Below are 230,686 nucleotides of genomic sequence, written 5' to 3'. Positions count from 1 at the left end.
CTTCCACCATATCCGAATAACAGTTCAATTCCCGCTGAATATCGAAGTTTTGGCCTATAATAACGCGCTGAATGTGCTCGATTTTGCTGTGGAGCGCCGGATCATCAAGAACCTCGTCCTGATTGGGAGCGCGAAACAGTTTATGAATGCCAAACCGAAGCATCAACTCGTCTTCCAGGCTAATATAAAATACGGATGCTCCAGGGTCACCTTGGCGGCCGCAACGTCCGCGCAGCTGGTCATCAATCCGCATACTTTCGTTCACATATGTACCTATTACGTATAATCCGCCAAGCTTGGCAATTACTTCTGCCTGCGCGGGGTTGCCGCCACCGAGACGAATATCGACGCCGCGTCCTGCCATATTCGTAGATACCGTTACTGCCCCGATTTCTCCGGCTTTAGGGATGATTTCGGCTTCTTTTGCATCGTTTTTTGCATTCAGAACCTGGCAAGGTACACCAGCAGCGGCAAGCTCCTCCGCTAGCATGTCAGACTCCTCAACGCTTGAGGTACCAATAAGAATGGGGCGTCCCACCCTATGGACGGAAGAGATTTCTTGTACAAGCGCCTTATATTTGGCTTCTTTATGGGTGTAAATTCGATGCTTGTGGTCAATCCGTATGTTTGGTTGGTTCGGCGGAATTCGCACGACCTGTAACGCATAGATATCCTCAAATTCCATTGCTGAAGTGTGCGCTGTAGCCGTCATTCCGCAAATTCCCGAATACAGGCTAATAAAGTGCTGAATGGTGATCGTGCCGAGAATTCTCCCACCGGCCTTCCACTGTAACCCTTCTTTGGCCACAATGGCAGCTTGCAACCCGTCCGGCAAATACCTGTTTTCGGCCACACGACCTGTATGTTCTTCGATTAGCTCAATTACACCGTCCCGGACGATATAATCGACGTCTTTTTTTAATAACGATTCCACATGCAGCGCACAATTCAATGACGTTAACCAATGACTGTTATGGCTATCGTACAAATTGCCGCATCCCAGCAGCAACTCCGCTTTTGCAGCACCGGCTTCATTCAAGTAAACGTTCCGTTGGAACTCGTCAAAATCGTAATGCTCACCTGGCTGCAGCTGCCGGGCCACTTCTGCGAAAAGATTGCCATCACTCTTGGAAGCACTCGAATCGCCACTAATGACTAGCGGCACCCGCGCTTCATCAAGAAGCAATGAATCCGCTTCGTCAACGATGACGTAGTGGAAAGGACGGTGTACGGTATCAGCCTCATTGAATGCTATTGTGTCACGCAAATAATCGAACCCTGCTTCTTTAGCCTTAACATAGGTTATATCCTTGGCGTAAGCTTCCCGTTTCTCGAACAGGCTCATGCCCGCTTGAACCGAGCTTACCGTTAACCCAAGAAAGCGATAGATCGGGCCCATCCACTCGGCATCTCGATTTGCCAAGTAGTCGTTAAAAGTAAGCACATGAACGCCTTTGCCTGTCAAAGCGTTGAGATAAACAGGCATAACAGCAGAGAGTGTTTTTCCTTCACCGGTATGCTGCTCGATCAACAATCTCTCGTGCAAAGCAATCGCAGCCATAATTTGCACATCGTAAGGCTGTAATCCGAGTGTTCTCTTCGCAACCTCGCAGACTAGAGCATAAGCATCAACAAGCAGATCATCCAAAGGCGTGCCTGATCTTGCTTCTTCTTGCAGTCGAAGAGATTCTGCTTGCAGGCGCTGATCATCCCAAACTTCCAAATTCCGTTTCCTGATAAGCCCCACTCTGTCTCGATAATCTTTCAACAAACGCCGGGTATCCCGCTCTTTGAATTCACGTATCAACTTGACGACTACATTCATCGGAATTTGATTCCTCCTTAGTAGAAATAAGTAGTGAAAAGAAAAGACTCCATACGGAGTCTTTTCTGTCGATGATTAACGCGCCACTCAAACTATTCGTTATAAGAGACAACTAGATTACTTCTCCGATGGGAGTGGTGTAAAGAGCAGATTCACCGGCAGGTTGCTTCCTGGTGCGGCAGAGAATAGAATGGTTACGCTCTCTCCAGTTGAACCGGTGCGGTAAAGCACGCTTTGTTCACTTGAATTGGCAACTGCAACGTTACCTTCGGCAATCGATACCAACTGATTGTTCACCAGAGCTACTCCGGAGTACTTCCCTCCACGAGGGTTAAAGGAGATAAGTGTACGCGGTGCAACATTGGTCAGCGTGATTTTGTACAATACGCCGAAATTACCCGCATTGGATGCGTCTGTGTAAGCCATCGGATCTGTTCCTACCAGATTGGGATCGCTTGAATTGTCACCAAGTGGCAGACGGGCAGGTTTGATTCCCACGTGCTCATCGTACTTTATAATGCGAGTCGCATTCGGGTACGTACCACGGTTGTGTACTCCGTCACGATCAAGCACAGGTAACAATGGCAGAGCCTCAAACGGATCTTTATTTTCTTCCACCAGGATAACGTTATAGTCTAGGGAATAATCACTATAAGCGTCCGAATAGAGAGAAATGACTTGTCCTTCTTTCATTGGCGTTTTATTAAGTTCTGTCAAAATCAGTTTGCTTTCCCCAGGTTGAAGGTACTCTTTCTTTTGATCCGCTCCAGTCTGAATTGACTTGAACCATTTATCAATAGACAATTTCCCAGCTACGGTAGCATACGGTGTAGGGCCGGCAAAGCCCATATTCTGTTGTTCAAATACGGCCGGATTTGGATTGTTATTGGTTGCAATCACATACATTTTTACTCTTTTGCCTGTATTGTTCACGTGGTGAATCATGAAACGGGTCTGCCCCGAAGATGATTCTTTATATACAATGCCTTCCGTATTCACAGTTTCCGGACTGTTACTGCGGATCAGCAAACTTGGCTCATCCATGTACGTATACGGGACTTTCTCCATCGTAGTCACTTCGCCGCCGTTAAAGGTGAATTTCTGTCCTACCGGCGTGAAAAGTAAATTGAAGTCGGTAAATGAATATAAGGTCTCATTCGTTATGGTAATGACTTTGGAATACGTGTTCGTAGCGCCGTGATTGTCAGTAACCGTAAGTGTCACCGTTTTTGGACCCGGTTCAAAGAACGCAAGTGAATTGTTCTCCCATACCGCTTTAACAATATTATTTTCATCATCTGTACTTTGGTCTGTGTATGTTATTTTTTCGCCCATTTTATACTGTTCTTTATCTGTGGCGAACATGGCTACAGGAGGAAGATTAGGACTCAATACTTCAATGGTAACGGAATAGGGATCACTCCATTGGCCGTTGGAATCCTGTACTTGATATGAAATCGTATATGTACCTGCTTGATCAAATGAATCTTGGCGACCAGTCCAGCGTTCGTCAACGATATCCATTCCATTGGGTGAACTGTTAGAAGTCACGTAGTCCACTTGATCACCCGCAAAGATTTCCTTTTGGGAAATGGTGAAACTTGCAACAGGTTTTGTATTTAGATTCAACACAACCGTTTTAGCCGACTGATTCACTTTATAGGTGATGTTCAGAGCTTGAGTAATGGAAGTTAACGGCACCATGAATGTACTTTTTTGCTGATACGCAGGGCCTTTCATCGTTCTGGTCTCTCCATTTACCGTATAGTCTTTGCTGTTAGTCTTGAATCGGAGTTCATCCTCACCACTAATAATGATGGTTTCCTTGGTTTTGTTATCGTATTTGACGCCGTATCCCACACGGTCAACCAGCGCACGGATTGCAACATAGGATACACCGTTTTTTACAGCCATTGGCTGGCCCGCAAGATACGTTTTTCCATCCTGCTCCATTTTGTTGCTATTCATGTACAACGTCAGATTCCCACCTGCTGCTACAGGAGACGTTCCATCAATGGATGGTTGCTCTATTTGAGCAGGTGTAGCTGGCGTTTCCTCCTCAGGTGTTTCCTCTTGAACTACAGGTTTCGTACCCGTTTCGTTTGCAGTGCTCTCTCCCCCATCCAATGCAGGTTTTTCGCTATCTGTTTTGGGTGTTGCCTCAGTGCCGGTCGAGGTTTGAGTGTCCTTGGCTTCAGCGGTCGGAGTATTGGTAGATTTGTTATTGCTCTCCGTCTTCACTTCACGCTCTGCAATCGGCTGCTCTTGCTTTAACACCTCAACTGATTCTACATTGGCCGTGTTTACTGACGCGGTGTCACCTTGCGGTGCTGATTGCGCATTCACAGAACCGACTGCAAATGCTTGAAAAACGGCTAAAGCGGTAAAAATAGATAATTTCTTTTTCATATTCATGCGTTGTCTTTGGCTCCTTCTACTCTCTAGTAATTTATAACCCCTCAAAAAGTCATAATATTAGACGCTAGTTTTAGGAAAAAGTTTCTAATTGAATTGTAAATTATGGATTTTAGTACAGCTATTTTTTCAATGTTTGGTTATAAGTTCTTTGAATAAGAAGCGCCTATTGAATAATAGTCTTGATTTTGCACAAGATAATCCATGTCGCATTTTATAAAGAGGTGGATCAATGACCCCAACCAATCAGGCTTTCTCTGAATTAAAAATGAATATTTCTTATGTGGAACAGTCCCTCTACTGTACTGACGATTTGAAACAACAATTGCTTCTACTTAATGGTGTACACAGTGTGCTTCTCTATATCGATTCACTTGTAGATCAGGAGATCATTCAAACACATGTCTTAACCGCACTAAATGAGCAAGCCCATTCGGAAATCTACCCATCGTTCACCACATTAGAAAGTCGAAAAGATACGGATCTGCAACGTGGAATAGTCTCACTTATTCAAGGGAAATGTCTTTACATAATCGACGGGTACCCGGAGTTTTACATTCTCTCTACCGAGAAAATGTATGTCCGTAGCACAACCGAACCGGAAAACGAAGGTGTTATTCGAGGTCCGCACAATGGATTCGTAGAGCAGCTTTCGGTTAATTTGAATCTGATCCGCAGACAAATTATCAGTCCATCCTTAATCGTTCGATATTTTAACGTCGGCGAGAAGACACATACCAAAATTGCAGTTGTATATCTTCAGGACTTGGCCAATCCGGAGTTGGTGAACGAAGTCAAAGAGCGAATCACATCCATATCTTCAGATATGGTGCTCGCTCCAGGTTTTATTGAAGAATTTGTGGAGGATAACCCCTTCTCTCTGTTTCCCCAGCAGCTCAATACAGAAAGACCTGACCGGGTTATTGCCAACTTGATGGAAGGACGCGTCGCCATACTTGCCGAAGGAAGTCCGTCAGCTCTTATTGCTCCAGTTACGTTTTTTGCTTTTTATCAAAGTCCGGATGATTATCATGGTCGCTGGATTGTCAGTTCTTTTTTACGGTTAATTCGCATGATGAGTTTTGTCATTGCTTTTACATTACCTGCTGTTTATATTGCAACCATCTCTTTTCACTCCGCCATTTTACCGATCGAGCTGGCACACACAATCAAGAAATCATTGCAGAACATCCCCTTTCCTGCACTTGTAGAGGCAATGTTGCTTGAACTGATCTTTGAAGTATTAAGAGAAGCCGGGGTCCGACTTCCCAGCCGAGTGGGCCAGACCATCGGCATCGTTGGCGGTTTGGTTATCGGAGATGCTATCGTTCGTGCGGGGCTTGTATCCTATACAATGATTATTGTGGTATCGCTAACTGCTATCTCGTCGTTTTTGGTGCCTTCGCATGAGATGAGTTCGGCAGTCCGTATTCTCCGCTTTCCAATGATGATTGGAGCGGCGCTTTTTGGATATATCGGCATCGCATTTGGTCTGGTGATTCTAACCATTCACCTCTGTAAGATGGAAAACTTCGGATCGCCTTATTTTGCTCCAGTGGCCCCTTTCCGATTAGCTGACATGAAGGATGTATGGATTCGATTTCCCATTTGGGCGCTTCGCGGGCGTCCTCATGATGCCCGCCCACGGCGGCTGAATCAGCAGAAGTTCTCTAGGAGTTGGAAAAAACGTGAATAAGGAAACGACAATCACTCAGGGACAATTATTCTTGCTCATTTTGAAATTTGAAATTGGTGTAGATATTTTGTCCCTCCCTTACCGGATACATCTTCTCTCTAAAGGCGGTGGGTGGATCTCTGTTTTCCTTGGAGGGTTCCTGATCCAACTTGTCATATTGTTGTGCTGGCTTTTGATGCGAAGATTCCCGAGTTCATCCATTTATGACATTGTAACGCTGATTACGGGTAAATGGATTGGCAAGTTGCTGATCATTGCCTACGTTGGATATTTCCTGTTAATGGGTACTTCTGTTCTGGTGAACGCTTACGGTGTGATTAACCGCTGGATGCTGCAGGATACGCCTCGGTGGGCTATATTAGCCCTCTTCTTGTTCAGCAGTATCTATTTGGTTCGGCAAAAATTACGAATCATTGCCCGAGTACTGGTACTCATCTCCTTTTTGGTCTTGCCCATGATGGTATTGATCAGTTATGGACTCAAGGAAATCAATCTGTTATATCTTTTGCCGTTAACCGAAGCGGGATGGCCCAATATCATTAGTGGATCAACCGAAACATTAATGGCTATGTTCGGATTCGAGTTTTTTCTCGTTGTGTTTCCTATGGTTGAAGGTAGCAGCGGTGGCAAACTCAAGTCTGTTGCTTTAGCAAGTGCTGTAGTCGTGGTGTTGTATGCATTCACCGTTTTCATTTGTTCAACGGCGTTCAGCCCCCAGCAACTTGACTTAATGCCTGAACCGGTCATATATCTGCTCCGCTCTATCCCACTCGGAACAATGGATCGGGCCGATTTCCTGTTCCTCCCTATTTGGTTAATTTCAATTTTTGGGGCCATATGTGGCTATTACTATACCGCATCCTATGGTATAAGTTATCTCTTCAAACAAAAACACCATAAAAAAGCGGTGCCTTATGTCGTTCTTGCTTCTTGCATAATTGCGTATCTGCCACAACAGAAGGAAAAACTTGAGTTAATTAGTACGATAGCCAACAGATCGGCATACTTTTTTCTCATGATCCTGCCTCTGCTCCTGTTGGTTCTATCTTATATAATGAAACGAAAAGAGAAGATGATATGAGTAAACGGGGGAAAATCCTCATCCTGCTGACCCTGCTCATGGTGATGACGGGATGTTGGGATCAGGATAGTTTAAAAGATGCAAGATTGGCTAATGCTTCGGCGTTTGACATCACCTCAGAGGGTGAAATTAAACAGACGCTTGAAATTGTCGATGATTCTGAGAGTCAACAAGGGAGCAGCGGTAATGAAGTTCACTCAGGCACCGGAAGATCCGTCCGTCAAAGTACAGATAGAATTCGCGCTAAAGTGACTGGTGATATCCGGTTTTTCAAATATGGGATGATCTTATACGGCAACAAACTTGCACAAAATGATATCTACCCCTACCTGGACGTCTTATATCGGGAACCCGATTACCCAACCTCACATGTAAAAATTGCGATTGTGGATGGCGATGCTGGAGATCTGTTACACCAAAAAAAAGTTGGTAGCATATTGATTGGTGATTTTATTACGAAAAAAATTAAGAGTCTGGAGGAATTATGTATTTTTCCGGAAATGACGTTAGAGACCCTTCTCCCTCCCATGCTCGATCCGGGACAGGATTTTACACTGCCTTATCTATATAAGGATGGAGAGGAGATTGATGCTCGGGGAATCGCCCTGTTTCATGGGCAAAGGTTTAATGGGAGTCTTACTACCGAACAGGCTCCTCTATACATTATTATGAGTGGGAAATGGAATAAAACGGCGCGTTTTGTCAAAAAGGTCCACCCAGGGCCTTCCAACAACCCGCGAAACTATGTCACTTATGAAGCAAATATCGCACAAATTAAGCGCAAACTCACGGTAAAAGTGGCAAATGATAGCCAAATTGATGTGAATCTCCATATCGAACTTCCAGTAACGATCGTTGAGTATGCAATGAATCATCTTCAGGAAAAAGACACGATTGAACGTCTGAACAGCCAGTTATCCGATGACATGACTCAGGACGCAGAACAAATTATCAAGACACTTCAGCAAAGTGGTTGTGATTCCTTCGGTATTGGCAGACATTTAATTGCCCATTACCCGGACTTATGGAAAAGCCTAAACTGGAATAAAGAATATGCGCAAGTTCGTTTTCACCCGGAAGTAAAGGTTACAATAGTCGGCAGTGGCGTTTTAAATTAGCAGCCTGATATCATGTAATTGGAAAAGCTCTCTTCTATTTGGAAGAGAGCTATTAACTGTTGACTTAAAGAAGGATTTGCTAATACTCTAGTCGTTAAGAAGCACTTCAGTGAAAAGTTTTATCGTGCCTGGTTGAGTATAACATCGGCAGTGAAGCTGAGCTATAAAATAGGTGAAAGAAGACGTGATATTCCTTCTTTAAATTTTATAATAAGGGACCTATTTCTATAACGATCAGAAGTAAGTTCTGTACTTAACTGGCTATCTTGATGAAATAATTCTTGAAGTTGTTTCGCAACTCGCTCGTCATATACAATTGCATTCACCTCAAAATTCAACCTAAAGCTCCGGGAATCAATATTCATCGTGCCTACTGAAGCGACTTCTTCGTCTACTACAATGGTCTTTGCGTGTAAGAATCCATTATCATATAACAGAATCTTGGCTCCATAGTCCAATAATTCACCAGCATACGCCCAAGTCGCCCAATATACAAACGGGTGATCGGGCTTATTGGGAATCATAATGCGCAGATCCACCCCGGATAGGAGTGCGATTTTACATGCATCCATAAAAGTGCTGTCAGGAATAAAGTAAGGCGTTTGAATATACACACTCTTTTTGGCATTTACTATAAGCTTGATGTACATATTCTTCAGGTGTTCCACCTGTGAGTTAGGACCACTAGACACAATCTGGACTGGACTTGAACCATCAAGCCTTGCTGTGTTGAAGGAGAATTGTTCGTAACTGACTTGATCGGATTTGCTGGCGTGTTTCCAATCCAAAATAAACCTTCCTTGAATATGATTAACGGCATCTCCGTGCATTTTAAAATGTGTATCACGCCAGTATCCAAACTTTTTATCCATGCCTAGATACTCATTCCCTAGATTAAATCCGCCAATATAAGCAATCTCTCCATCAATAATACAAAGTTTTCGATGATTTCGATTATTCATACGGAAATTTAATGGCCTAATCAGTGATGGGAAAAAGACCTCTACTTCTCCACCGGCAGAGATCAGTTCTCTGAAAAACTTCAATGAAAGTTTCTTTGAACCAATTTCGTCATAGAGAACTCGCACTTTTACGCCTTCTTTAGCTTTTATAGTTAATTCATCTCGTAATTTCTTCCCTAAGGAATCCGGTTGAATAATGTAATATTGGATGTTAATCTCTTTCTTGGCTTCCTTGATATCAGCAAATAAAGAATCAAATTTCTCTTGTCCATCATCGAAGATGAATATCTCATTGTCATTGGTTAGGATTGCATTGGATGAAGTGAGATTCAATTGAATCAGGTCAGCATATTTCATGAGCAGTGGGTTATTTTCCTTACGTTGCTCCTTCAATGTCACTAACTGGTTCTCGACAATTAACTTTAGGGAGTTTCTCTCTTCAGCTGAAAGTCCGTAGAAATTTTTCTTTTTGAGGTTACGTCCCAGAAAGAGATAAACGATAAAACCTAAAATAGGAATGAAGTAAAATATCATGAGCCAGGCCCAAGTATAACCAATGTCTCTCCTTTCAAAAAACAAAAATACCGCTGAGAGTAATATGTTTATAATCATAACGAGCGAAAGTATCAGCGTGACCATACTGCTATATCTCCTGCCTTCCATTGACTTTATGTAAATAATAAAAAATGCTTATTACTTAGCTGTTCTCGAATGAAGCCGTCATCACAAAGAATATGATAACATACTTGAGGAAAACTAAATCTATTAAATGATAATCACTAGACATCGAACTAAAAAAGAATCCACTTCCTATAAGAGAAGGGATTCTTTTGCATTGATTATTTATGCTTTAGTTAATTCCTTACAACAGGAATCCACATTTCACCATATACCAAACCGTTTTTCTCTCCCATTTCAACTGTTGTATTTGGACCTCCAACATAAGCATAATCCTTTTCTACGGGGAGGGCTTGACCAAAGGCAATGCCAGTAAGCATGTTACTGAGCGCATCAGCCGTCTCTGCTTCACCCTTCACAACAAGGTATTCTCCCTTAGGAAATTGGATTACTCTCGTTGCTTCTGGCAGAGATTTTTCTGTCATGACACCAGCATAATGCATCATCTGGTTATTCACTGCTTCGTTTACAGCAAAAATGTAGTCGTTTGTTGCCAGAGACTTTAGTTTGTCAAGGCTTCCATCCTCTTTCACCGTGGACCAAAAATCCGCCTTCTCCTTGCTGATGCCAACATAGTCTGTATAGTCGCTCTTAAGATCTGTTCCAATACCTAACACGATAAAGCTCTCTTTTTCTTCGAGATGATAATTACTCATGATTTACACCGTCCTCTTTCAATTTTCAATTGATTTGTGTTTTCACTTGATAGGTTTATAATAACCTTAAATCATGTCAGAATATGATACTGTTTAGGGGGTCCCATGAAAAAAGTTGAACGCATAAATATCATCACGCGGTATATCAATAACCGTGCCCACTTTACTATCTCTGAAATCATGCGAGAATTTAATATTTCTCGTTCAACAGCCATTCGAGATATCAGAGAAATTGAAGCCATGGGAATGCCACTTGTCGCTGAAGTTGGGCGGGACGGGGGTTATTTTGTCATGAACAACTCCCTCCTGCCCACGGTCCGGTTTACCGATAATGAAATCAAAGCGTTATTCATTGCCTTTATGGCGACAAGAAATCAACAGCTTCCTTATCTAAAGAGTCGTCAATCTTTGGCTGAAAAATTATTGGGCCTTATCTCAGAAAATCAGCAAGATGACCTTGTGCACTTGAATCAAATATTGCTTTTTGAAGGGACCAATCCCCATAATCCAGACTTGCTTGATCTATCAGACCTGCCTCACCCTACCTTGGAAAAACTCATCCAAATTCTTCTTATAGAACGTTATTTGTTAGTCACTGTTCAAGAAGAGAAGAAAACAAAGTCTTATCCCATTGTTCTCTTGCACCTTCATCATCAAAAAGGCCATTGGATCATTGAAGGTTTCGACCTGGAGGAAGAAAAGAGACGAATCGTATCCGTTGACAACCTCATCCATGTCGAAGCATACCCGGCGAAAAAAAGACTGAGTACAAAAAAGATTGTCGAACAACTCAAACGAAATACGCAGGAAGAAGTTATCAATCTTGTCCTGGAACTTGGTCCAAAGGCGATTGCGCAATTCAAAAAATACCATCCTTTAAAGTTTTCAATTGCCTATACAAATCCATACCAAACTACAGCCCTCCTAAAGGCATTTATGAATGTTCATAACTCAGAAGAGTTAACCGAAATCACTAATTGGTTGCTTTTTTTAGGAGAAGATATCAAGGTGAAGGAGATTCCGGAAGAAGTCCTGAATGCTGTACAAGAGAGATTAAGCTTATACCAAATGAAGCAGTGAACAGCCCCCTCCTCCCTAGTCTCTCCATTTTCTAACAATGCCTTACTCGAATTCAGGCTGAGCGTTCAGTACGGAAAACCAAAAAAGCCGCTATTGCAGCGACTTGTGATGGAATCATATTCATAATGTCTCACGCCAATGCTTGGCGAGCTGTTCCTTCTATACTAAAATTCAGCATTAGACTGGGCATGATTAGGTGTATGCTGCGGGACGTTTTTAACGAGTAGGAAATAAGTAACAATGGCAATGATACTGGTCATTAATAACGTGAGTCCTAATGGGACGGCAGTGTCCTCACCTGCGATGCCGACTAGAGGAGCAACCAGTGCACCCAGAAGAAAAGGAACAACGCCGAGCAGTGCTGCTGCACTTCCGGCCATCTTAGCTTGACTCTCCATGGCAAGTGGGAATGCCGCTGTAGACGTAATGCCGATCGAGCATACGAAGAAGAACAATGGAATCACCAACGCGAAAAGTGGACCATGAGCCAGGGTTACGACCAAAGCAGCAACACTTGCTATTATAGCAAGCCATAGTCCCGATAATAGCAGCGTCTGCTCAGGGATACGTTTAGCCAATCGACCCACGATTTGAGATCCGATGATCAAGCTGATGCCGTTTGAAGCAAATAATATAGCAAATACCGTGGGTGTAACTCCATATATATTTTGGTAAATGAATGGGGTTCCGGCCACATAAGCAAAGACCCCTGCCGTCATGATTCCCTGTGCCAGCATGTAACCAACAAATTTGCGGTCACGCAGAAGCATTCTGTAATTACCCAATTGCTGTTTGAAGTCAGGAACTATACGTCTTTCGATAGGGTGTGTTTCTTTTAAGCTCCACTTTGTCATGATTAATAAGAAAATCCCCAAGAATGAAAGGCAGATAAACACGCCAATCCATGTTGTGAATGAAAGAACCCCACTTCCCGCGATGGGTGCTGCCAAAGGCCCCAAATTCCCTACAAGCAACAGCAAAGAGAAAAATTTAGTGAGTTCATGTCCACTATACAGATCTCTAGCTATCGCACGGGAAATGACAATTCCAGCTGAAGCCGCAAATCCTTGCGTGAAACGAAACAAAATTAATAGCCCGATATTCGGAGCAAAAGCACATGCCAAGGAACAAATAATATAGGCTGCCATACAGATCAACAATGGTCTACGTCTACCGTACGCGTCACTCAAAGGACCCATAACCAGTTGTCCTACACCGAGTCCTAATAAACAAGCAGTAAGGCTAAATTGTACAAGTGATGCCGTTGTATTCATATTTTGTGCAATCTCCGGAAAAGCCGGTAAATACATATCAATCGTAAATGGACCTAATGTAGAAAATAAACCTAGTAGTATTGCCAGTCCAAAAACATTCCAATTCGTGCTTTTCGCCATAATAAATAAAATCTCCAATTCCTTATATAATTTGCAAGCCTAATCGAGTATAAGACATAGAGTTAACTGTAGGTCAAGTCTTAAGACTATTAAAACCAAAAAAAGCCGCTTATTAAGCGACTTTGAATCGAAAACCATTTAAATTGTGTAACTCCCCCGGCCTGAACCCATATGACTCATGATCATTTCGGCAGCTCGCTTGTAACCGCCTGCCTGCCTTAAAGATTCACCAATGAGGTAAGCCTGCCGTCTATAAAGTGAATTGTGTAGTACTTCTGTTAATGCCTCTCTCAAATCAGTTGCATTGAGATTATGTTTATTTAAAGTAATACCCGCGCCGAGCTCCTGTACCCGATTGGCGACAAGAGGCTGATCCGATGTTAATGGAATCATCACCATCGGAACGTTGTAATATAACGCCTCACTTGTGCTGTTCATTCCAGCATGTGTAATAAAAACATCGGTATGCTGCAGCATGTCCAACTGGGCAATGTATGGCTTGACGATAAAATTAGGAGGAACTTGATCCGCCAGCGGCGTCATGTCCGTGTACTTTCCTGAAGATAGAACAACATTCACGGGTAGATCCCCTAATGCTTCAAAGCAAAGCTGATAGAAATCCAAATTTTTATTTAAAATCGTACCCATAGCAATGTACACGGTTTGCGGGTACCGTTCACGAAGCACCTCAAACGAGAAGGTCGGAGCATCTTGACGTGTTATGATCGAAGGACCCGTGAAAATAAAACGATCATCCAGCTTTTCTGCCTGCGGCTGAAAATAACGGCTGGTGTACACGAGCTTTAACTGACCTGCATGTGCCGGAATCTCTTCCATGGCTGGAATACTCACTTGAAGCTCTTCAGCTAACTCCGTTGTGATCTTCATCGTAGCCTCATAAAGCTCCTTCGTCTCCGTCTCATTCAGAACTGAGCTAGACCCCAGAGGCTCCACAAAAGCAAAGGATGCAATCGAGCACACCGCAGGAATTCCCAGTTTTTCTGCAAGAATAGTCCCTCCCCATCCCATCAGGGAGTCAAAGATCATATAATCGAACTTTTGATCCTCGATCACCTGTAGCACATTGGGGATGATCCTCCGGATAATACCGCTTACCATCATATAAATGAACTGATAAGAATGCGTATATTCCTGGGGTTTCAACACCGGATCATGAGAGAAGGCATCTTGTGGAAACGGATAGGTAATGATCTGGGCACCGGTTTGTTCAATTCGGGAACGGTACTCCTCCGTGCACACATAGATGACTTCCTCACCATTGTCTATCAACTGAGTAACTAATCCTAACGATGGATTCACATGCCCTTCAGCTGGAGTAATGACTACTAATACACGTGCCATCTTACCCACCTCCCAATGCAATTAGTCCCCCCGTTCTTCATGATGTATTTAACGACGCGGTCGTCATCCGTTACATGGAGATGTTATCCTTCACTTGGCTGATTGGATGATGTTCTTGATGAACGAGTTTGGTAATTCGTAGTGATGCTAAGAAACTTAACAAGACCCATAGTAATTGCAGTGTTAACACGATCAAAACACCTGTCGATATGCCCCACTGTAAAGTTTCGGACAAGGCAATCAGAGCGCCACCAAGGCCAATGCTTACTCCCATATAGAAGGAGTCCACAAATTGCAGATTCGCAGACATTTCTCCCTCTTTTCTGGGCAAGGCATGTTGTAAAGCAATGGCTGCCGTTGTAGGGTTAGCCAATCCAACACCGAACCCTGTAATCATTTGTGAGAGAAGGATGAGTATAATCCCGCCGTCCGTCAAAATAAGAGCCAGGATCACAAGTACAGTTCCAACGATCATAATCCCAATGCCGGTCATGACTCTGCCCTTTCGGGCACGACCTTGATCTCGTGCGTCAAGCTTGGCTTGCAACCACGCTGCGGCGGACCAGCTCAGGGAACCAGCTGCTACAATGAGACCAGCAAGGTCAGCTGATAACCCCTTCACTTCGGTTAGTGCCAAGATCACAAAACTTTCCGTTGTAAAATAACAAGCAACATATAGCCCTCTCGAAACCAAAGTAGCAGGCAATCCTTTTTTTACCGAAAAAGTGCCCACAGGCAGCAATTTACGCATTGGTGTGATCATGACGACTAATCCACCCAAAGTGAGTACGATACCTTTCCAATCGGTAATCATACCAAGTCCTGTGAGTAATAGCCCCGTTCCAACGGCAAGCAGAATCGCATACATAATCTTTGAGTCGGTTGCTCGCGCTGGACCTGTGAGATCTTGCTGAAGCTGCAAATTACGGAAAGAACGGAATGTGAGACTCAACGCTATTCCGATCAAGGGTAAAACAATCCAGAAAACATATCGCCACGAGATGTAGGAAGCAATAAGGCCTGCTGCATAAGGTCCGATTAAGGTAGGCAGGACAAATGCCATAGAGAATGCGGCCAGGATTTGAGTACGAAGTGTATCTGGATAATGTAACGTCACACAGGTATAAACACATGTGATCAGGGCCCCCGCTCCAAAACCTTGAAGGGCTCTTCCGGCAATAAGCATGTGCATATCGAAAGAGACAGCGGAGACTACAGTTCCTAACACAAAAACACTAAAAGATATCAGCATGGATGTAAAAACGCCGCGCTTGTCAATCTGCTGACCCATAACCAAAGTTCCAATGAGCTGAGATAACAAAAATGCGCTGAAGATCCAACCGTATAAATGAATGCCCTCTAAACTTTGTGCCATTTTCGCGGCAATCGTTGTGATAGCCAGTCCTTCGAAAGCTACGGTTGCCAGAACCAGCATAATCCCAATTGTAGTCGCCCTGTACTGAGCATCAAAAATCCCAATCTGATTGTTGTTTGTCTTCCACACCTCCGTAATTAGATGGTTATTATGGTAAATTAAACCTTTTAACTCCCTGAATATACATGAAGTGTTACACTTTGTAAAGTTAAATGTTTAAAAAGTGAGATCGTGGTCTAGAATAGGGTACTCATGTTCAATAGGAGATTTTGCTTGAAAATATGCCATCTTCATTACAGTCAATTTGGAGAAGTTCATCCTCCAGGATCCAGGCATCTGTTTTTTCAACAAAGAAATGAAATCCTCCAATGGATTGAACCAATGCGGGATCGACCGGTGTAGCACTCGCATTTATGCCAATTGTAAAGGCATCGGAGCCTCCTCCGACATATTTTGCATAAATCCTTACATATTGGTCCTCTTCCAATCCCCATTCATTCTTAAATGAATCGATTGCTTGTTCAGATACTACAAATGAGATCATTGCTCTGCACTCCTTCCTTCATTTCAGTCACATTTTTTCACTTCGCCACGATAACTGGCCATTCTGAAACTGGCTCCGCATCCACACGAAACTTTGGCATTTGGATTATTCATGGTGAATCCACCTAACATTCCGCTCTCTTCATAGTCAATCTCAAGACCATCAATGTATGGAATACTTTTCGCGTGCACCAATATTTTGAATTGCTTTTTATTTAACACAATGTCTTCTTCTGCCTGCTGTTCATCCACGATAAGGGTATAAGACAAACCACTGCATCCCCCTTCATCAACGCCTACTCTAAGGAAGGCATTTTGGATATCCGCACTTGATAAGATCTCAACGATTTTGTCCGATGCTGTATCACTGACCTCAATGATCATCTTTATTCCTCCCGGTGGTATCATTTTGAAATTTGGTATCCCAGTCCATTAGACAGGGTATGAATGCTGCAAGAGCAGCTCCTTTTGGCGTAAGTTCATAAATAATTTGTGTAGGGCGTGTCAGTATTGTTTTTTTGACCAAATGATCATGTTGAAGACCCTTTAAACGTCTGGAGAGGATCATTTCGGAAATGGAAGGAATGTTATCGAATATTTCACCGAATCTCTTCGGGCCTTGAGACAGAGTACATAAAATATGGATCGTCCATTTCGTTCCGATGATGCGATAAGCTGTAAATAGTTTATTCGGGTCTTCAGTGAGCAATGGTCTGTACACCCACTTTCTTATTCATCCGCGTGGTGAGATCCGAGTGCTGGCAATGATACTCGTGACGATTAACAAGAGATGGAAACCCATGGCTACAATTAAGCCGGATTGAAGTGACATACCGCCAGCCTGACACACTACAAGAATGGAACCACCAATGCCGATCACTACACCAGGTGTAAAAGAATCTGCAAATTGCAGATTTGCCGAGGTTTGGCCCACGCCTTCTTCCCCCGTTTGAGAAAATGCGACAACACCGCTAATCGGATGCGCCAATCCAATACCAACTCCTGCAATGATCTGACCAAGAACTGCGATGGTAACGGTCACAACAGGTACCCAAAATACGATGGCAATCCCTATCGCAAGCAGCAATACCCCAAGAAAAATTCTCATATGACGTCCACGGCCCTGATCTGCCGCATCCCACCGTCCTTGCAGATACGCAATGATACACCAACTTAATGCAGCACTCGCGACAATTAATCCGGCTTGTGAAGGTGTAATTCCTTTCACGTCGATTAGAGCTAATACCAGGAAATTCTGTGTGCTGGTATAGGCAGCGAAGAACAACCCACGTGTTGCCAGAATTGCTGGCATACCTCTTCGCAACGTAAGTGTTCCCTTCGGTAGTAATTTACGGAGCGGAAATAACATCAATACTAGGCCAATCACGACTAAAACAAATCCCATAATGCTCGGAAGCATACTTAAACCAACCAGGAAAATCCCTGTACCTAACGTTAAGAGTAACGCCATCCAAGTGGATGAAGATCCGCTATCCACTCCCGTCTTCTGCACTTTTAATTTCCTAAAGGCAGGTAAACTAAGCAATGCTGAAACCACTAGCACAGGTAAGATCCCCCAGAAAACAAAGCGCCAGGACCACTGATCTGCGATAAGACCGGCTACATATGGACCGAGCATAGACGGAAGAACATAGGCTGTACCAAATGCTCCAAGTATTTTGGCACGTAACTCATCTGGGTAACTTAAGGATATAGCCGTATATACACAAGTCATCATAGCTCCGGCACCCAAACCCTGCAGGGCCCGTGATCCTATCATGGTATACATGTCGCCTGCGGTTGCGGCAGCGATCAGCCCTACGATAAACAACAGAAGTGCAAAAGTGAACGGTGCTGCAGGTCCTCTTTTATCAATGATCCGACCGACGACCAGCGTCCCGATAATCTGCGCAAGCAGATATGTACTGAATATCCACCCGAACAGGCTAAGACCGTTCAAGTCTCCAGCAATTGAAGGAGCAATGGTGGTGACGGATAGACCTTCGAATCCAACGGCCATCACTGACAAAATGATTCCTATGGATAATGCAAAATAACGCGGGCTGAAAATACTCTGATGATTAGACGACATGAAATGTGACCTCCAAGAAAATTGTTATGTATACATCGTATCCGGATACTTAGTAAACATTTTTGTTTATAATGTCTAAGCTACAGTTCGGCTTTGACTTTGTCAACATTTTTGTTTAAAATGTAGTTATTCATGAAGATTCAGTTGTTTCACAAGGAGGTGCACCATGAGCGGAAATCAAACCAAAAAGGATGCCTCGACCAGTACCCGGAGAGCAATTATTAATCTGTTAAAAGAGCGCGGGGGAATGGATGTTGTCACTCTCTCCTCTCAGTTTTCGTTATCCGGAATGGCTATTCGTCAACATCTAAATGCGCTAAAAGGAGAAGGATTGGTTACAACTGTGGAAGAGGCCCGTCCCATGGGTCGCCCCACCAAGCTATGGATACTAACTCCCGCGGCTAATCGTTTTTTCCCAAGTGGATATTCCGATTTATCCGTCAGCCTCATCAATTCAATGAAAGAAGCTTTTGGTCATGAAGGGCTGGACAAGCTGCTGGATGTTCGAAATAAAAATATGCAAGAACAATATCTTCAGCATCTTGGCGATGCATCAGGGGTTAGAGAGAGATTGGAGAAATTGGCCGAAATTCGTACAAATGAAGGTTATATGGCCGAGGTTAAGGAGCAGGATGATGGCAGTCTCCTACTCATTGAGAAGCATTGCCCCATCTGTGAAGCGGCCGCGGTATGTACCGGGTTATGCAAGAATGAGTTACATTTATTCAAAACAGTTCTAGGCGATAATGTTCATATTGAACGGGGAGAATACATTCTAGCCGGAGGAAGAAACTGCGTATACAGCGTTAGGCAAAATAAGCCATGACCAAAAGAGCAACCTCATTGGAGATTGCTCTTTTGTTTTGGATTCTGAACTGATTAGAACGATTCGGATTTCATTTCTCTAAAACATCCTTCATTATATTAGTTATTTCTAACTCTCACATAATCGTATATACCCGATTATGTAATTTTGAATTTAGGTAGAGTATAGTAAGAGTGTCGAAAATATACTCTAGGAGGCTACTGCCATGTCACAAAAAATCTGGATGAACCTGCCGGTGAAAGATGTTGTGAAATCCACTACCTTTTTCAATGAGATTGGATTCCATGGGGAGCATGTTGGCAACGAGAGAGCTCAGCTTGTCATAGGATCAACAACGATTCTCCTTTTTCCGGACGCAACATTTGAGAAATTTACAGGTGCCAAAACCGCAGATACTTCCCATAGCGCAGAAGTGATATTTTCCATTGGTGCTGACAGCAGAGAAGAAGTTGATACTTTTATTGAAAAAGTCGAGTTAGCTGGAGGAACCATCTTTGGCAAGCCGGGTGAAATAGACGGCTGGATGTACGGTGCGGGATTTGCCGACCTGGACGGTCACCGCTGGAACCTGTTGTATATGGATGAGAGCAAAATGCCTAAGAACTAATATGAAAACGCCGGTCCTTGTCTAAGGTCACTGGCGTTTTTCTATAGTCTCTGTTATCTCAGTATCATCTTCTTGAGTTACGAAACTCTTTTGGTGTTTTTTCCTCGTGCTTTTTAAAAGACTGAATAAAGTGGTTCACGTGATTAAAGCCTACTTTCTGAGCAATCTCGGTTATTGAATCATTTGTTGATGTTAAGAGAACTTTACTCTTCTTAATCCGATATTTGATTAGATAGTCGTATGGCGTCATATGAGCCGTTTTTTTAAAACATCTGGTGCACTCTGAAATGCTCAAATGCGCGACATCAGCAATCTCACGAAGTGTAACCGGATGAGTGTAATTTTGATGGATGAAGCTGAGCATCAACTGTAGTCTTTCCTGCTGACGCTTCTCGCTTCTTGGGGTTTCCTCGGAAGGGATCGAAATGTTGGATATCAATACAAACCATAGTTGTACCGTTTTAATTGAAATTTCATATTGCCACCCCCATGTTTTTTCTGAATTAAACATCTCCCTCATTCCCCAAAGCATGTCTAATATCTGCGTTTCCCACTCCGAATCTTTTGTAATTACAATTGAAACCAAAGAAGAATTGGTATAAGGCAATACATAATTTTTTTCCATTGCACTGTCTACATGAAAGGCTAATAGCTTTTCGGGAAAATTGAAACTAACATATTGACCATCCTGTGTCAGCTCTGTTGTGATGTGAAGAATTCTCTTGTTGATCAGGATTGCCTGACCTGTTTCCAATGTATGATCAATTCCATTTATCTGAATAACCAGCTTCCCTTTTGTGACTAAAGTGATCTGTAGATCCTCGTGCCAATGCAGATCGTTGAACCCTCTGCCTTCGGGGATGCTTGTATGACGTGTATGTGTGTACATGATATAAGGAAACGAAAGATCGGAATACAAAATATCCTCATAAAGTTGCTTCACCATGCTATGAACTTCCTTTCTTTGACGATATATCTATATTAAAGAGTGATTTAATTGCACGAAATTCTCAAAAATAATGATATTATTATATCAAATCTTTGACTTATCACAAGAGCCTGTGCACAGACGACCGGATAAGAACTTTTGGAGGCTTATATGTGAAAGAAACTAAATCATCGCTGCTTTTTCATCCCTATGTATTGCTGTTTATCGCCATTTTGTCGGTATCCGTCTCTTCAATCATGATTAAATCTTCGGATACTCCCACCGCCATAGCCGGTATGTACAGGCTGTATATATCAGCCATTATTATGCTTCCGTTTATCCCCTGGAAAACGATCCGATACTTAAAAATGGATTCAAGGGATTGGAGCACCGTTTTTCTGGCTGGCCTCCTACTAGGTCTATATTTCTTGTTTTGGATGGAATCGCTGGTGTATACTTCAGTGGCCAGTTCCATGGTCATTCTGGCGCTTCAACCTTTGTTTGTGATGATCGGGTCATACTTTATGTTTAAGGAAAGAGCGAGTATACGTACCATTCTATGTTTGATTACCGCCCTATTCGGTTCGGTGATTATCGCCTGGGGTGATATAGGCGTTTCAAGAGAGGCTCTGATCGGTGACGCGCTGTCACTGGTAGGAACCATTCTGGTGTCGGCGTATATGCTGGTGGGACAAAAAGTGAGTCGGAAAATCGACGCGAATATATACAGTGTTGTTGTTTTTATTATTGGCGGAAGTGTCCTTTTGGTCTACAGTTTATTGAATAACTTTTCTTTAATCAATTACGAATCATCCGATTGGCTGTATTTCCTCCTACTTGCGATCATACCCACCATTTTTGGTCAGTACATTTTCAATCTGCTGCTCAAATCCATTGGTGCAACAACGGTTTCTGTAGGCATTATCGGTGAACCCGTTTTGGCCATTATGCTGGCTTATCTATTGTTGGGAGAAACCATCTCTGCTTTTCAATTTATAGGCGGATTAATTACGTTGTCAGGCATGCTGATGTACTTTGCCCTGAAATCCTACAATATCCAACGGCCTAAGTTCCTTCGCTTCAATCGATTCAGGAAATTAGGATAAAATGAACGTGCTGATTAAGAAGAAACCCACCGGAGTTTAATTCTCGGTGGGTTTCTTTATAACTTGTTCAATTCCCAACAAAATCAGCTTCAAGCCAAACTCGAAAGCTCCGTCGGTTCCCATCACCTCAAACATACCGTTCTTATACATCCTGCTGAACAGACCAGCTTCCTTCTCACTCATAGAATCCAGAAGATGTATCATCTCTTCACCCTGAAGTGCTTCCTGGTCCTTAAGGACGGCTGATATATTGCGCTGATGCTGATAATCGTCCAGTACGAAATAGAATACATAGTTGACCAGTGTAAGAACGGCCTGTAATTTCTGCTCTTGCTCTAGTGGTGTTGATTCCATGCAGAGCAACATGCGGTTGGTGAAGCGGATCATGTCCGGCTCGTGGGGAAGCGTCATCATCATGAGCTGTGTGGAGCACGGGTATCTGTTGAGCACACTCCGTACCGTCACCGCAAGCCCCTCCATCTGCTCCTTCCAGTCCCCTTCAGTGTGAAACTCGTCCAGAATAATTTTAGATATCTGGTTGGCGAGACGCTGGTACAGTGTCTGCTTGCTCTTAAAGTACCAGTATAGAGATGGAGCCTGAATCCCCAGTTTGTCTGCCAATCGTCTCATGCTGAATTTCTCGATGCCCTCTTCTCCAAGAAGCTCCCACGAAATTTCCAAAATCTTATCTTCCGAAATCTGAGGCTGTTGTTTTTTCATCGGTATCCGCCCTTTTATCTAACAGTGTAAGTTTGCGCTTTACAGGTTCATAAGTTCATGATAACATCTAACACTGTAAGGTTCAATCTAACGGTGTTAGATTGGATCAATATTAACGAAGAAAGTAGTGACCCACATGGATGCAGAAAACCTCCATTACTTTGAAAAAGCACCAATCGCCAAAGCCGTAGCTCACTTTGCTGTCCCAATGATGCTAGGCACGTCAATGAGTGTTATTTACTCCATCTTGAATGCCTATTTCCTTGGCACATTGGGTAATACGGCAATGTTAACTGCACTCGCACTAACTTTACCGTTATTTGCGGTTATTATGGCGTTAGGCAACTTAATTGGTATAGGTAGCGGTACATTCATCTCTCGTTTGCTGGGAGAGAAAAAAGTCGATGATTTGAAGCATGTATCTTCATTCGCCTTTTACAGTAGTTTAGTTCTCGGAATTATTGTGATGGCCGTTGGGCTCCCGCTGATCGAACCAATCGTTCATGGGCTGGGGGCAACGCCAGAGTCCTTTGGATTTACGAAAGAGTATGTCACGATTATGCTTATTGGTTCACCCTTCGTCATCTTATTCTTCACGCTGGAGAATATCGTGCGCTCAGAAGGTTCAGCAATCACCTCAATGATTGGTATGATTCTCAGTGTTGTTATAAATATTATCCTCGATGCGCTATTCATTTTTGTCTTCCATTGGGGTGTGATCGGGGTTGCATCTGCTACTGTTATCTCCAACTTGGTTGCGAGTACATTTTACGCTTTCCATATGAGTTATAAGAGTCAATTCTTAACCATCTCCTTGAAATGGTTCAAGGTGACCAAGGACATCCTGAGCAATGTATTGAAAATTGGAGTTCCCGTCTTTGTTATGAGTGTCTTCTTGGGTGCAATGTCGCTTATTCTTAATCTTTTTCTTGTTGAATATGGAGATCAGGCTGTTGCGGGGTATGGAATCTCATCACGTTTATTGCAATTTCCTGAGTTTATTCTGATGGGCTTGTGCGAGGGAGTTGTGCCGTTGATTGCCTTCTCATTCACAGCGAATAAATTACGCATGAAACAAACCATTGGATTCACGATCAGATCTATTTTGGCGTTAGCCGTCCTGTTTGGGGTTGTCGTCTATCTGATCTCAGACCACTTGATTGGTTTATTTACGACTGACCCGCAATTAATTGAAATGGGTAGCTACATTCTCCATGTGACCTTCTTATCCTTGTTTATTACAGGAATGACTTCTTTGTTTATGGGGATCTTCCAAGCAACAGCCCAAGGAACCGCGGCGTTTGTTATGTCCATCATTCAAGGGATTACACTAATTCCTGTCTTGTATATCGCTAATCAAATGAACGGCTTTCATGGAGTGATCTGGTCGCTCGTTATTGCGGATGCCGTGGCGTTCCTAGTTGGGGCCATCATGTTATATGCTTTGCGGACAAAATTGCAGCCGGATCTGGAACATTTGGCACAGTAATTTCGCAAATAGTTTTCAGAAAAATAACACTGCCCCAAGTTTGCTACCTATTTTCCCATCTTCGTCTCCTTTGATCGCTATTTGCATAAATTAGCATCATAAGTAACAAGGGTCTTGGAGGGACGAACAATGAATGAAATATGCAAAAATGTTAAATCGACAGACACCAATCCGAATAAGTTCGGTTTTTATAGAGACATCATGGAATGGATTACTTCCGTTTCTCCCGGCGGCGAAGAAAAACTTGACCCTTTTGATTTTGGCGGAGCCGCTGAATTCAAGCTCCCCAAAACCCTTGAAACGCAGATTCACCGTTATTTGATGCCCTATACCCTGCAACCCCAAGGTGGGTATATTGCATATATATCGAATGGGCATGTTTGGGGAACATCAGGTGCTATCCTGGCATCCGACGGAAAACTGATCTTCGACCTTTCCCCGGAATATGATGCACGAAAAAATAGAATGATGACATTGGAAGAACACCCCGCTTTGCATCGCGAGATTTCTCCAGAACCTCGACATATCCAGGGGACTTCTGCCGTTTTAACTTTTTGCGGAAGTCATAATTATTTTCATTGGTTATATGATGTTTTGCCACGACTGGGTATGCTTCGGATGCTGAATATTCCTTTTGAATCTCTGGTCATGAATCCGAATCCTCATGGTTCTTTTGTGAAAGAAACGTTAGCAATGTTTGGCGTCTCGGATTCGGCCGTGATTCGTACTAGAGATGATCTGGAAATTCAGGCCGATCGGTTGGTTGTGCCTTCCCTGATGATGAATTCCCACTATCCGCCTTGGGCCACAACTATCCTTCGGACATTTATGCTACGCGGACGCGACACAACACTCCATTCCCCCGTTCGCATTTTCATATCTCGGTGCAAAGCCTCTGCCCGACGAATAGCTAATGAAGATGAAGTCATCCGCCGTTTAGAGGCGTACGGATTTATTCCAGTTTGCCTGGAGGATTGGACCATATCCCAACAAGTCCAGCTTTTTGCTTCCGCAAAAGCAATCGTTTCACCCCATGGAGCCGGACTGGCCAATCTTGCTTTTTGTACGAAGGGAACTCGTGTTGTCGAAATTTTTCATATCCGGCATGTTGTACCTACTTACTGGATGATCAGTAACCATAATCAACTTGATTATTACATGATGTATGGGCAAGAAGACGGGACAACGCAGGGGCATTTTCCGGGGTTGGAGGACTTCTACGTGGATCTGGATCGGCTGGAACAGACGCTTCGTTTAGCTGGACTAACTGAACATAGCTAATTTTCTACACCAAAGCTAAAGGATGATCATATGTGTTTTAACTTGTTGGCTGTTCTGATAACAAAAAAACCACGGCACCAAGTTTGGCACCGCAGTATAAGGATCATTATGCTATTGGATTTGTTTCATGTAAGATTTGAATTCCTCGGCGATTTCTTTGTATTTCGTATGATGCAGGTAATGTGAACCTTCCATTGGGATCATTTTGCCCTGCGCGGATTGTTTCACTTGCTCCTCATGCAGCGGAATCCACTGCGGATTTTTCTCGTTATTGGAAAGAACAAAGAGAAGTACTGGCAGATCACGAGGATACGTGAGTTTTTCTCCATTTTTGAAATTGGAACCCAGATGTTTAAGCTCATCTACTAATGTCGGATTTGTCGAGACTTGATTCGAAATCAATTTCATCTGTTCTTTGGTATGTTCATCGTATGCAAGTGATGCATATGAATCACCACTCACTTTATTGAGTACTCTCATTAAGCCTGATTTTTGAAGGAATTTCATTAAGTTCAAAGGTAATTTAACATCCATGCCAGGTTGATTCGGAACACTGCTATCGATCCCCACAAAAGCAGAAACTTCATCCGGATACGTGTTCACATAAGTCGCCGCGTACAGTCCCGTGATGGAATGGCCCATCAGAATATAACGATCTATACCGAGCTGCTGTACAGCTTCATGAATTTCACTAACAATATTCTCGGTGGTTCTCTCCGTTTCGGTTTGGTCGCTTAACCCATAACCGAAAGGCTCAATTGCCACAACTTTGTAATCAGGCGTCAATTCATCGATTAACAATTTGAAATCAAGTACTGGCGACGGGGTCCCTTGTCCGGGAAGTAGCACGATGGTTTGTTCGCCGCTGCCTTGAATGGATACATTCATATTCTTCCCATCAACATTGACATATTGGCCGTACGATTCGATTTTCTTTTTCTCGGCCCCATTACTTATCGTATGAACGACAAACGTGATGCCCATGAACAGCACCAGCGCGCCGACTATACCACCTATAATTTTTAACCATAAGTTCCGTTTTTTACGGCCCTTAGTCCCCGTTGTTGTTACTTCCACTGTTTTTTCCAAATCAATCTTCTCCTGTCCTATATATCTGCAGAGCCGCTCTTGCGACATAGATATAGTGTAACCATGGAAGATGTCCCCTTCATGACGGGAATATGAACGGAGTATGAACAAGCAAAAATTATGTTGAGGCGCATAGACTACTGTGGATGTCACATTTCATGATTTTATAACGATTTTCCAGTAAGTGATACTCGAAGTTCCTTCTCCTGTGACCTGGTTGTATAGTTCCAAACGTATAGCTCTAAATCTGATTTCTTAAAATCTTTATACACGTCCATATGTTTGTTCCCTAACTCTGAGAAAAAGTGGGGTACTAAGTAATGTTTTTCTTCTCCTTCAAGGAAGTAGGTTTGGTTAACCCCTCCAAATGTATTATCCGGGCTTTCTGACTCAACGTACAGATTACCGTCCTTGATATAATAGGTCCAGATGATAGGAAACCCTTCGTAATCGCTCGCAATAGTTTTTGGTTCAGTGGATATATCAGTTAGATGAATGGATGCACGACTACCTGCATGTTCATCTACCCTTTTCTTTGCGATTAAAGTCATTGGTTTGTCTACTAATGACTTAACATCCATGAGAAAATTGGATTGTTCAAAGCGCAATTCTGTTTGATTTGCATTCATTTTTCCATCAAGCGATATCAAGCCATCCATGACCTTGCCGTCCACTTGAAGTTGATAAGTCCGGTACGGCAATCTGAAATATTCTTCATCATGATCGATCGTTAAGCGAATTTGTGTTGGTGTTACTACCATACCACTTATGCTTGCCTCATCAGCTAAAGAATGTATTGGAATATTCAGTTCTTTCTTAAAGGTGCCCGTATCCATTTCTTGACGAGATAAGAGTAGATTCAGGTTCCATGTGCCTTCTGTCCGTTGTTTTTCATGAGTGTATGTGAAGGTGAAGCGATCCCCTTCTTTGAACTGCTGCTCGTTATACATTTGTCTGCTGAAATAGTCACCGGATACTCCCTCCATGCCATACTCAGGATTCTCCGTTTCTTTAATAACCTCTTGTTGAGTATCATAAGCTCTGATTCCAGCCCAAGATTGTTCCTTCACCTCAGAATTAGAGAAGGTAACCTCAGAATTAATCATGATTTCGCCTTTAGCATATTTGAAGGACTGTACTTCTATTTTGTCGATCCCATTCTTTTGTATATTAAACTGCTGCGTACTTGAATCTTTAGGATCAAGACGAATCTCTTGCTCAAGGTCTTCTAAGTAAAGAACATCAGAAATGGAGAACTGAAGATCTGATTGTTTCTCTTGCATAACCCAGTCTGTCTCAAAATATCCCTGATAAACGCCTTGTTCAGCATTCCATTTCTGATAATAGTGCCCTTCAATAGGTTGCCCATTACTGTCATTTAAGAGCATTTGATTATATCTGATTTCTTGTTTCTCAGTTTCCAATTCTGGCTTGATTGTGTATAGTAACACGGTCCGGTTATCATCCACAAATGCATTATGCACCGTTAATGTAACTCCGTGGGCTGTTACGCTTTGTTCAATGAGCTGGCCATAACCAGCTTTAAGGGCCGACTCAATCCCTGATTTATTGGACAAGACATCGCTCCAATCATATTGTAAGGCTGCATATACAGGAGTGGCCATGACGGCTAAGGAAATACCCAGGACAATAGCTGCCTTCGTTTTCTGCCTTTGGGGTCTGTTATGAACATCATTAACTACTCGCAATTCTCCCGTTTGAATGCTATTAAACATCTTTTCAAAGTCTGGATACTCCACCTGTTCTGAGTGTATCAAATGATTCTTAACCTTGTATTCTACTGACTTCATAAGTGTTATCTCCTTTCATGTTAACTTTTTCGTAGAATTCAATTTTTTTTCGCATTAGCTTTAGAGCTTTGTATAATCTCGTTCGAACTGTCCCTTGTCGAATGTTTAAAGTCTCTGCAATTTCAGCTACGGAAAGATCACCAATATATCGGAGAGTCACGACACTGAGAAGCTTGTCCGGCAATTTCTGGAGCTGCTGCTCGAGTTCAGCAAAGGAAAGCTTAGCCATAACTGTAGTGTCAACCGGATCATTAGATAACACTTCTTGTTTATGCAGTAACTGCATTTTGTTTTGCTTCTCGCCCTTAACTTTGTTTCTTCTAATAATATTCAGACATTGATTCATGGCAATACGCATGATCCAGGTCCTTAGATGTGACACATTTCTCCAGTCTTGGCGGAACACGACAACAAAAACATCATGGCATACATCTTCTGCATCCTGCACGTTTTTGAGCATATACAGACATGTGCGATATACGTCTTTGTTGTACGTATGGAATAGTTCATGCTCGGTCACTTCCGGCACTCCTTTCTTGTTGGGATATAATATAGACAAAGCAGAGTCGGAATTTATTCACTTTTTCTTTGAGTAGTTGTACTTTGATTACAATAATCATCTGTTTAACGGAAATAAAGCAGCTGCCACTCGGCAACTGCTCCTTTCCAAGCGGTTTTTGATACAAAAAAGGAGAACTGCCATTACACAAGCAGTTCTCCTTAGGATAAGACAGTTTCTTAGTGGTCCAGGAACACAAGCTGAATGAAGAACAATACCGCAAAAATGTAGAAGATTGGATGAACATCTTTACCTTTTCCACGAAGCAGCTTAAGTACCGGATAAAAGATGAAACCTACGCCGATGCCTGTCGCGATACTATGCGTCAATGGAGTAAGGATGATAATCAGGAAGGCAGGAAATGCTTCTTCGAGATCATCCCATTTGATTTTGCTGATAACGTTAATCATAAAGTATCCAACAATGATCAGTGCCGGAGAAGTGATCGCCGGAATGCTTGATATTACACTTACGATCGGTGTGAAGAACAAGGTCAGCGCAAGCAGCACACTTACCGTTACCGCGGTCAGTCCCGTTCGTCCTCCTGCAGCTACCCCTGTGCTGGATTCGATGTAAGCCGATGTTGGGCTTGTTCCCAGCAAAGCACCACTGGTTGTTCCTACAGCATCTGCCAATAATGCGCCACGCGAGCGTGGAAATTTACCATCCTTAAGCAATCCTGCTTGTTCAGCAACACCGAGCATCGTGCCTGTCGTATCAAACAGCGTGATCAGCAGGAACGTAAATATGATCGTATACAAACCATTCGAGAATACACCTGCCAGATCCAGTTGCAAAGCCGTTGACGCGAGGCCTTGCGGCATGGATACAATCGATTCCGGCATTTGGAATAGTCCCATGATCCAGGCAAGTATCGCTGTTACCACCATTCCGATGAAAAGGTAACCTTTCACATTATAAGCCATCAGCACAACGGTAATAATCAATCCGATAATGGTCAGATAAGCCATCGGCTCAGCCAAGTTTCCGATCGTAATCAAATTCGATTCTGAATCGGCAATAATGCCGGCATTTTGCAGACCTACCGTTGTAATAAACAATCCAATCCCTGCGGTTATGGCATGTTTTAAGCTAGCAGGAATTGCATCAAGCAACATGTAACGGAATGAAGTCAGTGATAAAATAATAAACAAAAGCCCTGCTATAAATACGGCTCCCAGTGCAACCTGCCAAGACACGCCATATCCGGCAACTACGCTATAGGCAAAGAATGCATTCAGGCCCATACCCGGCGCAATGACGATTGGATAATTGGACCATATTCCCATAATCAGAGTTCCCACAATACTTGCCAGTACTGTTGCTATGAATACTCCGTTAAAATCCATGCCTGTGCTGCTGAGTATTCCTGGGTTTACGATAACTATGTATACCATTGTGAAAAATGTTGTAACCCCTGCAATAATTTCTGTGGGGATGGTCGTGCCTCGTTCTTTAAGTTTGAACCATTTGTCCATGGTAAAGCCAGCCTCCAACTTTCAAATTATACTCCAAAGCTAAAAACAAAAAATCCTAATCTTCATATAGGATTGTAATATTGTCGCTCCTATATTCGTTGTTAGGATTTAAAGATTCAACAGCTAAGCTCTAAACTAAACATAAAGATACTCATATCTGTTTTCAACCTGAAGTCCATTTCGTATTCTAATTAAAATTACATGCAATGTCAATGAATTAACGATTTGTTCACAGTTATTTACGAACTATACAGGCATTATATCTTGTGTTCATTCGTTTTTAGAATAATGTATATACGTAAGGCTCAATGTCTGCACATATAAAGAAAGACTGCCAGCAATGTTCACTGACAGTCTTTTGCTTAATTCGTAGTAGGTTTCTCTTCATATTCGCTGGATAATTCTTTGAGCGATTTGATTTTGCCATGGGGATGCTGTTCTTGCTTTCGTGACTTCCAGGCAGCTTCTTTTCGTTTCTTCTGGTCAGCCATACAAGATATCCTCCTCTGGAAACTGAGATGTATACTACTTCTTTATGATGTCATTCCTGGACAACTTTATTCTGCATGCATAGCTAATAAGAGAATTAGGCAAGCATATAAGACAAATTAGATATCGGTTTTTAGAGCAGGAATGCAATAATATAGACATGCCACAACTGGAGGTTAATATATGAACAAAGTAATTTTAAATAATGGTGTTGAGATGCCTATTCTCGGCTTTGGTGTGTTTCAGATTGCAGATGCAAACGAATGTGAACAAAGTGTTATGGATGCCATATCGGCTGGGTATCGTCTCATTGATACAGCTGCCTCTTATCTAAACGAGGAAGCTGTAGGCAGAGCGATTAAACGCAGTGCCGTGGCCAGAGAAGAATTATTTGTCACGACAAAACTTTGGGTTCAGGATACGGGTTATGAACGTACCAAACAAGCATTTGAAAAATCCTTGGAACGATTGCAATTGGACTATTTGGATTTATATTTAATTCATCAACCTTTTGGAGATGTACATGGTTCTTGGCGTGCAATGGAGGAGTTGTATCGTGAAGGAAAAGTACGTGCAATCGGAGTGAGTAACTTCCAGCCGGATCGTCTGATCGATTTGATTCTGCAAAACGAAGTAACCCCTGCTGTAAACCAGGTCGAAACTCATCCCTTCAACCAGCAGATCTTAACTGGACAATTCATGAAAGAAAATAATGTTCAGATCGAGTCTTGGGCACCATTTGCTGAAGGGAAAAATGACTTGTTCCAAAATGAGGTATTGCTATCTATAGGTGAAAAGTACAACAAATCGGTTGCTCAAGTGGTTTTGCGTTGGTTGACACAACGTGAAGTCGTTGTTATTCCAAAATCGGTGCGTAAAGAAAGAATCATTGAAAACTTCAATATTTTTGATTTTGAATTAAGCCAAGCAGATATTGAGTCGATTACTGCGCTAGATACCAAACAGAGCCTATTCTTCTCCCATAACGACCCTGAAATGGTGAAATGGATCAGTAATCGTAAGCTGGATATCTAATTCCAATCTGTATCTTCATAAAAATCTTGAAGGCTAGCCTTTCTCTTCACGGAAAGATTGTAAAAAGAATCCGATTCCAACATACTGGAATCGGATTCTTCATTATTTAGAAGCTAGAGATATAGAGACTAGAAGCTAATTGACAGGACCCAGATTAATCAAGCTGACCTCGGATAATGAGACGGTTGTGTTGCCATCTTGCACACCATCAATGTTACCCAGATCAAATGAAATTCGAGTATTCGCATAACTGGCTTCTGTTGCATCAAATGTAAAACTGAACTCCTGTTCTTCTGGAGTCAAATCAACTCGTGCCCCAAAGAAACCATGCCATTCATAGTTGGCAGCTGCGTCGACCCATCCAATTCCCAATCCCACTTTTCTGGACTTCTCCGCTTTGGCTTTAAACGTCAATTTGTATTTAAAACCTTGCTGTATGCCAAATCCTTCATTGATGACTTGACGATCCCATGCATTCTGTCCTGCATTACCAATCTTGGCATGAAGCTGTTGATTGCTAACTTGCATCTCAAGGTCCGCTGCATTACCGTCCGCATGGGTAAACCAGCCTTCCTTACCTTTGGAGAAGTCTCCATTGGAAATAAGATTAACATGAGCTGGTTGCCCTCCTTGATCTGCATTCGGATTAACTTCATATAACTGAATGTTATGGATGTTAATCGCGTGTTCACCTGTAGATAGTGGATATCCTAATCCAAATGCAAGCATAGCTGCCGAATCTAAGGTATCTCCCATGGTGAAGGTATAACTATACGACTTTTGATCTGCGGTTAATTCCACTTCTTCTTCAAAATACTTCACAGAATCCCCTGCATTCTGAGAAAGAACCGCTTGCATGGATTTAGGACTTGAAGCAGATGCCTCGAAGGTAAGTCGGTATGATTTATTTGCATCCAGTTTGATCTGACCTTGTTGCAACAAAGCATCCCACCAATGTTCACTTGTACCTGGCAAGTTGATCGTTAATCCTTCGCCCTCGTCATGTGAAGCTGTCAGATGATCAGGAATCAGCTCCCAATGATTCAGATCCGTTGCAAGCTGGCTGTTCTGAACTTTGTTTCGTGAAATATCCACCCAGCGTGTATTATAATCTGCTCCTTCAAAATTCACATAATAGGATTTGCCTGCTGCCAAGTTGACCCCTGGGAAATACACGGTTTTGTATGTTTGCCATCCCCCCGTGTCTCCCAGACTCAGTTCGGATTGAGCAACGATTGTCCCTTGTTCATCCTGAATACTGAACCGTACCTCAGAATCACTTTTCCCACTAGCCATTCGGGCAGACAGAACATATTCTCCCTCTTGGGCTACATCGATTTTATATTGCAGCAGATCTCCCTGATCCATGTAACTGACATGTTTTCCGCCTTCTGCGGAGTCCTCCAGTTGTAAGCCCTGCATCTCCCAGGCTTCGGTTGCAGGGACATGTGCGTAGCCATTCACCGAAAGAGGTTTTCCGCGTTTTGTCAGTCGAACATTGTCTACATATACCTTACCTTCTGAACTGCCGAATAACAGTTGTAGCTCGGACTGGGCTATGGAGGTCCCATCTCCAATAACAATCTCTCCAGTATATGTCTTCATTTCTTGGCCCAAGGAAAGGTTTTTCCCCTGATGAATCTGCACGGAATGTCCATTGCTGCTGACCAGATCAATATCCATACTTCGCGGAGTATCTGCCTTGGCTTCTAAGGAGAAGCCGTACGTTGTATTCGCTTCCAGCTTCAACTCCGGCTGGTTCACAGACACCTGCTGTGGCTCACCATTCGTTTGAGTAACATCAACAACGAGTTGGCGTTCCATAATTGGGAATTTCAAAAAGTTGTTTACGCTGATCTGAGCCTTTGCACCTTCTTGAATGCTGCTTGACCAGAATCCCAGACGTTCTTTACCTTGATCAAACGTTCCATTGTAAATGAAGTTGCCATCAGGTAACGCGTTGCGTTCAACCGTTAGCGGATCAGCCTCACCCACCTCGATCAGCCTGACATTGGCAAACCAAACGGTTGTATCATCCAGCCCCAGATTAAATTCGAATCTGGCATTGTTATCCGATCCATCCCGCATATTGAAGGTATAGTCATAGGATTGCCAATCTGGCGTGAGTGCAAAGGTGTTATCACCCGAATAATTGGTCCAACTTTTTTCAAATTGGTTCAGTTTGGACATGATTGTACGGTTAGCAGATGCTTTCGCATCAAATTGTATCTTGTACTTTTTGTTTTTCTTGATGTACATCGGCATCTGAGTCAGTTGAACCGAGTAGTTTTCAGTACCCGATGCATCAATGGTAACTTCTGCTGCTTTCCCTTTCTGCTCATCCGTTACAACTTTGACACTGCCAGCTCCATCAGCATTTGTAATGAATTTCCACTGCTGAGGTACTCCATTTTCTTCAGACCCTTCCGTAAAACGATCATTGTAGATTTGATTGCCATCGGTTTGTGGTTCACGCTGTTGTGTGGGCTCGATGGGGTTTGTTGTTACATCAGGCCATGTGTTGAGATTTTTATAAGAGTACACACGCACAAAATCAACATTCATCTTTTCAGAAGTGAAATCGCTCTCAGGTGAGCCCGGCCAGTCTCCGCCAACTGCCAGATTCAGAATCAGATAGAATGGACGATCAAATGGTGCAGGAAACGTATAATACTCGGGTTGACCCGCAGCCTTCGTTTGCCAGTTGGTCACTTCATGATGCAGTTTACCGTCTACATAGAAACGAATCATACCCGGCAACCATTCCACCTGGAAATCATGATAATCGTCAGCAAACGTTTCTCCCTCCGGAAGAGTAAGGCTTCCCTGATCATGTCCATGGGAACCATCAGGCTTCACACTATCATAATGCAATGTGCTATATACCTTGTCATTGCTCTCATTGCCACCAATGAGCTCCATAATATCGATCTCTCCAGATGCCGGCCATCCTCCATAATGCGCTTCATCGGTTGGCATCATCCAGATAGCAGGCCACATGCCCTTTTCAATAGGAAGCTTCGCACGTACAACGACTTTACCGTAAGTCCAGTCACCTTTTCCCATGGAGATCAGTTTGCCTGAGCTGTAATCTTTACCGTTTTTCTCTCCTTTTTTCGCTTCAATCTGCAGTACACTTCGATTCTGATCTTTCGTAATCCGAGTGTTGTCCGGGCTGTAATACTGCAACTCATTATTATAAACCAGACCCGTATCCTGCACGGTCCATTTGGAAGCATCAATTGCAGGCCCATTGAACTCATCATTCCAGACCAGTTCCCATTGATCATGCGGAATCGTTGTAGCAGGAACCGGTTTTTCACCCGCAGGATTGCTTGGTGTCGATGGGTTCGATGGTGTCTGCCCTCCTGGAGTAGATTGCGTTGGCGTGTTTGCCGCACTTGTTGAACCCCCAGGCTGTGACGATGCAGGTTGCTGAACTTCCCCTGTCATGGATGTACGCAGACCTTGTTTTGCTTTCTCTCCATTAATAACAACATCATTTGCATCAACACTTAATTGTTGGATCGTACCTTTGCTATCCACTCGGGTCTGGTTCGCACCTGCGAGAATATTCATGGTATCAATCAGACTATTGGAGGAGATATCCAGAATGGATTGTTGCATGACAACGATCTCCTGAATAGTACTTTCTTCCGTGATGGCAACTCTAACGGGTTCCCCACGTTTGTCAACGACTACTCGATTCAGCTTGGAGTTGCTAATGTCGATGTAATGACTGCCCCCGCCTTTAATAATGACACTTCCTGTAACCGTTACGCCCTGAAGAACAACAGTCCCCTCGCCAATGCCTTCTGCCAGCAGCAGATTTCCGTTGATAACGGTATTTTTCAGCGTGACATCTGTCGAGTTAACAATGAAGTTGCCATCCACCCGGGACTCGTATACACCAGGAGCGTTTTTCACATCGGCAATCATCGCCGACAGTAACGCTGCTGTCTCCGCTCGTGTAATCGGGGCTTTGGGATTTAATTTCCCCTGAAAACCTTTGATGATGTTCTCGTTCACTAGATAGGTAAGCGCTTTCTTAGAATAACTGGAAATATCATCAGCATCCTGAAAGTTCAATGGTTCACTATCTTCGTTCGCAGTCGTAGAAAGTTGAAAAGCTCGATCCACCATAACCGCTGCATCTTGCCGGCTAATCGGTTGTTTCGGTGACAGATGTTCACGGTCTGTGCCTTCAATAATGCCCGAACCATGGGCCCGAACCATCACATCCTGGTACCAATCGTCTGAAGACAGATCAGCAAAAGAAGCCGTTTCCGTATTACCGGTGAAACCAAACGCCCGATCCAGAATCATAACGAATTCAGCTCGGCTAATGACCTGATTGGGCTTAAATGTGCCGTCCGTATAACCTTTCAATAGATTCAAGTCCTGCATATGTGTAACTGCGGATTGTGACCAATGCCCGGTAAGGTCATTATAGGGAACAGAGGAGTGCAGGCTTTTCGCCTGCACATTTCCTACCTCCGCTTGACCCTGTACACTTTCTGCTCCAGCAGTTGCTGGATAAACGAGAGAAGCCATTAAACTCCATGCCACCATACATGCCAGTCCTTTTCTCATCCTTCTTCCTCCCTCAGCTCAGTTATCCTTGCATTGCATAGCCTATTCCTTGACTGCTCCAATAACGATCCCCTTAACGAAGAAACGTTGTAAAAAAGGGTATACCATCAGGATCGGAAGCGCGCCGATAAAGATCTGTGCTGCGCGTACGGTTCGCTGCGAGATATTCTCCAACATGGAAGGATCGACGTTGATTTTGCTGAGATCTTGCTGAACGATAATGGTCTGTAACAGAGAAGCAAGTGGATAATTTTTAATATCAGACATATAGATCATGCCGTCGAACCAGGAGTTCCACTGATACACCATCGTAAATAAGGACAAGGTTGCGATCGCTGGAAGCGATAGTGGTACGTAAACCAGGATCAATGTTTTGATATGACCTGCTCCATCCAAATAGGCGGCTTCTTCAAGCTCTTTGGGTAGACCGCGGAAGAAGTTCATCATGAGAATAACGTTCCACACGGACAGTGCTCCAGGCAGAATAAGTGCCCAGATGGTATTCATCAAGCCAAGCTTCTGGATCAGAATGTAACTTGGAATCAAACCGCCACTGAACAATATGGTGAAAACAAAGAACCATGTATACAACGAACGACCTTTAAAACTGATATCTTCTTTCGATAACGGAAATGCGGTTATGAGCATGATGACCATACCAATGATCGTTGCAATTACAGTCCGTTTAAGTGATACGATCAAGGAGTTGATGAAGTTTGAATTCCCGAATGTTTTTACATAAGCGTCGGTTGTGAACCCGATGGGCCAGAAGGTAACCAGGTTTGATGATGCTGGCGCCATACTGCTGAATGAAACAGCCAATATATGAATAATTGGTAAAATGCAGAGTATCGATAATATCCCAAGAAAAGTATAGTTAGCGATGCTGAATATACGGTATCCTTTTGTTTTATAATACAAGCCCTTTTCTCCTCTCTAGAAAACTCGATAATTAGCTAGTTTGTAAGCCATTCTGTAAGATATAACAATCAAAATGGTAGCAACCACAGATTTGAACAACCCTACTGCTGTGGCAAAACTCATCTTCCCGTTCAGAATCCCGAGTCGATATACAAAGGTGTCAATGATGTCGCCTTTGTCATACACAAGTGGATTGTACAAGTTGAATACCTGATCAAAACCGGCGTTCAGGATATTGCCGATAGAGAGTGTCATCAGTACGATTGTAATCGGCATTAATGCCGGAATCGTAATGTGCAGCGTCTGTTTAAACCGGTTGGCCCCATCCACCTCGGCAGCCTCGTAAAGTGCAGGATTAATTCCTGAGAGAGAAGCCAGAAATACGATCGTACCAAAACCAAATTCTTTCCACACATCACTGAGGATCAGCGTTATTCGGAACCATGTACCGTCTCCCAGGAAGAAGATCGGTTCTCCTCCAAAGGCTACGACAAGCTGGTTGACCATGCCGCCCTGAGGAGACAGGATATCGAGCAGAATCCCCCCGAGAATAACCCATGATAGGAAATGCGGTAGATACACAAGCGTTTGACTCACTCTCTTGAATGCCGTCAAGCGCACTTCATTGAGCAAAATGGCAAACAGGAATGGAGCGAACAGACCTGCGATGATTTTGAAAAATGCAATGACCAGCGTATTCCAGATCACCTGACCTACGTCCGGATATAAAAATAAATATCGAAAATTATCCCAACCAACCCATTTGGATTCAGAAAATCCCAAGTATGGCTTAAAATCCTGAAAAGCAATTACAATGCCGCCCATCGGTATGTACTGAAACACCAGTGCCAGCAATACGGCTGGAACGAGCATCATATGCAAGGTCCAGTTCCGTTGCATATTCCAGCGCTGTTTAACCCTGGTGGAGCGCCGTTTATGCGGCGTTTCTAACGTATGTTCCTTCACTCCTGCATCCCCCATGTTCTAAATTTTGTATTTTACAAGTCATCGTGAACTTGTATATTAAAATTATAGCAATGGAAATTTGTGATCTATATCCTAATATTGCAACAACGATATCAATATTTTAATAAGATTAAGGAGGTTGGACTTTGTTCACACGCTTGAATGTCTTTACCAAAATTACTCTGTTGTTTGTGATGCTGCTTATTCTGGTGCTGTTTCTCTATACATACTCGAACCGGGAAAGCGTGCGTGTTATCGAACACGAGATTCAGAACAATACGATGAATCATCTCTCAACATTTGCTGATTCAGTAGAATCCAACATTTACCAATTGTCGTTGTATGGGATGTCTATTGGGCAAGATTCGAGTATTCAGGAGTATCAACGCCCCGACTACAAGGACATTCCCTATGAACGTGTGAAAGTTGGAAGTGCTATTCTGGAAAAGATGAATCTGTACAACGCAGCAAGCAAATGGCATTCGACCATCACACTATACTTCCCAAGGATGCAAAAAGTGATATCAACGGATTATTATGCTTACATTCCGTACAGGGATGATGAGTTTAAGGAGCCTCTCTCGCAATCCTGGACCTATGCCGACAATCAATTTATCTGGTACACTACCGATCCAACGACAGCGATGGCGAGACCTGGCAAAGCCAGATTGATTACCAAAATCAGTTTTCCAGTTCACCACTTAACTGCACTTCTTAATCAAAACAAATTAAATAATAAAGGTGACCCGTTCATGTTCCATCCCGATTATGGATTAATCAGCAATAGTTCTGGAAAGGAAACCTTGAACGCAATCCTGCCTTCCCTGAAAGAAGCAAAACTGCAGGCCAGCGGTGGATTCAGTACAACGTTGAACAAAACGGAATATTATGTCTCCTACATTCAATCCAAGAGCCTCGGCTGGTATTATGTTGACTATGTGCCTATGCAGCAAATTTTGAAACCGATTACGAGCAGCCGGAATCTCTTCTACGCTTCAATTGCCGTTCTGATCGTGATGAGCGTTGTTGTATTATATACACTCTACCGAAGTGTGCAGCTTCCACTCTTACAGTTGGTGAAAGGGACGAATCGCTTGTCCACCGGGGACTTTTCCGTTCGGCTTCATCATTCTGCACGCAATGAGTTCAGCCTGTTATTTGCACGTTTCAACATCATGGCTCAACGAATTCAAGAACTAATTGAGAATGTATATGAGGAGAAATTACGAAGTCGGGAAGCCACACTCAAACAGTTACAATCGCAGATTAATCCGCATTTTCTATATAATTGTCTGTTCTATATCAAGAACATGGCCCGAATGAAAAATGAAAAGGCCGTGGTAGCCATGGCACTGAATCTGGGAGAGTATTACCGATACATAACCAGGTCCGAAAAGGATCAAGCCACGCTTCGTGAAGAACTGACGATGGTCAAAAATTATTTGGAAATCCAGTCACTTCGTCTGGAACGAATGCATTTTACAATCGACGTGCCCCATGATATTTTAGATAAAACAGTTCCCAGACTAACCCTTCAGCCTATTATTGAGAACGCTATTATTCATGGTCTGGAGCCCAAATCGGTGGATGGTGAGATTAAAATCTATGCGGACTGCGAGGATGATGTGTACACGATTATCGTGGAGGACAGCGGGCTTGGCATGTCTGAGAAACAGCTTGATCATCTGAGGGATAATCTTCTTAAACCGCTGGATGAGAATATGGGATGTGGTACATGGAATGTCCATCAGCGTTTGTCTTTTCTGTACGGTGAAGGATCTGGACTATCCTATGAACAGTCTTCAATGGGTGGAATTAAAGTTAACATCACATGGCACGACAATACAGACAAGTAGGTGAACGACCCATGCTGCAAATATTACTAGTTGACGATGAACGTTCCGTCGTGGAAACGCTGGCAGAGACCATTCCGTGGGAAAGCTGCGGGATCGGTACAGTTCATGAAGCCTTATCCGGTGCAGTAGCGCTGGAAATTATGGACAACCACGATATTGACATTGTAATTACGGATATACGTATGCCCGAAATGTCAGGCATTGCACTAATTACAGCGATTCATGAAAAGTGGCCGCATGTGCAGACAATTCTTTTATCAGGTCACGCCGACTTTGAATATGCGAAACAGGCCATTGCACAGGAAAGCTTTGATTACTTGCTGAAACCTGTTAGTGATGAAGATCTCATCGAATCCGTGCAACGTCTTGTTCATCGAATTAAAGAAAAGTGGGAAACAGCAGCATCTCATCAAAGAGCCTTACACGCCTTTCAGGATCATCTGCCATTGCTTCAATCCACGATGCTGCATGAGTTGCTGACTGGAAAAGTCTATGATCAGAAGACGCTGGCAGACAAGCTTGATCTGCTGGAGCTTCCCTACTCCGTAGGAGAAGATCTCGGCATGCTGATTATACGTATGGAGAAACATCTATCCGATATGGCACACGGCGACCTGGCTTTAATGGAATATGCGATATGTAATATTATAAGTGAAGTGATGCATAATCATTTTCATATCTGGCATACACGTGACGTGCATGATTACATTGTTGTTCTGGTAAGCATGAAACATTCCACAACGATGAGTTACAGCAGGAGTGAGACGCCTCAGACATTGCTTGAGCAGTATGCTGCCCAGATTCAAACCAATGTTCAGTTATACCTGAAAGGTGCAATCTCCATTTCCGTCTCCAGTTGGGGCAAGTTCCCCCACGAAATTGGAGAACTCTATGAGCGAACGGTCATGTCCATGCGTAAACGGATGGGTCAGGTGCAAGGTTTGTTTGTCACCGCTTCCGATGAAACAGATGCCAATCCTCTACATACGATCAGGTCGCTGTATCAGCCACCAACGTTGATTAGCCTGCTCGAAGCTGGTCGCTTTGAGGATTTCGAACAGAAAATCAAGCACATTTTTGAGGAACTGCTGCATTCCAATGAACATCATGATATTGCGGAGTCAACCTTCGAGGTGTATTTTGCTATTGCGGGTGCGTTTGCGTACATCATTCATAAAAATGGCAAACAAATCTCTTCTTTGATTCCAGCAGAGTCTTATCGTTACTTTCAAGCTCCCAGCTATTCCACTGCTCAGCAGCTACAGGACTGGTCCATGCGTACACTTCATTACATAAGAGATGATGCTGAACAAGAGCTTAGAGACAATCACAGCACCATTGTGCGCAGCGTCAAAAGTTTCGTCGACCTTCATCTGGCTGGAGATGTATCGCTGCCTGCAATTGCCGACCATGTTCATCTGCACCCGGTGTACCTGTCCAAGGTGTACAAGGCGGAGACAGGTGAAGCACTTACTGCCTATGTGTACCGATTAAGAATGGAGAAAGCAGCCTATCATTTGCGAACATCAACCGCTAAAGTATTTGAGATTGCAGAACTTGTCGGTTACAACAATACCGCTTATTTCATTCGAGTCTTCAAGAAATTTTATGATCTTACTCCGCAAGAATATCGGGAAAATCTGTCGGTTTAAGAGAGTACTCAGGCCAGTCTTGACATTCTGGTAATCTTCTCCGGTTTCCTCTTCTCCATATCAAATACAAAAAGGCATTGCCGGAGATCTTCTCCTGCAATGCCTTTTTGGTGCTTATGTGGCCGCGATGAATCAATTCAGCCAGCCCTGCGTCATCCTATTTTCCGCTTTTCACGGAATCATACCACTCGTTAACTTCTTTTGTAATCTGATCTCCACCTGAAGACTTCCACTTCTCAACAAATGAGTCGAATGCATCAACAGAGGTTTTGCCATATACAATTTGAGAGAAGGTATCCTTCTCCATCTTTGTCAAAATGTCATTGTTCATCTGCATCGTCATTGAAGGTGCACCAGTAAACATTTGATTGAACACGATATCCTTTTGATCCAATACAATCTTGGCTGCATCAAGCATAGGTGTCGGTACACCTGATTTGATTTTTTTCTCAAATGGCGTTGTTGGTTCTTCACCACTTGCCAGCTTCGCGAGTGTTGTCATACTCAGATTCGGAATTCGCGCTCCATCAAAAGTCAAAGTGTACTTCTCGGGAGCATAACCACCCGTAAGACTTGCATCGGTTGATGGTTTCCCATCTACCATAACCCAATCGTATCCTTCCGCAAATCCATGCTCAAACTCATCACCCTCTTTAGGATTCGCATAGTGATCAAAGAGATAGTTCTGATAGGTGAAAAAGGCTTCCGGATTTTTCATGTCTTTGTTAATCAGAACTACGCCGTTTCCGTTCGACGTACCATGTCTTCCTGCTTGACCGTTTGGACCGGAAGGAATGGGATACGCCTTGTATTCAGCCTCAGGATTGTTTTTCTTCACATCCTCCAGCGGCCAGGATGGCATCCAGTGAGGACCTACCACAATACCTGCTTTTCCGGCAGTAAATTCTTCAGCTGCTTTTGTCTCGTCATACACACCGGCTTCTTCCGGGATATAACCTTTGCTCATCCAGCTCTGTAATTTGGCCAAAGCCTGTTTTGCACCAGGTGTAACGGAACCGTATTCAAGTTTTCCGTCTGCCGTCAGATTCCATTGGTTTGGCATTGTACCATAAGCGCCAAATACCCATCCAGCTTCTGACATCCATGTGTTCAGCCAGTTCTTGAAGCCAATGGTGAGTCCGTAAGTGTCCTGCTTCCCATTGCCATCCGGATCTTGATTCGTAAACGTTTCCATAATGACTTCAAGATCATCTATAGTTTTAGGTGCTTCCAGATTGAATTTCTTCATCCAGTCTTCGCGGATCCACATGACAGGATCACCATTATAGGAATAGTCCAGAATCGGAATACCGATCTTTTTGCCATCTTGCATGTATGGATACCATACGGAAGGATCTTCGTTTACGGCTGCTTTCCATGTGTCGCTGGCATATTTGTCAAACAACTCACCCGCATCGACAAATTTTCCAGACTCAATCAATTCACGCACCAGATTGAATTCGCCGCGATACGAAATAATGTCCGGCATGTCCGCATTGGAAGCAAGTGACAGGCGCAGTTTCGTCTCAAACGCATTATTGGTAGAAGGAGATATCCACTGGTTTTTCAACTCAATCCCGAGTTTCTCCTTGGCCCATTTTGTATGGACGTTGTTATCCTGATCCTCGCCTGGCTTAAATTTCACGTCTGGACCCCATGGTCGTAAATACGTAATGGATACTGGTGGATCATACTTTCCATCTTTGAGCTCCAACGTTGTCGCTGGTGTACTCGATTCTGTTTTCTTGTCGCTCCCGTTACTACACCCACTCAAGGCTGCAGATAGGGCCAATACACCGATCATGACCAAACTGCCTACTCGTCTCTTTTTACTTGTGTCCAACTTCGTTCCCCCAGTCTATGTAATGTTGCTTACAGGTTAATCATAATGAATGTTTGATATTTATGCCCATACTAATATTGCAACATTTATTGCATTAATTTAGGATATTGGATATTGAATACATATATTGAATAAATACAATACCAGAATATAGAAAAAAGCAGCCGCTAACGGCTGCTTCAGTCTGCTTAATTGCTCGTATATTTAACCCAATCGTACTCTGCATAGAGCGGATTGGCCCCGTTATAAGGACCGAGCCAGCTATCTACTCCTGTTCCATTCCACAGGTTCATCATGATTTTTCCGGGTGTTTTAGGAATATTGCTGGTTGCCGTGTGTTTCAATACACCATCAACATACCATTTGATATGTCCGGGCTGCCAGTCAAATGCATACGTATGGAAACCTTGGGATGCATCAAAACCTAGATTGATAATCTTCTCATGATTACCAACCCCATTGGTATAATAATTAAACTGCACTTTGGTTGTGTCTTTTCCTAAAAATTCGATATCAATCTCATCCCATTGGGTGCCATGTGCAGGGCCTGTGTATGTGAAAAATGAGGAAACTACACCTGTGTTCTTGGCAGGTTTCATACTTACTTCATACAAGCCGTACCCATACGTATTTGTGGTACGATACTCTCCGCAATCAAACTTGTTCTGTGCAGAGCTGGTCAAACCAAGCTTAAGCTTACCGTCACTTGTGAAATTAACATTGTTAGCCCTCCACGTACAGTTAAACATGCTCCCATTGGAATAACCATCCGCTTTTTGCCACGTACTTGAGTTAAAATAGGTTAGAGGTTCCCAGAAAACATAACCTGCGAAAGCGCTTACCGAAAAAAACAAAGAGATGACACCAGTTACCACCAAAGTATACCAAGACTTCCTCTTCATCATACACCTCCATGAATGATTCCAACATGTACAAGCAGTATAATAATAGATAACGCTTACATGGTTGGTATTTCCATTTTATCTGGAAGTATAGTGGTACACTATAGCAAACTTCAAAGCAGAGATATTCAATTTTTAAGATCCTCGTTCTTGTATCTAATCATGTCATGTTAAGACTATGCCTGTTTCATAAACGGAAGATTGATTGAATGAAGCGCCTGCCCTTCAGCATAGAAGGAATCAGGCGCTCCATGAAAACCATTTTTACATCTATCTCAACATGTTTGTTAATTTACTCACCCTAAAAGGGTCTATTTCGCACCAGCTCGTACCAAAATGTCTTCAATTTCTTCAAAGCCTTTATTTTTCGCATGACTGAGCGGTGATACGCCATCACGATCCGGTATGTTCACGTCTGCTCCGTGATCAATGAGTAATTGTATCGTCTCCTGCTGCTGAGTATTGCCATCGTTAAGAATGATCGCTTCGAGTAGTGCTGTCCATCCCAATTGATTCACATGGTCCACATCCACCGAAGTTTGAGTCAGTAATTCTTGCACTACATCCACATATCCATGCTCCGAAGCTGGAATAAGTGCTGTCCCTCCATATCGATTCGTTATCGCGGGTCCGCTCCCGCCTCAACTGTCAGCTTCAAAATATCCAAGTATCCTTCAGCGCCAGCATACAGAAACGGGGTATTTTGCATATCGTCCTGTATATTCACATCTGCCCCCGCTTCAATTAACACTTTAGCCGATGTTAGATCATTATTGTAAGTTGCAATCATTGTAGCGGTTCGTCCACTCTGATCTTGAGCATTGATATTGGCACCTGCTTGAATCATTTGTTCGATGCGTTCAGTATCGCTGTCCTCTGCTGCCTTGAACAGCTGTTCATCTGCTGAAGTCATGGCCTTTTCCTCCACGTTGGAGTCGTTTCTCATTTCAGGCACGCAGCCTTGAACGATCAACATACTGCTTATCAGGACAACGATGATCAGCGATTTACTCATACTGCCTCCCTTACTCCAGTGTCACGGTGACCGAAGAAGCGACACTCCAATCGCCAACTGGGTTTATTGTATACGTAGTACCCGGAGTTAACTTCCCATCATTTGTTAGGTCGAATACACCTGTCGCACCTTTTCGACTTGAATATTTATAAGTGGCCGTCAGAACATCCCCGCTAGGTGAAGTTAACGTTACACTTCGACCAGAGAACAGTTCATCCCCAGGGTCCTGGTCAAGCGTAACTTCAATGGAGGTTTCGCTCACTGCTTGAGCACTTGCAACCACCAACGAATCAAACGATTTCGCTGTAAATGAAGCATTTTCTAGGTTCGCCCAATCCGAAGTAACCGTATATGTGACACCTGATTTCAGCGTTTGACCCTCAGGCAAACGGAACTTCGGTTCTTGTTTACCATCTGTGGATTGTGTGAACGGAACATATCTGGCAACGATAGGCTCGCCACCTTCTGGCGTAATTACAACTTGTCTTGCTTGCATGGAAGAGATGATTTGATACGTTTTGCCTCCTGCTTGCTCTTGATCATTCAGCACAAATGCATTAGCTCCTCGGCCACCGCTGTAAGCCGAAATGATGTAACCGTAATCCACTACACCGTTCACTTGCAGTGCTTCAATCTCGAATGTATCATTCGTTACTTGACTAGCCGTTGTCATGTTTATTTTCGTGCCACTGCCTTCAAAGGACCCTGCGTCTTGCCCTTTGTAAGTCAGGTTGTACACATCACCAGCATCTTGTACGGACGTTGGAACGATGTAAGTCGCAATTGACCCTGTTTTCAAACGGGGCATATTGGTTAACGTCAGACCGCCACTAAACGCCAAGTCCGTTTGTGCCTTGGCAAAAGCTTCATTCGCTGCTGTCAGCGGTTTGTCAAAAGTTACAATTAACGTAATGGCATTCAGTGATCTAACACTCTTGATTTGAGCTTGCTCCGAAGGAATAGCTTGGTGTGCGGTTTGTAACAACACTGCTGTTTCGCCACGCGTTGCTGAACCGTTCTCGGAGTAGAACACGCTCATCCAATGGTGAACGGACTTTACATCACGTTGCATTGCTTTAGATACGACTTGTTCGAGTTCAGCATCCGACACTTGAGTCTGCGGATTGAATTGTCCATCGTTAGCTTGCATGATGCCGAGTTCAACAAGCTTTGACGCATATGGCGCATACCATGCATTGGGATTTACATCCGTTAATTCTACGGCTTCTCCCGTCTTGCTCTCCAAATTAAATGTTTTGAAAACCAATGAAGCTAACTCCGCACGGGTAATTGCTCGATGTTCACCCATGGATTGATCTGCATATCCGTTCATGATCCCCAAGCTATTCAGATCCTTGATAGCAGTTTCAATCTGTTGTTGGGTAAGCTGTGCGGTTGTTGCTGCAATGTTAGTAACGTATGTAGCTGCATGTACTTGATTCGCAGTTAGCGGGAATACTGCTGTACCTAATGCAGTTATGGTTAAAAAAGTAGCGATTTTGCGGGTTGTAGAATTCATAGTTGAATTCCTCCTCTATAGGTTGTAGTTGCCTGTATCTATAGAATAGAGGACAAAAAGAAACTCCCAAGGACAAAGTTATTAACAAAATATAAACTGGGTCTAAATTTTCACGAAACTTATGCAGTAAACCGATAGCCCGCGCCCCAGACGGTTTCGATATACTCTGGATTTTTGGGGTCTGTCTCCAGCTTCCCACGCAGTTTGCGAATATGGACGGTTACCGTCGCAATGTCTCCGGTGGAATCCATGCCCCAGATCCGCTCGAACAGATCAGATTTGCTGAATACACGATTGGGATGACTCGCAAGAAATACAAGTAACTCGAATTCCTTGGTTGTAATCGCCACCTCTTCTCCATTAACAAAAACGCGGCGTGATCCTTTATCAATGTGAAGCCCGCGAATGTGGATTTCATCCTGCTCAGCTGGTTTGTTTTTACCAAGTAGTCTCTCGTATCGGGTCAAATGAGCCTTTGCTCGCGCAACTAATTCACTTGGGCTGAACGGTTTTGTAATAAAGTCATCAACTCCCAGATTAAATGTCCTGATCTTATCGATTTCTTCCTTTTTCGCGGAAACGACAAGGATGGGCACCTCTCTTACCTCGCGAATGCGCCTGCAACATTCGAAGCCGTCGAGTCCCGGAAGCATCAGATCAACAATGATCAGATTATAGTCCCCCTCCAGTGCCTGTTTCAGGCCTTCATCTCCAGTATGGCAGAGATCCACAGAAAATCCGTTGAGCTCAAAATAATCCCGTTCCAGTTCCGCGATCGTTGTTTCATCTTCAATGATCAAAATGTTTGCCATTACTCATTAGTCCCTCTCTTCATTCAGCCGTTTCAGCTTGATATATATGCTCGTGCCATCATTGGGCTGGCTTTCTGCCCAGATGAAGCCCCCATGTCCATCAATGATTTGGCGGGCTATTGCCAGTCCAAGTCCACTTCCGCCCGTTGAGGAATTGCGGGATTGTTCTGCACGATAAAAGCGTTCAAATATATAAGGCAGTGCCTCTTCGGGTATTCCCCTGCCATTATCTTTAAAGCCCATTGTAATCCATTTCTCATCAGCTTGAAGTGTAATCTCGAACCGTTTGTGTTCATTCTCCATGTATTTGAGTGCATTATCCACCACATTAACAACGGTACGTTTTAACTTCTCCGGATCCACAGCAGCCATGGCGGGACCAGACACCTGGTTAATCCAATCCAGGGCAACACCTTTATCCTCCAGATCATATCTCAGCTCTTCGATGCTATCTTCAAGGAAATCGGCGAGATCAACTGTCTTGAACAGGAAAGGTTCTTGGTTCAAGTCGAGCTTGGAATACAAAAACAGTTCATCCACCAGCTTATCCATGCTAACTGCTTTGGAGTGAATGATATTAACGTAACTCTCCATTTTCTCCGGAGTATTAGCCACTCCGTCACGAATACCCTCAATATACCCTTTGATATTGGTAATCGGCGTACGGAGATCATGCGAAATGTTGGAGATGAGCTCTTTGCGGTTTACTTCGTCCTGCTCTCGTAATGCATAGGAGAGCTGTAATTGATTCCGCATGCTCTCAAACGCTTCGCTGAGTTGACCAACCTCGTCATTGGAGTTTAGCTGAAGCTTAAAGGATAGATTGCCATCTTTAATATGTTCGGCTGAACTTCGTAGTTGATTCAATGGCTTAATGAAGCTGCGCGTGATCCAGCGGAACAAGAGTAGATTTGCAATGATGAGGACGCCAATAAGCAGGAATGACATCACAGGTAGCAGTTTGCGAGTAAGCTCCGCAAAGGGGCTTCTCTCGCGAATGACAAAGATACTCCCTCGTTCCCCGTCTGAATACTGAAAATCAAATTTTGCATACGCGTAAAATCGCTCACCAATATTGAAGGTGCTCCGAATCTGGTAATTGTTAAGATCATAGGCAGGCAGTGCTTGCTTCAGCTCTGGCTGGTTGAAGGTCAGCGATTCGAAGATCTGGCTATTCTCACGTCTGACGTAGAGCCCTGACTTCTCAGCTCGAAGCTTCATATCATATTCACGCAGCAAAACCTTGTTTTGCAGGTCGTCCGGGTCATTTTTGGCCAGGAACTTCATCTCTTGAAAGATCGATTCTCCCTGTTCAGTCAGCGGGTTGATCTGATAATGTACCTTGTATATATCACGGAAACTCTGTAGATCCCCTGTGGCCGCAATCGTATACAGACTTGCCGTAAGCAGGATGAACAGTAGACTTATAACGAGCATGCCCGTGAAAGACAGCAGCATTTTTATTCGAATTGACATGGTTTCCCCTTTTCAAGCAAGCAATTGGATTAGTTAGTGCACATGTTAACACAAGATGGATTCTATTGCCCATATGTAAAAAAAGAGCTTTCTTTATCATTATATATGTTGACAGTGATAATCGTTATCAATAATGTTGGAGTAAGGTGCACAACGATTTATCTTAGAATGACCGGCAAACACTTTTGAAATGAGGTACGTAATGTGAAAGTAGACGTTAATCAGTTAGCAGCGCATTTTGCACACATTCCATTTCAAGTAGAAGGCGTATATCGATATGCTAGAAATCCAGGGGTTCCCCCGGCTGACTATACCGATTCTTTTCCTGGATTTGTATTTCCTCTTACAGGAAAAATACAATTTCAATTTGATGGTACGCCCTATATCTTTTCACCAGGAAAAGTTGTACATGGGGGCGCGAAAATGAAACTGGATCAAACCGTGTTTCATAGAACGGACTGGGAATACATCCTCGTTTTATACCGGATATGTAGTTCGGACCTCGAAGATACAAGCTTTTCCCATCAGCATTTTGAATTATCAACCGGTCAGTCCCCACGTCTGATCGAATTAATCACGCGTCTTTGGCATGTGTATAATCAGCGTGGAGGTATTTCAAAGTTTCAGACCGAGATGCTGTTTCGCGATGTACTGAATGAGACTTTAATATGTGTTGATCATAGGCAAAATAGTGGTGAATCAGATGTTTTATTCGAACGGGTCTCTACCTATATCCAAGAATACTATGATCAAAGTCTGACTGTCGCATCGCTTGCAGAACAAAATAACGTTAATCGAAATCGACTTTCCTACGTGTTTAGAAGACATGCGGGTATGGGTCCGGCAGAATATGTATTGAAATATCGTATAAACATGGCACAGCAAATGTTATTGGCAAGTGATGCGTCTGTACAACAGATTGCTGAGACCGTTGGCATTGCTGACCCCTTTTATTTTAGCAGAGTGTTTAAGAAACAATGTGGTATTTCTCCTACGGAGTATCGTCTGAAGTTCATCAATAATCCATCCTGATTTCAATAGGCATCCATGTTATACAAAAGCTTAGATCAGTATACTGAAACTATAGGATTAATACACAGGAGGAATGACGATGCACTATCAAGCTATTCAATTGAATGAGGAATTCTCGAAATTAAACGATCTTTGGTCTCCCAAACTCATTGGTGAAATGAATGACTATCAATTTAAGATCGTTAAGATTGCTGGAGATTTTGAGTGGCATGTTCATGAGGAGACCGATAAGTTATTTTTTGTGCTCGAAGGGGAAATGATAATTGATTTTCGTGATGGTCAAGTGAAGATTTCCAAGGGTGAGATGTATATTGTCCCTAAGGGAGTCGAGATCAAGCCTTCCGCCGAAAAGGAATGTCATATCATGTTGATGGAACCTGGAAGCGAAGTAAACACTGACTGGACTAAGGCCGAATAAGCGTCAGTTATTGGAACCAGGATGTCAATTTGCAATATCAGAGTCAGAGAGCCGATAACCGCGTAATAGGGTTATCGGCTCTGCGTCTGTACGGCTAGTTCTTTGACATGTATTAATTGACATATATTAATCAGTAGTCTCTCGGTTATGTCACTTGTTGCTGGTCTTCCTGATCAATTCCACACCATCGTATGCCAGGCTTTCCAAACTTGCTGCCTTCTGCAGTATGTAATGATCAAAAAAGTTCTTCGCATAGTCTGTAACAATATTTCGCATCTCCATAGCATCCCGTTCACCTCTGAGTTCCTCATTAAAACTGGTAAACACGATGTCACAGTAATCCAAATGTGCAACACGATCAACTGAGAAATAATAGGTCTCCATGCTATTGTTAGCGCCAATAATCGCATTCATATTATAGTTAGGTTCACAAAACAGTAGCAAGAAGGGTTTCTTAAGATCGCTGTCAAGAAGTCCAAACGCACCGCTATCCAAGCCAATCCCGCAGGCGAACCGGTCGTCATCCCGGCAAACCATCGCCGTCGTAGGCCCTCCATAAGAATGTCCGACTATACCCATGCCGATGTCAAGCAGCAATCTGCCCTTAAAGATGGAATTCAGCTCTCCAGAGTCCAGTTTGTAAAGATAATCGGCTACATACCTTACATCTTCTGCCTGTGATTCACTATACTCTGTTATCTTGGAAAGTATCGGTAGTGCAAGCACGTTACGGCACATCTCAATGGCAGTTTCATCGTCAGGACGCATCTCCATCTTACCAGCCAACGCCAGCATCTCCGGATCTTCACCAAACGCTGTAATGACATCCGAAAAATCCTTGGATACATTAAACAGGCGCCCATCTTTACGTTTATACATCGTGCTATTCTGATGGCCGATGCTTACCACAACATACCCCATGCTTGCCAAGTCTGTACAGAGCACTGTACCCCATTCTGGAGAACCGCCTCCACCGCAAACATAGAATAACACTGGATAGCGCTTTTCCTTCCCGGAGAGAGCAAGGTCGTCGTAACACTGGGTCTTGATATCTATAGAGAAAACATCCTTCAACGCAGTGACAAGTGGCTGCTCATTAAACATCCCGTAGACTTCAGGAAACATGTACGTTGATGTAGTCTTACCTTCGCTACTGTCAGACGGATAATACACAAAAGCGGTCAGTTCTCTTTTGGTGTAATCTGATGCCGTGTACTCAAAATCCATCTGGGTTCGACCGACAGTATAGCCGCCAATTGGTTCTGGAAATACGTCATAGGTTTTCATTTTCTTTCCCCCTTGAGATCGCTAACCATTTCAGAATATTTATGATCTTCAAGCAGTCCATGGCCCATAAATTCAGCAAAGTATTTGCTGATCTTATGTTGCAGCTTAGAGTCCTTAATATCGAATTCTCTAAAAAACAAGATTAAATTAAGCTGCATTGACTCAAACATAAAAGAAATCAGGTCGTCGTCAACATCCGGTCGGAGATATCCATCAACCCTCATTCGGCGTAAAATGTCCTTGATCATGGGGAATGACTCGCCCTTTAACACATTCACATATACTTTAAGCAAAATGTCCTCAGGAATATATGAAAATGTTTTAGTCAATTTGATTTCCAACTCATTCAGCGGCTCGGTCACCATGCCATTAACGTTACCAAATAAGCCAGTGAGGAAATAGCTGTAAAGGGAATCTTCATTACTGTTACTAAAATATGCAGCTCTTTTCTGGGTCACATTACGTATTAATTGACAATAAAGGTCATCTTTGTCTTCAAAATATCGATAAAATGTTCCGGGGTGCATGGACAAACTATCCAAAACCATCTTCATAGTTATATCCTCGTAAAGGTTATTAACAAAAAGATGCATAGCGCTATTCGATATTTCCTCGCGCCTTGCTTCATCTAAACGAAAGAAAGAATTTTTTGGCATAGATTACTCCTTAATGTGAAGTGTGAATTGATTCACACTATACTGATAATACATTCACAAGTCAAGTCGTATTAATATAGAGTGTTCAGAAACTCATAAAATGATTTATGTGAAATACCCGCCGTTATATTAAGTGTTGCATGTATTCATAGACTCCATTTTCACTATCATTCAGCGGACTGACCGGGAACAGCTTGGAACAAGAATTGGGTCCCTGATAACAAAAAAAGCCGCTAAAATAGCGACTTTTAATGGTACTCATTTATAACCCGAGATCATCAGCGAGTCCTTCAACGCCTGTGAAGATGGAATCTCCGTATCCCCAGAAGTTGTTGAAATCAATAATGTAGATTTTCTTGTTTTTAACTGCGTTAATGTTTTGTACCTGTTTGTTGGCAAGCAGCTTTTCAATCGTCTGCTCAGGATCAATGCCACCTGCATACCTCGAAATAATCATTGCATCCGGATTAATCTCGATTAACTTCTCCAGACTGAGTGTGCCAGTTTCATTAATAAGCATATTATGCATATTGATTAATGATATTGCACTTTCAATAAACGTATCACCATTTCCGTTGTAGATTCCAATAGTTCCATCACCATTATCCGAAAATGATGCATAGTTGATCGTTTCAGAGCTAGCTCGGGCCGACAAGGCATTCTCGCGTGCTTTAAGCGTCTCAATGTATGCCGCTGCATTGGCTTGTACGTTGAATATCTCACCTAATTCAGTAATATCCTGATACAGACTATCTAACGATGCATCAGGAACACTGGTGCTTTGTACGTACGTTTTAATCCCCATATCATTCAAGCTGCTTACTGTACCAACACCCCAGTCCGCATCCTCAAACAATCCACCACGCCCTACAACCAGGTCAGGCGTAGCCCCTATTGTCACTTCCTTGCCTACATAGCCTTCAGCAAGCACAGGAATTTGTTTAAACTCGTCAGCAATATCTTCAGGTACACTACCAAACAACGCAGCTACACCTACAAGTTTGTCTGTCAAACCAAGGCGAATCATCAGCTCGGCTGCACCTTGTGTATTGGCAACTACTCGTTCGGGTGCCTTGTCAAACGTTTGATCCTTCTTCACCCATGTGCCGTTCTCTGTTGTATAATTTGAAACGGTTACCGGGTAAGTTGTTTCAGCAGGTGCAGAAGCGTCTGCATCGGTTTGTTCCCCATTTGTTGCATCATTCGTGGCGTTGCTCTCCGTAGCTTGCTGTGAGCTTCCATTTGCATCTTCGCTTCCACCATTGTTGCTTGAACACGCTGCGAGCACCAGAATAATTGCAGTAATCAAACAAAGAAACATCCCTTTTTTAACGGATACCAACATGTAAATAATCTCTCCCTTTTGAATTCGCTCTTGTCGTTTAGACCAATATGTAAAATAACTATTGTCAGTATACAGTAAATGTCGAAGTGTGTAAATGAGAACAATAATCAATATCATTCGTCTGATGAATTAAGAGAGACCCTCATATGGTGCCTCTTATTCTGGGCTCACAGAAAAACCAAGTTCATCTCCCCTGTACGGGATTGAACTTGGTTCCTCTTTTACTTAACTATTTATTACGTGCCTGATTAACTTTGGCGATAAGTTCATTAATAATTTCATCAGGTGACCGCTCATTCATCCATTGTTGGCCGAACATTTGGAACACTTTGATCATTGGGAAATCTGCCCAGAATCCCACAAACTCCTCGTTAAGATATACCTTGTCCGTAACATGCTCGTTCATTTCATTCAGGCAATGCTCCAATTCCTTTTTCGCCACAGGATCACTCATCCACTCACTGAGCAGACTGAATTTGTGGAACGTGATTTCTTCCTTACCAAAGTCACAATGCAGACGTTCCGTAATTCGGAGATCTTTGGACGAGCTACCAAGTGAAATTTGGAAAAATCCGGTCTCAGCCACCCAACGGTTATACTTGGTGTTGTAATATGAGAAATCTCTCTCTTCCAGTTCAAAAGTAATCTTGCGTTTTTCACCCGGCTCCAGTTCAACTTTGGCAAAAGCTTTCAATTCTTTCTCTGGACGGGTCCATGTGCACTCTTCATCATGAACATACAATTGAACAACTTCTTTCCCCTTGCGCTTTCCGTTATTTTTCAATTGGAAGGACACCGTAACACCGGTATGGGTCTGAGCCACTTCCAGATCCGTATAGGAGAACGATGTGTAAGACAATCCGTGTCCAAACGGGAATTGAGGTGCCAGTTCTTTCCGGTCATAATATCGATAACCCACGAACAGGCCTTCGCGATAATACAGCTTGCCGTTCTCCCCGCGAATTCGCATGTGTGAAGGGTTGTCCGACAGTTTGACAGGGAATGTCTCAGAGAGTTTGCCCGAAGGATTTGTCTGTCCGAATAATACATCTGCAATCACTTTACCCATGCCTTGACCCGACAACCAAGAATGAATCACACCAGGTACATGCTGTACCCATGGGCGCATCGCCAGTGCGGAACCGCTGCTCGTTACGACAATACACTTGGGTTGAACCGCGGCTACCGCAAGAATCAATTTCACTTGATGCTCGGGAAGATCAATGCCTTGCAAATCATGCATCTCCGATTCCGCATATTCTGGTTGGCCAACAAATAATACAGCAACATCGGAATTCATGGCTAATGACACGCTTTCCTTGATTAGCTCATCATTGATGGAGTCATCCTCCGGGTACCCTTCTGCATAATTCATGGTCATGGCATCGCCAGCCAGATTTTTTATCTCGTCCCAAGGAATATCGACTTTTGTAGGCGTTACCTTCGCACTGCCCGCTCCCTGAATTCTCGGTTTTTTGGCAAACCGTCCGATCACGGCAACTGACGAAATGGACTCCTGCCCTAGCGGGAGAATCGCGTTCTCATTTTTCAGAAGCACAATACTCTCGGCCGCCGCTTTACGTGCGAGTGCATGATAGTCCGAATCTGGAGAAGAATCCTTGTCTTTCTTGCCCGTTACCCGCTCAACGAGCTTCAAAATACGACCCACGCTTTGATCCAACTGTTCTTCGGATAGGCTTCCGTTCTGAACCGCTTCAATGATTGCTTTAGCATTGTAATTGGCGGGACCCGGCATCTCCAGATCAAGCCCAGCCTTCAGTCCGCGTATACGATCATTGACAGCTGTCCAGTCGGATAGAACAACACCTTCATAACCCCACTCTTCTCTCAAAATATCATGCAGCAAATGTTCATTCTCACTTGTATACGTTCCATTCAATAAATTATAAGAACACATAACCGTCCAAGGGTCGGATTTCTTAATAATTCGTTCAAAGGCGCTCAGGTAAATCTCGCGAAGCGTTCGCTCATCGATTTCCGAACTGGTTACCATCTTCTCGAATTCCTGGTTGTTTCCCGCAAAGTGTTTGACAGAAGCGCCCACGCCTTCGCTTTGGATCCCGTTTATAAACGCCGCTCCAAGTTCCCCCGTCAAGTATGGGTCTTCCGAGTAGTATTCGAAGTTTCTTCCGCCAAGCGGCGTTCTTTTCATATTGACACCAGGTCCAAGCAGCAGCTCAACGTCCATGGTTTTGGATTCACGTCCCAGTGCCACACCGACTTCATACAACAATTCCGTATTCCACGAAGAACCGATGGCTGAACCCGTAGGGTAGCAAGTTGCGGGTACATTTTCCGATGTAATCCCCATTTCTTCATCGCTGTTTGTTTTACGGATGCCGTTTGTCCCATCGTACATATGAACTGGCGGAATGTTTAACCGCTCGATTCCTTTTGTCATCCACATATTCAATCCTGCGCAGAGTGAAGCTTTCTCGGCCAGCGTTAATGCCGTCAACAATTCATTGATTGATTTATCCATAGTACTCACCCTTCTAATATCAATTTTGTTCCTGTTCTTTCTTCAGTTCCTGTGCATCATACAGTTTGAAAAACGGAAACCAGACAATAAATACAATCACCAGGACGACCGCCAGCAAGATAAGCCCATTGAGTCCGGACATAATGTAGGTGGACAGGCCGATTGGCGTGTACCATAGCTGGAAGATCTGGCTCGGGATCCGTACCCAACCCCAGTCGAGAGCCAAGTACACAATCACCGGCGTGATAAGTGAGTTAATCCACATCGGTACCATGAGTAACGGATTAAAGGCAATCGGTGCTCCGTACACGACAGGTTCATTAATGTTGAACAAGGACGGGATAATCGTCGCCTTGCCGACAGATTTCAGTTTTTTCGAACGTGCCATCAGGAACCAAACAACTAACGGCAAAGTCGCACCCATACCGCCAATACCCAGCCAGCCGGAGAAAAAGGTTTCAAATGTGTTAATATTGACCGGATCTTGTCCCGCTGCGACAAGAGCTGCATTTTCTTCGATTGCAGGTATCCAGATTGCGTACCAGATCGGTGTCATGACCCACGGGCTTACGCCGAAAGAATACAGTACAACGCCAATGAAATTGAACAATAAAAATCCGGTTAAGCTTTGTCCAACGGCATTGATCGGCTCAAATACGTTCACGATCAGTCCAAAAATATCAAAATGAAGCTGATATACAAGCAACCATCCTGTTGTTAATACCAGGGCGATCGGGACGAGAAAATCGAACCAGTCCATAATGAATTCGGGAAGTGAAGACCCTTTTTTGAAGAACGAAAATTTGTTGCACATGATCATTACAAGAGCGACAAATACACCTACCAACAGTGCTGTAATCATCCCCGAGGGTCCAAATCGTTCAAGGATGAACTGAATGGTACCGTCTTCGTTTACTGTCGGGTTAAGCAGCATAACGAACAGAGATATCCCCGTCATTCCCGCCAGCAACTTAATTTTGTGTCGTTCTCTTTTTTCCATCACGACATAAGGCGTCAAAAAAGCAATAAACAACCCCAGCAAACCGAAACTGAATGTCGTGATGGGTGTCAGGTCCGGCATTCCCGGAATGAAATCCTGCAAAATCGAAATCAATGTAATAATCGAACCGATGAAAATCATCGGAATGGCGACCATGATGGCTTCTTGAATCGAAGAAACCCAAATATTGTTCGTAAACGCCTCCAATCTTGGCGCAAACGAATCTGTCATCCATTTCATGAAACGCTTCATCCAAAACTCCCCCTGTCTTCCTCTAAGCTGCCACAACCATAGTATATCGATTTGTGTTAACGCTTTCTTGTTGGAACTTGCCGCATCATGGTTCGTTTTTTGCCCAATCCATCACTATAGTTCTAGCTTGCCAGCCTGAACAAGAAATAAACAACAAAAAACATCCCTTCACTACTGAAAGGATGTCTTAAGAGCCTTTTTTTAATATTGCCTATCCAAAATGAGCAGCATTACCCCATGCGGTGGAAGAAAAATCTCTCTGCGCCAACTTTCATCTCTTATCATCTCTGTCCCCATCACGGGTCCACTCCTGCCGTTTAGATAGGCGATTTCTTCTTCCGTCAAGGAATATGGCGATCCCATGCGGGTCCACTCATCAAATACCGATCCATGCTCCCGATCCAGTTGATAACTGGTGCATTTATAAGGCCCCTCGAGATTGCTCAGGGTAAGTGCATAAGCTTTGCTGCCTTTTTCCTCAAATACGTCATAGCGGGTTGAGCTGGATAATTCCGACCAATCTCCACTTGCAAACAGCTGGTCTACGTGAACATAGTGATAGAACAAAAATTGCATGCTTCCATCCCTTTTTCGGGTTCCGACATAACCGTCTCCCTTGACCATCAGCTCATCCCCAAGCTTTTGCATAAGCTCAAATGCATAATAGCTGGGTTTCTTCAGCCCATCGCGGTTAATTAGGCCAAAACCTCCGTAGAAAGGAGAAGCTGGAACGATACTTTCTTCGAATACATCGGTAAAGGACCAAAAAGCCATCGCTTTCACCTCACCGAGCGTGTTCATGGTGTGGTAAATGACAAACGGAGCCATAAACATGGTATCGTGCAGCAAGTTACGGTCATACAGCGAAAAGTTCCATTCGGTGACATGAAGTTCAACATGACCGTACGTTGACGCATTCATTTTTTGCCGCATAAGTGCAATACTCTCTTTATAAAAAGCAGGCGGCATGATTTGCGTTAAACGATCGTCTTCAACTTTTAGCTTGGGATACTCCGAATAGATGTGGAACGAATAAAAGTCGAGAGCCACTTCCCGCTTGCGGCAATAGGACAAAAATTCCTCAGCCCAGGTATCGTTCCAGAGAGATCCGTAACCCATAGCTGGCCCCCCCACCTTCAGTTCCGGCAAAATCGATTTGATGGCATGAACGGTCGATTCGTAAAACGTAAAGTATTCTTCCTTGCTTCCTGCCCAACAAACACCCGCCAGGTCAGGCTCGTTCCATACTTCGAAATACCACTGCCTCACTTCTTCCGCCCCATAACGATTCAAACAATGGCGAACGAATTCACCAACAAGCGCCTGCCACTTGGCAGGGTCGGATGGCGGGCTAATATTCCCTCTCCACCAAAACAGCGTTTCTTTGGATCTCGCCAACTGGCTCGGCATAAAACTTAATTCCACAAATGGCCGAACACCCTGATCCAGCAGGAAATCATACAACTTGTCCACATAAGACCAATTATAGAGGGGAGTGCCCTGCTCGTTCTCGCTGTACACCATCATCTCGTCATTGAAGATGCCGTGAAATCGAATATATTGAAAAGGTACTTTTCCTTTCAGCGCGGAGAGCTGCTTCCGCCAATCTTCACGTAAACCTTCAATGGCTCTCCCTGCCGTCATGGTCATATTCCAGTGCTTTTCGTAGACAGACGACGTCTGATCCGCACGAATTTCAATATAAGTTTGGTCTGACAGATGTACAGACGGTATAGGAAGCGTGTCTTGATCAGCGTCAACCTTAACATCCAGATATCGATACAGTAAGCTAATCGCATTCAACGTTTCCATCTCGTAATAATCTCCGCTTGAAGACTCCTCATATGTTTTGGGTTTGCGGTTCACATTCAACTGATGGAGTTCCGGTGTACGAGAAGCTTCCCGATAGGAACCGGGCGTACAGCCGTACTTTTCCTTGAAGTATTTGTTAAACAGCTTCACATTGGCAAATCCGCAATCCAGCGCAATCTCCGAGATATTTTTATCGTTTGCTGCCAGCTGAGCCTGAGCCTTCTCCAAGCGAATGAGCGTCAAATACTTTTGGAAAGGTATCCCGATTTTGTCGGTGAAGAAGTGGGAGAAATAATGCAAACTTAAATGTTCGGAATGCGCCATATCCTGCAGTGTAATCTTCTCATTGTAGTGTAAATCAATATATGTGAGGACCCTGTTCAGTCTTTTATAGTCATAATCCCTGCTACCGTCTTCCAATGCGGAATTCGTTCCACTGGAAAAATACCTCTGCAGGCATCCGCATAACATCTGTAATCTGCCCATTGTGAAATTTTGATAACCCGGCGTTTTTTTGTTGATCTCCCATACCATTTGCGCAAGATATTGTTTAATACTTTGCAGGCGAGGAGCGTTTTGTTCCACGTTCATAGCAGAGTTACAGGAGATAAACGCATTATTGTTCATCAACTCGGGACCGAACTGCAATGTTAATAACACATTGTCCTGATTGGTTCGTTCGATCTTGTGGACGGACATACTGTTAACCACAATCACATCATCTTCATGCAGTGTATATTGCTGCTGGTCCAGATACATGATGATTGAACCGTGGAGAACATATACAACTTCCACTTCCTTGTGCCAATGGAAATCAATATGTTTTACCGAGTTCACGAAGAGTTTCATAGGCAGATCGTCCTGATGTTGAATAAACTCATATAGATAGCGAATTGTCTGCACCTTCCTTCATACCGATTATTATAGCCACAGCATTTTGAAGATATCAACAAGCTAAACAGTAAGAACAAAAAAGCCGATCAATTAAGGTTCAATTGATCGGCTCTTCTATATAAATGTTCAAACTACCTATTCAACTAGATGCACTGCTATCTTACCAACCGCGGTTGGACATGCGCTCTTCTGGAGCCAATTTAGAAATTTCGATCCCTTTCATCGGGGCGCCCAAGTTTTTGGATACTTCCGCAATCAGTTTGTAATCTGTGTAATGTGTTGTAGCTTCAACGATTGCACGAGCGAATTTCTCAGGGCTATCGGATTTGAAAATACCTGATCCTACAAACACACCGTCTGCTCCCAGGTGCATCATTAATGCTGCGTCTGCCGGAGTAGCTACACCGCCTGCTGCAAAGTTAACGACAGGAAGTTTGCCGTTTTCATGAACTTCGCGCAGTAACTCATAAGCTACACCCAGATTTTTTGCTTCAGCGTACAGCTCATCCTTGGACATGTTTTGCACTTTGCGGAGCTGGCTGTTAATTAGACGCATATGACGAACTGCCTCAACAATGTTGCCCGTTCCAGGCTCACCTTTTGTACGAATCATCGATGCACCCTCACCAATACGGCGAAGAGCTTCTCCCAAATCTTTGGCTCCACATACAAATGGTACAGTAAACTCATGTTTATCGATATGGAACACTTCGTCTGCAGGAGTAAGAACTTCACTTTCATCGAGATAGTCCACACCTAGGGATTCAAGCACTTTGGCTTCTATGTAATGACCGATACGTGCTTTGGCCATAACTGGGATAGATACAACCTTCATAACCTCTTCAACGATGGTAGGATCTGCCATGCGAGCTACACCGCCTGCTGCACGAATATCAGATGGTACCCGCTCAAGAGCCATAACAGCTGTTGCCCCTGCCGCCTCAGCAATTTTAGCTTGCTCTGCATTCATAACGTCCATGATGACGCCACCTTTTTGCATCTCAGCCATTCCTCTTTTTACACGATCTGTACCTGTTTGCATGATTGTAGTCCTCCTAATTAACTTTTGGGTGGTTTTCAATAAAGGCATCGCTCTAATCTATGATTTAGTATAGAATGAGAATGGTCATATAAAAAGATCCAATATTTTTGGTTTTTATTGTACCACTTCAATGATAACTCTGGAGGTCCTATGCAATTTCATGTAGCTTACAGTTCATATTTGAACCGAAAATATACAAAGATGAAAGCTCTATATCATGCCATTCGTGATGCAATTCATGAAGGTAATCTTATACATGGTGAGAAGTTACCCTCTACTAGAGAGTTAGCTGCGACGTATCACATTTCCAGAGGAACTGTGAATCAGGTATATGATACGTTGACTGCTCAAGGTTACATTCATTCAGAGCATGGAAGAGGAACCTTTGTTGCTTACCAGTTGGATTTGAACAATAATGCGTCCACCGTGAAAGCTTGTACGCATCACTTATCCGCCTGGGGAAATCGTATTCAGCAGTTTGAACAGCATTCGATTCAAAGAAATGCACCAGCCAATGCTCATACACATGATTTCAGAATGAATAGCGACGAAGTGATCGACTTTAGCAAATATCAACCTGATTTCTCCAAGTTCCCTTACGATGAATGGAATAATCGATTGTATGCAGAGATAAGGCAGCGTGAGCATCACCTGATAACAACTTCTGCCATGGTTAGTTCAACCGGGGATCCAAAATTGAGAGAAGCCATTGCTGCCTATCTTCGAAGGATGCGGGGCATTCAAGTCGATCCGGATCATATTGCAGTAACTGCAGGCTCCATGCAAGCTATAGCTCTACTCACTCAATTACTTGCAGATCCTGGGGATTATGTAGTGACAGAAAGTCCTTGTTATGTCGGAATTTCTAAAGCCATATTGGCTGCGGGTGCAAAGTTGATTGAAGCTAATCTCGATGGTCAGGGCGTTGTGCCCCAAGACTGGGAAGCACGTATGTTGTTTGTCACGCCGTCACGACAATTTCCTACTGGTGAAATGCTCAGTCTGGAACGCAGACAAACCTTGCTGGACTGGGCACAGCGAAATGATGCCATGATTGTTGAGGATGATTATGATAGTGAATTCCGATATCGAGGAATGCATGTTGAACCACTGAAAACACTCGATAAAGCAGGACGTGTAATCTACCTGGGTAGCTTTACAAAAACCTTGCCTTTAGAAGTACGACTTGGTTATGTGGTTCTTCCCCCTACCTTGGCTGACACCTTTAGAAAGGCACAGGCATTATATGAGCCAAGACCCGTCAACCTGATCGAACAACGGGCATTAGCTGCATTCATGACAAGCGGTCAATATGAGCGTCATCTGCGCAGAATGAATCGATTATACAGTCGCAAATTCCATCTGTTACTCAAACTTTTGAACAAACACCTCTCTACATGGTTTGATTGGGTGGAGAATGAAGCGGGTCTACACGTGTTTGGTTGGTGGCGAGGTAATGTGACCACTTATGAAGCCTTTCGGGAATCAGCTAGGTCACAAGGTGTGGTATACTCAGAAGTCAGCAGTTCAACGGCTGTTGGTACGAAGTATGGTATCTATTTGTCTTTTGCACATTTGTCAGATGAACAATTACAGGAAGGCGTATCCAGATTAAAAAATGCCGTTACAACTGCATTGTGAGGTAAATCGTCTCCAAAGTGAGTACAAGAAGATCATCATTCGGAAGAGGGGCGATCATTATGAATTGGTTAAATGAACTTTACAAAATTAATAAGCAGGAACCGGACAAGGAAATCGAACGTTCTTTGGTTAATGCCATCTTCCGAATATATGACCGGTTCCCCCGAATCGGCCTTAGAGAGCGGATCGGACAGCAAGAAATGTCTCTTGATATCGCCGATGCTTATATCCATGGACATAATGCCATGATTGAAGCTGGTGTCGGAATTGGTAAGTCTTTTGCGTACCTGATCCCAAGCCTGCTCACGAATCAAATGTCTCAGAAACCAGTCATTATAGCTACCTCCTCCATTCAGCTCTCGGAACAGATACATAAAGATTTAAGGATCATTGGTAGTCGGTTGGGATTCTCAACGGTTCGCTCCGTCGTGGGAAAAGGCATGGGTCAGTATGCCTGCCGAAGTAGAGCAGCGGAATGGATCAGTCTTGATGATGCTAACTCCTCCGTGTCTACCCTTGCGCAGCGCATATTAGATTATGAAATTGATGAAAGAGCCGATATTAAAGCTGGAATTAGTGATGCTGAATGGTCCCACGTTTCCGTGAATGATTGCAAATTTGAACGTTGTCATCATAAAACTGCATGTTTGTTTTACGATATGAGAGCGAAATTAAATGCAAAAGCTCACGAGATTGATTTTATTATCGTGAACCAGGACTTGCTCATACGGGATTTGATGAAGAAAAAAGAAGGAACCAAAAGCATCATCTCGGAACAGCCTGCTCTGATCGTCATTGATGAAGCGCATAATCTGGAAACAAAAGTTCGGGATGCCAGAACACTTGAGTTCACTTATCGGGGAATCTGCCGCATTCTGGATACCACGGTGCAGCTTCTAACGAAACAGTCCGGGGATAAAAGTCTCTTCTCACAATCCAAGTTCATCAAAAACTGCGCTGAGCGCATCTTCAAACAGGTAAACGCGGATCTTCTCGACCATGCCAAGCAGGATAACGACCGAATCAAAGTGTCAAAGATCAAAGGAATACCGTTGAACCAGGTCTCGAACGAATTAAAAGATCTCAGTCTACGTCTTTCCATTTTGACCTCACGCCACGAGCGGGAGATCGATGACGCTTTTGAAGCCATAAATGGGCTTATTACCCTCATTAGTGTCTTATCTGAAATTGAGGACAACTATCTTTTATGGGCAAGCAGTCCCCTGGGAGTAACCACAATCAGCATCTGTCCCAAAGATATAAGCCAATTTCTGAAATATGCTTTATTTAATGGCAAGGTACCTGTAATCCTAACATCAGCAACGCTGTGCCAAGGCGGGGATACGCTGGAGGAACAATATTCTTATATGACGCACTCCCTCGGTTATAAGGGAGATTTCCTAGAGCGCCAACCCTCCCCTTTTGATTACACCAACCATGCCATGATGTATATTTCGAACAAAGTTCCCTATTATCACCACGATCAACGCGAAAACTATCTTGAAGCAGCGTACAACGAAGTGGTTCAACTCTGTAATCTAACTCAGGGAAGAACAATCGTCCTTTTTTCAGCAAAAGAGGACATGAAGTACATTCACAAAAAGTTGATCTCAAGGGCTAATGAATACACATGGTCAGTCCATGTTCAAAAAGAGGGTTCATCACAGGACAGTGTCATCGCCGATTTCAGGAAAAGCAAAGGTGTACTCCTGGGTACCGGTGTATTCTGGGAAGGTGTGAATATCGAGGGGTCTGACCTGTCACAGGTCATTATTTTCCGGCTGCCCTTCCCTGTTCCATCGGATCCTGTATATGAATATAAGGCATCTGTAACGGAGAATCCCTTCATGGAGGTGTTTGTACCGGACATGCTTCTTCGGTTACGGCAAGGAACGGGACGCTTGATTCGTAGTGAAACGGACCTTGGCATACTCAGCATACTTGACTCCCGTCTCAGCGCAGCGGCTAAAAAGAGTTACCGGGAACAAGTGCTGGACACGTTGCCGTTCAAAAAAGTGACGGAAGATTTTGCGGTTTTAGAGAAGTTTGTTCAAAATAAGAGGATACGACGAACGGATTAGAAGTGGAATAACACGTAACCTTGAAAAGCTGCCTAAATAACATGAAACGGCCCTTCCGCTCATAAAGTGGAGGGGCTAATTTCATGCTGTAGGATATATGCTACAATATATTCCAGAGTTTTGAATCCCAAAGGAGGCATTACCATGGTTGAAAGACCAACTACAGATGAATATGCAGCTTATTATGAAGGGTACATCCAGCTTGTTCCTGAAGGAAACATCATTGAAATGTTGGAGCAGCAGGCCAACATCTTACAAAATTTGCTCTCTTCATTGACAGAGGAGCAAGCAAATTATCGGTACGCCGAAGACAAATGGAGCGTAAAAGAGGTCATCGGCCACCTTTTGGATAACGAACGCATCATGAGCAGCCGATTGCTTCGCATCGCCAGAGGTGACCAAGCGAATCATCCTGGCTACGATCAGGACGTGCTTATGCAGACCCACCCTTTCAATGCGTATACCCTGGCCGATTTGAGCGAAGAATATACCGTCACACGTCGCTCAACCATTCTTATGCTCCGTCGCCTCACCCCGGAAGCATGGCTCTGTAAAGGGATCGTCAGTGATAACACTGCTTCAGCTCGATCGATTGCATTTGTTATGGCTGGACATGAGCTCCATCATTTATCAGTACTTCGCGATCGCTATTCGTTAGATTTGAAATTATAAAATTCATTCAAAAAGACTTTGAACCTACATTCTCAGTAGGATCGAAGTCTTTTCTCATCAGTCGTTTTATCGTTCAAATTATCGTTCAAAATGAATCAGATGTGTATCCTCTCCCAAAGATAATGTGGAATAATGATTCAGAATAGGAATGTCTCCATTGAATTCAATGGGCAGGACCACATAGCTGGATTGGAAGTAATCCGATCCGTTCCAGCGATCTGCAAAGTATAGATACTCCTCTTCTGATCGCTTCAGCACAAATGCTGGTTGCGTTTGGTACGTCGTTTCATCGCCAAAATCGCTTAGCATCCCCCATGGTCCATCCATCGTATCCGCCATCGCGTATTTCCCTTGATTGGGGGCCCAGCCTGTGCAAAATGAGGTCAGCATATAATATTTACCGTTCCGCTTGAAGACGGCTGGCGCCTCTCGATATTCCCCCTGCCACAGCTTTCCGACAAGACTTTCAACATTAAGGTAATCTTCCTGCAGGCGATAGATGTGCAGGTCCGCATTGTCTCTGGCAGCCGAAATAAAATATGCTGTCCCGTCATCGTCCTGAAAGAGCGTGCAGTCACGTGACATATACCCGTACGGATTAAAGCTGCCATGATACACGAAATGGCTATCCGGATAATCTGATGTGGCTATGGCACATGCAGCATCATTGTAATTGTCACCATTCTCATAGTGAACCCAGAGGACAAACTTTTTTGTCACCGCGTTGAACAGCACTTTAGGCCGTTCGAGATTTACCTTTTCGCCTTTGTCATTCACTAATCTCAGATTCGTCCGAACTCGAATGAGTGCGGCTGGGCTAGAGGTCGTCAAGATATGGTTCCGAAACTCCCAGTTGAATAGATCTTTGGAACGGTAACAAGTCACATATATATCTTCTCTACGATCTTCACCATACCAGTAATAATAATCGTCATGAAACAACATATGTCCACCATGGGCATGGATCGGCTGACCACTTAATTCATTCCAGATGCCACCATTGGTTAGTTGATTATTCACACCGTCACCTCTCTTCTTTTAAGAACATCGTTAATTGGTGTCCGATCCAAATACCTTCACTTCCCAAAGTCTTGGCGTGTACCAATTGTTGGGATTGTTATGAAGTGCCGCATTTTGCATATTAATTCGTACATACCTGGCAGCAGTGCTCGATAGAGTATCTGAGGTGAAACCGTAAGATGTATTGCTGGTTCTATCCAATGCCACGGTCCAGTTTACATTATCCGTACTGGTCTCAATTTTATATTTGTAAAATCCTTCGGAGCCTTTTTGCATCCACCAGGAGATTTGCACATTATTCAATTGTTGAACGGAACCAAGGTCGACCTTCCACCAATGTGGCCAGGAGCTGCCTGTGCCGACCCATTCGGTTTGATAGTTACCATCATTAGCATAACTTGCCGGGTTCGTTCCGGTAGCTGTTTGCGCTGTTGCAGGTTTACCTTGTGACAGCAGTTTCCCATTTTGAACGGGAACGACGACATCATCACTTGTATTGTACAGGACTTGATCAAAATAATCATAAAATGCGTAACCATCGGAGATCCAAACGGGAAGCAGTCGTTCCTCCGTTGTTCCATTTTGCGTACCTGCCCAGCCAAACATCCAGCGATACGCAGCCATAACCACGTTGTTACCCGTATCTGGCTTCACCCGCATAACGGAACCCGACTGCGCCGAGAAGGTTGACGTGTTGCCAATTGTCCGTAATTCAGACCAATTTCCGTCTATGCTATTTGCTGATGAATACAAGGGTATACTCGGGTACCAACCTGCCGCTTGGGAAGAGAACAAATAATAAATGCCATCTTTTTTGATCATCTTGGGCAGTTCCCTGTGTTGATTTTGATAAATAACAGAAACTTGGTGATCCACATCCAGCCAATCGGAGGTTAACTTATATAAGATGGTGTCCGAATTATTATTGGCCGTAGAGATCAGATACGCCGAATCATCGTCATCTTTGAAAATGGAGATATCCCGGGATTGGTTCCCTTCCGGCCGAAAGCTTTTGTGAAATGTAAAGTCTTCTCCAGGTGTAGCTGAAGCCACAGATACTTTGGCAAGCGTGTAATCTGTACTATTTTCATAGTGAGCCCAAAAAACGAATTTGTTTGTGGGCGCATGGTATAGAATATTAATCCCCTCAAATTTGGAGTTCGCCAGATCGGGATGATCCGTGTAGGACAGGACCACTTTGTCGTTACCGTAGGTGATATCATCTGTTGATGTCTGTTGAATCATTTCTCCAAATCCACCTGATGGCTTTTGAACAAAATTAAACCTGTAGTAGGTATCCCCAACTTTAAGTTCATTCGGGAGCATAAGCGTTGATTGCGTTGTGTTATCAAAAGTTGTGAGGTCTTCTGGAAGGCTGTAAGGGGTATATTCTGGCGAGACAGCGGAGGTTAACAAGGAAGTTCCGCCATATGCCTTCACTTGATACTTGTATGTGTTACCTATATTGAGTTCATAATCATCCGTCGTTGTACCGGTTAAGGTCTGTAATAACGTATAAGGTGCATTGTTCTCGGATCTGTATAACTCGTATGCAGTCGCTCCCTGGACAGGTGCCCAATGAATTTTGGCATTGGATACTTTGGATTCATTCTTCAGGACAAACAGTGTTGCAGCGATCTTGGTCTCTTCACCAGCAGTAGCGTGAACGGTTTGAGTTGAGGACGTTAAATGCACTGTTAACAACATCAATGCAATGACGATAGCCATCCACGATTTACCTTTGATCATGTCTCATCATCTCCTTTTTTTAGAAGACCAACCTCCCTGTTGCCGGAAGGCTGGTTCAGGTGAAACTAGACTTTATTTCAAATTCATCAGTGTCATTACATCCGTCTCGCTGGCTTGGTTGTACCATTCGTTAACTTCTTCGATAACGGTGTCTCCGCCTTTTTCATGCCACTGTTTCACAAAGGTATCAAATGCTTCAAGCGGCTCATTGCCATATATGATTTTGGTGAACGTCTCTTGTTCCATGGTAGTCAACTGTTCCCACACATTTTGCATCGTTGGTGTTGGTGGACCGTTAAACTCATTTGGCAGTAAAACATCTCTGTTTTCATACGAAATCCGATATCCATCCTGTGTCGTTTGATCTTTTGAAGCGCTTTGAATGAGGACGCCCGTGTCGGCTTTAACTCCATTCGCCAGATCGTAGTACGATTGGCCAGGACCATCAACACTCGGTGTATTTTTGGTAAATGCCATTTTCCCAACGTCCTGCACAGCTTCTAATGGCGTATTAAATTTCGTTGGATCAAAAGTGACTTCGTCGTTGACGATATCGTAATCGTATCCCTGCGCGTAGCCGTATTTAAAATCTCCCGTACTGAACGCCGCGTCGTACATTTTATCGTAGTACAAGAAGAAGGCTTCCATGTTCTGAAAATCCTTGTTAAACATGAACACACCATCGTTCAACTGGGCGGATTGATAGGTCTTATCACCGTTCACACCTTGAATGGTCGGATAAGCACTGATTTTTGCACCCTCCACATTTTTCTCTACGTCCTTCACACTGTCGTAAAGCCAAGGACGACCAATGATTATACCAGCTTTCCCCTCCGTAAAATCGGACAGTGCATCCCATGCACCTTGGGTGGCCAATTCTTTGTTCAAGTACCCTTTTGCATACCAATCGCGTAACTTGGCAAGTGCCTCTTTGTTGCCAGGAGCCACAGATCCATACGTGAGTTTGCCATTGTCGTTATGCCATTGCCTTGGAAGATGTTTGCCCGTGTATGCGCTGAATATCATGACCGGATCGCTGACCCAGCCCGTATTGTAGGAATCTTTACCTGAAAAAGTAAAGCCGTATGTGTCTTTCTTGCCGTTCCCATCGGGGTCCTCATTAGTGAACGCCGCGATGACTTGTTCAAACTCCTCAATCGTTGTTGGCGCTTTCAAGTTTAAACTGTCCAACCAGTCCTGGCGGATCAACATGACTTCACCTTCCGTCAAATTCGGCGCAATGGCCATCCCGTAGACCTTGCCCTCCCTAACCACTGGATTGAAGGTGGTCGGGTATTGTTTGTATATTTCTTTTATCCGGTCAGGCATGTAGGTTGAGATGTCTTCTGTAATCTCCTTGACTTGCCCCGACTCTATCAGATCATTGACCAGCATGGTGTCATAGACGGGCAGAACGTCTGGCAGCTTCTCGGAACCCGTCAACGCCAGCCGCAGCTTGGTATTGTATTGTGAAGCATCACCTCCCAGCAGGGTGGTTTGGATTTTGATACCCAGGTTTTGTTCGCCCCAGCGGGTCAATACATTGTCATTTAACGTCTCACCGTTGATGTACTTTCCAGCATTTTCATCCTGTTGTTTGGCGATGGTGATCGTAAACGGTGGATCATATTTTCCGTCCTTAAGCACCGATGCCGGTGCGGTCTCGGAAGCACTCTCCCCTTTGCTACAGCCAGCCATAAGAATAGCCGACAGCATAACCATACTTACCATTTTCCATAAATCAGTTCTTTTCTTCATGGAAACATGCCCCCTTCACTCACTCAATTTGTTTTCTATATAAGCTCAACTAATTTCATATTTACACTGACACTCCGATGACAGAACAACCTTCCGATCGCTGTTATCGTGTAAATTTTAGTTGAACATATATAGATCGAATTTTTCGTCACAAACAACAACTATTCTTTGACTGCTCCAAGTACAATCCCCTTCACGAAATATCGTTGTAAAAAAGGATAGACCAAAATGATCGGTAGTGTGCTGACGAAAATTTGAGCTGCTTTGATACTTTGTTCCGACATTGCAGCGACTTCAGACTGGCTCATCGCCATATTCTGCATATTGCTCTGCACAACGACCGTCTGTAAGAACGAAGCCAACGGATACTTACTTGCATCCGACATGTACAATATCCCGTCAAACCAGGAGTTCCAGTGCCCTACCATAATGAACAAGGATACAGTCGCGATGCCAGGTAGAGATAATGGTAAATATATTTTGCTGAGAATTACGAAAAAGGACGCTCCGTCAATGAAAGCTGCTTCTTCCAAGGCTTTTGGAATCGTTTTGAAAAAATTGACGAGAAGAATCAGATTATAAGCACCGAAAGCGCCCGGTAACACAAGCGCCCATATGGTGTCCTTTAATCCAAGGGCGGTGATCAATATGTAAGAAGGTATCAATCCCCCCGAGAAGAGCATGGTAAAGATAAAAAACCACATGAGCACGTTGCGTCCCCGGAATTCCTTAGACAGGGCATATCCTGCACAGGTAAGAATAAACATGCTGATGGTTGTACCCAATACGGTTCGAGTGATGGATGTTAGCATGGCACCGTTGAAATTAGAATTGTTGAACGTTTTTACATAGGCGTCCACATTGAACCCGACCGGCCAAAATGAAACCATATTACCGCTAATGGCCGCTTTGCTGCTGAGCGATTGTGCCAACAGATGAAGCAGTGGTAGAAAACACGCCAGCCCCGCCAGTATCATGAACGCGTAATTAAAATAGGAGAATACTCTATAACCTGTCGTCTTATGGTACATGATCCCTCTCCCTCCTTGTTAGAATATTTTGTAATTGGCATACTTATAGGCCAGCCTGTAAGAGACAACGATCAAGATCAAGCTAATCCCCGATTTGAACAGTCCTACAGCGGTTCCGAAGCCGTATTGCCCGTTTAGCAAGGATGAACGGTAGACATAGGTGTCAATGATATCTCCCGTACTGTAGACAAGCGGATTGTACAGATTGAAGACTTGATCAAAGCCCGCGTCCAGAATATTGCCCAGACTCAGCGTAGAAATGACGATAATCATGGGCAACATGCTAGGCAAGGTAACGTATCGAATTTGCTGCCTGCGTGTGGCCCCATCGATCTCGGCCGCTTCGTAATAAGATGGATTAATCCCTGCAATGGTCGCCAGATAAACAATCATGCCAAAGCCGAAGCTCTTCCACACATCGCTGATCACAACCGTGAATCGAAACAGATCAGGATCACCTAAGAAGTAAATGGGATCGTTCCCGAAAATCCGGGTCAAGATGTGATTGATTCCTCCGTCTAATCCGAGAATGTCGATCATCAACCCCGCGACCGTTACCCAGGACAAGAAATGCGGCAGATACACCAGTGTCTGTACACTTTTCTTAATGCCCATATTTCGGATCTCACTCAGCAGGATAGCCATGACGATTGGAACAATAATACCAACGATAATTTTAGAAACGGCGATAATTAACGTATTAACGATCGCTTGTGTGGCTTCTTTGTACTGGAAAATTCGTTCGAAATTATCTAACCCGATCCACCGTGAACCTGTGATGCCCAACCATGGTTTGTAGTCCTGAAATGCCATGAGCAAACCTACCATCGGGCCATAAGAAAAGATGCAGACAAACACAAATGCGGGAATGCACAGTACGTACAAAGGCCAGCTTTTCTTGATTTCCTTTTTGAATGAACTTCGCTGGGAAATCTTTGTTTTTGTTTTTTTCGCGGATCTGGCGGGCACAATTTCGTTAATGTTGCATACCTCCTCTATGATGGCTCTTCGAAAGCGATCCTTGAAGATAAGCTTAACAAAAGCGCTTTCATTCCAAAATGCCAATATTTCAAGATCATAACCCCGCCCTGAAGCAATTTAAAACCGCTTTCATTTATCACCGATGCTGCCCTTCCGCTTTTCGAAGGTTTGGCTTATATTAAAGTTAATCCGATCTGGAGTTTGAACTTCTACGTTTGGCGATATGAAAGGAAACACATATGATCAGAAAAATGTATATGAAACGATTCATCTATTTCTTTGTTTTTTTTCTGCTGCTAACGTTGAGTTTGTTTTTCGTAATGAACCGCTTGAGTTCCAAGACACTTGAAGAAAATCTGATTGGAGCTTCCAAAAACCAGCTTGATTATGTGAAAGGCATTCTTGACGGAATTATGTACGAGGCAAATATGTACGGGGTTCAGTATGCAGCTGACAGCGATGTCCGGTTTTATCAGAGGCATGTTATTGAGCTGAGCAATTACGATTCCCAAATGAAGAAAAATGAAATCGTTGATCGCTTGCGGCAAACGCTCCTATCCAGTCGATCGATTGAATCGATCGGCATTTACTGGAAGTCTGAAGAAACGTTTCTGTCCACGAACAATACACCGGAAGCGAGACTTCCGTTCAAGGATGTTCATCAACGGGGATGGCAAATTGTCGGCAATAGCTTGTATTACTTTGCCCTCTACCCTTACATCCAAAAATCCGGACAAAATGAACCGACTCAGTTCGTCGTTGGTGTAAAGCTGAATACCGATTATTTGAGAAATCTGCTGAAAAAGGCTGTGAACAACGACAGCTCAAACGCTTTTTTTTGGTTTAATTCCCATCAGTTATGGAGTGAGAAAGAAGTCGACAACGATCTATTGAAAGCGGTTACTGAAATGCTTTCTCCACAGCCGGAGATCACTTTGAAATATGATTATCACACCAATTCGGACGATTACTATGTTCTTTCTCGATATATTGAATCAATCGACGCCTACCTGATTACATATACACAGACAAATGATTTTCTGCAACCGATTGACCGTAACCGTAAAGTATTTTTTGCCAGCATTTTAGCCGTTTTCACGCTTGGTTTGGTTGTAATCTTTACGTTTTACCGGAACTATTACCGTAATATTCGTTTGTTGGAAAGGAAGTTTTCACAGGTCGAACAAGGCAATCACAATACACGTATTACCGAAAATACGGATAGAGAGTTTTACAGCTTGTTTAGAAGTTTTAATCATATGGTTACCGAGATCCAGGATCTGTTTGTATCCTTGAAGACTGAAACGGAACTAAGACGAAGTGCGGAACTTCAACAACTTCAAGCCCAGATTAATCCTCATTTTTTGTACAACAGTTTGTTTTTCATCATGTCGGTGGCTCAGTTTTCACCTGATTCTGTCATGCGCATGAGCAAACATCTGGCTGAATATTATCGTTATTTAACCAAGTTGGACCGGCATGAAGTTACGCTGGAAAGCGAGCTTCAGTTTGCGGAACATTTCCTGATCATTATGGCTCTCAGCAAAAAAATGGAGTACAGCATTGATCTGCCACCAGAACTGGCCTCCCTTCCCCTCATGCCGTTGATCATCCAGCCAGTGGTGGAAAATGCGATTCAACATGGAATTGAAGGACAACAAGGTGCGCATCGGGTAACAATTGATGTCAAACAGACAGAGGCTGCGATAACGATCAAGGTCTCCGATGACGGAAAAGGTCTTTCGCTGGATGATATCCGCAGCCTGGAGGCTCGGCTTGAGAGCGATTCTCCGCCTGAAGGAATTAAAGGCGTAGGGCTCTGGAATGTAAATCGACGTCTGAAAAATACGTACGGCGAACTCAGCGGGCTACATTTTGCTACCAATGATTGGGGCGGCTTGTCCGTCCTGCTGCTCATCAGCATTCCCGAGGTGAAAGGAGATAGCTAATGCGATTATTAATTGTGGATGACGGACATTATGTCGTTGAGTATATGAAGCACTTGCTCGATTGGAACACCTTTGGCATTGATCAGATCGAGACGATGACCAATTCGATTGAAGCCCGGGACATGTTGACTCAAAACCACATCGACATTCTGATCACTGACATCCGAATGCCCGAGGTTTCAGGAATCGATCTGCTTCAACATATCCACCAACATAACTTGCCAACCAAAGTCATCATCCTTTCGGGCTACTCCGAGTTCGAATATGCGCAACAAGGAATCCGTTTAGGTGCGCTCGACTACCTGCTCAAACCTGTCGACAAAGATGACGTTGAGAAAGCCATGTCTAAAGCCATCAAAAATATTACAAAGACACATCCCGCTCAATCGATCGCATGGGAGAACTTTGATGGATTGGCGTTTCTGCTATCGTTGCTTGGTCATAACGAGACATTAAGTAAGGAATATGAGGCTTACACCAAATTTTTAGAGAAACGCCGTTTTTGCTGCTTTAAGCTGGAGGGTTTTACACAGGAACATGAGGATGTTATAAAACATGCTGTCGGAGACAAATTGGATCGTCTCGTTTGGAATGCGGGAACGCGACTGTTCGGTCTTGTTCCGGAAGAAGCTGCTGGGGAACTGACCATCAAACTGGAGCACTCGGTCGTGTCCCCTCCCTTTTCATTGACTGATCGAAACGTGACCCGTCAGATGTTCTACAGGTTCTTCCTTAATGAGGATGTACACTCAGAAGACTTCATAGGCATATTCAACCATTCTCCCTCATGCGGTGATTGGGAGTCGGCGGGAAATATCATTAAAAAATATGATCAAATCCATCTCCATAAGCAAAAAATAATCTTTCTCATGGAGACCATTCGATATGTATATCTGACGGATAAGGATCGCGATTCCTCTGAAACCGTGGAGTGGATATTCAACCAGTTACGGTATCCTGATGAACTATCCTCAACTCTCATGGATCGGGTCAATCGAATCAGAAACAACAAACAGATGTCCATTCAAACCATCGTTGACAAAGTGCAAACCTATATCGAAGAGCATCTGTCACATGGCCTTAGCCTGGATGAACTGGGGAAAGTTGCACATCTCCATCCCGTCTACTTTTCCAAACTGTTTAAACAGGAGACGGGCGAAAATGTGTCAAACTACATATCCAGGAAAAGGTTGGAGAAGGCTTCTCAATTGCTTCAAGATTCGGAACTCCGTGTAGCGGATATAGCGCAGATGGTTGGTTACCGAAAAAATCAATATTTTATCCAGTTGTTCAAAGTGGAATATGGAGTTACGCCCTATCAGTACCGCAGAAATATGATCCATCAATGAAACTCTATAGATGCTGATATGATTTAGCTATACTGTCTGCTCTGTTCTTCAAGAGCAGATGTGGTCATTCACCAGGATGAAACAAGTTCTTGTCTTCAACAGAGGACAAGAATTAGTACTCCTTGATCGATTCTAACGATCCTTTAATCTTGCCAGTCAACCAAAGCACAGCAGGAAACATAATGCCGAAAATCATGGCATAATAAGGCCATACTTGATTTAACTCGATTATGAATGAAATGTTTGGCCATATGAAATTGGTCATGGCTAATATGATCAGGATCAGGGGAATCAACAGAGAGTTAGCGTTACGAAGACGAAAAGCATCCGCGAGCCCTTGTGCGGAAATATACAGAAGTAGCGCAAGGCGGAAAAAAATAGTAACGAACCAGACGATTGCCAGGATGATTTCGAATCGCTGAAGAAACTCGCCAATATTAATGGTTCGGTCAATAAAAAATGTAGGAAACGTCAAATCCGCTATTACACCAGCGCTGATGACTGTGATGATTTGCAGCATCATGAAAAAGTACATACTGCCGCTAATCAGAGCACTCACAATGACCGACTTTCTCCATTGTTTTATATCCGAGAAGTGATGAGCAAAAAAAAGATAGAGGATCGCTTCTGCATAAGGAAAAGCAAATAAATTGATGGATGCAAGAACGACAGGTTTCAAACCGTTTTCCAAAATAGGAAGAAGATTGTTTAGCTCGGCCTCAGGAAGAAGAGTGATTCTGACTAATAGATACAGGACTAGAAAGAAAAAGAACAAAACTTCTGCACAGCGGCCAATAACGACTGGACCCGAGCGGACAGCGAGATATACGGCTATGAGCATAATGAAATATATGGCGTCATAAGGTGTTTCGGGCATTATAGATGTCGTCACAAAGTCGCCTAGATTTCGAAGTGTCATGATACACTCAAGAAAGGGAAAGGAAAAAATGAAAACTATGGCAATAGTACCGCCCAGAGGGCCGAAGAGGCAACGTAGATACTCCACAAAAGTTCTCCCTTTCATGTGCCTGGCGATAGAGGTATACAACGGTATCAACATCAGATGAAAGGCCAAGGAAATGGGAATGGAAAGCCAAGCATCCTGTTTAGCAACAGCGGTAATAGCCGCTGGCAGCACTAAGTATGCACTTCCTATTTGATACAGAGCAAACCATGTAATGGCCTGGCGAACAGTCAGCTTGGTATTCACTCCGAAGTCCCCTTCTATGATAATATTGTTGTAATGAACTCGCTTAATGGTTGGAATAGAATCCGAATTCCTACCAGTGGACTCGGCAGTTCAATATGCGCTATCCTCAGAACGTTTAATATAACTCCAACAGCAAAGAGTACCATGCCACATAAGATTTCACGTATGTAGTGCTTCTCCTTCAATGCTCGAAATTCAATAACCATTGCGACAAAAGATCCTACAAGTATTACATATAACATATACATCCACTCCTAATTGTTCTGATAGGAATCGACGGAATTGGTAATTTTTCCGACACGGTTCAAACGATAACGAAGATTAACATCGACCTGGAGATGTTGAAATTTTCTGGTCCAGTCCTCTTTCCATTTATGCCACTCAGATGGGTACTTTCGATGAAAAGCCTCCCCGAACCCGAATATATCGGAACCGATATGCTGTGCATTTTGAATGCCTTCCTTTAAGATTTTTTCCTGTTCTTCTCTGCCTGCCACTTGAAACTCATTAAACGTCTTTTCATCCTTCAGGTCAGCATTACACGTAACCTCTCCGATGTTGGCTTCTGTATCCACTACAAGAGTAATGTATGGCTCATTGTTTTTTATTTTTGGAATGATTTTTACGTTGTTATGAATGACTTCAAAAGCAAACTTCCCTTTGGAATTCGGACAGCCAACGGAAGCAACTGTACTGGAAACTCGATTGGATATGTAGGTAAAAGCCTTACTCTTGGATTCTTCTATCCAGCCAGTCAAACGGTCACCCTGAAAAACGCCAATTCCGGTAAATAAATAATTCACATGTTGAGGTGATTTTTTCACGTTATCGATGGTAAGACCTTTATTCAGATTGTTCAATCGAATGCCTGTAAGAACAGGCTCGATGCCCTCTTTCGTTAACCGCTGAAGAAGATCTTTGACATCGACCGCGGAGGTGGGTGCCCATGTTTTCTCAGATACTTTCAAAGCCTTATACATATCCATTGCAGGTAAAACCTCGGTTGGAGCTACAAAAGAAACGGCATCCTTCGCTGAACTTCCCCTGACAATGGCCAAATGGAAATCAGGCCGAACTTCATGATCCCGGAACAGAAAATCCAATGGCTTCTTAATGCCTTTTCTTGCTGTGTTCTCGTCAAAGATTACAAACTTCAAGTGTGACATGTACATTTTCCGAGATGATTCGGTTGTGAGTTTGCGAAGGGCTTCAAATAGCGTGTCAGCACGGCTGGAAAAAACGATTGTTGGCGACCGTTCCATAGCCCGATTACGAGACATTTGAGAAGGGTCAACAACTTGCAGACTGATCTCATATTGATCATCCACTGTATCAATACCCAAAGCTATCACGACGGAAATTTCGTTCAGCTCCTTACTGTTCCAACAACCCGTAACAACGACCATCAGCAATATGTAAATAAGAGGTTTTAAAATTCTGGATCGGTACGAGATCATGGGCCTACTCCTTTTGTTTTTTGTGTTGCTTTGTTTTATTCCTGAATGGAAAACGTAATACGGCATCACTTTGCTTTAACGAATTGTAATTCGCCGAAGGACTCATATACGGCACACCTAATGAATGAAGGCTATTCAGATGTACAAAGAGTATGAGCATGCCCACAGTCAAACCATATACTCCATAGATCGCGGCTAACCCGATAAACACAAATCGCAATATCCGGATTGGAATGGCCATGGTGTAAGAGGGTATGACAAAGCTTGAAATAGCTGTAATGGCAACGACAATGACCATAACAGGTGAAACAATGTTTGCTTCTACGGCAGCTTGGCCAATAACGATGGAACCGACAATGGAAACTGCCTGCCCGACTGTTCTTGGCATTCGCAGGCCTGCCTCTCTCAGAATTTCAAAAATCACTTCCATGATTATTGCCTCTACAAATGCCGGAAAAGGTACTCCTTCACGCTGCGCGGATAAACTTAATAACAGTACCGTTGGAATCATATCCTGATGGAACGTTGTCAACGCAACATATATGGCTGGAGCCAACATACATATTCCCAGGGAGATGTATCTTAATATTCGAATAATACTGCTGTAAATATAAGATTGATAATAATCCTCTGCAGATTGAATGAAATCAACAAACACCGCAGGGGCAAGGATAACGAAGGGAGTTCCATCTACAAATATCGCAATTTTGCCATCCATGACTCCTGCTGCAATAGAATCTGGACGATCCGAATTATAGAAAATCGGAAATATAGTAAACTGTTTCTTCTCTGTGAGGGATTCTTCGAGATATTCACCTTCAAGCACACGATCTACGCTCATGCTTTCTAATCTGGATATCAAGTTCAGAACCATGTCCTGATCAGCGATCCCGTCCATATACATGACCGATATGTCCGTCTTGGTTTTTTCACCAACTTTGACGTTGGTTAGTCGCACTCTTGTATCTTTAACCCTGCGGCGAACCATTGTTGTATTTGTGCGTAACGTTTCCGTAAACGATTCTTGCGGACCTCTGATAACAGGCTGTGCCTTCGATTCTGTAATGCTGCGTTCTTCCCATCCTGGCAAAGAAATAACTAATCCTTCATCGATCCCATCCAGTAACAATAGAACTCCGCCTGAAAGGATTTGATCCAACGCATCTTCAAAACTCTGAACCAAACTTGCTTCGCCGACATCCAGAATGCTATTTTTCAAAAATGGTAAAGACATCTCATCGCTATCAGAATAGGCGAATTCATGCAATGGACGAATCACATTGTCTTGTACCTTCTGCATGTCAACCATGCCATCCAAATAAAACAGAGCGGCGTGATTCCTTCCAATAGTGATCTCACGAACAACAAAATCAGAACTGTTTCCCATGAAGTCACAGATAAGATCGATATTGCGAACGATTTGTTTGGAAAAATTGGGTTGCAACTTCATTTCACAATCCCCCTTGATTATGTAGTATTGGTACTAATTCGAAATATAATCATTGAGTTGTAAGTGCAATGTCCTTCTCTGACTGAATAAAACCGAAAAAGAAGTCGCAAATTTTACGACTTCTCTTACTAAACATTATTTGATTGCCACAGATGGCAAAAGCAAATAAGCGACTATAAAATTGGTTCTTCTTAATGGATTAACGGTGGACTTGCTGTTTATGGCTTACTAAAACAGTTGGCTCAGAAAGTCCCAGATGCTCTCGCAGCGTCATCCCCTCATACTCTTCACGGAACAAGCCGCGACGCTGAAGCTCAGGAACGACGTGCTCAACAAAGTCATCGAGATCACCTGGCAGAACAGGCGGCATGATATTGAAGCCATCGCAGCCGTATCCATTGAACCACTCTTCCATGAGGTCGGCAAGCTGCTCCGGCGTTCCTACGAATTGCATATGACCACGGGCACCGAGAAGCCTCCGTCCGAGTTCGGCAATGGATAACTGCTCTTCACGTGCAAGGTCCATAATGAGTTGGACGCGACTTTTCATTCCGTTGCTTGCTTCGACCAGATCTGAAATGTCCGGTAGTGAACCGTCGGCAGGATATCCGCTGAGTTCTGTTTGAAGTATGCCAGACAGCATCATTACCGCTTCTTGGGGATCGATGAGATCTAGCAACTCCCGTTCCTTGCGTCGGGCCTCCTCTACAGTTGAACCGAGGATCGGCGACAACCCCGGCATGATGAGCAAGCTGCCACGCTCACGTCCAACAGCCAGAAGCTTCTCGTTCACCGTGCGATAGAAATCTTGCGCAGCTGTGAGTGACGTCTGTGCCGTGAAGATCACCTCTCCAACTTTTGCAGCGAAATCCTGACCTGGATCCGAGGAACCGGCCTGAATAAGGACGGGGTAACCTTGCGGTGGACTTGGCACGTTCAAAAGCCCTTGCGTCGAGTACCATTTCCCTTGATAATCTGCGATACGCAGCTTGGATTCATCGACGAACGTACCTGATGCCCGATTCATAACGATTGAATCCTGTGGCCAGCTGTCCCATAATGCCGTAACGACGTCAACAAATTCCTGCGCCATCTCGTAACGTGTTCCGTGTTCAGGATGCTTATCTCGTCCGAAGTTCCGAGCTTCGGTGTCAACTTGAGACGTGACGATATTCCAGCCAGTCCTTCCCCCGCTTATGTGGTCGAGCGTAGATAAACGGCGCGCGGCATTGAACGGCTCGTTATAGGTCGTCGACAGGGTTGCTGTCAACCCGATTTTATCGGTTACCATGGAAAGTGCGGAGAGTAGAGACACCGGGTCCAGCATGCCTGCAGCAGCCCGGCTGGGGTAGATCAAGTGCAGCAAGTCCGCAAAAAAAATCATATCAAACTTGCCTTTCTCAGCTGTCTGGGCAATCCGCTTATACCAATCGATATCGAACATCTTCTCTACCCCTGATTCCGGATGACGCCATCCGGCATGATGATGCCCAGTAAAATATATAAATGCACCAAGATGAAGCTGGCCCTGTCGTTTTTTCGCCATATCCGTTCCTCCGCTTTCATTCTAGATATCTATAATCAGCCTTTATATGTGTTATTCCATCGAAGGAATCTTCTTTCTACTAGTCTGACTGCCGAATCCGAGAGTTTACCAACCAAGGCGAACAGAATTATACCCACGAAGACAACATCCGTCTGTGCATATACACGTGCGTCTTGTATCATATAGCCGACTCCTGCGCTTGCACCCATCATCTCTGCCACGGCAAGCAATAACCAGGAGGCACCAACAGATAACCGAATGCCAAGCAGAATGTTTGGCAACGCCGAGGGAATAATTAGCCTGCTTAATAGCCTGAACTTAGAATATTGCAAGATGCGGGTAACCTCATAAAGCTTTCGGTCCGCACTGCGGACCCCCAAATGTGTATGGAAATAGAGCGGAAAAAACGATCCGATTGCAATGAGCAGTACTTTGGATAATTCCCCTACGCCAAACCAAAGAATGAAGAGCGGAATAACAGCTAACAACGGAACTGTCCGAAGCATCTGTATCGTCGGGTCAAGCGTCTGTTCAGCCCATTTGCCTAGACCAGTGAACACACCAAGTATTAATCCTGTAGCGGCTCCAAGTAAGAATCCTCCGCTTGCCCGAATAGTGCTGGTTGTGAGATGCTGTGTCATATCGCCGGTTACGCACAGTTGCCAAAATGTCCGCGCAATGCGGGATGGAGCTGGTAGTGCCGAGTCAGACAACAGTCCAAGAGCAGATCCCACCTCCCATAAAGCTAATATAATAACCGGTAACACCCAACCATACAGCCAATTCGGCATTCTCCAGTGGCGTTCCCTTCCCATCCCCATTTCTTTCTCATTAGCCTTCGATTGTAATGTCACATCGTTCAAACTCATAACTGTTATCCATCTCCCTCTATGGAATCCTGCCAACGCAACGATTTTTTCTCTGCCAACCTGACCAGTGAATCGGTCACTTTGCCAACAATCGCAAAAACAATAATGCCGACAAAGATGACAGACGTTAGCGAGAAGGAGCGTGCGTCATTGATGATGTAGCCGATCCCGGAGCTTGAACCCATCATCTCTGCGACAACCAGCCCGAGCCAGCTAACTGCAATCGAAAGACGTACGCCTAAAAACAGTGAAGGAAGTGAGGCAGGAATAATCAGCTTGGTAATGGTTTGAAATTTCGTGAATTCCAACACACGTGCTACTTCGAACAATTGACGATCCACCGAGCGAACACCCAAAAAGGCATTCACATATAAAGGAAAGAATGCTCCCTTGGCAATGAGTACGATCTTTGAAGTCTCGCCAAATCCGAACCACAGAATGAACAATGGCGCAACAGCCAAGTGAGGCAGTGTCCGAAGCAGCTGAAGCGACGGATCTAGCAATCGTTCCGCCTTTAACGAAAACCCGACCCATAATCCTGCGGCTAATCCCAGGCCACCGCCAAACAAGAACCCTAGTGCCGCTCTACCCGTCGAGCTGCGCAGATTGGTCAGCAGTTCTCCCGACGAGATCATGCGTCCGAACTCAGCTACGATGTCCTTCGGAGGCGGAATTAACACCGTATTTACCCACCCACTCGAGGATGCAATCTGCCAAATGATTAATATCGCTGCCGGTACCGACATCCCGATCAGGAGATGAATAGTCCGAAAAATAAGCTTGTTTCCCGATATTTGCATAACCGCACCCCTACTTTATTTAAGAGCTTCTTCAATGTATTGGTTGTCGAACACGTCAGCCACGTTGATTTCCTTGCGGATTGTACCTAATTCAAATTGAAAGTTTGCAGTGTTCTGCTGATCCGCGATTGTTTCGTCACTTACCGGGATATTGATCATTGCCGCCCGTGATTGCATGCCCTTCACCAGCTCAATCGGAATGTTTCGTTCGTCGGCATAGCGCTGAAACGCTTCCTCTTGATGATTAGCTTCCCACTGGCGGGCCTTCTCGAATGTTTTTAAATAAAGCGTAACAAGCTCCGGATGCTCATTCGCAAAATCCGAACGAACCAATTGGAAAGATGGAGATAGTACACCTTCGCTCTCCCCATCAGCCAGCACTTTTCCTTTGCCGCTTAGTGCATTCAGGGTAATGTATGGGTCCCAGACGGCCCAGGCATCCACTTTTCCACTTTCGAAGGAAGGCTGGGTTTCATCAGGTTGTAATTGAATTTCTTGAATATCGGAGTTTCCTAAACCAGCCTTTTCGAGTACTAGATAAAGGAAGTTGTAGGCGTTGCTGCCCTTCGTGACGGCGACCTTCTTGCCCTTGAGATCCGCAATGCTTTTGATCGGACTATCCTTCGGCACAATGATCGCTACATTGTTCTTGCCATCAAGTAGCTGTGAGATGATTTTGAAGTCAATACCAGCTGCTTGTGCAGAGATTGGGGGCATATTGCCCATGCCAGCAAAGTCCAGATGATTAGAGGCCATCGCTTCAATCATTGGAGGACCGCTCTGGAACTCCAACCACTCCACTTTTACCCCCAGCTCTCCAAATGCATCCTCAAACCACTTCTGTTCTTGTGCTTTACCGAACAAGCCACCCTTGCCCTGTACACCAATCTTCACCGTGACATCATCATCGGATGCATTCGGATTCGAATTATCTTCTACTGGCTTGGCATTCTTGCCATTGCTGGCGTTGATATTTTCATTGCCGCATCCCGATACAACCAGTATCAGAACAAGTATGGCTGCAAACCAACCCAATTTTTTAATCATCTATTCGCATCCCCTTTTATGAAAGTAGATTCGTTAATACGTATCCAATTAAATGCCAGCGCCGTTGTCTATCAAGGGAGAATGTTCCACTTTTTCGAACTCGCCTAGAACGCGGGAGCGAAGTTCCTGGAATGAACTCCCACTGCGTTTACGCGGATAGGGAAGGTCTACATGAATTACATTGCGGATATGACCTGGGCGAGGGTTCATAATGACGACTTTCTCTCCAAGAAATACCGCTTCGTCCAAGTCATGCGTAACGAACAACATTGTCGTCCGGCTGTTCTGCCAGATATCCAGCAGCGCTTCTTGCATGTGTGTGCGAGTGAAGGCATCGAGTGCTCCAAAAGGCTCGTCGAGCAGCAGAATCTCCGGTTTGCGCAACAAAGCCCTTGCAATAGCCACCCGTTGAGCCATTCCTCCGGACAACTCCTTCGGATATGCTTTCTCGAATCCCTTTAGACGAACCAATTCAATTAGCTCTTGAACTCGATGGCGAACCTGAGCATTGCGAAGCGAGAGATTGGCCGCGATATTCTTCTCGACCGTCATCCAAGGGAACAAACGTGGCTCCTGAAAAATAAACCCTTTATCAACGCTTGGTCCCGTAATGGCCATTCCGTTCAGTTCCACTTTTCCCTCATATGTCGTATCCAACCCGGCCACAATCTTGAGCAATGTACTTTTGCCGCAGCCACTGGGTCCGATAAAAGTAATAAATTGTCCCCGCTCAACCTGCAACCCTATATTGCTAAGTGCTAGAATCGGCCCGGTAGGAGCAGCGAACGTTTTGTTCAACCGCTCAATATTCAGCATCAGATGAAACCTCCAATTTAAAATAATTTTTCAGATCTATTTACTTGGTTTTATGGTTATAAAAAAAGGCCTTCTGCTTGTATATCTTTCCCCACGAACGATCTCTGGTTATCCAGTCGAACTCTCGTTCACAAACCGAGCAATCATTCGGTTTGTTGGGGAAATTGTAGCAGTGGCCTGTATCTGTTGTCAATCATTTCTTTTGGAGACTTTTGGAATTATGTAGAGATCACGCATATTTTCATATTCGAAACCTTGTTCGCTTGTGATCCCGAACCCTTTACCCCTCATGTCTTGCAGTAAATAAAGAGACGATGGAACGCGCTTGCGCACGAATCGGAACTTCAGCGCCGGGCATTTTTTGCAGCGTCAGTCCTTGAATTAAACTTACAAAATAATAGGCAAGCTCCAAGGGGACACCACTGACGATAAGCCCTTCCTTTTGCCCCTGTTCCATTATGTTCGCGACAGGACCAAGGTTATTCGTGAAACGTTCTGTAACTTCTCTTCGAATCTCTTCGGAGGAAGATTCCGAAAGCCGCGCTGTGTGGATAAGAATCGTGTAAGCCCAATTGTTTTCCAGCGCGAGCCATGACTCAGACAATAGTAAAAGTTTATTTAGAGCATCACCTGATTGCTCAGCGAGTTGGGAGACATGTTCGCCGTAACGCGTCTGACCTCTTCTGAGAATTTCGCTGATAATCTCGTCTTTGGACTTAAAGTAGTGATACATGTTCCCAATGCTCATGTCTGCTGCCGCTGCGATGTGGTTGATGCTTACTGAACCGATTCCTTTGAATGCAATGATTTCCAAAGCGGAATCAAGGATGTGATTGATTCTTTTTTCCCGTTGTTGTTGGTCTTTCTCTATGTTTCTAGGTGACATTAACGTTGCAACCCCTTTCTGAATTTCATTATAGCATAGCCGTTTTACAGGCTGGATTCATCCGGGAAGCTTTCAGAGCATCTTCGGTCGTGTTGTCGAAGATATGTCCGATCACTCAGGACCGCAGAAATGTGATCCGTCAATGAAAAAACCCAACTTCCACTCTTAGTTCACAGAGTGTGTTGGGTCTTTTTAGCGCAATTAATGGGTTAAGTCAATCACTTTATCAAAGCAATATGAATCTCTGTCATAGCCGTTATGCTCATAAAAAGCATGAGCGTTGGTTCGCTTCATTCCGCTACATAAAATAATACTTGATATTCCCCGTTCTTTAGCATAATTTTCAGTCTGTCTTAGTAGTTTTGTGCCTATCCCTCTATTTTGCAGCTCTCTTTTAACAGCAAGAGCTTGAATATGTAGATAACCTATTGGAACTCCTACAGATAATGACTGTACAATAGTTACAAAACCCACGACATCATTATCTATTAGTGCAACAAATGTTTTGTAATTCCCGGCCTTATTCATCTCTTCCATAGTCACTCGGAAGTCTGCATCATTAACATTACGAATTTCAAGTACATCATTCCATAAAAAAACAACTTCAGCATAATCATCTGATATAATTTCTCGTATTTTAATATTCATACTAAACCCCCTCAAGATAAAATAATCGGACAATCTCCCCTATACCCTATTGGTGATAAGGTTCTCCGCGCTGTCTGTAACGGCAAGTTTTAGGGCCATCCTTTGTGGGGATGACCTTATATTATAATCTAAATTTTTTCAGTTGTCTTCTTCGTTAACGCCTGCATTCCACTCGTATGGAAGCATTATTTTTTCTTCACGGGTATCCAGATTTCTCCTGAAACATTCCCATGCCGTGCCATTCCATAATACATTTCGAAAGTAGGGCCCTCAACCTGTTCGTATTCAGATGTCGGAAACCACTCAGAATAGATTCGTACCCATAGTTTTTGCATATCACACTGCGGCTCCGGGAAAATCGCCCACGTTAATGCTGGGACAGCAAGTTTTGTGAATCTCTCCGGAATCTCAAGTCCCTTAGGTACATGATAACAGATCATGTATTTGAAAGATTCTTTAGTGTGATCATAAAGGGCGGCATGTAACATGGTATCACCAAAACGTCCCAATAAGTCGTTCATATGATCAACGCTGCCATCATCATCACATTTTATACGAAATTGAGGTACTTCAGCGAACGCTGTTTTCTGGTCTGCATTTATAATTCCATATACTCCAAACATCTCAAAAGAATCTCTTTGCTCAATACGGTAATTCATTTCGACATCCCCTTTTATTGAAATATGAAAGGACATTCGAGGATAGGCTTTCAGAGAAACGCCTGTATCGCGTGCAGATGTAGGCATAATGCCATGAAGATTTTTAAAGGCCCGTGCAAACGCCTCCGGCGAATCATATCCATATTTCATTGCTACATCAATAACCTTTGAATCTGTTGTCTGCAGTTCGAATGCCGCCAACGTCAACCGTCGATGTCGAATATACTCCGATAACGATACGCCAGTAATAAATGGAAACATCCTTTGAAAATGATAGGTAGAGCAACAGGCTCTCTGTGCGATTTTATCAAATGAAATAGTGTCCGCTAGATTTGTTTCGATATATTCCATGGCACTATTCATCCGGACCAACCAATCCATCGTATTCCCTCCCTTCAAGGTAATTTTATGGGAAATAAATAATGAATACCTTGCAATTTCTGCACGAAAAAGTCAGTAAAACTGCTCTTATTGATGATACGGTTCACCGGGTCATCACTGGAGTAATCAAGAACAAACTAGACATGAGCGAATCATCTGGAAGTACAACGATGGGACTGGTTTTCCCGGTGTATCTTATTCGGACGCTCGCGCAATCCATGTTGCGAAGTATATCAAAAAAGAACTTTCCATTTAGTGATATCATAAATTCTTCCCCACACATCTCTAACAATGGAATTTCATTCTGAATATCTCCAACATCAGCTGTTTTGGACAATAGTTTCAATGTGGCTGCATTTGCTACTAGTCTAATCACTTGTGCACTAGCCATTACAGTCACACATTCAACTGCTCTCAACAGACATGCTTTATCAACTGAGATTTCACACATATAAGATTGAGGAATTACATTCTTTATGGATGGAAACATTCCCTCAATAAGAACAGACTCCACCTTCAGTCCATTTGTCATGAATTTAACTCGGTTATTACTCACTTCGATTTCGGTCGTTTCATCTGCTTTGTTTAACATTTTTGATATTTCATAGAGATTTTTCGCTGGAAGACAGCGTGTGAAATGTCCGCTAGAACTGCATAACCCTGACAAAGGGCAGTACCCGGTCATGCTCATGACTCACAGGAAAGCCCCAATAAAACAATTACGTATAGACACCTTTTTTATATATTCAACTGGATTTCGGGAATCGAAGTTTCGCTTTATGCTCGGGAAGAAAGAAGCTTTTAGTGAACGACCACCAAATTTGAGTACTCGGTTGTTGTCCAAAGTTGAATACGGAGTTACGCCCTACCAGTACCGTAGAAATATGATCCATCAATGAGAGCGAATAAATAGTTTCATCAAATTGATATAAATCGGGTTGACCATGTAGCCATTCGGACTTACGGAATATCTCTTACCCGTGTCCAATCGTCGTATTTGTTCCATTTCCTTCTCATTCAACTCAAAGTCGAATATTTCATTGTTCTCTTTTATCCTTTGAGGATTCGATGATTTGGGGATGACAATAATTCCACGTTGCAGATGCCAGCGCAAAATGACTTGCGCAACCGATTTCTGATGACAAAGGGCAATTGCCGCCAGCTCCGGATGCTCCAGCAGCGCTTTGCTTCCCTGCCCCAACGGTCCCCAAGCCTCATGCAGAATCCGATGTCGAACCATATAATCATGCAATTCGTGTTGTGGAAATTCCGGATGGGTCTCGATCTGATTTACCATCGGCGAAATCCGGGAATGTTTCTTCAGATGCTCCAGATGCCGGATCTCGAAATTGGCTACACCTATAACTTTGATTTTACCTGCGTCGTATAACTCTTCCATCGCCTTCCAGGCGTTCACGTATTGAGGACCGGCAAAATGAATCAAATACATATCGAGATATGTTACGTTCAGCTTCTGGCAAGTCTGCTCGAACACCTTTTTCGTCGCACGGTACCCCAGGTCTGTCGTCCATACCTTGGAGGTAATGAAGAACTCCTCCCTGGGAATGCCGCTGTTTTGGATGACCCGACCTAGCGCCGCTTCATTACCATAAATTTTGGCCGTATCGAAATGGCGATAACCCATTCGAATAGCCTCCTCGACAGTCCTCTCGAAGGTCCCCCCGTCTTTGATCTTATATAGGCCGAACCCGAGTTGAGGAATGCCCACTCCGTTTGCCGCTACGACTGTCTGATTCATTCGGAACTCCCCCTCCCCGTGTTTCCTATTTGTTGTTCCGATGCTTGTTCTTCGCATTGTGCTAGCAACTTTTCTATTTGGTTCACCAGGTTTTTCAACAATTTCAACTTGCTACCGGAGTCAAGGCTGTAATAGTTGAGAGTTCCTTCTTTACGAACACTTATTATCTGTGATTCTTTCAATATTTTCAGATGATGTGATACGGTCGGTCGGGAAAGGTGAGTCTTCATCCTGATCTCTCCTACGCGCATGCCGGGTTTTTGCGGCCCTTGAATCAAGGCTATGAGGATGGCTTGCCGAGTCTCGTCTCCGATCGCATTCAACACCTTCTGATTGTTCTTAAATTCGATAGCAATCGTGGTCGCAAGTTCCTGATCCAAGTAAAATATCCCCTTCCATTTAGAACGTGTAATACTTTTGTAGATACAGCCTATCACAATCTCGGATTCGGCTGTACATCGGGAAAGAAATTCAAGAACCTATTTTTCCCATGACTTAAGACAAACGATATATGTCCAGATGGAAACTGTTCCAATGTAATGCTTTAGCTGCCTCTCAGTTCTCCGAAAAAATGTGCTCCTAGTTATGATGCTGTTTGAACATTTGCAAAAGAAGAAGCCCCCCAGACGAATGGAGTGGCTTCTATAAATTGAACTTATTTATTCTTCTGTGCAATGATGATATAGACAGGTTGGTTAGCAACTTGCGTCGGTGAGTGGATCGTATTAATAATTGAGAAACCTGCCTTAATGATTTCCTCCTCCATTTCCTTCGATGAAACTCTTGGACCAGTAGGCATTTGTCTTTTAATACTCTGTGAATTTCACCCAGTACGAAGGAATCTAATTACATAAATCATTATTGAAATAAGTTCGTTCCCCTCAACCCTTAAGATAGGAAATTACATGGATAAAACAAAAAGCCGCTGCTTTAGCGACTTTGAATGATATTATAAAACCAACGATCCAAACTCTTGAATACCTCATCTCCAGCAGAGTATCCTAAGCAAAATATTTCCCTGAGTGCAAATCTTCTATTTCTTGAGAAAGTCTTCTAGTATGTAACTTCATATAACATTGAGCTTTTTGCAAAATATCTGTATGCCCACCTAAATCATACAAAATTGTAGTAGATAACACTTGTACAATATAAAGGCTTGTTTGAGTTGCCATCCATTCAAAAAAATTGAAAAACTTCTCAATTTGCTCTTTGTCATCATTTTCACGAAGTAATCCATCAACATAAGTAGCCACTTCATCACCAAAAAACACATGTCCTAGAAACTCTTGATTTAATTCCAAATGTTCTATATAACAATTGTGGAATTCAGGAAAAAGTTTTAAGAATTGATTGATTAAATTGTCACTGTCCATTCTCCAACCTCCATACTTACCCGTAATCACTGTTCTTTTGGTTTAAAAAACATCTTGCCAACCATAAGTCCCATAGCAGTTGAACAGATCAGATATCCAAAGAACAAGAAAAGTAAATAAACACCATGAAGATCTGCAGGAATCTGTTTCAAACCTTCAAACCAAGCTAAGCGAAAAGGATAAAAGATGACTACCCAAATGATCAGCAAGAAAAGAAGAAAATTAATTATTTTTAGCACAATAATGATCCTTTCAAGCTTGAGTGGAAACAGTTGAATGTATATGCTTCATCTTTCATTTCGCATTACCTTACCACTGTCCGCACTATAATAGTTAGCTTATGTATTAGGGTTGATATGTTGGATCTATAAATAATTACTAATTATAACAGGAAACATTAGGGTGATAGCTTATTCTTCAGTCCAACGTTAAGTGTATAATTCCTGTCTTGATTTAATTTTAGGAAGATGATTAGGAAGATGATCGTTACGGCATAAAGAAGCCCTCTCTTTTGGTAGAACGAGCTTCTTTTTGCGTTTCACGATAACACTTTATGCTTACTGGACACCAGGCGCGTTTTCATGCGTAACTAAGTTCGATCTTTTCTTCTTTCTTGGCTGCCCTTTCCAGGACAGATAAGTCCAAATCCGTAGGATATACTCGACAGGACCATTGCTAAATTTCTTGAGATATAGCGGACTGAGCCACAATTGAATGAGATAGACAGCAAGCGCAATAATTGCTCCGATAAACACACCAGCACGACCAAACAGTCCCAGGCCGTATCCATAGAAAATTGTCGTACAGATTACGCTCTGCATCAGGTAATTCGTCAACGAGAGACGGCCAACCGCCTCAAATCTGTACATCAGGCTGGAACGGCGACTTCCCGCATACAACAGTGCAAATGCATAAATGTATCCGAGTGCAAGCAACGTTCCTCCAAGCGTCCCCCCGATTCCGATACCGAGCCAACCTTCCGCACCCAATTGTGGCGCCAATACACCGTATGCTTTGAGTATCAAACCTACTGGAATTAATAACGAGGCACGGCGAAGATACATAGTCCGCTTCGTTTGGGGATCGCTAAACGTGCCGCTTCTGGCAGCGTGCATGCCGAGCAAGAACATCGGTACTGTCATGAGTGGGGCTAACAGCAGGATCAATAGGGCAAATGACACCTCCAAATCCCCGCCGAATGGATCGCCGTTATTACTGAAATTCCTGATTTCCGCGTATGTGCCGCTACCGTATACATCCTGACTTTGAATGATGTAGTTCTCCATATGAATGGACTCAATCGCCAGCGGGTTCATCGGATTAGATGCCGGGAGGCCAAGTATGCCCGCTCCCATGAGTAGCAGTACCGACCAAATGAGCAGCGTTTTGGGCTTCCGATTAAGGAACATGAGCAAGAAGAAACCGAGTACACCATAAAATGTCAGGATATCCCCTTCCCACAGATAGATGATGTGCAGTAAACCGATTCCAAACAGTAGTAGAAAACGGCGTGCCAGATGACACTTTGGTCGTAAATCTCGTGATTTTAGGCTTTCTGAGAGCTTAACCATTCCAAAGCCAAACATAAATGCAAAAATCGGCATAAAACTGCCCACTACAGTGATCAGCAGGAATGAGAGGAAAGCCTGATCTGCTCCGCCAATCCCGAACAGTTGGGGTTTACTTTGGCCATACATTCCATATTGGAAAGCCAGCATATTCGCCAGCACAATGCCGGCCAGACTGAATCCACGCAGTCCATCAATGACTTGAACGCGCTTTTTTGATGTGCTCAATCAATCACCTCTGTCTATAACATAAAGATCAGATCTAAATATACGTTAAATCCTTCCATAATTTCAACATAAATTAATAAGCGAACGTTTATATTTTGATTTACTTTGACGTACCAATAAAACAAAAACAAAAAAAGTCGCTAAATTTAGCGACTTTCAGTTTGAACACCTTAAAGAGTGACAATAATCGGACCATTTTTAGTAAGAATAATAGTATGTTCTATTTGAGCTACATAGCTGTTTTTAGTAACAAAGGTCCAGCCATCACCTGTTTGTTCTACTTCTTCTTCTGAAGTTGAGATAAACGGCTCGAATGCAATAACCATACCTTCTTTTAACAATTCATCATCCGATGGATCATTATAATTGTAGATGTGGTCAGGTGCTTCATGTATTCCACGTCCAACACCATGTCCTGTAAGGTTTTTAATAACCGTTAATTCATGCTGTCTGGCAGTTTGGAATACGGCTTTTCCGATTCCGCTTTTTTTGGAGCCTGGTTTTGCTTTTTTAAGACCTGCTTCAAATGCCAGTTTAACAACGTCGCATATTTTCGTTAATACTTCTTCACCTTCGCCTACGACAAACGAGAGTCCCGTATCTGCAAAATAACTGTTTTTGGAGCCAGACACATCAATATTGACGATGTCCCCTTCTTGAATAACCCGCTCTCCCGGAATACCATGTGCCACTTCTTCATTAACACTAATACAAGTAAATCCAGGGAAATTATATTCACTTTTTGGAGCAGAAACTGCGCCAGCTTTCTCAAAAAGCTCTCCTGCCAAATCATCAAGCTCTTTAGTGGTTATGCCTGGGATAGTTCTTTGAACCAATTCATCTCTAATAGAAGCAACAATTTTGCCAATTTCCTTCAAGCCATTAAAATCTTCTTCTGTTCTTGCGATCATTTTTTCTTACCTCACTATCTTTTATCATTAATTGATTACATAAGTATTTTTTTGATTGAACTTTAGATAATCATATCCAAAGCTGCAAAGCTTCGCAACTTTTTTATGCGGAGGTACCGGCCAGAGTCGAATACAGCTTGAGCGATTTAGGTAATACGCTGAGGCCCATCATTAGTGTGATGGAAACATGGGGAATGGATATAAGAAGCTCAATTAGGATACTTCGACCGTACAGACGTATAGGATTACGGACAGTAGAAAACGAGCGCATCCATGTTCAGGGTGCGCTCGTTTTCTTGATGGTGCCTTTTGTGGAATTGTAAAAGTACATCCTTACTTCCTCTTTAATAGCGTAGCCACACGCTCATTTCACCAGCCAGCCGATTACCCCACAGATAATAGGGAATGGCCTTGAAACGTACTTCCTTTTTTTGATTAATATAAGAACGGTACGGCTTCTCATCTGACCATGAAGAGCTGTCGTCAGTCACGAAACCATCCCCTTCTACCACGATACAACCACCTAGCAAATCTGGATCAGCATACGCGGTTAATTGTGGCTCCGAAGCCAACGCGAGCGAAGTGAGCGGTGCCCCGTTGTCTGCTTCTTCTACGCAATAAACGAGCGGGCCGCGTTGAATCGCCACCTTGCCTGCATCTGCCCGAATTAAAGGGTGCGCAGCAACTAACTTCGACTCGATCGGAAGCAGCCACTCCACTGTATTTCCATCTGACCAGCTGCGATTTATTTTCGCGTAACCGTTCTCAACATGAATATCTTGCTGTTCACCATTCACTTTCAAGGTGGGCTGTCCGTTCTGGAACCAATCCGGTATACGCAGTGCAAGCTCGAACTCGGCACATTCGCTATCTTTGGGGAGCTGAACCGAGAATTCAACGTGGCCGTTCCAAGGCAGCTCGGAGCGTTGATGCAATGTTATTGTGGTGTCGGCAAGCTCGAACGAGGCTTTACTTCCAATATACAAATGGGTATAGATCGTTCTGCCATCCTCAGACACGTCGTAAATATAATCGTCTAACGAACCTAGCAACCGTGCAACATTTGGAGGACAACAGGAGCAACCAAACCATTTTTGTCGGACGGGCTTTACGTGATGTTTATCTGGATTTTTGAGACTTGCTTCTGGCCAAACTTCAAGTGGATTGACATAAAAGAAGTGTTTCCCATCCATAGACATGCTACCCAGCACGTTGTTGTATAGCGCTCTCTCCAACACATCCGCATATTCACTTTTAACTTCCAATTGAAGCATGCGTCGTGCCCAGAAAATCAAACCAATTGAAGCACAGGTCTCCGCATAAACGGAATCATTCGGAAGATCGTAGTCAAACGTAAAGGCTTCCCCGAGGTGTGTAGAACCAATGCCTCCGGTAATATACATTTGTTTGCCTGTTGTGTTCGACCAAAGTCGTTCACACGCCGCCTTCAGTCCCTCGTCACCTGTTAGTCGCGCAAGATCAGCCATCGCCGTGTACATGTAAACTGCCCGAACGGAGTGTCCAACAGCTACCTTTTGCTCACGAACAGGAAGATGAGATTGATAGACCTCAAGATTAGGTGCTCCCTGGGACCAGATATTTGTTCGGCTTCCGCGTTCCCATTCCTCGATAAAATAGTTGGGCTGCTTACCCCGTTCATCTATGAAGTATTGGCTTAGATTCAAATAACGTTCTTCTCCCGTAACACCGTATAGCTTAATCAGAGCCAATTCAATTTCCTGATGACCGCAGTAAGCCCTTATCTGTCCCGGCTTGGTTCCGAACATACGATCAATCAGATCAGCGAATCGGCATGAAATGTCTAGTAACTTACGCTTCCCCGTAGCCTGGTAATACGCAACTGCCGCTTCAATTAAATGACCCGCACAATACAGCTCATGAGCTTCATAAAGATTGGTCCATTGTTTCCCAGGTTCTTGGATCGTGAAGTAGGTATTCAGATAACCACCGTCATGTTGGGCTTGGCGGATCAATTCGATGGATTCATCAGCGATCTTCTCTAACCTCTGATCTGGATGATGACGGAGCGAATAAGCAACGGCCTCTAACCACTTGTAAAGATCACTGTCCTGAAATACCCATCCGCCAAACTCTCCTTGCTCCAAGCCTGCAGCAATACGGAAATTTCGAATGGCATGACTCGGCTCTGCATCTTCTACCCTATCGTTCAGAGCTTCCCATTGATAGGGAATAACCGTTTCTCGTACAAGATCGGAATATGTATTCCAAAATTGGTCTTGAATTTGGATCTGGTTCTGTCCCATTATACACACCTCAAAAGTATAAAATTTGACTCTTTTCAAAGTCGAGTATATGCTTTTTCTTAAAGTGAGAATAGGAATGGAATGAGCATTTTTCTATACAAAATGACACTAAAAAATGAGGTTGATTCATTGAATGAAGAATTAATTATTGCCTTACAAACCCCACCTCTTCCATATTACTGGGAATCTGGTCGTTCAACGTTCCGTGTAGGCGACCGTCATCCTAATCGAAGAAATTTCGGTCTGTTTGATGTATTGCTCGTGGTTGATGGGGAACTACATATCGGTGAGAATGGGACGGAATGGACACTTGGTACAGGTGATGCACTGGTATTACTACCTGAAGGTGAGCATTACTCGTTTAGGCCCTGCGAACAGGATACAACATTTTACTGGGTTCATTTTGAGCATGGGAACTGGCATCAGAGTCCCTTAATCGAAGAATGGGAAGCGGTAATTCCGTTATCGCCATTCGATAAGCCAAAATCAATACGGATTCCTAAGAAAACTACGGTGCTAAGTCCCCAACTCGTATTCGATCTAATGCAGAAGCTGTTGGAACTGCCGGTAGGTGATTCCTTCTGGGAGAAGCAGCAACTGTTATTCCGCTTTTTGGCTATACTTGAAAATGGCATCTCAGATATGGCCAAAACACCTGCTTCACGGCTTGCCGAGAACGTAGCTGTTTTCATCCAGCAACACTACCAAGAAGAGATCACCAATGAAACACTCTCATCAGCGCTACACTTCCACCCTAGCTACATCGTTCGCTGTATGAAAATGAAATACGGTGTCACACCGGTTCATTACTTATTACAATTTAGGATTGAGCGGGCCAAGCAGCTTATGGTTTCGACGGAATGGTCGATAGATCGTATAGCCGCTGAAGTGGGTTTTCAATATTCCCCTTACTTTTCTACCTGCTTCAAGCGAAGTGTTGGAATATCTCCCCTCCAGTTTCGCAAGAAATATCTGAACTAGCTGTTCATGGAGACGCTTTTGGCCCACTCAGCGACTCGCCGACTACTTTCTTCTTCCGATAAATCTTCAATCCGGGTCAGAATAGACCAGCGTACACCAAAAGGGTCTAGTATACTTCCGAATCGATCACCAGACGCAAAGTTAACAATCTCTTCTCTTACTTTCGCCCCTCTGGATACGGCGGTTGCAATGGTTTCATCCACATTCATGACGTAAACCCCTAAAGAATAACATGCATGATCTTGATCTGGGGGCAAAGCCAATTGATATGCCGGGTTCGCTGCTCCCAGCTGTAAAAAACCATTTCCAAAATCTAATTCGGCATGAACAATAAACGTATCACCATTTCCATCTGGATGCTCAGTGATATCCTTCACCCTTGCATTGAAAACAATTTTATAGAAATGAATTGCTTCAGAAGGATCCTTCACTGTTATAAATGGGGTAATCGATGTAACTCCGTTAGGTGTACCCTTCTTTGTATATTTTCCTGAAACTGCCTTGTGTTTTGTCTGTTCACTCATATGTCTACTCCGCCTTCCTTCTCAGTAATCCGAGATTGTCATCATTATAAAACAACTTCACTGACATCTACTGTCAGTGAAGTTGTTAAAGTTGATAGTATTCCATTAACTCGGATACAACAGCAACAAGTCGGTCCTTCACACGCTGTGGTTCGATGACTTGAATGGATTTCCCATAGGATAGGAGAAAATAGGGGACGTATGTATCAATTGATTTTTCATCAAATAAAAAGATGGCTTGATTAGAAGTCCGCTCTTTCAGATAATGTCCCATAAACCAATGCAGCCCCAAGTCATCCAATGCCTCTGATCGGCCTTTGATAACCAAGGAAATTAACCCCTCTTTTCCCCCTACATCAGGTAACAAATTTTGCAGAAAAAATTCACGGGCTGAAAAAGCTTGCGAACGCTTAAAGCGGATCGGAGTAAGCTTGATTTGCAGAATACGATCTGCCCGAAAGCTGCGGAACTCATTTCTCAAGTGGCAAAACGCAATGGTATACCATTTATTATTCCAGTAAACCATTCCATACGGGTCTATTACTCTATTCTTGGGTTGTTCATCACGGCTTCTGAGATAATCAATTTCGACAGACCAATCATTAGCCACGGCTTGCTCCAATTCCGCCAAGATCGGCTGAATGGATGGGTCTCCCATACGATTGATAACGTTAAACCCGGCTAAATGACGACGAAGTGTTTTTTCCTGATCCTGATTTGAATACATTTTCAATTTGGATGTTGCATTGTCCAATGCCTCACTCAAAGGGTATCCAGCTTCTTTTGCAAACACAGCAGCTTGGAGGAGTGCCTTTTTTTCTTCAATATCAAATAAAAGAGGTGCTTTGATATGCTGATTCAGCAAGCTATACCCGCCGTTGTGACCTGTATCGGAAATGATCGGTACTCCACTGGCACATAATGCATCAATATATCGATATACGGTTCTTATATTGATTTCTAACTTTTCGGACATTTGTTTTGCAGTTACTTTGGTGCCTGAATTCAGCATCCATAGAATGGCTAACATATTATCGTTCTTTGGCATAACCTGCATCCTCATCTTCAGTTCATTATTGGATATCTCCACATTATATCAGTACAGCATATTTTACATAAAACAACTTCCTTGGGCGATACTACCTAGAAATATATTCTCCGGTTTGGAGCGAAGGCTAATGAAGCAATCCACATCTAATATTAATACCTCAGAGGTTATTATTGTAGTTATCAATTCAATACTCGGAGCTGGAATTCTAACACTCCCTCGCACAATTAGTAAAGCAGTAGGAACACCAGATGTATGGATTTCTGTCATTTTATCAGGATTAATTGTTACCACAATCAGCATCCTCCTTGTAACCTTGTGTCGTAGATTCCCCGGTAAAACGGTATTCGAATTTATACCCGAAATCACAGGTCAGTGGATTGCTTATCTATTGGGACTTTTAATTATCGTGTATTTTGTTGTTCTTTGTTCATTCGAAGTTAGAGTCATGGCCGAAATTACAAGTATGTACATCCTTGAGCGCACGCCTACTTGGGTCACTATTATGGTCAGTCTGTGGATTGGTATTTATATGTTAACGGGTGGTCTTAAGGTCATCATCCGGGTCTTCTCAATCGTGTTGCCCGTTACGCTTGTGTTGCTAGCGCTGGTTTTCCTTTTAAGCACCAAGATGTTTGAACTTAATAACCTCAGACCACTCCTGGGCGATGGATTCATGCCTGTGTTGAAGGGTCTTAAACCTTCGTGTCTGTCCTATTCTGGATATGAAGTTTTACTCATCATCACAGCTTACATGGTGGACGTGAAAGCAAGCAATAAAGCTGCTATATACAGCATACTTAGTTGTACGATCATATATTTGGTCACGATTGTTACCGTTGTAGGGAACTTATCTTTGCCAGGAATTCAAACACGAATGTGGCCGACGTTCGACATGGTTCGAAGTTTTGAAATTGAGGGGTTTCTTTTTGAGCGTTATGAATCGCTGTTCATTGTGTTTTGGCTGATGCAGATCTTTGCAACCTATGCTTTTAAACACTATTTTGCGGCAATCGGAATCCGAGATTTGTTTCGTCTCAAAAATATTACGAGCATACAATTCGCGATGTTGCCAGTCTTGTATGTAATTGCTTACTTGCCTAAAAACCTGGAGGAAACGTTAGCCTTGGGTGATTTTCTTGGCAATATGTCCATTTTTTTATTTGGCTTGTTACCACTGCTACTGCTGATCATTAGTTTTGTTCGTAAAAAAGGCGGGAAGCAGGCTTCTAGTGAAGCACTTAAGGCAAGCTGAATGTTTGGTTTTTATTGTATGTGCTCAGGAGCATCTTTTCGTTCTTCTGGCTCTCCATTAGCAAAATGCATTCTGTATACAATACAAAAAAGCAAAAAAGCCGCTAAAATAGCGACTTTTAATGGGAGTATATTTTCTACATTATTTATTAAAAGTAACCTTTTCTGTTCCGCCTTCAAAAATGATGGATGTGTCTCGCGGCTTCGATTCCGCAACTTTACGGCCGCCTCTGTAGGAATAAAGTACGCCGGCTTGTTTGCGAACAGCCTCATATTCGTTCTCTGCTTCAAGTACGATGAAGTTAGCAGGTTTACCTTCTTCAATACCGTATACATCCTCAATGTGTAACGTTCTTGCGCTGTTTTTCGTAATGAGGTCGATTGAATTTACGATCTGGTCGTAACCAAGCAACTGCGAAGCATGAATCCCCATGTGCAGTACTTGCAGCATGTTGCCTGTACCGAGCGGATACCATGGATCGAAGATGTCATCGTGACCAAAGCACACATTCAGACCTGCTTCCTGCAACTCTTTGACACGCGTCAGCCCTCTTCTCTTCGGATACGTGTCGAAGCGTCCTTGCAGGTGAATGTTAACCAACGGATTGGAGACAAAGTTCAGATCTGCCATCTTCAGCAAACGGAACAACTTGTACGTATAAGCGTCATTATATGACCCCATTGCTGTCGTGTGACTTGCCGTTGTTCGTGAACCCAGTCCACGTTCATAAGCTTCCTTGGCTACAACTTCAACGAAACGGGATTGCTCGTCATCAATTTCATCGCAATGGATATCAATGAGACGATCGTATTTTTCAGCCAGATCAAACGCAACTTTCATTGAATCAACGCCATATTCCCGTGTGAATTCGAAGTGTGGAATACCCCCGACCACGTCAACGCCCATTTTCAGTGACTCTTCCAGCAATTCTGCCCCGTTTGGATAAGAGTGAATGCCTTCCTGTGGAAAAGCAACAAGCTGGATGTCCATATATGGAGCCATTTCTTCTTTTACTTCAAGCATCGCTTTAACGGCGATCAAGCTTGGATCGGTAACGTCCACATGAGTCCGTACATGCTGGATACCTTGTGCCAACTGCCACTTGAGTGCTGTTTTGGAGCGTGTTTTGACATCTTCATGTGTCAAGAAAGCCTTACGCTCTGACCAGCGTTGAATGCCTTCGAACAGCGTTCCGCTTAGGTTCCATTCCGGCTCGCCTGCGGTGAGCGTTGTATCGAGATGAATATGCGGCTCAATGAACGGTGGCAGGACAAGCGATCCGTTGACATCCAGGACTTCCTCATTGTCGGTCACTTCCAGCGATTGTGTGATTCGCTCAAACTTCCCGTCTTTCACAACAATATTCCATAGTCCTTCTTTACCCCGCAATTTTGCGTTCTGTATAATCATTTATTTTCCCCATTTCTTTGGATTCTTTGGCTGGAACAATCAGCATCAAGACGATATAGGCCACTGCTGTACCAAGCAGTGCGTTCAATGGTGTTACGCCAGGAGCCAGTTGGGCGAATGCCACGCCGATGGCCCATGCGACCATCGCTACCCAGTTTACATTTTTGAATGACATGTCAGCAAATGGCTTATAGTTTCTACGTTTTACAATGAAGTAATCTGCGATAATAATAGCCCCGATGGATGGTACCGCCGCGCCCAGTACGTTCAGGAAACTGACGAAGTTGTTGTACATCCACATGGCGAATACGGTACCCACAATGCCGTTTACGATGACGAAAAATTTCTTCGAAATTTTGGTGATGTTCGCAAAACCAAGACCTGAAGCGTACAGTGCATTATCGTTGGTCGTCCAGATATTCAAGCCCAGAACGATGATTGCCGGGATGATCAATCCTTGCAGGAACATGACCTCCGAGATATCAGCCAGGTTATAGGCCATCGCACCAACTGCACCGAACAGAAACATGAGTGAGTTACCCAGGAAGAATGCAATCACTGTTGCGGTAACTGCCTGTTTCGATGTTCGGGAAAACCGGGCAAAATCGGGTGTCAGCGTTCCGCCGCTTATGAATGATCCAATACAGATCGTCAATGCCGCCGCCGCGGTAAGCGACTGAGTCGGCGTGTAATCAAGCAACCCTTGCAGACCACCCAGCGAACCCGCACCTTCGAACATGGAGTAACCACCGAGAATGGCAATCGCAGGAACCGCGATATATCCGAGAATGACGAGTGACTTCATACCGAAGATGGCTGATGCTGTCATGGCAAGTCCGAACACGATAATCAACAGGTACACGTTCCAGTCCATGGCTTTGGCGACCGGAATCGCGAACATGGCTACGCCTACTCCGAACCATCCGACCTGTGTGAAGCCTAGCAGGAACGAAGGTAGATACGACCCTTTTGCACCGAACGCATATTTAGCGAGCAAATGTGTGGACAGCCCCGTTTTGGCAGCGATATGTGCCAGTGCCCCTGTGTAGATACCGAGCACCAGATTGCCTGCAAGTACGATGCCAATAAACTCCATGAACGTCAAGCTGACGCCCAATGTGCCTCCTGCCAGCATGCTTGCAGAGAAGAAAGTGAACCCGAGCATGACCGATAATGTCTTCCAAAAGTGGTTTCTTTGCGATTTCGGCACAGCTTGCCATGAAAACTCTTGATCTTGTTTGCTCATCAGAATACCCCCAACATAAAGTGTATCTGATACCAAAAAAAGCAGAAAAAAGAGGCTACTCGTCAAGTTATATACACTGACAAGTAGCCTCTTTTTGCATCATAACCCGCGCGAAGACACAGAGCATCCCATGACGGAATAAGCCCTTGATTCTCGCGTGATTATGAAATCCGCTGCCCTTGCCAGCCTCTCTGGACTGAATTAAAGGTACCAGTATTCAATTACATACTATTATTTTGGAAAACTCTGCAGTTGTCAATGTCATTATTATCCAACGATTATTAATTCCTTATACAGCAAGCTGTTTTTGATCACGCATACTCCGATGACAGCACACCTGCGGATTGAAAATAATGCAACGAACAAATAGATGCACGCATTGACATTTGTACAAATAAATTCACTGCGTTTTTTTCATTGTAAGCACCGGAAATGGCACCTATAATTACATGTAATTGATAATGGTTATCAACGAGAAAAAGAGAACTCAGGGGGAAACAATGATGAACAGTGCAATTAAGAAACACCTATTGATATGGGGAGCATGCTTTCTTCTTCTATCCGTCCTTGCAGCATGCAGCCGTTCGGAAAGCGCCCCTTCACAAGAACCTGTGAAGACCAACGAGCAAACGACAAAAAGCTATACAACCCAAACAGACGAAGTGATTGAAATACCCACTCATCCGCAACGGGTGATCTATCTTGGTTCAACACTTGGAGATCTCCTGGCCATGGATATTCCCGTCGTTGGAGCCAATCTGATTCATGCTTCCGAAAGCTATATTGTAGACCGATTAGAAGGTATTGAGGATGTCGGAAATCCTGGTGATTTGGAGGCAATAACAGCCTTGCAGCCTGACTTGATTTTAAATGGTTATAACCAAGATGCTGACCGAAACACCGCTTTTTCGAAGATTGCGCCTACCATTCCGTTCAACTCGGCATTACCATTTACGGAACGCGTACGCGAACTTGGCAACATTTTTGGCAAACAGGATGAGGCAGAGCAATGGATCAGCAGATTTGATACAAAAGCGGAAGCGATGTGGGACAAGCTGAATGTGGCAGAGGGCGAAACAGCGACCATCTTCTTGCAGTTGGGTAAACAGCTCTATGTGATGGGTAATCGTTCCTTGGGTGTAGTCTTGTATCAAGAGCACGGATTTGCAATTCCACCAGCAATTCAGCAAAACATTATCGACAAGGAGCTAACATTCGTCGAACTTTCGGAAGAACTAATGCCGGACTATGCTGGAGATCATCTCTTTGTCCTAACGCTGGATAATGACGAAAGTCGAGCTGAATCTGATCGGTTGTTACAGAGCACACTATGGAAAACATTGCCGGCCGTTCAGCAAGGACATGTCTACACAGCATCAGCCGATTGGAATACCGACAACCTGCTGGCACTGGAGCAATTGCTTGATGAACTACCGAAATGGATGAATCAATAATATCGCATAGATGATAACTTCGAAATCCTCCACCCCCTTTGGGTTATGGAGGATTTTTGGAGTTTGTAAACTTTTACTGCGTGTAATAAGGTCTGTAACGAAACATTCTCTAACGTGTAAAATGTGGTAAACTAGTGATTGAGAATTATTATCACTAGATCGGAGTGCTCCAGAATGCAAATGGCTTCCCTATACATCCAACTGCAGCAGCATGATCTGCTTCAGCTCACACCACTGCAGGAAACCAATCATCATAATCCATCAACCAAGAGCAAGGCTGCCAATGAATATACATTGCTTATTGCTCTGGATCATGGAATTCGGCTGTTAACAAACAACATCTCCCAAGATCTGAGCCAAGGCAGTTGTATTCTGCTCCCTACTCAGCAATCCTACATTCTCAAAACGATAAAAGAGCAAGCGCATGTAGCCCGGTTGACCTTTCTTTCTTTTCAAGTGGATAAGTCAAATCTGCTCTCGTCTTGCCCTCCTCTTATTCTTGGTTTTCCTTACAGGCTATCTCTTTCTACTATAAAATCGGCGTTGGCAGGCGAGGGTTGGATCTCTCCGTCGCCTTTGCAATCCAACAAGCTAAATCGGTTGCAGGAGAAGAAATATCCCCCTACGCATCGATCAAAATTAGCAGTTACTCAGGCACGGCTGCAACTGATACTTGGCCTGATGGCTCAGCTTGAAATCGTTCCTCCGCCAGTACAAAATGATCAAGCGGTACAGCTTACACTCAGCTATATGGAGCAGCACTACAACGAAGATCTAACCGTAGAGTTCTTGGCCGAAATGGCCGGCATGGTTCGATGGCAATATAGCAAATTGTTTAAGGTGATGACTGGCAAGAAACCAACGGATTACCTGGCAGAGCTTAGAGTCAAGCATGCTAAAAAGCTACTGTCCAGTTCTACCGATACCTTGCGTGAGATATCCAGACAAGTCGGTTTTAAGGATGAGTATTATTTCAGTCGGCGTTTTCACCAGCTCACAGGACACCCTCCACGGGAATACGCGAATATACAAAGACGTACCAGGCAAAGAACGATAACCGATTCCCTCGGCAGGCAGATTTCCCTCCCTGATGCGGCTATTCGTATTGTGGCCACAGGTACCCATACCCTTGGGGAGTTGCTTGCTATTGGTATCCGTCCAGTCGGTGCGGGTATAACTACAATGAAATCACAAGTCATATATCGGAACAAACTGCTTCAGATCTCTGACATTGGACTGCAAGCCGCACCGGAACAAGTCTCCCTGCTGAAGCCTGATCTTATACTGTTAGGCAACTATAGTGAGCAGCAGTTACCTCGACTGGATGCCATTGCACCTACCATCGTTTATCACGAATCAACCAGCACTTTTGAGCGTCTTCGTTATATTGCGGATCTTTTCGATCGAAGCAGAACGGCTGAACAGTGGATCGACCGCTATGAGGAAAGTGTCAGGAGGATACGGCGACAATTGGCGGATGATTATATTGCAGGAGAACGAGCAACTGTCTATCTGGTGCTGGGTAAAAACATATATGTTATGGGACAGACGGGATTTGCCGCTACCGTGTATGAATCACTTGGCTTTCGACCCACTGAATCCGTAAATCAACTGATCATTAATGGCAGACCTTGGATACAAATTGATTACAATAAAATCACACAATACGGTGGAGACCGAAACTTCGTGATGGTACCTCAGGAGGAGATGAATGTAAATATACCTTCTCCGCTACAAAGTTTGGTTGGCATGTTGGCACCCAGTAAAGTACATATAGTAGAAGCTGGCTGGAACTACGATGATCCCCTTACCCGTGAGAGGTTATTGACGATTCTACCCTCTATTTTTGCTAAGGATGGACTCACACCTATGCTAGTAAATGAAAAAAAATAAACCGTGAAGCACGGTTTATTTTTTCAAAACATTTTCTCTATCTTACGATATGTGTCCAACAACCTCTGGTAATACTCTTTCGTATTCCTTATATAAAACATAACGATTAACACCTCTGGAAGAGTTAAGTGCTTCATGCGCGTGCTGAATAGCGGTATCACGGTTTTCTGCTTTGAGTTCAATACCCGCGAGCAATGTTGATCGCATCCACTGTTTTTTAATGGATTGAAGTCTTTCACGCGCATCTTCACTTTTCCCGTCTTCCAAGAGTAGAATGGTTTCGTAATATGTACGGTAGTCCGATAAGCCGATATGAGGTACAGCTTGCCGAATGGCAAACATATCCTTGCGATATAATCCGTAAGCTGCCTTGAACTGTGCTTGTGTTGTTCTTCGCTTATATTTCTGCATAATTTGCTCCATAACTAGTTCTAGCTCATCATCAAGTCTGTTTGCAAGAACATAAATAATGTATGTCCCAGGTGTATTTTGCTGCTTGGATAAAAAGGACTCTAAACGATCTATACGCTTATCAAATACTAAAGGATAAAAAACATGCTTAATAAATGCGATAAGAATGGTAACGACTACAACCCCCACAATCAGAAATAGAGGATATTCGTTTATTTGCATAAACAAGACAAGCATCAATACAACCAAATAAAACCCGAATTCCCACCAAGAGTACCTCATAATGAATCTCCTTCTAATAGAAAAATAACCAGCAAGTCTATATTATATCAAATTTAATTCCCCTTTTTGTATAATCTTAGGAAACAAAAATCACGAAGAATATTCTATCTGTCGCAAAATCAAGCCTGACTAGATTTACTGATACAACAAAAAAGCCGCTGTATTATCGACTTTCAGTTGAAATAATTGAATTTATTTTTGTGCACGTAATAGTTCTTCAAAAGCTTTTATATTCGTGTCAAAATCAGGAACGGTTTGAGTTTCTTCAGCAGATTTGACCAGTTTTACAACCAAATCATTATAAGGCGTCGCAATTCCGGTGCCTTCTGCTCTGCTTGAAACAACCCCGTTAATATAATCAATTTCCGTTTTGCGGTTCTTCTCCAGATCTTGAAGCATACTTGCTTTGAGCAATCTGGAGGGCTCCATCCCGTAACGTAATGTTTTCACCCGTTCAGGGATATCTTCTTCGCTGTTCAGTTCGAGTGAACTGATGTCGAATCCATTCATTTTAACCAATGTGACCCCATTGGCACGAGCAACTTTAATCGTCTCGTCCGCAATGTGAGCTGCACTTACAATGCCGGCTTCATGATCGATGATCTCCCCATATTCACCATTTAATGCAGCAGACAAACCACTGAATGCATTGTTGATCAGCAATTTGGACCATTTGGTTCCAACCAGGTTATCGGAAATATGTGTTCCACCCACAAGATCCAACACCGATTTCACGCGTTGAATTCGTTCGGTGATTTCACCATTTAATTCGCCAATCTGAAAAGCATACTGTTTAAATTGAGTGTACTCGATTGTAAGACTTGATACACCTGGTCTAATAAACGTAGCGCCAAATTCAACGGAGCCTGCAATGACGCGTTTTTCACCAACAATAGACGCGACTTTTTCTTCCGGAATCCCGTTCTGCAAAGAACACACCATACTGTCTTCTTTCAAGAATGGAAGTAATTCCTGAAGAATGGAATCGTTGTAGAGTTGTTTGGTTAAAAGTAAAACGAGGTCATATTGTCCTGATTTCTGATCAGGAGTAATTGCTTTTACTTTGGCCTGAAACTCTGTGGTACCCGTCACTTTAGCACCCGCTTGATTCAAAGCATCTACATGTTCCTGATATGCATCAATTAACTCAACGTCCATTCCGCCATCCGCAAGGTATGCGCCTACGATGGTTCCCAAAGATCCTGCTCCTACAATTGCAATTCTCATTATATTTTTCCTCCTTATTTCTCTTCCAGGTAGTTGTATACAGGTTGTGCAGCGTTTAAGGTTAAGTTGGTAAGAATATGAGAAGCGGACACAACTTCCAACACAGGCAGATCTGCAAGAGGTGCCAATGCATGTTCGAACAATTGAAGCCGGGCAGGTCCTGTCCAAGCTTCTTTCACTTCGATGTCCGTAATTTGAGTACGGATCAGATCACATATTCTTAAATTCCCGGTATAGTCCGTAGCAATCTTAATCATAAAATTAGGTCGGCATATTTCACGTTTGGCGATATCCTTATCCATCTCCACGTGTTTATAGCCCATCGTAGCCGTGGCTACACGCAGTGTTCCATAATCAAGTGTGCCAACAAGTGTATCTGAATCGGTATACAACTTGGGTGCACCCAGCTTTTTCGGATAGGCGGTGAGCTCTCGACCACTGGCTATTGCGGGGAAATTGTCTACGTACATCGAATGCACATAATCGCCTTCCTCCCCATTGAATTGCACAGGGATAACTTGTCCAGCTTCGGTATAGGCACCCAATCCAGAAACATCCGGCATCCACATCACTTCGAATTTAACCAAAGGTTCCGTAATTTCCAGTGGTTCTGGTACGGCTGCCCGCAACGCTTTTTCATCGGTTCGGTAAATAATATTCAAGTATTCACGATTCACGAATTTGTACGGTGGCATCGGGTATGCCGGTGCCGTTAGTGGTGTATTCAGATTTTTAGTTATGTTATTCACATCGATTTTCATCAAAGACACCTACCTCATAAATTTAGTTAAGTTTTGTTATATAAAAATTTGATCTGTATCTCATAAAAAAATTCTACATCAATATTTAAATTTAATATAATACATAATAAGTACTATATATATTTATCAGAATAAATAAGGAGTGCGCTTGAATGGAATTGCTTCAACTCAAATACTTTCAGACCGTTGCCTATACTGAACATATCTCCAAGGCAGCTGCACAATTGAATATCGCTCAACCTTCCCTAAGCTTGACGATTAAAAGACTTGAGGATGAACTGGCTACCCCCCTATTTCATAGGAGAGGACGAAACATTCAATTGAATTCCTCAGGTGAGATTTTATTGAAGCATGTAAACCGGATTTTTATTGAAATTGAAAATGCAGAGATGGAGATTAAAGCGGAGGAACAGCAAATATCCAATACAATCAAGATCTCAATTACGAATACCCGATTTCTCACTGGCCTCATTAGTGACTATATTAACGCTTCCCCCGAAACCAAGCTTCATCAGGGTATTGGAACCCGCAGTGAAATTATTACAGGTTTGAAGAAAGGGGACACGCATCTGGGGATTACGGGGCATCCGATTCAGGATGAGGAGATTGAGAGTGTTGTCCTGGTTGAGGAGGATATTGTTCTGGTTGTGCCCACGGACCATGCATACGGTGGAAAGACAAGCATTTCATTAAGTGTTGTTGCAAATGATCCCTTTATTTCCCTTGCCGATAATAAGGAGTACAGCCGATTTACCACCATGCTCTGTGAAAAAGCAGGCTTCCTCCCCAATCATGCATTTGAGGTCGATTCTCATACGCTGCTTGAAATTATCAGCCTTAATCAGGGTGTTGCATTAATTCCGATCTCCGTATGTAGAACACTAGGGTTACGTTATGTAAAAATTGCAGATGATTCAGCTATATATCCCATTAGCCTATCCTGGGTCAAACAAAAATGGTTATCTCCTGCTGTAAGAGAATTTCGTAATTTTATTACTTCGTATTATGAAGACCATGCTGGCTTGTTTAAAGTGGAATAGGATTTCTTTATACATGACAAACGATAAAAACAAAGACCAGGTTAGTTCCTTGGAAGGAACCGACATGGTCTTTTGTCGTTATCGTTCTTAGCTATACTGCAGTCTATCCTTGTACCAAACGTCCGGAATCATCTTACGCTCCAGTTCCAACAATTCATGGATGATCTTGTCCGCGTCACTGATGGAACTTACCAGCGGGTCGGTGAGCATCGCCCTTCTCAGCTTCTCGTAGCTCTGTTCCAGAACAGCTTCAACCGTAAGCTCATGCGTATCCAGTACAAGTTCTTGCATACCTCTAATTCCGCGAGGCATCTCGCCTACATGGAGTGGCTTCACTCCATCCATATCTACATCGCACAGTAGTTCTAGGAACGAATCGTTATTCATATTGGTTACCGCGCCTTGATTGAGCGTATTGATGAAGAACTTTTTGCCCAAGTTCCCCACCATATTCTCAATGATGTCAGTCGCATGATCTGGTCCGAAGGTGCTCATGTAATCGGCAATCGGGATGTTCCCTGCAAGAAAGTCATCCACCTGACGCCACATTTCGTCGTGACGCTCATATCTGTCCTCTGTCTCCCAGATCGATAATGGAGGAATGGTGTCCGCAGTTTTGCAAAGACCCTGCCAAAACCGAACGTATTCCTTCGTATGCGCCGTACAAGTGGGAATGATTCCAAAAATATTATATAGTTCATAGGTAATTGCATCGTTGAAAAGAGCTTTTGCGCCGCGATCACCGCCGTTATTCTCGTCACCTGCCATCTTGCGCATGGCTTCTGCGATCGTGGGCATCACATTTTTTCCTCCATACTCGGCTTTGAGCAGCCAAGTGAAATGATTGACACCCGCGATGCGAAAATCGAATTTCTGGTTGATCTCCTCAGTGAACTGGCTATTGTCTCCAATGATACCCGCTCTTACGGCGTAATAGGCTTTCTTATGCGGCATATGATGACTATCGCACAGCGCAAACGATTTAAGCTTCGGAGCATATCGATGTAATGCGATGCCATGAACGGTAGACGGGTTAATATAATTGATCACCCAAGCATCCGGACACAACTCCTCAATGTCTGTGGCGCATTCCATAATAACCGGCAGTTCCCGCATCGCGCGAAAGATTCCGCCCGGGCCAATCGTATCGCCAGAACACATGCGAATCCCATACTTTAGAGAAACCTGGCAGTCGATGCCCCGATATTTCACCGATTTTTCCGCAAAGCTGAGCACAACGAAGTCGGCTCCCGGAAGCACCTGTCTTCGGTTCACTGAACCCTCAATCTTTAGGGAGACGTTGTTCTCCTTGGCGACCATTTCCGCTAGTTTTACCATTTTCGAGAGCCGTTCCTCGTCCGTATCCACCAAAGCCAACGTTCCCTGATTCAAATATGGGGAGTGTACCATCTGCCAGATGGACTGCCGACCAAAAAACAGGCTGCCCGCCCCAATAACAACTACCTTTGGATGCTGTGTACTTGTAGCATTCATCAATAACCCCTCCTCGTAACGATATAAATTCATTATAGGTGGGTGGGCTGGAATCGGAATGTGTGATAGTTTTCAATACATGTCATATCGTACGGTAGTTAACAAGAGATAATTCCTTTGATATGATAGTGAAAAATAAAGGATGTCATAAAGTAGAGAGGAATGAGTTTGGTTAGATGCATGCCGGAACTGTAAATATGAGTGTAATCGACGAACTTTCAGAGTATATCACACTTCGCATGAGCTCTTATTTGGAACAAACGCACGACAGTAATTGGACAGAGCACAAGTCTCATTCCGATTATGATCTGTGGTTCATTACAGCAGGCTCCGTCCAGATTACCATCGATGGAATCGAGCATATGGCAGAACCGGGTGACGTGGTGTTTTTTTATCCGGATATGCCCTATATGGCTTCCACGACCGGAGAGTTTTGCCGATTCGTTTACATGCACTTTGATTTCAGCATCGCTGAGCAAAAAAGAATTCTCGGCGAGTTTCATCTCCCGGGCATTGTACCTGGTAATCTGATTCGAGAGGAATCAACGCTGTTCACCTCGTCCTATCGAAGATTCAAGCAGAGTAGCGGCGCTTCCGCCAGTCCACTTTACTTGAAAGCCTCTCTGCTTCTCGTCATCGCCAAAATTTTGGAATTACACGGGCAAGGCTTATATCACGGTGAGTTTCTGAAAGACCGGAAACTGAGGAAAATCGAAGGAAGTCTGGAGGTTCTACAGAATGTGTTCTCATACGTGGATGAGAATCTGCATCGTGCCATCCGAGTTAACGAACTTGCAGATATTGCCGGCGTCTCTGAGAAATATTTTATTTCTTTGTTCAAAAAAATTCTCGGTATAACACCTGGGCAGTATATCAATCAGATCAAAATGAACCGGGCCAGAGACTATCTGTACGAGAAAAAATATACGATCCAGCAAATTGCCGGATTTCTGGGTTATCCCGATCCCTTTACGTTCTCCAAAGCATTCAAAAAATTCTACAACGTGCCTCCTTCCAAATTTGAATAACATGCCGCAGACAAACAAAGAGGCAACCGGTCGATCCGGCTGCCTCCATACTTGATGAATCATTGGTTATTCAGGGTTTAGTTTACGTACAGGTCCCTTCAGCGTCCCTCATACTCAAAAGGAGCTTCAGTGGAATACATCTCATGGAAAAATCCTTTATACGGTATATCCTCTTCCAGACATTTAATGAGATACAACAGTGCTTCGTCAGCTTCCGGTTCTTCGCCAGCACGCTGCATTTCCTCAAATTGACCTAGAATATTCTCCAAGAGAGTAACTTGAATAAATAAAGGCAGCTTCTCCAACATCGAATCTTCGATCTTGGTCTCGGAAGTATATCCAGCGAGGGCATTTTGAAAATAGTCATCCATGAAATGTCTGCGTTTATCCGCATCCGGCTCAAATTGAACCCAGCCGACTCCGTGTGTCCATAGATCGGCCAGATCATACATATACCAACCAAAGCATGAATTATCAAAATCATACACGGTGATCTGTCCGGTATCAAAATCGATCGAGTAATTCCCATCGTTATAATCAAAATGGATCATGCCAAATGTCTCTTGGTTTGTATCCAAACCTTGTAAGGTATTCAGGAGCTCAACCATCTTCTCCTTAAGCAGAGGGAATGATTCAGGTACCAGGTTATCGATATATTCACCGCTGTAATTGTCAATCAAATGATGCCGGCGATGAACGGGAGTGTACCCTTTCGATAGCTGATGCATTTTCCCCAGAACTTTACCGCTATTATAATAGTATTCGGTAAGTGGGACCCCTTCACGATACTGATAATGGTTCTCTACCAGCAACTTTCCCTTGGCCTTCACAAACATACATACAAAGAATGTATGCTCATCATAAGTGATCTCTTCTAACAAAAAGCCCTTTTTCGAGCTAACTACATTCGAGACACTTGCACCGTGCTCAAACAGATACCGGACATACTCCAGTTCGGCAATGTAATCTTCCCGCTTTCTGTCAGGCAAAAAAGACACCCGTAAAATTAGCGATTCACGCCCCTCTTGCTCGCATGTGTAAACGACATTACGTCCACCCTCATGAGGCGGAATAAGCTGAATATTGTAACCCTCCAGGTCAAACAACTCGGATACCAATGCCAGTACATGCGTATTGCTGATGATAACAGCTTCGTTAAAATTAATAATAATCTCCTCCAGTAAACATTGTTTGGACGGTTTCCCGCACTGCAATGTCCACAAAAGGAATCTCTGTAACGCAAATATCCTTTTGTGAACCTAAAGCATAATCACCTTGTTAGACATTGAATTCACTCCTCTTGTTTGAATATCACAAGTTTACATAATTATCCCTGATTTTACTAGTGTAAAATAAAGAACCGCCCATACGGGCGGCGTGTAAGAATTTTGTATAATTATAGGATTTCTCCGTTCGTTTCAATAACTTGTTTGTACCAGTAGAAGGAATCCTTGCGGGTTCTTTCCAATGAACCATTGCCGGCATTGTCTTGATCTACATAAATGAAACCATAACGTTTGCCCATTTCAGAAGTCGAGCAACTAATGATATCGATAGGTCCCCAGCTAGTGAAACCCATCAATTCAACGCCGTCAGCGACAGCTTCTTTCATCTGTTCAATGTGGCTACGCAAGTAATTGATGCGATAAGGATCATGCACTGCCCCGTCCTCTTCAGGTGTGTCGATAGCACCCAGCCCGTTCTCAACGATGAAGAGCGGCATCCGGTAACGATCATACAATCGGTTCAGGGCGACGCGAAGACCAATCGGATCAATAGGCCATCCCCATTCGGTAGCTTTCAGATGAGGGTTTTTGATCTGACTTACCAGCATACCAGAGTTGCTGTTGTCATTGGGGTCATATTTTCCGATATACGTCATGTAATAACTGAAAGCAATAAAGTCCACGGTATTATCCCGAATAATGGCATCGTCGTTAGGAGCTTTAACCAGTTCAATGCCGTTTTCCTCAAAATATCTTTGCATATAGGATGGGTATTCGCCTCGTGCCTGCACCTCTGGGTAGAACAGGTTCATCTGATCTTCCTTCATCGTCTGCAACACATCTTCCGGTTTGCTAGAAGCAGCATACGTTTCCAGACGGCAGATCATGCAACCAATCTGAGCATTTGGCATCTTCTCTTTACCACTTTTGACAGCCAGTGAGCTTGCTACAAATTGATGATGAGTTGCCTGATAGGCTACTTGCTCTGGTGTACCCTTAATTTTATCTTCCAGAATGCCGCCGCCAGTATACAGACTTGTCAGCATCATATTCATTTCATTGAAGGTAATCCAGTATTTCACTTTGTCTTTGTAACGGTCAAACAGCGTATTGGCAAATTTCAGATACAGATCGATCATCTCGCGGCTTTCCCAGCCGTTGTACTTGCGGGTTAACTCTACGGGCATCTCGTAGTGAGAGATCGTTACGAGCGGCTCAATGCCGTATTTCAAGAGTTCGTCAAGCACGTTATCATAGAAGGCAAGACCAGCTTCATTGGGAACGGCTTCTTCTCCTGTAGGGAAGATCCGTGTCCAGGCGATCGAAAGACGAAACACTTTGAAGCCCATCTCCGCAAACAAGGCAATGTCTTCTTTGTAGCGGTGGTAGAAATCCACGCCGTTCCGTTTCGGGAAATATACGTTGGTGTTACCGCTCAGGTATTCTTCCAATTGAACAGAATCGACGTCGAAGGTGAAATCCTTGCCATTGCGCTCCTCATGAGGAACGAATGGAGCCATGTCTGAGGTAGAGAGTCCTTTGCCGTCTGCGTCAAATGCACCTTCCAGCTGATTGGCAGCGGTAGCTCCGCCCCATAAAAATCCTTTAGGAAATGAGTGTTTAATTGTTTTTGTCATGTTGTTTCTCTCCTTTTTTTGTGTATGGTATTCATGAAGCTGTTAACTAACGGTGAGGAGAAGCAATTCATTCATTGGAATCACCCCCTTCACCTGAACAGGTACTACATCGAGGTAATCCGGCGTATTGGTTACGATGACTGGTGTCACAAGGTCAATACCCGCACCCTGAATGCCATCCATATCAAATTCCAGAAGTAAATCACCCTTCTTCACTTCTTGTCCAGCAACAACCTTCACGTCAAAAAATTTCCCTTTGAGCGATACGCTGTTTAGTCCAACATGAATGAGAATGTCAATTCCACTGGATGAGGTCAGCATAATCGCATGTTTACTTTTGGCAACCAACGTGACGGTTCCGTCAAAAGGAGCTGTAACACGTCCATCCTGCGGACGAATTGCAATACCTTTCCCGGTCATTTCCTCAGCAAACGTTTGATCTGGAAGCTCTGCGAGCGGCACCAATTCACCAGTGAGCGGGCTGAACACCTCCCCCTTCTTTTCCTCGATGGAATGTACTGTGACAGGTGTCACCGTTTCTTGAGAAAAGGCAGTAGTTGTATTCAGTTCCTGTTCGGTTAATGTTTGTGCTGAGTCGGACATGGCGGAATTGCGTGTATTTGGCTCTTCCCACTTGAGCAGCAAAGTCACTACGAAAGAAACGCTAAAGCTGATGCCAATTCCGATTAATGCATACCAGAAATTGGACATGCCACCATTCGGGCCAATATATAACGGAAGTGAAAGCAATCCTGGTACAGCAAAACCGAAGCATTTCAGACCCACTGCGGTAATAAAGCCACCTCCTGCTGCCCCACCAATGAGTGAAGCGTAAAACGGTTTTTTCAGCTTCAAGGTGACACCATACAGTGCGGGTTCAGTAATACCAAGCAAGGCTGATATGCCACTGGATAAAGCAATGGATTTCATTTTTTTATCTTTGGTCTTGAGGAAAACAGCCGTGACTGCACCAGCCTGACTCATATTGGTTATCAGGTTGATCGGTAGCAAAAGCACGTCATATCCAAGTTTGCTCAGATTCTGCAATGTGCCTGGGAAGAACGCATAATGCATACCCGTCATAACAATCAGAGGCATGAGGCCGCCGAGAATAATGCCGGTTAACGGACCTGAATGGGCAAAGAGCCAGGAAGTACCCATTTCCAGATAGATGCCCATGTAATTCCCTAGGGGGCCAATCGCAATTAATAGAATTGGCACCGTGATGACTAGCACAATCATCGAGGTAAAGATGACTTTGACAGGACCGGGAATAAAACGATCGACCCAGCGATGTACATAACTCAGAAGCCACACACCCAGAATAATGGGAATAACGGACTGGGTATAATTCACAATGGACACGGGCAGCGAGAGAAAACGAATTGGTTCAAGCTGGTTTGCCAGATACGCATTCAGAATCGTTGGATACAATAAAGTACCTGCAAGCGTCAGGGCGATATATTCATTCACTTTGAACTTGCGGGCAGATGATAGAGCCAGAAGGAAAGGCAAGAAATAAAAGGCCGCATTAGCGATTGAGGACAGAACTTGATACTCACCGCTTTTCTCCTGTATCGCGCCAAGTGTAACGAGCAGTGCCAGAATCCCCTTTAACATCCCGGTACCTACGATGGCAGGCAGAATCGGAGTAAAAATGCCGGAGATTGTATCCAAAACAGCATTAATCCCTTTAGAGCGCGGCGCGTCTGTTTCAGGCTTTGATATGCCACTATGCTTCATCTGATCCTCGATCTGCTCATATACGGCTGCAACCTGGTTACCAATTACCACTTGAAACTGATCGTTCTGAAACTGTGCACCGAGCACGCCATCGAGTGCTTTGATCTGTTCCAATTGAACTTTGTTTTGCTCTCGAACATTGAAGCGAAGTCGTGTGATACAATGCCAAGCTTGCGTAATATTTTCCTGTCCGCCCGTTAATCGAATAATTTCTTTGGACAACTCCCGGTGATTCATGATGCTTCCTCCTTTTTTGGCGAAAAAAAAACCAAATGTATTACCGGCCCGCCGCAGATGCGGAGTCGGAAACATTTGGTGGTGCCTGATCGAATCAGTAACACTCCATATTCAATTCATATTGATGATGGTATAACTTCAAACAGGTTGTATTGAGATTAATCCATATCGGTACGGGATGTCACTCTCTCGATGTGTATCATGAGATATACCATCTCATCGGGAGTAATCACGAATCCGCGTTGCCTCTCCATCGCCTCCTTTATTTTGAGTGCGCATTGGAAGCTGATAGGATATCGCTCCGACAATACATCATATAGAAATTGCTGATCTTTAAAAGAGAGCACTTCCCGGTTCAACTGACGTACAATGAAGTATCTCAGATGGGTGATGAACCTGGAAAAATCAGCAGATTCCTGATTCAGTACCATTCCGAAATGTTCCGTCATGATCCCTATAATGTCGTTAATCATCTGTGTAATTTTAATTGTTTGGTTCATGCTGCCCGAGTCGAATTGAGAGTTCACGAAATGAAGGGCAATAGAGCTTGATTCACCAGATGGCAGTGAGACCAGAAAAGCTTCATTGATTTTTTGAACTGCCCATTCTCCGGCACGGTATTCGGCAGGATATAGATGGCGAATGTCCCAGTGAAGCGGATTTTGCACATCCACGCCTTTTTTGAAACGATCCAGCGCAAAATGAATATGGTCCGCCAGTGTTAACAGGATCGAGTCATTCAGCTTTTTTCCAATCAGCGTCTTGCCTTCTTCAATAATCTGATCCGTAATGTCGATGACTTGCAGAGGGATATCGCTGAGAAATTGCTCGACTCGCTGATATTTGTCATTCGAGCCGATTCTGAACATTTTCTGGATCTGGCTCTGCTCAATCGGCTGTCCTTTCATTTTTTTGAAGCCAACACCCGTTCCGATGACAATGACTTCGCAACCTTCCGTGTCTTCCGCCAGGGCGATGTTATTGTTTAACGATTTTTTGAACCTCATGATGTTCTCACCCCCAATATACAAAAAGCACCACCATGATCCAGAACACAAGTCAAACAAACTTGTGAAATCCAGATTGTGGTGGTGCCTGATCGAATCAGTGACACTCCTTATTTAGCTGTATTCTATACCAGCCATGTAATCGTTGTCAATACCATTACTCTGGAATTGTTATGCACTTCGTTCATATGGAGGTTACCTCTATATAAACTAACATGAAATCGCATATCCTATTCATCCGAAGTTTGGTTTTCCTGAGCATTATAATAGTACCGAATCAGGATATCCTGATCATAGTTGCCAAAACCTTTGCCAAACAGGGTAAGCCCACCTCGGCCAGCTACTCCCTCTTCCGGCTTCAATCCAAACGTCCAGTAGGTGGAAGAATCCAGTTGCAGATCATGGATACGCACATCCGAGATGCGCTGGCCATCCATAAACGTCCCTTCTCCGTTAATGCGCAGTACTTTCAGTACACCATACTGGTTGACGTCCAATTTCCACCATAGCGGTGTATGCTTGCCTTTCCGATCCCCAAAGTCCCCTGGGCTTGTCCATGTTCCCAAGTGATTGCCATTAAGTGAGAAGCGAATGTCGGAAGGCCAGTTTTCATTGACTTGGGGTGCTTCCGAACTGAGTTCGAGTGAAATTTCAATTTCCTGGAGATGCTGTTCTGTATTGAGATAATTGGGAATCTTATATTCCAGAAAACCTCGTGCCATCCAAAGGATTCCCGCATTCACCCGATCCGGATCCATGAAGCAGGCTGGTGTGTCATATTGTCCAATCATTTGCGTTGTTGTTGCAATGCCACAGGTGGGCCAAGCTTCGTAATCCGTATACTGACCAACCGGAATAGAGACTTCATGGTAAGGAGCATCTACTGGGTCAGGAGAAAGATTGATAGTCATAAATTCTTGCAGAATAAAGCAGTATTTATACGTTCCACCGTTCTCGCGCTTCATGCGGCTGCCTACGATGCCCGCTTTCTGCAATTTGCTTACATGTGTACTAACGATGGCTTTGCTCAGGTACAGCTCTTTGGCAAGCGCATTAATATGCATCTCCCTGTTTTGCAATAATAAACGAACGATATTTAAACGGGCCTCACTGGCGAGCGCCTCATATATGATCAAGGACGGGGCATCCGTGCCAAGCATCATGACCTTCACTTCCTTATCTCTATAGAATTCAATATATTATTGATTTAGGATTCGTTTTTTAGCGAACCCTGCGAAATGAACTTGCTCAATATAATAGCATTATGATACACATTAGATAACAAATCAATCCGTTGATTTTGCTTTTATGCGAACTCATCTCGAAATAAAGTTTATTACACACCTAAAATTAATTCTATGGAGGTTTTCCCATTGCTTACATCCAAAATGCTTATTGATAAAGACTTTCAGATTGCTGAAGTAGATCCACGTGTCTATGGTTCATTTATAGAACATCTGGGACGGGCCGTATACGGCGGTATTTATGATCCAGGTCATCCTACGGCAGATGCTCAAGGTTTCCGTCAGGACGCCATTGAAGCGATCAAGGCTCTGAACGTACCCATCGTTCGGTATCCGGGCGGCAATTTCGTATCCGGTTACAATTGGGAGGACGGCGTCGGTCCGGTAGCGGAGCGTAAACGCAGACTTGAACTGGCATGGTGGACGATTGAAACAAATGCGGTAGGAACAAACGAATTTGCAGATTGGGCCAAACTGGTTGGAACCGAAGTCATGATGGCTGTAAATCTGGGTACTCGCGGCATTGATGCGGCCAGAAACCTGGTCGAATACACCAACCACCCATCTGGCACATACTGGAGTGATCTGCGTATTTCTCATGGTTACAAGGAGCCGCATAAATTCAAAACGTGGTGTCTAGGCAACGAAATGGATGGCCCTTGGCAGATTGGTGCGATGACCGCACATGAATATGGCCGTATTGCCAATGAGACCGCTAAAGCGATGAAATGGGTAGACCCGGATATCGAGCTTGTGGCCTGCGGCAGTTCCAGCCGTGACATGAGTACATTTGCAGATTGGGAAGCAACCGTGCTGGATCTCACCTATGAAAATGTGGACTACTTGTCCCTGCATCAGTATTACAACAACAACAAAGACAACACGTATGACTTCCTGGCGACATCGCTGGATTTGGATCAATTTATTGATAGTGTTGCTTCGATCTGTGATTTTGTACAAGCCAAAAAACGCAGTAAGAAAAAATTGATGCTGTCCCTGGATGAATGGAATGTCTGGAAATCCATTGGCACAAGCCGTATGGAAGAACGCTGGCAGATTGCTCCTCCTGAATTTGAAGATGTATACACGCATGAAGATGCACTAGCCGTGGGCTGTTATCTGATTACCATACTCAAGCACGCCGACCGTGTAAAAATGGCTTGCCTTGCTCAGTTGATTAACACCATTGCACCAATCATGACCGAGAACAACGGAGCGATCTGGTTCCAGACGACCTATTTCCCGTTCATGCATGCATCCAACTTCGGACGTGGTACGGTGTTGCGATCCATCACAACTTCACCTAAATATGATTCCAAAGACTTTACAGATGTGCCTTATCTCGAAGCAATCAGTGTGCATGATGAAGAGAACGGCACAATCACAATCTTTGCGGTGAATAGACATCTGGATGAGCAAATGGAACTGAATGTGGACCTGCGTTCCTTCGGAGAAACGACATTCGTGGAGCATATCGTACTGGAGAACAACGACTTGAAAGCCACTAATACCAAAGAAAACCCACGTAACGTTGTTCCTCACAACGGCGGATATACAACGGTTGACCAGGGTAAAGTGCAAGCAGTCTTGAACAAAGCATCATGGAACGTGATTCGCCTCAAAACCAAACAGGCATAAAGGCTTAATAACAGCGGAATAGAATCGGTTTCCACTCTGCAATACAGCAAAAAGCACCGCGTGCAGCTCCCAGCGCGCGGTGCTTTTTGCTGTATGACAGTGGTCGGCCGAACTACATGGTTGCAAAGTTAGACGTTTGGCGCGGATTTTAATTCTAACGAACACAGGAGTAGCTATGCTGCAGAACCAGCCCCTTTTTCACACTATATCTTACATTTTGCAGCGAATAGGGTTTGTCATGTTCGTTAGAATTTTAATGGCTTGATATTGACCCGAATAAGGTTTCTGAGGTTCGTTAGCACTGAGCAATCATGCGAAATCGAGCTGGTTCGAACCTCATATACAGCATAAGCAAATAAGCCACCCTCCGTTTGCCGTACGGAGAGCAGCTTGCAGTTAAGCATCTAGCGAAGAAGCTGAAACAGAACAGCGAAGAAGATAAGGAACAGAACAGAAAGAGATCAGATCACCCATTACACTAGCAATCCTTCCTTCCCAAATGCAACGAAGGTTGTTTTCTATTTCACGAATTCATTTCAAGTATTAACCTTGTTGTGCTTCCTCTTCACCTTCGGCTTCTGCCGCAGCTTGGCTTGCTGGAGTCATCAACCCTTGAACTGCCCCCATAAATGGCTGAATCTGCTTAATCATGCCATACCCCATTTTGACCACAGGTGTAAATTTCTGGATCATGCCAAACAACCGCATACCACCGCCTAACATACCTCCAATCGAGCCTGCACCGCCAAAGCCACCTAACAATGAACCTAGCATAGGCATGAAAGATGATACCTGGGCTTGCCTAGACGTTGAACGAGACATCGACCGGGATCGCACCTGCGACTTACGAGTGCTGTTCCCCCGTTTACGGTTCCGAGAGGATGCTGTTTTTCTCGTAGCCCCTGCTTTAGGTTTGGTTTTGCGAGCACTGCCTTCAGATGAGGGTGCTGTGATTGCGGCCTGAGTAAGTTTTCCGCCCCCGGTAATCACTAAGCCTGTGGGGTTGACACCAGAGATGTAGCCAACGTACGTTTCCCCATTATGAAGAGTCACGCAGACTGGACGATCTTTGAACCGTTTTGCCTTGACGTGTATTTCATTGGTCTTAGCCATGGAATTCACCTCACTTGACTTGATCTACTTCAGTCTACGCAATGGGTGGACGACTTGCCTGTGCGAATAGTACATCCGTGTGCCGAAATTGAAAAATGACCAGCGCTTCATTGGATAGAAATACACAGCAACGAGATAATGCTGGAAATTTTTAGATTGGAGTAATTATTGATGGAAAGATTGCTTTGTGGAACCTTTGCCATCTCCTACCTCAACCTCCGTATATGCTCCGTTCTCTCATTATTTCATTTAATTCAGTCGCACGTAATTTAGCCGGTGCAGACTTCGCTCTGTTTTGAGTCCAAATCGTTTCTCCACAAGCCACAATGTGTGATTCAAATGTATTCTATCTTCATTCATCGTGATCCGGTGACGTATGTATGATAAGTTCAGGTGCGGCGTTATATCTTTCCTACTCTTTACCAGCATATAACGCTCGACGTCGTTCGAGGCATTCACAGCTTCCTGAGCATACTGAATTGCTCGCTCGCGATGACCCAATCTGCGTTCAATTTCTGCAAGCAGCGCATATCGCATCCATTGCTTTTTAATCAAAAGCAGGTGTTCCCTGGCCTGTTCACTCTGCCCGTCTTCATTGTGAAATAGTTTGAGGGGCCTAACTCTTTCTGTAAGCAACCTTGTGAAAAGCATTGATATAACGAAACAGTGCCTCACCATCATCAGGCACATGCGTGCTTCTGTCCAGTGGCAGCATCATTGCCTGATATGGTTCTGGCACCATTCTATATTGATGGACATAGGAGGTCAAAATGAATCCGTTGCGTTGCCAGAACTGAATGCGTTCCTGATGAGCCCCCGTTGTCCCGGACTCCGCCTCGATAATTATCCCTTTGATCTCATGTTCCCTTAATGCCCAGGCTCTGAGCTGCTCCAGCATCCAGGTTCCTATGCCCAACCCGCGCAGCTTCTGATCAACTGCGAGGTAGTCAATGATCAGAATGCGGTCCACAGCCTTCCCCTCCAGTCCAGTAACAGCCATTGCAACCACTTTTCCCTGATGCACGCCCGTGTGTAAATAACCAACCCCTCGGTCCAGCATACTGCGCAGAATCACTTTTGTCTTCGCACCGCTTTGAAAGGCCTCATGATAGATCCGCTCCATCCGTGCCCACATTGCTTCATCCCACTCCTCTATAGTAGTAAACTCTAATTCCAGCATCTCGTTCGCCTCCAGAATTTTATTATACTGACTTCAAGACATGTAAGAGATATTCCTTCCGATTGAATCGGATGCGGCGAGAACAGAATTTCAGTCGTTCCATTGGAAGGAATACCGATATCATCGCCAACCAAACCTTTAACATCGAATGAAATGAATAAAAGAACGCGATAATAGCGACTTGAATATAAAATCGGTGCTCAACCTGTTCTCTTTATAACGCCAATTTGGTCAGGAATTGTTCAATCTCGTCCATATACCCAGCGGTGGTAATACTTCTTGGAGCAAACAGGAATCTCAGCCCTATTCTCCATTCCGAGCCTGCAATGGATGTAGGAAGCATCGAATGCTCCGTATTTTGAAAAATCTTCTTGTGAAGCAAGTACGACGGCTTGACTTCCTGACGATATGCACGCTCGGTATCCTTGATATCGACATTGACGTCATCTTCTCCAAGCAATAGCAGGACTGGTGTTTTGAAATTGTGCAAATCCTCCGTTGCATCCACTGTGAAGTTTTTACTCACAAAGTTCCAACGATCCTTGTTCATCTTCTCCTCACCTTGACGAGCAAGCCTAATGTATTCCTCATAAGAACCATGACGTTTCAACACATCATTGATCTTGTTATCGTAATCCACCTGTGCTTGTATCTCAGTGGCCGAAAATCCATCCTGGGCCATTTGACTCCGTGTGTTGTATTCTCCCTGTCTCAGCCAATTGATCGCTGGAGAAACAAGAATACTAAATGCGAGATTTTCCTTGCCTGCAAGCTTGGGAATGACCCACCCCGCCTGACTCGCTCCCCATACACCAATTTTGGAAGCATCAATCATCGGTTGCTCTTTCGCCCAAGCGATAGCCTGCTCGGCTTCAACTACGCGATCATCGATGCTTTGATTCAGCCAGTTTCCTTCAGAACCACCTATGCCGCGTTTGTCCAGCGACAACGAAGCGTATCCTATGGAAGCAAGACGCTCCCACAATGGCTTATATCCATCGCTATGTGTCGAATCAATTGGACCATCACCATGGATGAAAAGCACGAGTCCCAGCTTGCCTGATTCGTTCACAGGCAGAGACAGTGTGCCTGTCAGTTTGCCTTGTGGGGTTTGAATTTCGATGTGTTGTTCGACCATACTGTAGTCCTGTTGCACAATTATGTACGTTCCTGTACCAACAATTAATAAAATGAAGACGAGTAGTGAAATCCAGATTCTTTTACGTTGAAGCATGATATTCTCCTTTGCGGGTCATATAATTCCACTGTTGTTCACCGAGAAGCATGCCGGTCATCCAGCTTTTTGTACTGTTTTGTGTGTGAAACTGCAGACGTTCGTACATCTGAATGGCTTTCAGGTTGTGACTTGCCACATGCAGACTGAGATACGACATCTGCGGGGACTGCAGCATGTATTGCTGCGCCCAAGCGAGTAATTGTCTGCCGATTCCCTTGCTCTGATGTTGTGGATGCACAACGATATCCTCGATGTAACATTCCTGCGTCACAGGTTCGTGTTTCAGCAAATGAATTCCCGTTAACATCAGAAGGCGTCTCCAAGCGCCGATGTGATTGCAAGCGTCCCAGACCTGGGAACCTCTCACCTTTCCAGCGATCTGTTCATGAGAGCCTTGCTTCCACTTCAACGACATCGTGCCCACAATAACATCGTCTTCTCGTGCGACCACGCGCAGATTTCCAGTATCTTGGGGAACATGATGCAGCATCTGCTCAAAGGCTGTAGCCAGATCTGACAAGGACATTGAAGTGGATCTCTGGAATTTATGTCCAAATCCATAAGCCATTAGTTCGCTGGCTATTTTGTAACGATCAGGCTGGATGCGTTCAATCTGAACGAGATGTGTCATAAGGCAACCTCCTGTTCTGTTATGATCTGTGACAGTAATTCATAATGAAGCTTGTCGGGTGTGAACAACGATAAATACGATTTTTCCACCATGAGTAGTGGCCCCTGACAGACATATCCCACCTCTTCAGCGTTAGCATAAAAATACTGAATGTGAGCAACCAGTTGTTCTTCATTTTCCACAAAAAGATGACAGGAGAGATACGTACCCGCTGGCAGCATCAGATGATGCATTCCTTCCTGAGTGGGAGTGTACATGCCTACGAGGCCGGACGAATCGTAGACATAATGGAGATCTGCTTCAAACAGATTGGTGATCTTGCCTTTGTGCTGTACAAGTGTCTGCGCATTCAGCGTGGCAGTAGCCTCCATCTCAAACCATAGCGATAGCGGCGTGGCTTCGCGCTGAATGATGTTATATGCTGTCTCCACCGGATCTGCAAGATGTGCTTTTTCCTCCAATAACTTCTCCATAAAATGCTTGGTCTCCTGAAGTTTCTTAATCTCGGCTTTGGTATCGGTCAATGCCTGATGAAAGAGCAGTGTGATCTCTTCGGGAGTCAGACGTGTAAGACATTCTTTGATCACTTGAACGGACAGCCCCATCTTACGCAGCAATAAAATATGGGCAAGCCTGTACACTTCATCCATGCCATACATTCGGTACTGATTATCAGCTGTGTAAGCTGGATGCAACACTCCCTTTTCCTCAAAATAACGAATTTGATGTACCGATACGTGCATCAGCTTGGCCAATTCGCTAATTGTAATTTCAGCATTCACTGTCATCCCTACCTTCGCTTCTTCCTGCACATAGCATAAACCTTAGGTCCGACCCAAGGTCAAGCCTCGTTTTCAATTCAAATCAGTTTTTTCACAGATGTACAAAAAAAGCAAGTCATATCGCTGACCTGCTTTGGATTTGATTTCTATTTTCGAGGCGGTATTACAATGAATGTAATCATATTATTGGGGGGGATGAAGTGAATTAGAGGATTTTCTCTTCTTACTTATAATATTGCTGTTCCTGTAAGCGTTAATCAGCATAGGGATTGCAATCAGTAAACTGACGATCATCGGTATGATGGAGGCTTCAAGCCCGAAGCTTCCTCCAGTCAGAAGTGTTGAACCTGTCATTTGAACTTCAAATAAACCGTCCAATGCCATGCCCGAAACTGGAATACCTAACATGCCCTCAAACGCATTCCAGGCAAAATGGAGTCCCATGACAAACCACAGGTTTCGCCGCCACAGAAATCCTGCCCCCAGTAACACACCTGCCTCTATGAATATCGCAATAGAGCTCCAGATAGTGGCTCCAGGGTTAGCGAGATGGGCTAAACCAAAAAAGAGCGAAGTTACGGCCAACGCGATCCAGCTTCCGATCAGTCTTTCCATCGCTTGCAGGAACAAACCACGGAACACCAACTCTTCTACAATAGCCGCACTAATCGCCAAAGCGAATATGGGCGTGATGGAATGTTCGGTAGACCATGTGAACGTATATCCCCCAAGCAAAACAATGACACCGACAGAAACCCCAATAAAAATCAGTCCAACAAACGCACCAAAAATGGTCTCGGTTCCTGCCCTTTTTCTATGTATCTCTTCAACATTGCGCTGACCTGCTAGAAATCTCATGATAAGCCAGTATATAGCGATGGAAAGAACACCTCCAGCCAGGGCCAGCACAATAGATATGAAGCCATCCGAACCAATAAATATCCTGCTAAATATTGAGCCAAACACTACCAAAATAAATGCTCCTGCAAACATCCATACCAACGGAAACTGAATAATTTTCCTCATCTGAGGTCCAACACTCCTTACTTGAATGGTTTGAAGTCTCGTGATCAAGTCTCCCTATAGCTTATGATGTGCTTATTAGTATCAGCTCTGGTCTAGGTCAAAAGTAAGTTTGGTTTAAACTTATTTATTACTCAATGATACACAAAACGGGCAAGCCACATATGTGACCTGCCCGTTGGATTAATGAGTGCGTGTACTCAAACATATTCTGTCCATTACGAGTACTTAATGATTGGATTGTCCGTTTGCCCGGCATCTATAGCTGGTCACGCCATATAGCCTGCGAATATTTAAAATCACACCGGATCGAGGCTCATCTCAATATTGATAATAATCCTTCGGTAAAAGTGTGCTAATTCAATTTCTTGTTTTCCCTCAGATATGCTCAATATACATCTCATTCAAAATATGACCTATACGATATGTGTGCTCTGCCAATTCAGATTTCACATATGATTCAACATCAGTCTTTTCGATATTGTACATGACCTCCATTTCTCTAGAAAAAAGAAGGTGTCCCTCATTGATTTTCTGCTCCAACGAGGTTATCTGTTTTGGTTTCAGATCAACATCCAGCACCTGCTGAAGTGCTTGCACATATGTTTCAAGAGAACGCGCTCCGACAATTTTCAACCCTTGGTTCTCTTCATTCACAATGATAATTGATGGGAAACCTCTAACTCCCAAACTAGCGACACTCTCAAAGTCTTCCTCTAATAACTCTTGTGCAGATTGCTGTGCAGCCGCCTCAACCACTTCTTTACCATTCAAGCCCAGTTGATTGACGATATCCGTCAGCACATCATCTTCTCCAATATTTCGATTAAATGCAAACACGGCTTCACGCGCACGTCTTAAAAAGTCCTGCTCTTTACCAGGGTGTGTACTCTGAATCACCTTAAATACGCGAGATGGCGGATAGGAAGAAAGTATTGGATTATCGTGCCATAAGGAACCGTCGATGGGCATGCGTGAATGCTCACCCACTTCCTTCCAATGCTCCGCAACGTCCGAAGGTTTCTGAATCCCGTTAGCGCCATCCGAGAAACCATTCCAGTTAGCCAGTAGCCCACCCATTTTGATTTGCAGCGTAAAATAATGGCCGTATTCCTCAATAAACCGATGAAGCACAGGCTCAAGCGCCCAGCAGTGAGAGCAAATCGGATCTGTTGCGTAATAAAGAGTTATCTTTTTCTCAACGTGATTCAGATTGATTTCTTGCATAGCCTCTTCCTCGCTCACACCACATACGCCTGTTTCCAGATCACACATCATAGATTCGTTACTCACGTGTATCCCGCCTTTATCTTGTCTTATGAATTGATTTTCTTGTGTTAGTTTGATTATAATGTCTACAATCTTCTGAACAAGTACGATTCTTTTTCTGACTTAGTATCAAAAAGTATACTATTGGAGGGTATCAAGTGAAATACGAGTTTAATTTCGATCAGTTATGTCCAGCGACTTATGCATTTCAGGTCATTGGAGGCAAGTGGAATCTTCCGATCCTGGCAATCCTCAGTGAAAATGACTGTATACGTTACAATGAATTAAAAAGAAGACTGCCTGGCATTACCGGAACGATGTTAACGAACTGTTTGAAGGATTTGATTCATTACGGCATCGTGCATCGGGAGCAATATAACGAGGTGCCACCGAGAGTGGAGTATTCGCTCACAGAATCAGGCAAGGAATTGGTTCCTTTAATTGAATCCATGGTAATATGGGGTCAGAAAAATATGACAGCAGGCGTGAAGCAACAAGATATATAACTCCTGGCCTAATTTAACCCCTTACCATAGATGTTCATTTTTGAATCGCTCTGTACACTTTGTTCAACGGTAAAAAGGCTATTTCACTGGACTATCATGTCCTTTGAAATAGCCTTTCCTTTATAAATACAAGACGGCCGCTTGTTTACGACGTGTACACATCTAACTATTCAGGTCGTCATCTTCCTCATTTCCTAAATACATAACCGTTTTTTCTCCCTCAACCAATCTAATGATCTGCTTTCGTAATTTTGAAGGAAATAAAGGTAGTTCGTTTATATTTTTAATTTCGAGCCATTCATATTCCACTTGATTTTCGTCACTTGGCAGAATAGAACTATCTTGGTCCATCAAACCTATGTACTCGCATAAAAAAACAAAATCTACACGATGAAGAGCTTCACCGTATACCCCTTCAATGACAAATTCCAGTGATAACGGTTCTACATCTATTCCGATTTCTTCCGCAACTTCACGCTTCACAGCATCCGTCAGCGTTTCACCTGCATTCTGGCTCCCACCAGGCAGGATGTAGATGACTTCATCATTATCATCCTGCTTCATTGCAAGCATTCTCCCGTCTTTAATGATCAATGCTTTTGCAGAATTTCTAATCTTTCTCTCCATTGCTAATCCCCCATATATATCTGTATCATGTTGTTGAAGGTTGATTCCATTTTACATCACGATTTCCATGAAGAATATTTTAACACATACATCTAAACAAATTCTGAACAATCAAATCAACTCACTCTTGGCGACCTCCATAAAAGCAGCCATAGACGGAGAGATCCATTTTTCCCGATGCCAGAGCATTTGCGCAGAAAAGGATACATCTGATAAATCCCACGGCAGAGCAACCACTTCCCCATCGCTCAACTCTTTCTTCAAAGCCATTTCAGGTAATAAAGCGATCCCTAGACCAACCACAACACATTGTTTAATGGCTTCTACACTATGAAACTCCAGCTCTGTCAGAGCATCTGCACCTTTCTTTGTTATGGATTGGTCAAAATAAGTGCGATACGAACAGTTCTTTTCGGTCAGCAAAAAATGCTGTTTGTGGAAGTCATCAATGACCAACGCGGAACGCGATGCTAACATATGATCGGGAGAAACCACCATTTGAAAGGTCTCATCCTTTAAAAACTCTGACTGAAGGTCTTTGGAATTCATAGGCTCATCCAATACAAAAACGACATCGGCATGCCCTTCTCTCAGACTCGATTTAAGCTCTTGCCCAGACAGGGGGCGGAACAATAACCGCACACCAGGATAGTCCGCTCGGAAGCGTTTGAACAAGGCTGGAAGAAGATATGCACACAGCACTTCATCTGCTCCGATCACAACCGTTCCCGCCAATTCTCCGTGCTGACTGGATATGCACTTTGCTTCCTCTACATCGTTTAATATCTTAGTGGCGTAAGGCAGAAACTGTTGGCCAGCATCCGTTAACACGACCTTTTTGCCTAATCGATCCAGCAATTTCACCCCAAGCTCTTCTTCCAGCGATTTGATTTGCATGGTTATGGTAGAGGGTACATAGCTCAATAATTCAGCAGTTTGACTAAAGCTGCAGGTCGATGCAAGTGTCCAAAAGGTTTTTAGCTGGCGTATTTCCATGAATCAGGCACCTCCTAAGTTCAAAATAAATGAATGATATGTTCGATAACGTTTCGTTGAATTGATAATAGACGTATTGTAGAGTGAAATCAAGTTATTACTATTTTATAAGGAGAATCAATCTATGAACAATTATGAAACATATAACCTTGGAGATACATTACTTCTATCGGGACAACAGCTCCCTCAAGCCTTTATCGCTTACAAGACCTATGGAAACTTAAATGCGGCAAAGGACAATGTTATTGTTGTCCCAACATGGTTTGCTGGAATTCACACAGATAATGAATGGTTAATTGGAACAGACAAGGCACTGGACCCCAGTCGTCATTTTATCGTTGTGCCCAATATGTTGGGTAACGGATTATCGTCCTCTCCAAGTAATACCCCTGCCCCATACGATAAGGACAACTTTCCCCTCATCTCCATGTATGACAATGTGCGCGCCCAACATCAACTCATCACTCAAAAATTTGGTATCTCCAAAATTAAACTTGTTGTGGGCTGGTCTCTGGGAGCCATGCAGGTTTATCAATGGGCAACCAGTTATCCTGAGATGGTCGAACGTATTGCCCCCTTCGGAGGAACGGCAAAGAGCAGACCGCATACACAGTTGGTATTCGAAGCAATGATCGCGGCGTTACAGGCAGATTCAAATTATGAAAATGGTAGATATGAGCGCCCTCCGGTTGCCGGTCTCGCAGCGATGGGAAGAGCTTATGCTCCATGGGGGTTCTCGCAGGCGTACTATTTGGAGAAATTGTACCAATCTGAGGGTTACGACACCTTGAAATCTTATGTAGAAGATTACTGGGATCAGGTATTTCTTCCCTTCGATGCTAACGACTTGATTACCATGTTGCGTACAGGAATATATGGAGACATTAGCGATAATCCCGTAGATGACGGCAACTTCGAACAGGCATTAAGCAAGATCACTTCTCCTGCACTCGTTATGCCAGGATCAAGTGACTTGTTCTTCACACCAGAAGATAGTGCGTATGATGCTCAGCATATGCCAAACGCTGTGTATCAACCTATAGAGTCCAAGTGGGGACACTGCTTTGGAATCGGAGCAAACGAAGAGGATTCAATCGTTATCGATCGTCATTTAAAGCAATTTTTGGAGACATGAGTAAAAAAAGAAGGAGTACAAAGTAAAAAAAGTGCACAAAGCTCATTTATCTTTTCTCCGCTACGACTCAAAAGTAAAAAAAGATACCGCTTCTCGTCAATAACCTTTATATCCCGTTCCCCCTTTCTCGTTTAGAATATTTTCAAGAAAGCGTTATTGAAATATGACTGATAAGGGGGAAAAGAAATGAACAAGAAAACGAAAGCCTTAGTCTTGTCTGTGTGCATGTCAACCTTATTACTCGCAGCCTGTAGCAATGGAAGCGGTGCTGATAAAGGTTCAACGACGGACACGGATTCCAACGAGGCTGGGACGACAACCATTCATACCGTAACATCAGAATACTCTTCTGCAAAATATCCAAAGGGCGACGATATCACCAACAATGTATGGATTAAGCGATACAAAGAGAAGTTTAATATCAACGTCAAAACAGACTGGGTTAGCGATGAGTACGATACCAAATTGAATTTGGCTATCGCATCGAACGATCTTCCTGATGTATTCAGAGTTAATCCATCACAACTGAGACAGTTAGTCGAAGCAGATATGGTCATGGACCTTTCCGAGGTCTTTGATCAACACGCTTCAGATCGTCTCAAAGGTTACATGGAAGCAGATGCAGACAGTTACGAGTCTGGAAAGAAGGACGGTAAGCTGTACGGGATACCACAGATGCACTGGGGATTAATTGAACAACCAGACTTCATCTGGATCCGGAACGACTGGAAAGAAGAATTGGGAGTCCAAGATCCGAAATCTGTGGAAGACATCAAAAATATCGCATTAAAATTCATGGATAAGCATGGCGGTTATGGTATAGCGGTAGACCAATCGTTGGATTACCTCAACCTGCTCGCCATTGCATGGAATGCGCATCCGGATATGTGGATGGAGGATAGCAATGGAAAACTCGTGTACGGCTCCGTGCAGCCTGAGATGAAAAATGCGCTGGCTGAGTGGTCAGAATGGTACAAGCGAGGCATCATTGATCCGGAATTTGCAATCAAAGACTTTAATGCGATGAACGCGGACATTGTAGCCGGCAAAGTGGGCATGCAGCCTTATTACCAGTGGTGGGGTTATAATCCGGGTGTCGATACGGTATCCAATCTGGGTAAGGACGCCATCTTCTACCCTTATATCATCCCTACTGTTGATGGGAAAGAAGCCAAACAATCCATTTTCTTCGCCAACAACAATTATATCGTCATGAAAAAGGGATTTAAGAGCCCTGAAGAAGTGATCAAAATTTTGAACGACTATGCTTATATTGTGGATGAAGGCAATGGCAAGGAATCCACAGAAACGTTATCCGCCTTGCTGGACAACGATATTGCCCATGTTGTTGGAGCGTTCCGTGTACTTAATCCGAATTCCGATTACGAGCAATTTGAGGCGGTCTCCGCTGCCCTTCAATCCAAGGATACCAGTGGGCTCACGACGTCGGGTATGTGGCAAAAATATAACAACAGTGTGGAATTCATGGAGAATGCAACCCCAGGAGCAGTTGGTGATTATTTGCAACAAGGGGCTCCAAAGAATGCGTATGGTCTTGCCAAGAAAGTACTGGACAGCGAGAACTATACAAAGACGGCCCTATGGGGTGTTACGCCAGAAATACTTTCAAGCTACGGCACAACCTTGGATGATATCCTGACCGAAGGTTTCACCAAGATCATTATGGGTAGCGAAAGTATCGATTATTTCGATGTTATTGTCCAGAATTGGCGCGCAGCCGGGGGCGATAATGCAACCCTGGCAGTTAATGAAGCCTACGGGAAGAAATAATCTCGTTTGTCACAAAGAGGGGATGAGGGGATCTCTCCCCTTTATTTGATAGCGATTACATTTGGCGTACGATGAACGGAGGAATATGAATGTTGAGAAAATGGAAGCAGCAGAGTCCTTACCATCTCATGTTGATTCCAAGCCTGGTCTTGGTCTTCATCTTTTGTTACATCCCTTTCTATGGACTTATTATTGCATTTCAGAAGTACAATCCGGGTCTCGGCTTTAACTCGCCATGGGTAGGATGGGATAATTTCACCCACATATTTAATCAGCCGAACTTCGTAAGAACGATCTGGAATACATTGTACATGTCTGTCTTTAAGATTATCGGTGGTATAATCGTACCCGTAATTTTCGCATTACTGCTTAACGAGGTACTCCACAGTGGAATCAAACGTACATTTCAAACACTTGTCTACATTCCGAACTTCCTCTCTTGGGTCATTATGGCCGGCATCATGCTGGATATCCTTAGCTCCGACGGCATTATCAATACATTTCTAAGTGTATTTGGTATTGCACCGATCTCCTTTCTTGGCACACCTTCTATTTTTCCTTGGACGATGATTGTCAGTGACATATGGAAAGGTTTCGGGTTTGGCACGGTTGTTTATTTGGCAGCCTTGACCAGTATTGATCCGGGGCTTTACGAGGCCGCGGTGATCGACGGAGCGAAACGGTGGAAGCAGACCATCTACATTACGTTGCCTCTCCTCATGCCAACCATTGTTTTAATGACCGTACTTTCACTTGGAAACGTACTCAATGCTGGCTTTGACCAGATCTATAATCTCTACTCCCCTGTTGTCTATCAGACCGGTGATATTATTGATACCTATGTCTACCGTCTGGGAATTCAGCAGGCACAGTATTCAATTGGTACCGCTGTCGGGTTATTCAAATCGATCATTTCCAGTGTTCTGGTTGCCGTATCGTATATCTTGGCTTACAGAGTGGCTGGTTATCGTATCTTCTAAGAAGGAGGAACTCACATTATGATCTATGATAAAAGTATGAGCAGGCGTGTATTTCTTATCATAAACTACACCATATTGCTTCTAATCTCTCTCCTATGTATCCTGCCGTTTATCAACCTGCTGGCTGTTTCATTCAGCAGCAGCGCGGCTGTATCTGCGGGGAGTGTTACGTTCTGGCCTGTGGAATTTACGACAAAAGCCTATGAATTTGCATTAACTGGAGGATCATTTTTCTCCTCTCTCTGGGTAGCCATTCAACGAACCGTTATCGGAACGTTGGTGAATCTGGTTCTGATCGTACTCACAGCTTATCCCCTCTCCAAATCCAAACAAAAATTGATGGGGCGTAATATCTATATGGGATTTTTCATAATAACCATGTTATTCAGTGGAGGACTAATTCCAACCTATCTCGTGGTTGTCAAAATGGGACTAATCGATTCCATCTGGTCTCTGATACTGCCTGGGGCCCTCCCCGTATTCAGTATGATTATCCTCATGAATTTCATTCGGGGGCTGCCCGAGGAAATTGAAGAATCAGCAATTATCGATGGTGCTGGGCCTGTACAGGTATTGCTTCGTATTCTACTACCACTTCTCAAGCCCGCTCTCGCTACGGTTGGTTTGTTCAGTATCGTTGCCCACTGGAATTCGTGGTTCGATGGCATTATCTATATGAACAATCCAGACAATTATCCATTGCAAAGCTACCTCCAGACCCTCCTGCAAAGTTTTGAGCAAATCATGCTGAAATCTGGGTCAGATTATACGCAGCTGTTGTCCATGATGAACGCCAGAACGGGGCGCGCCGCTCAGATGTTCTTGGGTGCCATTCCGATTTTACTCGTGTATCCGTTTTTACAAAAATATTTTACCAAAGGTTTGGTGCTAGGTAGCGTCAAAGGGTGAACAAAAGGGCTTGCAGTTCATACTGCGAGCCCTTTGTTTATATCTAAACTTATTTTTATGATCGTTGTACCGCATTATGAGATGCTTAAATGAAAGCATGAATGACTATTTGGCTTCTATGATGGCAGGCAGCAGAATGGAGAAAATGGTACCTTCACCTATTTTACTCTCCACCTGTATTCCATAGGGTTTCCCAAAATGGAGTTGAATCCGCCGCTGTACATTATGCAATCCAATCCCATTCGTTCCCGTACTTGCACCGGGCTTCTCTTCCAATAGATTCTGCATCGTATGATGATCCATACCAACGCCATTATCGCAGATTTCGATTACAACTGTATCCACCCGCAGTTGAATCCGAATGGTAATGATTCCGTCTTCCTCAAGCTCGGCCAGACCATGAAAAATCGCGTTCTCCACAATGGGCTGCAGGATCATTTTGGGCATGTGATAATCCAACACTTTATCCTCAATCTCATACCTCATCTGAATACAATCATAGTACCTGACATTCTGGATCGTTACGTAATTCGTTATATTATCGAGTTCCTCACGAATGGTTACGAGGGTTCCATCGGATTTTGTTGCATAGCGGAGCATCGAGATTAGTGCATCGGTCATTTCCACGATTTTATCAGCCTGCTGCATCGAGGCAATCCATTTCACCGACCCAAGGGTGTTATACAGAAAATGAGGCTTGATCTGGTCATGGAGCGCACGCATCTCGGCCTTGGCTTTCTCTATTTCTTCCTGCTGCATCCGCTCGACCATTCGCTTCAATTCGTGTGACATTCTGTTAAATCGAATGGATAAATGTCCAATCTCATCTCTGGAGCCAATAGGTTCAACTTGTTCAAACTGCCCTTTCTCGACTAGAGCGATATTCCGTAGCAGTTTTTTAATGGGAGTTGTGATCACGTGAGATAAAAAGATGGATATGACGGCAGCAAAAAGAACAATGACTATGGCAAGCGTCACCAGATTACGGCCCAATATTTTGCCATCAGCAGTCAGCTCATCCAAAGGCATATATAAGTAAGTTGTCCATTTTTGCTGACTAAGGGGACTGGTCACCACAACATTTAGTGATTCAGGCGGACGAACGTTGTCCCGGAACAGTGTCCCGATTAATCGTTCGTTCACGTTGTATACGATTTTGTCATCCTCATCAACGATCATGAATCTGGAGCGCAGTCCTTCCTGCAAGTTTCGGTTGACGATTTCAATGAATTTGATATCAATGCTGACAACAATCACGCCAAGCAGTTTTCCACTAGTCACATCATGAATTTTGCGAGCGTGTGACACTGCCAGTATTTTATTCTCCAATTGCTCATCGATTCGTGTTGTGAGGGTAATGGTTCGATCCTTATCATGCATGAACTTTTTAAACCACAATTCGTTTGCTACTTTGAAGTTTGGATCAATTGGTTGATGTGGACTGACAAAAAGGTCTTGCCCCCCGTTCATATTGTAGAGGTAAATGGAGAATACGCGATCTTTCATCATGATGTAATTCATCAGAATATTGTATGCGGCAATCTCATGTTGTTCATCACCCTCTCGCAGGAAATCCTGGATCGGAAAACTCCCTTCATGAGTCGCAGACAGATTGTCACTAAGCCCATTGCTGGCTAGCAGCGAAATTTTCTCAATCTCCTTGAGGAACTCGTCAATGCGAATATTCGTCTGTTTGGCCAGATCGTTTAGCAACGTTGTATAGTTCTGTGCCAACAACCGCTCTGAGGAGTAATACGAATTGATTGTCATCACCAATACCGGAAGGATAATGACCGTCATACAGATCACCATAATTTTGTACTTGATTCGGAAGGGCCGAACATGCTTCATATGCTGCACCTCTATTCACCGATTACATTCATCCCTGCTGTAATTCTCGATATTCCTCCGGAGTGACACCTACCGATTTTTTGAAAATCTTACTGAAGTACGTGTAATTATGGTAGCCCACCTTTTCTGCGATTTCATACACTTTCATTCCTCTGCTCATTAGATACGCCTTCGCATGTTCAATTCGAACTCGGGTCAAGTACGTGATAAAGTTCTCTCCTCGTTCCTGTTTGAACACGCGGCTGAGATAAGACGGATTCACACTGATTTGGCTAGCGATACTTTGCAGTGAGATATCTTCCGCATAATACTTGTCGATCAATTCAGTGGCGAGATCGGTGTAAGTGCTTTCCTGTTTGATTTGGGAATCGGTATGGAAGTAATACGCAATATGAGCAAGCATATCTTGGTGGATATCCTCCCAATACTCCCCCTTTAGAACAATTTCATAGGGTGATTTCTCTGTTAAAGAAGGTGCACCTCTTTCCGTAGCTCGGGATAGATGGGAATGTATCGTTTCCATTACCATGATATATTGCTTGCGAATGCTATTCTCATCTGCTCGTAGCTGTTCCAGATTGGATCGGATTCCTTCAAGGAACTCTTCCGCCTTTTGGTTGTCTTTGCTTACCCACAACTTCAACAAATCTCGTTCTTGTTGCGGGCTCAAAGCCCCCTTAACTTCATGTCGATCTGGGGATTGAACCATATGCTCGTAATACAATACCTGGTTGCTACCTGTGAAGAAACCTTGTTGTAGAGCCATTTCCGCCTCTTGGCAGGCCTTCCTGATGTGAAGGAAACCGGAAGTCATTCTACTTACCCCAGCCGTGAGCGACAGATTCATAAAATCCTTGATCGAAGACAGCAATTTATTACATAGTTTATTCAAGTCGGCGTGTACAGATTGGCTCTCAGGAAGTACATTAACGATCACCCAATATTCAGAGGAACTTTCAACAAAAATCTCTTTCTCCCACTTCGATGGAATGATCTCTTCCATAATATTAAGAATTGAAAATCGGAGCAGCTTTTCCCCCTTCTCTACATATTTCCGCTTTGCATCCTCGTAATAATTCACGATGAACTTCATGACAACCAACTGGTCCGAACGTATACGAAAATGCAATTCTTCCGCTTTGGTGACGATATCTTCCTCACTGATGAATCCGCTTACAATATCTTGGAAGAAACTATCCTTTAGATATCTTAGGCTCTTGGAATAGTCCTGTGTTATAGAGGGTGTGTTGGTTGGGTGAACATGTTCACTTTGCAGTTTCTGTCCAACAGTGCTCAGGAGGTCAATAAGGGAGGATTCGGTGATCTCGCTTTTAATCAAATAATCTGAAGCACCAAGTTTTAGTGCCTCTTTCACATAATGAAATTCGTCAAAATTACTCAGGATGACATACTTACAGGTTTTCAGTACGCAGGAGGCCTCTTGTATAAGCTGCAGCCCATCCATAATCGGCATCTTGATATCCGTAATGATTAGATCAGGCATCACTTCAAGCGCAAGGCTTAATGCCTCTTTCCCATTTCCCGCTTCACCAACAACATAGAAATTGTACTCTTCCCAATTCAGCATGGAACGAATTCCAACCCGCATGAGCAATTCATCATCTACGATCATCAGTTTATACATGATATCCCCCAACATGAACCATTTTTAGATATTTTACCATTAAACGAACTCTTGCAAAGATGTCTAGCGAACCTTATTGCATTGCGGGTATCATAAATATCACTTTTACAGAACGTATGTTCCTGTTATAATCAGATTATCGTATTTGATGTAGCATAAAATGACCGTATGGAAAGGATACATATCATGAATTTATACAAGTTTGAATTAACGGTGAACGGATATCTATTACGTGTTCATTTCAGCGCATCTGAAGAAAGTGGGTTAAAATGGTGCAAACGAGTTGCTTCTGAATTCCAGAATAACGTTGCCAATCTGGAGATCAAGGTTGATATACATAAAAAGCAGAAACAAAAGCATGCACGGGAATATCAAGGAAAGCCATATCTGTATGATAGGACACTAAGGAAAAAGCCGCTTGCGAAGAAAAATAAAACGGCTGAATCATCTGTTGTTATGTAAAGGGGACTAAAAGACTTTAAGATTCTCATACTCTTGTCCTTCCTATCCTTCAAGACTAAAGATAAAAGCCTGCTCCTATGTGGAACAAGCTTTTATCCGTGTCAGTTGTACTATAATGCCAAGAAAGATTTTTGTTCAACGTTTAGGGCGTGTCTGAAAACTCCGAAGGAAGCAGATTTTGCCGAATTTTCGTTCCAAGCCAGAAAGTTTTCCGCAGGCGTGCCGGGGCACGTCAAGGGAAAGTGACGCAGCAGGGGGCGAAAAGGCGATAAAAGATGCACTTCAGCGAGTTTTGAGACACGCCCTAGTATCTCTCTAATTCCTTAAATATCATATAACGATGGACACCTCTGACAGCATGCATTGCTTCGTGTAATTGCTGAATCGCAGTCTCGCGTTGTCCCGCTTTTAGTTCGATCGCTGCAAGAAGCGAAGATCTCATCCAGACCTTGTTAATGGATTTCAAGTGTTCCCTCGCCTGCTCGCTTCTTCCTTCTTCCATAAGCAAATACGTTTCATAATATGTACGATAATCCGATCTACGCATATTCTGCACCGCAGTACGAACAGCTACCAAGTCGTTGTGATAGGAGCCGTAAGCTGCATTATATACTGCTTGTGTCCTTTTATTCGTGTCCTCATTTCTGATGCGCTCTATTGTGTGTTCCAATTCATCATCAAGTCTGTTTGCAAGAGCGTAATAGATATAAAGCTTTGGGGTATTCTCCTGTCTGCGTAGAAAAGCCTCCACGCGCTCCATGCGTGTTTCCCAACCAAGAGGATAAAAAATACGAATGGTAAACATGATCAGAGTAGCGGTGAGAACGACCCCAAGTATCCAAAACAGAGATTGGTCATTCATCTTCATGTACACAACAATTAAAAATACGGCCAAATAAAAAACAATATCCCACTTATATTTTCCCATCATCCATCTCCTTCATAGACATAAAAAAACTATTATATCAAAACAAACCCCAAGGAGTATATGTACTGCATCCTTTGGGGTTTAGTTAAATTTATAAAAATTGATTTATTGAAATTTTCTTCATTAACGACAACCGACAGCATTGTCTACTCAATAGACTGAAATTCCTTTCACGCCCCGGCGTCTCCAATCATTTGTCGTTCAATTTGTTTCATTTCATAAAAATAGCCTTTTTGCTCCATCAGCTCGGAGAAGGAACCCGATTCCACAATCATGCCTTGGTCCATGACCACAATCCGATCCATCTCTTCCAATCCCGTCAGCCGATGGCAGATCAGGAGAAGTGTATCTTCGGAGGCCTGTGCAAAAAGATGCTGGAGCACACGTTGTTCTGTGACGTAATCCAGTGAGGACGTCGGTTCGTCCAGCAGCCATAACCGTCCTTTGCGTAGCATCGCCCGTGCCAGAGCCAGCCGCTGCTTCTCGCCATCTGACAGGTTCTCCCCTTTTTCATACACCATATCGGTCAACAACTTATTCGGCAGTTGCACTTTCTCCAGCACAGCCGATATTTGTTCATCCGAATGTTCTTCTCCATTCAGCAGCAGATTATCCCGGATGGTTCCCCGGAAGAAATGACTTTGCTGCAACACTACATTCGCTCTTTGCCAAATGCTCTCTTCATTCAGTTCCTTCACCGGAACATCGTTTAACCGTATATCGCCAGACGTTGGTATACGCAGCTTGAGTAACAAATCGATAATTGTTGACTTACCTGACCCGCTCGGCCCGACAATCGCTGTTTTGGAGCCTGCTGCAAGTTGCAGGGAGAGCTCCCTCAGCGCCGGTCTCCATTCCCCTTCATATTGGAAGTTAACACCGGATAGTTCAATCGAAACCGCCTGATCGGCTGACACTTCACCGCTTGGCTGTACAGGTTGCACATCGGAGCTTGGCACCGTTTCCGCCAGTCGCTGAGCGGCGTGTTCACTGTCCTGCTTATATAGAGGTAATATAGCCATTGCCGCAGCTTCTTCGAACACGGTCTGCGTGGCCAGGATCAGCATGGCGAGAAATACACCGGCAAATGCTCCATTCACAATTAAAAAGGCGCTCAGTGCCAGCACTCCCCATGTAACAAGATACGTCACAAAAACGTGCATGGATTGCCCGCGCAGCAAGTGCGAAGCGGCTTGCCTCTGTTCCGTTGCCAATGCAGCGGAAGCCCGCTGAAGCTGCTGCTCACGCTGTTCCAATTGGCCGTATACTTTCAAATCCCTGAAACCATACAATACTTCGGTTACTTCCGTGGACAGCAAGGCACGTTGCTGGCGGACACGTCCGTGTATTTTTCGCTGACCTAACAAGACAATACCTGGTACAACAAATGCCGTGATCAGCATACCTAGTACTAACAAACACGCAATCCAGATCGAAAAGGCCGAAGTGAACAGCATGGTAGCCAAAAACACCATAACGACCATGATGGGTGGATACGCGACCCGCAAAAAGTAATTTTGCAAGCTTTCCACATCACCCACGATCCGCGCAAGCAGATCCCCGCTTCTGTTTTTGTTCAATATACCTGGCGTTACCGGGATCAGTTTGGCAAAAAAGGACGTCCGCAAGCGGCTCAGCATGGAGAATGTTGCCCTGTGGGAATACAAGCGTTCTCCGTAGCGGCTCGCCGCTCGAAGGAAACCAAGCAGTTTGACCATGGAGGTGAGTACAATTAAGGTGTACAACGGTGGCGCAAATACCGTTTGCGATATCATGTAACCACTCGCGGAAAAGAGAGCTACACCTGCTATGCCGGCGATAAATCCGCCCAATATCGAAAGCAGAATATCCTTGCGCTCCTGAATCATCGCTTTTGACAGAATCGTCAGCTCATTCATACTAACCCTCCTTTCCGTTGTACATCCACCATCTCCGCATATTGAGGCAGGCGCGCCAGAAGCGCTTCATGATGTCCTGAATCCACCAACACCCCATTGTCCATAAACAAAATGTTGTCTGCATGTTGAATTGTATATAAACGGTGCGCCACCGTAATCATCGTTGCCGTTTTGGCTAATGCCGCAATGGATTGTTGCAATACCCGCTCGGTGTGCAGATCCAGTCCTACGGTGGGTTCATCGAACAAAATGACAGCTGGTCGCTTCAGAAAAGCACGTGCTAAGGCAAGTCGCTGCTTTTCCCCACCAGATAATCCCCGGCCACCTTCACCAACAAACGTATCCAACCCCTGCTCCAATTGTGCAACAACGCCAGCAAGTCCTGCTTCCTCTGCTGCCTGCTCAATTTCAACTCTGGAGACGTTCCGACCCGCGCCAATCGCGATATTTTCGGCAAAAGTACCTGTAAAAATATACGGATGCTGTGTAATGTAGCTAACACGTTCAAACCATGCAGCCTCATCATGTTGCAAAAGCTGGCTTCCGTTAACCAGAACTGCTCCCGAATCTGGTTTCAGCAAACCAGCAATGAGATGGAGCAGCGTGGTTTTACCTGATCCACTTTTGCCTACAATAGCGATCTGTTCTCCCGGTCCAATCGAGATCTGTCCTGTCTCAAGTCCAAAGGAATCAGGGGTGTATTGGAATCGGAGATGGTCCAGTTCAATGGTTGGTGGCATTGGAATCAACTCGGCACGAGCTGTACGAAGCTCTTCCGTCTTTGCAATTGCATCGACATCGGTTAATTCGCTTTGATCCGATCCATCTTCAGGCTCCGTTTGTGTGCTCTTGATATTTGTTTCTTCAAGCATTTGTTCCACCTTGCGAATGGCCCCCATGCTGGTTCGCCCGCTGTGAAAAGCCGTTCCCGTATTCTTCAACAAACTGTAAAACTCAGGGACGAGTAACAACACGAGAAATGCTGTGTGGAAGCTCATCGATTTGAAAACCAGTAATTGAATAGCCAGTTCAAGCGCGACAATACCAATGCTTAACATCACGATCGATTCCAGCATAAACGTATTTGTAAATGCAATCTTCAAAATGCCCATGGTAGCATCACGATACCCCAGACTACTGCGTTCAATTTCCTGTTGCTGACGTTTAGCCCGTCCGAATATTTTTAACGTAACCAGTCCCTGAAGTGAATCCAGAAATGTACCGGAAAACTCAGCCAGTTGCGCGTATTTTTCTTCTGATTTGTTCTTCGTTTGGAGCCCAACCAAGATCATGAACAGCGGGATAAACGGTGCCGTAAACAGCATAATCCAGCCTGTGTTGGCGTGCTGCGTAAATGTAACAACCAGAATCAGAATCGGGATCATCGCGGCTTCCATCATACGCGGCATGTACTGACTGAAATAACTGTCGGCTTCATCCACAGCATCCAAAGCAACACTGACCTTTCCTCCCGTCTGTCCACTCAGGGTTGAAGGCATGGAAGCGCGGGTCAGGTTCTGCAACACAGATGCTCGCATATTCGTCTTGGCGCGTGCTGCCATATGCAAGCCCACTTTCCCATTACCATACGACAACAGTGAGCGTACAGCCATAACAACCAGTAATAGGACAAGCAACAGGACCACTGATGAAAAGGAAGCTTTCTCTACAAAGATTCGCTGGACTGCTTCAGCCACCAAGGTGGCCTGGCTTACAATAGCTACACCAAGGGCCAGCGAAATGATCGCAAGGAGAAGCCTGTTTTTTCGTTGTAAAGACATTTGCTGCGAGATCAGATTGAATTTGGCTCTCCTCTTCATTGAACGCTCCTCCTTTATTTTTTCCCTTTCACATAATCCGCATCAAACAGAAACAATTTGAAGACCAGAATCAGAGAAGGAATTAACAGGCACAGACCACCGATAAACACAACGACGAGTGCAAAGCCCATTGCAGGTGATGTGGCGCTGCTCTGAATGGTGATGAATGGATCCAGAATGTAAGGATATTGCCCAATCCCGTAAGCGAAAAAGGCTGTGAAAAATTGCAGCATGATGCATATAAAAGCTAAACCGTAACGCCGTCCGTTATATAACAGCCACATGGCAATCATGAAAAACGCAACGGAAAGCGCCAGCAGCCACCATAAATCCATCATATTTTGAAAATGACGCTCATTGTGTTGACCCAAATATATAAATGCAGTCAGCGCGAGAATAATGGTCGGTGTGCTCCAGAACAAAGCATAGTTCCGCATCAGCTTCAATGCCGAATGGTCCTCTGCGCGAGAAGCGTAAAATGTGAGAAATGATCCGCTAATGAACAATACGGACACGATGGCTAGACCAACGATGCTCCACGATAATGGATTCGTAAACAGCGCCCAGTAATCCAGGGAAACGGTATCCCCTTGCTTCAAAATAAAGCCACCTTCTGAGAGGGTCAGTGCCACTGACAATGACGCTGGAATAAGCAACCCGGTAGCCCCGTATAAAAACAGATATACGACGTTATTTTTGGAACCATAATTCTCGAAAGCATAGAACGACCCACGAATAGCAAGTAAAATGACGGCAATACTTCCCGGAACAAGCAGCGCGGAGCCATAATAGTAAGCAGTATCCGGAAAGAATCCAACGATGCCAATATAGAAAAAGACAAAAAATACATTGGTGATCTCCCAGACCGGTGATAGATAACGGGAGATCAGACGATTAATCAGGTGATCCTGCTTTGTCAGGCGTGCATAAAAGGCGAAGAAACCTGCTCCAAAATCAATAGAAGCTACAATAAGATAGCCGTACAAGAACAGCCAGAGTACGGATATACCAATCAATTCATAACTCATCAGGCCTGATCCCCTTTCTTGGCTGATTGATCATGCTTCTGTTCCAACCATTTCTCCATCTCAAGCTCCGCAGGATTATTATTGAACAGACGTCTCAATACGAGAACACAGATGACGCCGAGCACGATGTATAGAAGCAAGAAGACGAAAAATAAAATTCTTACACTCGGTGAAGAAGTAGCAGCCTCTTCCACTCGCATATAACCTCGGATGATCCATGGCTGCCGCCCGATCTCTGCATAGAACCAGCCCATTTCAACAGCCAGAAAAGCAAGCGGTGCACTAAGTGCAACCATACGAAGCATCCACTTGTTAAACTGATTACGTTTCTTCCAAAACACAAACAGGAAGTACAGACTTGATATAGCAAGTAGAGCAAATCCAATTCCAGCCATTAGATCAAACAAATAATGCACAAGTAAGGGCGGGTGTTCATCTGGTGGAAATTCATTCAGCCCGGTAACCTCGGCGTTAAAGTCTCCAAAGGCAAGGAAACTGAGCAGTTTCGGCAAATGAAGAGCGCCTATAATTTCATGTTCTGCATTCAGCCATCCCAAAAAAATCAAATCCGCTCCGCTTTCCGTCTCGAAATGCCACTCGGCAGCTGCGAGCTTCTCCGGCTGATGCTCAGCCAAAAACTTGGCAGACACATCTCCAGCTAAAGAATTTAATAAACTGAATACCAGCACAACGGCCATCATGAGATTCAAGCCTTTTTTGTGGTAGGCCGACACTCCTTTTCTCAGCATCGCAAAGGCTGCTATTCCGGCTAACAGAGCAGCTCCTGTCAGATAAGCCGAGCTTAATACATGGAATACTTTGGAGAACGTCGCCGTATTCAACATCGCTTGCACGGGGTTCACTGCCATGAATTGACCTGCTTCCATGACAAAACCTTCAGGCTGGTTCATGAATCCGTTCACTGTTGTAATAAAAACAGCAGACATGCCTGCCCCGGCGACAATCGGAATAGTCAGCAACCAGTGGATATACGGATTTTTGAACCGATCCCACGTGTACAGATAAATGCCCAGGAATATCGCTTCAAAAAAGAATGCGAACACTTCCATAAATAGTGGCAGTGCAATGACATTCCCAGCCAGCTTCATAAAATTCGGCCATACCAAGGCCAACTGCAGTGATATCGCTGTGCCTGTCACGACACCTACCGCGACAGAAATGACAAACCCTCGTGACCACCTCTTTGCCATAAGTATGTAATGGTGATCCTTCTTCCGAATGCCGATGAACTCTGCAATAGCAATCATCAAAGGTACACCGACACCCAGCGTTGCAAAAATCACGTGGAATCCCAGCGTCAAACCAGTCACTAGCCTGCTCCATAACACCGTATCAATAGCCATTCTTTGTGTTGCCTCCTTTCAAACTCTGTTCATTTTTTTAACATTCAATATCAGCTTCGGCCAAGCTCAATGCAGAGTTGCGAAAAATTTCACAAAGTTAGGTATGACGATATCTTGCCACACCTTTATTGCGTTTACTCCTGTTGGCTCCAGCATTGGATGCCTATTAAAATCTGATATTGATGCACTTAAAGTACTAACCAAGCCTATTAATCAAAATTATTATATCTTTATTTTTACCTAATTCAATCAAAGACACGTCTTCTACCCTAAACGTTCAAGAAAGGATCAACTCTTTCTGACAACTTGGTGAAAAACAAAAAATACACCCAATGGAGCTATTGATTCATTGGGTGTAAACGTGCTATTGCACGGCAGATTCGCTATTTTACTTGCTTACTTGCTCCGGACTCTCCGCACCTGCTTCGCGATGTACGCTCATGATGATCAGTGATGCAGCTAATATCGTAAGGATGATTCCAAGCATCTGAAATCCTGTCACATTGAATGTATCCCCCATGACAATCCCAATTAATAACGACGATAAGATGGTTCCCAGGTAGCGTGATGTATTAAAAATACCCGATGCGACTCCGATCATTTCTTTGGGTGTGCTTTTGAACAGAGCTGCTTGCATGCCGACCGCGTTTAGGCCGTTACTTATTCCAAATAAAGCTAAGGCAACAATGACAATGAAGATTGGAGAAGTTTCGTTCATAATAACGATCAATATAGAGCCAAATGTCATTAAAGAAGCGGATACGATTAGAGCTGGCCGTGATCCTGATCTGTCAATCCAGCGCCCTGCGATCGGTGCAATAATGACTGAACATAACCCCAAAGCTAGCATGCTCATTCCTGTATGAACTTCATTGAGATGACGTACCTGCTTCAAAAACGTAGGAACTCCAAAAAAAAGTGCGTAAAACAGGATGTTCACCAGCATGTATTGCACATTCACCCAAGTCATCTCGGGATATGAGGCAAACGTGCGCAGAGGGATAAAAGGCGTGCCTGCTTTTAATTCATGTCGGATGAACATGACGAGTACGATTAACCCGATCCCCCCTGTCAGCAGATGCCATGTTGAAATATCTCCTGTGGAACTTACTGAAAGTAAACCGATGAGCAGAGTCACCAAAGCTACCGTAAACATCAGGATACCTGGTGCGTCAATTAACGCAAGCCATTGCCGAATGGACATGTGACCAGAGATAGACGGAGATTGCTCGTCCTTCGGGATTGTTTTCCAGGCGAACCAAAAGCTTGCCATGACAAACGGAATATTAACGAAGAATATGCTCTGCCAGTCCCACCAATGAATCAATACTCCACCAACAAAAGGTCCAACTGCAGCCGCTCCTGAAAGGAATATAGCCAAGGTGGACAAGGCGGAGGCTTGTTTTTCAGTCACGTTCATTCTGACAATCGCCATTCCAACGGCCACCATCATGCTTGTGCCAATCGATTGAACGATCCGGAATACGATGAGCCACGAAAAACTGGGAGACCACGGAGCTAGCATGGACGATACAAAAACAATAACAAGACCCATGAGGAAGATCTTCCTGCGGCCAAACAAATCACTACACTTGCCCATAACGGGTTGAGCGACAGCACTGGCAATGTAAAATGATAAAATAATCCACGAAACGGCTGTAAAATTAAGTTGATACACTTGTTGTAGCCTGGAGATTGCCACCGAAATCATGGAGGAATTCAACGGATTCAACATAATTCCAAGTCCAACAGCTAACATCAATCCTTTATTTCGAACGTTCATTGGTGCACCTCTCTCTCTCTTCTGCTGTTATCTTACTTGAACGTATTCATTTATTCCAACGCATTATATGTTATGATTTGATGAACTAGAAGGAATGAAGGAATGGTGCAAATGGAACTTCTTCAACTAAAATATTTCCTGACGGTGGCCCGATGCGAACATGTTACGGAAGCTGCGGGAAAGCTTCATGTCACGCAATCCTCCCTGAGCAAAACGATACAACGATTAGAGGACGACCTTGGAGTCCCTTTATTTGATCGAATCGGGAGAAAGCTGCGACTAAACGACTTTGGAAGAACATTTCTTCAACGAACTGAAAAAGCCTTATTTGAATTGGAACAAGGAAAGCGGGAAATCGCTGACCTCTCCAACCCGGATCAGGGTACACTGCAATTGGCGGTGACTACGGCAAGCACATTGCCAGGCATACTGCGGGAATTCCGAAAAAACAAGCCGGATATTCAGTTCCATGTGCAAATGGTTTCGTTAGAAAACATGTCCAGACTTCTACATCGAGGCGAGGTGGACTTTTGTCTCTCCTCCCCTCCGATTCAAGGTGACGATATCGAATGTCAGTTATTATATGACGATCCGATTGTAGTCGCTGTTCCTATGGGTCATCGATATGCAGACCGAACCAGCATTCAATTAACCGAGCTTAAGGACGAGTGGTTTGTTGGGGTGAAGCAAGGGTATGGGGTTCGTGATATGGTAGATTCCGTATGTCAATCCGTTGGTTTTGTACCGAAGTATGTGTATGAAGGTGATGAGCCTGCAAGATTAACAGCCCTTGTTGAAGCGGAGATCGGTCTCGCGTTTATACCTAGCACAGCCAGAAACCCGCATGAGCGCATTAGATATCTTCAGGTAGAGGAACATCAACTCGTTCGGGAAATCGCTCTACTTTCGCACAAAAACAGGTATATTTCCAAAGCCGCTTTAGAGTTTCGCAGCGTAGTTATGGACTATTTCAATGCTATGCCACGAGCATAAATTCAATCCAGAGGAGATGTCATTTTGATATTAAAACCAGAAAAATTTGATCATATTTCAGAGACAGAACGATTAATAATCAGACCACTACAGAAAGACGATTATGAGAATTGGTTGAATGAATTTGAAAATCGCTTGCCCTCCCAGCACCGCCATGATAAAGGGAAAATGGATATGAGTGAATGTACACCGGATTGGTTTCACGATCTGGTCGATCGACACCAGGAGTTAGCGCGTACAGATGCCGTTTATGTATTTGGTGTCTTTAGAAAAGAAGACGGTACACATCTGAGTATGATTGATATTGCTACCTTGGCAAGAGATCATTTTCAATGGGGAAGCTTCGGATACACGATCCATAATCAGTATTGGCGAAAAGGTTATGGGAAAGAAGCAGTGAATGAAGCACTTCATATTGCATTCGAACATTTGAAGTTCCACCGCATAGAAGCCCATATCAATTTGGATAATACCCCTTCAGTAAAGTTAGCTGAAAGCGTGGGTATGGAATTTGAATGTGTACGTAAAGGTTTCATACATGAAAATGATGAGTGGACCGATCATTTGGTTTATTACAAAAATTCTAAATAAATTGTTCATACAACTCACTCTAAAACAAGGGAACTCCATATCAAGAAGTTCCCTGTTTTCTATGTTTGTTGAATATTCTTCTTTTTGCGATGAAGGGTTACTACTCCAAAACTAACTGCTGAAATCCATAATAGGATTATTGCATTACTTGAGACTAATGATTGCACTGTATCTAGTTGTAACAATTGCGTAATTAACCTTCCTTCATACGGTGAAAGTGTGGCTCCCAAGTTATACGCGATCAGAACAATGGTGGTACCCAACTTTGCCATTTTGGCGATTTGTTGAGCAAAAGTATGCAATAAATAGGGCATTATACAGCGGAATGAAAACCCGATGATCATTGAGCAAACGGTAGTAAGCATGATACTTTGCGAGATTGTCGTAACGAACATCGAGCTTCCAAGTAACAGAATTGATAATGGAACAATATAATTCCCGAGAGTTTTGTATACTTTTCCAAAAGAAAAGCCGGCTACAAAAGCTCCTAAACCTATAAATGCAATCATATTGCTTCCGTTTGTCGCAGTTCCGATATTTTTTTCCAAAATCAAAGGAGTAATCTGTAAATTATAATTGATGAAGATAGCTACAATCACAAATAATAAGAGACCATAGCCGATCATGACTTGAAGGGCTCTTTTATTATTTGTGTAGCTTGAATTCGTTGTGACCTCTTCTCTTCTATTAAGCTCTTTTTTATCAGAAGGAACGAAAATCAGGAATGCGATGAAAATAGGAAGTGCCAGGGCGTAGACATAAAATGATGTGTGCCAGCCCATTTTCAGTAGTTGACCAACGAGTAGTGTTAGACAAATGCCTCCTAATCCCTCAAAGGCACTTTCTAAGCCAATTACGGTTGCTTGTTTACCTGGATTTTTATGATACATATCACTGATTATCTGAATGATGAGCCGGTTAAATAAACCTACACCTAACCCAAACAAACAACGAGAAATGAACAGCAACGAAAAAAGGTCATGATACAATGCAGGGAATACTCCCGCAATGAGAACAAGTCCTAATCCAGTTAGTATAGTTGCTTTCTTCCCAATTAGAAGTTCAAGTCGATTAGCAATTAACACACCAAGAATAACAAATAATGAAGGTATGGTCGTTAATAATCCTACGTGTGTTACCGATATCTCTGGAAAATCATTGGCTATTGCAGGAATGTTAGCGGCAATCACTGGACCTGAAGAAATTAATAACGCAACAGACAATAACGAATATGTTCTAAGCTTCTCCATGGATATTATAAAAAATCAACTCCTAACTGTTTGTTTTTGCTCCATATGGCCAGTAGTTAGCCTTGATGCTGCGATAAATGGATAAAGCAGTAACGCATAAGTCGATGACTTCATACGTTACTGCTCAGTCAATTAGAGTTCTTTGCCGTTACTTTGAATAACTTTTTTGAACCATTCAAAGGATTTTTTCTTACTGCGTTTCAACGTACCATTTCCAGCGTCATCTTTGTCGACATGTATGAAACCGTATCGTTTACTCATCTCTCCTGAACTTGAGCTTACTAAATCAATGCAACCCCAGGACGTGTAACCCAACAACTCTACGCCATCTTCTTCCACTGCTGTTATGAAAGCTTGGATGTGTTGACGCAGATATTCGATTCTATAATCATCAGCAACATATCCCGTCTCATCAGGAGTATCTATCGCTCCTAAGCCATTTTCAACGATGAATAGTGGCTTTTGATATCGGTCATACAAGGAGTTCATTGTAATTCTTAGACCTTCAGGATCGATTTGCCATCCCCATTCACTTGTTTTCAAATGAGGATTGCGCAGTGTCGGAAACAGGTTAGCTGCTGTTTGTGTGTTTACTTCCGGGTCTGCACTGGTTAATCGTGAACCATAATAACTGAACGAAACGAAATCAACCGTATTATTTTTCAAGCATTCCTCGTCCCCGTCTTCCATGGCTAAATTAATATTCATTCGTTCTAACATTTTCTTGGCATAGTTTGGATATTCTCCCCGGGATTGTACATCGACGAAGAAGTAATGCTCGCGATCTCTTGTCATGGCTTTCCAGACATCATCTGGTGCACATGTGTAAGGGTAAGTGTTGGCACCCGCTAACATACAGCCAATCTGAAATGCCGGATTAATTCTACGCGCAATTTCAGTTGCTTTTGCACTTGCGATCAATTGATGATGAGCCGCCTGATACTTCACAGCATCCTCATTCTCACCTTCTTCAAACACTAGGCCTGAACTTCCAAAAGGTAGATGCAACAGCATATTGATTTCATTAAAGGTAAGCCAATACTTCACTTTATCTTTATAACGGGTGAAGATCGTTTCACACAATCTCTCATAATAATCCACCATTTTTCGACTTCTCCACGATCCAATTGTTTTTACCAAATGAATAGGGACATCAAAATGTGTAATGGTGACTAACGGCTCAATGCCATACTTCAAACATTCATCAAATACATTTTCATAGAATTTCAAACCCTCTTCGTTGGGTAACTCGTCATCTCCATTAGGATAGATCCGAGTCCATGCCAAAGATAACCGGAAACACGTAAAGCCCATCTCTGCAAATAAAGCAATGTCTTCTTTATACCGATGATAAAAATCAATAGCTTCATGACTCGGATAAAAATGCTCTTGATCACACTCCAACATTTTTAACTGTCCTCGCATGACAGGAACACGATCTTTCCCTACCGGGATTACATCAACTGTGGATAGTCCCTTGTTGCCTTCTGCATATCCACCTTCACATTGGTTAGCAGCAACTGCCCCACCCCACAAAAAGTCTTTTCTTAAAGTCATTAAAACACACTCCTAACCTGTAGTTTTGTTAAGCTTTGACAACCAGTAATGTATTGTTAAAATCAATATTTTGGGGACTAGTCTCTGCGATCACATCCGAGTAACTATACGAATTGGTTACAATAACGGGCGTTTGAGTGACATATCCTTCTTGTCTGATTTTGTCCAGATCAAATGTCAGCAAGGTCTGTCCTTTTGTGATTCTCTGACCTTCTTCAACAAAAGCCTCAAAATATTTTCCGTTCAGCTTAACCGTATTTAAGCCGACATGAATAAGAATTTCGACTCCTTCATCGGATAATAGTCCAATAGCATGTTTCTTAGGAAATAGGGATACAATCATGCCATCAAATGGAGCAATGACTTTCCCCTCGCTAGGTTCAATAGCAATTCCTTTACCCATTGCCTCTGAGGCAAACGCTGCATCCTGTACATCCTGAAGTTGAATGAGCTGACCTTTAAGCGGAGTTGCAATAACGGAATCTTTAATTGTAATGACTTCATCCGGAACCCCACTCACCTCGTTCGCACTTGAAACAGTATTTTGTGAAGGTGCGTCTTTTTCATATTTCAAACTGAGCAAATAGGTAAGCACAGCAGTTACGACAGTTGTTATAACAAGTGCGATCAAAATGTTATATAAATTCCAGATATTTTCACCAATGTACAGAGGAATCGCCGGGATTCCTGAAGCGCCTGTTGCGTAACGAGAAACATCCATTAGCCCTGCAAAGAGTCCCCCACTGGCAGCTCCAATCATACCCGCTACAAGTGGGTATCTCTTCGGTAAGTTTACGCCGTAAAGAGCTGGTTCCGTGATTCCCATCAACGCTGTGATACCACTGGAAGCTGAAATTTGTTTTAATGCTTTATCCTTTGTTCTCATCCCTACAACTAATGCCGCAACACCTTGACCTATACAATTGATCATCGCTCCAGGACCGAGGATATTCTCATAACCTGATGTGGTGATTTGAGCAATGGATAGAGGAACAATATTATGGTGTAGTCCAAACATAACCAGTATTGGCCAGAAGGTTGCAACCAGGAAAATAACCAGCCAGCTACCATGTGCGCCCAAGAAGTCAAAGCCCATCGCTAAATACGTTCCAAAAAATGACCCTAGTGGTCCCAATACGGTTAAGGCCAGAATTCCCGTTACTAAAATAGTGCACATGGGAACAAAAATAACTTTCACTGCATTCGGAATGATCCTTTTAAACATAGATTCAATATATGATTGAGACCAAACTATTAAGAGAATTGGAACTACAGATGAACTATAAGATACAAGAGTTAGCGGGATTCCAAAAACACTTACGTCAGTTCCATCTAAACGCAATTGCGTCAAGTTGGGATGGAGCAAAATACCGGCTAAAACGAGTGCTAAGACGGGACTGCATTTTAGTTTGTTTGCAGCTGAAAACGCCAACAAGAATGGTAAAAAGTAGAAAATAGCATCTGACATAAGACTTACAACATAGTAGGTTTGGGAATCTTTTGAAATCCAGTTGAATAAAATAAGTAGAGCGAGTAATGCCTTGATCATACCAGCGCCAGCTATAGCAGGAACAATCGGACTAAATGTTCCGGAGACGAAATCGATTAGTTTCCCCAAAATACTAACTTTCCTAGCTTGAGTTGGTTCACCCGATGAACTCGCGTTAGGTTTAAGTTGTTTGATCACTTCTTTGTAAACGTCTTCAACATGTGTGCCGATAACGACTTGAAATTGTCCGCCGCTCTCAACCGCATCAATAACACCATCAAACGATTTAAGCGCTTTTTGATCTGCTTTATTAGTATCATTCAGTGCAAATCTAAGCCTAGTCATACAGTGAGTCAGAGTGGATACATTCTCACTACCGCCCACTTTCTCTACAATATCTTGAGCCAACTTCTCGTATTTCTTGCTCATCCAATAATGCCCCCTCTTGTTGTTGCCACCTAAATGAATGAAACCGAAAGCGCTTTAAATAACTTTTCCTTACAATAAAAAAGCTATTTATCCGAAATACATAAAGGCTGCATTCATTACACCTTTAAAATATCATCTGATAAACAGCTATAGCCAATACCTATAATTTATACTTTATTATGCCTGAAAGGCATGCCTGATATGTTCCAAAAAACGTATCTCAGTTTGACTGAATACCTTATGTTTTTTCCAGACAATCACCGTTGGAAACTGAAGTTCCGGTTGAAAAGGTCTAAAGCATAACGTGTCAGACTGCTTCATTGCAAGCGCACCCTCAATACAGATTGCCGTCCCTAACCCCTCCTCTACGAGGTTAAGTACGTTAGATATTAAATTATAGGTCGCAACGAAGTTTAAATGTGCATACTCATCGGCAAACCAGCTTGCAATCTCATTCTGTACGACAGAACGGCTGGATATGAGCAGAGGCACTCCGGCTAAATCGGTTGAAGTTACATATTCTTTCTGTGCAAGAGGTGATGAGGTCTTCATAAGGACTCCCCAGCGCTCCTTCTGGGGCAGTCTGATGAAATGGTATTTCTCAATGTGGATTGGTTCTAACAAAATGCCCACATCGAGCAGTCCTTTATCTATTCGTTCCTTTATGTCATCCCCCGTTCCACTATAGATGTGATATTTAACCTGCGGATACTCCATATTGAAGTCTTTTAATAATTGTAAAATAACATTGGATGTTAATGATTCAACACTCCCGATCGATATGGTTCCTCCAACCAGATTGTTCTGATCTTTAAACTCTTTCTCTGTTTTATCCGCAAGAATGAGAATTTCTTCTGCTCTTTGACGCAGAAGCATGCCTGCATCTGTTAGTGTTATTTTACTTTTCCCGCGTATAAACAATTGGGTTTCTAAGTTTTTTTCCAGATCAGCCAACTGCCTGCTTAACGTTGGCTGTGTCACATGTAAGATCGTTGCAGCATGTGTGATATTTTCTACACGAGCTACTGTCAAAAAATATCGAAGTACTCTTAACTCCATAATTCCTCCTGATTTACATTCATTAAGTGTCTCCTGAATCATTAATTTCTTGCTATACCTTCTGTTAACTAGAAGAAGACAGTTGATTGGGATAATCAACTGCCTGTTTCTTCAAATAAAGAAGATTATTTCTCTGGAATGATTTCATTAACGCAGCCTAAAGCATTTAGTGTTCTGGGAAATCCCATGTAGGGAAGGCAGTGAGTAAGAGCGGTGATCATGGTTTCTTTATTATTGCCAACATTGATGTTGCCCTGAACGTGTGCTTTGACTTGACTATCAGCACCTCCGAGTGCGCTTAGTATACAAAGAGTAAGCAGCTCTCGTGTTTTCAGATCCAGGCCTCCACGGGTATAGAAGTCACCAAAGCAAAATGCTGAAAGATAGTCCTGTATATGCTTCTGATTTGATGGAGCATTCTCCCGGTTTTTCTCAATAATATCACCAAAAATCTCTTTTTGAATACTGAGTCCTTTGTCAAAGCGATTATCTTCTTCAACCTGTTTTTGACTTTCAAGAGGCAGTGCAACATTTCGTTCTTTGAACACTTCATTCATTTCCGATATGGCATTTAAGGTTTTGGGGAATCCCAAATAAGGTGCGCATTGATAGATTGCTTCTTGGATCTCCACTGGTGTTAACCTAACATTTAGCGCTGCACGAGTATGTGCTTTGAGCTGGGGTAACGTTTGGTTAGTAGCCAGTACGACCAAAGTAATAAGCTCACGTTGCTTATCGTCAAGAACACCTTGATCAAAAATTTCACCAAATATGAAGCGACTTAATATGTCCTGTAACTCAGGATCAGTAGCATATGCCGCTGGAACTCCATCGCCGAATAGTCTTTTATATGTTTCCTGGCTCTTTTCGATTCGATTCATATTCATCAAACCTCCTGTTTCTTTTTAGTTAAAGCTAGGTGTACCCATTTTACATTGAAAGAGAAAAGAATCTATATCCTATTCATATCATTTTATTGCCTAATCCTATCAAGTGTTTCTTTGTTGATGAAAAAAGCGAACAAAGCACTTGCGTGCCCTGTTCGCTCTTTTGGTGCAGCCAGATTGCTGTCTTCGCCTTACTCGCCCAAGCTGTTCCAGAATGATTGGAACGCGCCTTTCTCCACTTCCAGGAATGCCGGAAGATTACCGTAACGCACCAGACCATCACCAAACAGAACCAGTGGGACCTGCGTTTTGTCTTCCAGTGTGAGATAGATGATCTTGCGATCCTCCTTGCCGTAGAGGTTCTCTTCCAACTCCGGGCTCGTTGCGATCGGTTTGGCAGCATTTAGCGATGAGATAAAGCTGTCCAGTGCTTCATCCGCTGCTAACGGTTGAAGCTGCTGCAATCCATTATTCCAGCTATTAAACGTCTCCCATTGCGCCGAGGCGATGTTGCCTTCGAGATGAAGCTTGCCGATCAGGTCGGCACCAGTACCAATGGTGATCCCGTTGTTCTTGTCAAATAGTTGAGCATACACCTGACCATCAATCTCGGTGTAGGACATGATGCGGAAGTCCTTGTCGTAGCCATTGACCGCATAGATGTCTGCTTCGCCAATGTTGGAAGCAAGCTCCGTATATTTTTCCTGGCCGCTCAGTTCATTGATGCCACCTGTTGTAGTGCCAAGCTTCTCACCACGCAGGTTGAGTGCATTTACGCCTTCAAGCAATGTTGGGGACTGTGTATATACGTTTCCTCCATACACAACCAGTTGCATCATATCAGCCATCGCGCCTTTGCCCTGTGAATTCGGCAACTCCATCTTCGGAATCACGACCGGGTCAAACGACGCGCCTGGAGTCACCGCTGCCACCTGTGGTGTTGGTGCGGCTGGTCCATTGAATTGTTGCCATACACTTGGCGCAGCCAATCCAATGCTGGCAGCGATAACAACACTTGCTGCAATGTATAGTGATTTACGTTGACGTTTTGGTCCCTGATGTTGCGTGTTTAAGGATTGCTCTACCCGTTTTTTCATTTGCTCGTTTGTTTTCATATGATCCACCGCTTTCTTGTAGTTTTGTTTGAATTGTTCTTCGTTCATTCCAGTTCCTCTCCTTCCAGCTCCAGTTTTAACAGCTGTCTTCCTCGTTTTAATCTCATTTTCACTGCTGATTCGCTAATCTCCAGGATCTCGCTGATTTCTCGGATCGGATAATCTTCGTAATAATACAGATGAACCACCGATCTATACTTGACGGGCAGTGACAGCACAAGTTCGATCAGCGCGTGATCTTCAGGGTTGTCTGTTGTAAGAGGATCTACTCCCTCCAGCTTGACCTCCCGTTTGCGCCAGCCTCTGCCTAATAAGGATTTGCAATGATTGGTGATGACCCGGATCAACCATGCTTTCTGGTGCTCCGCATCGTTGAACGTAGGGGCTTTTTCTATTAGTTTGATGAAGGTATCCTGAGTGGCTTCCTCCGCGTCTTCCCGTCTGCCGAGGTGCACCATGGCAATCCGGAACAGCGTATCCGCGTATGTCTCATAAACTTTCATCACATGATCGCCCAGCTGGGGCACTGATCGCTGCATGGTTGTTATGCCCTCCTTTATACCTCTAACACTCTTACGGACGGCATTTGGTCACATTTTGTTTTAGGATTTTTTTATTGATCCATTTCATTCAAAATGCAAAAAAAGAAAGCAGCTCCATGGAGAGGAGTTGCTTTCTTCATCTTCGTCTTTATTTTCATATAAAATGCATATCGTATCCCCAACTAGAATTTCTTCTGTAAAAGTTCGATATTATCTTCCAAGCTGCTATCTAGCTCTACGCCTACCTTCTGCAGTTTGTTTTGGTAATATGTCTTCACATCATCCCATTTATAGTACGGATAGGTCTTTGTTTCAATCGGGAACGCAATTTCTTCTTCATTTCTAAGCATTTTTACAAGAACATCCTTACCATTGGAATACAGAATCCATTGGATGTTTGCTCCCATCGGTGAGATGACCGAGCCGTTCCAGTTTTTGGTTACATCCTGCGGTTTGTCGAAACTCACATTAGCTCCTGCGACATCCAGGAATGAAGATAGTGGAATGATGGTTTCTGCGTGAGCAAAACGAAATATACCAGCCGTGTCTTTTTGCTGAATGGACTGGTCGGTAGACACGATCAACTCTTTGACCAGAGGTGCAATGATATTTTGCGGCAGATCCGTTGACGTTAAAGATGGACCTTTTTCATAAAAGTCATTGATATTATCAACGCTCTCGTACCATTTCAACTGATTAGCCGTGAAATACCGCCCGAATTCGAAGTCACCTTCTCCTTTAATATTCGAAGAAATGATGTAGAGTTCATATAGATTAGAAGCAGCCTCGGTTGGGTTGCTGAGCTTCACTTTTCCTTTCTCATCCTTCAATTCAAACTCTCCAGAATTCAATCTCTGATAAAAGTCTTCAGAGAAAAATTGCAGAAGGACCTCTTTTGCATAACGCGTTCCAGTGTTCTGTGTGACATAATCTTCGTATAACTTAACCCAGTCTCCATCTTCTACGTACTCGTTATACTTCGTAGCCAAGTCGTAGGGCCGTAGATAAGGGTCTTTCCCTTCTTCAAAGGCTGAAGCCAGAATGTCTACCTTGTTATCTCCCAAGCTTTCCTTTAACCCGTCTATAAACTGATCTCTGCTCTGCGGCGTTCGATCTTTGAAGGTTGCCTGAGCAATCACTTTTTTATCCGATGTAAATAGTTCTTTGAAATTCTGCCCAACTCTGGCCCCTATTCCTTTCAGTTCTTCTCCACCCGTAGTGGATAACAATCCATAATGATCTTTTTCAACCTTCATCAGATTGCCAATTTCCTTCTTCAGCTCTTTGCCCAGATTAGTGATCTGCCCGTCCTTTTCAGCGATGTCGAGCAGTTCAAATAACGTCTTGTCGTACTTGGAACTGGATAGATGTCTGGAACCATGTCTCCCTATGTAGTTAATAAATATGGGTTCATATCCACTAGGAGCTTTTGTATAACTTGTTTCCTTAAAAGGATATGGCGTTTTGGTACCGCGGTATCCCTGCTGATCGTTCATTTTTTGTCCAACAAACACCGATTGGGTGTTGTTATCCCAGTCTACCTCTTGCCCCAAGGCTTCCCCAATCGCTCTTGCAGGTACATAAGTGACTCCATTGTAGAGAAACGATTCGCCTTCCACCCTTTGACCGTTCACAACCACGTTAGCCGATTGTTCGGACACTTCGATCATGCGTTTGGAGCCTGCGCCATATACGTCAAACACACTTACAGACGTTAAAATGGCGAGTGATGCTACTGAAATCCCGATTTTTTTGATCATCATAATGAATAGTCTTCTCCTTATTTCGCCTGATATTGGTTTATTTTCGCTCATCATACTATAGGTGAGAAGTGTCTGCGCAGTATCCATCCTATGTTAATTGATTGTAAAAGAATACATATAAATATTGACGCAAAGTCTCATACGACAAAAAAGAGCCGCTTATTTAGCGACTCTGAATCAACATCACAGGCTATCTTGCTCCGAGACACATGAACAAAATAGTCATCACATGTCTCGCATTATCATAGCGCCCTGTATATTTTTATATCTATCCCTGACTCCGTCGGATGACCTTCTCCAATAAGTGTCTCACGGTTCAAGAAGGATAAGGCTTTGCTGTCTGTAATCATTTTGGGGGAAGTACGAAATAAAGCAGTTTTCAGCGTTTTATCAATATTTCCGTTATTTTCGATATAAATTTTGCAGGAACGCCCTGAGTTGTCGGTTCCTTGGAGCATGTATCTTGCCGACAGAGTATGCGGACCAGCATCCTTCCCGATGATCTGCGTATCCACTCCTCCACCCAGCACAGTTCCCTCAAAGTACTTTCCGGTTACGCTGCCTGTAAAAGTAATCATAACAACCGAATCATCTTCGCTATTCTGTAAATCAAATGATTTCTCAATGTTCACATGTACCGTAAACAATTCCTCTAATTTCACGTGTTCCCACCTCCATATGGATTCAATTATAAATCTACTCACTAAAAAAAAGATTTACATATTTCCTTCAAATCATTTAAAATGATTTACACAATGTAAAGGTTAACAAGATGTAAATGAAGGGGTTAATGACGTACATGAGTACATTACCAAAATCAGTTCGCTTACCACTGTTCATTCTGATGTTAAATCTGTTTATCGCTTTATTGGGGCAAGGGATGCTCATCCCCATATTGCCCGAGTATTTAAAGCTTTTTCATGCGGGAGGCACAGTAGCAGGATTTTTAGTTGCAGCCTTTGGTGCTGCTCAATTCTTCTTTTCACCTCTCGGGGGACAACTGTCTGATCGATTTGGACGCAAAAAGTTGATCATCGCAGGTATGTTTCTGTCTGTCATTTCAGATATCATATTTGCGCTGTCGACGTCATTGCCGTTCCTCTATGTCGCACGGTTTATCGGTGGAATCAGTCTCGGTTTAATGGTTCCTGCCAACCTCGCATATGTCGCCGATATTACAACGCCAGAGACACGTGCAAAAGGCATGGGCTATTTCGGCGCAGCTATGAACTTGGGGATGGTTCTCGGACCTGGTCTGGGCGGTCTCATCGCCGAGATGGGCATTCGCATGCCCTATTTCTTCGCAGCGGGTCTGGGACTGATTGCGGCCCTAATGACGCTGCTATTGCCCGAGACACTTCCACCGGAGAAACGAACGGTCTCCATCCGTCTTCAAAAAGGAGATCACTTGGGCAAGAAAATCTGGAGTTCATTTAAAGTCCCCTATTTCAAATACTTGATTGTGCTGCTCGTTATGACCTTTGGCCTTATGAGTTATGAGACGGTATTCGCTCTTTTTGCAGAGCAAAAATACGGATTCGACGCAGCTACGATCTCCATCATTATTACCTTGGGTGCGATTATCGGTATCATTGTGCAGATCTGGCTTTTAGATTGGTTCGTACAGAGAATCGGTGAAGTTAAGTTGATCCGTCTCTCCTTAATAGTCACACCCATAGCTTTATTGTTAATGTTAATTAAGGTCAACCTAGTTTTTCTGCTGTTCGCTTCTGCCTTATTCTTTGCCTTTAATTCGTTTTTGCGACCTTCGGTCAGCACGTTAATATCCAAAAATGCAGGAGATCGGCAAGGTTATGCATCGGGTCTGAATACTACATTTTCCAGTCTCGGAACGGTGATTGGCCCGCTGATTGCAGGGCTATTGTTTGACAAAAACATAAACTTCCCGTATATTTTTGGTGCAATTATGCTGCTCGCGTCTCTCGGACTTACCTTGAACGCATTTCGTTCGAAGAAAGGACAACGGTATACAAGTGAATGAAAACTGGCATCAACAATTGGGAAATAAACATCGTGATGATTTGATTGCAGCAGGTAAGGAGCTTTTTTTGAAATATGGATTGCTCCAGGTGAAGATTAAGGATGTCTGCACGAAGGCTGAACTTAGTAGAGTAACCTTTTATAAACATTTTCAGTCTATGGATGAGCTTCTTCTAGCCATTCAGATGCAACTGATCGAACATTTAACGGATGAGGTTAGCCGTGCATCAATGAAGGAAATGAACGGGCGAGAACAACTCACGGTCATGTTGAATGCATGGGTTGTTTATGCCCAGGATCATCCAGACTACATCCGGTTTATTCAATTATTTGATATCAACTATCAGATGTATGATTTTAGTTCTGAACTAAGAGAAGAGTATGATAAGTTCAACCATAATGGGAAAGAAAAGCATTTCCTGATGGGCGCTTTATCCCAAGGCGTTGTTGACGGTAGTATTAAGAATCCGTCCCCTCCGTTGGATCTCGCTCAGTTTATCTTCACAACGATGATGGGCATGCTCCAGCGCATGGTAACTATTCGTGCTGCTCAGGATAATTCACTGGATATGCGGATGACGGAGCAATTTGTGAAGATGCTACTCCAATTTGTTTGCAGCGAAGAACTACCCGAGTGATGGCACGGTAGATGGATCGGTGAAATCAAAGTTTAAAACAAAAAGACGGATTCCGTATGCTGGAATCCGTCTTTTTGTTCTTCATGAATTAAGCTTTAATCCGTTTGTACGGGCAACTGTCCTCCAGCTTTCAGTTGACCCAGTAAAACTTTGATCCCGGCAGACGTATTGGGCTCCTGCTTACCATACACAGCAAGCCCTGAGCGCACGTTCTGAAGATAGATCATCTCGTAAGGGTTACCCAGTGACAATAGCGTGTATCGCTGATTACTCTTGTTCATCGCATTAATCAAGGTTTGATAATCACTCCAACCGAACTGGCTGGCCACGTTACGGAATTGGTAAGAAGCAAGAATGACATAATTCGCCTTGCCAATTGCCTGGAGCGTTTCATTCATTTTGCCTTGACCAACAAGTGATATTTCAGTTTTTAACGACAGATTATTAGCGGCTTGCAACAGTTGCTTCTCAAGCTGTTTCGCCTGTTCCTGCTCGGCTGCAACAATAACAACCCGGTCGCCTTGTTTAATTGGATCAGGAAGCACACCTTCGCGACTGCTGAGTACAGTGACCGCTCGCTCTGCGATTGTCTGCTCCACTGCTCGGTGTGCCTTCGATCCGATGATACCTTTAAGCTGAGTTAGCTTTTGGGCAAGAGTTTGACTGTCTTCAAACAAACCATATTTCGCTTTCATCTTCAAGATTCGTTTCACAGATGCATGTATGGTTTCATCCTTGATCGTTCCATTGTTCACCGCGTTCACCAGCGTTTGATGGGCCGTTACTGAATCTTTTGGCATAAGGATGATATCAACACCTGCGGAAACGGCGCGTTCCACCGATTGACTCTCACCAAAATGCTCCGCAATTGCATTCATGGTAAAGGCATCCGACACGATGAGACCTTCGTATCCCAGCTCCCCTCGCAGCAGTCCGGTCAGTACCTTTTTTGATAAGGTAGCAGGAATCGGCACACGTTCACCGTCTTTGAGCGAAGTGACATGTTCGTTGTCTATGGCAGGGAAAGCAATATGCGCGGTCATAATCATCTCTACACCATTTTTGATTGCAGCCCGAAACGGTTTTAATTCTACCGCATCAAGCCTTTCTCGGTTATGGGCAAGAACAGGCATACCAAGATGGGAATCTACCGTTGTATCTCCATGTCCCGGAAAATGCTTCACTGCCGCCATCACCCCTGATTGCTGTAGCCCTTTTATCGTTGCCAGACCAAGCCGTGTCACCAAATCCGCATCCGAGCCAAACGACCGTATACCAATGATGGGGTTATCTGGATTGCTGTTGATGTCCAGCACTGGCGCAAAATTGATCTGCAATCCCAGTGCCTTCAGCTCCTCCCCAGTCAGCTGACCGGCTGCTTCGGCTAGTGTTGCATCTCCAGTTGCGCCAAGCGCCATTTGACCTGGCAGGTTCGTACCGCCTGGTATTCGCTTAATAACGCCTCCTTCTTGGTCGATGCTAAGAAATAGAGGAATGTCACCTGCTTCTCTTTGCATATCATGTGTGAACGTTGTAAGCTGCGTCACGTCTACAATATTTTTGTCAAAAAGAATAAGTCCGCCCAAGTCCTGATCATGGATAGTGCGTTTCAGCCCCTCATTAACGGTCGTTGTCGCTTTACCATTCCATTGCCTAATGTCAGGCATAAGCATCTGACCAACTTGCTCACTTACCGTCATATAGGATATCAGTTTGTCCCAATCTTGCGCCCGAATGGCCGCTTCACGTTCGAAGCGAATTACTCTCGCCATAAATACGGCATATTCAGCGCGCGTTACAGCTTGATTCGGACGGAAGGTGGCATCTGAATAACCGCCGACCAAGCCGTTTGAACTCATAATAAGAATCGGTGCTGCTGCCCAATGCCTGTCCGTATCTGTCCATTCTGCGGAGTTCTTACCTTCCGCTAGTGAATAGGCCCGTGTAAGGAAGGCCGCAGTCTCTGCGCGGCTAATCGGTGCGTCCGGACGGAAGGTTCCGTTAGGAAAACCACTCGCAAGTCCATTTTTAGCAGCTATCATGATTTCTCGATGGAAAGGGTGTGTAGTTGGAACATCCGAATAGGTTGTGCCTTCCACTGCTCTTTGAAGCTGATCTGGATAAAGCTCGCGAACCATAAAAGTGACGGCTTGTGCCCTTGTCACAAGTGCCTTAGGCTTGAAAATGCCATTGCCATATCCGGCTACTGTTCCCCGTTTCGCCATATACGTGATGCCATCCTCTGCCCACTTTGAATGTTTGAGATCAACAAACGTTTCTTCCGCAGCTGCCGTTCCCACCCCTATAAGCATAGAGCCGACAACGGCACCAATAATCGTCATCCATTTTACATGCATTTGTTTCACTCCTGTTGTATTCTATGGATGAATAGACGCTACTACGGTATAGTTTGTTGCGTTTTCATAAATTCAATAAAGTTGTATGCAAGTCATGACTATCCCTTCACGCCACCAATCGTCATGCCCTGAACAAAGTACTTCTGTAAGAACGGATACACCATCAGAATAGGGACACTTGCAATAATGGTCATGGTCGCTCGAATCGAGGTTGGTGTGACCGCCGTTGCATTGCTCTCGGCAGATTGATAAGCATCACTTGCTGATGAAGTCGCTGAGGTCGTCGAAGTTTGCAGAATCTTCATCAATTCGTATTGCAATGTGCTTAATTCTTTATTGGAAGAGTTGTACAGGAATACATCGAACCATGAATTCCATTGTCCCACAGCTACAAAGAGTGATACGGTTGCCATTGCGGGAATCGTTAACGGCAAGACAACTCGGATAAATGTCGTGAACTCCCCTGCCCCGTCAATACGGGCTGACTCCAGAATGCCTTCAGGAAGACCTTCAATAAATGAACGGATGACAATCATATTGAAGACACCAATTACACCCGGAATGATATATACCCAGAAGGAACCGATCAATCCAAGGTCTCGAATCAACAGATAACCGGGGATCAACCCCCCGCTGAAATACATGGTGAATACAAAAAACATCGTAACAAACTTGCGAAGCACAAATTCCTGACGACTAACCGTATACGCGAGCATGGCTGTGCAGAAGACGGACACCACGGTTCCAATGACCGTTCGCAGGGCCGAGATCAAAGTTGCGTGATAAATATCGGATTCGCCAAAAATGTATTTGTAATTGTCCAGTGTCCATACACGAGGCCATAGATATATTCCACCACGAATGGCATCATTTGCATTATTGAAGGATACGGCAATCATATTAACAAAGGGATAGATCGTCACAATCATCAGACATACCATGAAGATAATGTTAATGGTGTCAAACGCTCGATCCCCGGTGCTGCTATTTCGCAAGCGGGATGTCTTTCCTTTTTGCATGGCATAGGCCTCCTTTTAGAATAGTCTGCTCTCTCCCATTTTTTTCGCTATATAGTTCGCGGAGAAAAGGAAGATGAAGCTGACCACAGTTTTGAATATGCCGGCTGCTGTACCTAAGGAAAAGTTCCCCATCCCTAATCCATATTTCAGTACAAAGATGTCCAGATTCTCCGAATAGTCCATATTCATCCCGTTACCCAGCAGATATTGTGGTTCGAATCCGGATTCAAGAATACTTCCCATGTTCATGATCAACAAGATCACAATAACCGGTTTCAAGCCAGGCAGGGTGATATATAACATCCGTTTGAAGCGACTGGCTCCATCAATCTCGGCAGCCTCATATTGCGCAGGATCAATCGCCGTAATTGCCGCCAGATAGATAATGGTGTTCCAACCGACATCTTTCCAGACCTCAGTTGCCCCCAGAATCCCCCAGAAGTATTCTCCTTTCCCCATCCATAGTACCGGACTGTCAATCAGGTGAAGCTTCATCAGCAGCAGATTGATAATTCCGTCTGGTGACAGGACTGTTAATACAATACTGGAAGCAACAACCCACGAGATAAAGTGAGGCAGATAACTGACGGTTTGCACAAAACGTTTAAATATGACATTTTTCAGCTCATTCAACAAGAGGGCCAGTGTAATTGCTGTAACAAATCCCAACACAAGTTTAATGGAACTCATGACAAGTGTATTTCGCAGCACCCGGTAGAAGGTATTGTCCTCAAACAAGATACTAAAATGATGCCAGCCGACCCACTGCTGATCGGAGAAGGACCTCGCCGGTTTGAAATTCTGAAAAGCCATGGTCCATCCCCATAACGGCAGGTACTTGAAGATAAAAGCCCAGATGACAAAAGGAATACACATCCAGGCAAGTGTTCGTTGCTGCACAAGTCGCTTAAAGAACGAGTGTGCTCTGGTTCCCTTCGGACTCGAGGCTGGAGGCATCGAGTTAAGGGAGACATTTGGTTTCTCCACGGTGAACCTGCTCCTTTCCTATGCTGTTAATCATGCGAGGAGAAATCGGAGTTTATTCTCTTTCGTCTCTCCTGCGCACGTAACAGTTTGTTTTAAAGAGATTGTTCAAAAAGTCCGCTTTTGAACACGCATTTAAAGTGTTCGTATTACCATTTTCCTGCTACACGATCCTTCACAACTTTGGTAATGGTCGCTTGATAACCAGCTTTGTCCAATTTGTTTAATTCAGCCATGTAGGCATCCCACAGCTTATCAAAATTCGCTGGTGCTCCCAAGATCATTTCCGGTAAGTATTTACGTTGCAGATCATCCGATTTGGTAGTGAAGATCTGTTCAGGTGATCCTTGCTCCAATGCGATGGACCATGCGGGGAACCATGGCCGCTCTTCCGGTTTATTAAATAATTCACTAAAGGTTTGGATACCGTAAGCTTCAAGGAACTTATTGTCTCCCTCGGTGTAAGATGCAGCGGCTACTTCTGGCTGGTTGCCAGGGCTATAAGCGTTACCATCGGCAAGTGTAGATTCACCGCCATATCGCGGCCAGTCTGATCCGAAGTAGGTGAAACCGAATTTACGGCTCAGCTCCAGATCATCATGGGCTTTGCGTTGATCCTCATTTGCAAAATAAAATCTGCCCTTATCATCCACACTGTACGTCTCGTCCTTGATTCCCCATTGCACCAGAACCTGATTCTCTTCCTTCAGCAAATTATCGAAATATTTGATGATACGAACAGGGTCTTTGGCATTCACCGAGATACCTGTTGCATAGTTGTTGACAAAGCCCGGAGGATCAACATACTGATCCTTAATTCCTTCATCAAATACAATCGGAAGTGGTGCATAACGTTTCTCATCAATGCCTGCCGAGAGCAGGTTTTTCGACGCATCTCCAACCTGCCAGCCATAATTGAAGTATCCCAGCACACGACCCGAAGTCAGCTTGGCCAAATACTGGTCTTTGTTCATCGTAAACGATTCCGGATCAAGCATGCCTTGAGCATTGATCTCATTCAACTTCTGTATCCATTTTTTCTGGGCATCTGTTCCGGCGACAACTTTTGCCTCATGGGTAGTCATGTCCACCATGACACTACCATCGTTCGGATAACCGGCGAGATGCATCGCTGGATTTTGCAGCGTGAAGAAGTTATTAGCCACACCCGCAAGTGACACAAATCCGATTGTGTCTGCACCGTCGACAGTTGGATGTTTTTCCTTGTAATCCTGAATCAGATCAAAATATTCATCCAATGTAGTGATCTTGGGATAATCAAACTCTTTGAGCACAGATCGTTGAATCCAGAAAGCGCCTCCGCCCACATTTGGACTACCTGAATACTCACCCTGATTAGCCGTATAAGGCAGCGCATAGATTTTTCCGTCTTCGGCATTTTTCATTTTATCGAAATATGGTCCATACACCCTTTTGATATTAGGGCCGTATTCCTCAATCAGATCATCCAGCGGAATATAGGCCCCGGCATCCAGTAACTTGGACATCTCACCACTGGAGCTAATGACATCAGGATAGTCTCCACTGGCAATCATGACACCGGCTTTTGTAGCACTATCACCTACCAGATATTCCATCTTCCAGTCCACACCCGTCTGCTCTTGCAACGCTTTACCGATGGTTGTTTCGCTTGCCAGAACATCCTTCTTGCCTGGAGAGAACATGTAATACGAGAACGTGACTGGACTATTCTCATCATCACCTGTGGCTGAAGGCGATGATGACGAGTTGTTCTGACTGCACCCAGCCAGCAAAACTGTTAGTAATACAGCTAAACCCGCTGTTCTAAATTTCGGTTTTAACATGTGAATATTCCCCCGTTCCGTGTTTTCTCTTATGGATCACACTCACCATTTGCCAGCTACACGATCCTTAACTGCCTGTGTTATCGTAGCTTCGTATGTTTTCTTGTCGAGTTGATTCAATTGACTCATATATTCATTCCATGTGTTCTCGAATGTGGAAGGCGAATCCATAATCATTTTGGGTAAATATTTCTTCTGGAGGTCTTCTGCCTTGGTAATGAAAATCTGTTCAGGAGAGCCTTGCTCCAGTGCAATCGACCAAGCAGGAGACCAAGGACGCTCATCCGGTGTGCTGAATAGTTGTGTAAATGTCTCCACACCATATTTCTCTAACAACAGCTTGTCACCGTCCGTGTAACTAAAAGTAGCCACTTCTGGTTGATTGCCTGGTCCATAGGCGTTGCCATCCTCCAGTACGGAGTTATTACCGTAACGAGGCCAGCTGTAATTAAAATAGTCAAAGCCGAACTTACGACTTAATTCCGGATCTTCATGTGCCTTGCGTTGGTCATCATTTTTAAAGTAAAAGCGGCCCTCATCATTCACACTATACGTCTCATTCTCAACACCCCATTGAACCAGAATCTGGTTTTCTTCCTTGAGCAAATTATCAAAATATTTAATAATTCGCACGGGATCTTTGGCATTTACCGTAATTCCGACACCATAGTTGTTCACAAAACCTGGTGGGTCCACATACTGGTCTTTGACACTGTCATCAAATACGATCGGTAGAGATACATATCGTTTATCGTCAATACCAGCCTTCTTGAGGTTATTCGTTGCGTCTCCAACCTGCCAGGAGTAACTGAAGTATCCCAGCACTCGACCGGATGTCAACTTGGCGAGATACTGATCCTGGTTCATTGTGAAGGATTCGGGATCAAACATCCCCTGTGCGTTAACCTCGTTCAGCTTCTGAATCCATTGTTTTTGATAATCAGATCCGGCTACCAGTCTGGCTTCATGACTCTGCATATCCACCATCACACTGCCATCGTTTGGATAACCTGCAAGATGCATAGCCGGATTTAGCAGGGTGAAGAAGCTGCCCGACTCACCCGCAAGTGTGGCGAAGCCGATGGTTTCTTTTCCATCGATCTGCGGATGCTTTTGCTTGTATTGCTCAATCAAGTCAAAATATTCGTCCAGCGTTTTGATCTTGGGATAGTTGAACTCTTTTAACACAGCACGCTGAATATAAAAGCCGGTCTGGAAGTTAGGCTCTGACACATAACCGATGTTGGCAGTGTATGGCAAGAAATATATCTTTCCATCCTCCTGTCTGAATTTGTCCATATAAGGCCCGTATACCCGCTTGATGTTAGGCCCGTATTGATCGATCAGTTCATCCAGCGGGATAAAAGAGCCTGCATCCATCAATTTGGCCATTTCACCACTGGAGTCGATGATGTCGGGGTAATCCCCACTCGCAATCATTACACCTGCCTTGGTTGCACCGTCGCCGACCAGATATTCCATCTTCCAGTCAACGCCCGTTTGTTCCTGTAGCTTCTTGCCAATGGTCGTGCTGCTTGCCAGAATGTCCTTCTTGCCACCGCCAAACGTGAAATATTTAAAGGTGACCGGGGTGTTGTCATTACTGTCAGGATAAGAGGCTTCCGGGCTGGCTTTATTACAACCTGCCAGGGTTACAGCCAGTAAAATGGCCAGACCTGTTATAATGTTTCTTTTTCTAAACATGTAGCAAATGCCCCCTTAAAGTAATGTTTTTGTCTTTAAGCCTTCTCAATATATCAAGATAGCGCTTTCAAAGTTACCCATGAAAGTGTACCTCCTACTTTGAAAAGTATATCCTTCATATTTAGTCGCCTGGCATGGCTGATGGATCAAGTGGAAGCTTAATTTGGATACGCGTACCTTCTCCTTCCCATGTCTGGATGTCGAATGTAAAGTGATTTTTATAACAAAGTTTTAAGCGACTATACGCATTTTTCATGCCAACATGCTCTCCCATATCGGTGTTTTGATCCAGGTAACTTAGCAACTCTTCCAATTTTGCTTGTGACATCCCTATACCGTTATCCGTTAGTCTGATATGGAGCTGGTCATTTTCCATTGAAACAAAGAGTTGAATGATACCTACACCCGGAGATGACTCAATTCCATGAATACTTGCATTCTCAACAAAGGGAAGGATAACCATCTTGGGGATTCGGTACATCAGTACCGCAGGATCTGCCTCAATGGTATATTGGAGTTTTTCTCCAAAGCGGTATTTTTGAATTTGTAAAAAACTCTCGATGAGTTCCAATTCTTCCTTTACTGTCACATCATTCTGATTCCAACTAATCGACTTGCGAAACATCTTGGCCATGTTATGCACGATTTTGGCAGTCTCTTTCTCGCCTTTGATGAGGCTCCGCATACGTACCGACTCCAGGGTATTAAACAAAAAATGTGGGTTGATCTGACTATGGAGCGCATGAAGTTGTGCTTGCTGCTGCTTTAACTCCAGGTCTTTCTTTTGGATGTCGGCGAGATATACTTCATGAATCAGGTTACGGATCGTCTCGGTCATTCGATTAAATTCCATCGTAAGTTGACCTATTTCATCTCTTGCATCTTCAGGCGGAATCGTCTGGAAATTCTGTGTTTTTACTTTTTTCATATGTTTCAGAATGCGAACCAGCCTGACATGGATGGTTCTGGACATCGCCGCGATGATAATAGAAGGCAGGACAAAATTAATGCAAGCCAGCCAAACGACGAAGGAACGCGACTTCCGCACCTCCTTCAACACAATTTCTTCATCCATCACTCCTTGCAGGGACCACCCTTCCAGATAGTTAATGCCTGTATACGTAAGTTCAAAGGGAATCATTTTGTTCGGAAACTGGATCTCGCTGTAACGTTTCCCTATCTGAGCTTCTGCTGTAGGATCATTTGAAAATTGGATCTGTCCCCCCGGATCAAGAAGATACACTTTTCCATCAAATCCGCTGTTGTGAAAATACTGCTTGATCATATCCATATTCAGGTCAATTTTAAGTAACTGCTCTCTCCCCCCTGTGTCCAGATTGTCCAGCCTTTGAACCAGACTTAACATTTGATCCGATGAGATCAGTGCCGGATAAGGGGCGGAGTATGCCTGAAATTGAACGTACCAGTTAGAGCTTCGGACCACGTCAGTTAAACGATCAATATAACCGGAAGATAGAATGGTAGAATTATCTGTATACACTTGATACCAGCGAATTCCCTGATTCAATTGACCGGAGAATTGCCCTTTTAGATAGGAATTATAAGCGTCAATGTACTCAAAATGACTTTGAAATGAACGGGAGATGGTGTCATTGAATACAGGGTCAGTATATAACGAATAAGAGAGGCCGACACCCTGATCAATGGTTACCCGCAGGTCGTTCTTCAGATTGTTCAAGGCCATGCCGGCATCACGAGTTTTCTGACTACGGATATTGGCGGATGTGACATTATAGAACACCACATTGGTGACAACGATGGGAATAAACACAGATAAGACATACATCAGCAGTAGCTTATCTCGAAGCTTCATGTAGTTCAGGTTCCATCTTGGCATTGTGCACCTCGCTGATCATTTCCCATAAGGAGATTGCGATACTCTGTAGGCGATAACTTAACAAGTTTCTCAAACTGGGTTACAAAATAATCCGCATTCTGAAATCCTACACGTGCAGCGACCTCGTACATTCTCAGATCAGTTTGGCGTAATAACTTCTTCGCCTCATGTATCCGCAGGTTCAGCAGATAGTCATTGAAATATTGATTGTAGCTTTTGCGGAATAACCGCCCAAGATAAACGGGATTCATATAGAAGAGCGCAGCAATGCTTTTGAGATTGATGTTCTCGGTATAATTTGCATCAATATATCGTTTGATCTTGCTGATATCCCCTTTGGATCGCTCCATCCGCAGTTGAGAGACATATTCCTCGGCTTCCTCCAGCGCGGTGAGAAAAGCATTCTTCAATAGTCGTAAATTCCAACCTTCATGACTTTGTTGTGCCAACTCCTTCAGCTGCTGCAACCCTTCATCCTTCCCACCCATTTCGTGGACCACAGCGAGAATACCTGTTATACAATGCAATAGAGAACCCGATACAGCCTGAGGAGAAAATCGATTCATATGGAACAATTTGAATTTCTCTTCTACGACCTTGTGATAAGCTGACCTATTCCCTTCTTCCAGGCTCAAAATTAAGTGATCCACCTCGTCCTGGTACACATTGAAAACAAACAGCGGTTTGTCCTTGATCTCCGTATACCGCACGACACCACCAGTTTCAGCATATTTATGCTTGGCTGCTTCTTCAGCCGCCATAAGGGATTGTGGGACATCACCAATTTCTTTGACGAGTGTTCCTGCGTAAAGGCCGATGTCCAGGTTAAACCTTTTGCTCAGTGTTATATGAATACTATGCAGTTTATCCTGTAACGCCGAGCCCCCTTGATCGTGTTGAGGCCACAACAGTAATAAAGCAAACATGCCGCGTTGTTGCTCACTGATGAACATTTTGCATATATTACTTTCCAGAGCATGTACTGCTTCACGTAGCTGTTCGATGGTGATTTTAATTTCGTCTAATCCTGTCTGAAGTTCAATCAAAGTCATGAGCAGACTGGAGCTACGATTGATCCCGAGCATCTCGGCATATCGATGTTCATCCTCCTTCTGTACATGGCCTTTGATCATATCCTCCAGCATGATGTTACTGGCTTGTCCCTCACCCAAGAGGATATGTTTTCTTTTATTGCAAATGAGTTTAGCTGACTTCTGCAACGTCGCTGTCAGTTCTTCATCATCAATAGGCTTCAGGATATAGTCATGAACACCGTACCGGATTGCCTGCTGTGCATATTTGAAGTCATGATAACCACTAATGATAATGAACACAGGTTCCAGATGTGGCATTTTCTCTACGGCACGTATAAGTTCCAGTCCATCCAGGATTGGCATACGGATATCTGTTATAATCACGTCTGGTTGCAGGCGTTCAATCAGATTCAGTGCTTCTACACCATTCTCTGCCTCTCCGATGATCTCCATATCAAGTTCAATCCAGCTTATGAGTTCATACAGCCCTTTTCGTACATACATCTCGTCATCTACCAGTAGTACTGTTAACATCCGTTTGTCCCCTTTCCTCCAACAAAAATAAACCGCCGGTAGCATGTTCTCTCTATCGGCGGAATCTAACATGGTGACTGTTGTAGGTATTGCAACATAAATTCATTCATGGCGTGCATAATCCCAATAGTCGCCAACAAGGCCTTCGATGATCGAGCCACTGGCCCATGGCATCAGGCAAAACCAGGTGCTGGCTGGCGTACCATCCGCATATTTTTCAGTGACCAGTCCTTCCGAATGACAGAAGCGTTCTACTTCGCGCCGTGAAAATCAGATCCATCTTTTCCTCCAATCGCGTTGCACACACCTGATTGTAAACGCTTGCAATTCTGTATCCATCATGCTAGGATGGTTACATTTTATAGGTTCACGTCTGCAATTTCATTGCATAAACGGCTATATTTATTGCGCGAAACGACAAGGAGGTCATATATCTGATATGAATGAGACTTCAGAATACCTGTTTGATAAATTTTATTTGCATTGAGCAAAAACACGCCAACTCTTGCCTATATCTTATCTCAGCCAAGAAAAAGAGCGAAGACCGGCAATTTTGTCAGCCGGTCTTCGCTCAGGTAAACGTTAACGCCCTATTAATCATTCCAGTTATTTCCTTTTAATTCAATCAAAGTATTGGGGCCTGGAAAGGTTAATTCTATCTTTTGGTCCAGATAGGATACGGTTACTCTTGATTCTGCAATAGAGCGAATTCTGGTATTGAATAGACGACCATTTTCCCATTCCAGATCTATTTCAAATCCGCCACGAGCCCGAATACCACGAATATATCCTTTTGGCCACGCTGCCGGCAAAGCAGGTAACAATCTGATTCCTTCGTTATGACTCTGGAGAAGCATCTCTGCTATACCTGCAGTACCTCCAAAGTTCCCATCAATTTGAAATGGAGGATGGTCACAAAACAGATTGGGTAATGTGGAGGAACGTAGAAGTTCCACGATGTTATCGTGTGCAAGTTCCGACTCCTCTAATCGTGCCCACATGTTGAGAATCCACGCCCTGCTCCATCCTGTGTGTCCGCCACCGTGTTCCAGTCTTCTATCGAGTGTTACACGAGCTGCCTTGGCCAGATCAGGCGTTGATTGCAACGTAATTTGCGTTCCAGGATGCAAAGCGAATAAATGGGAAACATGTCTGTGTCCAGGTTCCATTTCATCATAATCGTTACTCCACTCTTGGATCTGGCCATGTTTGCCAATGGAGGTCTCCGGTATTTTGGTTAAAGCACTACGGAGCACATCTCCAAATTCCTGATCTTCTTGCAAGATCCGGGTACTTTCAATGCAACGCGTGAAGAGTTCTCTAATGATCTGATTGTCCATTGAAGCACCAAAACATAAAGCTCCCGACTCTCCATTATCTAATATATAGCGATTTTCCGGTGAGGATGAAGGACATATCACCCAATTACCGGAAGGATCCTCTATTAGATAATCCAGAATAAACATAGCCGCATCTTTCATCGTGGAGTAGACTTTTTTGAGAAACTTAACATCCTTATTGTATTCGTAGTGGTCCCATAGATGTAATGAAAGCCATGCTCCTCCCATGGTCCAAAACGTCGATGTCATGCATACATCCTGCGGAGCAGCGTCTGCCCAGATATCCGAGTTGTGATGAGCAACAAACCCCTTGCATCCGTACATGGTTCTAGCGGTTTCCTTTCCCCGGACTTGCAGTCGATCTATAAAATCAAACAATGGAACGTGACATTCAGACAGATTGCAGCTTTCTGCAGGCCAGTAGTTCATCTGTGTATTAATATTAATCGTATATTTGCTATCCCATACAGGAAGCATGTCTTTATTCCAGATCCCTTGAAGGTTTGCCGGTAAAGAACCTGGACGGCTGCTTGAGATAAGCAGATAGCGACCAAATTGAAAGTATAGACTCATCAGTTCCGGATCATGCTTACCAGCTCTAAGCCGCTCAAGGCGCTGATCGATTGGAAGTTCGGAACATATCACATCTTTATTTTCATCTTCGAGATGTATATCCATCTTTTCGAATAAGGATTGATAGTCCAAGACATGATCAGCGAGCAGTTCGCTATATGGTTTTGCGGAAGCAGCATCAATTCTGCGGAGGCACTCCACTTCGAGTTGTTCCTTGGGTACTCGGAAATCCGTGCAAGCCGTGATTAGAATAGTCGCTGAATTACCATCCTTCAGAGAAAGCTGACCGCTTGAATAATGAACCTGCCCCCCTTCAGATATAAGGCGAATCCCGCAACAAAATCGAATTCCTTCTTCTCCCCCACTTCTTCCCCGGATGATCAAGTCATGCGTTCCACGCTTCTCGATCCGGTCCAGATAGGATTGGAAACCAACAGGATGCTTAAGAATATCGGAATAGGGTGTTGATTCCAGAACGGTTCCCCTGCCAAAAATAGTGGAGAAAGATAACTTTCCAGGCACGCTAGATTTGAGATGAACAACGAGCACTTGATCCGGGTAGCTAGAAAAATAATCACGGCTGTACATGGATTGATCTGCGGTATAATTCACGTTTACCTTGCCTTGTTCCAGATCGAGATGTCTTTGATATCCATTCGGTTCATGTTCACTGTGATCCATAGCGATATAGAAGTCCCCTAATGGCTCATAATGCCTTTGCCCGTCAGGAACACCCACCAGCGTATCTGCTGCGAGTTCTTCTGCTTCCCTAATCTTACCGTCAAAAATCAGGCTTCTGATCTGAGATAAAGATTCAAGTGCTTGAGGATTATTCCGCTGCATCGGTCCACCATACCACAGACTATCTTCATTAAGCTGAATTCTCTCGATCTGTGTTTTCCCAAAAATCATGCCTCCAAGAGTTCCATTTCCGATAGGCAATGCCTCTTCCCATGTTCCAGCAGGTTGATTAAACCAGATATTTTTGGTCTTCACGTTAAAACCTCCAACGAATTATAATTCCTCACATTTTTCATGTTTAGTGTGTTCCGTTTGTATGTTCTTTCAGTGTACTGTAATCTCTTAAGCATCTAAATGAACAAAATTAACTTGAATTATCACAATCTTATCCCAGCATTAGAGATGTAATCGTAAATTCCGAAACTGACAGTACAAATTCTTGTACTGGGCAACGAAGTATAGCTATTGGCAATAAAAAAAGCCGCTATAATAGCGGCTCTGCTTCGTTCATTTCATTTAGTTTACGTGAAGCTTGGCATAAGTTATAAGATATTTCGCTCCATTTGTTGCATGAATTGCCTCAATATCAGCCGATCTTCCGAAGAAATGGATTGAAGGAGTTTCTCTTGCTGCTCTTTCCATTTATACTCAACCGGTTTTTCTAATTCTTTGCCCTTATCGGTTAGAAAGATACGCATGATCCTTGCATCCTGTACATCACGTTTGCGATATATAAATCCGTTCTGTTCCAGTGATTTGACCATGTTTGTAACCGTTGGTGGTTCGCATTTCATATGTTCACTTAGTTGCATCTGTGTTACCCCATCACCCAACCACAGCCGATACAACAAATTATCTTGTCCTACATAGAGATTAAGTTCCCGAAGAGATTCACTATAATTTCGTCGCATTTGGGAGGAAATTCGGTCTAAAGACTGTCGAATTTCACAATCTACTGTATCTGTCATGAACGATCCCTCCCTAACATCCGAATTATATTTAGCAGACTAAATGTATCATGGAGATATATAGGTGTCAATTCACCTTAGTGTCGTTTTTAAAAGGGTCTTTTCCTATCCAAGTTTCACCAGAAAGATTGGTTTAGTCCTTATTTTTTGGCAAAACCTTGCTTGTTCAAATAGGCCATCATTTGCGGTTGAATACTTCTCTCGAGGTGATCCTGGATATGGTCACTCCATCCTTTTACTTTTTTTACGGTGAAAGGAGCTCTTGTCGGACGATTCTCATAATACTTCAGCATGGTCTCATCATAGATTGCTAATTTCTCTTGATCCATTGGTTGGTATTGATTATCAAGCAATACCATGGATTGAGGGAGCCGAGGTTTCAGTTCCGGCTTATCTCCAGCTGGATTCCCGATACATAATCCCACCAGAGGGATAACATATTTAGGTAAATTCAATACGTCAGATAGTTCGCTTATATTGGCTCTGACCCCACCAATGAACACTCCGCCAAGTCCCAGCGATTCAGCCGCAGTTAACGCATTTTGTGCCATCAGGCCGGCATCGAATGAACCAATCAACAGAAATTCAATATATTCAATATCCACATCCGGAGCGATTTCATGATTTCGGTTGAAATCAGCACAGAAGACCCAGAATTCTGCCGCTTCTTCAATATAGGGTTGATCGACACAGAGATGTCTGAGTTTTTTTCGAAGTACTGGATCTGTGATGCGAATAATAGATACCGCCTGAAGAAGACTGAACGATGAAGTTTGATTCGCTGCCTGAAATATTGCATCTATTTGTTCCCCAGTTAGGGGTTGAGATGTGTAAGAACGAAACGATGTATGGTTATGAAGCAATTCGATTGTGTTATTCATTAAAAACCTCTCCTTTATTCGTTGATTCCATTTTCCTGCAATCCGTATTCGTAAGGAACGCCCATATTCTCGCGTAGTGTTTTTCCTTCATATTCCTTATGGAACAAACCGCGTTCCTGCAAGATAGGTACTACCTGATTCACAAAATCTGCAACGCCATCAAAAGATACATCGGGCACGACTGAGAATCCGTCACATGCTTCAGCCAAAAACCATTCTTCCAAGAAGTCAGCAACCTGTGTCGGGGTGCCCGCAACGACCGGATGATAATTGATGACCCCGTGAGCGAGAACATCCCTTACAGAGAGTCCTTCTTTTAATAACTTTAAGGCTCTCGGAGAACGTGGGTCCATGGGATTGGCATATGCATTTTTCAACAAATCTCCCGCTAAAGGTTGATCTATATCTACGGAGTTTACCGATAAGGGTAAACCAACCATGGATCCGAGGTAACTTACCCTGCTGGGGATTTCCTGAGGATTGAAGCTCATAAGCTGTTTCCGACGATCCAGAGCTTCTTCCTCCGTTGAAGCCAGAGAAAACATAAAACCTGCAAACATTTTGATATCATCGGGGTTTCGACCGAAACGTGCAGCACTTTGCCTTATGGCTTGTCTGTGTTCACGGGCAGACGTAATATCATAAGGATTAGCGTACACTCCCGAAGCATATTTCCCAGCTAATTCTAATCCTTCACCTCCTCCTCCTGCCTGGAAAATCACTGGCTGTCCTTGCTCAGAGGGCGGAATGGGCAAAGGACCACGAGATGCATAATAATGACCCTGAAGGTTTATAGGCTGGATTTTGTCCATATCCGCAAATTCCCCTCCTTCTACATTTAACGTCCAAGCGTCTTGTTCCCAACTCCCCCACAAGGCCTGAACAATTTGTATGCTTTCATGTGCCTTGTCATAGCGTTCTTGGCGATTTTCAACCCGGGCACCGAAATTAGCCGCCGCTAGGGGGTCGGATGTGGTAACTGCATTCCATCCCACACGTCCATGACTGATAACATCCAGTGCTTTGAACTGACGTGCAATGTTGTAGGGATAATTAAATGTTGTAGAGAGGGTAGCAACAAGCCCGATGTGTTGTGTCTCTCTTGCTACTGCCATCAATGCCAACATGGGGTCCATAGGGGACATAGGCGTCTGTGGGCCTAAATTGTTGGATAATCCTGGAGTGTCAGCGATGAAAATCATTTGAAATTTTCCTTGTTCAGCTAATTTAGCCCGTTCTACATAACTATCCATATTGGTGTAAGCTGCAGGATCCGTGCCAGGCATTCTCCATGCGCTAAATTCGGCTCCATAACCCGAAACCATCTGTAAAGCCAGTTGCATTTCACTTCTTTTTTTCATAACGATTTTCTCCTTCGTTCTGGACAGGCACAGATATGTGTGACCTTTCTATAGTGTGAAAAAAATTTAGCTTGCTAAATATATTTATGGATCAATTTGTTCCGTTTAGTGAGGGTTATAGATATTGACGTTCACCTGTCTGAGCTGATTTCTCGACGGCATCCAGTAACTGATGAAGTTTCACCGCATCCGCGAAAGTAGGTGCTAAGGTACTGCCTTCTTGAATATCTTTGGCAAACTTACGATAAGCCTGCGCCATGTTCAGAACAAATCCGGAGTCGTTATATAGAGAATGTGGAGCCGAGTAATAGGCATCGGGAATGGTTAGTTCACGAAGCTCGTTGTCCGTAGATCCTGCACCGCGTAATTGATGTGATCCGAATTGAATGGATGCAGGGGCGCTCAGCACAATCGTGCCGTTGTCTCCGAAAATTTCAAGTGTGAGTCCTGTCTGATGTTTGACTCCACCTTGAATATGAACACTGGCTGCTGCCCCATTAGTCAATTTTCCTGTAATCATGATCTGATCATCCGTTGTTTTCTTGATGACTTTCTGAATATCTACCAATTCTACTTCTGGAAACTGTTGAGCTGTGGTGGCAGACAATTCTGTAAAGTCCCCAAGCATGTAGGTAAATGCATCCAGATTATGGCCCCCTACAATGGTCAGCAAGTTCCCTCCAACTTTCCGGTCATACAAGTACGCACTCGACTTGTCACCAACGCCACCCATGCCATCAATGGAGATCTTCAGGTTGGCAGATAACACTTTACCCACATAACCTTCTGCCAATAGATCTTTTACATGTTGAACGGCCGGGGCTTGTCTAGCCTGTAATCCAATCGCATTTGGCAGTTGTGCGGACGCTATCCATTCCTGCATTTCCAAGGCTTCATCTGTATTTGACCCCAGTGGCCATTCACAATAGATTGGTTTGCCAGCAGGCACGATGATTTTAACGGCATTATAATGTTCCTTGACGTTAATACTGACAACGACCATATCCACATCAGGATGCTGAGCCAACTCCTCCATATTATCAAAGCCGTGATCTGCATAGAAAGCTTCTGCGCTTTTCTTTGCACTCACCATATTACTTGTCCCAACCGCTGTAAGCTCGAACTCATCCAGGTGCTCAATAGCTGGAATATGTGTGCCACTCGCCCATCCGTTATTAATTGAAGCACCTATGATACCTGTACGAATTTTTTTATTCATTGTTAAACATCTCCTTTGTTAAAATTTACAGTATGATCGAATATCGGTTTGTCTCCAACCCTTATCAGTCACTCATTTCTATGATATATTTATTTAGCTTGCTAACTATTTAATCGAGATAACATTCTTATTCTTTCACATTTTAGGTAAACTAAAATTGTTTTGGTGTTGACACCATCATAGGTGTATTTGTTTTGTTAGCAAAGAGGGCAATTTAAATGAACATAGTACATCTTTTTGTACCTTTGGATCAGGAGTGATATGAATGAGAGTTTGCAATGAAGGATTTGAACAAGAGTTTATAGATGGGAAAAGTGACATGTACGCCATAGCTTTTACTCAGAATGTCCTTTCTGGGCGTTGGAAATATTTTATCTTATGGTACCTAAAAGACGAAACACGGCGATATACGGATATCAAAAAATTCCTTGGAGATCTGTCTCAAGGCTCCCTTACAAAGCAGCTAAAAGAGTTAGAGAATGATGGTGTTATTCAACGCGATGTATATCCGGAAGTTCCTCCGCGAGTTGAGTATTCGTTAACAGACAAGGGAATGAAGTTACTACCGATCCTTGAAAAGATGGAGGACTTTGGCAAAGAATACGGCTAAGCAACTTAAACTAGGCTTCCACATTACTTATCTTTGTTAAAGGGGGGATGATATGTTTTTCTTCTTTTTCTTTCTGTTGCTTGGAATGATTGGTTTATTCTTTGGCGTTCGAGCACTGAGACGACCTAACTCGTGGCCTTTTAATCGTACGAAGGATGAACTCCATGAATACGATAAGATGGGTATCAAGTTTAGAGGTATTTTTCTCCTTGCTTTTGGCACTGTTCTAACTATTGCCTCTTTCAGACTTCTCCTTATTTAAAATCCAAAAAAGCCGCTAATACAGCGGCTCTCAATCGAATATAAAATACCCCACTATGATTAAGATAATCGACATCCCGTACAGTAATAGAGGAAAAAACGTATTTTTTCTTATGTTAATTGTATAGACAAATAAAGTTGCTATTGTAGCAACTTTATTAAAAGGCATTTTTAGATTTCTTAAACATTTTCAGGTTCATAAATTCCGTAACCATTCTTGCCATTCTTTTTAATCTTGTACATGGCTCCATCCGCATGTCTCAGAAGTTCGGAAGGCTCCTGTCCATGTTTGGGAAATAGGCTGATACCAATACTCATCGAAAGGTTGATATAGTTTCCGGCAATTTTGAAATGGGTACTGAATGCAGCTTCCAATCTTTTAGCGATAATTTCAGCATCGTGATCATCTTTCAGGTGGCTTAAAATGATGAATTCGTCCCCGCCAAGCCGTGCTACTGTGTCCGTACTTGGAATCGTTTCGCTTAATCGCTTTGCCATCTCCAGCAACACTTGATCGCCAACATGGTGTCCATATGTATCATTCACTTGTTTAAACCCATCAGCATCCACAAACATAATGGCAAGTTTATTATGGTTTCTTTGAGCATGACTGATAGCCCAGGCAAGACGGTCATTATAAGCAAGACGATTAGGCAGACCTGTAAGTGGATCATGCAAAGACAAATGTTTGCTGATTTTCTCGGAGATTTTGATTTTGGCGTACTCCGTCTCCAGTTCTTTAATCAGATTTTTAAGTTTATATACCCGGGTGTTTGTGTTTGTCATGTCAGTAATCTGAATAAGGGCATAACTGCGATCTTCATGATAGAGCGGTTCAACATGCATATTTTGTCTGAATAAGTGTTCATCCTCTCCTTCATTAGGAAGAATGAAGGCCTTATGTAACGCGCTTGAGCAAAATCTGCTCTGTCCATGATACAGCGCATTTTGCAAAATATTGAGATACATGTTCGACTTAAACCGCGGGCATACCTCAAGCAGATTCAAGCCAATTACCTCTTCTGCATTTTTGCCAGTAAAACGTTCCAACCAGGCATTCCACACAACAATTTTCAAATGTCTGTCCACGATCATTATTCCCATATGGGCTTTGTTCAAAGCTTGCGAAATGAGATTATCCATTGTCCGCCTCCAACAAAGCGTCCATTTTGGCCAGCAGGCTCGATATGGAGTTCATACTTAATGCTATGACAATGATACCTGTCACATCCGTATCAGCAAGTAAAAACGAGGTATGTAAAACCAGGACATAGACTTCATTTTGAAGTAATATTTGTTGATCGGAATTGGTGACATAGATCAGTTCAATATCAGGCAGGACGTATTCCAGTTTCATCTCCAGGAAATTACCGAATTCTCCAATAATGGCGTTAAGCAGGACATTGCTAACTTCCTTCAAAACGTCCAAATCCGTGTCCATCAGGTTCGGATCGTTCGGTATAACGCTCTCACCCAGTTCTCCAAGACAGATGTTTGCCAATACTTTAGCCTGCTCAACAGGAAACATCAGAAATGCTTTTCCCTGAAATTCATATCCAAACTGTAAGGATGACCTAAACAGGTGACCTTCACTAAAGAAAATGTTGTATCTTCGATCTCCAGGATCAACATCGGATATGGAGATTAGTTCCACTTCTGGAATATTCAAAACGATACGCTTGTCTACAATCTCTGACAACATGTTAGCCGCTTGTCCCACGTAAACGTTCACTAGTTCAGTTAGCAAATCCTTCTGTAAATCATTCAGCATGATAGGCCGCCTGAATCAGTTGAATCATGGTAGTTGCCTTCTCGGCGGTTAAAGGTTTATTCAAAAAACCAGAAATGCCTAACATTTCAACTTCATCCCTAGTTGTCTTCTGAATATCTGCAGATAAGATAATAATTTTGACATTGCTATCCGTTTCTCGAATCATTCGCAGCATTTCTTGTCCGTTCAAACCAGGCATTAGCAGGTCGGTGGTTATAAAATCAGGTTGAAATTCCTTGAATAGGTTGTATCCTTGCTCTCCATTGTTAGCAATCTGAATCTCGCATTCTGGAATATGATCAACAATCAGCTTTGTAAGTAATTTCTGTACGAAAATGGAGTCTTCCACAATTAATACTTTCATTTTCTCTTCAGTCTCCTTGATAAAATGGTAAGAGCTCGGGATGGTCAGGCGCTGTGGACAGTTCTTGATATAGGGCTTTCGCGCGCAGTGGCACCCTGAAAAGAGACTGACTGGTGAATCAAGTAAATATAAATTATAGTAACTTTAATTTAATTGTCAACAACATTATTGAATAAGTTAGATTCGTGTACAATTGACATACTACGGTCCGCCGTTTAAAAAACATGAAAAAACGGTCACCTAGTGACCGTTTTTGATCGGTTATCTGGAACTGCATTAAGTTTACTCTTTTACCCCTCCAAGCTGCAAGCCATGAACGAAATACTTCTGCAAAAATGGATATACGACTAAGATGGGTAATGCGGCAACAATCGTAATCGCTGCCCGAATAGATACAGGTGTGACCATGTTGCGCGCAGCGCCAAGATCTGCACCATTGGCGACGGCTGCACTGCTGTTGGAATTCATGGAAGATGATAATAGTTTCATCAACTCATATTGCAGCGTGCTCAGGTTTTGTTTGGAAGATGCATACAGAAACGTATCAAACCAAGAATTCCATTGACCCACTGCAATGAACAGTGCAACAGTAGCCAGAACCGGTTGGCACAGCGGTAGAATAATGGAAATGAATGTTCTGAAATCTCCAGCACCATCAATTTTGGCGGATTCGATCAATCCCTCGGGTAGTGTCTGGATATAGGTTCGAATAACAATCATATTAAAGGCACTGATCAGCCCAGGAATAATGTACACCAGGAAGTTGTTTAACAAATGCAAATCTTTCATTAGGAAGTAAGTTGGAATAAGACCTGCACTAAAATACATCGTAAGAACAACTGTAATGGTAATGGGCTTTCGTAATATATAATCTTTTCGGCTTAGTGTGTAAGCCAGCATGGAGGTTAAGAATAGACTTAACACTGTCCCCAAAACCGTTCTCGCCACAGATATACCAAAGGCGCTGAAGATGGTCCCTCCTGCAAATACTGCTCTGTAGTTCTGATCTGTCCATACCCGAGGCCACAGATAAATCCCACCCCGAATGGTGTCATTACCGGCATTGAAAGATACGGCGAGTGTATTCACAAACGGATACAGGGTAACAATCGCGATTGCGATCATCAGTATACCATTTAACGTATGGAAGACAATCGGTTCAAGCCGAGATTTATTGATTCCCATCTCTAGTCCCCCTTATATTAATCGGTCTTCCCCGAGCCGTTTGGAAATTGAATTCGCCGCAAAGATCAGCGTGATACTAACTACTGTTTTGAAGATACCTGCCGCAGTAGCCAAAGAATAATTCCCGATCTGTAGTCCATATTTCAGGACAAATATATCTATCGTCTGTGACCAGTCGACAACCACACCATTACCTAACAGATACTGAACCTCGAATCCAGCTTCCAAAATCCAGCCCATATTCATGATCAGCAAAATGATAACAATGGATTTGATTCCGGGTAAGGTCACATACAGCATTTTCTTATATCGGTTCGCACCATCAATCTCTGCCGCTTCATAGAGGGAAGGATCGATAGACGTGATGGCCGCCAAATAAATAATGGCATTCCAGCCAACTTCTTTCCATACATGGGATGCGCCTACAATGCCCCAGAAGTATTCCGGAACGCTAAGCCACATGATAGGTTCTTGAATGATATTCAGCTTCATGAGTACCACATTCACAATCCCACCATCTACAGATAGTGAACTTGCTACGATACCTGTCACAATAATCCATGAGAGAAAGTGAGGTAAATACGATATTGTTTGAATGGTTCGTTTATATAACTTATGTTTGATCTCATTAAGTAAAATGGCAAATATAATTGCTGTCGCAAATCCGAGTACCATATTGATTACGCTCATCGCAATGGTATTACGAAGCACGTTAAGAAATGCATCGTCTGTTAGCAAAAACTTAAAGTGTTTGAGCCCGACCCATTCCTGCTGGGCGAAACTCTTCGCAGGACTGTAATTCTGAAAGGCCATAACCCAGCCCCAAATGGGATAATACGAGAATACGAGAATGTACGCAACGATGGGCAATGACATGAACATGAGTTGTCTTTGTCCGCGCAATCGTTTTAACAGTGGTGCTTTGGTAACGACTGTACGGGTGGTTTGCTCTGGTATGGCTCCAGGCGTGTTCGCCATCTTTCACTCCTCCTATTGGCTTGCAGCGACTTTATGCATGATGTCCTCGGAAGGCACTCACCTGAGTAATCCTTTGGTTGATACCTTCCGAGAGAATCATTGCCGCATTTTTTTATTTAACAGACCAGTTCTCGATTCTCCATTTCAGTTGTTCATTAATCCGGTCTTCATAGGATTTGACATCAATTTTCTTGTAAGCGTCTACATATTCAGTCCAAATGTTATCGAACTCATCCGGTTTTGACATGATCGCCTTAGGCAAGAATTTCAACGAAGTGTCTGTCATTTGTTTGTTCGCTACCGCAGCATCAGAGCCTTCTTTCAGATCGACCTGCCATGCTGGATAGTACACTGGATTTTCTGGTGCAGGAGAGAAGAAGTCGCTCCACGTTTTGAAGCCATATGCATCCAGAAGTTCTTTATCTTCCGGTTTGAGGTTGTCATAGAATTCCTCAGGTTGGTTGATCGCTCCAATTGCATTGCCATCTTCAAATGTTCCTTCGAGCTTTGGTGCAGCAGCGTAGAAACCTTCAGCTTTGTTAACCAATCTCCATGCCGGATCATCCTGCTCTGTCCGTTGCTCTGGTGTACGATAGAATCTTCCCTCTTCATTCACTTGATAGTCTACACCCTCTTCACCCCATGACAAGAGCTTCTGGTACTTCTCGTCCATAAGCTTATCGAGGAATTTGATGAGTGCGACTGGGTCTTCGGCATCTTTACTGATACCAAAACCATTGTTCAAGTTAATGACCGGACGATCCAGATAATGATCTGTGATACTTGTATCATAGACAAGCGGGAAGCCTACGTATGTCTGGCCAATTTTCCCCTGTGCTACGAGTGGGTCTTCGCCGGCTTGGAAATTCCAGTGCTGGTCGAACATACTAAGCACACGTCCCGAAGAAATTTTAGCCAAATATTGATCATAGTTCTGAACAAAGGCTTCTTTATCCAGCAATCCCTCGTTATACAGATTGTTTAGTTCTTTATAATACCGTTTGGAGATATCTTTGTCGGCAAAAACGGTTGCGACTCCACTATCATCTACGACTACGCCCCCGTCATTGGGGTGACCCGTAAGATGTTCAGGTGGGTTAAGCAAAGGGAACGTCCGCCAGTCTGAAGCCAATGTAGTGAAACCAATCGTCGGTTGACCATCAATAGTCGGATTCTTGGCTGCATAATCACGGATCAACTTTGTGAAATCATCCAACGTTTTAGGAGTCGGGTACCCGGCATCCTTCAGTATGGACTTTTGAATCCAGAATGCAGGACCAGAATAATAGTTACTAATGAACTCCCCTGTATACACACCATAGTTAGGCAACCAGTAAATATGTCCATCACTGGAGTCTTTCATCCGGTTCCAGTCTTTACCGAAATGTTTCTTCAGATTAGGTGCATGCTCTTCAATGAGATCTTCGAGCGGAATAACCGCACCGGCTGATACCAATTTGGTATCTGCTGTGATCAAGTCAGGGAAATCGCCACCGGCAATCATAACGCCGAGCTTCTGTTGAAGATCACCCACAAGAAACTCCATCTCAAGATTGACGCCGAGTTCATCCTGGATCTTCTTGTAGATTCGGTTATCTTTAGCTGGCGCCTGATTTGGCGTTCCGATAAAGGCCGTGATGTTCAGTACCTCTTTCCCATCCTTTGTAGTCGTTTTCTCATTGTCACCGCTGCATCCTGCAAGTGCCAAACTCAAAGCCAGAACGAGTGATACGGAACCCCAAAGCTTCTTTTTCTTAAGTCCCCCCATGTACTTGCCCTCCTTGGAAGTGGTATGTCTTACTGTTTTTAGTATGAAGAAATGTATGCGGTTACAAAATATATACATTTAAGGTCTACCCCCCTGTAATTGTAGGTCTTATTCAGGAGGGGTTCTTCTTTTTCATGGATCAATTCGCATACTTTTGCCTGTATTCTACAGGTTTCATGGCTGTTCGTCTTTCGAAGTGTCTAAGAAAATGCTGGTAACTGCGGTACCCTACCTGCTCTGCAATCGCACTGGATGTTTGATTCGTCTGCTGGAGCAGACGCTTCGCTTCTTCCATTCTTAGATCATGTACTACCTCGATTACACCCTTACCATACTTTCGCAAAAAGGATTGCCCTAAATGGACAGGATTCACGTAGAATCGTTCTGCGAGCTCCTGGATCGTAAATGTCTCCCTATAATGCATCTGCACATATTCAGCAACCGTTGCCTGGATGCCGCCCATTTGCCTCTCCCGGAAAATAGCGAGTTCTGACTTGCATTGCAAACAGAAATGTTCCAGATTGTTAGCAACCTCTTCTATATTTCGATGGCCCTTCTCCAGAATTCCACTCGCCAATTCGTTCATTAGAGCATTAGGTTCTCCTCCTAATTCTCTACACAGGGACAATCCGCGGAATATAATATGGGTAGAGAAAATATGTACAATCTCTGGCGCAGCCTTCATCTGTATAAACAGTTCAAAAGCACTCCGAATCGCAGACGAGAGTTCCTCTACAGAACCGTTTTCAAGCAAATCGCAAATGTGGTCCACTTCTGATAGTGTTTCCGGATCAAACTGCCAATTCTCCAGCTGAATATCTTCGGCAAACAAAAGACGCTCTTGATTAAAAAACAAATAACGCCCAACTTCCTGAGCGGAGCGGAAGGATTCAGATAAATGCTCCAGTTTGTTGACCGTTAATCCAACCGCGATATGAATATCTTCGCAGCCGTTATGTTGCATGTTGTTCATCAAACGCTGGGTAAAAGCTTTAACTGCTTCAAATGTCTCATTCCTATCATTCGTTTCCTCCCCCCATACAAGTCCCAATGAGTCTCTTGTTCTGTCTATCACATAACAGCAAGTTGTTTCTTCAGCCGTTTGTTCGGCTACTAAACAGACTTCCTGAATATCTCCCTGAAAGGCTATCCGCAGGTATGCCCAATGGGACTTGTTTAAACGAGGAAGGATCTCTGACATCTCTTGCTCCGATATATTTTGCTTATCCTTAATCAATGCAGACAAAAACGCTTTGATCCTTTGCTCGTTTGCCTGTTCCCGAATACGCTCCTGGTTTTCACGCTCCTGTAATTGCATACGCAGACGGACCAACATATCCTCTGCTTCTGTACTGTCAACCGGTTTGGTTAGATAGTTGGAGACACCTAATCGAATAGCTTGTCTGGCATAATTAAAGTCACTGTATCCACTCGTGATGACAAACAGCACAGACTCATGTTCCAATCGCCTTGCTTCTTCGACAAGTTCCAGCCCATTCATCACAGGCATACGAATGTCTGTCACCACGAGATCAGGTTGATCTTGTTCCATCATCCGAATGGCTTCCTCACCGTTGGCGCACACGCCTCTGATTTCAAAACCATACTTTTCCCAATTGATCAGAAGCTGTAACCCTTCAATGGCATAAGGTTCATCATCGACTAACAGTACTTTATACATGAGAGTTTACCTCCTATTTCCTCTGTTCCAGCTTGGAGATCGGTATCCGGTACCCTGCAATAGTTTCCTTTCCAGGTACACTGCTTAGATCAAATATCGCATTTCCTTCATAAAAGAGTTCCAACCTGCGGTAGACATTGCGGAGTCCTACATGCTCGCCGTTCCTGGGTCTTTCAGAACGGATATCTCGCAGGAGCTCGGTTAGTCTCCCTGCATCCATACCGATTCCATTATCGATCACTTGAATAACCAGTTCAGACGTGTTTCGTCTCGCCGTTATCTTGATCTCCCTTCCATTTTTCCGCGCCTGCAAGCCGTGTTTGCAGGCATTTTCGACGAGCGGTTGAATACTCATTCGTGGAATAAGCAACGAAGCTGCATCAGGATCAACCTCGAAGGTGTAATCAAACAGCTCTCCAAAGCGAAACTTCTCAATCTGGAGATAAAGATTCGTAAATTGCAGCTCTTCTTGCAAAGGAATCAGATTGTCAGAATGACTGAGCAATTGTCTCATCAGTTTGGACAGACTTTTAATAATCTCAATTACTTCTGTATATCCATTCTTCGTACTAACGACCAGCAAGGCATTTAATGTGTTAAATAAAAAATGGGGATTCATCTGACTCTGGAGCATGGACAATTCAGTCCTCACTTGATCCAGCTCCAGATCTTTTTGACGGATTTCCAGTTTATATACGTCATTAATCAGCGTATGAATTTTACCAATCATGATGTTAAATGTACGAATAAGCCCGCCAATTTCGTCGCGGCCTTCGTGAATTTCAATCAGATCGAATCGTTCGTTACGAACCTTCTCCATATGTCTGGATAGCTTGCGAATCCGATAGTGGTAGGAACGCAAAATAATATAGATCAATACAGAGGGGACCACGATACTTAATGCGAGTAACCCCAAAATTGATTTAAAGGCTTCTTGCAGCAGGTGGTCAAGGTGACGCGTATCAGCAACTCCAATCAATTTCCAACCCTTTAGGTAGGCTAGATTCCCCAACGATTTTTCGAGCGTGTAAGCAGAATCCCCAGATTCCTTGAGCATTGATTCATTATCAGGGGGGGATAAGTCGGTTTCGCTGAACTCTCCACTTGAAACGACAGTTCGATTGTTGCTGTCCACCAGACGCAGCTGAAGACTGTCTGATTCACGATTTAAAATGCTATACACCCGGCTAAGTTCCAGATCAATCTTGGAATACTTGTTGTAATTGGCATAGGAAGTATAGGTGTCCATTTTGCCAATCACACTGATTCTTCTTCCCGCGTTAAATCCGGATGGCTCAATATAATCAACGACAAGAATGCCTCCACTGGTGGATTTCAGCTGTTTCAATCCAGGGAGTACATTCTTGTCTTTCATTACAATATAATGACTGCCCGTCTGAATGGTATCGTTGTCCGTATAAATACGCACCTCCAGAATATTCGCTGACATATACCGTGTTAATTTGTCACGCAGGAATGCATGGTAGACGTTGTAATAATCAACGGGGGAGTGATAGGTCCGATCCAGTGCCTCATAGAGCGAATCGTCTGCTGCAATAATTCGACTCAGGGCAACGCTCTCATCAATCATGCCAAGCAGTTCCCCCGCAGCCCTGTCGATGGATTTACGCAGATTTTCCTGTTCTCTAATCTTGATATCCGCAGAGGTGCGTTGATAAAAGAAGATATTAATCGTTATTACAGGAAGGAGAATACTAAGTACATAAATAAGCAGAAATTTGGATCGGAGAGGAATATCATTAACCTTACTGAACATCCAGAATTTATGACGCATATGATCACCCTTGGTTTTTGTTTTTATAGACTGACGGAAGCTCCCCTGTATGCGCTCTGAACTTTTGGGTGAAATATTCAGCATCATGATATCCTAGCCTGAATGCAATGTCAGTGATCTTCATATTGGTTCGTCGCAGGAGTTTACGGGCCTCCTCAACACGAAGCTGGTGTACATAGTCACTGAAACTGACCCCCATCTCCCGCTTGAACTGTTGACCCAGATAGGCAGAATTCACGTGAATACGATTAGCTACATCTTGTAATTTAATTTTACTTCGATAGTGTTGCTTCAATTCATTCACTGCTTCTGCAACCAGCCCTCCCGTACCCGTCTTTTGCTTCAATTCAGACTGGGAAAGTTGCTTGGACAGTCGAACACACAGGTCTTGCAATGTGCCGGAAGACCAACTCGCAGCCTCATGCCATTCTTTTTCACAGAGTATTTCTCTGCAACCCTCTCTTTTTCCATATTTACGTAGCAACTCCCCATGGATATATCGAATGACATGATGTATCCATTCCAACGAAACCTCTGCTTTCTCACTCTTCTCTAACAGTGCACTCACTGCTATATCGATAGAATACGTATTTTCTGATTCAATCAACGCCAAGATCTCTTTGGAGATGTTCATCATTTGCTCTAAATCATATTCTTCGCTTATCCGATATTCATTAAGATGATTCTCATCGGTTTCATCTGTAACCATGACTCCATTTTGCTGTTTTTGCTCATTTCTGCGTTTGTCCAGAGGTTCAATCATTTCCATAAGGATTTGGTGAATTTCCTCGGGAACAAGAGGTTTAAGCACATACTGATCGACCTGATACCGTATGGCTTGCTTCGCGTAATTAAAATCCGAGTATCCTGTAACGATAACAATTTTAGAGGTATAGGCGAGATCTTCTCGCAAGGTGTGAATCAAACCAAGACCATCCATAACAGGCATTTGAATATCAGTGACGACAAGATCCGGTTCAACCGAGTTGAATAAAGCAAGTGCTTCCTCCCCATCCGTTGCCGTTCCGCATAGTTCATATCCGCAAGCTCGCCAGTCAATCATCGTTCTCCATCCTTCTAGCATAAACGGTTCATCATCCGCGACAATGACCTTGTACATTAGCTCACCTCTCTTTTATCCTTGATCAGCTGCATGTATTTTATCTATATCTAAAGGTAGATTCCAGTTGTTCTAGAAACGCTAAACAGCAGAACAACAGCAGGATTGTTGTCTGCTCGCACAACTTGGAGTACAAAATTTCCACCAGACCGTACTATAAAAACGCTCCGATTGTAGCGAAGCGTCGGGATAACAATTCAAGTGTAACGCTTACATTTTGGTACAACAACCTGTTAAACTATAGGTTTTCACCCGACAAAGTATAGGTTTAGCTCAGAAGTAATCTATTGTCAGGAAAAAGATTTTTCATTCTCCACGTACAATACGGAATCCTTGATCGGGACCAAAACCATTTGCATCAAATTTGCCTCGAAATGATATTTCATTGTTATTGACACCGCCAATCCAGCCTCCGCCTTTTACAACTCGCCAGGATTGATTGGGACTTTCCGAATCACTGTACCAGTCCCAGCACCATTCTCTCACATTCCCAGACATATCATAGATTCCTAACTCATTTGCCTTCTGAGTTCCGACTTTTTTGGTTTGATTACGGTTGCTCTCAATAGCGGGCCAGCTCCAGTCACCCGTCAGAATCTTCTCGCCGGCATTTACCCAGTACCAAGCAACTTCATCAGGATTATTACTTCCGCTGTATGTGTAATTTAAGCTCTTTTGACCCCCGCTTGCAGCGTATTCCCATTCCGCCTCTGTGGGTAAACGATAACCGTTGGCGTCCTCGTTGATCGTTACAGTCCATTTTATATTGTCGTTTTCGTTGTGGTTATTCGTGTCCTGATTGTCTTTGTCTATATTGTAATAAGGTTTCAGGTTTTCTTTTATACTTTTTTGATTACAGTATTCCACTGCGTCATACCAGCTGACCATTTCAACAGGCAGGTCATCTCCCTTGAAGCCAGAAGGGTTTTCCCCCATAACCTCCATCCATTCTTTTTGAGTTACTTCGTATTTGCCAATATAGAAGGAATCCAGCGTTTCATTTTTATCAATCTGACTCGGCTTACTACTCTTGAAGGCTCCCCCTTCGACAAATACCAAGTCATCGTTTAATTTGGTATTACTTGCTGAACAAGCACTTAGACTAACAACTATAGCGATTAAAATTAACCATACCAGCTTCCTCATTCAATTATTCTCCTTTACTAAGCTTAAATCCGGCAACGTCGAGGTCGGTTAGTCTAGAGAATAACGTTACTCAACGCTACCGGAAAATTGAATTCAAATGCAGGTGCAGACGTTGAACTGCATCACATCATTTTTACCAAACCGTCACGTTTGCGCTTCCGCTGCTTTGATAACCTTCTGTTGCCATCACCTGATAGGACCAGCTGTTGCCTAAGTACATCCCTTTGCTCGCCCATGCATTCACATGATTACTGAACGTGATGGTAGAATTGACTCCGATCGGTCTCTTGGACTGTCTTACACTCCAATATTGAGGGAAAGTCTGCGTACCATCAATGGAAGGTGCATTATATCTCATCGTTGTATAAATGTCGTATGTGCCACCATCACTAGTCATTGAGCCCTTGTACGTGCCAGTCGGACGATATGTTCCCCAGCTATCCACCACGTAGTATTCAATGAGTGCGCCTCTTGTCCAACCATAGAAGGTCAGATATCCGTTACCTGATGGAGAAAATACACCAGCATTGTAATTGACTACTCGATTAGGTGTACCGTATGTCCACCCTTTCCCGACAACAAAGTTCCCGGTATTTTGCCAATTCACGCTGTAATTCCCGCCCGATCCATTCACGGCGTTGACCGTTCCTCCGCCATCTGTCCAATTTTGCCAATAATCTGTTGCTGCGCTCGATGTTGCTGCGAAGACACCAAAACTCATGGAAGCTGCAAGAACAACGGTTAACAATTTTTTGCTAAATTTGAACATAGATAATACCTCCTGATATTTTAATAGATTAGGTTGATGCTACAATCCGATATGAATGTTCTTCAGCAAATTCACTTGAAAAGACGTTGCGAAAACAGATACAGATCGTTCTTCCATACGGGCCAATCATGTCCTCCACTTTCCTCATGCCAAATGTGAGGGACTCCGTGTTGCGCCAAATATTGGTGAACCCCAAGACTAATCTCTATAAGATTGTCCTGTTCACCGCAAGAGATCCATAACAGCGAGAGTAATGAAGGCGCTTTCGAAAGATCAGGGACAAGTAGCTCCGGACTTCTGGTGTTTGGGGCTGCGGAGAAAGCACCGATCCATGCAAAATGGTCTAGATTACTTAATCCGATATTTAAGGATTGACCTCCACCCATGGATAAACCAGCAATCGCCCTTTTATCCCGGCTTTTATGCAAAGGGTAGTTCGACTCCATGTAAGGTATCAAATCGTTGAGCAGATCGGATTCAAACCGTTTAAATGCTTTGATTTTCTCAGGTTCAAACAGGTCTCCTTCAGCTCGGTCATTCGACATTGCACGACCGTTGGGGAAAACAATAACCATTGGCTCAAGCAAGTTATCGTTGTACAGATTATCGAGAATAATTTGGGGAGAACCATGAGTATGCCATTCGGTTTCGTCTCCACCAATACCATGCAAAAGAAAAAGTACAGGATACATCGTTGTCGAAGAAAATTCTGGTGGGGTGTACACCATCGTTTTACGGGAAGTGCCAACCGTTGTGGAAGGATACTCTACCGTCTCCATGACTCCACGTGGTATATTCTCCCGATACTGGTCATATCCCGTTACTGCTGGTGAGATCAATTCCATTCTCTTTTCCTCCGAACATATGAGTGACTATCAGTCTTCAGTTAATCCACATAGCCAAAACCCAGAATGGTGAAGCATTTATGTTCATGACCTTCCGCCATTTCGATCTCGATGGAGTGCTCCCCCACATGCTCTTCGTTAAGCAGAAGTATGGCATGGCAATGGGTCCAGTTCACTTGACGCGGATCGACTTTTTGGACGAATACCCCATCTACCTTGATATGTGCAGTTCCGAATTCGTCGTTACCAGAATCCTTGAAGATCAGAATGAGGCTTTTGCACTGCAAACTTATCCGAAAGCTGCTCTGATCCTCTTTTTCCTCTCCTGTACGCATCCAGTTATGGGGGAACTGAGGTGTACCATAGTCATGAGCATCCATCTCAGCCATCTGCAAATCCGTGTCTGTTTTACAAAAAGAGCCTGCATCGATTCGGGCAATGTGATTGCCGTTTTTCCGATCCAACAGCTTCACATTAACAAATTCATTTCCAATTAGCGGAGCTTTTTCAATATCATGATCTTTCTCATCCCACTCAGAACGATTCGTCACGTCGAACAAATATTCCAAACAATCGGCCATAATTCGATGCCCTATGTTAGTTGGATGATATATATCATGGAAAAATTGGTTTTTGGAAATAACGTTGCCTTCACCTTTTGTCTTGTTGAACTGATCTACGACAGCATCTTTCACACTTACCATTGGCAGATCATAATGCCAGCCTACCGGAGCGAGACGATCCTGTAGATTCCAGTCATTTTCGAATACACTGAATAACAAGATGACCGCTGGCTTGTTATCGGCAGTAAGTGCTTTGAGTACCAGACTCTCGTAACATTTACCTTGGGTTTCATCATCTGCGTCATTGACTGCGAATTCGATTATGACAATATCCGGCTGAACGGCACCTCCCCTCAGCACATCACGATCATAACGTACAATCCCCAGTTCTGATGGAGTTCCACCCACACCTGCTTTAATCAGATGAATCGGATTATCCTTTGAAAGCGCAAACATAAATTTGAACGACTCATACGACCGATAAGCGTAACTTTGGAGATGAATAGGTACTGCACCAGCACCATGGGTAATGGAGCCTCCAATATAAGCGATAACGACAGGTTCGCCGTTTTTTGCCTTCTCAATGGCTCGTTTTAATCTGACATTATTTCCTTTGTTCAGAAGAGATCGGCCAATCATGTCGCGATATCTATGTGACTCAAAATCAATTGTGGGCTTGACTGCCGACGCTTTCACTCCAACTGGATCGCGCGGTGCAGTGAATTCCGTGTTTTCACCTGCATCTCCTGAATCCGGGAGCATAAATCACCATCACATCCTTCCGGTTAGATTCTGACCATCCTCAAACAACATTTAAAGGATCACAGCTTGTATTATTATTAGATCTGATGTGATCCTTCTCCCAAAGTGTATCCCTTACATAATTTTACAACAACCTGACAAAGTATAGGATTTTAACCAATATATCATTTTAAGTTGAGTACAATGACATGCAGATCAGAACACCTATAATTTTTCATGTAAACGCTTTAATTTGTATACTATTTCCATGTTATAATTTTGAAAAACCGCATTGATGAAGGAGGATACTCATGAATATCACGGGTCAAGGCGCGTGGGATACGGGTACATATACAAATCTGTTTTTGAAGCTAGGTTACGATGAGAATGAGATCACGAACAGATTGGAAGAAACATGGAACGAGCTGTTTTATGGCGATGACAATACTCGAATATATTACCCCATGGGTGAGGACAAGGGTTATTTGCTGGACACCGGTAATCTCGATGTTCGCTCCGAAGGCATGTCCTATGGCATGATGATGGCTGTTCAGATGGACAAAAAGGAAGAATTTGATCGACTCTGGAATTTCTCACACACGTTTATGCAACATAAAGCGGGACGTTATAAAGATTATTTTGCCTGGCATTGCAAGCCTGACGGAACCCGATTCTCGCAAGGTCCTGCTCCTGATGGTGAGGAGTTTTTTGCCATGGCGCTTTTTTTTGCCTCCAACCGCTGGGGCGATGGCGCTGAACCTTATGATTACAAGGCACAAGCCCGCAAGATCCTTCGTGCATGTATACATCAGGGCGAAGACGGCGAAGGCGATCCCATGTGGGACCCGGAAACAAAACTGATCAAATTCATACCAGAAACACCGTTTAGCGACCCCTCCTACCATTTGCCTCATTTTTATGAACTATTCGCGAAATATGCGGATGAAGAAGATCAGAGCTTCTGGAAAGAAGCGGCGGCCGCTAGTCGTGCTTACCTTCATACAGCCTGCCATCCCGTAACCGGACTATCACCTGAATATGCGAACTATGACGGCTCTCCGGCTCCTATACAGCCGCATGGTGATTTCAGACATTTTTACAGTGATGCCTACCGTGTTGCTGCAAATGTAGCGCTGGACTGGGAATGGTTCCGCAAGGATCACTGGCAGATCGAACAATCCAATCGGATTCAGTCCTTCTTCAGTGATATTGAAATGTCCGATTATCGTCGTTATACAATAGAAGGTGAACCTTTCGACGAACCTTCACTGCATCCTGTAGGTTTGCTGGCTACCAATGCCATGGCTTCACTGGCTGCGGACGGTCCACATGCTGACACATTCGTTCGCAAGTTCTGGAACACCCCTCTGCGTCAGGGAGAGCGACGTTATTACGACAATTGCTTGTATTTTTTCAGCATGCTGGCTCTAAGCGGAAGATATCGCATGTACTAAACCAAGGGAATGTGCGCGAACCGTTGAATCTGTCCTGTGAATATTTGGCTTGCAGGACAGGTTCAATCATAGAATTTTAAGAAGGATGCATTGAAATTTACGATTTAATCTATATCAATAAAAAACGTTCCCGGCTCGCATATATTGATTGCGAACCGGGAACGTTTGGGTGTGCAAATACAGACATTAACTTTTCCCGCTCTGTATGATTCAGATACTTTAATTATTTGGAAACAGAAGAAGTATCATAGGAAGACTGCATAATCTCCAGATATCGATTAATGTTCAGTCCCTCCAGCCCTTTCACATATTCATCCCAATCCTTATCCAAACTTTTGGCGCCTGTAATAAATTGCAGGGCGTTCTGATCGATGTAATCCTTGAGATTGGTCTGCATCATGCTGGCTTCATCAGCAAGGGACGGATCTACCCACAATGCCCAATGAGGGAAAACCTCTTTCGGTTCCTTGCCCTCCATTAACAATGTCGCCTCATAGAGCCGTCGCTCATAACCATCATTGGCATAGATGTCTGTCCCCTGTACTTCGGCGTCCCGATATGCACGGTGATGATTGTACTGACTTAATGCAGCCCAACTGTCATTACGAGGTTCTTCTCCAGAAGGAAGCGGAATGGCTTTATATAACGGCTCAATCTGATCATTGAGCGCCACTTCTCCTTCTTGTGGTTTGCGCCAGCTTACGCCCTCTTCTCCCAGATATGATGCCATGGTCCCTTCTTGGGTATAGAAATAATCCAGCAGCTTTATGGCCGCGATCTGCGTTTCCTCACTGGCTTTGTTTGTCAGTACAAAGGACGCTCCGGGATCAATCGGATAGTTGTACGTAGCATAAGCAGCATTGGGTCCCTTCAATGGAGGGATGGGATTGTAATCATTCCCGTAAGGTGAACCTTCGGCAGTCGTTACGAATAACGATGGATGCATGGCTGCCCCGGCACCCAGAAGCTGTGCGTCGGCGTTATCGCCAATTTTTTTGAAGGCCCCGACATTTTGGGTAAAAGCCCCTGGATCAATCAACCCTTCATCGTACAGGGATTTAATATAGGCAAGTCCTTCTTTCCACTCCGGTTTGTTCACTACGGTCTCCACTTTCCCCTGATTGACAATCAGATAATTCCGATCGTCGTCATAGATAAAACCGTTCATCAAGTACGGAATAATGTGCACACCGAAATTTTCAGTCGAGCCGCTTAGCGGTACTTCGTCGGCTTTACCGTTCCCGTTCGGGTCTTTCGTTTTAAATGCCCGAAGCATTTCCTTAAATTCTTCTGTCGTCGTGGGTTCGGTCAGGCCCAGTTGTTCCATCCATTTGGTGTTGACCCACATCTTGTTCGGGTATGAACAGTGAAAACATTCATTTAGACCCGTCAAACCATAGATATTTCCGTCGGGAGCAGTGTTCATGGCCCGATAATAGTCATTGCTTTCAAGCACTTTTTTAATATTAGGAGCATGCTCCTCAATCAGATCATTCAGCGGCAAAATAACCCCCTGCTGACCAAACTTCAACAAGTCTGTCTGGGAGAATCGATCTACCCAAGGGATGAGCAGATACAAGTCCGGATAATCACCGGAAGCCAGTGAAATCTGTCTTTTCTCCGCTGCACCGTCGAATGGAACCGTAGTCCAGTTGAACTGAATATCAAACTTCTCTTCCATTTTCTTCGTGAATTTGTTAGTGGACAGGTTGGTATCCGAACCCTGGTGAGCAAACACATTAATGGCTGTCTTGCCTGACGGGTCGCTGCCTTCCCCGTTCCCCTTATCAGAACTTGAACATCCGGCAAGTACCAACGAGGTAAACAGCATAAAGGTAAGAATGATGAATCCCGCTTTTTTCAATACAATCCTCTCCCTCATGAATAGATAGAAAAAATGAACTTATCCTTTAACTGAGCCAATCAACATGCCTTGCACGAAATACCGTTGAACAAAAGGATAGATGATTAGCACCGGCAAGCTGGCCATCACAATTAACGAATACTTCATGAGTTCAGCCATCTGCTGCTGTTTGATCATTTCCGATGCATCCATGTTCCCCGTACTGCTGTTCAGAATAAGAATACTGCGCAATATCAGCTGTAGCGGATAGAGCGACTGTGATTTCAGGTAGATGAGGGCGTCAAAGTATGCATTCCACTGACCGACAGCGTACATAAGTGACAACACGGCGATAATCGGTTTGGCGAGTGGCAGGATAATACTGAAGATAAACCGGATGTCACTGCAGCCATCGATATCTGCTGCTTCGGACAATTCTTCCGGTATCGAGTTCTGAAAAAAGGTACGGGCAATGATGACTTGCCATACCCAGACGGCATTGGGAATCAGCAACGCCCAGCGGGTATCAATCAGTCCCATGGTTTTCACCACTAGATAGGTAGGGATCAAACCTCCCGAGAACAACATGGTGAAGGTAATAAACATCATTAACGAGCTGCGACCAACAAACGTTTTTTTGGATAATGGATAAGCAATCATAATGGTCAGTGCCACGCTGATGAAGGTGCCGCAGGCTGTATAGAAAAGGGAATTGGCATAACCGGTAAGGACTTGATCATTCCGCAATACAGACTTGTAACCGTCGAACGTCAGGTCAATGGGCCACAACCAGACTTTTCCCGAGGAGACGGCAGCAGGGCTGCTAAGCGAAGAACTCACAATATAGATCAAGGGATACAGCACGGCAATGAGCACGACTGTCAACATGAAATAAACAACTGTTATAAATACGCGGTCTCCCCAGGATTCACGAATTGTACTGCTGCTCTTGATCCGCGAACGACCTGCATTTGTCTGTGTGTTAGACATGGGTTGGTTCTCCTCCTTTCGCTCCCGTTACCATAAGCTTGTATTGGACAGTCGCTTGGCGACCGCGTTTACGATTAATAGAAGAATCAGGTTAATCACCGAGTTGAACAGTCCAACCGCAGTAGCGAAGCTGTAATTGGCATTCAGCAATCCTATTTTATAGACATACGTGGAGATGATCTCCGAAGCAGACAGGTTGAGCGGATTTTGCAACAAATATATTTTTTCGAACCCAACAGCCATGATATTCCCTACACTCAAGATCAGAATGATGACGGCTGCCGGAAGTAGTCCAGGCAGATCAACATTAATGATTTTCTGTATTCGGTTGGCTCCGTCCACTTTGGCGGCTTCATACAGGGATGGATCAACACCTGCCAGAGCAGCCAGATATATCACAGCGGAGTACCCCATCCCCTGCCACACATCGGAGAATACGTAGATGGATCTAAACAGTCCGGGCTCACCGAGAAAATTCACCGCTTCGAAACCAAGGGCACCGGCAATCGTGTTGACAATACCCAGCCTAGGAGACAGAAAGAGCATAATGATGGAGACCATAACAACAGTAGAGATGAAATATGGAGCATACGTCACCATTTGTACTGTTTTTTTGAATCGTATGTTTTTGATTTCGTTTAGCGCCAGCGCCAGTAATATAGGAATTGGGAAACCAACGATCAGGCTGTAAAACGAAATGTAGAGCGTGTTCTTGATCAGCATGACAAACGCCGGATTTTTGAAAAGTAATTCGAAATACTTGGTTCCGGCCCACGGACTGCCCCAGATCCCCTTGATGACGTTGTAATCTTTAAATGCCAGGACCGCATTCACCATGGGTACATACTTGAAAATAATAAAGTAAGCAATCGGTGGCAGGATCAGCAGATACAGCTGCCAATGTCGCCTCCAGCTTCTGGATAATGCTTGCTTCAAGGCAAACGGTTTACTTGGTTTCTCTACGGACTTTGATCCACTGGTCATTGTGGTTCTCAGAATCATCCCCCCATTCTTGGCTCCAAATCATGCTGAACTGCAACTTGGCTTGGTAGCGCTTACTTTTTGAGTAATCATAAGATTGCGCTGGGGATGCGTAAAGGTACAGTTACGCTGAGAAAGTACAAAAGGCGAATATAGTTCCCGAGAAACAACCTACATTAACTGCTATGAACGTCCATTTTCCGAAACACACTCGGAGAAATGCCGCGTACCCGCTTGAAAGCTCGGCGGAATGAATGTGCACTATTATACCCGGTGGCCTCCGCGATCTCGTCAATGGTCTGACCGGTGGAGTGCAACAAGTTCGAGGCAGCATCAATGCGTATCCGTTCTACATAATCGGAAAGATTCTCTCCCGTATGTTCTTTGAACAGTTGGGATATAAACTTCTCGGACTTGCTCATGTGCTCGGCAATCCGGTAAATCGTCAAGTTTGCATCCCCATAATTATGTTGGATAAAACAAATCATTTCGCTTACAGTATCCGCATGTGCTCCTGCTCTTCTTCTCTGGAAATCACCGCAGATGTCTTCTGTTAACTGTTTGAATTTTGCACGCAGCGAAGTAATCGTTTCTGTCATCTGAATGGATGTCACACGAGATTTATATTCCTCCAGCAGGGAGGCATCCAGCTTGAATTTTGGTTCGTCCAACTTCAGAAAAGTCCCCTTCAGCTCCATGATGAACTGCTGTGTCATCTCGTAGGACAGTTCCCGCTCCTCTAAATTACGAAGAAACAATTGCTCCAGAATGCGTATCGCCTCTTCAGGCTCACCGACTTTGATCGTGTTCAGCAGGCGCTGTTCAGACTCAATCGGATAATAGAACATTTCATTTTCCTTCATCGTATCTTCAAATCTCACCAGATGATCTGTTCCCATATGAATGGCATAATCCAGAGCTTGTTTGGCTTCGTCAAAGGAACGCCCTGCATCATTCCAGACCTCGTAAGCTGCACCTGTGCCAATTGTTGTGGATATCCGATGCTCCCGGTAGATCACTTCCATCAACGTGTTCAGCTCTTTTTCACATCTCCCAACAGCTTCATTCAATGGGTTCTCATCCAATGGACAGGCAAAAGCGATCTGGTCAGTTCCCCAATCCGTGATCAGAACCGTAGCATTCCACTCTGTAAGTATCTGTTTGACGAGCAGCCTTGCAACACCCAGTTCATGAATAATTTCTTCACTGTCTGGATTGGCATATCCGTTTACCTTCACTAAGCCTGTCAAGCCCTTGCTGCTATGAAGAGAAATGTGCGCCTGGGATGAGATAACCTCCAATTCCAGTGAAGTATAGACTTCTCCGGTTAACAAACGTTTGATAAAACCGTCTCTCAATAACGGAATCTGCTCATTCATGGCGTTTTTAAGTGAGTCATTATTTGCAATCAGATTGTTAATATGGCTTGCCAAAAAATCATATTCATTACCCCGTCTGCCTGGCGAATCGGTGATTTGTTCCCGAAAAGAGGCCAACAATCTGTAAACGGGTGCACTATTCCGATAGGCCAGAACCAGCCCAATTAACAGTCCCAAGGCAATGGTTGCCAAAGTAAAGACCAGCGTGACTTGTTTGATTTGGTCCGCTTTTGTCATGAGTGCTTTCTCCGGAATCCCTGCCATGTAATTCCATCCATTTTGACTGGACTGTATCGATATCAGCAGCCGACCATCACTTCCAGGCTGTACATTCTGCACGTTCAGCTCCGTTTCCGCAGCGTTAGCTTCTCTCTGGCGACTCTGTGCCATTTGCTCGGCTTCGGCTTGTTCAATGCCAAGGGAGAAAATGATCCGCCCTTCCGCATCGGTGACGAGAGTCCAGCCGCCATATTGATCCACAATATTTTGAGTAAGGCTGGCCATCTGATCCTGATCAATCATGACACCAATCGTCGCTTGCGGTTTGTTGAAGCTGTTCAAAGGCAGAGATTGCAGAAACGTAATGGCGGGAACGTCTGCAAGCACAGTGCCGAGTATTTCACGTTTATAGTTTCGAAGCGGTATGATTTCGTTAAAGTGTGGTTGTTTGAGAATTTGGTCATACCATTGTTCAAACGTCATACCGTCCAGCTGATTAGCAGCATAATAATGCTCTGGACGATAATACACGGTTCTTGGTGTGATGATGGCATTGTAGTTGGGAATGTGAATGAAGAAATGGGACAAGTAATCATTGGTACTGCTGTACATGGAGAGGCTCCGCTGCATACGGTTCATACCGTAGACATTGTAGAGATCATGCGGCTTTGGGCCAGCAATTAAATTTTGCAAATCGGGATTGGCGGCAAGCTGTCTGGTAAAAGCTTCGACTTGAAGAAGATTTCGCTCAATGATCTCTTTGCCAAGACTCAGTGACTTCAAGCTGTTCTCAATGGAGCTGGAACGAGCCGCTTCAATGGAAGCTTGGTAAGAGGCATATCCCGCGATTTGAGGAATCATCAGGATGATGAGATACGAAATAAGGAATCGGCGGAACACGGGTGAAAATTTGGACCATAGGAGCTGCATATGTACCCTCCCTTTTTTATCAAGCGCTTACATTTCTCTGTGATAAGGTAGCTGTTCAATGATACACCGGGCATTTCTTCCTGGTGAAGGTACAACTTCTTCCTTATGGTACATTTACATACTGCAGCGTACAATGCTTGCATGAAAATAATTGTCACTCTGCGGGTTAGCGCACAAATATAGTTGTATTTTACCTTCGCATGACATCCATCCCAAAGTATCAAAAATAAACGCAAAAAAACCTCCCCAAGACATGAAATGACTTGGGGAGGTTTTGTTTAACATTGTGCTTATTAATTGCTAACGGCAACAAATTTCCATTGTTGGTTTGTAGCACCTGTGTAGGTGTTCTGCTGCAGCTTGGCACCATCCGAAGTAGAAGCGTTTGCCACTTCAATCGCTTTGTTGCTGTTCACGTTGATGATACTCCAGTACCCGTTACCAAGATCGTTGACCTTAAAATGCTGAGCGGTTGTGTTCAGATTGCTCATGAGTTGAACCACTTCCCCATTGGTGTTGGTACCGTTGCGAATGTCGATGACTTTGTCCGGTGAGTTCACACTTGTCAGTGTATAGTTGCCGTTACCGATCGAAGTCAGAACCCACTTCTGGGGGTTACCGCCCAGATCGCTCCATTGCTGGAGCTGAAGATTGTTTTCATTTAGACCACCTGGGACATCAATAACCTTGTTGGAATGCCGGGCTACAATTTTATAGGTTGCTCCGGATACAAGACCTGTTGTTGGTCCACCTGTTCCACTGCCAGGGTAAGTCTGAGCACGTTCATGGTACCAGTTAAACAGGAATCGTCCCATGGCACTCCGTGAAGCATCCCCGTCCCACTTCAGGCCTGCCGTAGGATCGGCAAAGGAGCTTCGTGGTCCTTCACTTAGAATGAATCCGTTCATATGAGCTGCAATGCTGACATTGCCTGCGGCGTTGAAGATTGTTTTGGTATTGGTACCAAAACCTTCATTGCTGCCATTAAACAAGTTCCAATAGGCCGAATCGCCAGGTTTGTTTTTGAACCAGGTTACCTCGGTAATGTTAATCGGATATTTGTCAGCGGCTGCCTTCACGTTGGTATTCCACTGGTCTTGCAGGATAGAGAAGTTGTCATATGCGCCATAACCAGGGTACCAGTGAACCGCATATCCATAGTTATTGAGCGGATCAGTCAATGGATGGCTTGCCGTCAAGCTGTAAAATTGGTTGTATCCCAGACCTGCCGCCCAGATGACATTGTCCGCACCTTTGCTGCGAATTGTTGAAATCATGGAATTTTGGAAATTACGCAAGTCATTCCAGTGATCCACAAAGTCATTTTCCCCGTTGTATCCACCCCAATGTCCATTGGCATAGGATTTCACCGGTTCGTTGATCAGTTCGAAGTGAACGTTGTCTGCACTTTTGATCTCCGGGCGTGAAGCGAGATAACCCCAGATTTCGTTGAATTTTTGCAGGTTGGCAGGTGTTGTCGCCTGATCATCCTTCAATGTGAAGTCCAGTCCCAGGACAACATAGACACCTTTTGTTTTGGCATATTGAATGTACGGAATAATTACATTTTGCGTAACGGTCTGCACACCGGCAAAGTTATATGTACCAGCAGCCACATCTCCCATGTCCTGACGATCGATGAACAGACGTACCTGATTCATATTCCAGCCATGATTGCTTCCATACTTCGCGCTGGTGTCAGCAAAAGTATCGGTAATGTCTTTCAGATAAGCCAGCGTAGCTGCATGACGGTTATTGCCATGCAGATTGAGATAATAATTGCTGTCCTGATATGTCCAGTAGGCACCTGAGGGTTGATGCCAACCGTTCAGTAGCACAGGCTGGTTGTTGCTGTTCACCAGGTTTTTGCCGTTTACGTGAAGCTTGCCCATCGGCATGCCCACCCATGCTTCGGCACGGCTGCCTCCCCATGGAGCAATTGTGATCAATAAAGCCAGAATGAGTACAAGTTTACAAGATGTCATGAACTTCTTCACTTTAATTCCTCCTGATCTGATATATTGCCTTGCAATAATGCGAGGTAAGCTCCGTCAGAATATCTCTGATCAAACAGATCGCTCAGGTCGGCGCCCGCTCCCGCAGCCCGTTCCACACCAGCAGGGGGATCCTGCGCAGGGAAGGATCGCGGTTCTGCTGTGAGCAGACGCTCATGAGGTCGTTACATGCCCCCTTTTCACAGATGGAATGTTGCATGAAGTTCCTCCTTCCTCTTCCAGACTGATCCCACTCCAAACGTACAGGAGAAATTAACTTAACCCACGATTCCCGTACGCTCTACACTCTCTACGAAATATCGTTGCACAAACAAATAGATGACGATCAAAGGCAGAATGGCAAGAAGGATTCCTGTATCCTGGATCATGCTCAGATAGAACGGATCGGCCTGGGAAGCTGCACCGTCAGTAACCTGCTGGGCCAGATTATACGGAAGGGACGATAACTGGGTCGACATGACTTTACTTGAAGTCAGATAAGTCGTCGTATAGAAGCTGTCGTTCCACTGCCATACGAAGGAAAACAGCATGACTGTTACCATGGACGGAATGGCATTGGGCAGCATGATTCTTGAAAATGTTCGCCCGATGCCCGCGCCGTCCACATAGGCCGCCTCCTCCACTTCCTTCGGAATACCTCTGAAGAATTGCCGGAAGATAAAGATGTACAAGCCGGCCTTAAGTGAATTGGCCGTAATCGCCGTCAGAATGAACGGCCAGTACGTATTGAGCAAATTAAAGGGTTTGCCGGCTATAAGCGTCATAAGCCCCATGAGATCAAAGCTTTTCAGATTCAGGTATACCGGAATGAGAATGGTCGTTGGCGGTACAAGAATCGTCAGAATTACACCAGCAAACAGCAAGTTGCTTCCCCTGAATTTCAGTCTGGCGAATCCGTATCCTGCAAGTGCACAGGACGCTGTAGTCAGCAGTGTAGTCGTTGCAGACAGGGCAAACGTATTAAACAGCGTTGCCCAGTAATCCATGACGCGTATCGCCTCTTTGAAATTGTCGATGGAGAAGTTCTGTGGAATCCACACCACCACTGCCGAATACAGATCACCTTTAGCTTTGATGGATGTGGAAACCTTCTGAAATATGGGAAACAGGATAACGAAGGAAAGACCGGTAATCAGAACGAATCGGATCATGGCCCACAGCCAGCCTTTCCAATGCTCCAGCGATAATAATCGTGATGTTGTCACGTGGGACACCCTCCTTTCTAATCTTGATAGAAGACTCGCTTCGAGAAAATGATGGATACGATAACCAGAATGATGGCAATGGCCAGAAAGTAGACCCATGCCATGGCAGAACTTAATCCAAAGTCAAATTTGACGAAGCCGGTATCCCGGATCAGTTCCGTCATGGCGTTATTGGCAAACGAATCAATGATCGTATAGATCGCATTGACAAAAATAAGCGGGCTGACCATCGGGAACGTAATTTTCCAGAAGGCTTCATAACCCGTCGCCCCTTCCATCTTCGAAGCCTCATACAGTTGAGGGGAGATCGTCTGGATCCCTGCCAAAAAGATCAAAATCTGTACACCGGATTGACTGACGATCTGATAGATCCGATCTACGGCACTGCTCAGATACGTGACGATCCAATCGCTCACTCCGGCGTTAACCATCAGATTTTCGAGTTCAAATGTCCCGAGTGAGCTTCCACCTGTGCTGCTCTGATTAACCGCTTCAATCAGGCTGGTGCTCTCCAGTGTCATAATCACTCCCGATGCCAGAATAACGGGCAGGAAAAAGATCGACCGTGCTACAGCCCGGCCCCTGAACTTCTGATTCAGGATGACGGCAAGGAACAGACTGAATATAACGATAAGCGGTACGTTGATGAGTACGTCTGTAATCGCCTCAATTAACGCACGGTTAAAGCTTGTATTGACGGTTAGCGCCTGAATGTAATTCGCAACACCGTTGAACTGAATCGCTATGCCTTCCGCGTTAGCTTGAATTGTACTCATGCTGTATCGCATAGAGGCTAACAGCGGGATGAAGAAAAACAACACAAAACCAATGAGCCAGGGAAGCACGTAGATTACGCCCCACATGGCTTTCTGCTGAGCATACGTACGACTTCCCCATTTCCATTTCAGGAGCGTCTTCAGAGCTGCTCACCACCAGTCACATAGCTTTGGGCTTCCACTGTATCGTTGTTAACTTCTACAGGGAAGTCGTTATAATTGACGATTACGAACCCGCCACCTTCATATGTTGTCCGGAAGACGCCCTCCTCCAGGGATTCATGAGATATCATGGAACGTCCGGCAAACGGTTGGTTCACCTGGTTCACCTCGTTGTAGATTTCGGCAGCCAGATCGATCCATTGTTCATAATTCGCCGCGTAGAGATCATCATAATCCGTTTCTTTCACAACATGGTTTGGCGCATTGAACCATGCAAAGTAAGGGCTGGCTCCATATTCAATCAGCTTCAGCACATATTGCCTTGCATTGGTATATGTGGAGAGATTGTATGGCGTCCCCGTATAACCGATGCTGCCGTGTACAACGAGCTGATAGAACGGAATCTCTTCATCCTCCAGCTTGAAACGACTGCTGGTCATCGGTGCATCTGTCAGACCAGTTACATACGGCAGGGCATAAGCGTTCCCGCCTTCAGCAACAAGCGAGCCAGCCTGCTGCCCGATCTGTTCCAGTGCCTTCTTCACGGAGCCGAGCGCTTGTGTTCGGTCCACCAGCTTTTTCGGATTCATATCGCTGTTTAACTGAGCTGCCAGATCATTCAGGCTTAGCGACAGTCCATCCTTTTGAAGGGACCTCAGCTCATCTAACATGTCTGCCGTCACGTCCTCCAGCATGTTGGGCGAAAGCACATAGGATGGTGAACGATCCCGGTCCCGCCGCTGGATGGCCTGGTTCATCGGATACAAGACCGCCGGTTCCTGAGTTAATGTGCGTGAAGCTTCTTTGGACGGTTTAAACCCTTTTTTGGATTGCACATTCAGCAGAGCGATATCGGGATAGAAACCGATGCCCGCTTCTTGTGTGTATGCGCTGAATTCCCGCAATCCCTTTTTCCCGCCTACCGCGCCGTCTACTTGGATGGAATCCGGCAGTCGATGATGAAGTCCGCCGTTAAGCCATCCTGCATAGCGCACCTGAATATTGGATACCTTCTTCTCCGTCAAGGCGGAGAGAATGTTTTTGGCTTCATCAAATGTGGTCAAAGCCTCCGTTGAATCATACGGTATGCCCAACATATGCTGTCTTGTTGTCATGCCACCGAACAGTTGCAGATAAAAGGGAACGTTACTCTGCTCCTTGCTGGCGTTCAACTCGGGAAGTCCGCCGTTTTGCATCAGATAATCCCGATAGAGAGATGCAAGCCCCGAGTACGAGGCCTTATCCGCCCCGACAAAAGCATATCGAACGACGAAATCAGACGCGGTCGGTTTCTTCTGGAATTTCGGAAGTGTACGAACCATATCACTTGCCTGAAGCGTCACATCGCTCTTGTTCACCACATAGAAGCTGGGATATACGTTGTTGTAGCTGTTCAGCTTGCCGCTGATATCGGCATTCACAACTGCAACGGCATCCCCTTCTTCAATAATGCCCAGGAAAGCTCCCTCTTTCCGAATCAGTCCAAATACCGGCAACCTGGCTCTGGCTTCATTCGAACTTGCTTCCCGCAGTTTCATGGTCATATCCGGTCCGTATATATCTTGTTGATAGGCAGGATACTGCAGCTTGCCATTGTTAAAATGGATTAGCGCTCCCGAACCGTCCGGCACCAGTATGGAGCCCTCTTCTTCTGAACCCCCGGCCCCGAAGTAATCCATTACAGATATGCTGTTGATCGGATATTCCTCCGGAAAATGAATGCCTGAGGACGGAACACGCACGAGCAGATCCTCTCCATCCAGCTCATATTCCATCGTAAGCATAAACAGCCGTGGTCCACTTCGTTCCTCTTCAATGCCAAACTCGGCATGATCCTGAGCCAGATCCTCCGATGTGTAACCGGCTGTGTCAAAAGCCTTCAAGGCCCGTGACAATTGCAATCCTTGCATCGCCTTATCAATCCGGACGTAAGCGCCTTCATCCTTATCTTCCGCATAACCGACCTTCAAGGCCCGCTGCCCGGCCTTATCTAGCTGTGCAAGCAGCTTTTGTTCAAATCGCTCCTTGCTGATCTTCATCGGCAAGTCTTCTATGGATCGCTCAGTGCTTCCAAACTGGTAGTGGACCCGCACGCCGCTTGGCAGCACCTCGTAGCTTATCTGCTTGTGTGCAACACTATCCGTGAAGGAATTCACGGTGCTGCTCTGTCCAAGGCTGTTGAAGAAGCTGAGCTTCGTTTGTGATGACAAAAGGTCTTTGTTTATCCCGGCCGCAACCCCATCCTGCTCACGATCTGCAGGATTGCTGCGCCAGATCTGGCCGCTCTGCGTGTGAATCACTGCAATCTCGGCAGTCTCTTCGTTAATGAACAACTGCAGCGCAGCATTCTGCGCAATGCCTACCATGCCGGGAAGGCGGACATCGCTGAAAGATGATTTCAGTTTCTCTCCGGGAGGCAGGGAGGGAAAGTCCGTCGGATCAGCGGCAGTCACTGTCTCGTGAGCGAGCGGTGTTGGCGAGAATTGACAACCGCCAAGAACCAGACTGCCCGCGAGCAGCATTCCTGTTATTTTTTTGGCTACGGTATAATTCATAACAATTTCCTCCTCCCTTAGCCCCGAAGCACTAATTCCTGATAGATGGTTACGACAAACGATACAATCTGCTGTACAAGACTGAAGAATAACAGGCACAGAAATGCCATAAATGCCATTGCTACAAGTGTCAGCAGCATCGTGAGCACCGTTTTGGCTGGTGTGTACTGATGAACCGTCATATTCCCCACAAATAACAGATATACTGTCCACGCAACGGCGAGTGCATTGGAGAAATAATAAAAGGCAGTTTCCTGCACAGAGATCACAAGACTCAGCCAGATCCATGGGAAATGAATGAGGAACAACGGTACCAGTGCAAAACACGTTGACATGAAAATTTCGGAGAACTTGCCTTCCCCGTCCATCAATGTGGTTAACGACCAGTTAGCCACACACCAAAACAGTACCGGTATAATGACATATAGCATTTCGAGCAGACTGTTCAGGTACTTTGGATTACTGAGATTAATGAGAAAACCGCTGTACTGGGCATGCAAAATTTTGGTGATGACCAGAAGCACCAGGATCATGAAAGCAATCAGCAGTGAGTTTCTCTGGTTCCGTTCATATTTCAATTCCCAGTATCCGTCAAACGGATGAAAAATCAGATGCAGCGGGTACTGGTATAGTTGCTTACTTGATGCCTGCATTCGTAGTCCTCCTTTTCTGCCTGCGAACGATGACGACGGTGACAATCGCAGCGACAGCCAGGAATATACCGGACATCATCCATGAAAAATGCTCACGCATCAGCTCTTTGCGGTACAAAAGAAAAGCTTTGGAATACCCTTTGGGCTCCATGCTGCGCTTGAAATATTTCGCAGACTCGGCGTATTCCTTCTGACGAAGCAATGCTTTGCCAATTCCCGCATACGCATATTCCAAGTTAGCGTTCATCTCGGCAGCTTGGGCAAACAGCACCGAAGATTGATCTTCATCACCGTTATAGTAGCTGCGCACCGCTTCGTGGAGCGTACGTCCGTATTCAGTTGTTTGAAAGACGGTGATTTCACCCAGCGCTTTATCCAGAACTAACATCCGGTCTCCCGCACGTTCCAGAGCAACAGGTGTATTAAATTGGCCCAGCCGGTTCCCGATGCCGCCATAAATATGGAGCAGGTATCCGTCTCCATTGTAGGTGAAGATTCGGCCCTTGCTGGAATCCAGTACGGAATACACGTCACTGTCACCCACATCGACATCAATCAGGCGGGATGGTCCTGCTTCCTGGGTATACAGCAAATCCCCCTGCGGAGTCTGATAGCCTTCTCTGCGCAAAATGTCTGTACCCTGGGCATTCAGCTTCTTGACCGGATCTTTGCCTCGATCCCCGCTAGTGGCGTAGATAAAGCCCTCTTCATCCATATCCAGATTGGTAAATTCCGTTGGAGTGAACATCACCATCTGACTGCGCTGCTCCCGTGTTGCAAACCGTTTCCACAGATATTCCACCGGGTCCACCTGAACTCTGTTCGCTCCAATGAAGGAAAAGAACGTACCATCGGCGCTGAACTCCATGAATCCATCAAATACGCCTTCGGCCATGACGTAGATACGCTCCCCCTTGTCCATAACAATCCGCATCGGTTTAAACTGGAAGTCTGCTTTTAAAAGATCCGATTTCGGTTCAGACACGATCTTGACCAGCTTCCCCTGTTCATCCAGATGCACCACCCGGTGATTATCCGAATCAGCGACCAGCAGATGGCCTTTTTCCGTGACGTACAATCCCTGTGGATTTTTAAAATGATCTTCCTTGCCTTCCTGCTCAAATGAATCAATCGTACGTACCAGCTTGAAGTTGCGATCCATCTCAATGATGCGGCCATTGCCCGAATCGAGCACAAAGACGTGCTGATTGGAGGTAACATGCATGTCGCTTGGCTCTTTCATAGGAGTTGTGTTCAGCTTCTTGCCGGTGATAATGGTTGTTGCCTCATATGCCGCCGGTGCCGGAACTGCGTCACCCCAGAATGAATAATGATACGCATCCGTTTTACCGTCTGCACTCACGTAGGGCGCCTCTTGAACGAACAACAGGAGGCAGATCATGCCCATGATGATCGATTTACGTTTTTTCCATGTGCTTCTCCGCACCTCGCTGCCTCCTTTCTACTCTTTCATGCCCGAAGTGGCCATCGTCTGCATAACACTGCTCTGAGAGATGATAAACAGGGTGATCGGTACGATCATCAGCAGCAAGGCAACAGCCGCACCTACACCGGCTCTTGCAATCCCTCCCTGCACAATCTGACTGAGCGCATAATGCAGCGTTTTGAGATTTTCACTGTAAATGAAACTCCCGCCATCCGTTCCCCATAACGCTGGAAACTGCAGGATCATGAGCGTGAGCCATGCCGGCTTCACATTGGGCATCACAATGCTCCAGAATATCCGGTATTCATTGGCTCCGTCGATTTTGGCTGCCTCCAGCAAAGCATCAGGAATCTGCTCCATGAACTGTTTCATCAGAAAAAGTCCCAGCGAGAACGCAAGTGATGGCACAATAATGGAGGCATGAGTGTTAATCCAGCCAAGCCAGGACATGACCATGTAGTTCGGAATCGCCGTAACATGCGGCGAGAACATCAGGGACAGAATGACAATGGTGAACAACACTTTGGAACCCGGAAAACGATACTTCGCCAGCGGATAAGCCGCTGCAGATGCAAGAAGGATATGCCCCGCTGTGCCAAGTATCGTAATGAGCAATGTGTTGGCAATATAGCGGGATAACGGCACCCACGAATTGCCCATGAGGTTGATCAGATCGGCAAAATTCTCCGTTGTCGGATTGTTCACCCAGAATCGTGGTGGGAAAATAAACAGCTCATCAAGCGGCTTGAATGCATTGTTGACAGCATAGATGAGCGGAAGCACCATAAAGGAGCCGAACACGCCCAGCAATGCAAATAACATCAGGCTGACGGTAAATGACCGATTAAGCCTTTTTGGCATGCCAAACACGGCACGTACTTTGCTGGTCATCGTCATTCACCTATCTTTCTAAGCATTTTTTGCGTGAAAACGTTTGTACCCAGCATCAGGGCAAACAGGACCGTTGCGATGGCCGAGGCATACCCCATCTCGAAACGAATCGTTCCGAAGTCCATCAGATGTGTGACAACTGTGTGTGCCGCATAGTTTACGCTCGGGAAACCTGCCAGTGCGATGGAGATCTCAGCTACGGCGAAGGAAGCGGTAATCTGCATTACCGCACCAAACATCAGCTGCGGTCTCATCGAAGGCAAGGTGATGTACCAGAGCTCCTGCCAGCGGTTTTTGATCCCGTCTACGGTTCCTGCTTCAACCAGAGAACGATCAATGGTTTGCAGTCCTGCAATAAAGGCCAGGAAGCTGGTTCCAAGGCTCAGCCACAGCTGTACAATAATAACGATTGCCAGTACATATTTCTCGTCTGCGAGCCATTGGATCGGTTCCAGTACGACGCCAAGGCGCATCAGGAAGCCGTTCATATAACCGTAGCTGTCACCCGAGAAGATGATCAGCCAGATGAAAAAGACGTTGCCCGATATGGATGGGGCATAGAAAACCAACGTCATGACCGCCCGAATTTTAGGAGACAGCTCATTAATGATCCACGCAAACAAAAAGCAGGCAATATAACTGACAGGGCCTGTAATCACGGCAAAAAGCAGCGTGTTTTTGAGCGCGATCAGAAATACGTCATCGTTCAGAAAAAGCCGGGAATAGTTCTGCCAGCCGACAAATCGCGGCAACTCCAGCATATTGAAGTGAAAAAAGCTGAGCCCAAGTGAAATGCCGACCGGAATGACCGTAAACATGAAAAAAATCAGCATAAACGGTGCCATCAATACATAATAATGCCTGCTGAGATACAGATCCCGCTTCAATAGGGACCACCAGCCGACCTGGCGGGTATGGACGGCAGGAGCGGCGGCTGTCTTGGTAGTTTTAGCTTGCAACCGTTACCCTCCCTTTCCTCTATTTCAGATTAAATTCCTTGCGTTTTAACTCAATTTCATCATCAATGTACAACACATAGTCCGATAAGGCTTCACGTGGATTTTCATTAGCATTGACCACCTTGCGGAAGGCGTTATCCAGATGTCGTCCCGTGAAGTAACCTCCAGGAAGCTGCGGGATTCCCTGTACCCATTCCCATTGTTTCTCGAGATTTTGATAATCCTTCACAGGCCAAGGCAATTGCTTCAAGGCTTCGATATTGGCCGTAGGGTAACGGGCAGCCGCTCCCATAAGACCTTCCATTTCTCTCCCGTATTCAATCTGGGTCTGATCATCAGTCCACCACTTCATGAACTTCCACGCCGCTTCCTTGTTGTCGGCATTTTCGAGCATCATCACCGCACTCGTAGCGCTGGCCACTTCATGCCGTATGGACCCATCCGGAAGCTGTGTACCCGGAACAATCGTAAAGTCCCAGAGATTGCGGATTTCCGGAGCCATAACCGTCAGCATGTTATACGTGGTGTAATCAGCAATCCCGATCGGCATTTCCCCGGTACGGAAGCGGTTCGGAAAGTCGGCTTTGAGCGGAAACTTGTAATTGGTATAAAATTGCGTCCAGCGTTTGAACGCGTCCATTGAAATCTCCGAATCCAGTGCACTTTTCTTCTGGTCTTCAGTGTAGAAAGTTCCGTCATTCTGATATAACAACATCGCAAAGGTTGAATTCGGAACCAGGTTGGCATTGTTCAGCGTATCCTCTATCGGCAGATAAAACTCCATGTTATGCTTCTGCAGCACGGCGATGGCGTTATATACGTCCTGCCACGTTTTCGGCGGTTCGAGGCCCAGTTCATTCAGAATATCTTTGCGGTAAAAAAGCATTGGAAAATGCTGCTGCTCCGGAAGGGCATATACCCCGTCGTTGTAGCGGTAAGGTGTCAATCCGCTTTCACGGAACCTGCCCGAAATTTCCTCGAAATCGGGAAACTGACTCAGATCCGCTGTTGCATTCCTCATCGCATAGTTCACCGGAATGTCTTCGCCCATCTGCATGGCTACATCCGGTCCTTCCCCAGAGAGTGTTGCGGGCAGCAAAATATTAGGCGGAACGAGACGTAACTGCACGGACACATCCGTATCCGGGGTAAACGAATCGTCGATCATGCCTTTCAGTACTTGGGCCTGATCTCGTCCGGTCGTGATCCATACGGTGATGGCATCCTTCTTTTGTTCCACGTTGCCAATGCTGTCGTAATCTTCGGTATACGAGGCAACATATGCGCCCAGTTCGTGCTTCACCTGCTGGACGGTGCTCGCTTCCGCTTTTGGCAATGATTCACCCGGCGGAGATACGACAAGGTAATCCAATGTAATCGGCTGTTCACGTACCGATAGAATCCATGTGCCGAGACCACCTACGTTAATTTTGAACGTATCCAGCCGTTTGGGAACCGTCTCTGGTCTGGCCGCCATATCTTCAAGCTGCAATACCATGGCGTGCAGGACAGCCACTTTGTCACTTTGCTCACCCGTGGCCTTTTCCAGGTAATCTGCAACGGAGCGCAAGGTGTCAGCTTGTCGTTCAAACACCTCCGTCATCTCCGGAATACGCCGTTCCAGCTGGTAATCCCGCAGTGGGTCTGGACTGTTGGAGGTGATCATTAATATTTTGCGATACATCTCATTCAGTTCCAGCACACTGGATTCCACGGTCCGCAGCAGCGGAGCGATGTCGCCAAGTGTAACCGTCATTCGGATTCGGTGTTTCCCTTTTTCCAGATGAAACTGATATGGCTGATCTTCTCCCGATCCCAACACCTGAGTTTGCCAGGCCGGGCTGTAGTTAAATCGAATTCGTTTCATTTCCTTAAACGGAACTTCGCCGTTAATCGTCAGGCTGCGGGTGGCATAGATGCCACGCAATTGATCTTGCTTCACCTTAAGCGCGATTTGATACAATCCGTCTTCAGGCACGTCAATTTCCCACTCAATCCATTCGCCAGGCAGCTTCCAGTTAATGCCCCCGATAGCGTTCATCCGAATTTTCGATACATTATAAGGCTCCAGTGAAGGGCTTGATCGGTCCGAGATGGGTGCCAGTGTAGGGGATGATTTACTGACAGCTTCCTCCCCCTGTACTTTCAGCATGACAGGAGCCGCTTGTTTCAAGCCGAGTGAGGCATAGGTCTGCTCCAACTCTGCATAGGAAGGAACTTCACCTTCCTGGTAAAGCTCGATATAATCGATCGCCATACTTTCTCTTAATGAAGTGAGCGAGAACTGTTGATTGCCTTTTTCAAAATAAAACTGAAACGGTTCCTCGAAGTACCCTGCGCTGTCCTTGAAGGAAGTCAGTTGCCATTCGGGCTGTTCCACTTGTCTTGGTCTAAGCTCGTTGCCACGATCGTCCTGCCGGACGTTATCCTCGCGATTCCCCCATACCCTGTCAAACAGAAGAATATCGGCCCCTCTGAACGGGACCTTACCATTAAGTTCAAACCTACGTTCGATCCCGGAGCTTTTGCCTTCTACGGGATAATAGTGAATGCGAATGTTGTACAAACCGCTCACTTGAACGGGAACATCCCAGCGAATGGTTCCAGTTTCCGGCGTAATCACGGCACTTCCGTCTAATCCGGCGTACCCTTGCACAACCTCAAATTCCCCATCCTCGGCCTGAACATAAGATTCGCCTTCGATGCGTACAATTTCATCCGGTTTGGCCGTATTGTCATGAGCAGTCAGATAATGCTCATAACTGAATGAATCCTCGGTTCCCGATACCGCCTCAAAGTCCTCAAGCGCATGTACCGTTCCCGGATTACGATCCCGCGATGGATATAGTGTCCATATGGAGAGCACCAAGGCCAGGACAAGCACCAGGATTAGTCCCTTTTTCTTACGTGACCGCATGTTTGAATGTATCCCCTTTCCTGTAAGCGTTGAGAGAACTGGACGATTGACTAACCCGGACAGACCGCACCTTCACTGGTGCGTTCTGCCCGTGTAACGTGATACTTATTTGTAAACCTCATCAATCGCAGCCTGGAAAGGAGCCTTGTATTTCTCGATCAGCGTAGATACGGACACCCCTTCTTTGAGTTCCCCATCAAAGTCCCAGAACGGCAAGGACGGGAATGTGTTATGGTCGAGAACCAACATACCTTCCGCTACTTCTCTGGCGTTGTTGATATCTGCTTCATCGGTCAGATGTGTCTCCAGTGTGGATTGTCCCGGATACTCATAGATCGAATCGATCTCGTTAATTTTCTCCCAGATGTACATCAGTTGTTCCGGATTCTCTACCGCTTTTGGAATTGTTATAGCTTGGTAACGTGACTCACCGGAGTGATACGCCGTTGCACTTGGACCTTTTGGAAACGGTACAAAACCAATATCGTAGTCCTGCATATCCGTCATAATACCTTCGACTTCGTACATGGCACCTGAATACATCAAGGTGTTGCCTTGACGGAAGAACGTGGATGGCTCTGTCCAATCGCCGCCCTCAGAAGCTCTGCCGACCTTCTCGGTAGCCAGTTTGGACAGGAAGTTCAACGCTTCTTTTGTTTTTGGATCTTCCAGGTTCTGCTTATCCTCTTTGGTCAGAGAAGCCTCGTTGGAATACAGAATCGGTTCCAGCAAGCCCGTTTGAGCGAGTCCCCAAGTGTCCAGCTTGCCATCATTGTTTCGATCCTTGTTCGCTTGCTTGGCAACACTGATGAACGTATCCCAGTTCCATTCATCGGCATCCACATACTCCTGAAGTGGCTTCAAGCCGAGCTCTTGCATGAGTGTGCGATTATAGAAAATCCCGTTGATAAACGAGGACTGGTCCTCGGTAAAGCCGTAACCTTTGCCTTCATACTGCATGTATTCCTTGGTTGTTTTCTGGTTGAATACCTTGTCGTTTTTAATATAATCATCCACCGGCCATAACAGATCCTGTTTGGTCAATGCCGGAATGGCATAGTTTTTGCCCAGTCTCACCAGATCGCCAAGCGGTTCACCGGCCATCAGGGAAGCAACTACTTTTTCCTGATATTCACCGAAATCGATGGAAACGTATTCAATATTAAAGTTGTGTTTTTTCTTCAGCGCTTCGAGATTCTCAAGGCGTTGAATGTTGTCCGGGTTGTTCCCCTGTATTTCCATGTCCCACCAAGCAACAACCTTGATGGTTCTGCCGCCCATGTCAAAGTCCATTTCTGGCGTGGAGTTTTCATTCTTGGGCTCGGTTTCCGCGGGTTTTTGTTCCTCCTGTGGTGTTGTCTTTTCCGGCTCGGGTTGAGCGGTAGGTGCAGAACTGCATGCAGCAATCACCAACAAGACCGCAAATACCAGGCTCAGTAGCATGAACTTGTTTTTTCTCATCGTCTTCCCCCCTGATTGTCGTTTGCTCTCACAGTGTATCGTCACAATGAAAGCGCAAACAACCTGCCGGAATACAGATGTTTACCCGGGCTGAATATAGATTTGCGTAATTTTGCGCGAGCAAAGTGCATTAGAGGTTTTAATTGGTAAAGAAATGCACTGTCTACAAAAATATGCACATTGTATGCGCTTTCTTTTATTACCATAATGAAATTAAGTCAAATTTCAGTTAATCTAGCGCATTACAATTCAGCAGAAGGTGAGGTATTGCTTCATGTATGATATTTTACTTGTGGATTTCAGCCGTCGTTTGTGCGGAGAGTTGCAACAGATGTTGCTACGGAGCAAAGCTCAATATACTATCGCAAATTGTGTGTTCTCATCGGCCGAGGCTTTGACCGCATTGTCAGAACGAGACTTTTCCCTTGTTATGGTACATACAGAGAGGTTTGATACCGCGGGGCTCTGGTTATGCAACAACATTCGAAAGAAAAGTCAGATACCCATCCTCCTGATGGGTGGAAGAGATCACTTCAGGTTTGTACGCAAAGCCCTGACGTATCAGGTAAATGATTATCTCCCGTATCCTGTTAGTCCCTCTACTTTACTTAACAGTCTGCATGGACTTAGATCCCACCTTGAAACCGACCCGGCACACAAAACGTCGTCGTTCTTCAAAACACCCGTTCAAATGAATGGTAAACCCATGCACTCCAGTCATGTCATTCGTATCGTCAAGGCCTATGTACGGGATCATCTGAGTGATGAAATCACGCTAAAGAAGATCTCTGACATGCTTCATTTTAACTGTGCGTACCTTGGACAGAAGTTCAAGCTGGAAGAGAAGATGTCTTTCAATGATTATATGCTCCAGCAACGTATGGAAAAGGCCCAGCAGTTGTTGTCTTCCACAAATCTGCGAATATATGAGATTGCTATTGAGGTAGGCTATAAGGATATTGATTGGTTCTATAAAAAGTTCAAAGCGTATGCCGGATCGAGTCCCAATGCATATAGAAGACAAAAAATCAACACGGCCTAAGGTGAAACGCCGAATCGCTTTGTTTATCAAGTAGATAATAACACAAAAAAAAGCAGGCTGAAGAATACATCCTGCTTTTTTTTGTGGTTATTTGGGTTTGGTCAATTCCAAAGGATTCACCATTAACGTACCAAAAGGGATTCCCGGTATTCTTGGGGAGTCATTCCCGTTATTTTCTTAAAAAGTCGGGTAAACGAATGTGCAGCCTCATACCCCACTTGAAGTGCGACCTCACGTACCATAAGATTTGTGTTCTGAAGCAATTCTTTGGCTTTCCGTATTCGGCAGTCGTCAATGAACTCTGACACATTTATTCCCATTTCCTGCTTAAAAAATCGTGACAGATAGGATGGATTAAAATGATGAAGTTCTGCCAATCTCACCAGAGAAAGATCTTTCTCCAGGTTCTCCTTGACGTAACTGCATAAGGAATGAATTACAACGTTAGCGCGTTCCTGTTCATTTGATCTTTTGTATCGTACCAGTTCATCGGCAGCACGATATAGAAATTGTACTGCATCCTTCATGCATGTATACTCCCCTAAGTGCAACAAGCTTCGTTGATCCGGGATCTTCTGTTGAAGACCCCAGCGATTGATCGTTGAATGCAATAATAAGGCCAGATTGTAGTATGTCTCCATAGCACGTTCCATCGTTATATCCTGTTGCAGCAGTTCGCCTGCAAGCTCCTCAAATATATCGTAAAATGGCTGAATTCTTCCCGTTTCCAAATATCCTGACATAATCTCGATCCGGTTTGAGATCCGCATGGATTCTTTGGGTACATCAGATGAGAGATCATTGCGATGATCCGTGAGTACCATGGATACACCATCCCCAATTTTCATCCACTGGAGTAATCGCAGACGTTCATATTGTTTGGTTAACTCGGACCAATTGCAGCTTCGACTACTTAATGAAAAAGCAATGGATACGCCAAGTGATACCATGCATGCTTCCTGTACCAGTTCCAGTGTACCTTCTAGAAATCGCACAAGTTTATCATTTGGCAACTCTTCCTCCTGCTTCGGCTGAAGCAGCCAGATCGTATCCCCATAATGGTCCGTTACACTTGCACACACTGTACGCTCATTCATCAGAGAAGAGCCGATAATACGAACAGATTCCTGGACTTGTGTGAGGTCCGAACCTTTTTCTGGCGGATTATTAAACCGACCCAGTATGAGATAAACAGGCGAGTTGATCTGTAATCTTATATCTCGTTTGGATAATTCGTCCTGCATATCCTTAGTAGAATCTATAACCGCTGTACAGTCTTGAAGTAACTTCCGCAAATACTCTTTTTGCTGTATCAGTGCAAGCTGTGAGTTGACTTTATGAGAATGTTCCAACAACTCAACCATGCTGTGACTTCGCCGGATCTCTTCCATCACATCTTCTACAACAGACATCACCTTGTCATAACCTTCCGTTTTGAGCAAGTAACGCACATTAGCCATCTGAAAAGCTTGATATGCATAATCAAAATCGCTGTGTCCTGTTAGAAAAATGACGCGGCAATTCGGCCAACTGGCTTGAATCCGCTCTGTCAGTTCCAAGCCACTCATGCCCGGCATGCGGATGTCCGTTAGAACAATGTCAATTCTCGAACGCTGCATCCAGGACAATGCTTCTGTTGCAGAGTAGGCTTTACATACGTCAAGCTGGTCGGGTATATGTCTAGCGAACGTTTCATAGAGACTATCCGTAATAATCTCCTCGTCATCTACAATTAAAAGTCGATACATTCGTTCTCTCCTTCTTTCCACTGGATTCGAATTGTGACTTTTAACCCTTGCAGTTCACTTCTGGATAGGAAAAGGCCACTACCTTCTCCATACGTCAGGATCAGACGCCGATGAATATTTATTAACGCGGTCATTTCGTCTGTACCTCCGTCCTTATGCAAGCGTTGTTGAAGAGTTTGAATGTGTTGCTCTTCCAACTCATTACCATTATCCTCTACGGTGATCTCGGCATATGAACCTTCCATATTAAACCCAATAATTAGAAGTCCGGAGTCCGTATTCTTTTCAAGGCTGTGTTCGTAGGCATTCTCAATAATGGGTTGAATAATGAGTCTGGGAACTTTAATATGTTCCATCTCAGCAGGTAGTGACCCAAAATCAACTTTGATTCGTCTGGAGAATCGTAATTGTTGAATCTCTGTATAGATTCGTGAATGCTCAACTTCCACTTTCAACTTCACATGATCGGTTTCATTCCGGGTAATGAACCTGAAATACTCTCCGAGCATATTCGTGAATTGCTCAATACGTTCGGTTTCTCCTGTCCTTGCGAGTGAATTCAGAATAAAGAAGCTATTGTACAGAAAATGAGGATTAATCTGCGATTGGAGCTGTTTCAACTCGGCCCGCTGCATCATCAGCGTTTTCTTAAAATCACGGTCGATAAGGGATTGAAGATTTTCAATCATTAGATTGAAACGGGTGTAGAGGAAGCCAAATTCATCCTTTCGGTTATGCGCAATGGGGACATCAAGCATGCCTCCCTCCATTTTTTTGAATCTTTTCACCAACAACAGTAACGGGATGTGAATCAACTTGTAACTTGAATAGAGATACGCCGTGATGGCAACAAATGATGTAATTGCAAACAGCCAAGCCCAATGATAGAACTTGCTAAGTGGCTTGGTAACAATTGCCTCAGGTAGATATGTAGCTACGGATAAGCCCAGGGAGTCCATATGCAACTGACTAACATGGTACATGGTGTCCCCCACCTTCATCCGAAAGCCATCAAGTGTACCCTTTACACTGTGCTCGCGGTAATTCGCGAGAATAACACTAGCTTGATGTTTATCTGTGATGGCATGCCCCGTTTTGTCCTCAATCAGAAAAGTTGAACTCTCCGGGTACAAATTAAGCCGTGTGAGTTCATTCTGAAAATGGTATGTATCTAGCTCCACCTGAATGACAAAAAGCGGGGGTTCTCCTCTCGTGCCTGTCAATCTGACGGCACTTAAGTTCAAGGCGTCCTCTTTCACAGTGAAACGTGTACCTTTTCCTTGCATGCCTGAACTGAAATATAGATATGAACTTTTATTGAAATCATCGATGCCTTGGATCGCGGATATACTCTTGCCAACAGAAGGGATATGTACATGAACGTTTTTGATATAAGCAGTGCTATTCTTGAATGAAGCGAGTCGTTCAGTCAGGTAATTTAATGTATCACGCCGCTCAACCTGATCCATCATGTCCCAGAGAATGGCCAAACGATTGAGTTTTCGATCCTCAACGATATCAAACTGCTGTAATTCCATCCATTCTATCTCTCTGTTTAATTCCACCACATATTGGTTCAACCGTCTTTCCGTTGACAACGATATTTCCTGGCTTGCATTGTCATAACTCCAATGATACAGATACACGCCAAGAAGAATAAGGGGGAGCACAAATACCAGATAGGTGATTATTAATCGCGCAAATATACTGTTAAACCATGATTTAGCAGGGATCTTGATCAATGCATTCACCTCCAATGCCAAAGGCTGAGTGGGTTCCTTGTAAGAATAAAGTGAACATTAGCGCTCCTTTGGCTTGCTGGTGCGAAACCACGCGTTAACCTCCGATGTGATCTGATCTCCCCCCAGCTTGCGCCAGTTCTCAACGAATTGATCAAACTCATCTATCGACCTGCCTAGAATAATGTTCATATAGGCTTCAAGCTGAAGATCCCGAAGAATAATTTGTCGATCAACCATCGTGTCCGTAATTCCGCCCGTGAATTGATCATAGAGAAGTTGGCCGTTCTTCTCGTAAGAATCTGCAATGCTAAAAGCACCCGAAGGCCCATAGGTTTGTTCCCAGCCCCATCCGCTCTCTACATCTTCCAATTCATAGGCCACAATGCGTTTGTGAATGGCGAGAGCTTCATTCTGCAGAGCCGAGAAGTCTCCTGTATTTCTGGCATCCCGAATTTGTTTGTATGCATCTATATTTTTATTACCGGGAAAAGGAGTTACTGGTGAAAGCATCCACACAGCTCGGGAGTCGTCATTGTAGTATGTTTCATACTGTGCCTGATCCCCCCAGTTGATGTCCAGATGCAGATTCATGAGCTTTACAACAACTTCCGGATTAGAGAAGCCCTTTTTTACAGCAAAGTATTGCCCCGTGTTGGAACGTAGCGGTACGAACAGACTCCGGTCCGACTTGGCAACAATGGGATATGCCTGCCATTCTACATCTATACCTGTATCACGGGTGCTCTGAAGCATAAAGGATGTCCACTGTTCGCCGTAGAGCATCCCTATTTTTCCATCCTGAACTAAACGAAACGCCTTGCTTCCACTTTTATAGCCAAAATCCGGATCAAGTTGGCCTTCACGATACAACGTTTGCAGTGCTTTCAGAGCCTCTCGAACTTCAGGCTGTATACCTCCATAAGTGAGGTTTCCTTCTGCATCTTTAACCCATATATTAGGGTAGGCACCGTAGCCTGACATCAAGCCTGCAGCTCCCATAACTGGATCCCAAAGATGGTTCGTTAGCGCAAGTCCGTACGTATCCTGCTCTCCGTTCCCGTCGGGATCCCCTTCTGTAAACGCTTTCGAAACCTGGAGAAGTTCTTCCATCGTTTCAGGCGGCCGTAGCCCCAAATGCTCCAACCAATCGGTTCTAATCCACAGGTACTGCGCAGTCTCAATCGAGGAAGATGATTCGGGAATAGCCATGAGTTTGCCATCAATGGTTGCCGCATCAAATGCTCCTCTTCCCTCCGCCTCCAATATACTCTTTGTAAGTGGGGAAGCATACTCTTGGTACACATGGGTTAAATCTTCGATCATTCCAGCGTTGCTCAGTTGTCTAAGTTGATATGGATTAACTTTCACTACATCTGGAAAACGTCCTGCAGCAAGGGAGACACCCAACTTCTGATTGTATACATCTCCATTAGCAATCCAGTCATAGTGAATTTGAATACCTAGCTCTTTCTCGTACAAACGAGTCCAGCGATTATCCAGTATCGTCTCACCGGGTAACTGACTAATCATGCGCTCAAGGTCATCTCCGGTTTCCCTGACAAAAGAGACTACGATGGGAGGAGAATACTTTTCATACGTAGCGGGAAATTGAATCTGCTGCCCCTCTTGCTGCGGATGATGTTGTTTGGTATTACCTTCGGTATGACCTGCTGGTATGGACACAGCAAGGAACAGAATGAAGGTCCATCTTGTTATGTCCAGACATCTCTTATACATGACGACATGCCCCCAGTTCGGTTTGAACAACTCTCTTCTCTCTGTCAATTATGAATCCATATCATTGTACAACAACTTGTACTCATTGAATACGAAAAGCCGCCGTTGGGCGGCTTTTACATATTTCATTGTTTCTCATCAGGATGAATCACACGATATTCGAAATTCGAAAAGTCAGCTGTTCCTCCAGATAATTCAGTTGAATATACAAACAACCCCGTTCGGCAACCCATAAAATGATCCAGTTTATATATCATTTTGTGGACAATCCCTATATTTCTCCATTCAACCCCATCGAAATAGGCAAAAGAGCACTCATCCAGATTGTTCTCAAAATTTCCGAATGCTTTCAGTTTAACGACTGGATCGGATACCGGGATACGTTCATGTTCAGTGGCTGGCTTCTGGTCGATCAGATTGCCAAATATGGTTGAATCCTCACTATCTCTGGCATGCATGACCAAGTAAAACTTGCTATCCTGCTTCGTAAGAGCGATCATACCGTACGAACCGATTAGAAAGCACAAGCCGGCATAATCCCCATCATTCAGACGACTGCCGTCAAGCGTAACCATTGCTTCGCAAGCGGGCCCCATTGAACGCTGGGTTAGTGTGTTTACCGCAAATGTCAGATTTGGGCTGATCTGTCCCGTTCGAACACGATACACCCCCGGTTTCTCTGTAACGGACCAGAGTTCATGATTAGGTGTATGATTCCATTGCCAAAAATCACGGAGTCGGATGTTTCCATCTTCTTCGGGTTGATAATTGAAACTGTCGCTACCTACTAACGGGTTATAACGGTGCTCTGGTCTTGTGCTTGGGATATCAATCTGTTTCGGCGCTTTGCTTGCAAAGACCGGTTTACCTTGATCAAAGTGTAGCGGAACCAAAACAGGAACCCGGCCAACAGCCCCATGATCCTGAAACAGCATGGCATACCAGTCTCCATCCGGCGTATCTACGATCCCGCCCTGAGCAACACCTGAATTGAAATAATCCATATCGTCATTAAATACTTCTCCACCAGTGAAGACATCTTCCAGAGAGTCTGCCATATAAAACGCCTGTGTTCTCCGTCCGGAAGCTTTCGTTATATGAATTAGGAACACAATATATTTACCATTGATCTTGTAAAAATGTGCTCCTTCATAACCAAGGTGATGAGGCTGCTCGTCTTTTACGATCAAGCGATGCACTCCACCAGGTTTGGGCCCGGACAGATCAGAGCTTAATTCGGTCAGATAGATCTCGGTATTACCGTACACGAGATATGCTCGTTCATCATCGTCAAAGAATAAGGAGCAATCATGGTAGAACCCTTCCACGATCTGCTTCTTCCAAACTCCCGAGATGGAGGTCGATGTATACAAGTATGTCTTACGAGTATCATTCGCAACAAAGATCACATAGAACATCCCTTGATGATAGCGGAGCGATGCAGCCCACATGCCTTTACTGTAAACGTGATGACCATCCACCAGCCGTTGTGCAGGCGTATCGTCCAATGTGTCGTATACATATGTGGCTACTTCCCAATGGATCAGGTCATATGAACGCAGGATGACACATCCCGGCATCATGTGCATGGTTGTACTGACCATATAATATGTGTCCTCTACACGAATAACGTCAAGATCCGGGTAATCGGCCCAAATAATCGGATTCGGATACATGCTTTAATTACACCTCATTTTTTCTATTAAACTTCCATTCTCTTACAAGGATGGTTGGGCTGTCTGTTGAACTTTTAAGCTTAATATACAAGTCTTGCACACCTTTCGCACCCGTAACATTAGTTGTTAGTTCCATCCATTGAAGGGATTCGGTCGCAGGCGGAACAATGATTTCTCCAATTAACAGTCCGTCTGCACGATCAAGTCGAAGTTCTAACGTACCTTCGGTTCCTTGATTCGCAATCGTGGCTGTGAAGGTTGTGGGTCCTTCACTTTCAAAGTCCACCTTGGATATAGCTATCCAACTGTCATTCTGCAGCTTAGCGGACATGATATTCGAATCGGATGCAGAACTCTCAGCAGAGTCAAGATATTGCTCTGTTGTTACTCTGCTGCTCCAGCCAATCGTCGAACCACTTACCCGCTCATAGGGATTGAAGCACTTGATCTGATCTACGCCCTGATAATCTGCATGTACCTTCTGAATCCTACCCGTGGCCTCATCATGCTCAACTCGATTCAGATGTGTTGAACGGTAACCATCGGGAATATTCATGGCCTGACTTAATGTCTGAGCATGATAGGCAATGTACCACTGATCGGCCAGTTGGAATATAGCATGATGGTTATTGCCGCCAACATCAAAAAAGTGGCCTGGATTCTGGAGCAACGTCCCCTGATATGTCCATGGCCCCATCGGCTGAACACTGGTCATATATGCAATTTCACCAGGTGGTGGGCTGCCCTCTGGCCGATTACCTTCCACAAAATTGGAGCAATACGTAAAGTAGTAACTATTATTATATTTATGTATCCCAGCATCTTCAAACATATAAGGCGCCTGAATCACCTTTGCTATGCCAACAACGCTGATCATATCGTCTCCCAATCTCATCACTCTTGCCGTATCAGGTCTTTCTGCTTTTCCCTGCGGAATACCACCACCAAAGTATATGTAGGCCTGATGATCATCATCTACAATGACAGCCGGATCGAATAACCAGGTTACTTCCTCCACTCCCGGTGTTTCTCTTGTAATAAGTGCTTTTCCTATAGGGTCTATCCATGGACCTACAGGTGTCGGTGCAGACAGTACACCTATTCCACTGGCATTGTTGGCGAAATAAAGAAAGAAACAGTCCTTGCCATCCAGTATTCGATGAGCAGCTGCCGGGGCCCAGGATTGTGAAGCCCATGTTGCTGCGCCTTGAGGTCCAGCAACTCTGATCTCCCCATGATCGGTCCAGTTGATTAAGTCATCCGAAGAAATGACCGTAATCCGGTTGATTGAACTGTAGCTGTTTTTCTGAGGAAGACCGTCTTTATCATATTCCAGCTTATCACTAGTCATATATAAGTAGACTCGATTGTTAAATACCAAAGCATAGGGATCGGCTCCGAATTTGTGGGCCACCAAAGGGTTACCGTTGGGACGAAGCTTTCCAATCTCCCCTGGAATACTCTCCAGATTGGCAGCTTGCTCTTGCTTTTGCTCACCAGCATGTGGTGTAGAATGATGATTCATGGAAAGAATCCCCCTATAATCGTTTTTAGTTGTGCCTTTTGACAAGAAAGCGTTTGCAATACAAAAGATATCATGATAGGATGATTACATTTTAAGGTAAGCTGAGTACAATTTCATTGCGTTAACCGCTCTATTTATTGCGTGAAATGACGGGAGGTACTTCATGAGTGGATCCTCTGAGTGTTTTTATGATCCCATCCAGCCTGAGCTCTTATATCTACACAGCGTAACGACGTATAAGCTGGAAACGATCTATCATCGCCATAATGCATACGAGATCTACCTGTTTCTTCGTGGCAACGTTCACTTTTATGTAGAAAATCGATGTTACCATGTACAGCCTGGCGATTTGCTTGTGATGTCACCCGAGGAGATGCACCGAGCCTTTATTCTGGATGAATCTGAGTATGAGCGAATTACAATCAATCTCAAAAAAACATATCTGTTTCAGCTTTCCACACCATCAACCAATCTATCGTCATGTTTTGATCATCGCCCCAAAGGAACAGGCAACATCGTACATTTAGACGACTATAACATGAAGCAGATGCTGCAATGTACGAACGAACTGGAAGGATTGCTTGCTTCCGATGCTTATGGCACCGATATCAAAATAAATGCAGCCGTAGCCCAATTGTTGGTCATGATTAACGTCTGGTTCCATAACAATTCCTTTGTTCCCAATGACATTATGCCTGAACTTGTTCGTGAAACCATGGATTATATTGAAACACATCTAAATCAAGACATTACGCTTCGCAAACTTGCCGAAGTGTTCTACATGAATAGTACTTATATCAGCCGCCAGTTCAAAAAGCATACTGGATTGACAATCCGTTCCTACATTTTGGGTCGACGTATTGAACGGGCCAAATTCCACCTGTCAGAAGGAATGAGTATTACGGATGCATGCTTTCAATCGGGCTTTAGTGACTATGCCAATTTTATTCGCAGTTTTACCAAAATGGTCGGCATCTCCCCCGGTAGATATATCAAACAAAGACGTGATGCAATGGAAGCTTTGCCAAAATAATGACAAGCTCATTCAATGTAAACTAAAAAACATCAAGCCATCCTGCATGGCTCGATGTTTTTTCGTTCTTGATATACTTCCGATCTGAAACAATTCATTATTGTGATTATATCCGCAAGTTAATTGATCTCTTTACCCGTCCACAATCGAACGCGATCTTTAATCCACTCCGTATACTGCTGTTCCATGCCTACTGCACCTGCATTATCAAGTTCGGTAATCATATTGTCGTATATGCCTTCAAAGGCACTTGGAGAGGATGTAATCGCTTCGGCGATCCGTTTCTGAATAATATCCTGCGTTTTCTGGTACACAACGTTATAATCCCCGCTATCCGAAGGAATCGGCATATTGTAAGCAGCTCCCCACTCTTTCACCGGGAACTCCTCTTCGGATGGGAACAAGTCCTTCCATGTCGTGATGCCATAACCTTTCAAAGCTTCTTTCTCCTCATCAGAATAACTTTGCTGAATCTGTTCTGGATAATTAGTTGTATAGTAGTTATCCGTTGAATCTTTAACGCCATCCCCGTAGTGAGCACCAAAAATGTAATACAAGCCTACTCCGGTTTCTTTGGTAAATGTGTTATTGTCTTTGTTTTTACGTTCCTGTACATCGGCCGGGATGGTGCGAACACCGTCTTCCACGTTATATTGCTCGCCTTCAACGCCCCAGTTTCTCAATACTTGCCCTTCTTCAGAAGACACCCAATCCAAAAATTTGATGGCACGGACAGGATCTTCACAATCGACTGTTATGCCAATGCCATAACCATCAAAGCCGATATTTTGGAAATCTTTCCGCTGAAAACTCTCATCTAACGTTACCGGATAGAATCCGTAGGTCATATCGTCTTTTCCTGCGCTTTTCAAAGCATTTTCCGCATCACTGAATCCCCAGCTTGGATCAAGCAAAGATAACACGCGACCACTGGCGATTTTGGACTTATACTGGTCATCCTTCTGAACAAAACTGTCCTTGTCCAGCAAGCCTTCATTGTACATCTTGTTCAACCACCGGAAATATTCCTTCTCCTCGGGACGTTTGTAATGCAGAACGGCTTCGTAGGTATCCGGATTGATGAAATATTCACCATCTCCAGGTCCTCCAGTAGACATGACAGCGGGATCAGTAACTGTGATCATTCGCCGCCAGCCATCTGCACTAAGCGTCAGCGGAATTGTGGGTTGGCCATCATCTGTGGTCGGATGTTTCTTGTAATATTCACGTAGCACTTTTTCGAAATCGTTTAAGGTTTTGATCTCAGGATACCCGAGTTCCTTGACTACACGATGTTGAATGGCAGTACCATTCGTCGCATCGAAGCTGACCTGATCAATCGCACCATTCGTTGGAATCCAATAGATTGAAGGATCGTCATTACTGTATTTCAACCGATTGAAGTGCTCACCGTAGATCTTTTTCAAGTTGGGGGCGTGTTCTTCGATCAGATCCGTCAAATCAATCATTGCCCCGGCATCAACGAGTCTGGTCAAGTTACCTTTGGGGAAAATCAAATCCGGATAATCGCCGCTGGCAGCCATCAGGGAAATGCGGTCGTTTCCACCTCCGCTCGAAATATCGAATTCTGCATCAATACTTACACCGGTTTCTTCCGTAATTTTCTTCCCTACAGCATCCTGCATTTTGTTCCAGTTCGGACTTGCATCTGCGCCG

181 protein-coding genes and 1 pseudogene (2 of these 182 running past the window's edge) are annotated in these 230,686 nt (G+C 44.1%); 41 read left to right on the top strand and 141 right to left on the bottom strand.

What is annotated here, in order from left to right; translation table 11 throughout:
- Both NZ043_RS24980 and NZ043_RS24975 read right to left on the bottom strand, forming a co-directional pair.
- Positions 1–1,825, bottom strand: partial view of a DEAD/DEAH box helicase gene (locus NZ043_RS24980; protein ID WP_339309522.1) — the 5' portion only. It extends 461 nt beyond the left edge of the window; 1,825 of the gene's 2,286 nt are visible here — the first part of the coding sequence; its start codon is at positions 1,823–1,825; the stop codon falls past the left edge of the window.
- A 117-nt stretch (positions 1,826–1,942) separates the two neighbouring features.
- Positions 1,943–4,240, bottom strand: coding sequence for a stalk domain-containing protein (locus NZ043_RS24975; RefSeq protein WP_339309521.1), 2,298 nt, complete (start codon positions 4,238–4,240; stop codon positions 1,943–1,945).
- Positions 4,241–4,472: 232 nt separating this feature from the next.
- Here NZ043_RS24975 and NZ043_RS24970 point away from each other — a divergent pair, with 232 nt between their 5' ends.
- Genes NZ043_RS24970 through NZ043_RS24960 form a run of 3 tightly spaced genes read left to right on the top strand, consistent with a single transcriptional unit; the run spans position 4,473 to position 8,135 of the window.
- Entirely contained in the window at positions 4,473–5,936 is a 1,464-nt protein-coding gene (locus tag NZ043_RS24970; RefSeq protein ID WP_091030166.1) for a spore germination protein, read from the top strand.
- Complete coding sequence (locus NZ043_RS24965) at positions 5,929–7,017, top strand: endospore germination permease (protein WP_339309520.1); 1,089 nt, start codon at positions 5,929–5,931, stop codon at positions 7,015–7,017. Before NZ043_RS24970 ends, NZ043_RS24965 begins: the two co-directional genes overlap by 8 nt.
- Entirely contained in the window at positions 7,014–8,135 is a 1,122-nt protein-coding gene (locus NZ043_RS24960) for a Ger(x)C family spore germination protein (RefSeq protein WP_339309519.1), read from the top strand. Before NZ043_RS24965 ends, NZ043_RS24960 begins: the two co-directional genes overlap by 4 nt.
- A gap of 161 nt (positions 8,136–8,296) precedes the next feature.
- Here the strand turns inward: NZ043_RS24960 and cls are convergent, their stop codons facing one another.
- Positions 8,297–9,736, bottom strand: coding sequence for a cardiolipin synthase (gene cls, locus NZ043_RS24955; RefSeq protein ID WP_339309518.1), 1,440 nt, complete (start codon positions 9,734–9,736; stop codon positions 8,297–8,299).
- A gap of 215 nt (positions 9,737–9,951) precedes the next feature.
- On the bottom strand, positions 9,952–10,431 hold the full coding sequence (locus tag NZ043_RS24950; protein WP_339309517.1) for a GyrI-like domain-containing protein: 480 nt from the start codon (positions 10,429–10,431) through the stop codon (positions 9,952–9,954).
- Positions 10,432–10,536: 105 nt separating this feature from the next.
- Here NZ043_RS24950 and NZ043_RS24945 point away from each other — a divergent pair, with 105 nt between their 5' ends.
- Positions 10,537–11,511, top strand: a complete 975-nt coding sequence (locus NZ043_RS24945) for an HTH domain-containing protein (RefSeq protein WP_339309516.1) — start codon at positions 10,537–10,539, stop codon at positions 11,509–11,511.
- Between the two features lie 164 nt (positions 11,512–11,675).
- Here the strand turns inward: NZ043_RS24945 and NZ043_RS24940 are convergent, their stop codons facing one another.
- The 6 genes from NZ043_RS24940 to NZ043_RS24915 form a co-directional block, all read right to left on the bottom strand.
- Entirely contained in the window at positions 11,676–12,905 is a 1,230-nt protein-coding gene (locus tag NZ043_RS24940; RefSeq protein ID WP_339309515.1) for a multidrug effflux MFS transporter, read from the bottom strand.
- A 138-nt stretch (positions 12,906–13,043) separates the two neighbouring features.
- Entirely contained in the window at positions 13,044–14,267 is a 1,224-nt protein-coding gene (locus NZ043_RS24935) for a macrolide family glycosyltransferase (protein WP_339309514.1), read from the bottom strand.
- A gap of 70 nt (positions 14,268–14,337) precedes the next feature.
- Positions 14,338–15,702: an MFS transporter gene (locus tag NZ043_RS24930; protein ID WP_339309513.1), complete on the bottom strand. Its 1,365-nt coding sequence runs from the start codon at positions 15,700–15,702 to the stop codon at positions 14,338–14,340.
- A gap of 196 nt (positions 15,703–15,898) precedes the next feature.
- A complete protein-coding gene (locus tag NZ043_RS24925) occupies positions 15,899–16,186 on the bottom strand; it encodes a Fe-S cluster assembly protein HesB (protein ID WP_339309512.1) in 288 nt (95 codons plus the stop codon).
- A gap of 23 nt (positions 16,187–16,209) precedes the next feature.
- Positions 16,210–16,569 carry an iron-sulfur cluster assembly accessory protein gene (locus NZ043_RS24920; RefSeq protein ID WP_339309511.1) on the bottom strand — a complete coding sequence of 120 codons (360 nt, stop codon included), beginning with the start codon at positions 16,567–16,569 and terminating at the stop codon, positions 16,210–16,212.
- Positions 16,570–16,918: 349 nt separating this feature from the next.
- On the bottom strand, positions 16,919–18,277 hold the full coding sequence (locus NZ043_RS24915) for an MFS transporter (protein ID WP_339309510.1): 1,359 nt from the start codon (positions 18,275–18,277) through the stop codon (positions 16,919–16,921).
- A gap of 166 nt (positions 18,278–18,443) precedes the next feature.
- Here NZ043_RS24915 and NZ043_RS24910 point away from each other — a divergent pair, with 166 nt between their 5' ends.
- On the top strand, positions 18,444–19,103 hold the full coding sequence (locus NZ043_RS24910; protein ID WP_339309509.1) for a metalloregulator ArsR/SmtB family transcription factor: 660 nt from the start codon (positions 18,444–18,446) through the stop codon (positions 19,101–19,103).
- A gap of 205 nt (positions 19,104–19,308) precedes the next feature.
- Positions 19,309–19,710: an extradiol dioxygenase gene (locus NZ043_RS24905; protein ID WP_133384868.1), complete on the top strand. Its 402-nt coding sequence runs from the start codon at positions 19,309–19,311 to the stop codon at positions 19,708–19,710.
- Positions 19,711–19,774: 64 nt separating this feature from the next.
- Here the strand turns inward: NZ043_RS24905 and NZ043_RS24900 are convergent, their stop codons facing one another.
- Positions 19,775–20,656: an AraC family transcriptional regulator gene (locus tag NZ043_RS24900; RefSeq protein ID WP_339309508.1), complete on the bottom strand. Its 882-nt coding sequence runs from the start codon at positions 20,654–20,656 to the stop codon at positions 19,775–19,777.
- A gap of 155 nt (positions 20,657–20,811) precedes the next feature.
- Between NZ043_RS24900 and NZ043_RS24895 the strand changes: the two genes are divergently transcribed.
- Positions 20,812–21,744 (top strand): DMT family transporter, encoded by a 933-nt coding sequence (locus NZ043_RS24895; protein ID WP_339309507.1) that lies wholly within the window; start codon positions 20,812–20,814, stop codon positions 21,742–21,744.
- Positions 21,745–21,780: 36 nt separating this feature from the next.
- Here NZ043_RS24895 and NZ043_RS24890 read toward each other — a convergent pair whose 3' ends face one another.
- Entirely contained in the window at positions 21,781–22,464 is a 684-nt protein-coding gene (locus NZ043_RS24890; RefSeq protein ID WP_339309506.1) for a TetR/AcrR family transcriptional regulator C-terminal domain-containing protein, read from the bottom strand.
- A 136-nt stretch (positions 22,465–22,600) separates the two neighbouring features.
- Between NZ043_RS24890 and NZ043_RS24885 the strand changes: the two genes are divergently transcribed.
- Both NZ043_RS24885 and NZ043_RS24880 read left to right on the top strand, forming a co-directional pair.
- A complete protein-coding gene (locus NZ043_RS24885) occupies positions 22,601–23,953 on the top strand; it encodes an MATE family efflux transporter (RefSeq protein WP_339309505.1) in 1,353 nt (450 codons plus the stop codon).
- 129 nt (positions 23,954–24,082) lie between these two features.
- On the top strand, positions 24,083–25,234 hold the full coding sequence (locus NZ043_RS24880) for a glycosyltransferase 61 family protein (protein ID WP_339309504.1): 1,152 nt from the start codon (positions 24,083–24,085) through the stop codon (positions 25,232–25,234).
- 111 nt (positions 25,235–25,345) lie between these two features.
- On the opposite strand, the gene NZ043_RS24875 is transcribed toward NZ043_RS24880, so the two are convergent.
- The 5 genes from NZ043_RS24875 to NZ043_RS24855 form a co-directional block, all read right to left on the bottom strand.
- Positions 25,346–26,323 (bottom strand): alpha/beta hydrolase, encoded by a 978-nt coding sequence (locus tag NZ043_RS24875; protein WP_339309503.1) that lies wholly within the window; start codon positions 26,321–26,323, stop codon positions 25,346–25,348.
- Positions 26,324–26,487: 164 nt separating this feature from the next.
- Positions 26,488–28,134 carry a DUF4179 domain-containing protein gene (locus NZ043_RS24870; RefSeq protein WP_339309502.1) on the bottom strand — a complete coding sequence of 549 codons (1,647 nt, stop codon included), beginning with the start codon at positions 28,132–28,134 and terminating at the stop codon, positions 26,488–26,490.
- On the bottom strand, positions 28,109–28,654 hold the full coding sequence (locus NZ043_RS24865; protein WP_289389164.1) for an RNA polymerase sigma factor: 546 nt from the start codon (positions 28,652–28,654) through the stop codon (positions 28,109–28,111). The genes NZ043_RS24870 and NZ043_RS24865 overlap by 26 nt, the downstream gene beginning before the upstream one ends.
- A gap of 218 nt (positions 28,655–28,872) precedes the next feature.
- Positions 28,873–30,171, bottom strand: a complete 1,299-nt coding sequence (locus NZ043_RS24860) for an NCS2 family permease (protein WP_339309501.1) — start codon at positions 30,169–30,171, stop codon at positions 28,873–28,875.
- A 362-nt stretch (positions 30,172–30,533) separates the two neighbouring features.
- Positions 30,534–30,662, bottom strand: a complete 129-nt coding sequence (locus NZ043_RS24855) for a DUF6254 family protein (protein ID WP_219845137.1) — start codon at positions 30,660–30,662, stop codon at positions 30,534–30,536.
- Positions 30,663–30,843: 181 nt separating this feature from the next.
- Here NZ043_RS24855 and NZ043_RS24850 point away from each other — a divergent pair, with 181 nt between their 5' ends.
- Positions 30,844–31,695, top strand: a complete 852-nt coding sequence (locus NZ043_RS24850) for an aldo/keto reductase (protein WP_339309500.1) — start codon at positions 30,844–30,846, stop codon at positions 31,693–31,695.
- Positions 31,696–31,830: 135 nt separating this feature from the next.
- On the opposite strand, the gene NZ043_RS24845 is transcribed toward NZ043_RS24850, so the two are convergent.
- Genes NZ043_RS24845 through NZ043_RS24835 form a run of 3 tightly spaced genes read right to left on the bottom strand, consistent with a single transcriptional unit; the run spans position 31,831 to position 38,109 of the window.
- A complete protein-coding gene (locus NZ043_RS24845; protein WP_339309499.1) occupies positions 31,831–36,288 on the bottom strand; it encodes a carbohydrate binding domain-containing protein in 4,458 nt (1,485 codons plus the stop codon).
- Positions 36,289–36,330: 42 nt separating this feature from the next.
- Positions 36,331–37,209, bottom strand: coding sequence for a carbohydrate ABC transporter permease (locus NZ043_RS24840; protein WP_076210648.1), 879 nt, complete (start codon positions 37,207–37,209; stop codon positions 36,331–36,333).
- Positions 37,210–37,224: 15 nt separating this feature from the next.
- Positions 37,225–38,109 carry an ABC transporter permease subunit gene (locus tag NZ043_RS24835; protein WP_223199991.1) on the bottom strand — a complete coding sequence of 295 codons (885 nt, stop codon included), beginning with the start codon at positions 38,107–38,109 and terminating at the stop codon, positions 37,225–37,227.
- Positions 38,110–38,321: 212 nt separating this feature from the next.
- On the opposite strand from NZ043_RS24835, the gene NZ043_RS24830 reads away from it, so the two are divergent.
- Positions 38,322–40,031: a sensor histidine kinase gene (locus tag NZ043_RS24830; protein ID WP_289389156.1), complete on the top strand. Its 1,710-nt coding sequence runs from the start codon at positions 38,322–38,324 to the stop codon at positions 40,029–40,031.
- A gap of 11 nt (positions 40,032–40,042) precedes the next feature.
- Positions 40,043–41,683: a response regulator gene (locus tag NZ043_RS24825; RefSeq protein WP_339309498.1), complete on the top strand. Its 1,641-nt coding sequence runs from the start codon at positions 40,043–40,045 to the stop codon at positions 41,681–41,683.
- 157 nt (positions 41,684–41,840) lie between these two features.
- Here the strand turns inward: NZ043_RS24825 and NZ043_RS24820 are convergent, their stop codons facing one another.
- The 6 genes and pseudogenes from NZ043_RS24820 to NZ043_RS24795 all read right to left on the bottom strand — a co-directional run bounded on the left by NZ043_RS24820 (position 41,841) and on the right by NZ043_RS24795 (position 49,250).
- A complete protein-coding gene (locus tag NZ043_RS24820; RefSeq protein ID WP_339309497.1) occupies positions 41,841–43,526 on the bottom strand; it encodes an extracellular solute-binding protein in 1,686 nt (561 codons plus the stop codon).
- 188 nt (positions 43,527–43,714) lie between these two features.
- Positions 43,715–44,428, bottom strand: coding sequence for a glycoside hydrolase family 16 protein (locus tag NZ043_RS24815; protein ID WP_339312860.1), 714 nt, complete (start codon positions 44,426–44,428; stop codon positions 43,715–43,717).
- A 311-nt stretch (positions 44,429–44,739) separates the two neighbouring features.
- Positions 44,740–45,374, bottom strand: a pseudogene (locus tag NZ043_RS24810) (ankyrin repeat domain-containing protein).
- Positions 45,375–45,453: 79 nt separating this feature from the next.
- On the bottom strand, positions 45,454–46,962 hold the full coding sequence (locus tag NZ043_RS24805; RefSeq protein ID WP_339309496.1) for an S-layer homology domain-containing protein: 1,509 nt from the start codon (positions 46,960–46,962) through the stop codon (positions 45,454–45,456).
- Positions 46,963–47,081: 119 nt separating this feature from the next.
- A complete protein-coding gene (locus tag NZ043_RS24800; protein WP_339309495.1) occupies positions 47,082–47,774 on the bottom strand; it encodes a response regulator transcription factor in 693 nt (230 codons plus the stop codon).
- 6 nt (positions 47,775–47,780) lie between these two features.
- A complete protein-coding gene (locus tag NZ043_RS24795; protein WP_339309494.1) occupies positions 47,781–49,250 on the bottom strand; it encodes a HAMP domain-containing sensor histidine kinase in 1,470 nt (489 codons plus the stop codon).
- 204 nt (positions 49,251–49,454) lie between these two features.
- On the opposite strand from NZ043_RS24795, the gene NZ043_RS24790 reads away from it, so the two are divergent.
- Together NZ043_RS24790 and NZ043_RS24785 are read left to right on the top strand one after the other, a co-directional pair.
- Positions 49,455–50,282, top strand: a complete 828-nt coding sequence (locus NZ043_RS24790) for an AraC family transcriptional regulator (protein ID WP_339309493.1) — start codon at positions 49,455–49,457, stop codon at positions 50,280–50,282.
- A gap of 79 nt (positions 50,283–50,361) precedes the next feature.
- Positions 50,362–50,700, top strand: a complete 339-nt coding sequence (locus tag NZ043_RS24785) for a cupin domain-containing protein (RefSeq protein WP_339309492.1) — start codon at positions 50,362–50,364, stop codon at positions 50,698–50,700.
- Positions 50,701–50,850: 150 nt separating this feature from the next.
- Here the strand turns inward: NZ043_RS24785 and NZ043_RS24780 are convergent, their stop codons facing one another.
- From NZ043_RS24780 to pdxS, 7 genes are all read right to left on the bottom strand, one after another.
- A complete protein-coding gene (locus tag NZ043_RS24780; protein ID WP_339309491.1) occupies positions 50,851–51,987 on the bottom strand; it encodes a choline esterase in 1,137 nt (378 codons plus the stop codon).
- On the bottom strand, positions 51,984–52,643 hold the full coding sequence (locus NZ043_RS24775; protein ID WP_339309490.1) for a TetR/AcrR family transcriptional regulator: 660 nt from the start codon (positions 52,641–52,643) through the stop codon (positions 51,984–51,986). Before NZ043_RS24775 ends, NZ043_RS24780 begins: the two co-directional genes overlap by 4 nt.
- Positions 52,644–52,905: 262 nt before the next feature.
- Positions 52,906–53,988 (bottom strand): ABC transporter substrate-binding protein, encoded by a 1,083-nt coding sequence (locus NZ043_RS24770; RefSeq protein WP_339309489.1) that lies wholly within the window; start codon positions 53,986–53,988, stop codon positions 52,906–52,908.
- A 229-nt stretch (positions 53,989–54,217) separates the two neighbouring features.
- Positions 54,218–56,491 carry a glycoside hydrolase family 3 C-terminal domain-containing protein gene (locus NZ043_RS24765; protein WP_339309488.1) on the bottom strand — a complete coding sequence of 758 codons (2,274 nt, stop codon included), beginning with the start codon at positions 56,489–56,491 and terminating at the stop codon, positions 54,218–54,220.
- Between the two features lie 19 nt (positions 56,492–56,510).
- The gene (locus tag NZ043_RS24760) at positions 56,511–57,743 is read right to left on the bottom strand and encodes a PTS transporter subunit EIIC (RefSeq protein WP_062834547.1); all 1,233 of its coding nucleotides are present in this window, start codon (positions 57,741–57,743) and stop codon (positions 56,511–56,513) included.
- A 201-nt stretch (positions 57,744–57,944) separates the two neighbouring features.
- Positions 57,945–60,404, bottom strand: a complete 2,460-nt coding sequence (locus tag NZ043_RS24755) for a helix-turn-helix domain-containing protein (RefSeq protein WP_289389143.1) — start codon at positions 60,402–60,404, stop codon at positions 57,945–57,947.
- Between the two features lie 205 nt (positions 60,405–60,609).
- Positions 60,610–61,494, bottom strand: a complete 885-nt coding sequence (gene pdxS, locus NZ043_RS24750; protein ID WP_200869424.1) for a pyridoxal 5'-phosphate synthase lyase subunit PdxS — start codon at positions 61,492–61,494, stop codon at positions 60,610–60,612.
- A gap of 147 nt (positions 61,495–61,641) precedes the next feature.
- Here pdxS and NZ043_RS24745 point away from each other — a divergent pair, with 147 nt between their 5' ends.
- From NZ043_RS24745 to NZ043_RS24735, 3 genes are all read left to right on the top strand, one after another.
- A complete protein-coding gene (locus tag NZ043_RS24745) occupies positions 61,642–63,132 on the top strand; it encodes a PLP-dependent aminotransferase family protein (RefSeq protein ID WP_289389142.1) in 1,491 nt (496 codons plus the stop codon).
- Between the two features lie 59 nt (positions 63,133–63,191).
- Positions 63,192–65,213, top strand: coding sequence for an ATP-dependent DNA helicase (locus tag NZ043_RS24740; protein WP_339309487.1), 2,022 nt, complete (start codon positions 63,192–63,194; stop codon positions 65,211–65,213).
- Between the two features lie 144 nt (positions 65,214–65,357).
- Positions 65,358–65,885, top strand: a complete 528-nt coding sequence (locus NZ043_RS24735) for a DinB family protein (protein ID WP_091030261.1) — start codon at positions 65,358–65,360, stop codon at positions 65,883–65,885.
- A gap of 78 nt (positions 65,886–65,963) precedes the next feature.
- On the opposite strand, the gene NZ043_RS24730 is transcribed toward NZ043_RS24735, so the two are convergent.
- The 5 genes from NZ043_RS24730 to NZ043_RS24710 all read right to left on the bottom strand — a co-directional run bounded on the left by NZ043_RS24730 (position 65,964) and on the right by NZ043_RS24710 (position 72,346).
- Complete coding sequence (locus NZ043_RS24730) at positions 65,964–66,905, bottom strand: family 43 glycosylhydrolase (protein ID WP_339309486.1); 942 nt, start codon at positions 66,903–66,905, stop codon at positions 65,964–65,966.
- Between the two features lie 30 nt (positions 66,906–66,935).
- A complete protein-coding gene (locus NZ043_RS24725; protein WP_339309485.1) occupies positions 66,936–68,654 on the bottom strand; it encodes a discoidin domain-containing protein in 1,719 nt (572 codons plus the stop codon).
- A 72-nt stretch (positions 68,655–68,726) separates the two neighbouring features.
- Positions 68,727–70,412 (bottom strand): hypothetical protein, encoded by a 1,686-nt coding sequence (locus NZ043_RS24720; protein ID WP_339309484.1) that lies wholly within the window; start codon positions 70,410–70,412, stop codon positions 68,727–68,729.
- A 161-nt stretch (positions 70,413–70,573) separates the two neighbouring features.
- Positions 70,574–71,443: a carbohydrate ABC transporter permease gene (locus NZ043_RS24715; protein WP_017688372.1), complete on the bottom strand. Its 870-nt coding sequence runs from the start codon at positions 71,441–71,443 to the stop codon at positions 70,574–70,576.
- An 18-nt stretch (positions 71,444–71,461) separates the two neighbouring features.
- Positions 71,462–72,346, bottom strand: a complete 885-nt coding sequence (locus NZ043_RS24710; protein ID WP_036616097.1) for an ABC transporter permease subunit — start codon at positions 72,344–72,346, stop codon at positions 71,462–71,464.
- A 317-nt stretch (positions 72,347–72,663) separates the two neighbouring features.
- Here NZ043_RS24710 and NZ043_RS24705 point away from each other — a divergent pair, with 317 nt between their 5' ends.
- Together NZ043_RS24705 and NZ043_RS24700 are read left to right on the top strand one after the other, a co-directional pair.
- A complete protein-coding gene (locus tag NZ043_RS24705) occupies positions 72,664–74,373 on the top strand; it encodes a histidine kinase (protein ID WP_339309483.1) in 1,710 nt (569 codons plus the stop codon).
- Complete coding sequence (locus NZ043_RS24700) at positions 74,373–75,722, top strand: response regulator (RefSeq protein WP_339309482.1); 1,350 nt, start codon at positions 74,373–74,375, stop codon at positions 75,720–75,722. The genes NZ043_RS24705 and NZ043_RS24700 overlap by 1 nt, the downstream gene beginning before the upstream one ends.
- A gap of 112 nt (positions 75,723–75,834) precedes the next feature.
- Here the strand turns inward: NZ043_RS24700 and NZ043_RS24695 are convergent, their stop codons facing one another.
- The 17 genes from NZ043_RS24695 to map form a co-directional block, all read right to left on the bottom strand.
- Entirely contained in the window at positions 75,835–76,932 is a 1,098-nt protein-coding gene (locus tag NZ043_RS24695; RefSeq protein ID WP_339309481.1) for an endospore germination permease, read from the bottom strand.
- Between the two features lie 254 nt (positions 76,933–77,186).
- Complete coding sequence (locus NZ043_RS24690) at positions 77,187–78,389, bottom strand: Ger(x)C family spore germination protein (protein ID WP_133384838.1); 1,203 nt, start codon at positions 78,387–78,389, stop codon at positions 77,187–77,189.
- A gap of 4 nt (positions 78,390–78,393) precedes the next feature.
- Positions 78,394–79,839 carry a spore germination protein gene (locus NZ043_RS24685; RefSeq protein WP_339309480.1) on the bottom strand — a complete coding sequence of 482 codons (1,446 nt, stop codon included), beginning with the start codon at positions 79,837–79,839 and terminating at the stop codon, positions 78,394–78,396.
- A 199-nt stretch (positions 79,840–80,038) separates the two neighbouring features.
- Positions 80,039–81,385 carry an LLM class flavin-dependent oxidoreductase gene (locus tag NZ043_RS24680; protein WP_339309479.1) on the bottom strand — a complete coding sequence of 449 codons (1,347 nt, stop codon included), beginning with the start codon at positions 81,383–81,385 and terminating at the stop codon, positions 80,039–80,041.
- Between the two features lie 35 nt (positions 81,386–81,420).
- The gene (locus NZ043_RS24675) at positions 81,421–82,254 is read right to left on the bottom strand and encodes an ABC transporter permease (RefSeq protein ID WP_091030286.1); all 834 of its coding nucleotides are present in this window, start codon (positions 82,252–82,254) and stop codon (positions 81,421–81,423) included.
- 5 nt (positions 82,255–82,259) lie between these two features.
- Positions 82,260–83,054: an ABC transporter permease gene (locus NZ043_RS24670; protein ID WP_289392635.1), complete on the bottom strand. Its 795-nt coding sequence runs from the start codon at positions 83,052–83,054 to the stop codon at positions 82,260–82,262.
- Positions 83,055–83,069: 15 nt separating this feature from the next.
- Positions 83,070–84,101 (bottom strand): aliphatic sulfonate ABC transporter substrate-binding protein, encoded by a 1,032-nt coding sequence (locus NZ043_RS24665; RefSeq protein WP_339309478.1) that lies wholly within the window; start codon positions 84,099–84,101, stop codon positions 83,070–83,072.
- A 48-nt stretch (positions 84,102–84,149) separates the two neighbouring features.
- Positions 84,150–84,917, bottom strand: coding sequence for an ABC transporter ATP-binding protein (locus NZ043_RS24660; RefSeq protein WP_339309477.1), 768 nt, complete (start codon positions 84,915–84,917; stop codon positions 84,150–84,152).
- 280 nt (positions 84,918–85,197) lie between these two features.
- Positions 85,198–85,803: a TetR/AcrR family transcriptional regulator gene (locus NZ043_RS24655; RefSeq protein ID WP_091030293.1), complete on the bottom strand. Its 606-nt coding sequence runs from the start codon at positions 85,801–85,803 to the stop codon at positions 85,198–85,200.
- A gap of 201 nt (positions 85,804–86,004) precedes the next feature.
- Positions 86,005–86,451 carry a GNAT family N-acetyltransferase gene (locus NZ043_RS24650; RefSeq protein ID WP_091030296.1) on the bottom strand — a complete coding sequence of 149 codons (447 nt, stop codon included), beginning with the start codon at positions 86,449–86,451 and terminating at the stop codon, positions 86,005–86,007.
- Between the two features lie 185 nt (positions 86,452–86,636).
- Complete coding sequence (locus NZ043_RS24645; protein WP_339309476.1) at positions 86,637–87,491, bottom strand: AraC family transcriptional regulator; 855 nt, start codon at positions 87,489–87,491, stop codon at positions 86,637–86,639.
- Between the two features lie 103 nt (positions 87,492–87,594).
- Positions 87,595–88,176, bottom strand: a complete 582-nt coding sequence (locus tag NZ043_RS24640) for a DNA polymerase III subunit beta (RefSeq protein ID WP_339312858.1) — start codon at positions 88,174–88,176, stop codon at positions 87,595–87,597.
- 207 nt (positions 88,177–88,383) lie between these two features.
- On the bottom strand, positions 88,384–89,250 hold the full coding sequence (locus NZ043_RS24635) for an aldo/keto reductase (RefSeq protein ID WP_339309475.1): 867 nt from the start codon (positions 89,248–89,250) through the stop codon (positions 88,384–88,386).
- The gene (locus NZ043_RS24630; RefSeq protein WP_133385964.1) at positions 89,247–89,639 is read right to left on the bottom strand and encodes a metalloregulator ArsR/SmtB family transcription factor; all 393 of its coding nucleotides are present in this window, start codon (positions 89,637–89,639) and stop codon (positions 89,247–89,249) included. Before NZ043_RS24630 ends, NZ043_RS24635 begins: the two co-directional genes overlap by 4 nt.
- Positions 89,640–90,251: 612 nt before the next feature.
- Positions 90,252–90,623, bottom strand: coding sequence for a hypothetical protein (locus tag NZ043_RS24625; RefSeq protein WP_339309474.1), 372 nt, complete (start codon positions 90,621–90,623; stop codon positions 90,252–90,254).
- Positions 90,624–91,180: 557 nt separating this feature from the next.
- The gene (locus NZ043_RS24620; protein WP_339309473.1) at positions 91,181–92,419 is read right to left on the bottom strand and encodes a DUF418 domain-containing protein; all 1,239 of its coding nucleotides are present in this window, start codon (positions 92,417–92,419) and stop codon (positions 91,181–91,183) included.
- Positions 92,420–92,589: 170 nt separating this feature from the next.
- Entirely contained in the window at positions 92,590–93,330 is a 741-nt protein-coding gene (gene map / locus NZ043_RS24615; RefSeq protein WP_091030310.1) for a type I methionyl aminopeptidase, read from the bottom strand.
- A 74-nt stretch (positions 93,331–93,404) separates the two neighbouring features.
- On the opposite strand from map, the gene NZ043_RS24610 reads away from it, so the two are divergent.
- Positions 93,405–93,653: a winged helix-turn-helix transcriptional regulator gene (locus NZ043_RS24610; protein WP_339312854.1), complete on the top strand. Its 249-nt coding sequence runs from the start codon at positions 93,405–93,407 to the stop codon at positions 93,651–93,653.
- A gap of 21 nt (positions 93,654–93,674) precedes the next feature.
- On the opposite strand, the gene NZ043_RS24605 is transcribed toward NZ043_RS24610, so the two are convergent.
- Entirely contained in the window at positions 93,675–95,615 is a 1,941-nt protein-coding gene (locus tag NZ043_RS24605) for a beta-L-arabinofuranosidase domain-containing protein (protein ID WP_339309472.1), read from the bottom strand.
- A gap of 129 nt (positions 95,616–95,744) precedes the next feature.
- Between NZ043_RS24605 and NZ043_RS24600 the strand changes: the two genes are divergently transcribed.
- Entirely contained in the window at positions 95,745–96,596 is an 852-nt protein-coding gene (locus tag NZ043_RS24600) for a helix-turn-helix domain-containing protein (protein ID WP_339309471.1), read from the top strand.
- On the opposite strand, the gene NZ043_RS24595 is transcribed toward NZ043_RS24600, so the two are convergent.
- Together NZ043_RS24595 and NZ043_RS24590 are read right to left on the bottom strand one after the other, a co-directional pair.
- Positions 96,593–97,120, bottom strand: a complete 528-nt coding sequence (locus tag NZ043_RS24595; protein WP_249910649.1) for a VOC family protein — start codon at positions 97,118–97,120, stop codon at positions 96,593–96,595. The two genes, NZ043_RS24600 and NZ043_RS24595, sit on opposite strands and share 4 nt — an antisense overlap.
- A gap of 85 nt (positions 97,121–97,205) precedes the next feature.
- Positions 97,206–98,168: a WYL domain-containing protein gene (locus NZ043_RS24590; RefSeq protein ID WP_249910650.1), complete on the bottom strand. Its 963-nt coding sequence runs from the start codon at positions 98,166–98,168 to the stop codon at positions 97,206–97,208.
- Between the two features lie 130 nt (positions 98,169–98,298).
- Here NZ043_RS24590 and NZ043_RS24585 point away from each other — a divergent pair, with 130 nt between their 5' ends.
- Complete coding sequence (locus NZ043_RS24585; RefSeq protein WP_091030324.1) at positions 98,299–99,423, top strand: GerAB/ArcD/ProY family transporter; 1,125 nt, start codon at positions 98,299–98,301, stop codon at positions 99,421–99,423.
- 141 nt (positions 99,424–99,564) lie between these two features.
- Here the strand turns inward: NZ043_RS24585 and NZ043_RS24580 are convergent, their stop codons facing one another.
- Complete coding sequence (locus NZ043_RS24580) at positions 99,565–100,833, bottom strand: cytosine deaminase (protein ID WP_091030327.1); 1,269 nt, start codon at positions 100,831–100,833, stop codon at positions 99,565–99,567.
- A complete protein-coding gene (gene codB, locus NZ043_RS24575) occupies positions 100,802–102,079 on the bottom strand; it encodes a cytosine permease (protein WP_091030329.1) in 1,278 nt (425 codons plus the stop codon). Before codB ends, NZ043_RS24580 begins: the two co-directional genes overlap by 32 nt.
- A gap of 500 nt (positions 102,080–102,579) precedes the next feature.
- On the opposite strand from codB, the gene NZ043_RS24570 reads away from it, so the two are divergent.
- Complete coding sequence (locus NZ043_RS24570) at positions 102,580–103,533, top strand: ABC transporter substrate-binding protein (protein ID WP_339309470.1); 954 nt, start codon at positions 102,580–102,582, stop codon at positions 103,531–103,533.
- A 174-nt stretch (positions 103,534–103,707) separates the two neighbouring features.
- Complete coding sequence (locus NZ043_RS24565; RefSeq protein WP_339309469.1) at positions 103,708–105,426, top strand: AraC family transcriptional regulator; 1,719 nt, start codon at positions 103,708–103,710, stop codon at positions 105,424–105,426.
- A 42-nt stretch (positions 105,427–105,468) separates the two neighbouring features.
- Here the strand turns inward: NZ043_RS24565 and NZ043_RS24560 are convergent, their stop codons facing one another.
- The 3 genes from NZ043_RS24560 to NZ043_RS24550 all read right to left on the bottom strand — a co-directional run bounded on the left by NZ043_RS24560 (position 105,469) and on the right by NZ043_RS24550 (position 108,107).
- On the bottom strand, positions 105,469–106,119 hold the full coding sequence (locus tag NZ043_RS24560; protein WP_339309468.1) for a hypothetical protein: 651 nt from the start codon (positions 106,117–106,119) through the stop codon (positions 105,469–105,471).
- Positions 106,120–106,311: 192 nt separating this feature from the next.
- A complete protein-coding gene (locus NZ043_RS24555) occupies positions 106,312–107,346 on the bottom strand; it encodes a ketopantoate reductase family protein (protein ID WP_133384817.1) in 1,035 nt (344 codons plus the stop codon).
- A gap of 14 nt (positions 107,347–107,360) precedes the next feature.
- Entirely contained in the window at positions 107,361–108,107 is a 747-nt protein-coding gene (locus NZ043_RS24550) for an acetoacetate decarboxylase (RefSeq protein WP_339312852.1), read from the bottom strand.
- 152 nt (positions 108,108–108,259) lie between these two features.
- On the opposite strand from NZ043_RS24550, the gene NZ043_RS24545 reads away from it, so the two are divergent.
- Positions 108,260–109,147, top strand: a complete 888-nt coding sequence (locus NZ043_RS24545; protein ID WP_133384815.1) for a LysR family transcriptional regulator — start codon at positions 108,260–108,262, stop codon at positions 109,145–109,147.
- A gap of 87 nt (positions 109,148–109,234) precedes the next feature.
- Here the strand turns inward: NZ043_RS24545 and NZ043_RS24540 are convergent, their stop codons facing one another.
- The gene (locus NZ043_RS24540; protein ID WP_339309467.1) at positions 109,235–110,641 is read right to left on the bottom strand and encodes a glycoside hydrolase family 4; all 1,407 of its coding nucleotides are present in this window, start codon (positions 110,639–110,641) and stop codon (positions 109,235–109,237) included.
- Positions 110,642–110,838: 197 nt separating this feature from the next.
- Here NZ043_RS24540 and NZ043_RS24535 point away from each other — a divergent pair, with 197 nt between their 5' ends.
- Positions 110,839–111,669: an AraC family transcriptional regulator gene (locus NZ043_RS24535; protein ID WP_339309466.1), complete on the top strand. Its 831-nt coding sequence runs from the start codon at positions 110,839–110,841 to the stop codon at positions 111,667–111,669.
- A gap of 98 nt (positions 111,670–111,767) precedes the next feature.
- On the opposite strand, the gene NZ043_RS24530 is transcribed toward NZ043_RS24535, so the two are convergent.
- The 5 genes from NZ043_RS24530 to NZ043_RS24510 form a co-directional block, all read right to left on the bottom strand.
- A complete protein-coding gene (locus NZ043_RS24530; RefSeq protein ID WP_339309465.1) occupies positions 111,768–112,892 on the bottom strand; it encodes a phosphotransferase in 1,125 nt (374 codons plus the stop codon).
- Positions 112,893–113,065: 173 nt separating this feature from the next.
- Positions 113,066–114,532 (bottom strand): family 1 glycosylhydrolase, encoded by a 1,467-nt coding sequence (locus tag NZ043_RS24525; protein ID WP_339309464.1) that lies wholly within the window; start codon positions 114,530–114,532, stop codon positions 113,066–113,068.
- A gap of 42 nt (positions 114,533–114,574) precedes the next feature.
- Positions 114,575–116,512, bottom strand: a complete 1,938-nt coding sequence (locus NZ043_RS24520) for a beta-glucoside-specific PTS transporter subunit IIABC (RefSeq protein ID WP_339309463.1) — start codon at positions 116,510–116,512, stop codon at positions 114,575–114,577.
- Between the two features lie 158 nt (positions 116,513–116,670).
- Positions 116,671–117,519 (bottom strand): PRD domain-containing protein, encoded by an 849-nt coding sequence (locus NZ043_RS24515; protein ID WP_339309462.1) that lies wholly within the window; start codon positions 117,517–117,519, stop codon positions 116,671–116,673.
- 230 nt (positions 117,520–117,749) lie between these two features.
- Positions 117,750–118,682 (bottom strand): ArsR family transcriptional regulator, encoded by a 933-nt coding sequence (locus NZ043_RS24510; protein ID WP_133384811.1) that lies wholly within the window; start codon positions 118,680–118,682, stop codon positions 117,750–117,752.
- Between the two features lie 225 nt (positions 118,683–118,907).
- On the opposite strand from NZ043_RS24510, the gene NZ043_RS24505 reads away from it, so the two are divergent.
- Positions 118,908–120,401 (top strand): alpha-N-arabinofuranosidase, encoded by a 1,494-nt coding sequence (locus tag NZ043_RS24505; protein ID WP_165980277.1) that lies wholly within the window; start codon positions 118,908–118,910, stop codon positions 120,399–120,401.
- Between the two features lie 543 nt (positions 120,402–120,944).
- On the opposite strand, the gene NZ043_RS24500 is transcribed toward NZ043_RS24505, so the two are convergent.
- The 8 genes from NZ043_RS24500 to NZ043_RS24465 all read right to left on the bottom strand — a co-directional run bounded on the left by NZ043_RS24500 (position 120,945) and on the right by NZ043_RS24465 (position 127,660).
- A complete protein-coding gene (locus NZ043_RS24500) occupies positions 120,945–121,514 on the bottom strand; it encodes a hypothetical protein (RefSeq protein ID WP_289392616.1) in 570 nt (189 codons plus the stop codon).
- Between the two features lie 249 nt (positions 121,515–121,763).
- Positions 121,764–122,069, bottom strand: a complete 306-nt coding sequence (locus NZ043_RS24495; protein ID WP_339309461.1) for a hypothetical protein — start codon at positions 122,067–122,069, stop codon at positions 121,764–121,766.
- 61 nt (positions 122,070–122,130) lie between these two features.
- Positions 122,131–122,694, bottom strand: coding sequence for a GNAT family N-acetyltransferase (locus NZ043_RS24490; protein ID WP_091030368.1), 564 nt, complete (start codon positions 122,692–122,694; stop codon positions 122,131–122,133).
- Positions 122,695–122,908: 214 nt separating this feature from the next.
- A complete protein-coding gene (locus NZ043_RS24485) occupies positions 122,909–123,928 on the bottom strand; it encodes a CocE/NonD family hydrolase (RefSeq protein WP_339309460.1) in 1,020 nt (339 codons plus the stop codon).
- On the bottom strand, positions 123,915–124,562 hold the full coding sequence (locus NZ043_RS24480; protein WP_339309459.1) for a GNAT family N-acetyltransferase: 648 nt from the start codon (positions 124,560–124,562) through the stop codon (positions 123,915–123,917). Before NZ043_RS24480 ends, NZ043_RS24485 begins: the two co-directional genes overlap by 14 nt.
- The gene (locus NZ043_RS24475; protein ID WP_339309458.1) at positions 124,559–125,350 is read right to left on the bottom strand and encodes a MerR family transcriptional regulator; all 792 of its coding nucleotides are present in this window, start codon (positions 125,348–125,350) and stop codon (positions 124,559–124,561) included. Before NZ043_RS24475 ends, NZ043_RS24480 begins: the two co-directional genes overlap by 4 nt.
- Positions 125,351–125,527: 177 nt before the next feature.
- Positions 125,528–126,370 carry a type II CAAX endopeptidase family protein gene (locus NZ043_RS24470; protein WP_339309457.1) on the bottom strand — a complete coding sequence of 281 codons (843 nt, stop codon included), beginning with the start codon at positions 126,368–126,370 and terminating at the stop codon, positions 125,528–125,530.
- A 375-nt stretch (positions 126,371–126,745) separates the two neighbouring features.
- Complete coding sequence (locus NZ043_RS24465) at positions 126,746–127,660, bottom strand: DsbA family protein (protein WP_289392609.1); 915 nt, start codon at positions 127,658–127,660, stop codon at positions 126,746–126,748.
- Between the two features lie 134 nt (positions 127,661–127,794).
- Here NZ043_RS24465 and NZ043_RS24460 point away from each other — a divergent pair, with 134 nt between their 5' ends.
- A complete protein-coding gene (locus NZ043_RS24460) occupies positions 127,795–128,142 on the top strand; it encodes a helix-turn-helix domain-containing protein (RefSeq protein WP_036615751.1) in 348 nt (115 codons plus the stop codon).
- Between the two features lie 162 nt (positions 128,143–128,304).
- On the opposite strand, the gene NZ043_RS24455 is transcribed toward NZ043_RS24460, so the two are convergent.
- Together NZ043_RS24455 and NZ043_RS24450 are read right to left on the bottom strand one after the other, a co-directional pair.
- Positions 128,305–128,769, bottom strand: coding sequence for an NUDIX domain-containing protein (locus tag NZ043_RS24455; RefSeq protein ID WP_165980276.1), 465 nt, complete (start codon positions 128,767–128,769; stop codon positions 128,305–128,307).
- 111 nt (positions 128,770–128,880) lie between these two features.
- Positions 128,881–129,765 (bottom strand): LysR family transcriptional regulator, encoded by an 885-nt coding sequence (locus tag NZ043_RS24450; RefSeq protein WP_339309456.1) that lies wholly within the window; start codon positions 129,763–129,765, stop codon positions 128,881–128,883.
- A gap of 124 nt (positions 129,766–129,889) precedes the next feature.
- Here NZ043_RS24450 and NZ043_RS24445 point away from each other — a divergent pair, with 124 nt between their 5' ends.
- From NZ043_RS24445 to NZ043_RS24430, 4 genes are all read left to right on the top strand, one after another.
- Complete coding sequence (locus NZ043_RS24445) at positions 129,890–130,900, top strand: alpha/beta fold hydrolase (protein ID WP_091030390.1); 1,011 nt, start codon at positions 129,890–129,892, stop codon at positions 130,898–130,900.
- A 186-nt stretch (positions 130,901–131,086) separates the two neighbouring features.
- Positions 131,087–132,691, top strand: coding sequence for an extracellular solute-binding protein (locus tag NZ043_RS24440; RefSeq protein WP_133384802.1), 1,605 nt, complete (start codon positions 131,087–131,089; stop codon positions 132,689–132,691).
- Between the two features lie 89 nt (positions 132,692–132,780).
- Positions 132,781–133,671, top strand: a complete 891-nt coding sequence (locus NZ043_RS24435; RefSeq protein ID WP_036615758.1) for an ABC transporter permease subunit — start codon at positions 132,781–132,783, stop codon at positions 133,669–133,671.
- Positions 133,672–133,689: 18 nt separating this feature from the next.
- The gene (locus NZ043_RS24430; protein WP_036615762.1) at positions 133,690–134,580 is read left to right on the top strand and encodes a carbohydrate ABC transporter permease; all 891 of its coding nucleotides are present in this window, start codon (positions 133,690–133,692) and stop codon (positions 134,578–134,580) included.
- 105 nt (positions 134,581–134,685) lie between these two features.
- Here the strand turns inward: NZ043_RS24430 and NZ043_RS24425 are convergent, their stop codons facing one another.
- Positions 134,686–136,431 (bottom strand): sensor histidine kinase, encoded by a 1,746-nt coding sequence (locus NZ043_RS24425; protein WP_133384801.1) that lies wholly within the window; start codon positions 136,429–136,431, stop codon positions 134,686–134,688.
- Between the two features lie 28 nt (positions 136,432–136,459).
- Positions 136,460–138,076: a helix-turn-helix domain-containing protein gene (locus NZ043_RS24420; RefSeq protein WP_165980173.1), complete on the bottom strand. Its 1,617-nt coding sequence runs from the start codon at positions 138,074–138,076 to the stop codon at positions 136,460–136,462.
- Positions 138,077–138,262: 186 nt separating this feature from the next.
- Between NZ043_RS24420 and NZ043_RS24415 the strand changes: the two genes are divergently transcribed.
- Positions 138,263–138,538 carry a hypothetical protein gene (locus NZ043_RS24415; RefSeq protein ID WP_133384799.1) on the top strand — a complete coding sequence of 92 codons (276 nt, stop codon included), beginning with the start codon at positions 138,263–138,265 and terminating at the stop codon, positions 138,536–138,538.
- A 304-nt stretch (positions 138,539–138,842) separates the two neighbouring features.
- Here NZ043_RS24415 and NZ043_RS24410 read toward each other — a convergent pair whose 3' ends face one another.
- The 6 genes from NZ043_RS24410 to NZ043_RS24385 form a co-directional block, all read right to left on the bottom strand.
- Positions 138,843–139,469: a hypothetical protein gene (locus NZ043_RS24410; protein WP_143023566.1), complete on the bottom strand. Its 627-nt coding sequence runs from the start codon at positions 139,467–139,469 to the stop codon at positions 138,843–138,845.
- A 167-nt stretch (positions 139,470–139,636) separates the two neighbouring features.
- Complete coding sequence (cydC, locus tag NZ043_RS24405) at positions 139,637–141,364, bottom strand: thiol reductant ABC exporter subunit CydC (protein WP_133384798.1); 1,728 nt, start codon at positions 141,362–141,364, stop codon at positions 139,637–139,639.
- Complete coding sequence (gene cydD, locus NZ043_RS24400; protein ID WP_339309455.1) at positions 141,361–143,184, bottom strand: thiol reductant ABC exporter subunit CydD; 1,824 nt, start codon at positions 143,182–143,184, stop codon at positions 141,361–141,363. Before cydD ends, cydC begins: the two co-directional genes overlap by 4 nt.
- 14 nt (positions 143,185–143,198) lie before the next feature.
- Complete coding sequence (locus tag NZ043_RS24395; protein WP_339309454.1) at positions 143,199–144,212, bottom strand: cytochrome d ubiquinol oxidase subunit II; 1,014 nt, start codon at positions 144,210–144,212, stop codon at positions 143,199–143,201.
- Complete coding sequence (locus NZ043_RS24390) at positions 144,212–145,576, bottom strand: cytochrome ubiquinol oxidase subunit I (protein ID WP_339309453.1); 1,365 nt, start codon at positions 145,574–145,576, stop codon at positions 144,212–144,214. The genes NZ043_RS24395 and NZ043_RS24390 overlap by 1 nt, the downstream gene beginning before the upstream one ends.
- A gap of 388 nt (positions 145,577–145,964) precedes the next feature.
- Entirely contained in the window at positions 145,965–147,359 is a 1,395-nt protein-coding gene (locus tag NZ043_RS24385; protein WP_339309452.1) for an MFS transporter, read from the bottom strand.
- Between the two features lie 111 nt (positions 147,360–147,470).
- On the opposite strand from NZ043_RS24385, the gene NZ043_RS24380 reads away from it, so the two are divergent.
- Positions 147,471–148,352, top strand: coding sequence for a LysR family transcriptional regulator (locus tag NZ043_RS24380; protein WP_091034903.1), 882 nt, complete (start codon positions 147,471–147,473; stop codon positions 148,350–148,352).
- A 24-nt stretch (positions 148,353–148,376) separates the two neighbouring features.
- Positions 148,377–148,943, top strand: a complete 567-nt coding sequence (locus NZ043_RS24375; protein ID WP_339309451.1) for a GNAT family N-acetyltransferase — start codon at positions 148,377–148,379, stop codon at positions 148,941–148,943.
- Positions 148,944–149,002: 59 nt separating this feature from the next.
- Here the strand turns inward: NZ043_RS24375 and NZ043_RS24370 are convergent, their stop codons facing one another.
- The 9 genes from NZ043_RS24370 to NZ043_RS24330 all read right to left on the bottom strand — a co-directional run bounded on the left by NZ043_RS24370 (position 149,003) and on the right by NZ043_RS24330 (position 159,696).
- The gene (locus NZ043_RS24370; RefSeq protein WP_339309450.1) at positions 149,003–150,166 is read right to left on the bottom strand and encodes an MFS transporter; all 1,164 of its coding nucleotides are present in this window, start codon (positions 150,164–150,166) and stop codon (positions 149,003–149,005) included.
- A 159-nt stretch (positions 150,167–150,325) separates the two neighbouring features.
- A complete protein-coding gene (locus NZ043_RS24365; protein WP_339309449.1) occupies positions 150,326–151,750 on the bottom strand; it encodes a 6-phospho-beta-glucosidase in 1,425 nt (474 codons plus the stop codon).
- A gap of 28 nt (positions 151,751–151,778) precedes the next feature.
- Positions 151,779–153,668 carry a beta-glucoside-specific PTS transporter subunit IIABC gene (locus tag NZ043_RS24360; protein WP_339309448.1) on the bottom strand — a complete coding sequence of 630 codons (1,890 nt, stop codon included), beginning with the start codon at positions 153,666–153,668 and terminating at the stop codon, positions 151,779–151,781.
- 177 nt (positions 153,669–153,845) lie between these two features.
- Positions 153,846–154,727 (bottom strand): LysR family transcriptional regulator, encoded by an 882-nt coding sequence (locus NZ043_RS24355; RefSeq protein WP_339309447.1) that lies wholly within the window; start codon positions 154,725–154,727, stop codon positions 153,846–153,848.
- Positions 154,728–154,852: 125 nt separating this feature from the next.
- Positions 154,853–155,608, bottom strand: a complete 756-nt coding sequence (locus tag NZ043_RS24350; RefSeq protein ID WP_339309446.1) for a carboxymuconolactone decarboxylase family protein — start codon at positions 155,606–155,608, stop codon at positions 154,853–154,855.
- Positions 155,609–155,805: 197 nt separating this feature from the next.
- Entirely contained in the window at positions 155,806–156,777 is a 972-nt protein-coding gene (locus NZ043_RS24345; protein WP_339309445.1) for a hypothetical protein, read from the bottom strand.
- Positions 156,774–157,268: a sigma-70 family RNA polymerase sigma factor gene (locus NZ043_RS24340; RefSeq protein ID WP_339309444.1), complete on the bottom strand. Its 495-nt coding sequence runs from the start codon at positions 157,266–157,268 to the stop codon at positions 156,774–156,776. Before NZ043_RS24340 ends, NZ043_RS24345 begins: the two co-directional genes overlap by 4 nt.
- Positions 157,269–157,453: 185 nt before the next feature.
- Entirely contained in the window at positions 157,454–159,034 is a 1,581-nt protein-coding gene (locus NZ043_RS24335; protein ID WP_339309443.1) for a histidine-type phosphatase, read from the bottom strand.
- A 242-nt stretch (positions 159,035–159,276) separates the two neighbouring features.
- Positions 159,277–159,696: a DUF3237 domain-containing protein gene (locus NZ043_RS24330; protein ID WP_091030436.1), complete on the bottom strand. Its 420-nt coding sequence runs from the start codon at positions 159,694–159,696 to the stop codon at positions 159,277–159,279.
- A gap of 137 nt (positions 159,697–159,833) precedes the next feature.
- Here NZ043_RS24330 and NZ043_RS24325 point away from each other — a divergent pair, with 137 nt between their 5' ends.
- Positions 159,834–161,036: an MFS transporter gene (locus tag NZ043_RS24325; RefSeq protein ID WP_091030439.1), complete on the top strand. Its 1,203-nt coding sequence runs from the start codon at positions 159,834–159,836 to the stop codon at positions 161,034–161,036.
- The gene (locus NZ043_RS24320) at positions 161,029–161,673 is read left to right on the top strand and encodes a TetR/AcrR family transcriptional regulator (RefSeq protein ID WP_091030440.1); all 645 of its coding nucleotides are present in this window, start codon (positions 161,029–161,031) and stop codon (positions 161,671–161,673) included. Before NZ043_RS24325 ends, NZ043_RS24320 begins: the two co-directional genes overlap by 8 nt.
- Before the next feature lie 95 nt (positions 161,674–161,768).
- On the opposite strand, the gene NZ043_RS24315 is transcribed toward NZ043_RS24320, so the two are convergent.
- From NZ043_RS24315 to NZ043_RS24260, 12 genes are all read right to left on the bottom strand, one after another.
- The gene (locus NZ043_RS24315; protein WP_339309442.1) at positions 161,769–164,030 is read right to left on the bottom strand and encodes a glycoside hydrolase family 3 N-terminal domain-containing protein; all 2,262 of its coding nucleotides are present in this window, start codon (positions 164,028–164,030) and stop codon (positions 161,769–161,771) included.
- Positions 164,031–164,128: 98 nt separating this feature from the next.
- Positions 164,129–165,049 (bottom strand): carbohydrate ABC transporter permease, encoded by a 921-nt coding sequence (locus NZ043_RS24310; protein WP_091030445.1) that lies wholly within the window; start codon positions 165,047–165,049, stop codon positions 164,129–164,131.
- 15 nt (positions 165,050–165,064) lie between these two features.
- Entirely contained in the window at positions 165,065–166,006 is a 942-nt protein-coding gene (locus NZ043_RS24305; protein ID WP_051153902.1) for an ABC transporter permease subunit, read from the bottom strand.
- A gap of 176 nt (positions 166,007–166,182) precedes the next feature.
- Positions 166,183–167,859: an ABC transporter substrate-binding protein gene (locus tag NZ043_RS24300; RefSeq protein WP_339309441.1), complete on the bottom strand. Its 1,677-nt coding sequence runs from the start codon at positions 167,857–167,859 to the stop codon at positions 166,183–166,185.
- 42 nt (positions 167,860–167,901) lie between these two features.
- Positions 167,902–169,563 (bottom strand): ABC transporter substrate-binding protein, encoded by a 1,662-nt coding sequence (locus tag NZ043_RS24295; RefSeq protein WP_339309440.1) that lies wholly within the window; start codon positions 169,561–169,563, stop codon positions 167,902–167,904.
- Positions 169,564–169,684: 121 nt separating this feature from the next.
- The gene (locus NZ043_RS24290) at positions 169,685–171,421 is read right to left on the bottom strand and encodes a sensor histidine kinase (RefSeq protein WP_339309439.1); all 1,737 of its coding nucleotides are present in this window, start codon (positions 171,419–171,421) and stop codon (positions 169,685–169,687) included.
- Positions 171,403–172,989: a response regulator gene (locus NZ043_RS24285; protein WP_339309438.1), complete on the bottom strand. Its 1,587-nt coding sequence runs from the start codon at positions 172,987–172,989 to the stop codon at positions 171,403–171,405. The genes NZ043_RS24290 and NZ043_RS24285 overlap by 19 nt, the downstream gene beginning before the upstream one ends.
- Positions 172,990–173,582: 593 nt before the next feature.
- Entirely contained in the window at positions 173,583–175,898 is a 2,316-nt protein-coding gene (locus NZ043_RS24280; RefSeq protein ID WP_339309437.1) for a glycoside hydrolase family 95 protein, read from the bottom strand.
- Positions 175,899–176,185: 287 nt separating this feature from the next.
- On the bottom strand, positions 176,186–176,611 hold the full coding sequence (locus tag NZ043_RS24275) for a MarR family transcriptional regulator (protein WP_091030461.1): 426 nt from the start codon (positions 176,609–176,611) through the stop codon (positions 176,186–176,188).
- Between the two features lie 140 nt (positions 176,612–176,751).
- Complete coding sequence (gene nfsA / locus NZ043_RS24270) at positions 176,752–177,492, bottom strand: oxygen-insensitive NADPH nitroreductase (RefSeq protein WP_339309436.1); 741 nt, start codon at positions 177,490–177,492, stop codon at positions 176,752–176,754.
- Positions 177,493–177,506: 14 nt separating this feature from the next.
- Complete coding sequence (locus NZ043_RS24265) at positions 177,507–178,853, bottom strand: NtaA/DmoA family FMN-dependent monooxygenase (RefSeq protein WP_249910686.1); 1,347 nt, start codon at positions 178,851–178,853, stop codon at positions 177,507–177,509.
- Between the two features lie 115 nt (positions 178,854–178,968).
- On the bottom strand, positions 178,969–180,072 hold the full coding sequence (locus NZ043_RS24260) for a Gfo/Idh/MocA family oxidoreductase (protein ID WP_339309435.1): 1,104 nt from the start codon (positions 180,070–180,072) through the stop codon (positions 178,969–178,971).
- 265 nt (positions 180,073–180,337) lie between these two features.
- Here NZ043_RS24260 and NZ043_RS24255 point away from each other — a divergent pair, with 265 nt between their 5' ends.
- A complete protein-coding gene (locus tag NZ043_RS24255; RefSeq protein WP_074095086.1) occupies positions 180,338–180,682 on the top strand; it encodes a helix-turn-helix domain-containing protein in 345 nt (114 codons plus the stop codon).
- 441 nt (positions 180,683–181,123) lie between these two features.
- Here the strand turns inward: NZ043_RS24255 and NZ043_RS24250 are convergent, their stop codons facing one another.
- The 13 genes from NZ043_RS24250 to NZ043_RS24190 all read right to left on the bottom strand — a co-directional run bounded on the left by NZ043_RS24250 (position 181,124) and on the right by NZ043_RS24190 (position 195,690).
- Entirely contained in the window at positions 181,124–182,086 is a 963-nt protein-coding gene (locus tag NZ043_RS24250; RefSeq protein ID WP_339309434.1) for a sensor domain-containing diguanylate cyclase, read from the bottom strand.
- Complete coding sequence (locus NZ043_RS24245; protein ID WP_074095083.1) at positions 182,079–182,714, bottom strand: chemotaxis protein CheC; 636 nt, start codon at positions 182,712–182,714, stop codon at positions 182,079–182,081. Before NZ043_RS24245 ends, NZ043_RS24250 begins: the two co-directional genes overlap by 8 nt.
- The gene (locus NZ043_RS24240; protein WP_036615858.1) at positions 182,704–183,078 is read right to left on the bottom strand and encodes a response regulator; all 375 of its coding nucleotides are present in this window, start codon (positions 183,076–183,078) and stop codon (positions 182,704–182,706) included. Before NZ043_RS24240 ends, NZ043_RS24245 begins: the two co-directional genes overlap by 11 nt.
- 282 nt (positions 183,079–183,360) lie before the next feature.
- Positions 183,361–184,263 (bottom strand): carbohydrate ABC transporter permease, encoded by a 903-nt coding sequence (locus NZ043_RS24235; protein WP_017688457.1) that lies wholly within the window; start codon positions 184,261–184,263, stop codon positions 183,361–183,363.
- Positions 184,264–184,275: 12 nt separating this feature from the next.
- On the bottom strand, positions 184,276–185,241 hold the full coding sequence (locus NZ043_RS24230; protein ID WP_091030477.1) for an ABC transporter permease subunit: 966 nt from the start codon (positions 185,239–185,241) through the stop codon (positions 184,276–184,278).
- Between the two features lie 112 nt (positions 185,242–185,353).
- A complete protein-coding gene (locus NZ043_RS24225) occupies positions 185,354–187,009 on the bottom strand; it encodes an extracellular solute-binding protein (RefSeq protein ID WP_091030480.1) in 1,656 nt (551 codons plus the stop codon).
- 139 nt (positions 187,010–187,148) lie between these two features.
- On the bottom strand, positions 187,149–188,690 hold the full coding sequence (locus NZ043_RS24220) for a response regulator (protein WP_091030481.1): 1,542 nt from the start codon (positions 188,688–188,690) through the stop codon (positions 187,149–187,151).
- 13 nt (positions 188,691–188,703) lie between these two features.
- Positions 188,704–190,485 (bottom strand): sensor histidine kinase, encoded by a 1,782-nt coding sequence (locus NZ043_RS24215; protein WP_091030483.1) that lies wholly within the window; start codon positions 190,483–190,485, stop codon positions 188,704–188,706.
- 4 nt (positions 190,486–190,489) lie between these two features.
- Positions 190,490–191,605, bottom strand: a complete 1,116-nt coding sequence (locus NZ043_RS24210) for a response regulator (protein ID WP_133384778.1) — start codon at positions 191,603–191,605, stop codon at positions 190,490–190,492.
- A 306-nt stretch (positions 191,606–191,911) separates the two neighbouring features.
- Entirely contained in the window at positions 191,912–192,751 is an 840-nt protein-coding gene (locus NZ043_RS24205; protein WP_091030487.1) for an SUMF1/EgtB/PvdO family nonheme iron enzyme, read from the bottom strand.
- A gap of 133 nt (positions 192,752–192,884) precedes the next feature.
- A complete protein-coding gene (locus NZ043_RS24200; RefSeq protein ID WP_091030490.1) occupies positions 192,885–193,520 on the bottom strand; it encodes a glycoside hydrolase family 11 protein in 636 nt (211 codons plus the stop codon).
- 71 nt (positions 193,521–193,591) lie between these two features.
- Positions 193,592–194,365: an alpha/beta hydrolase-fold protein gene (locus tag NZ043_RS24195; protein WP_339309433.1), complete on the bottom strand. Its 774-nt coding sequence runs from the start codon at positions 194,363–194,365 to the stop codon at positions 193,592–193,594.
- A gap of 41 nt (positions 194,366–194,406) precedes the next feature.
- The gene (locus NZ043_RS24190) at positions 194,407–195,690 is read right to left on the bottom strand and encodes an SGNH/GDSL hydrolase family protein (RefSeq protein ID WP_339309432.1); all 1,284 of its coding nucleotides are present in this window, start codon (positions 195,688–195,690) and stop codon (positions 194,407–194,409) included.
- 290 nt (positions 195,691–195,980) lie between these two features.
- Between NZ043_RS24190 and NZ043_RS24185 the strand changes: the two genes are divergently transcribed.
- The gene (locus NZ043_RS24185; RefSeq protein ID WP_339309431.1) at positions 195,981–197,123 is read left to right on the top strand and encodes a glycosyl hydrolase family 8; all 1,143 of its coding nucleotides are present in this window, start codon (positions 195,981–195,983) and stop codon (positions 197,121–197,123) included.
- Positions 197,124–197,346: 223 nt separating this feature from the next.
- On the opposite strand, the gene NZ043_RS24180 is transcribed toward NZ043_RS24185, so the two are convergent.
- From NZ043_RS24180 to NZ043_RS24115, 14 genes are all read right to left on the bottom strand, one after another.
- Positions 197,347–198,987 (bottom strand): ABC transporter substrate-binding protein, encoded by a 1,641-nt coding sequence (locus NZ043_RS24180; RefSeq protein WP_339309430.1) that lies wholly within the window; start codon positions 198,985–198,987, stop codon positions 197,347–197,349.
- Positions 198,988–199,026: 39 nt separating this feature from the next.
- Positions 199,027–199,956, bottom strand: a complete 930-nt coding sequence (locus NZ043_RS24175; protein WP_133384775.1) for a carbohydrate ABC transporter permease — start codon at positions 199,954–199,956, stop codon at positions 199,027–199,029.
- 27 nt (positions 199,957–199,983) lie between these two features.
- On the bottom strand, positions 199,984–200,838 hold the full coding sequence (locus NZ043_RS24170) for an ABC transporter permease subunit (RefSeq protein ID WP_036671100.1): 855 nt from the start codon (positions 200,836–200,838) through the stop codon (positions 199,984–199,986).
- Between the two features lie 275 nt (positions 200,839–201,113).
- Positions 201,114–203,465: a helix-turn-helix domain-containing protein gene (locus tag NZ043_RS24165; RefSeq protein ID WP_339309429.1), complete on the bottom strand. Its 2,352-nt coding sequence runs from the start codon at positions 203,463–203,465 to the stop codon at positions 201,114–201,116.
- 293 nt (positions 203,466–203,758) lie between these two features.
- Positions 203,759–205,462, bottom strand: coding sequence for an RICIN domain-containing protein (locus tag NZ043_RS24160; RefSeq protein WP_133384773.1), 1,704 nt, complete (start codon positions 205,460–205,462; stop codon positions 203,759–203,761).
- A gap of 275 nt (positions 205,463–205,737) precedes the next feature.
- Complete coding sequence (locus NZ043_RS24155; RefSeq protein ID WP_339309428.1) at positions 205,738–206,685, bottom strand: carbohydrate ABC transporter permease; 948 nt, start codon at positions 206,683–206,685, stop codon at positions 205,738–205,740.
- Positions 206,686–206,702: 17 nt separating this feature from the next.
- Positions 206,703–207,548 (bottom strand): sugar ABC transporter permease, encoded by an 846-nt coding sequence (locus tag NZ043_RS24150; protein ID WP_339309427.1) that lies wholly within the window; start codon positions 207,546–207,548, stop codon positions 206,703–206,705.
- A 53-nt stretch (positions 207,549–207,601) separates the two neighbouring features.
- Entirely contained in the window at positions 207,602–210,178 is a 2,577-nt protein-coding gene (locus tag NZ043_RS24145; RefSeq protein ID WP_339309426.1) for a DUF5696 domain-containing protein, read from the bottom strand.
- Positions 210,179–210,195: 17 nt separating this feature from the next.
- Positions 210,196–210,831: a YIP1 family protein gene (locus NZ043_RS24140; RefSeq protein ID WP_339309425.1), complete on the bottom strand. Its 636-nt coding sequence runs from the start codon at positions 210,829–210,831 to the stop codon at positions 210,196–210,198.
- Positions 210,815–212,278 carry an NHL repeat-containing protein gene (locus NZ043_RS24135; RefSeq protein ID WP_339309424.1) on the bottom strand — a complete coding sequence of 488 codons (1,464 nt, stop codon included), beginning with the start codon at positions 212,276–212,278 and terminating at the stop codon, positions 210,815–210,817. The genes NZ043_RS24140 and NZ043_RS24135 overlap by 17 nt, the downstream gene beginning before the upstream one ends.
- A 15-nt stretch (positions 212,279–212,293) precedes the next feature.
- A complete protein-coding gene (locus NZ043_RS24130) occupies positions 212,294–213,169 on the bottom strand; it encodes a carbohydrate ABC transporter permease (protein ID WP_026081082.1) in 876 nt (291 codons plus the stop codon).
- Positions 213,170–213,171: 2 nt separating this feature from the next.
- Positions 213,172–214,128, bottom strand: coding sequence for a sugar ABC transporter permease (locus NZ043_RS24125; RefSeq protein ID WP_339309423.1), 957 nt, complete (start codon positions 214,126–214,128; stop codon positions 213,172–213,174).
- 19 nt (positions 214,129–214,147) lie between these two features.
- Positions 214,148–217,045: an extracellular solute-binding protein gene (locus NZ043_RS24120; RefSeq protein WP_339309422.1), complete on the bottom strand. Its 2,898-nt coding sequence runs from the start codon at positions 217,043–217,045 to the stop codon at positions 214,148–214,150.
- A 105-nt stretch (positions 217,046–217,150) separates the two neighbouring features.
- The gene (locus NZ043_RS24115; protein ID WP_036670945.1) at positions 217,151–218,506 is read right to left on the bottom strand and encodes an extracellular solute-binding protein; all 1,356 of its coding nucleotides are present in this window, start codon (positions 218,504–218,506) and stop codon (positions 217,151–217,153) included.
- A 274-nt stretch (positions 218,507–218,780) separates the two neighbouring features.
- On the opposite strand from NZ043_RS24115, the gene NZ043_RS24110 reads away from it, so the two are divergent.
- A complete protein-coding gene (locus NZ043_RS24110; protein ID WP_062834412.1) occupies positions 218,781–219,548 on the top strand; it encodes a helix-turn-helix domain-containing protein in 768 nt (255 codons plus the stop codon).
- A 122-nt stretch (positions 219,549–219,670) separates the two neighbouring features.
- Here NZ043_RS24110 and NZ043_RS24105 read toward each other — a convergent pair whose 3' ends face one another.
- The 5 genes from NZ043_RS24105 to NZ043_RS24085 all read right to left on the bottom strand — a co-directional run bounded on the left by NZ043_RS24105 (position 219,671) and on the right by NZ043_RS24085 (position 227,976).
- Entirely contained in the window at positions 219,671–221,296 is a 1,626-nt protein-coding gene (locus NZ043_RS24105; RefSeq protein WP_339309421.1) for a response regulator, read from the bottom strand.
- Positions 221,281–223,047, bottom strand: a complete 1,767-nt coding sequence (locus NZ043_RS24100) for a histidine kinase (protein ID WP_339312850.1) — start codon at positions 223,045–223,047, stop codon at positions 221,281–221,283. The genes NZ043_RS24105 and NZ043_RS24100 overlap by 16 nt, the downstream gene beginning before the upstream one ends.
- A gap of 48 nt (positions 223,048–223,095) precedes the next feature.
- The gene (locus NZ043_RS24095; protein ID WP_289392548.1) at positions 223,096–224,775 is read right to left on the bottom strand and encodes an extracellular solute-binding protein; all 1,680 of its coding nucleotides are present in this window, start codon (positions 224,773–224,775) and stop codon (positions 223,096–223,098) included.
- 125 nt (positions 224,776–224,900) lie between these two features.
- The gene (locus NZ043_RS24090) at positions 224,901–226,451 is read right to left on the bottom strand and encodes a glycoside hydrolase 43 family protein (RefSeq protein WP_339309420.1); all 1,551 of its coding nucleotides are present in this window, start codon (positions 226,449–226,451) and stop codon (positions 224,901–224,903) included.
- Positions 226,452–226,458: 7 nt separating this feature from the next.
- Complete coding sequence (locus tag NZ043_RS24085; protein WP_339309419.1) at positions 226,459–227,976, bottom strand: glycoside hydrolase family 43 protein; 1,518 nt, start codon at positions 227,974–227,976, stop codon at positions 226,459–226,461.
- A 163-nt stretch (positions 227,977–228,139) separates the two neighbouring features.
- Here NZ043_RS24085 and NZ043_RS24080 point away from each other — a divergent pair, with 163 nt between their 5' ends.
- The gene (locus NZ043_RS24080) at positions 228,140–229,009 is read left to right on the top strand and encodes an AraC family transcriptional regulator (protein WP_339309418.1); all 870 of its coding nucleotides are present in this window, start codon (positions 228,140–228,142) and stop codon (positions 229,007–229,009) included.
- Between the two features lie 119 nt (positions 229,010–229,128).
- Here the strand turns inward: NZ043_RS24080 and NZ043_RS24075 are convergent, their stop codons facing one another.
- Positions 229,129–230,686: the 3' portion of an ABC transporter substrate-binding protein gene (locus NZ043_RS24075; protein ID WP_339309417.1), read on the bottom strand. The gene runs 137 nt beyond the window's last position; the window shows 1,558 of its 1,695 coding nt (coding positions 138–1,695); the start codon falls outside the window, past its right edge; it ends in the stop codon at positions 229,129–229,131.

The sequence above is a fragment of the Paenibacillus sp. FSL k6-2145 genome (genome assembly GCF_037976585.1).
Lineage (GTDB): Bacteria > Bacillota > Bacilli > Paenibacillales > Paenibacillaceae > Paenibacillus.
Note: the sequence above shows the minus strand (reverse complement) of the source record. Positions and strands in the feature narration are given on the sequence as shown.

What these genes read in the sequence shown, in the direction of transcription:
- NZ043_RS24975 (WP_339309521.1), bottom strand. Translation starts at nt 4,240, where the DNA reads ATGAATATGAAAAAGAAATTATCTATTTTTACCGCTTTAGCCGTTTTT.
- NZ043_RS24970 (WP_091030166.1), top strand. Translation starts at nt 4,473, where the DNA reads ATGACCCCAACCAATCAGGCTTTCTCTGAATTAAAAATGAATATTTCT.
- NZ043_RS24960 (WP_339309519.1), top strand. Translation starts at nt 7,014, where the DNA reads ATGAGTAAACGGGGGAAAATCCTCATCCTGCTGACCCTGCTCATGGTG.
- cls (WP_339309518.1), bottom strand. Translation starts at nt 9,736, where the DNA reads ATGGTCACGCTGATACTTTCGCTCGTTATGATTATAAACATATTACTC.
- NZ043_RS24950 (WP_339309517.1), bottom strand. Translation starts at nt 10,431, where the DNA reads ATGAGTAATTATCATCTCGAAGAAAAAGAGAGCTTTATCGTGTTAGGT.
- NZ043_RS24945 (WP_339309516.1), top strand. Translation starts at nt 10,537, where the DNA reads ATGAAAAAAGTTGAACGCATAAATATCATCACGCGGTATATCAATAAC.
- NZ043_RS24940 (WP_339309515.1), bottom strand. Translation starts at nt 12,905, where the DNA reads ATGGCGAAAAGCACGAATTGGAATGTTTTTGGACTGGCAATACTACTA.
- NZ043_RS24935 (WP_339309514.1), bottom strand. Translation starts at nt 14,267, where the DNA reads ATGGCACGTGTATTAGTAGTCATTACTCCAGCTGAAGGGCATGTGAAT.
- NZ043_RS24930 (WP_339309513.1), bottom strand. Translation starts at nt 15,702, where the DNA reads ATGCTGGTTCTGGCAACCGTAGCTTTCGAAGGACTGGCTATCACAACG.
- NZ043_RS24925 (WP_339309512.1), bottom strand. Translation starts at nt 16,186, where the DNA reads ATGATCTCATTTGTAGTATCTGAACAAGCAATCGATTCATTTAAGAAT.
- NZ043_RS24920 (WP_339309511.1), bottom strand. Translation starts at nt 16,569, where the DNA reads ATGATCATTGAGGTCAGTGATACAGCATCGGACAAAATCGTTGAGATC.
- NZ043_RS24915 (WP_339309510.1), bottom strand. Translation starts at nt 18,277, where the DNA reads ATGTCGTCTAATCATCAGAGTATTTTCAGCCCGCGTTATTTTGCATTA.
- NZ043_RS24910 (WP_339309509.1), top strand. Translation starts at nt 18,444, where the DNA reads ATGAGCGGAAATCAAACCAAAAAGGATGCCTCGACCAGTACCCGGAGA.
- NZ043_RS24905 (WP_133384868.1), top strand. Translation starts at nt 19,309, where the DNA reads ATGTCACAAAAAATCTGGATGAACCTGCCGGTGAAAGATGTTGTGAAA.
- NZ043_RS24900 (WP_339309508.1), bottom strand. Translation starts at nt 20,656, where the DNA reads ATGGTGAAGCAACTTTATGAGGATATTTTGTATTCCGATCTTTCGTTT.
- NZ043_RS24890 (WP_339309506.1), bottom strand. Translation starts at nt 22,464, where the DNA reads ATGAAAAAACAACAGCCTCAGATTTCGGAAGATAAGATTTTGGAAATT.
- NZ043_RS24885 (WP_339309505.1), top strand. Translation starts at nt 22,601, where the DNA reads ATGGATGCAGAAAACCTCCATTACTTTGAAAAAGCACCAATCGCCAAA.
- NZ043_RS24880 (WP_339309504.1), top strand. Translation starts at nt 24,083, where the DNA reads ATGAATGAAATATGCAAAAATGTTAAATCGACAGACACCAATCCGAAT.
- NZ043_RS24870 (WP_339309502.1), bottom strand. Translation starts at nt 28,134, where the DNA reads ATGAAGTCAGTAGAATACAAGGTTAAGAATCATTTGATACACTCAGAA.
- NZ043_RS24860 (WP_339309501.1), bottom strand. Translation starts at nt 30,171, where the DNA reads ATGGACAAATGGTTCAAACTTAAAGAACGAGGCACGACCATCCCCACA.
- NZ043_RS24855 (WP_219845137.1), bottom strand. Translation starts at nt 30,662, where the DNA reads ATGGCTGACCAGAAGAAACGAAAAGAAGCTGCCTGGAAGTCACGAAAG.
- NZ043_RS24850 (WP_339309500.1), top strand. Translation starts at nt 30,844, where the DNA reads ATGAACAAAGTAATTTTAAATAATGGTGTTGAGATGCCTATTCTCGGC.
- NZ043_RS24845 (WP_339309499.1), bottom strand. Translation starts at nt 36,288, where the DNA reads ATGAGAAAAGGACTGGCATGTATGGTGGCATGGAGTTTAATGGCTTCT.
- NZ043_RS24835 (WP_223199991.1), bottom strand. Translation starts at nt 38,109, where the DNA reads ATGCAACGGAACTGGACCTTGCATATGATGCTCGTTCCAGCCGTATTG.
- NZ043_RS24825 (WP_339309498.1), top strand. Translation starts at nt 40,043, where the DNA reads ATGCTGCAAATATTACTAGTTGACGATGAACGTTCCGTCGTGGAAACG.
- NZ043_RS24815 (WP_339312860.1), bottom strand. Translation starts at nt 44,428, where the DNA reads ATGAAGAGGAAGTCTTGGTATACTTTGGTGGTAACTGGTGTCATCTCT.
- NZ043_RS24805 (WP_339309496.1), bottom strand. Translation starts at nt 46,962, where the DNA reads ATGAATTCTACAACCCGCAAAATCGCTACTTTTTTAACCATAACTGCA.
- NZ043_RS24800 (WP_339309495.1), bottom strand. Translation starts at nt 47,774, where the DNA reads ATGGCAAACATTTTGATCATTGAAGATGAAACAACGATCGCGGAACTG.
- NZ043_RS24795 (WP_339309494.1), bottom strand. Translation starts at nt 49,250, where the DNA reads ATGTCAATTCGAATAAAAATGCTGCTGTCTTTCACGGGCATGCTCGTT.
- NZ043_RS24785 (WP_339309492.1), top strand. Translation starts at nt 50,362, where the DNA reads ATGCACTATCAAGCTATTCAATTGAATGAGGAATTCTCGAAATTAAAC.
- NZ043_RS24780 (WP_339309491.1), bottom strand. Translation starts at nt 51,987, where the DNA reads ATGAAAACCTATGACGTATTTCCAGAACCAATTGGCGGCTATACTGTC.
- NZ043_RS24775 (WP_339309490.1), bottom strand. Translation starts at nt 52,643, where the DNA reads ATGCCAAAAAATTCTTTCTTTCGTTTAGATGAAGCAAGGCGCGAGGAA.
- NZ043_RS24770 (WP_339309489.1), bottom strand. Translation starts at nt 53,988, where the DNA reads ATGTTGGTATCCGTTAAAAAAGGGATGTTTCTTTGTTTGATTACTGCA.
- NZ043_RS24765 (WP_339309488.1), bottom strand. Translation starts at nt 56,491, where the DNA reads ATGGATAAATCAATCAATGAATTGTTGACGGCATTAACGCTGGCCGAG.
- NZ043_RS24760 (WP_062834547.1), bottom strand. Translation starts at nt 57,743, where the DNA reads ATGAAGCGTTTCATGAAATGGATGACAGATTCGTTTGCGCCAAGATTG.
- NZ043_RS24755 (WP_289389143.1), bottom strand. Translation starts at nt 60,404, where the DNA reads ATGAAACTCTTCGTGAACTCGGTAAAACATATTGATTTCCATTGGCAC.
- NZ043_RS24745 (WP_289389142.1), top strand. Translation starts at nt 61,642, where the DNA reads ATGCAATTTCATGTAGCTTACAGTTCATATTTGAACCGAAAATATACA.
- NZ043_RS24740 (WP_339309487.1), top strand. Translation starts at nt 63,192, where the DNA reads ATGAATTGGTTAAATGAACTTTACAAAATTAATAAGCAGGAACCGGAC.
- NZ043_RS24735 (WP_091030261.1), top strand. Translation starts at nt 65,358, where the DNA reads ATGGTTGAAAGACCAACTACAGATGAATATGCAGCTTATTATGAAGGG.
- NZ043_RS24725 (WP_339309485.1), bottom strand. Translation starts at nt 68,654, where the DNA reads ATGATCAAAGGTAAATCGTGGATGGCTATCGTCATTGCATTGATGTTG.
- NZ043_RS24720 (WP_339309484.1), bottom strand. Translation starts at nt 70,412, where the DNA reads ATGAAGAAAAGAACTGATTTATGGAAAATGGTAAGTATGGTTATGCTG.
- NZ043_RS24715 (WP_017688372.1), bottom strand. Translation starts at nt 71,443, where the DNA reads ATGTACCATAAGACGACAGGTTATAGAGTATTCTCCTATTTTAATTAC.
- NZ043_RS24705 (WP_339309483.1), top strand. Translation starts at nt 72,664, where the DNA reads ATGATCAGAAAAATGTATATGAAACGATTCATCTATTTCTTTGTTTTT.
- NZ043_RS24700 (WP_339309482.1), top strand. Translation starts at nt 74,373, where the DNA reads ATGCGATTATTAATTGTGGATGACGGACATTATGTCGTTGAGTATATG.
- NZ043_RS24690 (WP_133384838.1), bottom strand. Translation starts at nt 78,389, where the DNA reads ATGATCTCGTACCGATCCAGAATTTTAAAACCTCTTATTTACATATTG.
- NZ043_RS24685 (WP_339309480.1), bottom strand. Translation starts at nt 79,839, where the DNA reads ATGAAGTTGCAACCCAATTTTTCCAAACAAATCGTTCGCAATATCGAT.
- NZ043_RS24680 (WP_339309479.1), bottom strand. Translation starts at nt 81,385, where the DNA reads ATGGCGAAAAAACGACAGGGCCAGCTTCATCTTGGTGCATTTATATAT.
- NZ043_RS24675 (WP_091030286.1), bottom strand. Translation starts at nt 82,254, where the DNA reads ATGAGTTTGAACGATGTGACATTACAATCGAAGGCTAATGAGAAAGAA.
- NZ043_RS24670 (WP_289392635.1), bottom strand. Translation starts at nt 83,054, where the DNA reads ATGCAAATATCGGGAAACAAGCTTATTTTTCGGACTATTCATCTCCTG.
- NZ043_RS24665 (WP_339309478.1), bottom strand. Translation starts at nt 84,101, where the DNA reads ATGATTAAAAAATTGGGTTGGTTTGCAGCCATACTTGTTCTGATACTG.
- NZ043_RS24660 (WP_339309477.1), bottom strand. Translation starts at nt 84,917, where the DNA reads ATGCTGAATATTGAGCGGTTGAACAAAACGTTCGCTGCTCCTACCGGG.
- NZ043_RS24655 (WP_091030293.1), bottom strand. Translation starts at nt 85,803, where the DNA reads ATGTCACCTAGAAACATAGAGAAAGACCAACAACAACGGGAAAAAAGA.
- NZ043_RS24650 (WP_091030296.1), bottom strand. Translation starts at nt 86,451, where the DNA reads ATGAATATTAAAATACGAGAAATTATATCAGATGATTATGCTGAAGTT.
- NZ043_RS24645 (WP_339309476.1), bottom strand. Translation starts at nt 87,491, where the DNA reads ATGGATTGGTTGGTCCGGATGAATAGTGCCATGGAATATATCGAAACA.
- NZ043_RS24640 (WP_339312858.1), bottom strand. Translation starts at nt 88,176, where the DNA reads ATGACCGGGTACTGCCCTTTGTCAGGGTTATGCAGTTCTAGCGGACAT.
- NZ043_RS24635 (WP_339309475.1), bottom strand. Translation starts at nt 89,250, where the DNA reads ATGAATCAGACAGTCGTAGCGGCAAACGGAGTGGGCATTCCTCAACTC.
- NZ043_RS24625 (WP_339309474.1), bottom strand. Translation starts at nt 90,623, where the DNA reads ATGGACAGTGACAATTTAATCAATCAATTCTTAAAACTTTTTCCTGAA.
- map (WP_091030310.1), bottom strand. Translation starts at nt 93,330, where the DNA reads ATGATCGCAAGAACAGAAGAAGATTTTAATGGCTTGAAGGAAATTGGC.
- NZ043_RS24605 (WP_339309472.1), bottom strand. Translation starts at nt 95,615, where the DNA reads ATGGGACAGAACCAGATCCAAATTCAAGACCAATTTTGGAATACATAT.
- NZ043_RS24595 (WP_249910649.1), bottom strand. Translation starts at nt 97,120, where the DNA reads ATGAGTGAACAGACAAAACACAAGGCAGTTTCAGGAAAATATACAAAG.
- NZ043_RS24590 (WP_249910650.1), bottom strand. Translation starts at nt 98,168, where the DNA reads ATGCCAAAGAACGATAATATGTTAGCCATTCTATGGATGCTGAATTCA.
- NZ043_RS24585 (WP_091030324.1), top strand. Translation starts at nt 98,299, where the DNA reads ATGAAGCAATCCACATCTAATATTAATACCTCAGAGGTTATTATTGTA.
- NZ043_RS24580 (WP_091030327.1), bottom strand. Translation starts at nt 100,833, where the DNA reads ATGATTATACAGAACGCAAAATTGCGGGGTAAAGAAGGACTATGGAAT.
- codB (WP_091030329.1), bottom strand. Translation starts at nt 102,079, where the DNA reads ATGAGCAAACAAGATCAAGAGTTTTCATGGCAAGCTGTGCCGAAATCG.
- NZ043_RS24570 (WP_339309470.1), top strand. Translation starts at nt 102,580, where the DNA reads ATGATGAACAGTGCAATTAAGAAACACCTATTGATATGGGGAGCATGC.
- NZ043_RS24565 (WP_339309469.1), top strand. Translation starts at nt 103,708, where the DNA reads ATGCAAATGGCTTCCCTATACATCCAACTGCAGCAGCATGATCTGCTT.
- NZ043_RS24560 (WP_339309468.1), bottom strand. Translation starts at nt 106,119, where the DNA reads ATGAGGTACTCTTGGTGGGAATTCGGGTTTTATTTGGTTGTATTGATG.
- NZ043_RS24555 (WP_133384817.1), bottom strand. Translation starts at nt 107,346, where the DNA reads ATGAGAATTGCAATTGTAGGAGCAGGATCTTTGGGAACCATCGTAGGC.
- NZ043_RS24550 (WP_339312852.1), bottom strand. Translation starts at nt 108,107, where the DNA reads ATGAAAATCGATGTGAATAACATAACTAAAAATCTGAATACACCACTA.
- NZ043_RS24545 (WP_133384815.1), top strand. Translation starts at nt 108,260, where the DNA reads ATGGAATTGCTTCAACTCAAATACTTTCAGACCGTTGCCTATACTGAA.
- NZ043_RS24540 (WP_339309467.1), bottom strand. Translation starts at nt 110,641, where the DNA reads ATGAATGCTACAAGTACACAGCATCCAAAGGTAGTTGTTATTGGGGCG.
- NZ043_RS24535 (WP_339309466.1), top strand. Translation starts at nt 110,839, where the DNA reads ATGAGTGTAATCGACGAACTTTCAGAGTATATCACACTTCGCATGAGC.
- NZ043_RS24525 (WP_339309464.1), bottom strand. Translation starts at nt 114,532, where the DNA reads ATGACAAAAACAATTAAACACTCATTTCCTAAAGGATTTTTATGGGGC.
- NZ043_RS24520 (WP_339309463.1), bottom strand. Translation starts at nt 116,512, where the DNA reads ATGAATCACCGGGAGTTGTCCAAAGAAATTATTCGATTAACGGGCGGA.
- NZ043_RS24515 (WP_339309462.1), bottom strand. Translation starts at nt 117,519, where the DNA reads ATGAGGTTCAAAAAATCGTTAAACAATAACATCGCCCTGGCGGAAGAC.
- NZ043_RS24510 (WP_133384811.1), bottom strand. Translation starts at nt 118,682, where the DNA reads ATGATGCTTGGCACGGATGCCCCGTCCTTGATCATATATGAGGCGCTC.
- NZ043_RS24505 (WP_165980277.1), top strand. Translation starts at nt 118,908, where the DNA reads ATGCTTATTGATAAAGACTTTCAGATTGCTGAAGTAGATCCACGTGTC.
- NZ043_RS24500 (WP_289392616.1), bottom strand. Translation starts at nt 121,514, where the DNA reads ATGGCTAAGACCAATGAAATACACGTCAAGGCAAAACGGTTCAAAGAT.
- NZ043_RS24490 (WP_091030368.1), bottom strand. Translation starts at nt 122,694, where the DNA reads ATGCTGGAATTAGAGTTTACTACTATAGAGGAGTGGGATGAAGCAATG.
- NZ043_RS24485 (WP_339309460.1), bottom strand. Translation starts at nt 123,928, where the DNA reads ATGCTTCAACGTAAAAGAATCTGGATTTCACTACTCGTCTTCATTTTA.
- NZ043_RS24480 (WP_339309459.1), bottom strand. Translation starts at nt 124,562, where the DNA reads ATGACACATCTCGTTCAGATTGAACGCATCCAGCCTGATCGTTACAAA.
- NZ043_RS24475 (WP_339309458.1), bottom strand. Translation starts at nt 125,350, where the DNA reads ATGACAGTGAATGCTGAAATTACAATTAGCGAATTGGCCAAGCTGATG.
- NZ043_RS24470 (WP_339309457.1), bottom strand. Translation starts at nt 126,370, where the DNA reads ATGAGGAAAATTATTCAGTTTCCGTTGGTATGGATGTTTGCAGGAGCA.
- NZ043_RS24455 (WP_165980276.1), bottom strand. Translation starts at nt 128,769, where the DNA reads ATGGAGAGAAAGATTAGAAATTCTGCAAAAGCATTGATCATTAAAGAC.
- NZ043_RS24450 (WP_339309456.1), bottom strand. Translation starts at nt 129,765, where the DNA reads ATGGAAATACGCCAGCTAAAAACCTTTTGGACACTTGCATCGACCTGC.
- NZ043_RS24445 (WP_091030390.1), top strand. Translation starts at nt 129,890, where the DNA reads ATGAACAATTATGAAACATATAACCTTGGAGATACATTACTTCTATCG.
- NZ043_RS24440 (WP_133384802.1), top strand. Translation starts at nt 131,087, where the DNA reads ATGAACAAGAAAACGAAAGCCTTAGTCTTGTCTGTGTGCATGTCAACC.
- NZ043_RS24435 (WP_036615758.1), top strand. Translation starts at nt 132,781, where the DNA reads ATGTTGAGAAAATGGAAGCAGCAGAGTCCTTACCATCTCATGTTGATT.
- NZ043_RS24430 (WP_036615762.1), top strand. Translation starts at nt 133,690, where the DNA reads ATGATCTATGATAAAAGTATGAGCAGGCGTGTATTTCTTATCATAAAC.
- NZ043_RS24425 (WP_133384801.1), bottom strand. Translation starts at nt 136,431, where the DNA reads ATGAAGCATGTTCGGCCCTTCCGAATCAAGTACAAAATTATGGTGATC.
- NZ043_RS24420 (WP_165980173.1), bottom strand. Translation starts at nt 138,076, where the DNA reads ATGTATAAACTGATGATCGTAGATGATGAATTGCTCATGCGGGTTGGA.
- NZ043_RS24415 (WP_133384799.1), top strand. Translation starts at nt 138,263, where the DNA reads ATGAATTTATACAAGTTTGAATTAACGGTGAACGGATATCTATTACGT.
- NZ043_RS24410 (WP_143023566.1), bottom strand. Translation starts at nt 139,469, where the DNA reads ATGATGGGAAAATATAAGTGGGATATTGTTTTTTATTTGGCCGTATTT.
- cydC (WP_133384798.1), bottom strand. Translation starts at nt 141,364, where the DNA reads ATGAATGAGCTGACGATTCTGTCAAAAGCGATGATTCAGGAGCGCAAG.
- cydD (WP_339309455.1), bottom strand. Translation starts at nt 143,184, where the DNA reads ATGAAGAGGAGAGCCAAATTCAATCTGATCTCGCAGCAAATGTCTTTA.
- NZ043_RS24395 (WP_339309454.1), bottom strand. Translation starts at nt 144,212, where the DNA reads ATGAGTTATGAATTGATTGGTATATCCGTACTCTGGCTGTTCTTGTAC.
- NZ043_RS24390 (WP_339309453.1), bottom strand. Translation starts at nt 145,576, where the DNA reads ATGGCTATTGATACGGTGTTATGGAGCAGGCTAGTGACTGGTTTGACG.
- NZ043_RS24385 (WP_339309452.1), bottom strand. Translation starts at nt 147,359, where the DNA reads ATGAACGTTCGAAATAAAGGATTGATGTTAGCTGTTGGACTTGGAATT.
- NZ043_RS24380 (WP_091034903.1), top strand. Translation starts at nt 147,471, where the DNA reads ATGGAACTTCTTCAACTAAAATATTTCCTGACGGTGGCCCGATGCGAA.
- NZ043_RS24365 (WP_339309449.1), bottom strand. Translation starts at nt 151,750, where the DNA reads ATGACTTTAAGAAAAGACTTTTTGTGGGGTGGGGCAGTTGCTGCTAAC.
- NZ043_RS24360 (WP_339309448.1), bottom strand. Translation starts at nt 153,668, where the DNA reads ATGAGCAAGAAATACGAGAAGTTGGCTCAAGATATTGTAGAGAAAGTG.
- NZ043_RS24355 (WP_339309447.1), bottom strand. Translation starts at nt 154,727, where the DNA reads ATGGAGTTAAGAGTACTTCGATATTTTTTGACAGTAGCTCGTGTAGAA.
- NZ043_RS24350 (WP_339309446.1), bottom strand. Translation starts at nt 155,608, where the DNA reads ATGAATCGAATCGAAAAGAGCCAGGAAACATATAAAAGACTATTCGGC.
- NZ043_RS24345 (WP_339309445.1), bottom strand. Translation starts at nt 156,777, where the DNA reads ATGAACGAAGAACAATTCAAACAAAACTACAAGAAAGCGGTGGATCAT.
- NZ043_RS24340 (WP_339309444.1), bottom strand. Translation starts at nt 157,268, where the DNA reads ATGCAGCGATCAGTGCCCCAGCTGGGCGATCATGTGATGAAAGTTTAT.
- NZ043_RS24335 (WP_339309443.1), bottom strand. Translation starts at nt 159,034, where the DNA reads ATGATGATCAAAAAAATCGGGATTTCAGTAGCATCACTCGCCATTTTA.
- NZ043_RS24325 (WP_091030439.1), top strand. Translation starts at nt 159,834, where the DNA reads ATGAGTACATTACCAAAATCAGTTCGCTTACCACTGTTCATTCTGATG.
- NZ043_RS24315 (WP_339309442.1), bottom strand. Translation starts at nt 164,030, where the DNA reads ATGCATGTAAAATGGATGACGATTATTGGTGCCGTTGTCGGCTCTATG.
- NZ043_RS24310 (WP_091030445.1), bottom strand. Translation starts at nt 165,049, where the DNA reads ATGCAAAAAGGAAAGACATCCCGCTTGCGAAATAGCAGCACCGGGGAT.
- NZ043_RS24305 (WP_051153902.1), bottom strand. Translation starts at nt 166,006, where the DNA reads ATGCCTCCAGCCTCGAGTCCGAAGGGAACCAGAGCACACTCGTTCTTT.
- NZ043_RS24300 (WP_339309441.1), bottom strand. Translation starts at nt 167,859, where the DNA reads ATGTTAAAACCGAAATTTAGAACAGCGGGTTTAGCTGTATTACTAACA.
- NZ043_RS24295 (WP_339309440.1), bottom strand. Translation starts at nt 169,563, where the DNA reads ATGTTTAGAAAAAGAAACATTATAACAGGTCTGGCCATTTTACTGGCT.
- NZ043_RS24290 (WP_339309439.1), bottom strand. Translation starts at nt 171,421, where the DNA reads ATGCCAAGATGGAACCTGAACTACATGAAGCTTCGAGATAAGCTACTG.
- NZ043_RS24285 (WP_339309438.1), bottom strand. Translation starts at nt 172,989, where the DNA reads ATGTTAACAGTACTACTGGTAGATGACGAGATGTATGTACGAAAAGGG.
- NZ043_RS24275 (WP_091030461.1), bottom strand. Translation starts at nt 176,611, where the DNA reads ATGACAGATACAGTAGATTGTGAAATTCGACAGTCTTTAGACCGAATT.
- nfsA (WP_339309436.1), bottom strand. Translation starts at nt 177,492, where the DNA reads ATGAATAACACAATCGAATTGCTTCATAACCATACATCGTTTCGTTCT.
- NZ043_RS24265 (WP_249910686.1), bottom strand. Translation starts at nt 178,853, where the DNA reads ATGAAAAAAAGAAGTGAAATGCAACTGGCTTTACAGATGGTTTCGGGT.
- NZ043_RS24260 (WP_339309435.1), bottom strand. Translation starts at nt 180,072, where the DNA reads ATGAATAAAAAAATTCGTACAGGTATCATAGGTGCTTCAATTAATAAC.
- NZ043_RS24255 (WP_074095086.1), top strand. Translation starts at nt 180,338, where the DNA reads ATGAGAGTTTGCAATGAAGGATTTGAACAAGAGTTTATAGATGGGAAA.
- NZ043_RS24250 (WP_339309434.1), bottom strand. Translation starts at nt 182,086, where the DNA reads ATGGATAATCTCATTTCGCAAGCTTTGAACAAAGCCCATATGGGAATA.
- NZ043_RS24245 (WP_074095083.1), bottom strand. Translation starts at nt 182,714, where the DNA reads ATGCTGAATGATTTACAGAAGGATTTGCTAACTGAACTAGTGAACGTT.
- NZ043_RS24240 (WP_036615858.1), bottom strand. Translation starts at nt 183,078, where the DNA reads ATGAAAGTATTAATTGTGGAAGACTCCATTTTCGTACAGAAATTACTT.
- NZ043_RS24235 (WP_017688457.1), bottom strand. Translation starts at nt 184,263, where the DNA reads ATGGGAATCAATAAATCTCGGCTTGAACCGATTGTCTTCCATACGTTA.
- NZ043_RS24230 (WP_091030477.1), bottom strand. Translation starts at nt 185,241, where the DNA reads ATGGCGAACACGCCTGGAGCCATACCAGAGCAAACCACCCGTACAGTC.
- NZ043_RS24225 (WP_091030480.1), bottom strand. Translation starts at nt 187,009, where the DNA reads ATGGGGGGACTTAAGAAAAAGAAGCTTTGGGGTTCCGTATCACTCGTT.
- NZ043_RS24220 (WP_091030481.1), bottom strand. Translation starts at nt 188,690, where the DNA reads ATGTATAAAGTACTGTTAGTCGATGATGAACCTTATGCCATTGAAGGG.
- NZ043_RS24215 (WP_091030483.1), bottom strand. Translation starts at nt 190,485, where the DNA reads ATGCGTCATAAATTCTGGATGTTCAGTAAGGTTAATGATATTCCTCTC.
- NZ043_RS24210 (WP_133384778.1), bottom strand. Translation starts at nt 191,605, where the DNA reads ATGTACAAGGTCATTGTCGCGGATGATGAACCGTTTATGCTAGAAGGA.
- NZ043_RS24205 (WP_091030487.1), bottom strand. Translation starts at nt 192,751, where the DNA reads ATGAGGAAGCTGGTATGGTTAATTTTAATCGCTATAGTTGTTAGTCTA.
- NZ043_RS24200 (WP_091030490.1), bottom strand. Translation starts at nt 193,520, where the DNA reads ATGTTCAAATTTAGCAAAAAATTGTTAACCGTTGTTCTTGCAGCTTCC.
- NZ043_RS24195 (WP_339309433.1), bottom strand. Translation starts at nt 194,365, where the DNA reads ATGGAATTGATCTCACCAGCAGTAACGGGATATGACCAGTATCGGGAG.
- NZ043_RS24190 (WP_339309432.1), bottom strand. Translation starts at nt 195,690, where the DNA reads ATGCTCCCGGATTCAGGAGATGCAGGTGAAAACACGGAATTCACTGCA.
- NZ043_RS24185 (WP_339309431.1), top strand. Translation starts at nt 195,981, where the DNA reads ATGAATATCACGGGTCAAGGCGCGTGGGATACGGGTACATATACAAAT.
- NZ043_RS24175 (WP_133384775.1), bottom strand. Translation starts at nt 199,956, where the DNA reads ATGTCTAACACACAGACAAATGCAGGTCGTTCGCGGATCAAGAGCAGC.
- NZ043_RS24165 (WP_339309429.1), bottom strand. Translation starts at nt 203,465, where the DNA reads ATGCAGCTCCTATGGTCCAAATTTTCACCCGTGTTCCGCCGATTCCTT.
- NZ043_RS24150 (WP_339309427.1), bottom strand. Translation starts at nt 207,548, where the DNA reads ATGTGGGGCGTAATCTACGTGCTTCCCTGGCTCATTGGTTTTGTGTTG.
- NZ043_RS24145 (WP_339309426.1), bottom strand. Translation starts at nt 210,178, where the DNA reads ATGAATTATACCGTAGCCAAAAAAATAACAGGAATGCTGCTCGCGGGC.
- NZ043_RS24140 (WP_339309425.1), bottom strand. Translation starts at nt 210,831, where the DNA reads ATGCAGGCATCAAGTAAGCAACTATACCAGTACCCGCTGCATCTGATT.
- NZ043_RS24130 (WP_026081082.1), bottom strand. Translation starts at nt 213,169, where the DNA reads ATGACCAGCAAAGTACGTGCCGTGTTTGGCATGCCAAAAAGGCTTAAT.
- NZ043_RS24120 (WP_339309422.1), bottom strand. Translation starts at nt 217,045, where the DNA reads ATGCGGTCACGTAAGAAAAAGGGACTAATCCTGGTGCTTGTCCTGGCC.
- NZ043_RS24115 (WP_036670945.1), bottom strand. Translation starts at nt 218,506, where the DNA reads ATGAGAAAAAACAAGTTCATGCTACTGAGCCTGGTATTTGCGGTCTTG.
- NZ043_RS24110 (WP_062834412.1), top strand. Translation starts at nt 218,781, where the DNA reads ATGTATGATATTTTACTTGTGGATTTCAGCCGTCGTTTGTGCGGAGAG.
- NZ043_RS24105 (WP_339309421.1), bottom strand. Translation starts at nt 221,296, where the DNA reads ATGTATCGACTTTTAATTGTAGATGACGAGGAGATTATTACGGATAGT.
- NZ043_RS24095 (WP_289392548.1), bottom strand. Translation starts at nt 224,775, where the DNA reads ATGTATAAGAGATGTCTGGACATAACAAGATGGACCTTCATTCTGTTC.
- NZ043_RS24090 (WP_339309420.1), bottom strand. Translation starts at nt 226,451, where the DNA reads ATGTATCCGAATCCGATTATTTGGGCCGATTACCCGGATCTTGACGTT.
- NZ043_RS24085 (WP_339309419.1), bottom strand. Translation starts at nt 227,976, where the DNA reads ATGAATCATCATTCTACACCACATGCTGGTGAGCAAAAGCAAGAGCAA.
- NZ043_RS24080 (WP_339309418.1), top strand. Translation starts at nt 228,140, where the DNA reads ATGAGTGGATCCTCTGAGTGTTTTTATGATCCCATCCAGCCTGAGCTC.